The organism is Mariniflexile fucanivorans, assembly GCF_004341235.1.
GTDB classification, from domain to species: Bacteria; Bacteroidota; Bacteroidia; order Flavobacteriales; family Flavobacteriaceae; genus Mariniflexile; species Mariniflexile fucanivorans.
The window spans coordinates 346030-576715 of the sequence record NZ_SLUP01000001.1 but is presented as its reverse complement, the minus strand read 5'-3'; the positions used below and the strand labels follow the sequence as shown (position 1 = coordinate 576715).

At 33.7% G+C, this 230686-nt stretch carries 186 protein-coding genes, 2 tRNA genes and 1 pseudogene (2 of these 189 running past the window's edge); 103 read left to right on the top strand and 86 right to left on the bottom strand.

Annotated features, from left to right (window positions below; all coding sequences use genetic code 11):
• A protein-coding gene (locus EV196_RS02530; RefSeq protein ID WP_132214562.1) for an AraC family transcriptional regulator crosses the window boundary here: on the bottom strand, positions 1 to 360 show its beginning. It extends 513 nt beyond the left edge of the window; only the first 360 of its 873 coding nucleotides appear in the window; the start codon lies at positions 358 to 360; the stop codon falls past the left edge of the window.
• Positions 361 to 757: 397 nt separating this feature from the next.
• Positions 758 to 1108, bottom strand: coding sequence for an arsenate reductase family protein (locus tag EV196_RS02525; RefSeq protein ID WP_132214560.1), 351 nt, complete (start codon positions 1106 to 1108; stop codon positions 758 to 760).
• Between the two features lie 106 nt (positions 1109 to 1214).
• Here EV196_RS02525 and EV196_RS02520 point away from each other — a divergent pair, with 106 nt between their 5' ends.
• Positions 1215 to 1679, top strand: coding sequence for a DinB family protein (locus EV196_RS02520; RefSeq protein ID WP_132214558.1), 465 nt, complete (start codon positions 1215 to 1217; stop codon positions 1677 to 1679).
• On the opposite strand, the gene EV196_RS02515 is transcribed toward EV196_RS02520, so the two are convergent.
• Both EV196_RS02515 and EV196_RS02510 read right to left on the bottom strand, forming a co-directional pair.
• Complete coding sequence (locus EV196_RS02515; protein ID WP_132214556.1) at positions 1659 to 2378, bottom strand: DUF3298 and DUF4163 domain-containing protein; 720 nt, start codon at positions 2376 to 2378, stop codon at positions 1659 to 1661. The genes EV196_RS02520 and EV196_RS02515 overlap by 21 nt on opposite strands.
• A 66-nt stretch (positions 2379 to 2444) precedes the next feature.
• A complete protein-coding gene (locus EV196_RS02510; protein ID WP_132214554.1) occupies positions 2445 to 3251 on the bottom strand; it encodes a THC0290_0291 family protein in 807 nt (268 codons plus the stop codon).
• A 363-nt stretch (positions 3252 to 3614) separates the two neighbouring features.
• Between EV196_RS02510 and gdhA the strand changes: the two genes are divergently transcribed.
• The 4 genes from gdhA (at position 3615) to EV196_RS02490 (ending at position 10552) form a co-directional block, all read left to right on the top strand.
• A complete protein-coding gene (gene gdhA, locus EV196_RS02505; RefSeq protein WP_132214552.1) occupies positions 3615 to 4958 on the top strand; it encodes an NADP-specific glutamate dehydrogenase in 1344 nt (447 codons plus the stop codon).
• 123 nt (positions 4959 to 5081) lie between these two features.
• A complete protein-coding gene (gene porZ / locus EV196_RS02500) occupies positions 5082 to 7418 on the top strand; it encodes a type IX secretion system anionic LPS delivery protein PorZ (protein WP_132214550.1) in 2337 nt (778 codons plus the stop codon).
• Positions 7418 to 8137, top strand: coding sequence for a DNA repair protein RecO (gene recO / locus EV196_RS02495; RefSeq protein WP_132214548.1), 720 nt, complete (start codon positions 7418 to 7420; stop codon positions 8135 to 8137). The genes porZ and recO overlap by 1 nt, the downstream gene beginning before the upstream one ends.
• 3 nt (positions 8138 to 8140) lie before the next feature.
• Positions 8141 to 10552 (top strand): TonB-dependent receptor plug domain-containing protein, encoded by a 2412-nt coding sequence (locus tag EV196_RS02490; protein WP_132214546.1) that lies wholly within the window; start codon positions 8141 to 8143, stop codon positions 10550 to 10552.
• A gap of 171 nt (positions 10553 to 10723) precedes the next feature.
• On the opposite strand, the gene EV196_RS02485 is transcribed toward EV196_RS02490, so the two are convergent.
• From EV196_RS02485 to EV196_RS02470, 4 genes are all read right to left on the bottom strand, one after another.
• The gene (locus EV196_RS02485; RefSeq protein WP_132214544.1) at positions 10724 to 11215 is read right to left on the bottom strand and encodes a DUF6646 family protein; all 492 of its coding nucleotides are present in this window, start codon (positions 11213 to 11215) and stop codon (positions 10724 to 10726) included.
• A gap of 63 nt (positions 11216 to 11278) precedes the next feature.
• Positions 11279 to 12139: a cupin-like domain-containing protein gene (locus tag EV196_RS02480; RefSeq protein ID WP_132214542.1), complete on the bottom strand. Its 861-nt coding sequence runs from the start codon at positions 12137 to 12139 to the stop codon at positions 11279 to 11281.
• A 184-nt stretch (positions 12140 to 12323) separates the two neighbouring features.
• A complete protein-coding gene (locus tag EV196_RS02475) occupies positions 12324 to 12971 on the bottom strand; it encodes a polysaccharide deacetylase family protein (protein WP_132214540.1) in 648 nt (215 codons plus the stop codon).
• A gap of 3 nt (positions 12972 to 12974) precedes the next feature.
• Positions 12975 to 16283, bottom strand: coding sequence for a glycosyltransferase family 117 protein (locus EV196_RS02470; protein ID WP_132214538.1), 3309 nt, complete (start codon positions 16281 to 16283; stop codon positions 12975 to 12977).
• A gap of 152 nt (positions 16284 to 16435) precedes the next feature.
• Here EV196_RS02470 and EV196_RS02465 point away from each other — a divergent pair.
• Positions 16436 to 16508: transfer RNA gene (locus tag EV196_RS02465), tRNA-Gln, on the top strand.
• Between the two features lie 11 nt (positions 16509 to 16519).
• On the opposite strand, the gene EV196_RS02460 is transcribed toward EV196_RS02465, so the two are convergent.
• The 6 genes from EV196_RS02460 to EV196_RS02435 all read right to left on the bottom strand — a co-directional run bounded on the left by EV196_RS02460 (position 16520) and on the right by EV196_RS02435 (position 25957).
• Positions 16520 to 19750 carry a CHAT domain-containing protein gene (locus EV196_RS02460; protein ID WP_132214536.1) on the bottom strand — a complete coding sequence of 1077 codons (3231 nt, stop codon included), beginning with the start codon at positions 19748 to 19750 and terminating at the stop codon, positions 16520 to 16522.
• A 1-nt stretch (position 19751) separates the two neighbouring features.
• Complete coding sequence (locus EV196_RS02455) at positions 19752 to 20486, bottom strand: tetratricopeptide repeat protein (RefSeq protein WP_132214534.1); 735 nt, start codon at positions 20484 to 20486, stop codon at positions 19752 to 19754.
• A gap of 11 nt (positions 20487 to 20497) precedes the next feature.
• The gene (locus tag EV196_RS02450) at positions 20498 to 21082 is read right to left on the bottom strand and encodes an RNA polymerase sigma factor (RefSeq protein WP_132214532.1); all 585 of its coding nucleotides are present in this window, start codon (positions 21080 to 21082) and stop codon (positions 20498 to 20500) included.
• A gap of 56 nt (positions 21083 to 21138) precedes the next feature.
• Positions 21139 to 23664, bottom strand: a complete 2526-nt coding sequence (locus EV196_RS02445) for a hypothetical protein (protein ID WP_132214530.1) — start codon at positions 23662 to 23664, stop codon at positions 21139 to 21141.
• A gap of 20 nt (positions 23665 to 23684) precedes the next feature.
• Complete coding sequence (locus tag EV196_RS02440; protein WP_132214528.1) at positions 23685 to 24809, bottom strand: hypothetical protein; 1125 nt, start codon at positions 24807 to 24809, stop codon at positions 23685 to 23687.
• A 323-nt stretch (positions 24810 to 25132) separates the two neighbouring features.
• Positions 25133 to 25957 carry a universal stress protein gene (locus EV196_RS02435; RefSeq protein WP_132214526.1) on the bottom strand — a complete coding sequence of 275 codons (825 nt, stop codon included), beginning with the start codon at positions 25955 to 25957 and terminating at the stop codon, positions 25133 to 25135.
• A gap of 226 nt (positions 25958 to 26183) precedes the next feature.
• Here EV196_RS02435 and rimP point away from each other — a divergent pair, with 226 nt between their 5' ends.
• From rimP to infB, 3 genes are read left to right on the top strand one after another with little or no spacing between them, the layout of a single operon-like run.
• Complete coding sequence (gene rimP / locus EV196_RS02430; protein WP_132214524.1) at positions 26184 to 26645, top strand: ribosome assembly cofactor RimP; 462 nt, start codon at positions 26184 to 26186, stop codon at positions 26643 to 26645.
• Positions 26646 to 26658: 13 nt separating this feature from the next.
• Entirely contained in the window at positions 26659 to 27891 is a 1233-nt protein-coding gene (nusA, locus tag EV196_RS02425) for a transcription termination factor NusA (protein ID WP_132214522.1), read from the top strand.
• A 29-nt stretch (positions 27892 to 27920) separates the two neighbouring features.
• A complete protein-coding gene (gene infB, locus EV196_RS02420) occupies positions 27921 to 30710 on the top strand; it encodes a translation initiation factor IF-2 (protein WP_132214520.1) in 2790 nt (929 codons plus the stop codon).
• A gap of 95 nt (positions 30711 to 30805) precedes the next feature.
• On the opposite strand, the gene EV196_RS02415 is transcribed toward infB, so the two are convergent.
• Positions 30806 to 31195, bottom strand: coding sequence for an SPOR domain-containing protein (locus EV196_RS02415; RefSeq protein ID WP_132214518.1), 390 nt, complete (start codon positions 31193 to 31195; stop codon positions 30806 to 30808).
• 216 nt (positions 31196 to 31411) lie between these two features.
• On the opposite strand from EV196_RS02415, the gene EV196_RS02410 reads away from it, so the two are divergent.
• From EV196_RS02410 to queG, 14 genes and pseudogenes are all read left to right on the top strand, one after another.
• A complete protein-coding gene (locus tag EV196_RS02410; protein WP_132214516.1) occupies positions 31412 to 32713 on the top strand; it encodes a c-type cytochrome in 1302 nt (433 codons plus the stop codon).
• A gap of 86 nt (positions 32714 to 32799) precedes the next feature.
• Positions 32800 to 36069, top strand: a complete 3270-nt coding sequence (locus EV196_RS02405) for a TAT-variant-translocated molybdopterin oxidoreductase (RefSeq protein WP_132214514.1) — start codon at positions 32800 to 32802, stop codon at positions 36067 to 36069.
• 95 nt (positions 36070 to 36164) lie between these two features.
• Entirely contained in the window at positions 36165 to 37895 is a 1731-nt protein-coding gene (gene nrfD / locus EV196_RS02400; RefSeq protein WP_132214512.1) for an NrfD/PsrC family molybdoenzyme membrane anchor subunit, read from the top strand.
• 9 nt (positions 37896 to 37904) lie between these two features.
• Positions 37905 to 38435 carry a DUF3341 domain-containing protein gene (locus EV196_RS02395; protein ID WP_132214510.1) on the top strand — a complete coding sequence of 177 codons (531 nt, stop codon included), beginning with the start codon at positions 37905 to 37907 and terminating at the stop codon, positions 38433 to 38435.
• 5 nt (positions 38436 to 38440) lie between these two features.
• Positions 38441 to 38995, top strand: a complete 555-nt coding sequence (locus EV196_RS02390; RefSeq protein ID WP_165876089.1) for a c-type cytochrome — start codon at positions 38441 to 38443, stop codon at positions 38993 to 38995.
• A gap of 22 nt (positions 38996 to 39017) precedes the next feature.
• Entirely contained in the window at positions 39018 to 40358 is a 1341-nt protein-coding gene (locus tag EV196_RS02385) for a quinol:cytochrome C oxidoreductase (protein WP_132214508.1), read from the top strand.
• 30 nt (positions 40359 to 40388) lie between these two features.
• Positions 40389 to 41459, top strand: coding sequence for a cytochrome c oxidase subunit II (locus EV196_RS02380; protein ID WP_132214506.1), 1071 nt, complete (start codon positions 40389 to 40391; stop codon positions 41457 to 41459).
• 30 nt (positions 41460 to 41489) lie between these two features.
• On the top strand, positions 41490 to 43289 hold the full coding sequence (locus EV196_RS02375; protein ID WP_132214504.1) for a cytochrome c oxidase subunit I: 1800 nt from the start codon (positions 41490 to 41492) through the stop codon (positions 43287 to 43289).
• Positions 43290 to 43522: 233 nt separating this feature from the next.
• Positions 43523 to 48718, top strand: coding sequence for an Ig-like domain-containing protein (locus EV196_RS02370; RefSeq protein ID WP_132214502.1), 5196 nt, complete (start codon positions 43523 to 43525; stop codon positions 48716 to 48718).
• Positions 48719 to 48745: 27 nt separating this feature from the next.
• Entirely contained in the window at positions 48746 to 49711 is a 966-nt protein-coding gene (locus tag EV196_RS02365; protein WP_132214500.1) for a PorP/SprF family type IX secretion system membrane protein, read from the top strand.
• A gap of 108 nt (positions 49712 to 49819) precedes the next feature.
• Entirely contained in the window at positions 49820 to 51709 is a 1890-nt protein-coding gene (locus tag EV196_RS02360; protein ID WP_132214498.1) for an OmpA family protein, read from the top strand.
• Positions 51710 to 51964: 255 nt separating this feature from the next.
• Positions 51965 to 52987 carry a Holliday junction branch migration DNA helicase RuvB gene (ruvB, locus tag EV196_RS02355; protein WP_132214998.1) on the top strand — a complete coding sequence of 341 codons (1023 nt, stop codon included), beginning with the start codon at positions 51965 to 51967 and terminating at the stop codon, positions 52985 to 52987.
• A gap of 58 nt (positions 52988 to 53045) precedes the next feature.
• Positions 53046 to 53359 (top strand): annotated as a pseudogene (locus tag EV196_RS02350) (GIY-YIG nuclease family protein).
• 43 nt (positions 53360 to 53402) lie between these two features.
• Entirely contained in the window at positions 53403 to 54326 is a 924-nt protein-coding gene (gene queG, locus EV196_RS02345) for a tRNA epoxyqueuosine(34) reductase QueG (protein ID WP_132214496.1), read from the top strand.
• 37 nt (positions 54327 to 54363) lie between these two features.
• Here the strand turns inward: queG and EV196_RS02340 are convergent, their stop codons facing one another.
• Positions 54364 to 54678 (bottom strand): MotA/TolQ/ExbB proton channel family protein, encoded by a 315-nt coding sequence (locus EV196_RS02340; protein WP_132214494.1) that lies wholly within the window; start codon positions 54676 to 54678, stop codon positions 54364 to 54366.
• Positions 54679 to 54881: 203 nt separating this feature from the next.
• Between EV196_RS02340 and EV196_RS02335 the strand changes: the two genes are divergently transcribed.
• From EV196_RS02335 to tsaB, 25 genes are all read left to right on the top strand, one after another.
• Entirely contained in the window at positions 54882 to 55517 is a 636-nt protein-coding gene (locus EV196_RS02335; RefSeq protein ID WP_165876080.1) for a LytTR family DNA-binding domain-containing protein, read from the top strand.
• A gap of 121 nt (positions 55518 to 55638) precedes the next feature.
• Positions 55639 to 57936 (top strand): NADP-dependent malic enzyme, encoded by a 2298-nt coding sequence (locus EV196_RS02330; RefSeq protein WP_132214490.1) that lies wholly within the window; start codon positions 55639 to 55641, stop codon positions 57934 to 57936.
• Between the two features lie 51 nt (positions 57937 to 57987).
• The gene (ruvA, locus tag EV196_RS02325; RefSeq protein ID WP_132214488.1) at positions 57988 to 58569 is read left to right on the top strand and encodes a Holliday junction branch migration protein RuvA; all 582 of its coding nucleotides are present in this window, start codon (positions 57988 to 57990) and stop codon (positions 58567 to 58569) included.
• Between the two features lie 6 nt (positions 58570 to 58575).
• Positions 58576 to 65850 carry a T9SS outer membrane translocon Sov/SprA gene (gene sov, locus EV196_RS02320; protein ID WP_394343238.1) on the top strand — a complete coding sequence of 2425 codons (7275 nt, stop codon included), beginning with the start codon at positions 58576 to 58578 and terminating at the stop codon, positions 65848 to 65850.
• Between the two features lie 67 nt (positions 65851 to 65917).
• A complete protein-coding gene (gene gcvH, locus EV196_RS02315) occupies positions 65918 to 66298 on the top strand; it encodes a glycine cleavage system protein GcvH (protein ID WP_132214486.1) in 381 nt (126 codons plus the stop codon).
• Positions 66291 to 66665, top strand: coding sequence for a VanZ family protein (locus EV196_RS02310; RefSeq protein ID WP_132214484.1), 375 nt, complete (start codon positions 66291 to 66293; stop codon positions 66663 to 66665). Before gcvH ends, EV196_RS02310 begins: the two co-directional genes overlap by 8 nt.
• Before the next feature lie 64 nt (positions 66666 to 66729).
• Entirely contained in the window at positions 66730 to 67452 is a 723-nt protein-coding gene (locus tag EV196_RS02305; RefSeq protein ID WP_132214482.1) for an energy transducer TonB, read from the top strand.
• 203 nt (positions 67453 to 67655) lie between these two features.
• A complete protein-coding gene (locus EV196_RS02300) occupies positions 67656 to 68444 on the top strand; it encodes an energy transducer TonB (protein ID WP_132214480.1) in 789 nt (262 codons plus the stop codon).
• Positions 68445 to 68805: 361 nt separating this feature from the next.
• Positions 68806 to 70914: an energy transducer TonB gene (locus EV196_RS02295; RefSeq protein WP_132214478.1), complete on the top strand. Its 2109-nt coding sequence runs from the start codon at positions 68806 to 68808 to the stop codon at positions 70912 to 70914.
• A gap of 585 nt (positions 70915 to 71499) precedes the next feature.
• A complete protein-coding gene (locus EV196_RS02290) occupies positions 71500 to 71706 on the top strand; it encodes a hypothetical protein (RefSeq protein WP_207902801.1) in 207 nt (68 codons plus the stop codon).
• Complete coding sequence (locus EV196_RS02285; protein ID WP_132214476.1) at positions 71706 to 72473, top strand: HNH endonuclease; 768 nt, start codon at positions 71706 to 71708, stop codon at positions 72471 to 72473. The genes EV196_RS02290 and EV196_RS02285 overlap by 1 nt, the downstream gene beginning before the upstream one ends.
• A gap of 198 nt (positions 72474 to 72671) precedes the next feature.
• A complete protein-coding gene (gene cyoE / locus EV196_RS02280) occupies positions 72672 to 73565 on the top strand; it encodes a heme o synthase (protein WP_132214474.1) in 894 nt (297 codons plus the stop codon).
• Between the two features lie 2 nt (positions 73566 to 73567).
• Positions 73568 to 74149 (top strand): cytochrome c oxidase subunit 3, encoded by a 582-nt coding sequence (locus EV196_RS02275; protein ID WP_132214472.1) that lies wholly within the window; start codon positions 73568 to 73570, stop codon positions 74147 to 74149.
• Between the two features lie 140 nt (positions 74150 to 74289).
• Positions 74290 to 75270 carry a cytochrome c oxidase subunit 3 gene (locus tag EV196_RS02270; RefSeq protein WP_132214470.1) on the top strand — a complete coding sequence of 327 codons (981 nt, stop codon included), beginning with the start codon at positions 74290 to 74292 and terminating at the stop codon, positions 75268 to 75270.
• Between the two features lie 53 nt (positions 75271 to 75323).
• A complete protein-coding gene (locus tag EV196_RS02265; RefSeq protein ID WP_132214468.1) occupies positions 75324 to 75704 on the top strand; it encodes a cytochrome C oxidase subunit IV family protein in 381 nt (126 codons plus the stop codon).
• 196 nt (positions 75705 to 75900) lie between these two features.
• A complete protein-coding gene (locus EV196_RS02260; RefSeq protein ID WP_132214466.1) occupies positions 75901 to 76617 on the top strand; it encodes a hypothetical protein in 717 nt (238 codons plus the stop codon).
• A 96-nt stretch (positions 76618 to 76713) separates the two neighbouring features.
• Positions 76714 to 77457, top strand: a complete 744-nt coding sequence (locus tag EV196_RS02255) for an SCO family protein (RefSeq protein WP_132214464.1) — start codon at positions 76714 to 76716, stop codon at positions 77455 to 77457.
• 135 nt (positions 77458 to 77592) lie between these two features.
• Positions 77593 to 78129 carry a DUF420 domain-containing protein gene (locus tag EV196_RS02250; RefSeq protein WP_132214462.1) on the top strand — a complete coding sequence of 179 codons (537 nt, stop codon included), beginning with the start codon at positions 77593 to 77595 and terminating at the stop codon, positions 78127 to 78129.
• Positions 78130 to 78160: 31 nt separating this feature from the next.
• The gene (locus tag EV196_RS02245; RefSeq protein WP_132214460.1) at positions 78161 to 78379 is read left to right on the top strand and encodes a hypothetical protein; all 219 of its coding nucleotides are present in this window, start codon (positions 78161 to 78163) and stop codon (positions 78377 to 78379) included.
• 83 nt (positions 78380 to 78462) lie between these two features.
• The gene (locus EV196_RS02240; protein WP_132214458.1) at positions 78463 to 79164 is read left to right on the top strand and encodes an ABC transporter ATP-binding protein; all 702 of its coding nucleotides are present in this window, start codon (positions 78463 to 78465) and stop codon (positions 79162 to 79164) included.
• On the top strand, positions 79157 to 80386 hold the full coding sequence (locus tag EV196_RS02235; RefSeq protein ID WP_132214455.1) for an ABC transporter permease: 1230 nt from the start codon (positions 79157 to 79159) through the stop codon (positions 80384 to 80386). The genes EV196_RS02240 and EV196_RS02235 overlap by 8 nt, the downstream gene beginning before the upstream one ends.
• A gap of 2 nt (positions 80387 to 80388) precedes the next feature.
• Positions 80389 to 81633, top strand: coding sequence for an ABC transporter permease (locus EV196_RS02230; RefSeq protein ID WP_132214453.1), 1245 nt, complete (start codon positions 80389 to 80391; stop codon positions 81631 to 81633).
• A gap of 15 nt (positions 81634 to 81648) precedes the next feature.
• Positions 81649 to 82764, top strand: coding sequence for an efflux RND transporter periplasmic adaptor subunit (locus EV196_RS02225; RefSeq protein WP_132214451.1), 1116 nt, complete (start codon positions 81649 to 81651; stop codon positions 82762 to 82764).
• Entirely contained in the window at positions 82751 to 84220 is a 1470-nt protein-coding gene (locus tag EV196_RS02220) for a TolC family protein (RefSeq protein ID WP_243652156.1), read from the top strand. Before EV196_RS02225 ends, EV196_RS02220 begins: the two co-directional genes overlap by 14 nt.
• Before the next feature lie 66 nt (positions 84221 to 84286).
• Positions 84287 to 84964, top strand: coding sequence for a tRNA (adenosine(37)-N6)-threonylcarbamoyltransferase complex dimerization subunit type 1 TsaB (gene tsaB / locus EV196_RS02215; RefSeq protein ID WP_132214447.1), 678 nt, complete (start codon positions 84287 to 84289; stop codon positions 84962 to 84964).
• Here the strand turns inward: tsaB and EV196_RS02210 are convergent, their stop codons facing one another.
• The 4 genes from EV196_RS02210 to EV196_RS02195 form a co-directional block, all read right to left on the bottom strand.
• Positions 84965 to 85780, bottom strand: a complete 816-nt coding sequence (locus tag EV196_RS02210; RefSeq protein ID WP_132214445.1) for a mechanosensitive ion channel family protein — start codon at positions 85778 to 85780, stop codon at positions 84965 to 84967.
• A gap of 77 nt (positions 85781 to 85857) precedes the next feature.
• Positions 85858 to 86211, bottom strand: coding sequence for a DUF1304 domain-containing protein (locus EV196_RS02205; RefSeq protein ID WP_132214443.1), 354 nt, complete (start codon positions 86209 to 86211; stop codon positions 85858 to 85860).
• A gap of 199 nt (positions 86212 to 86410) precedes the next feature.
• Positions 86411 to 86611, bottom strand: a complete 201-nt coding sequence (locus tag EV196_RS02200) for a dodecin family protein (protein ID WP_132214441.1) — start codon at positions 86609 to 86611, stop codon at positions 86411 to 86413.
• 48 nt (positions 86612 to 86659) lie between these two features.
• Positions 86660 to 87562 carry a NifU family protein gene (locus EV196_RS02195; RefSeq protein WP_132214439.1) on the bottom strand — a complete coding sequence of 301 codons (903 nt, stop codon included), beginning with the start codon at positions 87560 to 87562 and terminating at the stop codon, positions 86660 to 86662.
• 167 nt (positions 87563 to 87729) lie between these two features.
• On the opposite strand from EV196_RS02195, the gene EV196_RS02190 reads away from it, so the two are divergent.
• Positions 87730 to 88731, top strand: coding sequence for a PorP/SprF family type IX secretion system membrane protein (locus tag EV196_RS02190; RefSeq protein ID WP_132214437.1), 1002 nt, complete (start codon positions 87730 to 87732; stop codon positions 88729 to 88731).
• A 79-nt stretch (positions 88732 to 88810) separates the two neighbouring features.
• On the opposite strand, the gene EV196_RS02185 is transcribed toward EV196_RS02190, so the two are convergent.
• The 3 genes from EV196_RS02185 to EV196_RS02175 all read right to left on the bottom strand — a co-directional run bounded on the left by EV196_RS02185 (position 88811) and on the right by EV196_RS02175 (position 93187).
• Positions 88811 to 90445, bottom strand: coding sequence for a flotillin family protein (locus EV196_RS02185; protein ID WP_132214435.1), 1635 nt, complete (start codon positions 90443 to 90445; stop codon positions 88811 to 88813).
• A 2-nt stretch (positions 90446 to 90447) separates the two neighbouring features.
• Positions 90448 to 91020 carry a hypothetical protein gene (locus tag EV196_RS02180; protein WP_132214433.1) on the bottom strand — a complete coding sequence of 191 codons (573 nt, stop codon included), beginning with the start codon at positions 91018 to 91020 and terminating at the stop codon, positions 90448 to 90450.
• A 334-nt stretch (positions 91021 to 91354) separates the two neighbouring features.
• On the bottom strand, positions 91355 to 93187 hold the full coding sequence (locus tag EV196_RS02175; RefSeq protein WP_132214431.1) for a TonB-dependent receptor plug domain-containing protein: 1833 nt from the start codon (positions 93185 to 93187) through the stop codon (positions 91355 to 91357).
• A 77-nt stretch (positions 93188 to 93264) separates the two neighbouring features.
• Here EV196_RS02175 and EV196_RS02170 point away from each other — a divergent pair, with 77 nt between their 5' ends.
• The 6 genes from EV196_RS02170 to EV196_RS02145 all read left to right on the top strand — a co-directional run bounded on the left by EV196_RS02170 (position 93265) and on the right by EV196_RS02145 (position 98365).
• The gene (locus tag EV196_RS02170) at positions 93265 to 94761 is read left to right on the top strand and encodes an aminotransferase-like domain-containing protein (RefSeq protein WP_207902800.1); all 1497 of its coding nucleotides are present in this window, start codon (positions 93265 to 93267) and stop codon (positions 94759 to 94761) included.
• Between the two features lie 291 nt (positions 94762 to 95052).
• The gene (locus EV196_RS02165) at positions 95053 to 95619 is read left to right on the top strand and encodes a DUF2975 domain-containing protein (RefSeq protein ID WP_132214427.1); all 567 of its coding nucleotides are present in this window, start codon (positions 95053 to 95055) and stop codon (positions 95617 to 95619) included.
• 3 nt (positions 95620 to 95622) lie between these two features.
• Positions 95623 to 95829, top strand: coding sequence for a helix-turn-helix domain-containing protein (locus EV196_RS02160; RefSeq protein WP_132214425.1), 207 nt, complete (start codon positions 95623 to 95625; stop codon positions 95827 to 95829).
• A gap of 47 nt (positions 95830 to 95876) precedes the next feature.
• Complete coding sequence (locus tag EV196_RS02155; protein ID WP_132214423.1) at positions 95877 to 96314, top strand: DUF3157 family protein; 438 nt, start codon at positions 95877 to 95879, stop codon at positions 96312 to 96314.
• Positions 96315 to 96380: 66 nt separating this feature from the next.
• Positions 96381 to 97637, top strand: coding sequence for a Y-family DNA polymerase (locus EV196_RS02150; RefSeq protein ID WP_132214420.1), 1257 nt, complete (start codon positions 96381 to 96383; stop codon positions 97635 to 97637).
• A gap of 284 nt (positions 97638 to 97921) precedes the next feature.
• Positions 97922 to 98365, top strand: a complete 444-nt coding sequence (locus tag EV196_RS02145; RefSeq protein WP_132214418.1) for a LexA family protein — start codon at positions 97922 to 97924, stop codon at positions 98363 to 98365.
• Positions 98366 to 98419: 54 nt separating this feature from the next.
• Here the strand turns inward: EV196_RS02145 and EV196_RS02140 are convergent, their stop codons facing one another.
• The 6 genes from EV196_RS02140 to rplM form a co-directional block, all read right to left on the bottom strand.
• Entirely contained in the window at positions 98420 to 98707 is a 288-nt protein-coding gene (locus tag EV196_RS02140) for a F0F1 ATP synthase subunit epsilon (RefSeq protein WP_132214416.1), read from the bottom strand.
• A gap of 51 nt (positions 98708 to 98758) precedes the next feature.
• Positions 98759 to 100267, bottom strand: coding sequence for a F0F1 ATP synthase subunit beta (atpD, locus tag EV196_RS02135; protein ID WP_132214414.1), 1509 nt, complete (start codon positions 100265 to 100267; stop codon positions 98759 to 98761).
• A gap of 195 nt (positions 100268 to 100462) precedes the next feature.
• Positions 100463 to 101437 (bottom strand): translation elongation factor Ts, encoded by a 975-nt coding sequence (gene tsf, locus EV196_RS02130; RefSeq protein WP_132214412.1) that lies wholly within the window; start codon positions 101435 to 101437, stop codon positions 100463 to 100465.
• An 83-nt stretch (positions 101438 to 101520) separates the two neighbouring features.
• Complete coding sequence (gene rpsB / locus EV196_RS02125) at positions 101521 to 102297, bottom strand: 30S ribosomal protein S2 (RefSeq protein ID WP_132214410.1); 777 nt, start codon at positions 102295 to 102297, stop codon at positions 101521 to 101523.
• A 192-nt stretch (positions 102298 to 102489) separates the two neighbouring features.
• Complete coding sequence (gene rpsI, locus EV196_RS02120) at positions 102490 to 102876, bottom strand: 30S ribosomal protein S9 (RefSeq protein WP_132214408.1); 387 nt, start codon at positions 102874 to 102876, stop codon at positions 102490 to 102492.
• On the bottom strand, positions 102876 to 103331 hold the full coding sequence (gene rplM, locus EV196_RS02115) for a 50S ribosomal protein L13 (protein WP_132214406.1): 456 nt from the start codon (positions 103329 to 103331) through the stop codon (positions 102876 to 102878). The genes rpsI and rplM overlap by 1 nt, the downstream gene beginning before the upstream one ends.
• 349 nt (positions 103332 to 103680) lie before the next feature.
• Between rplM and EV196_RS02110 the strand changes: the two genes are divergently transcribed.
• The gene (locus tag EV196_RS02110) at positions 103681 to 105630 is read left to right on the top strand and encodes a YgiQ family radical SAM protein (RefSeq protein ID WP_132214404.1); all 1950 of its coding nucleotides are present in this window, start codon (positions 103681 to 103683) and stop codon (positions 105628 to 105630) included.
• Between the two features lie 119 nt (positions 105631 to 105749).
• Here the strand turns inward: EV196_RS02110 and EV196_RS02105 are convergent, their stop codons facing one another.
• The 4 genes from EV196_RS02105 to polA are packed head-to-tail and all read right to left on the bottom strand — an operon-like array spanning position 105750 to position 110092.
• Positions 105750 to 105989 (bottom strand): VOC family protein, encoded by a 240-nt coding sequence (locus tag EV196_RS02105; RefSeq protein WP_317128008.1) that lies wholly within the window; start codon positions 105987 to 105989, stop codon positions 105750 to 105752.
• Positions 105990 to 105991: 2 nt separating this feature from the next.
• The gene (locus EV196_RS02100; RefSeq protein ID WP_132214402.1) at positions 105992 to 106360 is read right to left on the bottom strand and encodes an iron chaperone; all 369 of its coding nucleotides are present in this window, start codon (positions 106358 to 106360) and stop codon (positions 105992 to 105994) included.
• Positions 106361 to 106414: 54 nt separating this feature from the next.
• Entirely contained in the window at positions 106415 to 107236 is an 822-nt protein-coding gene (locus EV196_RS02095; RefSeq protein WP_132214400.1) for an N-acetylmuramoyl-L-alanine amidase, read from the bottom strand.
• Between the two features lie 6 nt (positions 107237 to 107242).
• A complete protein-coding gene (polA, locus tag EV196_RS02090; RefSeq protein WP_132214398.1) occupies positions 107243 to 110092 on the bottom strand; it encodes a DNA polymerase I in 2850 nt (949 codons plus the stop codon).
• A 170-nt stretch (positions 110093 to 110262) separates the two neighbouring features.
• Here polA and EV196_RS02085 point away from each other — a divergent pair, with 170 nt between their 5' ends.
• Positions 110263 to 111498, top strand: coding sequence for a metallophosphoesterase (locus tag EV196_RS02085; RefSeq protein WP_132214396.1), 1236 nt, complete (start codon positions 110263 to 110265; stop codon positions 111496 to 111498).
• 131 nt (positions 111499 to 111629) lie between these two features.
• Entirely contained in the window at positions 111630 to 111926 is a 297-nt protein-coding gene (locus EV196_RS02080) for a thioredoxin family protein (protein ID WP_132214394.1), read from the top strand.
• Between the two features lie 199 nt (positions 111927 to 112125).
• Here EV196_RS02080 and EV196_RS02075 read toward each other — a convergent pair whose 3' ends face one another.
• Together EV196_RS02075 and EV196_RS02070 are read right to left on the bottom strand one after the other, a co-directional pair.
• Positions 112126 to 113283 (bottom strand): VWA domain-containing protein, encoded by a 1158-nt coding sequence (locus tag EV196_RS02075; protein WP_132214392.1) that lies wholly within the window; start codon positions 113281 to 113283, stop codon positions 112126 to 112128.
• Positions 113284 to 113299: 16 nt separating this feature from the next.
• Entirely contained in the window at positions 113300 to 114019 is a 720-nt protein-coding gene (locus EV196_RS02070) for an SIMPL domain-containing protein (protein WP_132214390.1), read from the bottom strand.
• A gap of 210 nt (positions 114020 to 114229) precedes the next feature.
• Here EV196_RS02070 and EV196_RS02065 point away from each other — a divergent pair, with 210 nt between their 5' ends.
• From EV196_RS02065 to EV196_RS02050, 4 genes are all read left to right on the top strand, one after another.
• Entirely contained in the window at positions 114230 to 116443 is a 2214-nt protein-coding gene (locus EV196_RS02065; RefSeq protein ID WP_132214388.1) for a histidine kinase, read from the top strand.
• Positions 116444 to 116518: 75 nt separating this feature from the next.
• The gene (locus EV196_RS02060; protein ID WP_132214386.1) at positions 116519 to 116854 is read left to right on the top strand and encodes a GIY-YIG nuclease family protein; all 336 of its coding nucleotides are present in this window, start codon (positions 116519 to 116521) and stop codon (positions 116852 to 116854) included.
• A gap of 141 nt (positions 116855 to 116995) precedes the next feature.
• Entirely contained in the window at positions 116996 to 117730 is a 735-nt protein-coding gene (locus EV196_RS02055) for a LytR/AlgR family response regulator transcription factor (RefSeq protein WP_132214384.1), read from the top strand.
• A 113-nt stretch (positions 117731 to 117843) separates the two neighbouring features.
• Positions 117844 to 118359, top strand: a complete 516-nt coding sequence (locus tag EV196_RS02050) for a gamma carbonic anhydrase family protein (protein WP_132214382.1) — start codon at positions 117844 to 117846, stop codon at positions 118357 to 118359.
• Positions 118360 to 118863: 504 nt separating this feature from the next.
• On the opposite strand, the gene EV196_RS02045 is transcribed toward EV196_RS02050, so the two are convergent.
• The 6 genes from EV196_RS02045 to dxs form a co-directional block, all read right to left on the bottom strand.
• Positions 118864 to 119319 (bottom strand): GNAT family N-acetyltransferase, encoded by a 456-nt coding sequence (locus tag EV196_RS02045; RefSeq protein ID WP_132214380.1) that lies wholly within the window; start codon positions 119317 to 119319, stop codon positions 118864 to 118866.
• A gap of 267 nt (positions 119320 to 119586) precedes the next feature.
• Positions 119587 to 119973 (bottom strand): hypothetical protein, encoded by a 387-nt coding sequence (locus tag EV196_RS02040; RefSeq protein WP_132214378.1) that lies wholly within the window; start codon positions 119971 to 119973, stop codon positions 119587 to 119589.
• On the bottom strand, positions 119951 to 121456 hold the full coding sequence (locus tag EV196_RS02035; RefSeq protein ID WP_132214376.1) for a PIN domain-containing protein: 1506 nt from the start codon (positions 121454 to 121456) through the stop codon (positions 119951 to 119953). Before EV196_RS02035 ends, EV196_RS02040 begins: the two co-directional genes overlap by 23 nt.
• A gap of 146 nt (positions 121457 to 121602) precedes the next feature.
• The gene (locus EV196_RS02030; RefSeq protein ID WP_132214374.1) at positions 121603 to 122652 is read right to left on the bottom strand and encodes a hypothetical protein; all 1050 of its coding nucleotides are present in this window, start codon (positions 122650 to 122652) and stop codon (positions 121603 to 121605) included.
• Between the two features lie 52 nt (positions 122653 to 122704).
• Positions 122705 to 123229 (bottom strand): ATP-binding protein, encoded by a 525-nt coding sequence (locus tag EV196_RS02025; RefSeq protein WP_132214372.1) that lies wholly within the window; start codon positions 123227 to 123229, stop codon positions 122705 to 122707.
• 228 nt (positions 123230 to 123457) lie between these two features.
• Positions 123458 to 125221 (bottom strand): 1-deoxy-D-xylulose-5-phosphate synthase, encoded by a 1764-nt coding sequence (dxs, locus tag EV196_RS02020; protein ID WP_132214370.1) that lies wholly within the window; start codon positions 125219 to 125221, stop codon positions 123458 to 123460.
• Positions 125222 to 125311: 90 nt separating this feature from the next.
• On the opposite strand from dxs, the gene EV196_RS02015 reads away from it, so the two are divergent.
• Positions 125312 to 125761: a nucleoside deaminase gene (locus tag EV196_RS02015; protein WP_132214368.1), complete on the top strand. Its 450-nt coding sequence runs from the start codon at positions 125312 to 125314 to the stop codon at positions 125759 to 125761.
• A 491-nt stretch (positions 125762 to 126252) separates the two neighbouring features.
• Here the strand turns inward: EV196_RS02015 and EV196_RS02010 are convergent, their stop codons facing one another.
• The 10 genes from EV196_RS02010 to EV196_RS01965 all read right to left on the bottom strand — a co-directional run bounded on the left by EV196_RS02010 (position 126253) and on the right by EV196_RS01965 (position 141237).
• Positions 126253 to 126489, bottom strand: coding sequence for a hypothetical protein (locus tag EV196_RS02010; protein WP_132214366.1), 237 nt, complete (start codon positions 126487 to 126489; stop codon positions 126253 to 126255).
• A 35-nt stretch (positions 126490 to 126524) separates the two neighbouring features.
• A complete protein-coding gene (locus EV196_RS02005; protein ID WP_132214364.1) occupies positions 126525 to 128312 on the bottom strand; it encodes a chloride channel protein in 1788 nt (595 codons plus the stop codon).
• Between the two features lie 74 nt (positions 128313 to 128386).
• Positions 128387 to 130180, bottom strand: coding sequence for a chloride channel protein (locus EV196_RS02000; RefSeq protein ID WP_132214362.1), 1794 nt, complete (start codon positions 130178 to 130180; stop codon positions 128387 to 128389).
• Between the two features lie 43 nt (positions 130181 to 130223).
• Complete coding sequence (gene aspS / locus EV196_RS01995) at positions 130224 to 131978, bottom strand: aspartate--tRNA ligase (RefSeq protein ID WP_132214360.1); 1755 nt, start codon at positions 131976 to 131978, stop codon at positions 130224 to 130226.
• Positions 131979 to 132105: 127 nt separating this feature from the next.
• Complete coding sequence (gene ggt, locus EV196_RS01990) at positions 132106 to 133821, bottom strand: gamma-glutamyltransferase (RefSeq protein WP_132214358.1); 1716 nt, start codon at positions 133819 to 133821, stop codon at positions 132106 to 132108.
• 192 nt (positions 133822 to 134013) lie between these two features.
• Positions 134014 to 137478, bottom strand: a complete 3465-nt coding sequence (locus EV196_RS01985; protein ID WP_132214356.1) for an efflux RND transporter permease subunit — start codon at positions 137476 to 137478, stop codon at positions 134014 to 134016.
• Complete coding sequence (locus tag EV196_RS01980; RefSeq protein ID WP_132214354.1) at positions 137471 to 138646, bottom strand: efflux RND transporter periplasmic adaptor subunit; 1176 nt, start codon at positions 138644 to 138646, stop codon at positions 137471 to 137473. The genes EV196_RS01985 and EV196_RS01980 overlap by 8 nt, the downstream gene beginning before the upstream one ends.
• Positions 138647 to 138729: 83 nt before the next feature.
• A complete protein-coding gene (locus tag EV196_RS01975; protein WP_132214352.1) occupies positions 138730 to 139116 on the bottom strand; it encodes a four helix bundle protein in 387 nt (128 codons plus the stop codon).
• A 173-nt stretch (positions 139117 to 139289) separates the two neighbouring features.
• Positions 139290 to 140630: a TolC family protein gene (locus tag EV196_RS01970; RefSeq protein ID WP_132214350.1), complete on the bottom strand. Its 1341-nt coding sequence runs from the start codon at positions 140628 to 140630 to the stop codon at positions 139290 to 139292.
• A gap of 1 nt (position 140631) precedes the next feature.
• Positions 140632 to 141237 carry a TetR/AcrR family transcriptional regulator gene (locus EV196_RS01965; RefSeq protein WP_132214348.1) on the bottom strand — a complete coding sequence of 202 codons (606 nt, stop codon included), beginning with the start codon at positions 141235 to 141237 and terminating at the stop codon, positions 140632 to 140634.
• Positions 141238 to 141361: 124 nt separating this feature from the next.
• Between EV196_RS01965 and EV196_RS01960 the strand changes: the two genes are divergently transcribed.
• From EV196_RS01960 to EV196_RS01935, 6 genes are all read left to right on the top strand, one after another.
• Positions 141362 to 142336, top strand: coding sequence for a polyprenyl synthetase family protein (locus tag EV196_RS01960; protein ID WP_132214346.1), 975 nt, complete (start codon positions 141362 to 141364; stop codon positions 142334 to 142336).
• Complete coding sequence (locus EV196_RS01955) at positions 142336 to 142686, top strand: hypothetical protein (protein ID WP_132214344.1); 351 nt, start codon at positions 142336 to 142338, stop codon at positions 142684 to 142686. The genes EV196_RS01960 and EV196_RS01955 overlap by 1 nt, the downstream gene beginning before the upstream one ends.
• Before the next feature lie 67 nt (positions 142687 to 142753).
• Positions 142754 to 143188: an RrF2 family transcriptional regulator gene (locus EV196_RS01950; protein WP_132214342.1), complete on the top strand. Its 435-nt coding sequence runs from the start codon at positions 142754 to 142756 to the stop codon at positions 143186 to 143188.
• 47 nt (positions 143189 to 143235) lie between these two features.
• Positions 143236 to 143967, top strand: coding sequence for an iron-sulfur cluster repair di-iron protein (gene ric, locus EV196_RS01945; protein ID WP_132214340.1), 732 nt, complete (start codon positions 143236 to 143238; stop codon positions 143965 to 143967).
• A gap of 216 nt (positions 143968 to 144183) precedes the next feature.
• Entirely contained in the window at positions 144184 to 145395 is a 1212-nt protein-coding gene (locus tag EV196_RS01940; RefSeq protein ID WP_132214338.1) for a hypothetical protein, read from the top strand.
• The gene (locus EV196_RS01935; protein WP_132214336.1) at positions 145367 to 145825 is read left to right on the top strand and encodes a hemerythrin domain-containing protein; all 459 of its coding nucleotides are present in this window, start codon (positions 145367 to 145369) and stop codon (positions 145823 to 145825) included. The genes EV196_RS01940 and EV196_RS01935 overlap by 29 nt, the downstream gene beginning before the upstream one ends.
• 21 nt (positions 145826 to 145846) lie before the next feature.
• On the opposite strand, the gene EV196_RS01930 is transcribed toward EV196_RS01935, so the two are convergent.
• The 13 genes from EV196_RS01930 to EV196_RS01870 all read right to left on the bottom strand — a co-directional run bounded on the left by EV196_RS01930 (position 145847) and on the right by EV196_RS01870 (position 158399).
• Positions 145847 to 146809 (bottom strand): DUF438 domain-containing protein, encoded by a 963-nt coding sequence (locus tag EV196_RS01930; RefSeq protein WP_132214992.1) that lies wholly within the window; start codon positions 146807 to 146809, stop codon positions 145847 to 145849.
• A 195-nt stretch (positions 146810 to 147004) separates the two neighbouring features.
• On the bottom strand, positions 147005 to 149005 hold the full coding sequence (locus tag EV196_RS01925; RefSeq protein WP_132214334.1) for a TonB-copper family protein: 2001 nt from the start codon (positions 149003 to 149005) through the stop codon (positions 147005 to 147007).
• Positions 149006 to 149172: 167 nt separating this feature from the next.
• Positions 149173 to 150015: a hypothetical protein gene (locus tag EV196_RS01920; RefSeq protein ID WP_132214332.1), complete on the bottom strand. Its 843-nt coding sequence runs from the start codon at positions 150013 to 150015 to the stop codon at positions 149173 to 149175.
• A 210-nt stretch (positions 150016 to 150225) separates the two neighbouring features.
• Positions 150226 to 150621, bottom strand: a complete 396-nt coding sequence (locus EV196_RS01915; protein WP_132214330.1) for a hypothetical protein — start codon at positions 150619 to 150621, stop codon at positions 150226 to 150228.
• A gap of 56 nt (positions 150622 to 150677) precedes the next feature.
• Positions 150678 to 151460, bottom strand: a complete 783-nt coding sequence (locus EV196_RS01910) for an ABC transporter permease (protein WP_132214328.1) — start codon at positions 151458 to 151460, stop codon at positions 150678 to 150680.
• Positions 151453 to 152160: an ABC transporter ATP-binding protein gene (locus tag EV196_RS01905; RefSeq protein ID WP_132214326.1), complete on the bottom strand. Its 708-nt coding sequence runs from the start codon at positions 152158 to 152160 to the stop codon at positions 151453 to 151455. Before EV196_RS01905 ends, EV196_RS01910 begins: the two co-directional genes overlap by 8 nt.
• Positions 152154 to 153389: a nitrous oxide reductase family maturation protein NosD gene (locus tag EV196_RS01900; RefSeq protein WP_132214324.1), complete on the bottom strand. Its 1236-nt coding sequence runs from the start codon at positions 153387 to 153389 to the stop codon at positions 152154 to 152156. Before EV196_RS01900 ends, EV196_RS01905 begins: the two co-directional genes overlap by 7 nt.
• A gap of 2 nt (positions 153390 to 153391) precedes the next feature.
• A complete protein-coding gene (locus EV196_RS01895) occupies positions 153392 to 153829 on the bottom strand; it encodes a nitrous oxide reductase accessory protein NosL (protein WP_132214322.1) in 438 nt (145 codons plus the stop codon).
• A gap of 26 nt (positions 153830 to 153855) precedes the next feature.
• A complete protein-coding gene (locus EV196_RS01890) occupies positions 153856 to 154476 on the bottom strand; it encodes a hypothetical protein (protein WP_132214320.1) in 621 nt (206 codons plus the stop codon).
• A gap of 125 nt (positions 154477 to 154601) precedes the next feature.
• Positions 154602 to 156560, bottom strand: coding sequence for a Sec-dependent nitrous-oxide reductase (gene nosZ, locus EV196_RS01885; RefSeq protein ID WP_132214318.1), 1959 nt, complete (start codon positions 156558 to 156560; stop codon positions 154602 to 154604).
• 26 nt (positions 156561 to 156586) lie between these two features.
• Positions 156587 to 157156 carry a fasciclin domain-containing protein gene (locus EV196_RS01880; protein ID WP_132214316.1) on the bottom strand — a complete coding sequence of 190 codons (570 nt, stop codon included), beginning with the start codon at positions 157154 to 157156 and terminating at the stop codon, positions 156587 to 156589.
• A gap of 52 nt (positions 157157 to 157208) precedes the next feature.
• Complete coding sequence (locus EV196_RS01875) at positions 157209 to 157706, bottom strand: c-type cytochrome (protein WP_132214314.1); 498 nt, start codon at positions 157704 to 157706, stop codon at positions 157209 to 157211.
• Between the two features lie 162 nt (positions 157707 to 157868).
• Entirely contained in the window at positions 157869 to 158399 is a 531-nt protein-coding gene (locus EV196_RS01870) for an alpha-ketoglutarate decarboxylase (protein WP_132214312.1), read from the bottom strand.
• A gap of 170 nt (positions 158400 to 158569) precedes the next feature.
• On the opposite strand from EV196_RS01870, the gene EV196_RS01865 reads away from it, so the two are divergent.
• Both EV196_RS01865 and odhB read left to right on the top strand, forming a co-directional pair.
• Positions 158570 to 161311 (top strand): 2-oxoglutarate dehydrogenase E1 component, encoded by a 2742-nt coding sequence (locus EV196_RS01865; protein ID WP_132214310.1) that lies wholly within the window; start codon positions 158570 to 158572, stop codon positions 161309 to 161311.
• A 46-nt stretch (positions 161312 to 161357) separates the two neighbouring features.
• Complete coding sequence (odhB, locus tag EV196_RS01860; RefSeq protein ID WP_132214308.1) at positions 161358 to 162572, top strand: 2-oxoglutarate dehydrogenase complex dihydrolipoyllysine-residue succinyltransferase; 1215 nt, start codon at positions 161358 to 161360, stop codon at positions 162570 to 162572.
• 476 nt (positions 162573 to 163048) lie between these two features.
• Here the strand turns inward: odhB and EV196_RS01855 are convergent, their stop codons facing one another.
• The 6 genes from EV196_RS01855 to EV196_RS01830 all read right to left on the bottom strand — a co-directional run bounded on the left by EV196_RS01855 (position 163049) and on the right by EV196_RS01830 (position 170483).
• Positions 163049 to 163678 carry a response regulator transcription factor gene (locus EV196_RS01855; protein ID WP_132214306.1) on the bottom strand — a complete coding sequence of 210 codons (630 nt, stop codon included), beginning with the start codon at positions 163676 to 163678 and terminating at the stop codon, positions 163049 to 163051.
• A 49-nt stretch (positions 163679 to 163727) separates the two neighbouring features.
• Positions 163728 to 164171, bottom strand: a complete 444-nt coding sequence (locus EV196_RS01850; RefSeq protein ID WP_132214304.1) for a retropepsin-like aspartic protease family protein — start codon at positions 164169 to 164171, stop codon at positions 163728 to 163730.
• Positions 164137 to 166719 (bottom strand): CHAT domain-containing protein, encoded by a 2583-nt coding sequence (locus tag EV196_RS01845; protein ID WP_132214302.1) that lies wholly within the window; start codon positions 166717 to 166719, stop codon positions 164137 to 164139. The genes EV196_RS01850 and EV196_RS01845 overlap by 35 nt, the downstream gene beginning before the upstream one ends.
• A 31-nt stretch (positions 166720 to 166750) precedes the next feature.
• Complete coding sequence (locus EV196_RS01840; RefSeq protein WP_132214300.1) at positions 166751 to 168703, bottom strand: PKD domain-containing protein; 1953 nt, start codon at positions 168701 to 168703, stop codon at positions 166751 to 166753.
• 288 nt (positions 168704 to 168991) lie between these two features.
• On the bottom strand, positions 168992 to 169966 hold the full coding sequence (locus EV196_RS01835; protein WP_132214298.1) for a hypothetical protein: 975 nt from the start codon (positions 169964 to 169966) through the stop codon (positions 168992 to 168994).
• 79 nt (positions 169967 to 170045) lie between these two features.
• Entirely contained in the window at positions 170046 to 170483 is a 438-nt protein-coding gene (locus EV196_RS01830) for a hypothetical protein (protein WP_132214296.1), read from the bottom strand.
• 136 nt (positions 170484 to 170619) lie between these two features.
• On the opposite strand from EV196_RS01830, the gene EV196_RS01825 reads away from it, so the two are divergent.
• From EV196_RS01825 to EV196_RS01780, 10 genes are all read left to right on the top strand, one after another.
• Positions 170620 to 171201 (top strand): RNA polymerase sigma factor, encoded by a 582-nt coding sequence (locus EV196_RS01825; protein ID WP_132214294.1) that lies wholly within the window; start codon positions 170620 to 170622, stop codon positions 171199 to 171201.
• 5 nt (positions 171202 to 171206) lie between these two features.
• Positions 171207 to 171941 (top strand): tetratricopeptide repeat protein, encoded by a 735-nt coding sequence (locus EV196_RS01820; RefSeq protein WP_132214292.1) that lies wholly within the window; start codon positions 171207 to 171209, stop codon positions 171939 to 171941.
• Positions 171942 to 172145: 204 nt separating this feature from the next.
• Complete coding sequence (locus EV196_RS01815) at positions 172146 to 172913, top strand: TatD family hydrolase (protein WP_132214290.1); 768 nt, start codon at positions 172146 to 172148, stop codon at positions 172911 to 172913.
• A gap of 109 nt (positions 172914 to 173022) precedes the next feature.
• The gene (locus tag EV196_RS01810) at positions 173023 to 174048 is read left to right on the top strand and encodes an asparaginase (RefSeq protein ID WP_132214288.1); all 1026 of its coding nucleotides are present in this window, start codon (positions 173023 to 173025) and stop codon (positions 174046 to 174048) included.
• A 77-nt stretch (positions 174049 to 174125) separates the two neighbouring features.
• Positions 174126 to 174213, top strand: a tRNA-Ser gene (locus EV196_RS01805).
• A gap of 78 nt (positions 174214 to 174291) precedes the next feature.
• The gene (locus EV196_RS01800) at positions 174292 to 175065 is read left to right on the top strand and encodes a MotA/TolQ/ExbB proton channel family protein (RefSeq protein WP_132214286.1); all 774 of its coding nucleotides are present in this window, start codon (positions 174292 to 174294) and stop codon (positions 175063 to 175065) included.
• Positions 175066 to 175083: 18 nt separating this feature from the next.
• The gene (locus EV196_RS01795) at positions 175084 to 175506 is read left to right on the top strand and encodes a hypothetical protein (RefSeq protein WP_132214284.1); all 423 of its coding nucleotides are present in this window, start codon (positions 175084 to 175086) and stop codon (positions 175504 to 175506) included.
• Between the two features lie 3 nt (positions 175507 to 175509).
• Positions 175510 to 176100 (top strand): ExbD/TolR family protein, encoded by a 591-nt coding sequence (locus EV196_RS01790; protein WP_132214282.1) that lies wholly within the window; start codon positions 175510 to 175512, stop codon positions 176098 to 176100.
• 15 nt (positions 176101 to 176115) lie between these two features.
• Positions 176116 to 176592 (top strand): ExbD/TolR family protein, encoded by a 477-nt coding sequence (locus EV196_RS01785; protein WP_132214280.1) that lies wholly within the window; start codon positions 176116 to 176118, stop codon positions 176590 to 176592.
• Between the two features lie 122 nt (positions 176593 to 176714).
• On the top strand, positions 176715 to 177407 hold the full coding sequence (locus EV196_RS01780; protein WP_132214278.1) for a porin family protein: 693 nt from the start codon (positions 176715 to 176717) through the stop codon (positions 177405 to 177407).
• Positions 177408 to 177411: 4 nt separating this feature from the next.
• Here the strand turns inward: EV196_RS01780 and EV196_RS01775 are convergent, their stop codons facing one another.
• From EV196_RS01775 to EV196_RS01720, 12 genes are all read right to left on the bottom strand, one after another.
• On the bottom strand, positions 177412 to 178017 hold the full coding sequence (locus EV196_RS01775) for a hypothetical protein (protein ID WP_132214276.1): 606 nt from the start codon (positions 178015 to 178017) through the stop codon (positions 177412 to 177414).
• Complete coding sequence (gene rpoN / locus EV196_RS01770) at positions 178017 to 179477, bottom strand: RNA polymerase factor sigma-54 (RefSeq protein WP_132214274.1); 1461 nt, start codon at positions 179475 to 179477, stop codon at positions 178017 to 178019. The genes EV196_RS01775 and rpoN overlap by 1 nt, the downstream gene beginning before the upstream one ends.
• 97 nt (positions 179478 to 179574) lie before the next feature.
• Positions 179575 to 181008 carry an asparagine--tRNA ligase gene (gene asnS, locus EV196_RS01765; protein ID WP_132214272.1) on the bottom strand — a complete coding sequence of 478 codons (1434 nt, stop codon included), beginning with the start codon at positions 181006 to 181008 and terminating at the stop codon, positions 179575 to 179577.
• A 98-nt stretch (positions 181009 to 181106) separates the two neighbouring features.
• Positions 181107 to 183512, bottom strand: a complete 2406-nt coding sequence (locus EV196_RS01760) for an efflux RND transporter permease subunit (RefSeq protein WP_132214270.1) — start codon at positions 183510 to 183512, stop codon at positions 181107 to 181109.
• Between the two features lie 48 nt (positions 183513 to 183560).
• The gene (locus EV196_RS01755) at positions 183561 to 184826 is read right to left on the bottom strand and encodes a hypothetical protein (protein WP_165876078.1); all 1266 of its coding nucleotides are present in this window, start codon (positions 184824 to 184826) and stop codon (positions 183561 to 183563) included.
• A 59-nt stretch (positions 184827 to 184885) separates the two neighbouring features.
• On the bottom strand, positions 184886 to 185443 hold the full coding sequence (gene frr, locus EV196_RS01750) for a ribosome recycling factor (protein WP_132214268.1): 558 nt from the start codon (positions 185441 to 185443) through the stop codon (positions 184886 to 184888).
• Between the two features lie 43 nt (positions 185444 to 185486).
• On the bottom strand, positions 185487 to 186194 hold the full coding sequence (pyrH, locus tag EV196_RS01745) for a UMP kinase (protein WP_132214266.1): 708 nt from the start codon (positions 186192 to 186194) through the stop codon (positions 185487 to 185489).
• 175 nt (positions 186195 to 186369) lie between these two features.
• On the bottom strand, positions 186370 to 187914 hold the full coding sequence (locus EV196_RS01740) for an SGNH/GDSL hydrolase family protein (protein ID WP_132214264.1): 1545 nt from the start codon (positions 187912 to 187914) through the stop codon (positions 186370 to 186372).
• A 13-nt stretch (positions 187915 to 187927) separates the two neighbouring features.
• On the bottom strand, positions 187928 to 190675 hold the full coding sequence (locus tag EV196_RS01735; RefSeq protein WP_132214262.1) for a TonB-dependent receptor: 2748 nt from the start codon (positions 190673 to 190675) through the stop codon (positions 187928 to 187930).
• A gap of 223 nt (positions 190676 to 190898) precedes the next feature.
• Positions 190899 to 192746 carry a glutamine--fructose-6-phosphate transaminase (isomerizing) gene (gene glmS, locus EV196_RS01730; protein ID WP_132214260.1) on the bottom strand — a complete coding sequence of 616 codons (1848 nt, stop codon included), beginning with the start codon at positions 192744 to 192746 and terminating at the stop codon, positions 190899 to 190901.
• A 159-nt stretch (positions 192747 to 192905) separates the two neighbouring features.
• Positions 192906 to 194768, bottom strand: a complete 1863-nt coding sequence (locus EV196_RS01725) for a DUF4270 domain-containing protein (protein WP_132214258.1) — start codon at positions 194766 to 194768, stop codon at positions 192906 to 192908.
• Between the two features lie 27 nt (positions 194769 to 194795).
• Entirely contained in the window at positions 194796 to 195605 is an 810-nt protein-coding gene (locus EV196_RS01720) for a glycogen/starch synthase (protein ID WP_132214256.1), read from the bottom strand.
• Positions 195606 to 195800: 195 nt separating this feature from the next.
• Here EV196_RS01720 and panC point away from each other — a divergent pair, with 195 nt between their 5' ends.
• The 15 genes from panC to EV196_RS01645 all read left to right on the top strand — a co-directional run bounded on the left by panC (position 195801) and on the right by EV196_RS01645 (position 217740).
• Positions 195801 to 196652 (top strand): pantoate--beta-alanine ligase, encoded by an 852-nt coding sequence (gene panC / locus EV196_RS01715; RefSeq protein ID WP_132214254.1) that lies wholly within the window; start codon positions 195801 to 195803, stop codon positions 196650 to 196652.
• A 13-nt stretch (positions 196653 to 196665) separates the two neighbouring features.
• Complete coding sequence (gene panD, locus EV196_RS01710) at positions 196666 to 197016, top strand: aspartate 1-decarboxylase (RefSeq protein ID WP_132214251.1); 351 nt, start codon at positions 196666 to 196668, stop codon at positions 197014 to 197016.
• Positions 197017 to 197020: 4 nt separating this feature from the next.
• Positions 197021 to 198019, top strand: a complete 999-nt coding sequence (locus EV196_RS01705; RefSeq protein WP_132214249.1) for a lysylphosphatidylglycerol synthase transmembrane domain-containing protein — start codon at positions 197021 to 197023, stop codon at positions 198017 to 198019.
• 69 nt (positions 198020 to 198088) lie between these two features.
• Positions 198089 to 199237: an alpha/beta hydrolase gene (locus EV196_RS01700; protein ID WP_132214247.1), complete on the top strand. Its 1149-nt coding sequence runs from the start codon at positions 198089 to 198091 to the stop codon at positions 199235 to 199237.
• A gap of 10 nt (positions 199238 to 199247) precedes the next feature.
• Positions 199248 to 200606 (top strand): DNA repair protein RadA, encoded by a 1359-nt coding sequence (gene radA, locus EV196_RS01695; protein WP_132214245.1) that lies wholly within the window; start codon positions 199248 to 199250, stop codon positions 200604 to 200606.
• Between the two features lie 364 nt (positions 200607 to 200970).
• The gene (locus tag EV196_RS01690) at positions 200971 to 205503 is read left to right on the top strand and encodes a LamG-like jellyroll fold domain-containing protein (RefSeq protein WP_132214243.1); all 4533 of its coding nucleotides are present in this window, start codon (positions 200971 to 200973) and stop codon (positions 205501 to 205503) included.
• Positions 205504 to 205635: 132 nt separating this feature from the next.
• Complete coding sequence (ileS, locus tag EV196_RS01685; protein WP_132214241.1) at positions 205636 to 209034, top strand: isoleucine--tRNA ligase; 3399 nt, start codon at positions 205636 to 205638, stop codon at positions 209032 to 209034.
• 4 nt (positions 209035 to 209038) lie between these two features.
• Positions 209039 to 209416, top strand: a complete 378-nt coding sequence (locus EV196_RS01680; RefSeq protein ID WP_207902799.1) for a TraR/DksA family transcriptional regulator — start codon at positions 209039 to 209041, stop codon at positions 209414 to 209416.
• Between the two features lie 107 nt (positions 209417 to 209523).
• Positions 209524 to 210144: a lipoprotein signal peptidase gene (locus EV196_RS01675; protein ID WP_132214237.1), complete on the top strand. Its 621-nt coding sequence runs from the start codon at positions 209524 to 209526 to the stop codon at positions 210142 to 210144.
• Positions 210145 to 210235: 91 nt separating this feature from the next.
• Positions 210236 to 212119 carry a hypothetical protein gene (locus EV196_RS01670; protein ID WP_132214235.1) on the top strand — a complete coding sequence of 628 codons (1884 nt, stop codon included), beginning with the start codon at positions 210236 to 210238 and terminating at the stop codon, positions 212117 to 212119.
• 201 nt (positions 212120 to 212320) lie between these two features.
• Complete coding sequence (locus EV196_RS01665; RefSeq protein ID WP_132214233.1) at positions 212321 to 214207, top strand: OmpA family protein; 1887 nt, start codon at positions 212321 to 212323, stop codon at positions 214205 to 214207.
• Positions 214208 to 214383: 176 nt separating this feature from the next.
• Entirely contained in the window at positions 214384 to 215061 is a 678-nt protein-coding gene (locus EV196_RS01660; protein ID WP_132214231.1) for an NUDIX hydrolase, read from the top strand.
• A 109-nt stretch (positions 215062 to 215170) separates the two neighbouring features.
• Positions 215171 to 216631 carry a nicotinate phosphoribosyltransferase gene (locus tag EV196_RS01655; RefSeq protein WP_132214229.1) on the top strand — a complete coding sequence of 487 codons (1461 nt, stop codon included), beginning with the start codon at positions 215171 to 215173 and terminating at the stop codon, positions 216629 to 216631.
• Entirely contained in the window at positions 216612 to 217001 is a 390-nt protein-coding gene (locus EV196_RS01650) for a hypothetical protein (protein ID WP_132214227.1), read from the top strand. The genes EV196_RS01655 and EV196_RS01650 overlap by 20 nt, the downstream gene beginning before the upstream one ends.
• The gene (locus EV196_RS01645) at positions 216976 to 217740 is read left to right on the top strand and encodes a phosphoribosyltransferase family protein (RefSeq protein ID WP_132214225.1); all 765 of its coding nucleotides are present in this window, start codon (positions 216976 to 216978) and stop codon (positions 217738 to 217740) included. The genes EV196_RS01650 and EV196_RS01645 overlap by 26 nt, the downstream gene beginning before the upstream one ends.
• Before the next feature lie 36 nt (positions 217741 to 217776).
• Here the strand turns inward: EV196_RS01645 and EV196_RS01640 are convergent, their stop codons facing one another.
• The 4 genes from EV196_RS01640 to EV196_RS01625 are packed head-to-tail and all read right to left on the bottom strand — an operon-like array spanning position 217777 to position 220621.
• On the bottom strand, positions 217777 to 218340 hold the full coding sequence (locus EV196_RS01640) for a 5-formyltetrahydrofolate cyclo-ligase (RefSeq protein ID WP_132214223.1): 564 nt from the start codon (positions 218338 to 218340) through the stop codon (positions 217777 to 217779).
• Between the two features lie 6 nt (positions 218341 to 218346).
• Positions 218347 to 219318, bottom strand: a complete 972-nt coding sequence (locus EV196_RS01635; protein ID WP_132214221.1) for a succinylglutamate desuccinylase/aspartoacylase family protein — start codon at positions 219316 to 219318, stop codon at positions 218347 to 218349.
• A 2-nt stretch (positions 219319 to 219320) separates the two neighbouring features.
• Positions 219321 to 220199 (bottom strand): 30S ribosomal protein S6--L-glutamate ligase, encoded by an 879-nt coding sequence (gene rimK, locus EV196_RS01630; protein ID WP_132214219.1) that lies wholly within the window; start codon positions 220197 to 220199, stop codon positions 219321 to 219323.
• On the bottom strand, positions 220196 to 220621 hold the full coding sequence (locus EV196_RS01625; RefSeq protein WP_132214217.1) for an ATP-dependent zinc protease family protein: 426 nt from the start codon (positions 220619 to 220621) through the stop codon (positions 220196 to 220198). The genes rimK and EV196_RS01625 overlap by 4 nt, the downstream gene beginning before the upstream one ends.
• A 113-nt stretch (positions 220622 to 220734) precedes the next feature.
• On the opposite strand from EV196_RS01625, the gene uvrC reads away from it, so the two are divergent.
• From uvrC to EV196_RS20090, 7 genes are all read left to right on the top strand, one after another.
• Positions 220735 to 222528 (top strand): excinuclease ABC subunit UvrC, encoded by a 1794-nt coding sequence (gene uvrC, locus EV196_RS01620; RefSeq protein ID WP_132214215.1) that lies wholly within the window; start codon positions 220735 to 220737, stop codon positions 222526 to 222528.
• Positions 222529 to 222537: 9 nt separating this feature from the next.
• Positions 222538 to 224781: a patatin-like phospholipase family protein gene (locus EV196_RS01615; RefSeq protein WP_317128007.1), complete on the top strand. Its 2244-nt coding sequence runs from the start codon at positions 222538 to 222540 to the stop codon at positions 224779 to 224781.
• Positions 224782 to 225066: 285 nt separating this feature from the next.
• On the top strand, positions 225067 to 225849 hold the full coding sequence (locus EV196_RS01610; protein WP_132214213.1) for a DUF3108 domain-containing protein: 783 nt from the start codon (positions 225067 to 225069) through the stop codon (positions 225847 to 225849).
• Between the two features lie 8 nt (positions 225850 to 225857).
• The gene (locus tag EV196_RS01605; RefSeq protein ID WP_132214211.1) at positions 225858 to 226775 is read left to right on the top strand and encodes a tryptophan 2,3-dioxygenase family protein; all 918 of its coding nucleotides are present in this window, start codon (positions 225858 to 225860) and stop codon (positions 226773 to 226775) included.
• Positions 226733 to 228034 carry a peptidoglycan DD-metalloendopeptidase family protein gene (locus EV196_RS01600; RefSeq protein WP_243652154.1) on the top strand — a complete coding sequence of 434 codons (1302 nt, stop codon included), beginning with the start codon at positions 226733 to 226735 and terminating at the stop codon, positions 228032 to 228034. The genes EV196_RS01605 and EV196_RS01600 overlap by 43 nt, the downstream gene beginning before the upstream one ends.
• Positions 228035 to 228037: 3 nt before the next feature.
• On the top strand, positions 228038 to 229657 hold the full coding sequence (gene pgi / locus EV196_RS01595) for a glucose-6-phosphate isomerase (RefSeq protein WP_132214209.1): 1620 nt from the start codon (positions 228038 to 228040) through the stop codon (positions 229655 to 229657).
• 167 nt (positions 229658 to 229824) lie between these two features.
• Positions 229825 to 230686: the 5' portion of a carboxypeptidase regulatory-like domain-containing protein gene (locus tag EV196_RS20090; protein WP_243652153.1), read on the top strand. The gene runs 4118 nt beyond the window's last position; only the first 862 of its 4980 coding nucleotides appear in the window; the start codon lies at positions 229825 to 229827; the stop codon falls past the right edge of the window.

The window sequence follows — 230686 nt, the reverse complement described above, 5'->3', positions numbered from 1 at the left end:
TTTAGCTCTTTCAAACAACGATAATATGTTGGCCATTTCTGGTACATTAAGAAAATCGTCTCCTAAAAAATTGGATTTAAACTGTATGGCCGTTTCCGTACCATTGGCAGTTAACCTATCGGTAAAGCCATTGTGCGGTAAGTTAGATCCAATAAGTATTAATTGACTATTATTAAAATAGGATAAATGATTTCCTATATGTGTTTTTCCTTGCCCTTTATTTATATAAATAAGCTCTAATTCTGGATGAAAATGCCAGTAAGCGCCGTCTTTATCTATAGTTTCTACATGCTGTTTAACTAATATAGAACTTCCGAAACTTGGGGTAAGTTTTCTAAAAGTTGGTTTTTTATTAATCATACAAAATTTATTTAAAGCAAAATTACAATATATTATTTTGCAAATATAACGTTAATTACCTCTATTGTGTGTTATATTAACATTAGAGGCATTTAACATTTAGTTAACAGTTAATATAGCATATAAATTGGTCAAATGTGTTGTTTTTAAAATTATACATCTATCCTATCTTTGTCGTGTTGAAGGTTAGCAAATAATATTGTTAATACGGCAACCTAAAATTAGAAAAGTTAAATACTATATCATATAACTCTGATAATAAAGAGTGTACAGAAATTCATTAATAATTAGTTTAATGTCTTATTTAGTTTAGTTGGTAAAGTGAGCTGTGGTGGCTCACTTTTTTTTTGCCCTAGTTTAATCTATAGTTTTTTGTTGAAATTTATAAGTTTATTTTTTATCGTAAAGTATCCTTAACAGCTTCAACTACACTTTTAGAGTTTCCTATAAATATTTTATTATCAATAATAATTACAGGTCTGCTTAAAAAGGTATAATGCTCCAAAATGTAGTTTTTATAGTCGCGCTCCTCTAATTTTTGGTTTTTTAAATCCATTTCCTTGTAAAGTTTGGATCGTTTGCTAAAAAGTGACTCATAGCTTACTGCCAAGGCTTTCATTTCTTCTAGCTGTTTTACGGTTATTTCTTCAGTTTTAATATCCTGTAAAATAAATTCAGAAGGTAAATTCAGTTCCTTTAAAATCCGAACGCAGGTACTGCAGGTTTTTAAATAATATACTTTTTTCATGTTTTAATGACTTTGTTGTTTTCTTGAGGAGGGAAATCTAATGGATTTTAAGAAGAAAAACAAAAGTATTTATTGCTTAAAAACTATATTTATAAAAAAATTAAATATGCATTTTACATTAGAAGTATTACCAAATACCAGACAATTTTTTAAAAAGTGTTTGGAAAATGAGTCGTTAGAAGTTTTAAACGTTATTCCGGATGGCTTTAACAACAATATTGTTTGGAATATTGGGCATACGGTAGTCACTCAACAACTGTTAGCTTATAAATTATCTGGTTTACCTATGATGATAAGTGATACGCTGGTTGAGAAATACCAAAAAGGTACCAAGCCAGAAAGTGACTTAACACAAGATGAGGTTAACAGCATCAAAGCTTTGCTTTTTTCAACCATTGAAAAAACAAAGGAAGATTATGGTAACGGCCTATTTAAAAATTATACTGAATATACGGTTTCAACCACAGGAAACACGTTAAGAAATATAGATGAAGCGTTTCAGTTTGCGTTATTTCATGAAGGTTTGCATTTAGGTTACGTGATGGCTTTATTACGAGCCATCAAAAGCTAAATATTTAGTCACTTTTTCAATAGGGATTGTGAACTCTATAATTCCTGTTGAATAAGGTGCAATTTCATATTGATTGTAAAGCAAAATAACACCTTCGTCATTAAAACCAATGTTGGCTGGTAACTTGAAGGTATTGGGTTCAAAAATCACATCTTCTTCTGTAATCGCATCTTTAAAATACGTTTGTGCTACATTTTCAAAGGCTTTTTTGTTTTTAATTAAGTTAGTGTTTTCAATACGTTTCCCAGTAGACGATTCAAAATTCAAAAATGAAATATGGGTAATGCCGTGTGCGCCACCAGTATTTACATAAGAAGTTATGGCAATACTTATAATTTTTGGCGATTGAAACATAACTTCACCATCAATTTGAGCTTCCCAAGGCTGTGAAACATCAGGGAAATCTTTATTAAAAGCAGTGTACTCGTTATTAAATGTTGTAATACTTTCTTCAATAGTTGAAGATGTTGCAGTATCTTCTTCGCCAGTTTGTAGTGCAGCGATAACCGTGTTGTTTATTTCGTTATTTATTTGGGTAGTAATTTGATTGTTTTCAATGGCTTTAGGCACGTTTATTTCAACCAATTTGTTGTTTGCTGTAGTAATTTTAGTATCTAAAAATGTTGTTTTCAAGTCTTCATTACAAGATAACATGAAGCATAATAAACCAACAGATAAAATTTTTTTTGTGTAATGCATGCGTAAATTATTAACCTTGTTTAAAGGTAATTATTGAATTTGAATACACCGAATAAAAAGCGAAGTTTAATTTAAATAATAAATGTAGCCTACATTAAGCCATATAAGCCAATCGTTATATTTATTGGAAGACAGTTGGTGGTTAAGGCCATCAACAAAATCATTTGTTAAATAGTATTGTCCCCTTAAATTTAACATTAAATCGGACATCTTATCCAGTTTGTATCTAACACCTATACTGCTTATTAAAGAAAAAGTATCTCCTCCAGATACATCTACTGAATGTGGCGCCCACAACGAATAAAAGTTACTTGGATCTGAAATATTCCCAACAGCAGTTGGGTCTGAATTTGCATAAGTGGTACTAACTTCAGGGCTATAAATAGTATAATGTATTCCTAAGCTTACAAAAGGAGCAAGGGCATGACCAAATGCTTCAAAATCATGAATTTCTAGAGGAAAAAACTCAAGTTCGGTTCCTAAATCTAAATTTTTAGCAAATCCCTTATGTGCTCTAAGTCGTTTGGCATCTTCAGATGTTTTGCTTGCATCTACCCATCTGCCAAAATGCTCTAATTTGGTTTTGTTCCAAGAAATTTCATTTCGAAATTTAAAGTGCTCTTCAAAATAGGTATTAGGACGTCTAAAATTATAATTACGTTTATAAGAGAAGTTTATGTAATGAACTATTCCAATCCCAATTCCGGTATTACCAAAATTTGTTGTTGCGTTTTCTCTAACTCCATAATCAGACCTAAATTGAACGGGACCTGCAACAATGCCAATTTCATTAGAAAATCCTATTTGGGAGAATGCTACTTGAAAGCATGCTATAAAACATAAAGAAAAAGCTAAACGTTTAAAGTTAAGCATAATAAGATTCTGTTTTTTGAGGCATTAATAATAACAAATATATAAAAACTCGATAAAGAAACAAATAATTATAATTTGGTGCTTTAAGCGTGAAATTATTAATTGCGAATTTAAAAATAAAATAGTGTTATTTTTAAAGATAACGTATATTTGTGCTTATAAATTGTTTTTTCAATAAATATAATGCAATTTTAAATTTAGCCGTTTATCGTAATCCAAGAATTATCGTACTAATTTAAGAATGTATATGTTATAAAAAGCGATTAAAGCAATAATTATAAAAATAAAAAAGATTCGCAACAAAAATCAAAAATTTAAGAGGCAGATTGTTTGTGAATTATAACAAATTAAAAATAAAAATTAATGAAACGTAATGTTGAAGTTTTTTTAAATCTTGTAAAAGAACGAAATGGTAACGAACCAGAGTTTTTACAAGCCGTAGAGGAGGTTGCAGAAACCATAATTCCATACATAGATAAACACGAGATATATTCTGGTAAAAGCATTTTATTAAGAATGGTAGAACCAGAGCGTACTATTTCATTTCGTGTTTGTTGGGTAGATGATTCTGGCGCAATACAGGTTAACAGAGGTTATAGAATTCAAATGAATTCGGCTATAGGACCTTACAAAGGCGGTTTACGATTTCATCCTACCGTTAACATGAGTATTTTAAAGTTTTTAGCATTTGAGCAGGTATTAAAAAATAGTCTAACCACATTGCCAATGGGTGGTGGAAAAGGTGGTAGCGATTTTGATCCTAAAGGAAAAAGTGATGCTGAAATTATGCGTTTTTGCCACGCTTTTATGAGTGAATTGTATAGGCATATTGGTGCAAATACCGATGTGCCTGCTGGTGATATTGGTGTGGGTGCTAGAGAAGTAGGTTTCTTGTTTGGCATGTACAAAAAACTAAAAAATGAATTTACAGGTGTGCTAACAGGCAAGGGCTTGTCTTGGGGAGGCTCTTTAATTCGTCCAGAAGCAACAGGTTATGGTAACGTGTATTTTGCGCAAAAAATGTTAGAAACCAAAGGAGAGGTTATCAAAGGGAAACATGTAGTAGTTTCGGGTTCAGGTAATGTAGCACAGTATGCGGTTGAAAAATGTATTCAATTAGGTGCTAAAGTTTTAACCATGTCCGATTCTTCAGGGTATATTCATGATCCTGAAGGTATTGATGCTGGAAAATTAGCTCATATTATGGATCTTAAAAATGTAAAACGTGCCAGAATAAACGAGTATTTAAAAGCATACCCTAAGGCTAAGTTTATTGAAGGTAAAACGCCTTGGGAAGTAAAATGTGATATGGCATTGCCATGTGCAACCCAAAATGAACTTAATGAAGATGACGCTAAAATGCTTTTAAAAAATGGTTGTATTTGTGTAAGCGAAGGTGCCAATATGCCATCTACCATTAATGCGATTCGCGAATTTCAAAAAGCTAAAATATTATACGCACCAGGAAAAGCGTCAAATGCAGGGGGTGTTGCCACGTCTGGTTTAGAAATGACCCAAAATTCATTACGTTTAAATTGGACCAGAGAAGAGGTTGATATAAAACTAAAAGAAATTATGTCTAACATCCACGATTCTTGTACTAAATATGGTAAACAAGAAGATGGTTATATCGATTATGTTAAAGGTGCTAACATTGCAGGATTTGTTAAAGTAGCCGATGCTATGTTGGCTCAAGGTATTGTTTAAATACTAAAACAATAAAATGAAAAGCTTTCTATATACCCATAGGAAGCTTTTTTGTTTTATAATATATTATTTTAAAGCAAAACTCGTTACTTATAAATATATTTGAATATTGAAAATTTAAAAATGATTAAAAGACTCATTGTATTTATAATTTGTTTAACACCATTACTTCAATATGCACAAGATTTTTCAGCACTTTGGAAAGGTCATTTTTCATATAACAGCATAAAGGAAGTTGTACAGGGCAACAATAAAATTTATGCCGCTGGTGAAAATGCAGTGTTTAGCATCGATTTAATTTCAAACGAAATAAAACAGTTAAATACAGTGAATGGATTGTCGGGTGAATCAATTTCAACCATTTATTACAGTGACACTTATGAGCTTTTAATTATTGGCTATGAAAACGGGCTTATAGAAATCGCATTTGATAATGATGATGAAATTTTAACTGTTGTTGATATTGTTGAAAAACCAACTATTCCTGCTGTACAAAAAAAGATTAATCACTTTAATCCTTATGGTAATTTAGTTTATATAGCAACAAATTACGGAATTTCAGTCTTTAATTTAGAACGTTTAGAGTTTGGTGACACCTATTTTATTGGTAATGGAGGTGGCCAGATACAAATAAACCAAACCGCTATTTTTGGAAATTATATTTACGCTGCTTGTTCTGGAGGAAATGGATTAAAAAAGGCCTTAGTTAACAGTCCTAATTTAGTTGATTACCAAAATTGGCAAACGGTTACTACGGGAGATTTCACAGCTATCGAAACGGTTGAAGATAAACTTTATGCATTAAACACAAATAGGCAAATATTTCAGGTAACAAACGATGTGTTAAACTCTTTATTTCAATATAATACGACCCCTTTAGAGGTTAAAAATGTATTTGGTAATTTAGTTGTAACGACTTCAAATAATGTATTTGTTTATAATAGTAGTTTTACACTTCTATCTCAAGTGGCAATAAGCCCAGATTTTTCAACACAGTATGTTTCTACCACTACAGATGCTAATTTTATTTATTTAGGCACAACAGATTTTGGTGTTTTAAAAACATCACTTACAAACCCTACGACCTTTGAAGAAATACATCCCGAAGGTCCTTTGCTAAACATTCCGTTTTCTGTTGAGGCAGAACCTAATGGTGTTTGGGTTACTTTTGGTGATTATGATATTTTTTTTAATCCTTATGGTTTAAACAGTCGTGGCATTAGTCATTTAAACGATAATAAATGGGTTAATACACCTTTTAGTGATGTTTTAGATGCAAAATGCTTGAATACAATTACGGTGAATCCTTCTAATAATAATCAAGTTTTTATCAGTTCGTTTTTTAATGGTTTATTGGAAGTTAATAGTGAAATACCCACTAAACTATACAATGAAAAAAACAGTGGATTGGAATCTTTAATTCTTGCTGACAATCCAAATTATGTTGATATTAGGGTAGGTCCAACGGCTTTTGATGACAACGGTTTGTTATGGACGGTTACAAGTTTGGTAGATAAGCCTTTAAAATCGTTTAACCCTTCCAATAACACATGGAAATCCTATAGTTTTAGTGATATTATTCAGAGTAGAAACTTAGGTTATGGCGATATGGTAATAGGTCAAGACGGAACAAAATGGATAGCTAGTTATGAGCATGGTTTTATAGGGTTTAAAGAAAACGGCAATAGCTTTTCAATAAAAAACGTAAAAACTGAAGAAGATAATATGCCCTCCATATATGTTACAGCTTTGGGATTAGATAACAGAAACCAACTTTGGATTGGTACGGTGTCAGGTTTAAGGGTTCTTTATAATACTTCAAGCTTTTTTGAAGATGATATAAATGTAGATGAAATCATTATTTTAGAAGACGGCATCGCCAAGGAACTATTATTTCAACAATTTATTACAGATATCGAAGTAGATGGCTCTAATAACAAGTGGATTGCTACTGCCGATTCGGGTGTTTTTTATTTATCTTCAGATGGACAAGAAACCATCTACCATTTCACAAACGATAATTCACCCTTACCATCAAACATCATAAACGATATTTCAATAGATGGCACCAATGGGATCGTTTATATAGCGACTAGCAAAGGCTTGGTGTCTTTTCAATCGGGTAGTTCAAGCGCTTTTGATACTTTGGACAGGGCTTATGCCTATCCAAACCCTGTAAGGCCTACTTTTAATATTGTTGATCAAAAAGTAAAAATTAAAGACATTTCAGAAAATGTTAATATAAAAATAACCGATATTGAAGGTAATTTGGTAGCCGAAGCCCAATCTACAACCAACAAACGTTACAGTGGGTATAACCTTGAGATTGATGGCGGAACCGCTTATTGGAACGGTAAAAACTTAGCAAATAATATCGTCGCTTCTGGAGTGTATTTAGTTATGCTATCAGATTTAGATACCTACGAAACCAAAGTTTTAAAATTAATGGTCGTTAGATAATGCTTATTACTACAAATGCGATTGTACTTTCAAAATTAAAATATAAGGATAACGATTTAATTGTAAAATGCTATACCCAAAACTTGGGCGTTGTTAGTTTTTTGCTCCGAGGCATTTTAAAAAGCAAAAAAGCAAATACTAAAGCGGCATATTTCCAACCACTTTCACAAGTTCAGCTAAGTATTAGTTACAAGGAAAACAGATCCTTGCAAAGTGTTAGTGATACTAAAATGAACCATGTTTATAATAGTTTGCATACACATGTTTTAAAAAGCGCTATTGTTATGTTTTTATCTGAAATATTATCGAGCACTTTAAAAGAGGAAGAGCCAAACGAAACCTTGTTCAGCTATATAGAAACTACGTTGTTATGGTTGGATGAACAATCTGAATATTCAAATTTCCATTTATTATTTCTTCTTAATTTATCTAAATATCTAGGTTTTTACCCCGATACAAAACATCAAGAATATAACTATTTTAGTTTGAAAGAAGGTAAATTTGAAAGCCATCACCATGATAATTATACCATTTCAGGTGAAAATTTAACACTGTTAAGGCAGTTGTTAGGCACAACATTTGATGCCTTACCAGCAGTTAAGATAAATTCAAAACAACGCCAATCATTTTTAAGTATGATGTTACTGTATTTTGAATTACATTTGGGCAGTTTTAAACCGCCCAAATCACTGCAAATATTTAATCAAGTTTTTAATTAAAACATGAAGTTTTTCTTTGCCCTTTCAGTCCTTTTAGTAGTTTCATTACAATTAAAGGCTCAAAATATTAAGGTTCTAAATAGTCTTACTAGAGAGCCTATTTTCGGGGTGGCCATCTATAATGTAGATAAATCTAAAAGTACGGTTACAAACTTTTTGGGCGAAGCATCTTTAAATGCATTTTCTAATAACGAAATTATTTATTTTAAGCATTTATCGCATGTTCTTAAAGAAATAACCAAGCAACAAGTGGGGTTGTCAAACCGAGTTTATTTAGTCTCGAATACCGAAGGCTTGGATGAAATTATAATATCTGCTTCTAAGTTTGAACAGAACAAACGCGACATTCCCCAAAAAATAATAAATATTAATGCGGAAGCTATACAATTTACAAATCCGCAAACAAGTGCCGATTTGCTAGAAAGTACTGGACAAGTTTATATGCAGAAAAGCCAGTTAGGTGGTGGAAGCCCAATGATTAGAGGGTTTTCAACCAACCGATTGTTAATAACTGTAGATGGTGTTAGAATGAACAATGCCATTTTTAGAGGTGGAAATCTGCAAAATGTTATATCCATCGACCCATTTTCAATACAAAATACGGAAGTTACCTTAGGTTCTGGTTCGGTAATTTATGGAAGTGATGCCATAGGTGGCGTGATGAGTTTTTACACCCAACAACCCCAAACATCTCTATCCGATTCGTTATTTTTTAAAGCAAATACCATCTTGCGATATGCTACAGCAAGCGATGAAAAAACTGCCCATATCGATTTTAACTTGGGTTACAAAAAATGGGCGTTTTTAACCAATGTGAGTTATTCCGATTTTGGCGATTTACGTATGGGCAAACATGGCCCAACCGAATATTTAAGAACCGAATTTGCCCAAACTACTAGTACTGGAGACGTTATTATACAAAACAACAATCCGTTAGTGCAAAAACCAACAGGCTATCAACAATTAAATATGATGCAAAAAGTGCATTATAAACCTCAAGATAATTTAAGCTTCGATTTAGGGTTGTTTTACACCACAACTTCAGATTATTCAAGATACGACCGGCTTATTCGCTACAAAAACACCACATTACGTTCTGCAGAATGGAATTATGGGCCACAAAACTGGTTCATGTCAAATTTACAGATTACCAAATTAAGTAGCCATTCCAGTTTATACGATAAAATAAAAGCAACCATAGCTTACCAAAATTTTCAAGAAAGCCGCATGGATAGAGATTTTCAATCTTCCATCAGAAATTTAAGAGATGAAGCGGTTGATGCGTATTCCTTTAATTTAGATTTCGAAAAAAACCTAGCTCTTAAAACCCAACTTTTTTATGGAGTTGAATACGTTTATAACAAAATAAGGTCCAATGGTGAAGAAGAAAATATTAGTACCAACACTGTCATTCCAACCGTTTCCAGATATCCTAATGGATCCAGTTGGCAATCTGCCGCGGCTTATACAAGTATTAAGTACAAACCTAATTTGAAATTTGTATTTCAGTCGGGATTAAGGTTTAATTATATCGTTTCAAATGCCGATTTTTCAGAAAACAACCAATATTTAAATTTGCCATTCAACACTGCAAAAACAGAGGCTTCTGCACTTACAGGAACGGCAGGAATCCGTTGGTCGCCAAATGCTATTTTACAATGGAAATTAAATGCATCATCTGCGTTTAGAGCGCCAAATATAGATGATATAGGTAAGGTATTCGACTCGGAGCCGGGGTCTGTGGTAGTGCCAAACAACAACTTAAAATCGGAGTATGCTTATGGTGGCGAATTGGGTTTAAAACTTAATTTTGATGAAAAACTTGTTTTAGATTTAAGTAGTTATTATACCTATTTAGATAATGCCTTGGTACGACGCGATTTCACTTTAAATGGTGAAACCCAAATTATATACGATGGAGAACTAAGCAACGTACAGGCCATACAAAATGCGTCAAAAGCTTGGATTTATGGGTTTGAAATGGGTTTAAAATTAACTATAACTAATCAATTAAACTTAACTTCGCAATACAGCGTAATAGGTGGATCAGAAGAAGAAGATGGTGTTGAAATGCCTGTTAGACATGCAGCTCCCAATTTTGGAAACACTCATTTAGTTTGGATGCATAATAATTTGAAATTCGATGCTTTTGCAGTTTATAACAACGAACTTTCTTTTTATCAATTAGCACCTTCTGAAATTGAAAAAGATTATATATATGCTAAAGATGCCAATGGTAACCCATACAGCCCATCGTGGTACACGCTTAATTTTAGAGGTCAATACCAAATAAGCGAATCGACTACCATAACCGCCAGTTTAGAGAATATAACAGACCAGCGTTATAAAACCTATTCATCAGGTATTGCTGCTGCTGGAAGAAACTTCATTTTATCTTTAAAATATAGATTGTAAGGTTATTATGAGAAGATAACAAATGAAATAATCTCATCTTTTGAAATTAAGAAAAGTTTAAGCAAACAGATTGCTTCGCCCATCATAATAGTTCATATATTGAAGTACCTACAAAAACAAAAAGCGGAAAAAATAAATTTTTCCGCTTTTCAAATATTACAAAAGGTATTACTATAAATTGAAAGCAGCACCTATATTAAGTGTAAACTGGTTGTGTAATTTTTCTCCAGGATCTAGTGTATCGGTATTGTATTTTGCAAAAGGCACGTTGAATTCGGTGTAAAGTCCAAATCCATCCGAGAAAAAGTAACGCATTCCTAAATGGCCACCAAAGTTTTTAAGGCTAAGATTTAAACCGGGGTACACATCAAAATTTTCGTCTACATTTATAACGTTTCCTATGTGGGCGTTAAAACGTGCTTTTAGATCAAAACGGTCTCCAAAATTTTTAGAAACTTCATCGCTAATTCCTAAAGCGTATGATGATGACACACCAACGGAGATGTTCTCGCCCAAACCATAATCGTAGCTTATATTTACGCCTGTTGCATTGTTTTGAAAATTAGCCCCTAATTGAAGTTTGTTATCGTTAGTGCCTGTATAAGCTTGTGAATAGCCCAGTGTTGCACTAAGGATAGTTACTAATAAAATTATTTTTCGCATGATTTTTATTTAAATTTTAAGTACTGCAAATATATTATAACTTATTTTAAAAAGGCTTGTTATTTATAAGTTCTTGTGGGTTTTTGTAATGGCTTGTTGGTTTTTCCAGTCTATCCATTTTTGTCCCTTTATACGCCGCATGGTATTATCAAAATGACGCATTATAACCAAGTTGTAAAGCGCTTTACTAAAATTTTTTGGGTTTCGGGCAATGGCACGCAAACTCATGGAAAAACCAGGCGTTATGTAGCGCATGTAGTGCCAGTAACCTTCGGGCATGTATAAAACCTCACCATGGTTTAGTTCAGTTTGATAACCTACGGCATTTTTAAGCATGGGCCATTTGTCAAAATCGGGGTTTGCAAAGTCTATATCTTCTCGGGTAATTAAAGAATGTGGTATTTTATATAAGTATTTACTCTGCTTTTGGTCGAACAAAATAATTTGTTTTTTACCTTCAAAATGAAAATGGAAAATATTTGCCAAATCAATATCATAATGCATAAAGGTGTATGAATCGCGACCACCAAAAAATAACATGGGGATGCCTTTCATAAGGCGCAAGCCAAAATTTGGAAACGAAAAATCTTGTTGTAATTGCGGGATTTCTTTAATGGCATTCCATAAAAAAATACGGTATTTGGTGGGTTCGTGTTTTAGCAAATCGATGTAATCGCCCAATTTCATTTTAGCGTGTGGTTGGTTAAAACCATCTTTGTAATCTACTGGGCGGTCGTCGTAAAGTGGTACGGTAATTTCACTGCCAGCAGTTTTCATATAGTCTAAATTCCACTTTTTGTACGCTGGCCAATGGTCAATAAAATGCTCAATAACCACAGGTTTTTGCGGTTTAAAATAGTGCTTTAAAAAGTCCTCTTTTGTAATTGTTTTTACTCGAGGAATATCTTTTAAGTTTAAAGACAAGGCGTATTTAATTTAGTAAACCAAAGTTAATAAAACGTAATGAAATAAGAAATAGTATTTTGTGTGTTCCATTGTAAATGCGGATTCATCACGATTTTAATTTTAAAATAGAAGGAATGAGTAACCCTTAACATGAGTTTAACAAGAAGTTAGTTATGGTTTTTAAATTTCGTTTTTTTATTAATCAAAAATTTAAAGATTTAAAAGAAAATCCTTCTTTACTAAAATATTCTAACACCTTAGGTAATGCATATTGCATGTTTTTCGAGGCTTTTACACTATCATGAAATACCACAATACTGCCGTTAGTTGTGTTGGAAATAACATTATTTGTGCAAGTTTCTTTTGATACGTCTTTTTCCCAATCAAACGACAGGACATCCCACATAATTACTTTATAGTTTAACTCTATAAGTTTATTGCCTTGCATGGGTGTAATGAGTCCGTAAGGAGGCCTAAAAAGGTTAACGATTGATGAACTTGAAATTTGATTGTTGATTACCTTTTCAGCTTCAGCTATATTATCTAAATAGTCTTGTAGCTTCGTTTTCCATCCCTTAATATGGTTATGGGTGTGGTTCCCAATGGCGTGTCCTTCAGCTAGGATATTTTGAAATATCTCAGGATGCTTTTCAACATTATTACCAATGCAAAAAAAAGTGGCTTTTGCGTTGAATTTTTTTAAAGTATGTAACGTCCAATTTGTGATTTCAGGCGTTGGTCCATCATCAAAAGTTAGATAGATTACTTTATCATCAGTTGCGATGTTCCAAACAAAGTTTGGGAACATCTTTTTTGCAACTAATGGTGTTTTTACTGGTACTAAGGTCATGCCTTACTCCGTTATTAAATCGATACTATCTGATGTTGATAAATCTATTTCTGTATTCGGCATAGAATCCTGTTCTTTAGAATTACCTCCGTAAAAGTGTTTAAATAACATTAAGTTATTATTGAAAACATCACCTTCTGTTTCAGCAAAATCAAGGTCGTATTTCACTAAAACATTTATTAAGCCTTTGTAACGTTCAATATCTGTATAAATCTCTTCAAACAAGCGTTCTTGATTATCCTTTTTTAATTTGCTGTAGTAGTTCAAATTTTCTTGATACTTTTTAGCGACTTCTTTAAATAAATTTCGTGCCTTTTCTTTATTGCCTACTTCATAATAAGCACTAATATAAGGTTCTAAAAGGGTATAGTATCCAAAATAATCTACAGGCATGTTAGTCATGGCGATGTCTGCAATTTCTTCGGCTTTACCTAGTTTTTTCTCGGTAAGTAGCTGTTCAATTAATCGGGCTAAATTACCTCTGTAAGAAATAGAGTTTTTACGTGTTTCAGGATCGTGATATATATCTGGACTTCCACTATTACCCCAATCCCATTTTTTAACTTTGTTGTACATAAGTTCGCTATCTACACGTCCCATATCAAAGGGGTTTGCTCTGTCAATAGGTGTTTTTATTGGTACTAATTTGTAGCACATGCCATCTAGTTGCAAATAGTCTTTCATCCAAATGTAATCGTCGTCACCAAAGCTTCCGCCAGTAAAGTAAATAGGACGTTTCCAATCATTATTAGCAACAATATCAAGCATTAATAATCTGTTTTTGTATAGAGCACCGCCAGTTACATTTATGTCTATATAAGGCACAATTTTATCGGCATCTTTAGGGCTTACAATACCATATTTTAAAGCATTCTCTTTATTTACTGGAATTCTTAAAAACTCCGTAGGCAAATAAGTGGCATTTAAATCTTGTGATCTAACCTGTGAAATATCAACCCCTTTTTGTTCTAAGATATATCGATACTTGGTTTTGGGGTTATTACTAGCAATAAAATCTAAAAACTGTTTTACTAGCAATGTATCTTTAACAACAGGTTCTATAATAATATAGTCGTTAGTACCATATTTATATAAATCGTGGGTTAATTGAGACGGAATGGGATCACTTTCATAGGCTTTACGCTTCATCTGGTCTATATACCAATCCGTTTGAAATAAACTGGTGTTTACTACACGCACATCGGTTCTATAACCTTCAATTTCTTGGGCATACCAAAGTGCAAACGTATCATTATCACCAATAGTGAATAAAATACCATCTTCGGCACAGGAATCTAAATACATTTTAGCCATAGATTTGGCAGTGTATTTATCTGAACGGTCATGGTCATCCCAATTATTAGCAGCTAAAATACCGGGTACTAATATTAAACATAAAATGGATAATGCAGGAGCTAAAATTTTAGGCGACATGTACTTTTTCAAAGCATCGAACAAGGCATATACCCCAAAACCTATCCAAATGGCGAACACATAAAATGAGCCTACAACCGAGTAATCGCGTTCACGCGGTTCAAAAGGGCGCACATTGGTGTAAACTTGTATGGCTATTCCCGTGAAAAGGAAAAACACCAATAAAATCCAAAAGACGTTTTTATTTTTATTGAATAAGAAAAAGAAACCTATCAAACCTAAAATAAGAGGCAGCATATAATAAGTGTTTCTTGCTTTATTATTAATTACATCACTTGGTAAATTGTCTTGTGATAAACCTAAAAGTTTTTCATCTAGCGGTTTAATACCAGTTATCCAATTACCGTGGTTGTCATATTTTCCTTGAATATCATCTTGTCTGCCAGAGAAATTCCACATAAAATAACGCCAATACATATATCCTAATTGGTATTCAAACATATATTTAACATTACTGGCAAAAGAAGGCGTATCAATATCAATATAATTTTTAAAACGTTTTAAGAAGTTATTATAATCTTCATAATCAACAGATCCTTTGGCGACATCATTTTTAAAGTTAGTAATGGTAGTTCGCAATTCGTTTTCCATTTGGTATTCTGGTTTTAGTTTAAAATCTAAAAACCCAGAAAACATCATGTAATTTTCGGCGTGTTCCGCACTCCACATACGTGGTAAAATAGATGCATGCTTATGGTTGTAGTTTTGCTTTGCGTTCTTATAATCGTTCACTATTACATATTCGCCTTTAGCTTCGTCTTTTTCATATTTAGGCTTATCATCGACATACGGATCGTTTTCATCTAAATAAGCATATTGGTCGGTAAACTGTGGTCCATAAAACAAGTGTGTTTCAGGATACTGCTCTAAATTATAATAAGCCAATAATTCTCTGGCACTCGATGGGTTATTTTCATTGACCACTACATTTGCATTGGCGCGAATAGGAAGCATTAACCATGTTGAAAACCCAATAATAATAAAAGTGACGCATAATACACCTGTATTAAGATGAACCATGCCTTTTTTATACGTGTAATTTAGTGCGTAATAGATAATAGCAACCAGTAGAATACCTGCAATAATAGACCCTGAGTTAAAAGGAAGCCCAATGGAATTCACAAAGAAAATTTCAGAAATACTAAAAATTTTAAGAATGTTAGGTGCTAATAGTTTAAATATAAAAAGTAAAATGGCCACCGAAACCACATTAGCGATAATGAAGTTTTTAATAGTGATGGTTTTATAATTTTTAAAATAATAAATAAGCCCGATGGCGGGAATGGTCAATAAACCCATAAAATGGACACCAAAAGAAAGCCCAATAATAAACGAAATTAAAATAAGCCAACGGTTCCCACGAGGTTTGTGCATATCTTGTTCCCAACGTAACCCAAGCCAAAACATAGCAGCCATAATTAAGGTGGCCATGGCATAAACCTCGGTTTCTACGGCGTTAAACCAAAACGAATCGGTAAATGTAAAAGCTAAACTGCCTACAACACCACTGCCTAAAATAGCGATGGCTTTCTCATTTGTAATTTCTTTTTTATTGCCAACCAACTTTTTTAAAAGCAACGTAATGGTCCAAAACATAAAAAGAATGGTGAATGCGCTAGATATAGCACTCATCATGTTCATCATAAAACCAACTTGCGAAGGCTCTAAAGCAAACATCGAGAAAAATGCTCCAAGCATTTGAAATAACGGTGCTCCTGGTGGATGGCCTACTTGTAATTTTGCCGAAGTTAAAATGTATTCGCCAGCATCCCAGAAACTTACAGTAGGCTCTACTGTTAATCCATAAGTGATAAACGCTATTAAAAAAGTGAACCATCCTAAAATGGTATTCCATTTTTTAAAATTGAAATTGGTCATAAAAAAGGTATATTTATTAACTGTGGCGAATTTAACAATAAATATGGTATTCGGAATGTTTTTAAGTAAACGTTAAGTATTAGAAATTATTTTTCAAAAAAATACTTGTGGAAATAAAACTTTGTATTAAATTTGCACCCTCAATTACACACTGGCTTATGGTGTAACTGGCAACACGTCTGGTTTTGGTCCAGAAGAGTCTAGGTTCGAGCCCTAGTAAGCCAACAAAAAGTCTTTCAGTAAATCTGAAAGACTTTTTTGTTTTTATAAAAGTAGAAACCTAAAAAAGCAATTAATAAAAACATAGAAATCCCTAACCACCACCAATTATTGTTTGAATACATTTCAATAGGATTGGTATCTCCCATTAAAACCAAACCTGCCCAAAACTGTGGGCTCAAAGCTCTGCCGTCATGATTAGTAATAAAATATAATTTAGCATTTTTTAAGGCTAAATCTTTACTTTGACCCGCTTCTATATTCTTGTAAAATTGTTCGATGATTATAGCACTAGACTGTTCATCTATTTTCCATAAACTGGTTAAAATACTTTCACTACCTGCATAATTAAAGGCATGTGCCAATGAAATCATGCCTTCACCAGATTGATAGGTTGGTTTTCCTGTTTCGCAGGCTGTTAATATGGCCAAATTAGAGTTTAAGCTACAATTATAAATTTCATAGGTATATAGCGAGTTGTCATCATTGGAGATAGAAATGTCCTTAGCAAAGATTAAACGCGAAAGTTCGGGGCTTATATTGTTGGATTCTGCATGGGTGCCAATATGAATAATTTTATGTTCGCTGGCATTGTTTTTAAAAACTTGTTCTGTTGAATTTTCATTTAAAAAGCAACTGCCATCAAACACATTAGAATAGGTTTTGGCTAGATTAACACTAAACGGTTGTTGTAGAAGTGATAAATAGGTTTTATCTAGTCCAATAGAATCTGTTATGGCAAGCTTATATTTTTGCTTCATGTCCTTATTAAACTCTGGTGCAAAGGCTACAAAATTATTCTTGTAGATGGGTTGTTTTTTGGTATCATCTAGCAAAAAGAGGCTGTAATTATAGGATATAGTATGTTTTGCCAAAAGACTGTTTGTGGCAAGTTCTTTAAACGATTTTATTTTCTTGGGCGTTAAAGTTTCAAAACTTAGGTTGAAAAGTTCTCTATCTGGAATAATCACTACTTTTTCATTTGTAATTTTATTTTCAAAAGGTTGCCAAAGTTTTATATAAAGTTTGTGAAGCAAATCGCTTGTTTTAGAAATATCAGATTGATCTTTAGTTAATTGGGCAACAGATCCAGCTACATCCTTAAAGTCTAACTTATAAATGTTTTTAGTTTTTTTATCAACAATTACGGCGTACAGTTCACCATCAATAAAAAAGTATCGAACTATGGATGTGTTTTTAGGAAGGTTTTTCTGAAGATTTTCCAAAGATTCTGAAATGGTTCCATAACGCATTTTGTAATATTTGGGATGTGTTTGCTTTAAAGTGTCAAGAAAATTATTCCACGCTAAATTGGATTTCTGAAAATTTTGAATAAATTCAATGTCATCTTCTTCTTGGTCAATATCGACATCTAATTTTTTGCGAAGTGCGTTTTCTCTATCTTTTAAGTGCTTTGGGACTTCCAAAAAGGAAATGTCGTGATTTAGGTTTAACCGCACCCTAAGTTTGTTGTAAATAGAAGACTCATGTAAACTAGTAAGGTTTTCAAGATATTTTGGTTTGCCCGTTTTATTATAGAGTTCCAAGTTTAATTTTTTGGCAAAATCAAAAACATCCTTGTTACTTTCTATTAACGTGTTTACACTTTCTAAAGTAGATATAACCTCTCTTTGTTGCTCCAAAATTATAATAGCCTCATTTACCTGAAGCAGTAAATCTTCAATAAACTGTTGCGTTTTTACTTCTTCTAATGCATATTTAGCCTTGGCGTTTAAGATTATGAATTCGGCTTTGTCTGCTTCAAAATGCCTTTTATCAAAACTATTTTTACTGCCACTATAGTTTTTATAAGAATCTAAAACCTTCGAACTCCAATAAACACATTTTTCAAAGTCACCAACGTTATAATTTATTCTTGCAAGTGTTAAAATAATATCATTAATTAAGTAATCGGTTTCGCCATTGCTGGATTTTACATAATTGTATAATTTAGTGGCGGTTTTAATGGCTTCATCTTTTTTTTGCAGCTCGCTATAAACAATAGCCATGTTCATTGCGGCATAAAGTCTGTTTCCATCATATTTTCCGGGATTCGATTTTTCATAATAAAAATCACTTTTTTTATAGTATTCAATGGCTTTATCATACGCTGCGTTTATATAATAAGCCTCACCATAAACATTGTTTAAATAAGCCAGCCATCTATAATCTTCACTTGGCATAGCTTCAAGACATCTTTTAGCCTCGTCTAAATATTGAAATGCAGCTTTAAAATCTCTTTTGGAAACCTTAACCTCGGCTACGGGAATGGTTCCAATAAAATATTCTTCGGTATTAAACGCAAAATTTTGTTTTGTGAATTGGTAACAGAGTTGAGTAATTTTATCTGAATTATCAAAATCGCCAAAATCATAATATAAACTAGATAGGTTGGTGTAGCCAACGGATAAATTTCGTTTTACTCTTGGTGTTAACGGGTGATTTTTTGCTTCTTGAAGAAACTTTTTATTTAGAGAAATGGAGGCTTCTACCAACGCTTTTGCTTCCAAATGTTTTCCGCTATTTAGCTTTATATTAAATAAATTACCCTTTATCGCGGCAGGTAAATAAAGTCTATTTTCCAAATTGTTTTCCAATAGAGGAACGTTTTTTAGTGCTTTTTCAAAGTAGTAAACAGCACTATCTTGCTTTGAAGAAAAATACATAACCGCTCCCATAAGATTATACACACGTGCAGAAATAGGGTATGCTATCTTGGAGTTGTTTTTTATTAAAGATTCGGCACTCCTCATATGTTTTTCTAGAAGTGAAATTTTACCCAATTTCATGGCGTAATCACCTAAATAATATTCTGCTTCAACCAGAAACTTTTTGTTTTGAAGTTTTAAAGCGAAGTCTTTAGCCTTTTTTCCATAGTCATAAGCGTCTTGGATATTCCCTTTTTCGAAGAGAAGTTTGGCTATATCGGCATTTAAAATATATAAAGTTTGAATGTTCTTTGTATGATCTTGAATGGTTTTTTTTAGGTTAAACGTTCTTTGTGTGTCTTTATTTTTAAGCAAATCTATTTTCCCTAAAGGATAGATGTAATGAGATAAGGTATCGAAGTTTTTTTGATTCTTAAAAAACAGAATTTGTTTATTTATTTCAACATCAGCCTGATTTAAACGGTCTAAGCTTATCAGTTCACTTACTAAGTTAATGCCTTTATTGTTTTGTGAAAATAATGTGATTGAATAACAAAATATTATTAGTAATGAAATCTTGTATTTTAAACGATATTCCATTTTAATTTTTTAATTCTGAAAGCAATAATCTGCTGTTTTCAGTATCACTCAAAGCAAGATTTTCTCTAGCTTTTTCAAGATTATCTAATTTTAAATAGGCGAGCCCCAAATACAGATAAGCATCGCTTTTAAATGCACTTTGATCTTGTTTTACAACATTTTGAAATTTTGAAACAGCTTCTTTTTCAGCATTTTTAGCTAAATAAGATATTCCCAAAAAGTAATTAAGCGTATCGTTTTTTGGTTTAGCATTTAATATTGTTTCCCATTTTTTAATGGCTAAATCGTAGTTTTTTTGTTTGTAATCTACCATGGCGTCATCAAAATCATAGTTGTTACTTTCGCTCATGGTGGTTGCTAAACCAAAGTCGGGTTTAAAATGTTTAGCAAACAGGCGTTCATTTTTTGAGTCTCTATTTAAAAACCAAAAGCAACCTAGAGCTATAACAATGGATGCTGCAATAGCATGGTATTTATAATTAATTTTGAAAACTTTTTCTTTTGAAATTATTGGTGCATCAGGTAGGTCTTCATGGAAGCTTTTTAGTCTCGATTTTAACACTGCTTTACCAATGCCAATTCGCAATAACTTAACATCTTCTATTTGTGCTTTTAATATGGGGTCTTTTTCAATACGTTCCTCAAATTGCAATTTTTCATCAGCAGGCATACGTTCTTGTAGATACCTGTCTATGGTGTCTAAAAGTGCTTCGGGTATGTTATGTAGGTCTTTCAAAAGTATTGTGTTTAAATTGATGTTAACGCCATAGCTCTCAATCTTTCCAAGCAACGGTATTTTTTATTCTTTGCTGAAGCTTCTGTAATATTGAAAGTTTCAGCAATATCTTTGATGGATTTGTTTTCATAATAAAAAACCGATAGTATTTTTTTGCATGGGTCTTTCAATAAATCAAAACTGGCAACTATTTTATCTATTTTTTTGTTTTTTAAAGGGTCTAAATCCACATTTTCTTCATGTGTAATGGTATTGATTTTAAAATCTGTTAAAACATCGGTTTTCTTAAATTTTGATGATTTTAAATAATCTAACCACTTGTTTTTTGCAATGTTATACAAATAATAATTTAAGGCGTTATCGCTGGTAGGCGAAAATTTATCTAGGTTTATATTTTCCCAAAGGGTAATAAAGGCTTCTTGATAAACATCTTTGGCCTGGTCTGAATTGCCACTATTGCTTAATACATAACGTTCTATATGATGATAATTTTCATTATAAATGGTTTTAAGTACCGCTTCGTTATTATTTTTTATGGCTGAAATTAAATGCCACTGCGATTCGTAATTTTTAATAAGTGTATCTTTTTGAAGCATAGTTTGATAATAGCAGCAGAAAGATACACTTTTATGTTAAATTCTTATAATATTTTTTATTCTAGGGTTACTACCAATTGACCGATACCTCTTGTTCCACTTACCCAGCCTACTGAATCACTATAATCAGGATTACAAGTATTGGTAGAAGTAGCAGCCAGACTAAACGTAAAGGCAGCATTGGAAACAGCTGTATTTGTGTTTGTATTTTTATATCTAGTGTCTCCTTGATTCCAACTGTAAAATAAATCTGGAGCAGGTTTTGTATCCCAAAGATCATACTTACTAGGTCCACTGAAAATATCTGTAATTTTTAGGGTATAACTTTTAGCATTAGCGATTTTATCCACATAGATAGCACTATCTAGCCAATTTCTAATATCATTTGCACCAGCGGTACAAGCCTCATCAGCTAATTTTGTTATTGTGAAAATAGGTGTTAAAACATAATATTTCTTTTTAGGATCGTTATCAATGTTTATAGAAGCATCAGCAGAAGCGACAATCTCATAATCTTCAGAACTGCCTTTTGGTTTTGCGTAAACAACAGCTTGGAATTCTTCAGTTCCATTCATGGTTTCTGTATTAGTGCATAAATATTCAATACTATTTGAATTGTAAACAGTATATAATGTCTTATTAGTTTTAAAACCACCATGTCTGCCAGAGGTTTCCCAGATTATTTTATAATCAAATTTGTTATTGGGTATTTGTGTAGTTTGGTCATTATGTTCCAATTTAAGAGTTAGGGAAGTATCTCCATTAATAGTAATTCCATTTGGTGTTATAACAAAATTGTTCTTTCTAACATTAACTTCCATCTCATCGGTGCCAACTTCAAACCTGCCACTTGGGCCATTTGTAAATACTTTTACATTTACTTTTTCAATATTATCACCATCTGATAATTGTGATTCGCTGGCATTACTTAGAAAGTATACTTTGTCAAAATTGGATGTAAAACTAGTGCCACTTTTACCGTTTAAATCATTAATAACACCTCCGTAGGCTGTGGTTGTAGACCATTCATATTCAAATTTTTCTCCAGCATTCAACGTAATTGAAGATACCGTAGCTTTAATTTCCTGTGTTGTGTTTGCTAATATAGTAACATTGGCTTTTTTGGGTGATAGTTTCACTTTTCCCTTTTCAACGGTAACATTCCAAGATTCTGAAACACTTGAGTCTTCAAAAAAGAAATTAAGGCAATCAAAACTCTCCAGTTTCATGACCTCGCTAATTATTTCCATAATTTTGGTTTCGTTATTTTTTTGAGCATCTGTAACGCCATAATCAAAAGGTATTGTGTTATTCTCAGATAACACATCATATATAGCTTGCATTATTCGAAAGGCATCACCAAAATTACTTCCTGAGGCGTAAATATCAGTTAAAAATGTTTCAACAGCACTTTTGTAATCACCTTTATAAACTAAATCTAAAACGGCTGCATTATCTTCTATATATGGTAAAACAGCAGCAAATAGCGCATCGTTTTTTGAACCATTCAATTTGTCATATTCACTTTTTCTACCAGCAATATCTAAGGCTATTGGAAGAAAATAATCGATAATAAATGCTTTTTTTGATAATTCTTGAAACTTCTCATTTTCAGCATCGGTGAATTCTCTATTGGAATTGCTGCCACCAGCTCCAATAACAGTTACTTCGTATTTTGCAGCCGTTTCATTGTCTTTAAGTTCCAACTCAAAAGCTTTGGATAGTGTTTCTTTAAAACGTTTTGTTTGGCATGCAATAGATAAAACTCTGATGTCTGCTTTAACATCCTGCCCGGTATGTTCAGCTCTGTCAATTTCAAATTGAATTTGAGCTTCATCACTACCAGATACTTTTAAATTTATAATTTGTTCTTGTCCGTTTAAATTGATTACCGACTTTTTATAAATAAAAGCATGCGCATCTCTCGAGTATTTATTGCTTACTTGAATGCTGTTTTCGGGTACATCTTTTATTGAAATACCACTTCTTGCATCTTTAGAGTCTGTATTAACTTTACCAGTTGAATTTATAACGGTAATTTGTGATAACGATTCAAGTTGTTCACTTAACAAATTAAAGTAAGCCCCATTTTTAAGTGTGAAATTATCTGATGTATATAGTGTTTGAAGACCTTCAACGAATGCTGGAAATTCATCTAATTTACTTATTTCTGAAATATAGGCATCCTTATATTGATTATCCTGCAAATAAGTTGGTATCGCATAATATAACAATACTTCAGCGGTTGAGCTTAGGCTTATTTCGGTTTTTTCTTTTGAAATAAAACCCGCTAGTAAAGGCTCATTACTTGAGTTGAAAAGAAAAGCTAATTCGGTGCTTCCTTCAAAAATTAAAGCAGAAACGTTTCCTTGGGCATCAACATCATCACTAGTTCCAAGTGTGTAAACATAAGTATCGTTTACATTTATTTTTGACCCTTCAGGTAATTTAACGGTTAAGTCTATAAGCGTTCTACCTATAGTTTCTTGTTTTTGGTCATCTGTATCATCATCCTTTTTACAGCTTAAATTGAAAATAAAAAGAGTGATAAATAATAGCGAGAGGATTTTTAAATTTTTCATGATGTATTGTTTTTGTTAGTTTAATTATTAATTTGTGCTTTTGTCCATGTTTGGTTATTAAGATTGGGATCAAAATTGGGGTCAAAATGTACATTGTCCGATGGGATGTATTCGCCATCGCTGTTTATCCAATAGTCTTTGCTTCCTGCATCAACTTGATAAGATTTTCCAGATGCTGTGTTGGTAACCGTTTGTCGTTCTAAATGGGTATCCATAAAGCGTTTATGGTTTCTGTCTACCATGGCGCTATGTGCTTCACCTCTTTTTACAATGGCTTCACCTTCAGCAATTAAACTGCGCATACGGTCTTCATGCAATTTGCCCAATCTAGCAGACTCTTTGGCATCTTCCATATAGCGGGTATGCAACCATTGCGGATTATATTTAGTGTACTCAAGGGCATATAAATATTTGATTTTTGCATCTTCAAAATAGGCTTTAGGTGCCTTCATCACATTTAAAATGTAGCCCCAATAGCAAGCTTCTTGTGTGTAAGTGATATATTGACGAATTATTAAAATGACACTGTTATTGTCTTTGTCCAGCCATTCTGTAGCAAGCACCTCAAACGTTTTTTGCATAGGCACTGGTTTAAAAACAAACTGCTCATAATTTTCATCGTAAGCTTTTAGTTGAGGTACTTTGTATTGTTTTATTAGTTTCACACCGTCATTGGCTAATAACGGAACGAACTCTACTTTAACCATTTGCTCTAAGCTTTGTAATGGTTTTATTTGTTGACCCATTTGTGCTGCCATTTGGTTAAAACCAGGTAATTGTGAGTAAACAAAATCATTGTTTCTAGGAAGAAAAACTTTAATATTATTTGGGCCAAAAATCTGTGCGCCCTCATTATCAGGTTTATCTTTTAATATCCAATCACTAGGTAAGGGTAAGTACCCTATGGTCATGTTTCTTTCAGAGTCTTCAAATTTGTGAAATACAATGTTATTCTCTACTTTTTTGTTATATTGAAGTTTTGTAGCATCCACATTTTCCTTAAGCGTATAGGTTTTGCCATTAAGTTGGATGGTGTTAGAGGCTTGAGAATTACTTGAAGTTTGAGCACCACTTGGAGAGTTTAAACAAGATGTAAATAACACTAAAAGTAGTGTTATAACTATTGGTGTTTTTGTGCGATTCATAAATTTAGGTTTAATGGTTACTTAACCTAAATAGAAATCACCGTAAAAAGGTCATCACTTTTATGAATGCTTTTTGGAAAGAAATTATAATCAATTCATAAAAATAGTTATTGGGCTGAAATTGGAATACTTTATAGGTATCTCGATTAACTTCCTGAATATAAAATTAAAAAGACGAGGGAACGAGTCATAAAGCGTTTTTTGGAAATAAAAGTTTAATAAAAAATAGAAAGCCCAAATTTTAAAAAAGATTTGGACTTTCTATTTTTTATTAATCGAACACATCACTTAAACCAGATACGCTTTAACAACCACCAAAACCACTAAATCTTAAAAGTAATCACGGGTCGTTTGGCATGGTTTACCAAATCTTCGCTAATGCTGCCATTAAAGAAATGCGAAAGACCTTGTCTTCCATGGGTACTCATGCCTACTAAATTAGCTTCAATAGATTGGGAAAAATTCATAATGCCTGTTTCAATAGTCACATCATTGTAAATATTAATCGAATAATTAGGCATTTCAATGTCTTTTATAAAATTTTGCACTCTTTTTTGGGCATCGCTAGATGTTATAAAATGATTGGGGGTGTTCACCATAAGTAAGTGCATTTTAGAACCTAAAATTTTAGCAAAAGCAATGGCTTTTACAATAGCTGGTTTACTTTCTTCTTTAAAATCTGAAGCAAAAACAAAACGTTTCGTTTTAAATACCGTGTGTTCCTTTTTAATAACAAGAACAGGTATTTCAGAAGTGCGAACTACTTTTTCGGTATTGCTTCCAATAAGTATTTCTTTTAGGCCATTGGCACCATTGGAACCCATAACAATCAAATCTACATGGTTGTTTTTGCAAACGTGAAATACCCCTTTAAAAATTTCTTGAAACTCGACGTGTTCGTGTACTACAAGGCCTTTTAAATAGTCTTTTGCTTTTAGTTCTTCAAATCGCTTCTGTGCCAGTTTCATAAAAAACATAGCTTCCGGCAAATCATTATAAGTACTCAAAGCATCTACGGTATGTACGGGCACCTCAAGTATATGTAGCAAATAAAGTTCGCAATGATGCTTTTTCGCTAATTGTGCAGCTACCTTTAAAGCGTTTTCGGCTTGCGTAGAAAAGTCGGTCGGGACAAGTATTTTTTTCATCTGTTTATATTTGTTATTTTATTAAAGGGCACTGCAGTTTGCTATGAATCATTTCCTTTATTAAGTATTAATTTTTTAGTATGCTCGTTTCCTAATTTCACAAGTAAGATGTATCTAAATTTATGAAATATTACTTTAAAAATCAATAAAATATTATATATTTGCACCGTTGAAAGGCTAAAACTAAATAAGAGGGGACGGAAAGTCCCCTCTTTTTATAATAAAAATGTTTAAAAATACTGTAAAAGATTTACTGGAAACGGCGTTGGAAGAACGGCCAGATTTGTTTTTAATTGATTTTTCAATTAGCACAGATAATCATGTCCATATTGTTATTGATGGCGATAATGGCGTTTTAGTTGAAGATTGCATGTTTGTAAGTAGAGCCATTGAACATAATATTGATAGAGAAGAACACGATTTTTCTTTGGAAGTGATGTCAGCAGGAGCAACATCGCCTTTAGTGAACAGAAGACAGTATAAAAAGAATTTGAAACGCGAGTTATTAGTAAGAACAGCTTCAGAAAAAATTGAAGGCACACTTGCTAATGCAACCGATACAAATATTGTACTAGAATGGAAAGTTAGAGAACCGAAGCCAGTTGGTAAAGGGAAAGTAACTGTAAAAAAGCAAGCGGAAATCGCTTACGAAGATATTGTAGAAGCAAAAGTTATGATTAAATTTTAATTCAATAAGAGTTATGGAGAATATCGCGTTAATTGAATCTTTTTCAGAATTCAAAGACGATAAGCTAATTGACAGAGTAACGTTAATGGCGATTTTAGAGGATGTGTTTAGAAGCGCCTTAAAAAAGAAATATGGTGATGATGATAATTTCGACATTATTGTAAATCCTGATAAAGGCGATTTAGAAATTTGGAGAAATAGAGTGGTGGTTGCTGATGGCGAAGTTGAAGAACCAAACCAAGAAATTTCAATATCTGAAGCGCGTAAAATTGAGCCGGATTTTGAAGTTGGTGAAGAAGTATCTGAAGAAGTGAAGCTTATCCATTTAGGAAGACGTGCTATTTTAGCATTGCGTCAAAACCTAATTTCTAAAATTCATGAACACGATAACACTATTGTTTTTAAACAATTTAAAGATTTAATTGGTGAAATTTATACAGCAGAAGTGCACCACATTCGTCACAGAGCTGTTATTTTATTAGATGATGAAGGAAACGAAATTGTGCTTCCAAAGGAAAAACAAATTCCTTCAGATTTCTTTAGAAAAGGTGATAATGTAAGAGGCGTTGTAGATAGTGTAGAGTTAAAAGGTGCGAAACCAACCATCATTATGTCTAGAACATCGCCTGCGTTTTTAGAAAAACTTTTTGAACAAGAAATACCTGAGGTATTCGACGGCCTAATTACCATAAAAAACGTAGTTAGAATACCGGGAGAAAAAGCAAAAGTAGCGGTAGATTCTTATGATGATAGAATTGACCCAGTTGGAGCTTGTGTTGGTATGAAAGGTTCTAGAATTCACGGTATTGTTCGCGAATTAGGTAATGAAAATATTGATGTAATTAATTACACAAACAATTTACAATTATACATAACCAGAGCATTAAGCCCTGCAAGAGTAACTTCAGTAAAAATTAATGAAGAAACAAAACGTGCTGAGGTTATATTAAAGCCAGAAGAAGTGAGTAAAGCCATTGGTAGAGGTGGTCACAACATTCGTTTGGCTGGTCAATTAACTGGTTATGAAATAGATGTATTTAGAGAAGGTGCAGAGGAAGATGTTGAGTTAAGAGAGTTCTCTGATGAAATAGAGGGATGGGTTATTGAAGAGTTTAGTAAAGCTGGATTAGATACTGCAAAAAGTATTTTAGAGCAAGATGTAGACGATTTAGTAAAAAGAACCGATTTAGAAGAAGAAACAATTAAAGACGTTATTAGAATTCTTAGAGAAGAATTTGAAGAATAACATATATTTGAGTATTTTAAAGGCAATTTATGGCTGACACGATTAGATTAAATAAAGTATTACGCGAACTCAATATTTCTATTGACCGTGCTGTTGATTTTCTGGAATCAAAAGGGGTTGATATTGAGAAAAGTCCGAATACCAAAATTTCAGAAGAAGTACATGTAATTCTTTCAAATGAATTTCAAACCGATGCTAACAAAAAAGTAGCTTCTAAAGAAGTTGGTGAGGCAAAACTTAAAGAAAAAGAAGTGTTGCGCGAGCAACGTGAGCGTGAACTTGAAGAAAAACAAAAAGAGGCAGCCAGAAAAGAAGAAATTATTAAAGCCTCTAAAACACTTTCAGGCCCTAAGCAGGTTGGAAAAATCGATTTAGATCCTAAAAAACCTGCAGAAACACCAGTGGAGCCTAAACAAGAGGAAAAACCTGTTGAAACTCCTAAGGAAACCGTGGTTGAAAAACCTGTAGAGCCTTCAGTAGCTAAACAAGAAGATGTAAAACCTCCAGTTGTAGATCAGGTAAAACCAGAAGTAAAACCAGAAACTTCTAAACCTAAACAAGAATCTAAAAAAGAGGTTGAACCAGTAAAACTTAGAACAAACTCAGAAGGCGAATTAGTTCCTGATGAAAAAGTAAAAACGAAGTATCAAGTTCTTAGTGGTCCAAAAATAGCTGGTGATAAAATTGACCTGTCTCAATTTAATAAACCGAAGAAAAAGAAAGAAGAAAAGAAAACCGACTCAAAACCAGGTGATGCTAACGCTAATAAGAAAAAGCGTAGAAGAATTAGTAAAGTTGGTGGGCCACAGCAAGGTGGCGATAATAGAAGTGGTGGCGCTCCAAATAGACCTGGAAATGATCGTTTTAAAGGAAAGCCAGGACAAGCAAGACGGCCTATTGTTAAGGAAGATCCTAGCGATGAGGATGTTAAAAAACAAGTACGCGAAACTTTAGAAAAACTTCAAGGTAAGTCTTCTAAAGGGAAAGGTGCTAAATATAGAAGAGATAAAAGAGATCAACATAGAGATCAAACAGAAAGAAATCTAGAGCAAGAAGCAGCAGAAAGTAAAATTCTTAAAGTTACCGAATTTGTTACTGCTAGCGAAGTTGCAACCATGATGGATGTTTCTGTTACTCAAATTATATCAGCATGTATGTCGCTTGGTATGATGGTAACCATGAATCAGCGTTTAGATGCCGAAACATTATCTATCGTAGCAGATGAATTTGGATATGAAGTGGAATTTGTTACTGCCGATATTGAAGAGTCTATTGATATCTATGAAGATAAAGAAGAAGATTTAATACCAAGAGCACCAATTGTAACCGTAATGGGTCACGTCGATCATGGTAAAACATCGCTTCTGGATTATATTCGTAAAGAAAATGTAATTGCCGGAGAGTCTGGAGGTATTACACAACACATTGGAGCTTACGGTGTTGAATTGGATAACGGCCAAAAAATTGCGTTTTTAGATACTCCAGGTCACGAGGCGTTTACCGCGATGCGTGCCCGTGGAGCTCAAGTAACTGATATTGCAATTATTGTGGCTGCTGCCGATGATGATATCATGCCACAAACCAAAGAGGCCATTGCCCATGCACAAGCTGCAGGGGTGCCTATTGTGTTTGCTATTAATAAAATAGATAAGCCGGCTGCAAATCCTGAAAAAATTAAAGAAGGATTAGCACAAATGAACTTATTGGTTGAAGATTGGGGAGGGAAAATTCAATCTCACGATATTTCAGCAAAAGTTGGTACAGGTGTAAAAGAGTTATTAGAAAAAGTATTGCTTGAAGCTGAATTATTAGAGTTGAGAGCAAATCCAAATAAACCAGCATTAGGAACTGTAGTTGAGGCCTTTTTAGATAAAGGGCGTGGTTATGTTTCAACTATATTAGTACAAGCAGGTACGCTTAGAGTAGGGGATTATGTATTAGCAGGAAAAAATAGTGGTAAGGTGAAAGCCATGCAAGACGAACGTGGTAATAACGTTGAAGAAGCAGGTCCATCAACTCCTGTATCCATTTTAGGTTTAGATGGTGCACCACAAGCAGGTGATAAATTTAATGTATTTGAAGATGAACGTGAAGCCAAACAAATTGCTTCAAAACGCGCACAATTACAACGTGAACAATCTGTTAGAACGCAACGTCATATTACTTTAGATGAAATTGGTCGTCGTATTGCTTTAGGAGATTTCCAAGAATTGAACATTATCCTTAAAGGTGATGTGGATGGTTCAGTGGAGGCGTTAACCGATTCATTCCAAAAATTATCAACTGAAGAAATTCAAGTAAATATTTTACATAAAGGTGTTGGAGCCATTACAGAAAGTGATGTGTTATTAGCATCTGCTTCCGATGCGATTATTATCGGATTTAATGTGCGTCCTGTAGGAAATGCACGTTCTATTGCTGATAAAGAAGAAATAGATATCAGAACATATTCTATTATTTACGACGCCATAAACGATCTTAAAGATGCTATGGAAGGTATGTTGTCTCCAGAGTTTAAAGAGGAAATTTTAGGTACAGCGGAAATAAGAGAAATATTTAAAGTAACCAAAATCGGTAGTATTGCTGGTTGTATGGTAACTAACGGAAAAATTCTTAGAAGTTCAAGTGTTCGTTTAATTAGGGATGGTGTAGTTGTGTATACTGGTGAATTAGCTTCGTTAAAACGATTTAAAGATGACGTTAGAGAAGTAACTAAAGGTTTTGACTGTGGTATGCAAATTAAAAACTACAACGACATTCAAGAAGGTGATATTATTGAAGCTTTCCATCAAGTGGAAGTTAAAAAGAAACTTAAATAAATCTAAGTTTAGAAACATAAAAAAAGCGACCAAATTGGTCGCTTTTTTTATGTTTCTAAAGATCTAAGAGTCTAACTCATCAAACAATCTTAGTGCTATTTCTTAGGTTTAAAGATAAAAGCAGCAGGAAATTTATTTTTTATTTTTTTCAAAGCACGGTCAGCCTCTAAGCGTGTTCTAAAATTACCTGCCCAAATTTTAAAATTTGGTGGTTCATACTCTAATGTTGCCTTCCAATCAGTAAAATTTGCATTGAATTCTCTTTGCGAAGCCTCGGCGCTTGAACGATTTCCGTTATAAATTTGTATCTTATATCTATCGGAATCAGGTTCATTTTTGTTCATTTCTTTTTTAGCCTCAAGCAGAGTAGTAATTTTTTTGTCTTGATTAACCACAATGCTTCCTTGTTGAGCAAAACAATAGTTTGAAGCTGATATGGAAGCTAAAATACCTAAAGCACTCATTTTTAAATTTAATAATTTCATTTTCAAATAAATTTATACAAATGTATACGTTATAATCTTAATTTAAGTTCTTTTTATTATTTAGAATCTCTCTAAATTACCAATTAACAGTTATCTAACATTTTCCAAATCGACTTTTAATACTACTTTTGCGAGAGATTTTTTTTAACTGTATTTTTTTCATTTATAAAATGACAAAAGTCATACCATAGTTTAGAAGTTAATATAACCAACAATATGAGAAAGGTGATTCACCGTAAATTAAGTAAAAGCATTCTTAGTTTAGGCTTAATTATTTTATTAGCGTTTACAACCGGTCTTTCTGCTCAAGGGGGAGATCCAGCAAAGGGAAAATCATTATTTAATGCCAATTGCGCAGCATGTCATCAACTAGATAAGAAAATGACAGGGCCTGCTTTACGTAATGTAGAAGCGCGTTTAGCTGACGAGCAAGGATTGGATAAAGAATGGCTTTACGACTGGATTCATAACAGTTCAGGGATGATTAAATCTGGCGACGCATACGCTAATAAAGTGTACAACGAGTATGGCGGTGCAGCTATGACGGCATTTCCACAGTTATCAAATGAAGATATTGATAATATTCTTGCATATACTGCTGAAGTAAAAGCAGAAGCTCCTGCTAGTGATGCAGCGGCGGCAGCTCCTTCAGGCGAAGCAGCGGCTACGGGAGGTATTTCCAACGAAATTATTTTAGGAGCTTTAGCTATTTTATTTATATTGCTAGGTGCTGGTTTATATTTAGTTAATAAAACATTACGTCGTTTTGCTTCGGTGCAAAATATAGATTTACCAGAAGAAACTAAAAGAACGCCACTTTGGCAAGCTTTTGTTAAGAATCAATTTTTAATGTTGATTACAGCAATTTTCTTTTTATTGGCAAGTGCTTATTTTGTTTATGGCTACTTGATGCAAATAGGTATAGATCAAGGTTACGAGCCAGTGCAACCTATTCATTATTCTCACAGAATTCATGCTGGCGATAATGGTATTGATTGTAAATATTGCCACTCTTCAGCAAGAACAAGTAAAACTTCAGGAATTCCTTCGTTAAATGTTTGTATGAACTGTCATAAATCCATCTATGAAGTTGCACCAGAAACATTAGCTGAAGGTGCTGCTATAGGTGTAGATTATAATGCAGAGATTAAAAAACTATATAAAGCTGCAGGATGGGATGATGCAGAACAGAAATATACTGGAGATTCGCAACCTGTAAAATGGGTTCGTATTCATAATTTACCAGATTTCGTTTACTTTAATCACTCACAGCACGTTACGGTTGCAGGTGTTGAATGTCAAACATGTCACGGACCTGTTGAGGAAATGGAAGTGATGTATCAACATGCTCCATTAACTATGGGTTGGTGTATTGATTGCCATAGAACAACTGATGTAAATATTCAAGACAATGCTTATTATGCTAAAATTCACGAACAATTAGCTAAAAAGTATGGTAAAGACAAGTTAACAGTAGCAGAAATGGGCGGTTTGGAATGTGGTAAATGCCATTATTAAAAACTTAAAAATGTTACGCTGAGCGCTGCTGAAGTGCTTTTAAAGTGAAATTATAAATAAATAAAGAAGTAATTCAATTATATAATATGTCATCAAACAAGAAATACTGGAAAAGTGTTGAAGAGCTAAACGAGAATAGTTCTATTGTTGAGACGCTAAAACAAAACGAGTTTGTAGAGCAAATACCTACTGATGAATTTTTAGGTGATAAAAACACATTAGAAGCAAGTTCTACAACACGTCGCGATTTCTTAAAATATGTAGGGTTTAGTACCGCAGCGGCTTCTTTGGCTGCTTGTGAAGGACCCGTTGTTAAATCTATTCCTTATGTAGTACAGCCTCAAGAAATTATTCCTGGCGTTGCTAACTATTATGCTACAACTATTGCAGATGGATTTGATTTTGCAAGTGTTTTAGTTAAAACGCGTGAAGGTCGTCCAATTAAAATTGAAAATAACGCTTTAGCAACCACTAATGGTAGTGCTAATGCCAGAGTAAACGCTTCTGTTTTAGGATTGTATGATAGTTTAAGAGTGCAAAGCCCTAAAAAAGAGGGTGCTTCTATTTCTTGGAGTACATTTGATAATGAAACCAATCAAAAATTAACAGATTTAAATGTGGCAGGTAAAGAGATTGTGTTATTTACACAAACTTTTGCAAGTCCATCTACAAGTAAGTTAATTTCTGAATTCAAAGAAAAATATGGTAATGTTCGTCACGTTGTTTACGATGCTGTTTCAGAATCGGCTGCGTTGGATGCTTACCAAGCGAAATACGGTGAACGTGCTTTAGCAAATTATGATTTTTCTAAAGCAATGACGATTGTTTCTGTTGGTGCCGATTTTTTAGGTGACTGGCAAGGTGGTGGTTTTGATTCTGGATATTCAAAAAACAAAATTCCACAAAACGGAAAGATGTCTCGTCACATTCAGTTTGAGTCTAATATGTCTTTAACTGGTGCAAACGCCGATAAGCGTGTGCCTTTAACACCAAGTGAGCAAAAATTAGCTTTAGCTAAATTATATAGTTATGTGGTTGGAGGCTCTGTATCTGGAAGCTTGCCTTCGCATATAGAAGATGCTGTTAAAAAAGCGGCTGCTCAATTAAAGAAAGCTGGCAGTGATGCGGTTGTAGTTACAGGTATTCAAGATGTAAATGCACAAACTCTAGCTTTAGAATTAAATGCTTTTTTAGGAAGTAAAGCATTCGACCCTAAAACAGCTGTAAAAACAAGACAAGGTAGTGATAAAGAAGTTTTAACTTTAGTTGCTGATATGAAAGCAGGTAAAGTTGGAGCTATAATCATGAGTGGTGTAAACCCATTATATTCGTTACCTAATGCTTCAGATTTTGCTGAAGGATTAAAGAAAACAGAATTATCGATAGCGTTTTCAATGAAAGTTGATGAAACGTCATCACAAACACAATATATAGCCGCCGCACCTCATTATTTAGAATCTTGGGGCGATGTTGAGATTAAAAAAGGGCATTATGCCTTAACGCAGCCAACCATCCGTCCGTTATTTGATACAAGACAATTTCAAGATGCATTATTAAAATGGACTGGAAACGATGTTACTTACCATGACTACATTAAAAATCATTGGAATTCTAGTGTTCTAGGTGGTAATTCATTTAATCAGGCCTTACACGATGGTGGTTTTGTTTATGGTTCTTCAATTGGAGGTCTTCATAAGACTTCAGAAGAAACTGTTGAATCAACATCAACAGAATTAAAAGATAAGAAAGATAGAACGTTTGTAGGAGGCATCATTCATGATGTTGCCGTAGGTGTTGGTATTAAAGATGAAGATAAGGATGAGTTTATAACTACCACTTCAACTTCAACAATTACTTCAAATTCTGGAGCATTAGCTGGTGTAACTGTTGCCTCAGGAGGAAATGCAGCAAATGCTTTAGCTGCTTCAGCAAAGAAATCAAGTTTAGAATTAACATTATATACCAAAGTAGGTATGGGTGATGGGCAACAGGCCAACAACCCATGGTTACAAGAGTTTCCAGACCCTATTACAAGAGCTTCCTGGGACAACTATTTAACAGTTTCTAAAGCCGATGCCGATGCATTAGGTTTGATGAACAAACATGTGGCTAATGGTGCATTAAATGGTAGCTATGCTAAAGTAACGGTAAATGGTAAGTCTATTACTGCTCCAATTATGATTCAACCAGGACAAGCAAAAGGTTCTGTTGGGTTAGCATTTGGTTATGGTAGAACTGCTGGTTTAAAAGAAGAAATGCAAACGGGTGTGAATGCTTATGCTTTATACCAAAATTTTAATACAACTCAAAGCGTAACTATTGAAGCTGTAGCTGGAGAGCATGAATTTGCATCTGTTCAGTTACATAATACGTTGATGGGGCGTGGAGATATTATTAAAGAGACATCATTAGAGATCTTTAATACTCAAGATAAGAAACATTGGAACGCAGTTCCTATGGTATCTTTAAACCATAAAGAAACACCAGTAACATCGCCAAAAGTAGATTTATGGGATGAGTTTGATCGTTCAATTGGGCATCACTTCAACTTATCAATCGATTTAAATGCGTGTACAGGTTGTGGTGCTTGTGTTATTGCGTGTCACGCTGAAAATAATGTACCGGTAGTTGGTAAAACGGAAGTACGTCGTAGCCGTGATATGCATTGGTTACGAATAGATAGATATTATTCATCTGATGCTACATTTGAAGAGGATGATGCTAAAAAAGATGGTTTCTCTGGGTTGTTTGGAGATAATGGTTCTTTAGGAGGTTTTGGTGAAATGGAACATGCATCTGTTAATCCTCAAGTTGCTTTCCAGCCAGTTATGTGCCAACATTGTAATCATGCACCGTGTGAAACTGTATGTCCTGTGGCAGCAACATCTCATGGGCGTCAAGGTCAAAACCATATGGCTTATAACCGTTGCGTAGGTACTAGATATTGTGCAAATAACTGTCCTTATAAAGTACGTCGTTTCAACTGGTTCTTGTATAATGGAAACGATGAGTTCGATTATCATATGAATGATGATTTAGGACGTATGGTATTAAATCCAGATGTAGTTGTTCGTTCTCGTGGTGTTATGGAAAAATGTTCTATGTGTATTCAAAAAACACAAAAAACAATTTTGGATGCGAAACGTGATGGACGTGAAATTAAAGATGGTGAATTCCAAACAGCTTGTTCTGCGGCTTGTAGTAATGGTGCGATGGTTTTTGGAGACATTAACGATAAAGAAAGTCAAGTTGCGAAACTTAAAGAAGATAACCGTATGTACCACTTGTTAGAGAGCGTAGGTGTAAAACCAAACGTGATGTATCAAACAAAAGTGAGAAATACAACTGAAGCATGAATTGAGTAAAAAGTTTGAAAGTAAAAAGTTTAAAAAGAATAGTGCCTTTTAAACAAATAAACGCTTAAACAAATAAACAAATAAACAATTAAGAAATGGCGTCTCATTACGAAGCACCTATTAGAAGACCCTTAGTTACAGGCGAAAAATCATACCACGACGTTACTGTGGATGTGGCTAAACCTGTTGAAGGAAAAGCAAATAAACAATGGTGGATAGTTTTTTCTATAGCACTAGTCGCTTTCCTTTGGGGTATTGGATGTATTTTATATACTATATCAACAGGTATTGGAACTTGGGGTTTAAATAAAACCGTAGGTTGGGCCTGGGATATTACTAACTTCGTTTGGTGGGTTGGTATTGGTCACGCAGGAACACTTATTTCTGCGGTACTATTACTGTTCCGTCAAAAATGGAGAATGGCCATTAACCGTTCTGCGGAAGCGATGACCATTTTCTCGGTAGTTCAAGCGGGTTTATTCCCAATTATCCACATGGGTCGCCCATGGTTAGGATACTGGGTGTTACCAATTCCCAATCAGTTTGGTTCGCTTTGGGTAAACTTTAACTCACCATTACTTTGGGACGTGTTTGCGATTTCAACCTATTTATCGGTATCATTAGTATTCTGGTGGACAGGTTTATTACCAGATTTCGCTATGTTACGTGATCGTGCTGTAAAACCTTTCCAAAAGAAAATCTATTCATTGCTGAGTTTTGGATGGTCTGGTCGTGCTAAAGATTGGCAACGTTTTGAAGAAGTATCTTTGGTTCTTGCAGGATTAGCAACACCACTTGTACTTTCTGTTCATACTATTGTATCTTTTGACTTTGCAACATCAGTTATACCTGGTTGGCATACTACTATTTTCCCTCCGTATTTTGTTGCGGGAGCAGTATTCTCAGGATTTGCCATGGTAAATACACTTCTTATTATTATGAGAAAAGTGTGTAACCTGGAAGATTATATCACTGTGCAACACATCGAATTAATGAACATTGTAATCATGATTACAGGTTCTATAGTAGGGGTGGCTTATATTACAGAGTTATTTATTGCTTGGTATTCAGGTGTAGAATACGAACAATATGCATTCTTAAACAGAGCAACAGGGCCTTACGCTTGGGCATACTGGATGATGATGTCTTGCAATGTATTCTCTCCACAATTTATGTGGTTCAAGAAATTAAGAACAAGTATTATGTTCTCTTTCTTTATATCTATTGTAGTAAACGTAGGTATGTGGTTTGAGCGTTTTGTAATTATCGTGACATCGTTACACCGTGATTATTTGCCATCGTCATGGACCATGTTCTCGCCAACATTTGTAGATATAGGTATTTTTATAGGGACTATCGGATTTTTCTTTGTATTATTCTTGTTATATTCTAGAACATTCCCGGTAATAGCGCAAGCTGAGGTTAAAACCATTTTAAAATCTTCGGGTGAACGTTATAAGAATATTAGAGAACGCGGTGATAGTTTAGTAGGAACAGGTGCTGATGCAAGAACATCAAACTTTAAGTTACCTAAAGATACTACAGGAAGTAAGCCAACTCAAGATAATGTAGAGAAATTGGATAATCTTCTACAAGGTGTTGGAAAATTTGATCCCACTTTGCAAACTCCTGATGATTTAAAAGTTATCAACGGTATTGGTCCAAAAATGGAAGAAATCTTGAATAGCATCGGTATTTTTACTTATGCTCAAGTAAGCAAAATGACAAAGAGAGAATATGACTTGTTAGACGAAATTACAGGTTCTTTCCCTGGAAGAGCAGAACGTGATGATTGGTCAGGACAAGCTAAAAATTTAATAAACTAAATATAGTAAATGGAAGCTTCAAAAGTTATTCACGCTATTTATACGGATGATGATGTATTAATGTCGGCTGTTAAAAAAGTTAAGGCAGAAAGATATCACATAGAAGAAATATATACACCATTTCCGGTGCATGGGCTAGACAAAGCTATGGGATTAGCACCTACACGTATTGCTATTGCAGCATTTATTTATGGTTTGATTGGTTTAACAGTAGCAACTGTTATGATGAATTACATTATGATTGAAGATTGGCCTCAAAACATAGGTGGAAAACCAAGTTTTAGTTATTTGGAAAACATGCCGGCATTCGTGCCAATTATGTTTGAGTTAACCGTGTTTTTTGCAGCGCATTTAATGGTAATTACATTTTATCTAAGAAGCAGAATGTGGCCATTTAAAGAAGCAGAAAATCCAGATCCAAGAACGACCGATGATCATTTCTTAATGGAAATAGCTGTTGATGGTAATGAAGAAGCACTTGAAAATTTACTTAAAGAAACAGGAGCAGTGGAGATTAGTTTAATTGATAAAGCGCATTAATAATGATGAAGAGCTTAATTAAAATAGTAGCAATAGCAGTTGTTTTAGTAACTGTATCATGTAAAAAAGATACAGCGCCTAACTACCAATTCATGCCTAATATGTATGAATCTGTAGGTTACGAAACCTATAGCGAATCTTCTGCTTTTAAAAATGGCGTTGAAGCGCAATTACCTGCTGAAGGTTCTATTGCTAGAGGATTTGTTCCTTTTGATATAGAAAATTCAACAGAGGGTTTTGTGTTAGCTAAAGAAACATTAAAAAGTCCATTGGATTCTACTATGGTAGATTTAGAAAGAGGCAAAGCATTATATGATATTTACTGCGGAATTTGTCATGGTGCTAAAGGTGATGGACAAGGAAACTTAGTGAAGCGCGAAAAAATTCTTGGTATTCCGAGTTATGATGATGCAGGTAGAGCCATAAACGAAGGAAGTATTTACCATACTATTTACTATGGTAAAAATGCGATGGGTTCTTATGCAAACCAATTGAAAGAAGAAGAGCGTTGGCAAGTTGTTTCCTATGTATTGGAATTAAAGGCTAATTTAGAAAAGTAAGATAGACAAGATTATTATAGATATGTATACATTTTCAAATAAATTAAAGACATTTTCTTTCATTCTAATGATTTTAGGAGCATTAGGAGTTGGATATGGTTTTATGACATCTCATAAATCTTTTGAAGAAGTTGAAACCTTACTTGCAGAAGAATCCCATCATGGTGGTGACCATTCAGTAGATGCATCACACGATGCTCATGTATCGGACAGTGCTCATGGAGAAGAAGCCCATGCACAAGTTGATGAGCATAAAGAACATATCGAACATGTTCAGCACCAAATAGCTAACAGACCATGGTCTGCACTTTATGTTGCTGCCTTTTTCTTCATGATGATTGGTTTAGGTGCTTTAGCTTTTTATGCTATTCAAATTGCCTCTCAAGCAGGTTGGTCTCCAGTATTGTTTAGAGTTATGGAAGGTATTACAGCTTATGTGCTTCCTGGTGCATTAATAGTTGTAGCAATTGCTGTGGCGTCTGGTACTATTGGACATTACAATATTTTTATATGGATGGATCCTGAAGTAGTAGCTCACGATAAATTGATACAAGGAAAATCAGGTTGGTTAAACATTCCTATGTTTGCCTTAAGAGGTTTAATTTTTATAGCTGGATGGAGTTTATACCGTCATTTTGCTCGTAAATTCTCAATTGCACAAGATACAGCCGAAGATAAAAGTAACTTTAAAAAGTCTTTTAGAATTGCAGCAGCATTCTTAGTATTCTTTATTTACACAGAGTCTATGATGTCTTGGGATTGGATTATGAGTGTAGACCCGCATTGGTTCTCAACATTATTCGGATGGTATGTATTTGCTAGTATGTTTGTAAGTGGTATAACAGTAATAGCATTAATTACAATTTACTTAAAATCTAGAAATTTTTTACCATTTGTTAACGAAAACCATTTACACGATGTTGCAAAATTCATGTTTGCTTTCAGTATTTTCTGGACTTACTTGTGGTTTTCACAATACATGCTTATTTGGTATTCAAACATACCAGAAGAGGTTACTTATTTCATAACACGTTTCAACGATTACAAATTACCATTTTTAGGAATGGTGGTTATGAACTTTGTATTCCCATTCTTAATGTTGATGAATGCAGATTATAAACGTATTCCTTGGTTTGTTGTTATGGCTGGATTGGTAATCCTATTTGGACATTACATAGATATATTTGTTATGATTATGCCGGCAACCGTAGGAGACAGATGGTTTATAGGTGTTCCTGAAATAAGCGCTATATTGCTTTTCGCCGGGTTATTCATATTTGTGGTATTTACAGCTTTGACCAAAGCACCATTACTTGTAAAAGGATATCCTTTTAGAAAAGAAAGTGAAGATTTTCATTATTAATTAAGTTATAAATAAAGACGAACGACAACAATGACTGCTTTATTAACAATTATAGTTTTAGTATTTATTTTAATTGCCATTTGGCAAATGGTAAAGATTTTCGATTTGGCGCAAGCTAAAACCGTAAACTCTCAAGTGGCCACCGATAAGGATAACACAATAAATGGGTATTTAATGATGGGCTTTTTAGCTTTCATTTACATTATCACCATCGTTTGTTTTGCTAAATGGGGAAATTTACCATTAGTATCAAATTCGGCTTCAGAACATGGGTCTACTATAGATAACCTAATGGTTATTTCAATGGCAGTAATATTTTTTGTTCAAACTATTACCCAATTTTTATTGCACTATTTTGCTTTTAAGTACAAAGGTGAGAAAGGTAAAAAAGCCTTGTTTTTTGCTGATAACAATAAATTAGAAGCTATCTGGACTATTATACCAGTAATTGTTTTGGCAGGTTTAATTATTTATGGACTTAATTCATGGATAAGCATTATGGGTGTTGATGAAAGTGACGACCCTTTAGTAGTTGAATTGTATGCTCAACAATTTAACTGGAAAGCTCGTTATGCTGGCGCAGATAATACCTTAGGAAAAGCTAATGTTCGTTTAATTGATATTGATCGCGCTAATATTTTAGGTTTAGATGAAGCAGATCCAAATGCGCAAGATGATGTGATTACTACGGAATTACATTTACCAGTTGGTAAGCCTGTATTATTTAAAATGAGATCTCAAGATGTATTGCATTCAGCATATATGCCTCATTTTAGAGCGCAGATGAATTGTGTACCAGGTATGATAACTCAATTTGGTTTCACGCCAACAGTAACTACGGCCGATATGCGTCAAACACCAGAAATGGTTGAAAAAGTAGCAAATATTAATAAAATCAGAGTTAAAAAAAGTCAAAAGTTAACAGCTAAAGGTGGAGAAGCCTTAGAGAATTATGAATTTGACTATTTATTATTATGTAATAAAATTTGCGGAAAATCTCATTACAATATGCAAATGAAAATTATAGTAGAAACTCAAGAAGAATACGATGCTTGGATGAAAGAGCAAAAAGAATTCAAGAATTCCTTAGTAGTTAATTAATTTAAAAAAAGATAAATACGCTATAAGATTATGTCAGCACACGAAGATACTCACGCTCACGACGCTCATGACGACCACGGACATCATCATAAAGAGACCTTTGTAACTAAATATATATTTAGTCAAGATCACAAAATGATTGCCAAACAGTACTTAATCACAGGTACTATTATGGGTGTTATAGGTGTTTTAATGTCTATGATGTTCCGTATGCAAATTGCATGGCCAGAAGAACCAAATGTTTTGTTTGAAGCATTATTGGGTAAATGGGCTCCAGGAGGTGTTATGGACGCCGATATTTATTTAGCATTGGTAACTATTCACGGTACCATTATGGTGTTTTTTGTATTAACCGCTGGGTTAAGTGGTACTTTTAGTAACTTATTAATTCCATTACAAATTGGAGCACGTGATATGGCTTCGGGTTTTTTAAATATGGTGTCTTACTGGTTATTCTTCTTATCAAGTATCATCATGGTTTTTTCACTATTTGTTGAAGCGGGTCCTGCGGCAGCTGGATGGACCATTTACCCACCATTAAGTGCGTTACCAATGGCTCAAGGAGGTTCTGGTATGGGTATGACACTTTGGTTAGTTTCTATGGCTATATTCATTGCATCATCATTATTAGGGTCACTTAACTATGTTGTTACTGTAATTAATTTACGTACTAAAGGGATGTCTATGACACGTTTACCTTTAACAATATGGGCGTTTTTTGTGACAGCAATCATTGGAATTGTATCATTTCCAGTATTATTATCAGCAGCTTTATTGCTAATAATGGATAGAAGTTTTGGAACTTCATTCTTCTTATCAGATATATTTATTCAAGGTGAAGTATTACATTATCAAGGAGGATCTCCAGTATTATTTGAACACCTATTTTGGTTCTTAGGTCACCCAGAGGTTTATATCGTTATATTACCTGCGATGGGATTGGTTTCTGAAATTATGGCATCAAATTCCCGAAAACCTATTTTTGGTTATCGTGCTATGATCGCCTCTATTCTGGCTATTGCATTCTTATCAACTATTGTTTGGGGTCACCACATGTTTGTATCTGGTATGAATCCATTCTTAGGTTCTGTATTTACATTTACAACATTATTAATTGCAATTCCATCAGCTGTAAAAGCTTTCAACTGGATTACTACCTTATGGAAAGGTAATTTACAAATGAATCCTGCAATGTTATTTTCCATTGGTTTCGTTTCCACATTTATTACTGGTGGTTTAACTGGTATTATACTTGGTGATAGTGCTTTAGATATTAATGTACACGATACATATTTTGTAGTAGCTCATTTCCATTTAGTAATGGGTATTTCTGCACTTTATGGTATGTTTGCAGGTATTTATCATTGGTATCCAAAAATGTTTGGGCGTATGCTTAATAAAAATTTAGGATACATTCATTTTTGGATTACTGCTGTTTGTGCTTATGGTGTATTTTTCCCCATGCACTTTATAGGAATGGCAGGTTTACCTCGTCGTTATTATACAAATAGTAATTTTCCATTATTTGATGATTTAGCAAATGTAAATGTTGTTATCACTTTGTTTGCCATAGTTGGAGGGATCGTACAGATAGTTTATTTATACAATTTCTTTAGCAGTATTTTCTACGGAAAGCGAGCAACTCAAAATCCTTGGAAATCTACTACGCTAGAGTGGACAACACCTGTTGAACATATTCATGGAAACTGGCCAGGAGACATTCCGCATGTATACCGTTGGGCTTATGATTATAGTAAGCCAGGGCATGATGTAGATTTTGTGCCTCAAAATATTCCTTTAAAAGAAGGGGAAGAAGAACTACAGCATTAAACATTTAACATAACTCGTAATAAAAAACCCACCTTATTCAGGTGGGTTTTTCGTTTAAATGCATGTTTACTTCGATAAAGTGTAAAATAATTTAAAAAAATCGTTGAAATAACAAAAAAATCAGTTAAATTGCACCGTTTTAATAAATGTAAGATTAATTCTGTTAACGAATTTAATTCGATGAATACAGCTTTAAACGGTTACAATTAACATGAATCTAAAATATTTCAATTATGATAACAAAACCCTTATTTAGGAATGCGTTTAAAATAGTATCCTTTGTTTTTGTTTCTTTATGGAGTGCCTATTCGAGTTTTGCACAGTGCCCTACTATTTCAGATCCTAACCCCGCTCCTATATGTAATGCGTCAGGTTATAGTTTTGCAAATTTAAGTGCCGATTACGCCTCAGGTGCAGTTTGGTATAGTGCGGCTACAGGTGGAATTAGATATAATTCAACCCAGTTAGTTTCACAAGGAACTTATTATGCAGGAAATGATGCAGGCAATTGTGGGACAAGACAATCCATAAATATAACTTTTCAAGTAAACCCAGTACCTCCCGGAGGTTCTTTGGATAAATTTTATTGTAGTAATGATAACGCTACCATTCAAGATTATATTGATGATACACTACTAGCTTATGTGCCAGTAGGAGGGTCTGTAAATGTTTATTATGATTTAGCATTAACCAATCAAGCGAATACCACAGATGTTATAGTAAATGGTATTGTTAACTATTATATTGTGTTTAGTGATGCTTCAACTCCAACACCATGTACTAGTCAAATTAAGATAGGGAAATCAATTCAATCTATTTCACCATCAGACCCAACACCTGCTCCCAATCAGGAATTTTGTTCCGATTCCAATCCTACAATAGGAGACTTAGATCCTGGTACTACTGGTCTATATAACTGGTATGACCAAGTTGATGCTTTTGGAGATCCTATTCCTCCTATCTTAACAGCATCACAACCTTTAGCAAACGGAACTTATTATGTACAAATTAATGATACTTTTTGCGATAGTAATGCCATACCTGTTACAGTAAATATAGACACCCCTGTTGAACCTGGTACCCCTGCTTCTTTAGAATATTGTGATGATAGTTTGCCAATAAGCGATTTTAATTTATTTGATGAATTAGGAGGTACTAAAGTTACTACAGGTTCCTGGTCTGGACCTTTAGTTACCTCGGGAGGATATCTTGGAACTGTTAATATTTCAACTTTAACAACAGCGGGAGAATACAGATTTACTTATACAGTACCTAGCATGGGCTTTTGTCCAGATGGTGTTGCTACAGTAACAATAAGAGTAAATAAAACATTGAGTTCAGGAACTGTCTCTACAGCGAATCCTGCATCAATTTGTGTTGTTGATTTACCGTCTGCGTTTGATCTGTCCACATTATTAGATAATGAAGATCCAAATGGTCAGTGGACGCTAGGTCTTTCAAGTTCAGATCCCGTTGTCTCAAACCCCATAGACTTAACAGGGTTTGCTCCTGCAACTTACAATTTTACATATACTCAAAATTTATTGAACCCATGTACTGATCAATCTACAACAGTACAAGTAGTTGTATTGCCAAATCCTAATGCCGGAATAGCGGATAATAAAACATTTTGTGAAAATGAATTGGTTGCCAATTCACCTTTTAATTTATTTGATGCTTTAGATGGTTCTCAGGATAATAATTTGGGTACTTGGAGGGATGCTAGTGATACTATCATTTCTAATTCTTTAGATTTAGCGACTTTAACAGTAGCCGGAAGTCCTTATTCATTTAACTACACCATAGACAATGGAAGTTGTTCAGACACCGAAATTATAACAATAGCAATTGAACCAGCTCCAGAATCAGGAACATCAAATGCTCCAATAGCGTTTTGTGAAGGTTCAGCACCATCAAGTTATAATTTATTCGATTTATTAACCGATGAAGACCAAACCGGAACTTGGTATTCAGGTTTGGATAATACAGGAGCAGTAGTTTCAAACCCTATAGATTTATCAGGATTAACACCTGGTGATTACAATTTCACTTTTGATGTTGATGCCATAGGAAGCTGTGACGATGTTTTAGTAACAGTAATGGTAACCATAAACCCATTACCCAATACAGGCACACCAACACCAGCCGTATTTTGTGAAAATGATTTGGTAGCTAATTCGCCATTAAATTTGTTTGGTCAACTTGCAGGTGAAGATGCTGGTGGCACATGGACGGACGATAATACCACGGGAGCCCTAACGGGAAGTGATGTGAACTTAAACAGCTTAACAATAGGGGTATTCAACTTCACCTATACCATTACAGATGTAAACGGTTGTACCAACAGTTCAACAGTTGTTATCACAGTTGAAGATTCACCAGAATCAGGAACATCAAATGCTCCAATAGCGTTTTGTGAAGGTTCAGCGCCATCAAGTTATAATTTATTCGATTTATTAACCGATGAAGACCAAACCGGAACTTGGTATTCAGGTTTGGATAATACAGGAACAGTAGTTTCAAACCCTATAGATTTATCAGGCTTAACACCTGGTGATTACAATTTCACTTTTGATGTTGATGCCCTAGGAAGCTGTGACGATGTTTTAGTAACAGTAATGGTAACCATAAACCCATTGCCCAATACAGGCACACCAACACCAGCCGTATTTTGTGAAAATGATTTGGCAGCTAATTCGCCATTAAATTTGTTTGGTCAACTTGCAGGTGAAGATGCTGGTGGTACTTGGACGGACGATAATACCACGGGAGCCTTAACGGGAAGTGATGTGAACTTAAACAGCTTAACAATAGGAGTATTTAACTTCACCTATACCATTACAGATGTAAACGGTTGTACCAACAGTTCAACAGTTGTTATCACAGTTGAAGATTCACCAGAATCAGGAACATCAAATGCTCCAATAGCGTTTTGTGAAGGTTCAGCGCCATCAAGTTATAATTTATTCGATTTATTAACCGATGAAGACCAAACCGGAACTTGGTATTCAGGTTTGGATAATACAGGAACAGTAGTTTCAAACCCTATAGATTTATCAGGCTTAACACCTGGGGATTACAATTTCACTTTTGATGTTGATGCCATAGGAAGCTGTGACGATGTTTTAGTAACAGTAATGGTAACCATAAACCCATTGCCCAATACAGGCACACCAACACCAGCCGTATTTTGTGAAAATGATTTGGCAGCTAATTCGCCATTAAATTTGTTTGGTCAACTTGCAGGTGAAGATGCTGGTGGCACATGGACGGACGATAATACCACGGGAGCCTTAACGGGAAGTGATGTGAACTTAAACAGCTTAACAATAGGGGTATTCAACTTCACCTATACCATTACAGATGTGAATGGTTGTACCAATAGCTCAACAGTTGTTATCACAGTTGAAGATGCACCAGAATCTGGAACAGCAAATGCGCCATTTGAATTTTGTGTCGCTGAGATTAGAACAGGTCAAACGTATAATTTATTCGATTTATTAACTGGTGAAGACCAGACAGGAATTTGGAGTGATGATGATTCATCTTTGGCTTTATCAGGAAATTTAGTAACCCTTGACGGGCTTGCTTCAGGTACTTATAATTTTACTTACGATGTGGATGCCATTGGAAGTTGTGATGATGTATTGGTAACCGTTACAATCATAATAAACGACTCAACATCACCAACAGCTTCACCAACTCAAGAATTTTGCGATTCAGCAACCATAGCAAATTTAACCGCTGCAGGAACTACTATTCAGTGGTACGATAATGCAACAGGAGGAACCGCTTTATTGGGAACTACTTCATTAATTAATGGAGAAGATTATTTCGCAACACAAACCGATGCCACTTCAGGTTGTGAGTCTTCAGTAAGAACATTGGTTACTGCAACTATTTATCAATCACCAAAATCTGGAATTGCTCTTCCAATCATAGCATGTAACAATAATAATACTATAGACTTGTTTATAGGATTAGATGGTACACAAGATGCGGGTGGTATTTGGAATAATAATGATGGAGTAGGAATCTTAACAGGAAGCACATTTGATGCTACCGGAGTTATACCTGGAAATTATCAGTTCACTTATATGGTAACGGCGTCTGCACCATGTGTAGACTCAAGTACCATAGTAACTGTAACTATTGAAGGCCCATTAAATGCGGGGACTAATAATACTTTAGATGTTTGTAGCAATAATGGAACTACTGATTTATTTACTTTAATTGGAAGTGCCGATACTGGAGGAACTTGGTCGCCAGCAATGGCAAGTGGTACAGGTGTATTTGATCCTTTAGTAGATGCTCCAGGTAAATATATCTATACTTTAACAAATGCTTGTGGAACAGATACTAGCGAAGTTGAAGTTTCAGTAACGCTAGCACCAAATGCAGGGAATAGTAATACAGCCGCCATATGTGTAATTGATGGTCCAATAGATTTGTTTTCTTATTTAGGAACGTCTGCACAGAATGGAGGAACTTGGTCGCCAGCATTACCCAGCGGTTCAGGAGTATTCGATCCAAATACTGATAGTCAAGGTATTTACACTTATACTGTAGCAGCAACCTCGCCTTGTGCACCAGATTCTAGTGCGCAAATTACCGTAATTGTTAGCGATTCACCTCAAATAGTGGTGTTGGATTCGAATCCATCATTCTGTTTAGTAAATAATCCAACAGTTGCAGATTTGACTTTAAGTATTCAACCTACAGGAACAGTTAATTGGTATACCGATGCTACATTAGCAACACCATTAGCAGAATCAACTGCTCTAGTAGATGGTGAAGATTATTTTGCAACCCAAACAACTGGTTCTGGTTGTGAGTCTTCTGAGAGTGTTGAAATTAATGTCACCATTAACGATACACCAACGCCAACTTTAAAAGATGCAAATAAGGAATATTGTATTAACAATGACCCAACTATTAATGATCTTACACTTAACATAGCAGAACACATCACATCAACAAATAATGTAGTTTGGTATGATGCCAGTACAGATGGTACAACGATTAGCGATTCTGAAACACTTACTAATTTAACAACCTATTATGCGGCACTTATTGATGCAGCTTCAGGATGTGAAAGCAGTGTGCGATTAGCCGTGACACCAGATTTAACTTCTTGTGGAGAATTATTTTTACCAGATGGATTCTCGCCTAATGGAGATGGTATTAACGATACTTACGAGGTTAATAATTTAGATATTCTTTATCCAAAATTTGAAATGGAGATTTACAATCGCTATGGCAATATGGTTTATAAAGGAAATGCTTCTAGCCCCCGTTTTAACGGAATATCTAATCAGGCAAGAACACTCATTAAAGGTGATTTACCAGTAGGAATGTACTATTATATTTTCATTTTTAACGATGGAGAGAATAAACCAAAACAAGGACATTTATACTTAAGCAGATAATTTTTAGATAAACAAAATTTAGAAAACATGAAAAATTTAAATATATATCATAAAATAGCTGTCTTAGTAGGATTGACACTAATGTCTTTTCAAAGTTTTGCACAGCAAGACCCTCAGTTTACACAATATATGTATAACATGAGCGTGATAAACCCTGCCTATGCAACAGCAGATCCAGCCATTTTAAATTTGGGTGGATTGTACAGAACCCAATGGGTAGGTATTGAAGGAGCACCAAAAACAGGAACCTTTTTTGCCCACACACCTATTAATGATAAAATTGAAGCTGGTATCTCATTTACCAACGATAATATAGGTGATGTAATTCAAGAAAATAACATTTATGCAGATTTTGCCTATGTGTTACCAATGGGGCTAGACCGTGGTAATTTATCATTAGGAATTAAAGCAGGATTTACTTTCTTCGATGTTAATTTCGATGGTTTTAACCTGCAATCGGGTAGTGCATCAAACGGTCTCGATGTAGCTTTCAACGAAAACATAAGTAAAACATTCCCTAACATAGGTATTGGAGCATTTTATTTTACCGATAATTATTATGTTGGTTTTTCGGCTCCCAACATGCTGAATTCAAAACATATTGAAACCGAAAATGGTGTAAAGGCTACAGGCGTTCAAAGTATTCATTATTACTTAACGGGAGGTTATGTGTTTGACATCAATAGAGATTTAAAATTTAAGCCAGCATTCATGGCGAAGTCGGTTCAAGGAGCGCCTTTAGCACTCGATATTACAGCTAATGTTTTAATTAATGAAAAACTAGAAGCAGGTTTAGGCTATCGTTTAGATGATGCTATTAGTGGTTTGGTAAGTTTTAGAGTTATGCCAGACTTAAAAATAGGCTATGCTTACGATTTCACAACCTCAAACCTTGGTGATTACAACTCAGGTTCGCACGAAATATTTATTTTGTTTGATATTGATTTATTCGGATTTAAAGGTGGTTACGATCGTTCACCTAGATTCTTCTAACCATAAAGACTATTAAAATGAAACATCCATTTCTAAAAATTCAAAATTCAAGAATATACATGATATGGATGTTGCATGTGACAATTGAAAAACATTAAACTTCACCACATGAAAAAACATATATACATACTTGCAAGCCTTTTATTAGTTAGTGGAATCACATTAGCACAAAAAGGAAACTTAAAACGAGCCAATAAGCTTTTCGAAATGAGAGCCTATGTAGAAGCTGCCGAAATTTACGAAACCAAAGATCGTAACCAAGAAGTGCTTCAAAATTTAGCCGATAGTTATTACTATAACACAAAACTTCAAAAGGCCATTAAAACCTATAGAGAGTTATTTGTTAGCTATGGTGATTCCATAGACATCGAATTCCATTTTAGATTCGCGCAAGCCTTAAAAGGTGTTAAAGATTACAAAGAAGCCGATGCTCATTTAAGTAGATACTATAACAAAAGAATTAATACTCTTGCTTTTATTGAGAATACTGATAAAACAACACCCCACACGTTTAAACTACAACAAATAGCAAACGAAGCTTCTACTAATAGCGATTTTGGTATGTCTTTTTATGGTGATGATAAAGTAGTGTTCGCTTCAACCAGAAACTCAGAAAGCCCATCATATGCATGGAATGAGTTACCCTATCTAGATTTGTACTCAGGAACCCTTACCCCCGATGAAAAGCTAGAAAATGTCATGCCTTTTTCAGAGGAAATCAATACCGATTCTCACGAAAGTAATGCCACATTCAGTAAAGATGGGAAAACCATGTACTTTAATCGAACTAATAATTTGCGTGCTAAGACAGAAGAAGAAAGAATCGCACATGTTCAAATTTATAAAGCAGAATTAGTAGATGGAAACTGGACGAATGTTAAAGAATTACCATTTAATTCCAACAGCTACAGTTGCGAGCACCCATCAATAAGTAAAGATGGAAAAACACTTTATTTTGCTAGCGATATGCCTGGAACTATGGGTGGTTTTGATATCTATAAAGTCGCAATTAATGATGATGGCACTTACGGAACTCCAGAAAATTTAGGTTCAAATGTGAATACAAAACATCGTGAGCAATTTCCATTTATTAGCGATTTGGATGTGTTATATTTTGCATCCGATGGTCATTTAGGATATGGCGGATTGGATGTTTTTAGAAGTAATTCTGTAAACGGCAACTTTGATACACCTGTAAACTTAGGAAGTTCAATAAATAGTAGTCTAGACGATTTTGCTTATATAATTAGAGAGAAAGATAACCAAGGATTTGTGTCTTCAAACCGAAGTGGATTTGATAGATTATATGGATTCGGAAGAGAAGAAAACATCTTAACTAAATATTTGGTTGAAGGTATTGTACAAGATAATAACAGTAAAAAATTACTTCCAGGGTCATTGGTCACGTTATTCGATGATGCAGGTAATGTAATTCAAGATTCTATTGTTGGAGCTAAAGCCTATTATTTATTCAAAATTGAACCAAATAAAAAATATAAAGTTAGAGGAACTCGTAAAGCGTATATTCCACAAGACGTAGAGTTTTCAACTGATAGTAAAGGAAAAATTCAGCATAATATTTACTTAAGTCTAGAATCGTTTGCCGATGCTGAAGAAAATGTGAAAGAAAACGAAAAAGGCGATGTTCAAGTAGAATTGGATAAAATCTATTTCGATTTTGATAAATCTAAAATCCGTGATGATGCAGCAACGACCTTAAATGTATTGGTAGATTTAATGAAAAAATACCCATCCATGGAAATAGAAGTATCAGCACATACCGATGCAAGAGGTAACGACCAATATAATTTAGATTTATCTAAACGTCGTGCCGCTTCCACGTTAGAATATTTAGTAAGTAAAGGCATTGAAAGAAACCGATTAAAAAGTATTGGCTATGGTGAAATGCAACCGCTTAACAAATGTGTGAAAGAAGATATTTGCAGCGAAGAAGAGTACGATGTTAACCGTCGTTGTGAATTCACAATTTTAAATTAACCCCAATTATTACCAACCAAATATTTTTAAAAGCCTTTCTTTAGATTAGAAAGGCTTTTTCTTTATGTCTGTGATTCTGCGAAGGCAGGAATCTCATGATAAATAATCAAAAGACCTTTGTAATGAAAATTCAATACAAAGGTCTTTTTCTTTATATTTGCTCTTATTGTCATTCCTAATTATTTTGGAATCCAATTTCGAAGTATTTAAATTGAAATGAAACGTCACCCTGAGCGAAGCCGAAGGGTCTCCGCTATGAACGAAAACCTAGATCCAACAAACGAAAACTTTTCTCCAGAAGAACTTGATGTCGAAAAAAAGTTAAGACCCTTAGCTTTTGATGATTTTACAGGTCAAGACCAAGTATTGGAAAATCTTCAAATTTTTGTTCAAGCTGCCAACTTACGTAAAGAAGCTTTAGATCATACATTGTTTCATGGACCTCCAGGATTAGGAAAAACTACCTTGGCACATATTTTAGCGAATGAATTGAATGTAGGTATCAAAATAACTTCTGGTCCTGTATTGGATAAACCGGGCGATTTAGCAGGCTTATTAACCAACCTTGAAGAACGCGATGTGTTATTTATTGATGAAATACATCGATTAAGCCCCATTGTAGAAGAATATTTATATTCCGCCATGGAAGATTTCAGGATCGATATCATGATTGAATCTGGTCCCAATGCGCGTTCGGTTCAAATAAATTTAAATCCGTTTACTTTAGTTGGCGCAACAACACGTTCAGGATTGTTAACTGCACCAATGCGTGCTCGTTTCGGTATCCAAAGTAGGTTGCAATATTATAATACAGAATTACTAACTACCATCGTTCAGCGTAGTTCGTCAATACTAAACGTACCAATTTCCATGGAAGCAGCTGTAGAAATTGCGGGTAGAAGTAGAGGGACACCTCGAATTGCTAATGCCTTGTTACGTCGGGTTCGTGATTTTGCCCAAATTAAAGGTAATGGCAGTATCGATATCAAAATAGCAAAATTTGCGTTGCAGGCTCTTAATGTAGATGCTCATGGATTGGATGAAATGGATAATAAAATTTTAACAACCATCATCGAAAAATTTAAAGGCGGTCCTGTAGGTATTTCTACCATTGCTACCGCAGTAAGTGAAAGTACAGAAACCGTTGAGGAGGTTTATGAGCCTTTTTTAATTCAGCAAGGTTTCATTATGCGAACCCCTCGTGGACGTGAAGTAACCGAACTTGCCTATAAACATTTGGGAAAAATTAAAGGGCCTATTCAAGGTGGGTTGTTTTAGGATTATTTAAAGTTGTAATGTCAGGCTGAGCGCAGTCGAAGCCCATAAATAGTAAAGAATGTATTTTTACTTTGTATATATTATTAAGTGTTCGGATGATTCTTATTATACAGGGATAACTAATAATTTAGAAACTAGATTTGCAGAGCATCAAACAGGGTGCAAAAAAAAAATTCTTATACATATAAAAGAAGACCATTAACTTTGGAATTTCGTCAAGAATTTAATGATGTTTTACAAGCTATTTATTTTGAAAAGAAGATAAAAGGCTGGGCTAAAGCTAAGAAATTAGCGTTAATAAATGGGGATTTTGATATGCTTCAAATATTATCAGAATGTAGAAATGCAACACATTATAAATATAAAAATTAAGTTATTTTAGCACTTCGACTGCGCTCAGTGTGACAGTATTCTAATGAATAACAAACAACAACATACAAATCTCATTAAAACCGAAGCCAAACGCCTCGGTTTTTTGTCTTGTGGTATTAGTAAAGCTGAATTTTTAGAAGCAGAGGCACCTCGACTAGAAAATTATCTAAACAAAAACATGCATGGTGAAATGCAATACATGGAAAACCATTTTGATAAGCGTTTAGACCCTACAAAACTGGTTGAGAATTCAAAATCTGTTATTTCATTATTGCTGAATTACTATCCCTCAGAAACACAAAACAAAGAAAGTTTTAAACTGTCTAAATACGCTTATGGAACCGATTATCATTTCGTTATAAAAAACAGATTAAAAACACTTTTAAATTTCATTCAATATGAAATTGGCGACGTTCATGGCCGTGCTTTTGTAGATTCAGCGCCAGTTTTAGATAAGGCTTGGGCAGCAAAATCGGGTTTAGGTTGGATAGGAAAGCACAGTAATTTAATAACCCAACAAGTGGGTTCATTCTATTTTATTGCAGAATTAATTATTGATTTAGAATTAGAATATGATACCATCACAACCGACCATTGCGGTTCCTGTACCAAATGCATCGATGCATGCCCAACACAAGCCATTATAGAACCTTATGTGGTAGATGGGAGTAAATGCATTTCCTATTTCACCATCGAATTAAAAGAAAATATCCCATCAAGTTTTAAAGGAAAATTTGAAGATTGGATGTTTGGTTGCGACATTTGTCAAGATGTTTGTCCATGGAATCGGTTTTCAAAAGCGCATGCAGAGCCATTATTCAATCCGCATCCGGAACTATTATCCATGTCTAAAAAAGAATGGAATGAGATCACCGAAGATGTTTTTAGAAAAATTTTCAAAGATTCAGCAGTAAAACGAACCAAGTTTTCGGGATTGAAACGGAATATCAATTTTTTAAATGAATAGGAAGAATTTAATGTAATTCTTCCTATTCATTTTACGATTAACCTAATCTAGGTTTATTAATCAATCTTAAAATAAGTGAAATAATGTAAATTATAAGCCCATACATGGTCGTTATTGAGCTCACTTTAAGTCCGCCAAACATCATTTCTTGACTAACTTCCCCCAGCTGTTCAATAGCTTTAAAAGCACTATACAAACCCATAACTTGTCCTAAAATTCCAATTGAAAGCGCTAGTAAGCCAACTTCTTTAATCCACTCAGGGTATTTCCAAAAACACACAATAACACTTAGTAATAAAATGGTAAGAATGGTCATAAATAATGGCCCACCTTGGTAAAATAAATCTAACATGATTTTTGTTTTAAAGGTTACATTCAAATGTATTAATAATCACAATTAAGTGCCCATGTTAAAAACCATTCTAGAGAGGTTAAATCCATTAGTTAAGCGATTAACCCATTCAAATTAAGCCTATTTCTGTGTAATTATTATATTTTTACAAGGTGAATAAAAGCCAAATATATAATATTCTTTATTGGGTAATAGCTTCTTTTTTGTTAGCTATATTACTTCAAAACTCCATTCCTAATTTTTGGAATGCATGGTTAATAGCACTCTTTTTTCTGCCAATAGCTTTTTTTATTAAATACGGAATACAAAAAACGAAACTATTAAAAGGCTTTAAAAAATGGAATCGCTATTTTTTTATAGCCATAATTTCACTTTTTTGGGGTTATGTTGCCATCGTTTTGGCTTATTGGTATTTTTTAGAATTGAAAGCAAATTCAATTGAAAGCACGCTTGTAAACCCCATTTTTATATGGATTATTATAGGTTTTTTTATTCTTTTAGAACAAGCTGTTTTCAAAAAAAATAAGCAAATTGATAAAGAAACAATTACAATATTTAGCGATAGAAAGAAGACCATTATAACCATAGCTAATTTAGCTTACATTGAAAGTAGAGGCGATTTTACTTTAGCAGTGCTTTTAGACGGGAGCCAATATAAAAATACCATTAGAATAACTGAATGGGAACTAAAGTTGGATACATTTATTCGTATTCATAGATCGTTTTTAGTAAATCCAAATGAGGCAACATTAAATGGTAATGAAATTATTATTAATAAAGCATGGAATTTACCTATATCTAGAAGTTATAAGCAACAGGTTATGGCCTATTTTAAATAATTTCACTTCTTGTTTTAAATATTAGAAATATTACTTAAAAGAATAGGACTTTCCAGAAAAAGAATAGTGTTTACAATCATAGGATTATTATCTTTGTTCACTTAGTTAACTAATTATTCCCATGAGCGAAGAAAGTAAACGTAGAGAGGCTCTTATATACCACGCCAAACCTACTCCAGGTAAAATAAAAGTAGTTCCAACCAAAAAATATTCAACACAACGCGATTTAGCCTTAGCTTATTCACCAGGCGTAGCGGCACCATGTTTGGAAATTGAAAAAGACAAAAACAACGCCTATAAATATACAGCTAAAGGTAATTTAGTTGCCGTAATATCGAACGGTACAGCGGTTTTAGGTTTAGGAAATATTGGTCCTGAAGCTTCAAAACCAGTTATGGAAGGTAAAGGGCTGCTGTTCAAAATTTTTGCCGATATCGATGTGTTTGATATTGAAGTTGATACCGAAAATATTGAAGAGTTCATTGCAACTGTAAAAAACATTGCACCTACTTTTGGAGGTATTAACTTAGAAGATATTAAAGCGCCAGAGGCTTTTGAAATTGAAAGACGCCTAAAAGCAGAATTGGATATTCCGGTAATGCACGACGATCAGCATGGTACCGCCATCATATCGGCAGCTGCATTAATTAATGCGGTTGAAATTGCAAAGAAAAAGCTAGACCAAGTTAAAATTGTAATAAGTGGTGCAGGTGCAGCCGCTATTTCGTGTTCTCGTTTGTACCAAGCATGTGGTGCCAAACGTGAAAACATGGTAATGTGTGATAGTAAAGGTGTTATTAGAGATGATAGGGAAAACCTAACTTCTGAAAAAGCAGAGTTTGCTACCCACAGAAAAATAGACACCCTTGATGAAGCTATGGTTGATGCCGATGTGTTTATTGGTTTATCTATGGCAAACATCGTAACACCAGAAATGTTGTTAGCAATGGCTAAAGATCCTATTGTTTTCGCTATGGCAAACCCAGATCCAGAAATAAAATATGATTTAGCAGTAAAAACGCGTAAGGATATTATAATGGCAACGGGACGTTCAGACCATCCTAACCAAGTAAATAATGTGTTAGGATTTCCATTTATATTCCGTGGAGCGCTAGATGTTAGAGCTTCAAAAATTAATGAGGAAATGAAAATGGCAGCTGTAAAAGCCTTGGCAAGATTAGCCAAAGAGCATGTGCCAGAACAAGTTAATATTGCTTACGGTGAAACGCGATTAACATTTGGTAAAGAATACATCATTCCAAAACCATTCGACCCGCGTTTAATTGCCGAAATACCACCAGCCGTAGCTAAAGCAGCTATGGAAAGTGGTGTAGCTAAAGAACCGATTCTTGATTGGGAAAAATATAAAGATGAATTAAGAGAACGCTTAGGGAATGATAACAAACTAATCAGATTGTTATTTAACCGTGCTAAATCAGATCCAAAACGTGTTGTTTTTGCTGAGGCAGATCAATTGGCGGTAATAAAAGCAGCTCAAATAGTTTATGAGGAAGGTATTGCAATTCCTATTTTGTTAGGAAGAAAGGAAACTATTAAAGAGTTGATGGCAGAAGTTGAATTTGATGCCGATGTTTTAATTGTCGACCCAAAAGCAGATGAAGAATCAGACAGAAAAGATAAGTATGCCAAAGTATATTGGGAGCAACGTAAACGTCGTGGTGTTACTTATTATTCAGCACAACGTTTAATGCGAGAACGTAATTATTTTGCAGCAATGATGGTAAACGAAGGTGATGCAGATGCTTTGGTTTCTGGGTACTCCAGAAATTACCCATCGGTTGTAAAACCAATGTTAGAACTTATTGGTATGGCAAAAGGCACATCACGTATTGCAACTACCAATGTGATGATGACCAAGCGTGGGCCTATTTTCTTAAGCGACACTTCTATTAACATCAATCCTACGGCTAGAGAATTAACCAAAATAGCACAAATGACCTCGCAAGTGATTAAAATGTTTGGTATGGACCCAGTAATGGCTATGATTTCATATTCAAACTTTGGTTCTTCTTCAAACGAAAGTGCTTCAAAAGTTCGTGATGCCGTGGCGCATTTACACCGTTATTATCAAGATATGGTTGTTGATGGTGAATTGCAAACCGATTTTGCTTTAAATGCTGAAATGCTTCAAGAAAAATTCCCGTTTTCAAAATTGGTTGGTAAAAAAGTGAATGCGTTAATATTTCCAAATTTAGATTCAGCAAATATCACTTATAAATTATTAAAAGAATTAAATGAAGCGGTATCTATTGGGCCTATTATGATGGGAATGCGTAAACCAGTCCATATCTTGCAATTTGGGTCAAATGTAGATGAAATTGTAAACATGACGGCCATTGCTGTTATAGATGCACAACAAAAAGAAAAACAAGAATTAGAAAAGGGAAAATCTAGATAAAACGGTTGAAAATAAATTTATTACATTTGGTCGATTAACGAATTGCTATAAATGATTACACATATTCAAGGAAAACTTGTAGAGAAAAACCCAACAGATGTTGTTATAGATTGTAATGGTATGGGATATATGCTAAATATTTCATTGCATACCTATTCTCAAATTCCCAATGGTGAGCATTTAAAACTTTTCACGCATTTACAAATAAAAGAAGATTCGCATACACTTTATGGATTTTCATCGTTGGCAGAACGTGAAATTTTTAGGTTATTAATATCCGTTAGTGGTATTGGCGCTAGTATTGCACGTACTATGTTGTCCTCCTTAACACCAAAACAAGTTATAGAAGGCATTGCCAGTAGCGATGTGGCGTTAATTCAAGGTATAAAAGGGATTGGGGCAAAAACAGCTCAACGTGTTATTATAGATTTGAAAGATAAGGTCTTAAAGATTTATGATATTGATGAAGTTTCTGTTTCTAAAGGCAATACCAATAAAGATGAAGCGTTATCTGCTTTAGAAGTACTTGGTTTTGTAAGAAAACAAGCAGAACGTGTTGTGGAAAAAATTGTTTCGGCACAACCAGATGCTAATGTAGAAACCATTATTAAACAAGCTTTAAAAAATTTATAATAGATTTTGAATATAACCAACCTTAATTTTTATAAATCCATTGATAAATGTATTGCTAAGCCCGGTCGAAGCACATTTTTAGTTGTTCTGTTTTTGTTTTCTGTTGCTGCATGGTCGCAACAGCCAACCGCTCAAGATTCGGTGAAAACGGGTTTTAATTTAGGAAGTATTAAAACACCAAATCCTAATAGCATAGAATCGAAGTACACCTATGATGCCTTAACAGACCGTTATATTTATACCGAAAAAATAGGCGGTTTTAACATAAACTATCCGGTTATTTTAACGCCTAAAGAGTATTATGCTTTAGTAGCTAGAGAAAGTGTTAAAGAATATTACAAAGAAAAAATAAGTGCTTTTGATGGTAAAAAGGAAGGGTCCGACGATGCCCAAAAAAATCTTTTGCCCGAGTTTTATGTAAAATCAGACTTTTTTGAATCCATTTTTGGAAGCAATACTATTGAAGTGGTGCCGCAAGGTTCGGTAGAAATGGATTTAGGGGTTCTTTTTTCAAAACAGGATAACCCCTCGTTTTCACCAAGAAACCGAAGCAATTTTACTTTCGATTTCGATCAACGTATCAGTTTAAGTTTATTGGGTAAAGTAGGAACGCGTCTTCAAGTAACCGCCAATTACGATACACAATCTACATTCGATTTTCAAAACCTCATTAAATTAGAATATACTCCAACCGAAGACGATATCATTCAAAAAATAGAAGTTGGTAACGTAAGTATGCCTTTAAACAGTTCCCTTATTACAGGTGCACAAAGTTTATTTGGTGTTAAAGCTCAATTAAAATTTGGTAAAACTACGGTTACAGGCGTGTTCTCTGAACAAAAATCGGAAGCCAATACTGTAGTTTCACAAGGCGGTGGTACTTTAGAGGAATTTGAGTTCTATATTCAAGATTATGATGAAAACCGTCATTTCTTTTTAGCACAATATTTTAGAGACACCTATGATACTGCTTTGGAAACCTATCCATATATAAACAACAAAGGGTTGCAAATAACACGGTATGAAGTTTGGATTACCAACCGAAGCAATACCACCAGCAACGTTAGGAATATTGTAGCATTGCAAGATATTGGTGAGTCAGATCCATCTAAAGTGGGTTCAGCAGTAACAATATCAGCATCACCAGGAGCTTACCCAAGTAACAAAAATAATGCCTTCGATCCAACTAATATTGGTGTAGGGAGTTCTCAAATTAATTCAGCTATTCGAGATGTTTCCACAGTCCAAGCGGGTATCTCTGTATCAGGTGTTCGAGAAGGTTATGATTATGCCAAATTAGAAAATGCCCGAAAGTTAATTAGCAATCAAGAATATACTATAAACACACAGTTAGGTTACATTTCATTAAACCAACGGTTAAATAATGATGAGGTTTTAGCCGTGGCATTTCAATACACATTAGGAGGCAAAGTATACCAAGTAGGTGAATTTGCTAATGATGGGGTTGATGCTACTGATGTAACTACAAATACTTCTGGAGATGTAACAAATGTGGTGAACAGCAATTTAATAGTGAAATTACTAAAAAGCAGCGTTACTAGTGTCGCGCAGCCTGTTTGGGATTTGATGATGAAAAACATCTACGATACTGGTGCATATAATTTAAGTTCTGATGATTTTAAACTGAATATTTTTTATAATGAAGCCTCGCCTTTAAATTATATTAAACCAGTAGGCTCTACGGCATTTCCAACACCAGGGGCTAACGAAGATCCTTTGGAAGAAACCCCTTTGTTGCGCGTATTTAGTTTAGATAAATTGAATTACAATAACGATCCGCAAACAAGTGGTGATGGTTTTTTCGATTATGTTGAAGGCATTACCGTATTGTCGCAAACAGGAAAAATTATTTTCCCTAGTGCAGAACCTTTTGGTGAATATTTATTTGAGAAATTGAGACTTGATCTCTCAGAAAATTACCAAGGTGCTATAACGAATCCTGCTGATTTTAATGAGAATCAAAAGAAGTATGTATATAGAACATTATATAAAAGCACAAAAACAGCAGCCTTAGAAGAAGTTGAAAAAAATAAATTCAAACTTAAAGGAAGTTATAAGTCTAGTGGAAGTAGCGGAATTTCTATTGGGTCATTTAATGTGCCACAAGGTTCGGTTACAGTTACAGCTGGAGGGCGCGTTTTAGTAGAAGGTATCGATTATACAGTAAATTATCAATTAGGTACCGTTGAAATTTTAGACGAAGCCTTAAAAGCTTCTGATACACCTATAGAAATTTCAACAGAAAATAATGCCGTTTTTGGTCAACAAACTAAACGTTTTACAGGTATTAATGTGGAGCATAAGTTTAATGAAAATTTTGTGTTGGGGGCAACACTTTTAAATTTAAATGAACGCCCAATTACCCAAAAAGCCAATTACGGTACAGAACCAATTAATAACACCATATTTGGTTTTAATGGTAATTATTCAACCAAAGTGCCATTTTTAACCCGATTAGCAAATGCCTTACCAAATATTGATACCGATGTAGAATCAAATTTATCTTTGCGTGGTGAGTTCGCTTATTTAGCTCCGGGATCTCCAAATGGCACGAACTTAAATGGTGAAGCCACTTCGTATGTTGACGATTTTGAGGGCTCTCAAAATTCCATCGATTTAAAGTCACAACAATCGTGGTTTCTGTCAAGTAGACCATCTGATTTGGATGGCGATGGTGTCACAGACCCAGAATACACCAATGGTATTGAAAGTGGTTATGGTAGAGCCATGTTAAATTGGTATAGTATCGACCCTATTTTTTACACAAGCCAACGGCCCAATGGTATTTCAGATAACGATATGTCCAGTTTATACACAAGTCGTGTTTTTATAAAAGAATTATTCCCAGACAGAGATTTAGTACAAGGTCAAAATACCGTAATAAACACGTTAGATTTAGCCTATTACCCAACAGAAAGAGGGCCTTATAATTTCGACCCTTCGGCTGCCGACGGCATTAATTCCACCGAAGCTTATAACAATTGGGCAGGTATTACACGCCAATTAACTTCAACCGATTTTGAACAACAAAACGTAGAATATATTGAGTTTTGGATGCAAGATCCGTTTCAAGAAAATCCATCAAATCCTGGGGGTAAATTGGTATTCAACTTAGGTAATATTTCAGAAGATATTATCAAAGATGATAAAAAACTTTATGAAAATGGGTTACCTAAAGATGGCGATATAAGTTTATTAAATACAACTTCTTGGGGTACGGTAGTACCATTAAACCAATCATTAGTATATGCGTTTGATTCTACTGGAGATGAGCGTACAAACCAAGATGTTGGTTATGATGGTTATGACGATGCTGCTGAAATAACTGCTTTTGGTGCAAACTTTGGTAGTGATCCATCAAAAGACAATTACACTTATTTCTTAAATACTGATGGTGATATTTTCGATCGTTATAAAAATTACAACGGTGTTCAGGGGAACACACCAGATACTTTTACCGATACAAACAGGGGGTCCAATACCCAACCCGATGTAGAGGATGTGAATCGTGATAATACCATGAATACTATTGATAGTTATTACGAATATGAGTTACCAATAACTAGACAAAATTTACCATTATCAGAATTGGATTTTAATAATTTATCGACTTCAAGCAACCCTTTAAAAGAGTATATAGTTGATTTTAAATCTGAGACAAGAACATTGCCAAATGGCGATACACCTGATGTTAGATGGTATTTGTTTAGAATTCCTGTGGAAGGAAGTTTAAGAAAACCAGTGGGAGGTATTACCGATTTGCGTTCGGTGCGTTTTACGCGTTTATTCCTTAAAGAATTTACACAACCAACCGTTTTTCGTTTTGGAACTCTAGATTTAGTAAGAAGTGAATGGAGACGTTACACACAAACATTAGAAGTAGATGAGGATGATCCAACCGATGATGGCACTGATTTTACTGTAGGGGTAATTGGTACACTTGAAAATGATGGCAGTTATCAAAGGCCTCCAGGTATTGAAGCAGAAGAGTTGTACAATAACAATACGGTCGTTGAACAAAATGAGCAATCATTATTGGTAAATGTATGTAATTTAGAATCGCAAGATTCTAGAGGTGTTTACAAAAACTTCGATTTAGATATGCGTCAATACAAGCGCATGCGTATGTTTATGCATCTTCAAGAAGAAGACACCGGTATTCCTAGTAACACCAGTACCGTTGTTGGTTTTATTCGTATGGGTAACGATTTAACAGAAAACTATTATCAAATAGAATTGCCATTAGAGGTTTCAACATCAACAACCGCTGAAGGTCTTTGGCCCACGAATAATGAAATTAACTTACCCATTAATATCTTAGGACAAATTAAAGCCTTGGAAATAGCAAACCCAACTTTATCTACCGAAGATCAAAAGTTTTATAATGTAATAGACGGGGTTTTGGATGATACCGCTGTTGATGAATTTTCTGCATATATCCCAGGGCAACATCGTGTTACCATAAAAGGAAATCCTAATTATGGTGATATTAGAACGTTGATGGTTGGTGTTAAAAATGCTGTTTTAGATGGTTCAAATGATGCAGATCCAGTACCATCTCCCGTTTGTGCCGAGGTTTGGTTTAATGAATTACGTTTGTCTGATATGGATAACGAAGGTGGTTGGGCTGCCGTAGTAAGTTTAGATACCAATATTGCCGATTTTATGAACATCAGTGCCACAGCAAGACAAAGCACTTCGGGGTTTGGTTCTATAGAGCAAGGTCCTAGCCAACGTAGTTTGGAAGATGTTAAGCAATATGATGTGGTAACCAATATTAATGTGGGTCAATTATTGCCTAAAAAATGGGGTATTCAAGTGCCATTTAATTATGGACAAAGTGAAGAATTGATTACGCCTAAATATGATGCATATTATGAAGATTTAACTTTGCAATCCAGAATAGATGCTGCAGAAACAACCGCAGATAAAGATTTAATAAAAGAACAATCGGAAGATTATACAAAACGCCAAAGTATCAATTTTATAGGCGTTAGAAAAACCAGAACCACCGATGCAAAACCACGTTTTTATGATGTGGAAAATGTCACGTTAAATTATTCATATAATAAAGTAGAGCATAGAGATTTTGAAATTGAAAACTCGTTAAATCAAACAGTACGTGCTGGAGCAAATTATGCGTTTAACTTTAACCCTATAAAAGTAGAACCTTTTAAAAAGAACGATTCCTTATTTATGGGTAAATACTGGAAAATTTTAAAAGATTTTAATGTGAATTTATTACCATCAAGTTTCACTGTAAATTCGGAGTTTAATAGACAGTTCAATAAACAGAAATTTAGAGAAGTAGAACTTGGAGGCGATAATATTGGTATTGAAGAATTGTTCAGAAGAAATTATACATTTGATTTCCAGTACACCATCAATTATAATTTCACGGAATCACTAAGTTTCAATTTCACTGCGGCAAATAATAATATTGTTCGTAATTATTTCAAAGATAATATCATCAATGGTGAGCAAGATGAAACCTTAAATGTTTGGGATGGCTTTTTCGATTTTGGAGACCCAAATAGGCAATCGCAAAACTTGGGCATCACCTATCAAATACCAATTAATAAAATTCCAACCTTTAGTTTTTTAAATGCAACTTATCAATATAGTGGTAATTTCCAATGGCAAAAAGGATCCGATTTATATGGTGAATTAGAATTAGAGGGTAATACTTACGATTTAGGAAACACCATTCAGAATGCCAATACACATAATATCAATACAACTTTAGATATGAATAAATTGTATAGATATATAGGTTTGGTTAAGAAACCAATTTCTAGATCAAGAGCAAGAACAACGCCTCCAGGGGGTGTTCCTAATGCAAATCAGAATAAAACAAATCAGCCAAAAATTAAAAGTCAATCTGCTACTAAGTTGTTAAATGCAGGCGTCGATATTTTAACAAGTATTAAAAGAATTCAGTTTAATTATTCTGAAAATAACGGAATATACTTACCAGGGTATTTACAAACGCCCGGTTTTATTGGTACTTTAAAACCTACAACAGCTTTTACATTTGGTAGCCAAAGCGATATTAGAGATTTAGCAGCTAGACGTGGTTGGTTAACCGTGTATCCAGATTTTAATGAGCAGTATACGTCTACCAATACAAAACAAATGGATATCTCTGCAAGTTTAGAGCCAGTAAAAGATTTGAAAATAGATTTAACCGGGAATAGAACTTATTATGAAAATTACACCGAAAATTATAATGTTACAAACGGTGTTTATAATTCACTAACACCAAATACGTTTGGTAATTTCAATATTTCAACCGTTTTAATTAAAACGGCATTTAGTAAAAGTGATGAAACATCTTCCGATGCGTTTAATGATTTTAGGGCTAACAGACTTATAGTTGCCCAACGCTTAGCGCAAGAAAAAGGTGCCGATTTAACAGATTTGGATGACGATGGTTACCCTAAAGGGTTTGGCAAAAACAGTCAAGCGGTATTATTGCCAGCATTTTTAGCGGCATATTCTGGGCAGGATGCCAGCAAAGTAAAAACCTCAGCGTTTAGAGATGTACCCATTCCTAATTGGGACTTAAAATACACAGGTTTCATGAAGTTTGCTTGGTTTAAAAAGAACTTTAAACGTTTCTCTTTAACTCATGGTTATCGTTCAACATACACTATTAATCAGTTTCAAACGAATTTAGATTATGTAAAACCAGATTTTAATGAGGCTTATGATGACCAAGACACAGAAGTTTTTAACCAATCTGGAAATTATAAAAGTGAAACCTTATTCAGTAACATCAACTTAACCGAAATGTTTAGTCCGTTAGTTCGAATCGATTTCGAAATGAACAATTCAGTTAAGATATTAACTGAAATTAAAAAAGACCGTTTAATGTCGCTTAGTTTCGATAATAATTTAATGACCGAAGTGCAAGGAATGGAATACATTTTGGGCTTAGGGTATAGGATTAAGGATTTACGTATCAATTCCAATTTAGCGGGACCAAGTAAACGTATTGTGAGCGATTTGAATATGAAAGCAGATATATCGATAAGAGACAACAAAACTATTATTAGATATTTAGATTTAGAAAATAACCAAGTAACATCAGGTCAAACTATTTGGGGTGTAAAATATACTGCCGATTATGCGTTTAGTAAAAATCTAACGGGAATCTTTTATTTTGATTATACATTTTCAGAATATGCTATTTCAACAGCATTCCCTCAAACAACTATTCGCTCTGGTTTTACCATCCGATATAATTTCGGGAATTAACTTATAATTGTTTGAATTTTAAAATTTGAATAAATACATTTGCTTTGTACTAACTTAAAATAATAACATGAACATTCCATCAGAATTAAAATATACAAAAGACCACGAGTGGGTAAGTGTTGAAGGTGATATTGCAACTATTGGTATTACAGATTTTGCACAAAGTGAATTGGGCGATATTGTGTATGTTGAAGTTGAAACCTTAGATGAAACCTTAGAAGCAGAAGAAATTTTTGGTTCGGTTGAAGCTGTAAAAACAGTATCCGATTTATTTTTGCCATTATCTGGTGAAATTATTGAGTTCAATACGGCTTTAGAAGATGAACCAGAGAAAGTAAACACAGACCCATACGGCGATGGTTGGATGATAAAGTTGAAATGTTCAGACCTATCACAGTTAGAAAACTTGATGTCTGCCGATGCTTATAAAACGCTTATAGGTGCTTAAAAAGCTCATTATTTTAATAAGTGTACTTTTCACGGTGGCTTTAGCTGCAGTTTGTTTAATTAAAATAAATAACATTCCAGATGTTGGCGTGTCTTTTGGCGATAAAATATTTCACTTTTTATCGTACACGGTGCTAGCTTTTTTATGGTACAGCACCTTTTATAAAGCATTTAATTTTGAAAAAAAGAAAGCATTAATGTATACTGCAGTTTTTTCAATAATATTTGGTATAATTATTGAGATACTACAGGGAACACTAACGTCATCAAGATCAGCCGATTTATATGATGTGATGGCGAATACCATAGGCGTGTTTCTTGCGGTAGTAATTATATCTATTAAAAATTTGATTACTATTAAAAAATAACAAACACTTGCTTATTTGATAAATAAATAGTTATTTTACCAATCTTGAAAAACAATTAAAAATTATGGAACCTAAAAAAAATCCTAAAGCAAATGTTGGACGTAACAGTTCACTTTATTTCGCAATTGGTTTAGCATTAATGTTATTCTTAACAAATTTTGCTATCAATTTCAAAACATATGATAAAGCAAGTGTCGATATAGGCATGGTGAGTATGGAAGAAGAATTAGTTGAAGAAATTCCTTTAACACAACAATTAGCAACGCCACCGCCACCGCCACCGCCACCAGCAGCTCCTGAAGTTATTGAAATTGTAGAGGATGAGGTAGAAGTGGAAGAAACTGTTATAGAATCTACAGAATCGAATCAAGAACAAAAAATTGTAAAAGTAGAAGCTGTAAAAGTAGCTCCTGCCATTGAAGAAGATGTTGAGGTACCTTTTGCTGTTATTGAAAACGTACCTGTATTCCCAGGTTGTGAAGGAGGCGATAACAATGCGAAAAGAAATTGTATGGCTCAAAAAATATCTGACTTTGTAAATAAAAAATTCAACACAGAGTTAGCAAGCGAATTAGGTTTATCAGGAAGACAACGTATTAACGTTATTTTCAAAATAGATAAAAATGGCGATGTAACTGGTATTCGTGCTAGAGCACCGCACCCAGGTTTAGAAAAAGAAGCGGCACGTGTTATTGGAATGCTTCCTAAAATGCAACCAGGTAAACAACGTGGTAAAGCAGTAACCGTTCCTTATTCATTACCAATCGTTTTTCAAGTACAAGACTAGGAATAATCTTATCTTAATAAATAAAAAACTCAAAGGCAACTTTGAGTTTTTTATTTTCTATCTTCTTCGGAGAGGTCGGAACTGTTGATTTACAGTTTTGAATAAGGCATATAGAATCCCGTTACAATTTTTGTAACGGGATTTCTTTTTTGGTACACTTATTGAGACTTTACCATAATATTAACATTTAAACTTTAATTATTATGAGTAATCCAAAAAAAACTCACGAATCCATTCGCCAAAATGGAGAAAACGTGAAAAACTCACAAAAGTATGATGCAAATTTACGAAAAAACTCAAGCCTTTATTTTCAAATAGGCTTAATTATTTGTTTACTCGCAGCCTATGGGCTGTTAGAGATGAAATTTGAAACAACCATTCCAAAGGTTGCAGACCGGCTGCCTCCAGATGAGGTTTACATGGCAGACGTTACCGTTTTTAAACCTGAAGTAGTCGTTGTTGACGAACCAGTAAAGCAGAAAACGAGCACTCCAGATACTAATGATTATAAAGAGGTTACTAATGAAACTCCCGATGTTTTTATTGATGAACCAGCAAAACCAACAGCAACAGTCACTCAACCTTTTATTACCGGCAATTTAAAACTTGTAGACAAGCCTAAAGATGATGCTAATGTTCGTTTTGAAACTATTGAGTTTGTTCCTGTTTACCCCGGTTGTGAAAACAAAAAAACCAACGATGAAAAGCGTAAGTGTATGTCTGATAAGATTACTCAACTAATTCAAAAAAAGTTTAATACCAATTTGGGTAGCGAATTAGGTTTGTCGGGTAAGCAAGTGATACATACCCAATTTAAAATTGATAAAACAGGACATGTGAACGAAATTCAAGTGAGAGGTCCACATCCTGAATTAGAAAAAGAAGCAGCGCGTGTTATTAATATTATTCCAGAAATGACTCCAGGAAAACAACGTGATAAAAATGTAGGCGTTATTTATACATTGCCTATTGTATTTGAAGTACAAAATTAATCACACTATAATTTTATAAGCTAAAAGCCGTTATCTATGCATCGATAACGGCTTTTTTAATTAACGTAAGTTCGACAGAATAAATTCAATTTTAAAGTTCTTTTGTCACTAATATCAACTATGTCACCTTGAGCATTACAGAGAACAAAATATATTTTGTTCAAAGGTAGCTCGCAAAGCGAGTCGAAAGGTTTTTAAAAGTTCGATTTTTAATTTGGTTTCGACTGCGCTCAACCTGACAAAACAAATTATTTAACTGGAAATCAATAATATGTAATTATTCGTTATTCCGATCTCATCTTAATTAACGATTATTAAAAATATAGTATCTTTCAGCTCTAAATCCAAGTTAATAAAAACCATGAAGCAATTCGTTGTTCTGTTCCTACTTTTTACAAGCCTCAGCATACATTCGCAAAATAGCGTTTATAATGAAAAACCTCCTGTATTCCCAAGTTGTGATAGTTTAACAATAGATGCGTTACAACAGTGTTTTGATACCCAAGTTTACAATCATATTTTTAAGACCTTTAAAGTGCCTGAAAAGGTTTCTAAAGAAAAATATAAAGGTGAAGTTATTGTCCTTTTTGAAGTAGATACCTCAGGACAATTTAAAGTACTGTATGTAGAGGCCATGTACGATGAATTGAAAACTGAAGTAAAACGCGTATTTTCAATTTTTCCACAGGTAAAGCCAGCGACTTATAATGGCAGAAAAACCTATAAGCAATACACTATTCCCATTCGTATTCCGCTAGTTAAACAAACAGCAGTATCTCAAGATATAGCAGAAAACAACACCCAAAACCAACTATCTAAACTGGAGCAGCAAGCAAAATCGGAATTTGATAGTGTAAATAAGTCATTGAAAGCATTTGAAGACCAAGCATATTCCAGTCAATTAAATATTCCGTTTACACATAGCGATTATGCCAAGTTTGATAGACAAATGAATATGGTTGGTACCAATAGCCATACCGCATCCAAACCATTTGTTTATAACGACGTTTCAAAATATTATGACTTTAAAGCTGAAAAACACAAGTTGCTAAAAGAAACCGATACTTGGGTAGGAAGAAAACTTTGGAACGAACATTTGGTGCAATTACAAGGAAAAGATTATTGGTTTACGGTAGACCCTATTTTAGATTTAGAAACGGGCACCGATGCCAATGCCGATTTCAATTCAACCTACAATAACACCCGTGGTATATTGGTACAAGGTGGCTTGGGAAGCAAGTTAAGTTTTTACACATCCGTTTTTGAAAGTCAAGGCCGTTTCGCTCAATACATAAACGAATATGCTGAAAGTTTAAAAGCTTTTGGCCCAGATCCAGCTATTATTCCGGGGCGTGGTATTGCGAAGCGTTTCAAAACCGATTCGTATGATTATCCGGTGGCAGAAGCCTATTTATCGTATGCGCCAGCTAAGTTTTTAAATATTCAATTTGGCCATGGTAAAAATTTTATAGGGGATGGGTATCGTTCGCTATTGTTAAGCGATGTGGCGAGTCCGCACCCATTTTTAAAATTAAACACCTCGTTTTGGAAAATAAAATACACCAATACCTGGATGTGGTTAAAAGATGTAAGAGATGAAGTAATTCAAGATAAAGCCTTTTTAACCAAATACATGGCGAGCCATTATTTAAGTTATAATGTATCGGAAAAATTAAATATAGGTCTGTTTGAATCCGTTTTATGGACCAATAGCAACGACAGAGGTTTTGATATAAACTATCTAAATCCCATTATATTTTACCGCGCTATTGAGTTTGAAACAGGTCAAGGTGCGGGAAATGCCATTATGGGGGCATCAGCCAAATACAAATGGAATGATAACGTGAATCTATATAGTCAATTTATTTTAGATGAATTTTCACTTAGCGATATTCAAGCAGGCGAGAAGAGTTACAAAAACAAATTTGGTTACCAATTAGGGGTTAAATATTACAACGCTTTTAAAGTGGACAATTTATTGCTTCAGTTTGAATACAACCGCGTGCGCCCATACACCTACTCACACAATACCATCGTGTTAAACTATGCCCATAATAACCAATCGATGGCACATTTATGGAACTCCAATTTTAGTGAAGCGATCATAATTGGGCGGTACCATTACAAACGTTGGTTTGCAAACGCCAAATTAATTTTTGGAGTTAAAGGCTTTGATATTAACGATGGCACAGACAATTTTAGTTATGGTGGCGATATTTACAGAAACTATTTCGACAGACCTTTTGATACCGGTGTTGAAATAGGGCAAGGCATAAAAACCAACATATTTAATGGTAATTTGCAAGCAGGCTATTTAATTAACCCAGCAACCAACCTTAAAATATTTGCCGATGTTATTGTTAGAAATTTTAACCCAGAAACAGAAAACGCTACTATTGTTAAAAGCAATACCGTTTGGTTTAACTTCGGTATTAGAACCGATTTGTTTAATTGGTATTTTGATTTTTAGTGTCATGCTGAACTTGTTTCAGCATCTCATAAATTATAACTACAACTTTTATTTTTTTGGGCGTTACCCTATCGGGTCGGGCTATCCATTTCAATCTTTTTAAAACGTCATGGCGAGTACGAAGGACGAAGCAATCTGCCAAATTTTTAGTTCTAACCTTAATTTTTACTATCAAGTTTTAAAAAGGATTTCCATTGCTATCCCTAAGGCAGCTTAACATAAACCCAGTTAATTTTTAGTAGTATTACTATATTAAAAGTTTAATATATTTTTTCCAACGCAAAAAGTCAACGCTCAAAAAAAATAAAGAGATGTTTATTATATTTGTGCTCAAATTATCCACCGTAAAATGTGAACAAAAAAACCAACAAACCGAACAAAACGGTCAAATCTTTTATAACTTGTGGGATTGAAATAAAAAAGAAATGCTAAACGAAAGAATCGACATAGAAATCATTGATGGACAGTTATTTGAAATAAAAGTAATTGACCCAAATGATTCAAAGCCAGCTTCTTTTACTCATTATTTACACAATCATAAAAAGGATTTCCACTTCAATCCCTAACGTAAAAACTCGATGCATAATGAAAAACACATTAAAAAATATAAATCGAGAAGATTTTATGAATTTCTTCCGTGATGATGAAAAATTGAACACTCTTTCATCTGATGATAGAGTTGAAATATTTCTTCAAATTTTACAAGGTAGTTCTGATATCACAAAAGAACTTTTGAATGAATTAATTTGTGATTATAATGTCCATAATCTAAGAATCAGTCAAATCAAATAATGGCTAAATCAAAGAACTGGACAAAAGAACAAACTATAGTAGCATTTAATGTTTACTGTAAAATTCCATTTAAAAATAGTAGCAAAACCCATCCAACAATAATAAAATTTGCCAATATAATTGGTCGTTCGCCATCTGCTTTAAATATGAAGGTTGGTAACTTTGGTAGATTAGACCCTGAATTACAAAAAAGAGGAATTACAGGTCTTGCGAATGGTAGTAAATTAGATGAAGTTATTTGGAATGAATTTCACGGCAATTGGGACGATTTAGCTTATGAAAGCGAAAAGTTAATTTCTCAATTTCAGAATAAAACTATAATTGAAACCAATGAAATTGATTTAACAGATTTTCCAGAAGGAAAAGACGTCGAGCGACTTGTAAAAACAAGAGTTAATCAAAACTTCTTCCGTTCTTCAGTACTATCTTCATATTACCAAAAATGTTGTATAACAGAAATCAATATTTCAGATTTTTTAGTTGCAAGCCATATTATTCCTTGGAGTATAAATAAAGATGAAAGAATCAACCCAAGAAACGGTTTATGCTTAAACTCAATTCACGACCGAGCTTTTGATGAAGGATTTTTGACTATTACTGCCGATTATGAAGTCAAAATTTCCGATGCAATCTACGAACACAAAGAAAATGAATCAATTGCAGATTTTTTTCTGAAATATAATAACCAAAAAATATCACTTCCTGACAAATTCTTGCCATCGCAAGAGTTCCTTAAATATCATACTGACAATATCTTTCGCGGATAAGTTGCGTTAGGGATTGCAGTGAAAAGCCCACAGCGACGCAGGAGCGAGGACTTGCAACGTAAAGCCCGACCCCTTGGGGTAACGCCCAAATAATCAGTATTTTTCCGTTAAATAAATTACCAATAAAAAGCATTGCCCAAAATGCTTTAATGAAGTATCTTTGCACTCGCAATACAAAGCGGTTAAGTAAATATACTATTGAGCAATAAAAAAACGTCGGTAAAAGCGCCTTCTGTACTATCAGATTTTAAGGAAATCACAAAAATGCGATTGTCATTAAGCGTGGTGTTTTCATCCATTGCTGGTTATTTGTTAGGTGTTGAAACAGTCGATTTTAAAATCTTAATTTTATTGGCATTGGGCGGCTATTTTATGGTAGGCGCATCAAACGCATTCAATCAAATTATTGAAAAAGATTTGGATGCTTTAATGGAAAGAACCAAATACAGACCCATACCTGCGGGCCGTATGAGTGTTACTTCGGCATTTGTAATCGCCTCTGTTTTTACCCTTTTAGGTATTATTATTTTATACAGCATAAACAAGCAAACGGCTATGTTTGGTGCTATTTCCATATTTTTATATACCTGTGTTTATACGCCGCTAAAAACTAAAACCCCTATATCGGTTTTTGTGGGGGCTATTCCGGGTGCCATTCCATTTATGTTGGGTTGGGTAGCGGCGACCGATAATTTTGGTATAGAACCAGGAACTTTGTTTGCTTTACAGTTTTTTTGGCAATTCCCACATTTTTGGGCTATTGGTTGGTTTTTGTTTAAAGATTATGAAAAAGCAGGGTTCTTTATGTTGCCAACAGGAAAACAAGATAAAGGGACTGCGGTACAAGTGATTATGTACAGTATTTGGACGTTGTTGGTGTCTATAATTCCCGTTTTTGGATTTACAGGACGCTTGCAATTATCAATCGTGTCGGCAATTATTGTTTTTGCTTTAGGATTGTGGATGCTGTATTACGCCATTCGCTTGTTTAAATTGATGACCGAAAAAGCCGCTAGACAGCTTATGCTTGTTAGCGTGTCTTACATTTCGTTAATGCAAATAGTATATGTTATAGATAAATTTATTAGATAATTATGGATTTAACTCAAGGTACTTTAGAGGAAAAACACGGTAGAGCCAAAAAAATGATGCTTTGGTTTGGTATTATTTCACTTATTATGTCGTTTGCAGGGTGGACGAGTGCTTTTGTTGTAAGCAGTTCTAGACCCGATTGGTTGAAAGATTTTCAATTGCCAAATGCGTTTATAATTAGCACGGTTATGATTATGATAAGCAGTCTATCATTTATTTTAGCCAAAAAAGCTTTAAAAAACAATAATAGGGTGTTAACCACAGTTGGGTTGATCATCACACTTATTTTAGGTATGGTCTTCATTTATTTTCAATTTTCTGGTTTTCAGCAAATAATCGATTTGGGTTATAATTTTACGGGACCAACTAGCAATGTGACCATGTCTTACATCTATTTAATTGCCGTTGTGCATATTCTGCATGTAGTTGTAGGGCTAATTTGCTTATTGGTTGTAATTTATAATCATTTTAAACAAAAGTACACAGCAACAAAAATGCTTGGTTTTGAATTGGCGGCTACTTTTTGGCATTTCATAGATATTTTATGGGTATATCTCTTTTTATTCCTATACTTTGTAAGATAGATTTATGGCTTTTAAAATGACTTATATCATATTTTAAAATGTTTTTATGTTTATTGATTTTTTAAAATTTAATGATGTATGTTTTATTAAATAGATAAATTAACTATTTTTGTCCAACTTTTAAATAAAAACCAACATATATGAGTACTACAGTTGCAAACACTGGAACAGAAGTTAAAACTTGGGGAGGAGGCAATGAGCCTTTAAAAGCAAGTTACGGTAAAATGATGATGTGGTTTTTCATCGTTTCAGATGCATTAACCTTTTCGGCGTTTTTAGCTGCTTATGGGTTTTCAAGATTCAAATTTATTGATTCATGGCCAATAGCCGATGAGGTATTTACGCATGTACCGTTTTTACACGGTCAAGAACACCCCATGATATATGTGGCGTTTATGACGTTTGTACTTATCATGTCTTCTGTAACCATGGTATTGGCGGTTAATGCTGGCCATCATTTAAACAAAGCGAAAGTAACGCTATATATGTTTTTAACCATTATTGGTGGTATCATATTCGTAGGATCTCAAGCTTGGGAATGGGCAACATTTATAAAAGGCGATTTTGGCGCTGTACAAACTAAAGGAGGAAATATTCTTCAATTTGTTGATACAGATGGTAATCGTGTTGCATTGCGCGACTTTGTGGTTGCTGGTGAAGGAGAAAGAGTGCAGCATGAAAGTAAAAATGGTGTTTGGTTTGTAAGTGAAGGCACTTTACCAACCTATACGATGGATGAAGTCATGCACGGTTTAGAAAACCACGATAATATTTTAGTAAGAACTCAAATATTAGATGAACATGGTCATAAAACAGTATTAACTAGAGCGGAATCTTTAAAACAGTTAAAGGCAAATGGAACACATGTAGTGGAAGGCGCAAACTTGCACCAAAACGAATATGGAGCACCGTTATTTGCCGATTTCTTTTTCTTTATCACAGGGTTTCACGGTTTTCACGTACTATCGGGAGTTATAATTAACATTATTATTTTCTTTAATGTTGTTCTAGGAACTTACGAAAGACGCAAAAATTACGAAATGGTTGAAAAGGTAGGGTTATACTGGCATTTTGTGGATTTAGTTTGGGTATTTGTATTTACGTTCTTCTACCTAGTTTAATTTAATAATATTTTTGTCATCCTTAAATAAGGAAATCTAAACAACTTAAAAAAATGGCACACGCACATAAATTAGAAATATTTAAAGGTTTAGTTAAGTTTAAATCGAACACTCAAAAAATTTGGGGTGTTTTAATACTTTTAACCATTGTAACTGCAATTGAAGTTGTATTGGGTATATACAAACCAGAACCTTTAATGGCACATGTTTTAGGCATGAAAGCCCTTAACTGGATATTCATTATCCTAACCTTAGTTAAGGCCTATTATATTACTTGGGATTTTATGCACATGCGCGATGAAACTAAAGGTTTAAGACGTGCTGTGGTTTGGACAGCCGTATTCTTGATTTTATATTTAATTTTCATTTTATTACAAGAAGGCGGTTACGTTTTTAGAGTGTATGATGAAGGTTTTATTAAAAGAGATTTTTAATTAATTTAAATAAACCCGAATCGAGAAAATAGAAGTGTTAAAGTGTTAAATAAAGGTGGTTTTTTAAACCACCTTTATTTATTTTTGCATTTAATTGAAACATTCATAACGATATTTCGAGACATAAGGCAATGATTACATGAATGTTCTATGTGCCATTAAAAAAATAAACACACACATAATAAACACGTTTTTAATGGAGTATAAAAAAGCAGGTAGGTATTTAATTTTAGGAATTTTATTCTTTCTTCCCGTTACTTTCTTGTTGTTTTTATACCCGGCAACACATCATTATACACCGCTTGATATTGTAAATCAATCGGTTTTGGATATCAATCAATTTCATTCAAATTCCGAAGAAAAAGTTGTTTTGAAAGACCATATTACCATATTAGGCTTTCTAGGTTCTAACCCAATTGAAAACAATATTGTGGCTTCTAATTTAAAAGAATTGGTGTACGATAAATTTAAAGGTTTTAAAAAATTTCAAATCGTTATTTTAGTGCCTAATGGCACGGAAGCTGAAGTTGAAAAGCTTAAAGCCGAAATTACTGGTTATGAAGATTTGAGGTTTTGGCATTTTGTATTTGGTGAACCTGAAGCTATAGAAAATGTGTTTACAAGTTTGAAAAGTAAAACCGGTTTAACAAATAATTTATCTACGAATGATGTTTTTATAGTCGACAAAGATTTAAACCAAAGAGGAAGATTAGACGATAGAACCGATAATGAAATCTCGAAGCAAGCACCAACGTACTTGTTAAGCGCTTACAATTGTATTGAGGTTGCAGAAATAAAGAATAAAATGAGCGACGATTTACGTATATTATTTACCGAATATAGGCAAATAAGAAAAGGTGAATTCGATTCATCAACACGAAGAGCAAACGATTTAAAAGAAACGGCCAATTAAATTGATTGTCTTTCTTGCTCTTGGGCAGGAATCGACTTTGAAGTGTTTTAGCATAGTCAAAACCTATCAATTTTAATTGAATTTAATAAAGAAATAATGAGCAAAAAAACAAATTATTCTTACATAGGAATTGCCTTTATTATTCTAGTTTTTGGTATCATTTTCGTTCCAAAAATTGTAGATAGAATTTCTAATAACGATGTGACTAGGGATGAAAGCAGAAGCGATTTTGCTAACGGAAAAACAAAACTCTCAGATTTAGCATTCATAGAAATTAACGGAGTGGCTAAAAAAGTACCCGATTTCTCTTTTACCGACCAAAATGGCAAAAACATAACCAATAAAGATTACGAAGGAAAAGTTTATGTTGTAGAATTCTTTTTTACAACCTGCCCTACCATTTGCCCGCGTATGAATGCCAACCTGATTCAAGTTCAAAATGCATTTAAAGGCTTTGAAAATTTTGGGGTGGCATCTTTCACCATAAATCCGGATTACGATACCACAGAGATTCTTAAGGAATATGCCGAAAAGTATGGTGTAACCAATCCAAATTGGCATTTAATGACGGGTGATAAGGATGCTATATATAAACTTTCAAACGAAGGTTTTAATCTTTATACAGCGGAAGAAGAAGATGCCGCTGGTGGTTTTGAGCATTCTGGAAATTTTGCTTTAATCGACAAAAATGGGTTCATCCGTTCAAGAAAGGATGAATTTGGAAACCCAATTATTTATTATAGAGGTATTGCTTCAGAAACTGAAAAAGTAGATGACGACGGTGCTCCAGAAGAAATTAGTGCTTTAAAAGAAGATATTAAAAAGTTACTTAGTGAATAAGTTTTTGTCATTGCGAGGTACGAGGCAATCTTATATTTTGGAGTTCCAATTCAAAAGATTATTTCTGTTGAGCCTTTTTCGTAATGTCGTTTTTTAAATTTTTAATAGTTGAAAAAATCAAATTTAAAATAGCCAATGAATAAAAATAAAGAAATTTTAGACGATAAAAAATACAATAAACTCATTGTAATATTGTCTGTAGTTATACCAATAGTAGTGGCTATTTTATTTGGTGTTAAAATACCTAATGTAGAACCATTATCATTTTTACCACCTATTTATGCGACTATCAATGGATTAACGGCCGTTATTTTAGTGATTGCTTTTTTCGCTATTAAAAACAAAAAAATTGTACTTCACGAAAATTTGATGACGACCGCTATTTGGTGTTCTGCATTATTCTTGGTGATGTATGTTGCGTACCATATGACGAGCGATTCCACCAAATTTGGAGGTGAAGGGCCCATTAAATATGTGTATTATTTTATCTTACTAACCCATATTTTACTGTCTATTATTATCATTCCGTTTGTATTAATAACTTATGTTAGGGCGATTACCAATAACATAGAGAAGCATAAAAAAATAGCAAAAATAACCTTTCCGTTATGGTTATATGTAGCGGTTACAGGGGTTATTGTTTATATAATGATTTCACCTTATTATGTCTAACGTCATCACGAGGAACCAAGCCATCTGTAAAATGAAAACAAAAATCATCTTTCTTGTCTTTTCTCTTTTCTTTTATCTAGAAAGTAATGCTCAGTGCGCCATGTGTAGAGCGGTTCTTGAAAGTGAAGAAACCCAAACAGCCGCCAAGGGTATTAATGATGGTATTGTATATTTAATGGCAATCCCGTATCTTTTGGTTGGCGGTTTAGGCTACTTTATTTATTTAAAATACAAGAAGTTAAAAAAGTAATAAAAACTTTTTTGTTCATTTTGTGTAACATTTCTTTGTATAGTTAGTCTAATTATATAGCTTCACGCTAAATCAATCAAAGTATGTTAGAAATCAAAAATCTTCACAAATCCTATCCCATAGGCGATTCCAGTTTACACGTTTTAAAAGGTATCAATCTTTCTGTTGAAGAAGGGGAGATGGTTGCCATTATGGGTTCTTCTGGTTCAGGAAAATCAACACTTCTAAATATTATAGGTATGTTGGACGAAGCCGATTCTGGAGAGTATATTTTAGATGGCTTGCCTATTAAAAATCTTACCGAAAAAAAAGCTGCTGTATATAGAAACAAGTTTTTAGGGTTTATTTTTCAATCTTTTAACCTTATAAATTATAAAAATGCCCTTGAAAATGTGGCATTACCTTTATATTACCAAGGGATGAAACGTAAAGAACGCCAAGAATTGGCTATGTTTCATTTGGAAAAAGTAGGTTTGGCAAATTGGGCGCATCATTTACCAAAAGAATTATCGGGGGGGCAAAACCAACGTGTAGCCATAGCGCGCGCTTTAGCTGCAAATCCTAAATTATTATTAGCCGATGAGCCAACAGGAGCATTAGATACCACAACTTCCCATGAAATTATGGCGTTTATTCAGCAGTTAAATGATGAAGGCAAAACCATTTTAATGGTAACACACGAAGAAGATATAGCCAATATGTGTAAACGTATCGTCCGCCTGCGCGATGGTGTCATACTAGAAGATGTAAAAGTAACCCAAGTAAGAGCAGAACAGTATGTTTGATATAGACCTTTGGCGAGAAATATTCCAAAGTATCAATAAAAACAGAACCAGAAGTTTACTTTCCGGTTTTACGGTGGCTTTTGCGATATTGTTATTCACTATACTTTTTGGTATTGCAAATGGTTTACAAAACACGTTTGCTGAAGCATTTAGTGATGATGCTACAAATTCTATATATATAAATTCAGGAAAAACAACCAAAGCCAATAAAGGACTTCAGGCAGGAAGACAAATTCAATTTAAAAATGAAGACTTTAGCTATATTAAAGATGAATTTGGCAATAAAGTAGAATTTATCACTGCTCGTATTTACAATAATGTGCAAGCATCATTTAGAAATGAGCAAAGCAGCTACAGTTTACGCGGGGTGCATCCAGATCATCAATTTCTTGAAAAAACCAATGTCATAGAAGGGCGTTACATCAATCAAAACGATTTAGAAAATAAAACCAAAGTAGTTGTAATTGGCAGAAAAATTGAAGAAGATCTATTTTTAAAAACCACAGCTTTAGGCAAGTATATAAATTTAAGTGGTATTCCCTATAAAGTTGTGGGTATTTTTACCGATGATGGCGGCGATTATGAAGAGCGTATCATATATACCCCAGTAAGTACCGCTCAACAAGTTTATGGTAACAACGATTATATCGATCAAATAAACCTTACCTACAACCCTGAAATGAATTATGATCAAGCTTTGGCTTTTAGTACATCCATTACAAAAAAACTTAAAGACCGATTTTCAGTAGCCAGTAGCGACCAACGGGCTGTAAGAGTTCGAAACATGGCAGAAGGTACTAAAGCCGTTAGCCAAATGACTTTTGGTTTAACCGTTATTATTTTGGTAATTGGTTTTGGAACCTTAATTGCCGGAATTGTGGGGGTAAGCAATATTATGATTTTTATTGTTAAAGAACGTACCAAAGAAATAGGTATTCGTAAAGCATTAGGAGCGACACCAAGATCTATTGTTTCTATCATTTTAATGGAATCTATTTTAATTACAGCTATTGCAGGTTACGTTGGGCTATTAATAGGCGTAGGCGTTATAGAACTTGCTGAACCCATTTTGAAGGATTATTTTATTAAAGACCCTGGCGTAAGTAATAGTTTGGTAATAGGAGCCACCTTAACATTAGTAGGAGCAGGTGCCATAGCAGGGTATTTTCCAGCTAAAAGAGCATCGAAAATTAAACCAATTGTAGCACTAAGAAACGACTAAACATGTTTAAATTTTTATTTGAAAGCGATACGTGGCAAGAAGTTTTTGATAGCTTTAGTAAAAACAAACTAAGGTCTATCCTTACTATGGTGGGTGTTTGGTGGGGTATTTTACTGCTAATTGGCTTATTGGGTTCTGCTAGAGGGTTAGAAAATTCATTTAATAGATTATTTGGTAGTTTCGCAACCAATAGTGTATTTGTTTGGGGCCAAAACACAAGCAAACCATTTAAAGGGTTTCAGGAAGGTAAGCAAGTAAGATTATCATTAACTGATGCTAAAAAAGTTGAAGAAAATGTAGAAGGCATCGAGTTTGTGCTTCCAAGAAGTCAACAAGGTACAAATGTTACCAGAAATTTTCTTTCGGGAAGTTTCCAAATGGCGGGCGATTATCCGTTGTTGGACCAATTACAAAAGAAAAAACTCATAAATGGTCGGTTCATCAATCAAAATGATATAGATGATAATAAAAAAATAGCAGTCATTTCAGAAGACACTTACAAACAACTTTTTGAAAAAGATGAAGATGCCATTGGAAAATATATCGATATTAATGGTATCAATTTTATTGTAGTGGGCATTTTTGAAGTGGGGAACGTGAACATGGGACCATCAACAGATATTCACATTCCATTTACAACCTTTCAGCAAATATACAATAGAGGTGATAGAATAGGTTGGATGATGATAACCGGAAAACCGGACTATGATATTAAACAAATTGAAGAAGACGTTAAACTGTTATTAAAAAACTTAAACAATATTCATCCAGAAGATTCACGTGCCTTTGGCAGTTTCAACCTAGGTAAAGAATTTAAAAAATTTACTGGTTTTTTAATAGGTATGCAGTTTTTAACATGGTTTGTAGGCATTGCAACATTAATTGCCGGTGTTTTTGCTATTGGAAATATATTGCTGATTACCGTAAGAGAACGTACTAAAGAAATCGGAATCCGTCGAGCATTGGGCGCAACACCTTTTGAAATTAAACGCCAAATAGTATTGGAAGCGGTATTTTTAACAATGGTAGCTGGTATTTTCGGAATCATCACTGGCGGCTGGATTTTAATAGGGTTGGATGCAGCCTTCGGTCAAGGTACAGATGCGGTGATAGTAAACGCTTCTGTATCTATAGCAATCGTATTTATAGCGCTTATCATATTAGTTGTATTAGGGTCGTTAATTGGTTTAATCCCCGCATTTAAAGCCACAAGCATCAAACCAATAGAAGCATTAAGAGAAGAATAATCAATCAACATAAAAATGAACAAAACAGTAAAAATTATTTTAGTATTAGTAGTTATCATACTATTAGCGTTTGTATTAAAGTATTTTAAAGACGCCAATTCTAAGGGTATTGAAGATTTTAAAGTAGAAGAGCCTTTTTACACATCCATCAATACAAAAGCCGTAGCAACGGGAAAATTAAATCCTGAAGAAGAAATTGAATTAAAACCTCAAATTTCTGGTATTGTAGATGAAATTCTTGTTGAAGAAGGTGATATCGTAAAAAAAGGTGACTTAATTGCAAAAATTAGAGTTGTACCAAACGAGCAAAGTTTGGTAGGTGCTAGCAGTAGAATATCTTCAACAAAATTGTCTTTTGATAATGCGAAGGTGTTATATGAAAGAAATAAATCGCTTTTTGAAAAAGGTGTGATTTCAAAACAAGATTTCGAGAATAGCGAATTGGCATTTAATCAAGCTAAAGAAACTTTATCGCAAGCACAAAACGATTATCAAATTATAAAGCGTGGGTCTATTTCTGGAGGCAGTTCAGCAAATACTAATATTATAGCACAAATAGCGGGTACCATTTTAGAAATTCCGGTGCGTGAAGGCGATCAAGTCATTCAAAGTAACAACTTTAATGCAGGAACCACTATTGCTATTATTGCCGACATGAGTTTCATGATTTTTGAAGGAAAAGTAGATGAAGCAGAAGTAGGCAAACTTAAAGAGGGCAAAGAAATTAAAGTTATTTTGGGAGCTATCAACGAAAAAGAATTTCCGGCGACACTTACTTTCGTGGCACCACGTGGTGTTGAGGAAAATGGTGCGGTTCAATTTACCGTTAAAGCTAATGTAACGCTTGATAATTCAACAAATGTAAGAGCAGGTTATAGCGCCAATGCCGAAATTGATATTGAAAGTAAAGACAGTGTTTTAGCCATAAGAGAGGCCTTATTGCAATACAACAGAATTACTGAAAAACCTTTTGTTGAAATACAGGAAGGTGAGGGAAAATACAAAAAACAAGATGTCACTTTAGGTTTATCCGATGGTATAAACGTCGAAATTACCGAAGGCGTTAAGAAAGGCGATAAAATAAAAGTATGGAACAAGGCATCAAAAGATAATGAAGATGAAGAAAAATAAGATGAAGAACAGCTTAGTTTTAGTAGCACTTGTAGTGTGTATGTTTTCATTTGCACAAGATAAAAAATGGACACTGGAAGCGTGTGTAAATTATGCGCTAGAAAATAACATTACCGTTAAGCAATCGGAATTAGATACCGAAACTGCCCAAGAGAATATAGTGAGCGCCAAAGGTAATTTTTTACCGTCGGTTAATGGTTCAACCTCTGGAAACTTTAATTTTGGTTCCTATATTGGTCAGGATGGAAGTAGAATTTCTAGTAATACTTTTGGTTCAAGTTTAAGCGTAAATACAGGTGTTACACTTTTTAATGGGTTTAGAAACACCAACCTATATAAGCAGGCAAAGCTTGGTTTGGAATCCAGCCAAGTACAATTACAAAAGTTAAAAGATGATATTTCTTTGGCAGTTGTAAACAGTTATTTAAATGCGTTATTAAATAAGGAAAACTACAAAATAGCAGAAGAGCAGGTTCGGGTTACAGAGCAACAAGTAGAACGTATTAGAATATTGTTTAATGAAGGCTCTCAGCCAAAAACAGCATTGTTTGATGTTGAAGCACAATTAGCTAGCAATAAAGAGCAATTAATTAATGCTCAAAACGGAATCGATTTGGCATTGTTAAATTTAGCTCAGTTATTACAAATTTCTCATAGAGGTTTTGATATTGAGGAAGTTACTTTCGATTTGTCTTCGGTAGAATTGATGTACAACGACACGGACGAAATATATAACAAAGCCCTTGAAAACAGACCTGAAATAAGAGCTGCCGAAATTAGTATAGAAAATTCAGAATTAGATATTAAAATAGCTAAAAGTGCCTTTTATCCATCGGTAAGTTTAGGTGCAGGTTTGGGTACTTCATACCAACATACATTGGGCGAAAAAGATAGGATTACTATAGTTGATGTAGACAATCCAGGGAGTATTGCATACATTCCTATTTATGAACCTACAGATTTAGTAAATCCAATTTTAATTCAATCTACCGACCCTCGAAATCCAGCAAATTACAAATCGATTCCAAATGGATTCGGAAAACAATTCAATAATAATTTAGGTTATAATGTTGGTGTAAGTGTAAGTGTGCCTATTTTTAATGGAAATAGAACAAGGGCCAGCGTTAATAGATCTATAATTAGTAATAAACGTATGGCTTATGGTTTAGAACAGGCAAAACAAGATTTGCTTTCTACCATTGAAAATGCTTATTTAGATGCGCGTGCAGCTTTAAATCAATATAAAGCATCAAATGCGTCTCTAATAGCGCAAGAAGAAGCATTTAGAACAGCCAACGAAAGTTATAGCTTGGGTGTGATGACTTCTTTTGAATTTGAACAAGTAAGAAACAGGTTAATAAATGCCCAATCTACTTTAGCAAATTCCAAATACAATTTTGTGTTTAAATCTAAATTGTTAGAGTTCTATAATGGTACTCCTATAACCTTAGATTAATAAATATTTCTTTAATTTTGCAATTCCCGCTTTTTGGCGGGAATTTATTTTTTAAATTCAACTCTTGTGTCATTAATTCTTAATATAGAAACAGCAACAACCAATTGTTCGGTATCGCTTTCGCGGAATGGAAAAACAATTGTTTTAAAGGAAGATAACAGCAAAAACTACTCGCATGCCGAAAGTTTGCATGTGTTTATTGATGCGGTTTTAAAAGAAGCAAACATTACTTCTAAAGAATTGGATGCTATTGCCATTAGTAAAGGTCCGGGGTCTTACACGGGGTTACGTATAGGCGTTTCGGCGGCAAAAGGACTTTGTTTCGCTTTAGATAAACCATTGATTTCGGTACCAACTTTAGAAGCTTTAGCGCATCAAGTTGATGCAAATGATGGCGTTATTGTATCGATGCTCGATGCCAGACGCTTAGAGGTGTATGCGGCTATTTTCGATTCAAATTATAATGAAATTAGAGAAACGGAAGCACAAGTTTTAGATGAAAACGCTTTCGCGGAACAATTAAACCAAGGCAAAGTCTATTTTGTTGGTAATGGCGTAGAAAAAACAAAAGACTTGATAAGCCACCCGAATACTGTTTTTGTTGAAGATACATTGCCTTCTGCCAGCCAAATGAGTTTGTTAGCATTTAATAAGTACAAAAAAAGCGACTTTGAAGATGTCGCTTATTTTGAACCTTATTATTTAAAAGATTTTGTGGCTTTAAAACCAAAATCTCAATTATAATTAAGCTTGTTTATGTATTTCAACTTGATGTGGGTAAGGAATTTCAATACCTGCAGCATCAAGTGCTATTTTAGTGTTTTCGGTAACATCAAAGTAAACTGTCCAATAATCTTCTGTTTTACACCATGGTCTTACGGCAAAATTTACCGAACTATCTGCTAATTCAGAAACATTTACTGTTGGAGCAGGAGTTTCAATAACTTTAGGATGTGAAGTAATTACCTTCATTAAAACCTCTTTCGTTTTCTTTATATCTGAATCATATCCAACACCAAAGGTTAAATCTACACGTCGGGTCCCTTCGGTGGTATAGTTTACGATATTGCCATTTGATAAGGCTCCATTCGGAATTATAATTTCTTTATTAGACAAACCTATGAGTTTAGTAGTAAAAATTTCAATTTGTTTTACGACGCCTATTTCACCCTGGGCTTCAATTAAATCGCCAATTTTAAAAGGTTTAAAAATCATTATTAATACACCACCAGCAAAATTACCTAGCGAACCTTGAAGTGCTAAGCCAACAGCTAAACCAGCTGCAGCAATAATAGCAGCAAACGAGGTTGTAGGCACGCCTAAAGTCCCTAAAAGTGTTATGATTAGTAATATTTTTAGTCCCCAACTAAGTAGATTTATTAGAAACTTTTGCAAGCTTTCTTCATAATTGCTTTTTGTCATTACTTTTCGGGTCGCTTTCAGGAGTTTTTTAATTATCCACGAGCCAATAATCCAAATGGCAATAGCACCAATTATTTTTAATCCGTATTCTGTTATTAATCCAATCCAATACGTAGTGTCAATGTTTTCTAAATTCATAATTTTAATTTGTAATTTATTTAATGTTTATAATGTAAAACTTTAGAAGCAAATAGAGGTAAACTAATAGTTAAGTTTTAAATAAAACAACTAATTAAAGCGATAATGGCAGGAACTGCTTGTATATAAAATAATTTTATTTGCTTTGTAGAGTAAGACCCATAAATACCAGCAATAGTCACACAAATAAGAAAAAAAGCTGCTATTTGTATATCTTTTTGAATAATTGAAAACACTAAACCAGCCGCTAAAAAGCCATTATATAAACCTTGGTTTGCTGCTAATACTTTGGTTTCTTCAGCAAATTCTTTAGATTTTAAACCAAATATTTTAATGCCTTTTGGTGTGGTCCATAAAAACATTTCTAAAATTAAAAAATAGAAGTGTAATAACGCAACACAGGCTATTAAAATAAAGGTCATGAATGTTATGTTTTAAAAGATAGATGCAAACGAATCTGTCTGAAAAGTATTTTGTATCTACTTTGTTTGATTGTCCAGATAACTATCTGGATTGTCGAAAACCAATATTGATTATTAGTAAGTTAAAATATTTCGACAGTCCCAATATATATATATGGACCATATGAAATAGTATTACGCTTTTCAGACGTTTTCGTTTTTTCTAAATTTAATCAACTTCAAAAGTGATTTTTAGGTTAACCCTAAACTCGGTTACTTCACTATCTTTTATGCTAGCGCTTTGTTCATTTACATAAACAGAACGGATGTTTTTAACGCTTTTAGAGGCGTGTTTTACAGCTTTTCTGGTAGCATCTTCCCAACTTTTATCGGAATTAGCTAAAATTTCAATAACTTTTAATACAGACATAATTTAAAAAATTTAAGTTAAAACCTAAAGTTAAGAAATTTAATGTAATTAACCGTTTATTGCCTCAACTGTTTCAACTCTGCCTTTTAGCATTTCTTTCAACATGTTTTCAATACCACTTTTTAAAGTGTAAGTTGAAGACGGGCAACCGCTACAAGCACCTTGCAACATCACGCTAACATTTTTAGTTTCGGCATCGTAGGAAATGAATTGAATGTTTCCACCATCGCTAGCAACAGCTGGCCTTATATATTCTTCCAAAATGTTGATAATTTCTTTAGAAGTGTCATCCAGAGATTCATAGTGAGAATCTAATTGTGTTGTCGATTTTTTTAATGTTTCAGCAGCATTAGGCACTACCACATCTTTACCGTTTTCAATATAGTTTTTAATAAATTCACGAAGTTCTATTGTAATATCTTGCCATTCAGCCATATCATACTTGGTAATGGACACGTAATTTTCGTCAATAAAAACACTTTTCACAAACGGAAAATGAAATAGCTCGGTTGCTAAAGGTGATAATTTTGCTTCGTCTATGGAAGTGAATTCAAAAAGAGTTGTTACTATTTTTTTGTTGGCCACAAATTTCATTACCGCTGGGTTTGGTGTGCTTTCAGCGTACACCGTAACTGGTACTTTTTTTGCTTTGGCAGTTTCTTCAATAACGATACCACCATCGTTTAAATAGGCTTCAATTTGTTCAGCTACTTCATCCTGTACATCACTCCATTCAACAATGTTATAGCGCTCTACTGCAATAAAGTTTCCAGAGATATATACCTTTTTTACAAAGGGTAAATAGAACAATTGTTGTGCTAAAGGCGATGCCTTGGCGTCGTCTATATTATTAAATTCAAAACTTTGATGTTTCGTTATAAACTCATTTATTTCGAATTTAATGATGGCGTTATTTGATGTTTCTTGCACAGAAACCTTGAAAGTATTCATTTTAGCTAATTTTTCACAAAAATACTAAAAGAAAACTTTAGATATCCATATATTTGAGTTTTGTTGCCTCTTTTTTGGGAGTAAAAGATAACTTTTTGCATGTTTTCTTTTTCGTATAATTTATTACTAATTAAGGCTTTTAATAGCAAATTAACCTGATTGAACTTATGAAGTTAATGAATGTTTTCATGGTTGCAGTAGGCGTTATGTGCGCTAACATTGTAAATTCTCAAGAAGGGTTGCCCATATATACCGACTATTTAACCGATAATTACTATTTAATACACCCCTCTATGGCTGGTGCTGCCAATTGTGCTAAAGTAAGACTTACTGCACGGCAACAATGGTTTGGGCATGAAGATGCACCACAACTTTTAACTTTAAGTATGAACGGTAGAATAGGCGATTCCCAATCGGCTATTGGCGGTATTTTATATACAGATAAAAATGGATATCATTCGCAAACAGGTGCTTACGCTACCTATGCACACCACTTGATGTTTTCTAGAAGTGAAACCGATTTAAATATGTTGTCTTTTGGACTGAGTGCAGGATTTATTCAGTATAAATTAGATGAAACATCCTTTCTGTTTGATGGTCCAGACCCAATAATTGATGGCTTTGTTCAAAATGAAACCAACTTTAATATCGATTTAGGATTTTCATACCATTTTTTGGATTTTTATGCCCATGCAACAATTAAAAATGTATTGGAAAATTCTGGAATTAATAAAGATGTGAATATCACCAGTAATTTAAGACGTTATTTACTTTCGGTTGGAAATGTATTTAGTAAATACGGAAGTGAATGGAGTTATGAGCCATCGGTGATGTTTCAATATAGAGATGAAACCAAAGAAGCCTCTATTGATGTAAATGCTAAAGTATATAAACAAGTGGAATTTGGTAAAATTTGGGGAGGCTTGTCGTATAGAAATAGTTTTGATGGTGCAGAATATACACAGTCGGGTTCTGTAAATACCCAACGTTTACAGCAAATTACACCTATTTTAGGCGTTAATTATAACGAGTTTATGTTTGCTTACAATTATACCTATCAAAATAATTCGGTGGTATTTGCCAATGGGGGTTTTCATCAATTAACTTTAGGCTATAACTTTAATTGTAAAAGAGAGCGTTACGATTGTAACTGTCCTGCGGTTAATTAGATATATAACTTTTACTATAACTATTTATAAGATTTAAAACAAAAAATTCCGCTGTACTAGCGGAATTTTTTTTGTTTAACTATTCTTCAATGGCATCATCAATATCCTTTGAAGTTGGTTTCTTTTTTGAAGGCGTTGCTTTTTCTTCTATGGTTTTACCTTTTAAATACTCGGGCAAATCCATACCAGCCATATTAAACATGTCTTGAAGTGGTGGCACCGATTGGTACATACCCGATAGGAAGTTAGCTGTAGATGATTTTCCATCTTTTCCGCCGCCATTTTCCCAAACGGTTACTTTATCAATTTTAATGTTTTTAATAGCTTCGGCTTGTGTTTTAACTAATTCAGGAAGTTTATCTGCAATTAACAGTAACACAGCGTCTTTTGAGTTGTTTCCAGCCGCTTTAACAATTTGGTCTAAACCAGCCGCTTGTTTGGTTAATACTTCGTATAAACCTTGCGCTTCGGCTTGTGCTTTTAGTAAAATCGCATCCGCTTGCCCTTTTGCTATTCTTCTTATATTTTCAGCTTCCGCTTCCGCATCAATTTCTACTTTTCTTTTATCTATTTCAGCAGGAACAACAATATCTGCTAATTGTGTAGAGCGTACACGTTCCGCTCTGGCAATTTCCGCCATTTTTTCAGCAGCATAGGCTTCTTCTAATGCTTTTGCGGCTTGTACTTTTTCCGAAGCAATGGCTCTTTTTTCAGCTTCCGCTTCGCGTTCTCTTCTTAAGGCATCCGATTCTGCAATCGAGATTTTAGCTATATTCTCTCCATCAATAGCTCGTGCATTAGCTTCCGATGTTTTGATTCTTTCTTCCTTTAATGCTTCAGCTTCACCAATTTTAGCTTTGGCTACGGCACTCGCTGTTTGCACACGCTCGTTTTGGCTTGCGTTAGCTTCACCAATCATGGCTAATGCATTGGCTGCAGCAATTTGAGTTCTTTCATTTTGCATCGCATTGGCTTCACCAATCTTCGCTTTAGCATGTAATTCTGCTACTTGGGTACGTTCATCTTGTACCGCATTGGCTTCACCAATGGAACCATCTCTGGTTTTTTCGGCAACCGATTTTCTAGCGGCATTGATAGCGTGTGCCGCAGCTTCTTTTCCTAAAGCTTGAATATATCCAGATTCATCAACAATATCTGTAATGTTTACGTTGATAAGTTTTAAACCTACTTTTTTAAGCTCAGATTCTACACTTTCAGAAATATTGGTTAAAAATTTATCACGATCGGAATTGATTTCTTCAATATCCATAGAAGCCACTACTAAACGTAACTGACCAAAAATGATTTCTTGCGCCAATTCTTGTATTTCGTTTTGACCTAAACCTAAAAGTCTTTCGGCAGCATTTTGCATGATACCTGGTTCGGTGGAAACACCAATAGTAAAACGCGATGGTACATTAACACGAATGTTTTGCTTACTTAAAGCATTTACTAAATTAACTTCTATAGAAATAGGTGTTAAATCTAGAAATTGATAATCTTGAATTACGGGTACTATAAAGGCAGCACCACCATGTATACATTTTGCCGATTGTCCACCACCAACTTTACCGTACACTACTAAAATTCGGTCTGAAGGACAACGTTTATAGCGCCTTACTAAGACAATAAAAAATACAAAAACAAATAATACAGCAAAAATGATTGCTACGGGTAAGCCAAAATCGGAGGCTTGGGTTACTAATAAGGTCATGGTTATTTGGTTAATAGTTCAACAATTAAAATTCCGTTTTCTGTAACGTCTTTTACTTTAATAACAGCTGATGATTTTAAGTTAGTATCAGCATCGGTTAGGGCTTCCAGTTCTCGTAAAGCGCCTTGTATTTTAATATGTACTTTTCCTATGGAAGATCTGTTGGCACCAATGGTTAAATAGACTTCGCCTACAGCACCAATGGCATTTTTAAAAACTAAGGTGCCACTGTCGTTAAGTTTTCGCATGTAGTAAAACATGGCAGCCATAATTGTCATCATGAGTAAACCACAGACAAAGGAAATAATGATAGTTAGTATATTGGAAAGGCCAGCATCAATACAGGCGATACCACTCCAGCCAAATAAAGTAAAGAAACCAATGAGATTTTTAAAGGTTATAAATTGAAACCCAATACCGGTATCCGATTCTATTTCGGCATCTGTATCTAAGCCATCTGTTTCCCCACCAATGAAGGTTAAAACCATCATGATAATGAAAATTAAAGAGCCTAATAACGCAATACCCCAATAAATTTTTGGAAATAATTCTAAATTTGAAAACCAGTTCATCATAATATAAAACCGTTTGTAATTTTTTGTAAGGTAACTCTTTGGTTAGAGTTTCGCAATACTAAAATTAGATTTTATTTATGAGTGTTTTAAAGCTGTTTTTTGTTACAGAAAATGTTTAATTATTTTAGTAATTGACAAAACAGGAAACTATGAATTTGAGTGGATTATTAATGAGGCTGTCTAAAAAGGATTTTACATTTACTTTGTCAGGTTGAGCCTGTCGAAACCGATATTGACTACCAGTATGTTACAATATTTCGACATGCTCAATATGACTTAATATTACACTTTTCAGACAGTCTTAGATCAATTGAAATAAGATTAAGGTGAAATTTTATTTAAAACTATACCTCAAACCAAATAGCAAATTGCTTGGAGGCATCGGTACAAAACCTGCTTCAATATAATCGGCATTAAAAATATTGCTTGCAGTTATGCTGAATTCTAATTGTTTAAGGTTTAAAGCTAAGGAGGCATCCCACACATTATAACTATCGCCTGTGGTACGTTGGGCATGTTTGTATATAATATTCTGACTCACATTTTTAAATAATTGTGTGCTTAAACGGGTCGTGAAATGGTGTTTAAGGGTGTTTAACGAATAACGAGACAGTTCTTTATTTTGATTTAAAATATCGTCTTCCAAAAAGTTATACCCAACAGCCAGTGTTTGGTTAAAATCGTTTAATTTAAAATTATATGCAGCATCAATTTCGAACCCTTTAGTGTTAACTTCGGTTATGTTCGTAGCTGTATAAATGGGTTCGGTAATGTTTGGGCGTATAAAATCAATTAAATTCTGAGCATCTCGGTTATATACAGCCAATGTTGCTGAAAATTTAGGAGAGAAATATTTAATACCAATTTCTTGAGCAAAAGCTTCTTCAACTTCTAAATCTGGATTTCCTGCAGTACTGGAATCGTTGTAATATAAATCGGTATATGTTGGAATTCTATAGGTATAACCAATATTTCCATAAGCTTTTAATTGGTCGGTTATTCTGTAACCTAAATCGATTCCCGGGAAAGCGTAAAAATCGAAATCTGAAAAATAAGTTACGGCAATTCCAGGTGTAATATCTAATTTGTCATTGAAAATTTTAAATTCATGTTCTAGGAATAGTGTGGTCATAAACCTGTTACGATCTCCCAAGTTGTTACTGGTCATATACACTTTAGAAATATCGACCCCAAACCCTGTTATACCCATATTGGATGTGTAATTGGCATTTACTTCTGCGCCCATTTTATTGGTAATGTGTAAGTTTCTGTAAACGGTGGGATCGTTTCTTAAGTACACATATTCATCTTGGTTTCGTTTCCAATAGATACGTGGTGTGATACTTAATTTTTCTGTTTTAAATTCTGTAGAAAAGGCTATTAAACTATTTTGGGTTTCTTCGTATTGTTCTGTAGCACTTTCTCTGGCATAAAATCCATTAGCACCAAACTTGCGTTCTTGGAATGTGGTAATCATTTCAACAGCTTGTTTGTTCTTATTAAAAACACTTTTTACAAAATAATTATTGTTATCATAATCGGTATTATGACGATACCCAGCAGAAGACATTTTATCAACATGTATAATATGCGATGAATTTTCTAGTTGAGATCCCACGGTGACGCCCGCATTTAATTGCCCAAAAGAACCCGTTTCCATGGTTGCCGAAACTGTGTTTTTTAATTCTTTTTTAGTCACAATATTTATAGCGCCATTAAAAGCATTTTGTCCAAAGACTCTCGCTGCTGGTCCTTTTATTATTTCAATACGCTCAATAACTTCAATTGGTAAAGCAGCATTCATGGTATGGTGCCCGGTTTGTGCATCGTCCATTTTAATGCCATCAATAAGTAATAAAGTTTGGTCGAAACTACCACCACGAATGTATAAATCGGCTTGACTTCCCGAAGTTCCACGTCGTCTCACATCAATACCAGCAACTTGTTGAAGTAAATCGGCAATATTATTGGTAGCACTGTTTTTTATAACTTCTGAAGAAATAATAGAAATAGTCCTGGAGTTTTCCTTAAATGGTAAATCAATTCGGGTAGAGTTGATTATTACTTCGCTAAGCGCCGTGGTATCTTGTGATTTATCTTGAGGAGTTTGGGCATGTATGGTGACAGAAACTAGTATGATTAACGCTAGGAAATAGTTATTCTTCATAACAAATAATTGTATTGTTTTTTACGCTGCAAAATTCGTAACTTTCTGGACTAGTTAAATAGTCCAGTTTTAAAATAATGAATAGTCCGGTTAGCGAACTTCTAAAGCAATTAATTCATCTTGAAAAATCAAGTTCAACAGCCTTATACATTCAAGCGGCTCAACAAATTATCAATGCCATACAGCGTAGGTATTTAACTGAAGGCGATTGGCTTCCTGGTACACGTACGTTTAGTGAACTTTTTAATATTAATAGAAATACGGTGGTGGCTATTTACGACGAATTAGCCTCGCAAGGTTGGGTGGAAATTATACCCAATAAAGGCACCTGTATTTTAGTTCCTGAGCATAAAACAGCAACCATTAAAGCAACGGCACAACGTATCGATCAGGCGCATGACTATGCAAAAACAACGGGATTTCCGTTTCAAACGTCTTTTAATTTAGCATCTACGAATGAAAATAGTGATAAAAAATACCGTATCAACGATGGTCAACCCGATTTAAAATTGCATCCTACGCATCAATTTTCAAAATGGTATAGTGCATCTATGAAGCGAAAAACGTTGATTTCAAAATGGAATCAATCAGCTTCATCTTCTCATTCAGTTTTTGAAATTCAATTGTGTAATTATTTAAATGCCACGCGCGGTTTTCATATAAAACCACATCATTTAATGAGTACGCGTAGTATCGAAATGAGTTTGTATATTGTTTCGCAAGTATTGTTGAAGCCTAAAGACATTGTTTTGGTAGGAGATTTAAGTAACTATGCCGCTAATATGATTTTTCAACAATCGGGAGCTGCTATTAAAACCATCCCCATTGATGATGATGGCATCGATGTAGAATACATTAGAAAACATTTTGTAAAACATGCCATTCGTTGTGTGTATGTATGTGCGCACCGGCATTACCCAACTACGAGAGGACTTAGTGCCGAACGCCGTTTGCAATTAATGCAACTGGCAAAAGAGTATCAATTCGCTATTATTGAAGATGATTTTGATTACGATTTTCAGTTTGATGGTTCTGCTATGTTGCCTATGGCGATTTCCGATGCCAATGGGGTTATTATTTATTTAGGCAAACTAGGGCAATCATTATTTCCAAGTTTTCAAACGGGATTTGTAATTGCGCCCGAAAATTTAATTCAAGAAGCTAAAAATTATTTAAAAATATTGGATAGTCAAGGTGATTTAATTCAAGAACAAATGCTTTCTGAACTTATTTATGAAGGGGAAATACACCGATTAATAAAGAAAAACATTATTATTTATAAGCAAAGGCGTGATTTTTTATGTGAATGTTTACATGAGCATTTTAAAGAACAAATAATTTGGGAAAAACCTTCAGGTGGTTTAGCATTATGGCTGCGTTTTGAACCTAAAATATCGTTAATTAAGCTGGCATTTTATACTGAACAGTTGGACTTATTTCTTCCCAAAACCATTCTTTATCAAGATAAAAACACCTGTTCTATTCGTTTTGGGTTTGGCGATTTGAATGAAGAGGATATTGAAATTATAGTGAAGAAATTACGTGCAGCTTATAATATGGTTTTAAGTAGTTAGTTTATTATCATTTACCAGTTGGGTGTAATTAAAAAAAAATCAATTAAAAGTAGTTTTTTATATGAAAATTATAAGCCATTTAGAAACTAGATGTCAGTCTGAGCTTGTCGAAGACCTCAGAAAGGTTGCATTTCGACAAGCTCAATGTGACATATAGTACAAAATTGACTTTTTATAATAATAACACTCAACTGGTTATTAAATATTTTCTTGCTTTTTTAATAAAAAATTATTGTTTTTCGATAAATTTACTATATTTGTTATCGTTAAACAATAATAAAATAACGGGTTATGACTAGAAATTCTCTTTTAAATGCAGCCATCACATTAAGTAAGGTTGCTAAAACTATTTTAATTTTAACGATGATAGGAGTTACTGCAATATTTATTCATTTGCAATTGGATAGAGATTTTTATAATTCTAAAAAAATTGATCTTAAAACTGAGAGTAAATATTTTTATTCAATGAAGTCGAAGTATCAAACAGATGCAGATTACACTGAGATTTTTACACTAGATAAATTGAAAACGGTATCACTTTATATCACATATTTTAAAATTCTTGGAGGGTTCATTTTAATTTTTTTGTGTATTCGAGAGTTTCAAAAAATTATGCAATCTGTAAAAGATATAAAAACATTTAGAAAAAATAATGTACAGTCGTTTAGAAGAATAGGGAGGCTTTTAATAGGATTCGCTATAATATCAAGCTATGATTCTTTTCGTTTTGAAAATGGTGATTTTATGGGAATTTCTATACCTTTTACTATATTGTTTTTAATAGTATTTGCCTTAATAATGGCAGAGATTTTTAAGGAAGGAATTTTGTTAAAGGAAGAAAACGACCTAACCATATAAGCTATGTCAATAATTGTAAATCTGGATATCATGCTTGCTAAACGCGACATGAAAAGTAAAGAGTTGGCTGAAATTATTGGTATTACAGAAGCTAATTTATCTATATTAAAATCCGGAAAAGCCAAAGCGGTGCGTTTTTCAACCTTAGAAGCCATTTGTAAAGCGTTAGAATGCCAACCCGCAGATATTTTAGAATATGTTGAAGACTAATTTAATGTGAAACCGTATTTTTGTAATTCACGAAATAGTATCTAGTTATGAAAAAGTGTCTCTTTATTCTATTGTTTTTAATTTCTTGTATAAGTTTTTCCCAAAACAACCACATTGTAAAAACTGAGGACGGTAGACGTGTTTGGTTAAAAGCAGATTTTACATGGGAATATATTGATGCTGAGATCCCAAAAGAAAGTGCTACTGAAGCACCCATGAAAAAAGACGAATGTAAATTAGCTGAGGGATTTACAGAACCAGAATTAGATAATAAAATTCAATCGCAATTAAAAAAAGGTCGAGCCACTATAGATCATGTAAAAGCAAAAGTGGCAAAAGATTATAATTGCAAGGTTGAAGACGTTATTTTATTATCATTTTCTGAACAAAAAGCAAAAGCAGTCTATTATTTTTGTGCCAACGGTAAAAAAGTAACCTACAAACGCACCGGACATGCTATTATAGAAAGTGGTAAATTATTTTAAATAAATACTTAACTGGGTTTTAAAAGCGTTTGAGTTTTAGATTGCAAAAATAGTATCTTTGTTTTCATGTACGCCCTAGTAGATTGTAACAATTTTTATGCGTCTTGCGAACGTGCCTTCAACCCCAATTTACGCAACAAACCCATGGCTATTTTAAGTAATAACGATGGCTGCGTTATCTCGCGAAGCGATGAAGCAAAGGTATTAGGCTTGCCTATGGGTGCGCCTATTTTTAAATGGGAAGGGTTTTGTAAAGCGAACGATATTCAGATATTCTCCTCAAACTATCCACTTTATGGTGATATGAGTAGCCGAGTGATGGCTATTTTAGAACAATTTACGCCCGATGTTGAGGTGTATAGTATAGACGAAGCATTTATTCAATTAAAAGGCTTCCAAAATTATAATCTTGAAGATTACGGTACACAAATTCGAACCCGTATTTTAAAATGGACGGGCATTCCAACCTGCGTAGGTGTAGCGCCCACAAAAGCATTGAGTAAGGTTGCCAATAAAATTGCACGTAAATTCCCGAAGCAAACCAATGGTGTTTATGTTATTGATTCTGAAGAAAAACGCATTAAAGCCCTAAAATGGATTAAAATTGAAGATGTTTGGGGTATTGGGCGGGGTTTAACAAAACGGTTGAAAGCTAAAAACTGCAACACCGCATTCGATTTTGTTCAGTTACCCGATGATTGGGTGCGCAAAAATTTCTCCATCACCCAGTGGAAACTTAAAAAGGATTTAGAAGGCATTCCAACCTTGCAATTAGATGAAGTAACCACAAAGCAAGCCATTGCCACCACTAGAAGTTTCGAGTACACGTTTTCAGATATTGATAACATCAAAGAGCGTATTTCCACCTTTGCCACAAGTTGCGCCGAAAAATTACGTAAACAAGGCTCCAGTTGCCATGTTATTTATGTGATGTTGAGTAGTGATAGGCATAAAAAAGATTTAGAACAACATCGTGCCAGCAAATTAATAAGCTTGTCCTATCCAACCGATTCTAGTTTAATTATAAGTCAGCAGGCAGTGGAGGCGGTAACGAGTATTTTTATGGAAGGCATCAAATATAAAAGGGCAGGAGTGATTGTGATGGGTTTGGTAGATACATCAAATTATCAATTACAATTATTCGAAAAGGAAAACCCAAAGCATAAACCTTTAATGAAAGCCATTGATGGTTTAAATGCTAAATATGCCGATAGTAAAGTAAAAATAGCGAATCAAGATTTAAAACGAACTTGGAAAATGCGTCAGGAGCGCTTATCGCCACGGTACACAACCAATATTAATGATGTTATTAAAGTGAAATGATTTATCCTAGAAATGCAATAATTTCATAAATTAGAACTAAATTTAAAAACAGAAATAATAAAAACTATTTGGGCTTACCACAAGGGTCGGGCTTTACGTTTCAATCTTTTTGCGTCATTGCGAAGAAAATTTCTAATTTTCTGTGGCAATCTCTTAATTGGAAGCAATTACTTTTTTTAATTGGCAAAAAGGATTTTCACTACAAATACCAAAGGTATTCACGATTTCGATTTAGTACAATGGTATGCATGAGTAATCCCTAACGCAAAAAAATACAAAATAAAATGATATTACATCAATCCAATAACCTAACGTTTTTCACACCAGCCGAGTCAGACAGTTTAGGTACGCTTTTTTACGATGCAGGAATTTCAGCAGGATTTCCTTCACCAGCAGAAGATTTTAAAGAGCAACGCTTATCATTAGATAAAGAACTTATAAAAAACAAAGAGGCCACGTTTTTTGCGCGTGTAAGCGGTCAATCGATGATTGGCGCCGGACTTGATGATAGCGATTTATTAGTAATAGATAGAAGTTTAGAACCTGCAAACAATAAAATTGCCGTGTGCTTTCTCGATGGTGAATTTACCGTAAAACGCTTAAAAGTGAATAAGGAAGGTGTGTGGTTGCAACCCGAAAATCCTAACTACCCCATAATAAAAATAACAAGTGACAACGACTTTGTTATTTGGGGCATTGTAACCAATGTTATTAAAAAAGTATATTAACAAAAAACGCGAAGCATGTGCTTCGCGTTTTTTTATTATATTATAAAATAAGTTTTAATCTACTAAAACAATTATTTTATTGTCTTTCATTTCAATAGTTCCAGAATTTATTTTAAGTGTTAACACTTTATTGTCTTTCCCTTGAGGCACAATATCAGCGTGTAACTCATCTAAAACCATTGGGTTTTCTGTATGAATTTTAACGGTTCCTTCCTTTAAAAGCGACACGATAGAAGCGTGATTTTTTAAAATTTGAAACTCGCCATTAATACCAGGAAGCACTACAGATTCAACATCTGAACCGAATAAAGTAGCCTCTGGTGATACAATTTCTAAATACATAATTTTTAAAATTGATAATTGATAATTGTCAATTGATAATTATCAATTGGATTAGGCTTCCGCTAACATTTTATCTCCAGCTTCAATAGCTTCTTCAATAGTACCTTTAAGGTTAAATGCTGCTTCTGGCAGGCGATCTAATTCACCATCCATAATCATGTTAAAACCTTTAATAGTTTCTTTAATATCTACTAACACACCTGGAATCCCTGTAAATTGCTCTGCTACGTGGAATGGTTGAGATAAGAAACGTTGAACACGTCTTGCACGTCCTACCGCTAATTTATCATCTTCTGAAAGCTCTTCCATACCAAGAATGGCAATAATATCTTGTAATTCTTTGTAACGTTGTAATAACTCTTTAACACGTTGTGCACAAGCGTAATGATCTTTCCCTAAAATATCAGCAGTTAAAATTCTAGAAGTAGAATCTAATGGGTCTACCGCAGGATAAATACCTAACTCAGCAATTTTACGAGATAATACCGTAGTAGCATCTAAATGCGCGAACGTTGTAGCAGGCGCAGGATCCGTTAAATCATCCGCAGGTACGTAAACCGCTTGTACAGATGTAATAGAACCTCTTTTTGTTGATGTAATACGTTCTTGCATCGCACCCATCTCAGTTGCTAAAGTTGGTTGGTAACCTACCGCAGAAGGCATACGACCTAAAAGTGCAGATACCTCTGAACCAGCTTGTGTAAAACGGAAAATGTTATCTACAAAGAAAAGTACATCTTTTCCTTGGCCTTCTCCAGCTCCATCACGGAAATATTCAGCAATAGTTAAACCAGACAAAGCAACACGTGCACGTGCTCCAGGTGGCTCATTCATTTGTCCGAATACGAAAGTTGCTTTCGATTCTTTCATCTTAGCTTTATCCACTTTAGATAAATCCCATCCGCCATCTTCCATAGAATGCATGAAATCATCACCATAACGGATAATTCCAGACTCTAACATCTCTCTTAAAAGGTCATTTCCTTCACGAGTTCTTTCACCTACACCAGCAAATACTGATAAACCACCGTGACCTTTTGCTATATTGTTAATCAACTCTTGGATTAATACTGTTTTACCTACACCAGCACCGCCAAATAAACCAATTTTACCACCTTTTGCATAAGGCTCAATTAAGTCAATTACTTTGATACCTGTAAATAAAACTTCGGTAGAAGTTGATAAATCTTCAAATTTAGGCGCTTGACGGTGAATTGGTAACCCAGCATTTCCTGCTTTAGGCAAATCTCCAAGACCATCAATAGCATCTCCAATTACATTAAATAAACGTCCGTAAACAGCATCGCCAATTGGCATTTGTATAGGCGAACCCGTTGCAGTAACTTCAGTGCCTCTACTTAAACCATCCGATGAATCCATCGCAATAGTACGTACGGTATCTTCACCAATATGAGATTGTACTTCAAGTACTAATAAAGAACCATCTGCTCTTTTGATTTCTAATGAATCATAAATTTTTGGAAGTTCAGAACCAGCGCCGAATTCAACATCGATAACTGGACCTACTATTTGTGCAACCTTACCTGTAACTTTAGCCATTACTTATATGTTTAATATTATGCGTTTTAATTGAATGAAAACACTTTTAGTTTCCGCGTGCAAAGATAAATTTTTTAATTTAAAATGAAAGTTGTTTTTGAAGCTTTTTTGCAATAAAAAAACGCCTTGAGTACCAAGACGTTTTTTATAAGATTCTTTTTATTTAGTGGATTTTCATCCAATCGATTTATAATACTATCCTAAAGCAACACGTTTAAAACCTAAAATGGCAACATCGCCATAAGAAGCCACATATTTTGCTACGTTTATTTTTTCATCTTTTATAAAGTTTTGATCTAATAAACATTGTTCTTGATCTAAAGTAGTGTTATCAGAGATAAAACGCTCTAATTTACCTGGTAAAATTCTATCCCAAATTTGTTCTGGTTTTCCTTCAGCTTTTAATTCTGCTTTAGCATCTTCTTCAGCTTTAGCTAACACTTCTGGAGTTAATTGTGCCATAGAAATGTATTGAGGTACATTTTTAAGTGTTTTACCTAAACGTGCAAACTCTTCGTTATCTTTTTCAATAACTGCAATTCTAGCTTCTAATTCTGAAGCAATAAAAGCAGGATCAAAATCTTTGTAAGATAATGTGCTAGCTCCCATTGAAGCTATTTGCATAGCCACATCTTTAGATAATGTTTCAGCGTTTTTTACATTAGCAGTTAAACCTACTAAAGCAGCAATTTTGTTAATGTGAACGTAAGAACCAACATAAGGAGCTTCTAATTTTTCAAAAGCATTGATATCTAATTTTTCACCAATAACACCTGTTTGCTCAATTAATTTATCAGCAACAGTCATACCACCAAAATCAGCAGCTAAAAGCTCTTCTTTTGTGTTTACTGTAAATGCTAAATCTGCTAATTGTTCCGCTAGTGCAATAAAGTTTTCGTTTTTACCAACAAAGTCAGTTTCGCAACCTAAAACAATCGCAACACCAACGGTATTGTCTGCATTAACTTTTGCAATAGCAGCACCTTCAGAAGACTCACGGTCTGCACGGTTAGCAGCTACTTTTTGTCCTTTTTTACGTAAAACTTCAATTGCTTTATCAAAATTGCCTTCCGCTTCAACTAAAGCTTTTTTACAATCCATCATTCCTGCACCTGTAGCTTGTCTTAATTTATTAACCTCAGCTGCTGTAATTTTTACTGTAGATTCCATATATTTTTTAATTTAAAAAAGTCGTTCAAATATTCCTGTAAAGAAAATAATTAAACGACTTATTTGTATTGTGAAATTGTTAATTATTCTTCCTCGTCGGTAACAACTGCTTTAGATGCACGTTTTTTAGTTGGTGCAACTTTTTCATTGTCATCATCTTGGTCTTCTTTATCAGATTTTCTATCGGCTAAACCAGCAGCGATAGAAGCTGTAACATAAGATAACACTTTATCGATAGATTTAGAAGCATCATCATTTGCAGGTATTACATAATCAACTTGACGTGGATCTGAGTTGGTATCAACCATTGCAAAAATAGGAATGTTTAATTTTTGAGCTTCTTTAATAGCGATGTGCTCACGTTTAATATCAACTACAAATAATGCACCTGGTAAACGTGTCATGTCTACAATAGAACCTAAGTTTTTTTCCAACTTAGCTCTTAAACGATCTACTTGTAAACGTTCTTTTTTAGAAAGCGTTAAGAAAGTACCGTCTTTCTTCATTCTATCAATCATAGCCATTTTTTTAACAGCTTTTCTAATAGTTACGAAGTTCGTTAACATACCACCTGGCCATCTTTCAGTGATGTAAGGCATCGTGATAGATCCTGCTTTTTCAGCAACGATATCTTTTGCTTGCTTTTTTGTTGCAACAAATAAAATTTTACGACCAGAAGCTGCAATTTTAGCTAATGCTTCTCCAGCTTCGTCAATTTTAGCTGCTGTTTTGTATAGGTTAATAATATGGATGCCGTTACGCTCCATGTATACGTAAGGAGCCATGTTTGGATCCCACTTACGTGTAAGGTGACCGAAGTGTACACCTGCTTCAAGTAATTCTTTTACTTCTACTGCCATTTTTAATAGTTTACGTTCTGTTGATTAGCAATGTTCCATTTGGCTCTTGGCTTTTAGCTTTTGGCTCTTGGCTTCATTTAGATGCTTAACTAAATCCTGACCTTTAGGTCATGGACAACAATAACTGATTTAATTTTTTTTGTTTGAAATGTAAATGCTTCGACTATGCTTAGCAAGACATTTCGGATAATATTAACGTTTAGAGAATTGGAATTTCTTACGCGCTTTTTTCTGACCGAATTTTTTACGCTCTACCATTCTTGGATCTCTTGTTAATAAACCTTCTGGTTTTAGAGTTAATCTGTTTTCAGCATCCAATTCGCACATGGCGCGAGAGATTGCTAAACGAACAGCTTCTGCTTGACCAGTGATACCACCACCTAATACATTTACTGTAATATCAAAGTTGCTATCATTGTTAGTCATAACTAAAGGTTGCTTTACTTTGTACTGTAAAGTTGCAGTTGGAAAGTAAGCAGTTATGTCTTTTTTATTAATCGTGATGGCTCCTGTTCCAGAAGCTACATACACACGAGCAACAGCCGTCTTTCTACGGCCAATTTTGTGAATTACATCCATTATTTGAATTCGTTTAAGTTAATTGTTTTTGGTTTTTGTGCAGCATGTGCATGTTCTGTACCAACAACAACTGTAAGGTTACGGAATAAATCTGCCCCTAATTTGTTTTTAGGTAACATTCCTTTTACTGATTTTTCTACTACTCTTGATGGGTCTTTCCCAAACAATTCTGTAGCAGTTAAACTTCTTTGACCACCTGGATAACCTGTGTGACGAATGTACGTTTTATCGTTCCATTTGTTTCCAGTTAAGTTGATTTTTTCAGAGTTGATAACAATTACGTTATCACCACAATCAACGTGTGGTGTGAAGCTAGGCTTGTGTTTACCTCTTAAAAGTATTGCAACTTTTGAAGCTAAACGGCCCAAAGACTGTCCTTCAGCGTCAACTAAAACCCACTGCTTATCTGCAGTTGCTTTATTGGCTGAAATTGTTTTGTAGCTTAATGTGTCCACGTTATTAATTATTTTTTATTAAACATTCCTCTTTCAAAAAGAGTTTGCAAATGTACGATATTCTGTTTGATAACCAAATAGTGAATAACTTTTTTATTGTCTATTAAAAATATTTTGATAATCAGTGGTTTAGAAAGTTTCGAAACAAAGTTTATTAAAGGCATTAAATGCGTTAAAACAGGTTCTTGTTTTCTTGATTTTTATAATGAATATGACTACGTTATTTTTTTGAAATGTATTCAAGTTAAACTTCAATGACTCCTTGTTATCATTCATAAAAAAAGGAAGGCGTTATAGCGATAAATTACCACATCATGTTTATGAACCGATTTTTGTCTATTTTTGCAACGTGAAACAAGAGTTACAACTTTCAGATTGGTTGCCTACCACAAACAAAGAGGTGAAAATACGCGGATGGGATGCGCTAGACGTTATTCTGTTTAGTGGTGATGCTTATGTAGATCATCCATCGTTTGGGCCTGCGGTTATTGGTCGTATTTTAGAAAGTTATGGTTTGCGGGTTGCCATTGTGCCACAGCCTAATGTGAATGATAATCTTCAGGATTTTGTAAAAATGGGTGCTCCAAAATTGTTTTTTGCGGTTACTGGAGGTTGTATGGACCCGATGATTAGTAATTATACTGCTAGCAAAAAGAAGCGTGATAAAGATGCCTACACTCCTAATGGCGATATTGGTTTTAGACCGGATTACGCTACTACAGTGTACACTAATATTTTAAAGGAAAAATGGCCAGATATACCTGTTTTAATAGGAGGTATAGAGGCGTCGTTACGTCGTGTGACGCATTACGATTATTGGAGTGATAAGTTGATGCCTTCAATTTTAGAAAGCTCAAAAGCTGATATGTTGGTTTATGGCATGGGTGAACAACCTTTACGAGAAGTGGTGCGATTGCTAGAAAAAGGGGTTCCTTTTAAAAACATAAATACCGTATTACAAACCGCTATTTTGTTAGATAATGAGGAAGATGTGCCTAAGAATAGTAATTGGGAAGATGTAGAAATTGTATCGCACGAAACATGTTTACAAGACAAAAAAGCATATGCTTCTAACTTTAAAACGATAGAACAAGAGAGTAATAAACTGGCTGCAAGACGTATTTTTCAGAAAGTTGGCAAAAAGACGTTGATGATTAATCCGCCATATCCAACGATGACGGAAGATGAAATTGATGCTTCTTTTGATTTGCCTTACACGAGATTACCTCACCCAAAATATAATAAGCGTGGACCCATTCCTGCTTATGAAATGATTAAGTTTTCCATTAATATCCATCGTGGGTGTTTTGGAGGTTGTAGTTTTTGTACTATTTCCGCACATCAAGGGAAATTTATAGCATCTAGAAGTCAGGAGTCTGTTTTGCGTGAAGTTGATACGGTGGCAAACATGCCCGACTTTAAAGGCTATTTGTCAGATATTGGTGGCCCAAGTGCGAATATGTATAAAATGAAAGGCAAAATACAGTCTATATGCGATAAGTGTGTAGCACCTTCGTGTATTTCGCCTGTTATTTGTAGTAACCTCGACACGTCTCACAAACCTTTAACCGAGTTGTACCGAGCGGTTGATAGCCATCCAAAAATTAAAAAATCGTTTATTGGAAGTGGTATTCGTCATGATATGTTAGTGCCTGAATTCAATAAAAATGCCGACCCGAAAGAGTTGGATGATTACACCGAAGAGGTGATGACGAAGCATATTTCTGGACGATTAAAAGTAGCTCCAGAACATACCAGCGACCCCGTTTTAAAGTTAATGCGGAAACCGTCATTTTCTTATTTCCATAAGTTTAAGGAACGCTTTGATAAAATTAATATTAAGAAAGGTTTAAACTTGCAGTTGATCCCTTATTTTATATCGAATCACCCTGCGTGTGAAGCTGAAGACATGGCGAATCTTGCTGCCGAAACCAAAGATATGGGCTTTCAGTTAGAGCAAGTTCAAGGGTTTACACCAACGCCTATGACGGTAGCTACGGTTATTTATTATAGCGGTTACCACCCATACACGCTTAAAAAAGTAAATACGCCAAAAACCCAGAAAGAAAAAGATGAGCAACATCGTTTTTTCTTTTGGTATAAAAACGAAAATAAAGATTGGATTCGAAAAACCTTAAATAAATTAGGCCGTCAAGATTTATTGAATGTGTTATTACCTGAGAATGATAAATGGCGTAAAAACAAACCAAGTGGCGATGCCAAACATACGTTTGATGATGCTATTCCTTTTAATCAACGGAAAAATAAGGCTAAGTTTAAGAGTAAGAAGAAACGGTAGGTTTTAAATAGCTTCTCCAAATGTTATTAGATTATTGTCTGGGTCAAGTAACGAAAACTCTTTTTGTCCCCATGGTTTTATTTGTAAATGTCCTGCGGGATGAATGCCTATCCCCTTTTCTACAAATGAGTTGTAAAGCGTATCAATGTATTGGTTCGAATGTAAATTTGTCCATAATTTTCTTTAGGATCAAGTTCTTTGTATTCAAAAAAATGGATTTGAATATGGTCTTTTTGAACCATTAAATAACCATCAAAATCGGCACTTCCAAATACCTCAAAACCTAATTTGGTTATATAATAGTCTTTAGTCACTGCTTTGTCTCGCATGGGAAGCTTTGGATGAATGTCGGTTAACATATTTAATTGGCATTAAACTTTTCATTATTCTCTTTAACTCTAAACTTTACAATACGAGCAATTAAATCAATAGGCAGTGGAGCATTTATAGGAAATTGAACAGAGCCTTTGCCTTGTTTAAAAACACTTAATTCTTCAGCGAAAGCTTCATGTCCTGTTGGAGTTGCATAAAAACCAATATGATTTTTATAACCAGCAAAATAAACCAATGGTTTTTTATACGTTTTGTATGCAGGCATGCCGTATGACATAGACTCCACAGCATCTGGAGCATTATTCAAAATAATGTTTCTAATACAATTTAGTTTTTCCTGTATTTCTTCTGAAAAGGTATTTATATAAGCATCAACCGTGTTAAAATCTGTTTTCATTTTTTTTAAGATTCTTGGTTTAGTGGTTCTTTTGAAGAGTATTAGATATAATTATTAATACCCTAAAAGTTCTTTTTCCAACAAGAACAGTATTTTTTTATCTTTTTCTGTTAGTTTTTTTGAAACATCTTCTGAATTGAAATGTAGTTTAAAGGAATAAATGGCACTTTCAAGATTGGTAATATTATACCCAATGAATTTTAGGGCTCTTTTGGCATCAAAATCCTCTTTAAGTTCTACATCTGCCAACAGTTCTTCTTTATACCAAATACCATATCCACTTAGCGCTAATGTTTTCCATGGAAAAAATGCACTCGGGTCTACTTTTCTGCCAGGAGCTATATCGGCATGACCAATAATATTTTGTTTTGGTATTTTATACTTTTTGGTTAAATCTTCTAACAGCCACGTTAAACTATTTATTTGTGCGTATGAGAATGCTTCTTCACCATCATTATCCAACTCAATACCTATAGAAACACTATTTAAATCACTTACTGTCCCCCAAGTACCGCTTCCAGCATGCCAACCCCGTAATAAATCGTTTAACATTTGGGTGATAGTTCCATCATCACAAATTACGTAATGCGAACTTACTTGGGTGCTTTGAAGAGCAAACGTTTTATAGGTTTCTTCACAGCTATTTTGTTCGGTATGGTGAATGACAATAAAATTGGGTTTACGTAAATTGAAATTTTGAGATTCAATAACCTGTACCGTTTTATTGTTAATAGTATCAGGTTGAATATATTGCAAACTCTTCCCAAGAGTTTTAGCCTGTTTTTTGTAAGATGCTTTAGAAACTTTGTAGATATCTTTTGAACAACTAACCAATAGCAGACAAATAAAAATGGTTTTTAAATATTTCAAAATCATAATTTTTTAATGTGCTTCCAACCAATCATTACCAACTCCCAATTCAACATCTAATGGTACTTCAAGTTTATAGGCGTTTTCCATTTCGGTTTTAACCAATGTTTTTATGGTTTCCAATTCGGGTTTATAAACATCAAAAACCAACTCATCATGCACTTGTAAGAGCATTTTGGTTTTAAAATTTCCAGCTTGAAGTTTATCATAAATATTAATCATGGCGATTTTAATAATGTCGGCAGCACTTCCTTGTATTGGTGCATTTACAGCATTACGTTCGGCAGCACCACGTACTACCGCATTTCTGGAATTGATATCGTTTAAATAGCGGCGTCTGCCTAAAACGGTTTGTACATAGCCATTATCACGCGCAAAATCGACCAACTCACTCATATAATTACGAAGTTTTGGATAGGTTTCGTAATACGTATCGATCAATTCTTTTGATTCACTTCGCGATAAATCTGTTTGATTGCTTAACCCAAACGCTGAAACACCATAAATAATACCAAAGTTTACGGTTTTGGCGTTACTACGTTGTTCACGAGTCACCTCATCAATAGGCACATTAAACACTTTAGAAGCTGTTGAAGCGTGAATATCTTCACCATTTTTAAAAGCATTAATCATGGTCTCTTCCTTACTTAAAGCTGCAATGATACGCAGTTCTATTTGGGAATAATCGGCAGCTAATAAGGTGTAATCTTCGCTTCGCGGAATAAACGCTTTACGCACTTGACGCCCACGTTCGGTACGAATAGGAATATTTTGAAGATTTGGGTTGTTGCTTGAAAGTCGACCCGTAGCGGCAACCGTTTGCATGTAATCGGTATGCACTCTGCCTGTTGATGGCTCTACTTGTGTTGGTAAGGCATCTACATAGGTGCTTTTTAGTTTTGCGAGTCCGCGATAGTCTAAAATATGCTGAATAATATCGTGGTCTTTTGCCAAATAACTCAAAATATCTTCCGAAGTAGCATATTGACCTGTTTTGGTTTTTTTAGGTTTATCAACCAATTTTAATTTGTCAAATAGAATATCACCCAATTGTTTTGGTGAAGCGATATTGAATTCTTCACCAGCCTCCGTATAAATTTTTATTTCTAAAGATTTGATATCACTATTTAATTGTTCTGAAAGTGAATTTAAAAATTTCTCATCTAAATTAATTCCTTCCAATTCCATAGCAGCCAAAACGCGGAGTAATGGGATTTCAATATCATCAAATAATTTTTGTGTATTGGCGTCGCCTAATTCTTTTTCAAAATGTTCTTTAAGTTGAAGCGTGATATCGGCATCTTCTACAGCGTATTCCGTTTGTTTTTCTAAAGCAACATCGCGCATCGATAATTGGTTTTTGCCTTTTTTTCCTATTAATTCTTCAATTGAAATAGGCGTGTAATTTAAATAGGTCTCAGCCAACACATCCATATTATGCCGCATGTCTGGATTAATTAAATAGTGCGCCAACATGGTATCGAACAATTTTCCTTTAACTTCAACCTTATATTTAGCAAGTACTTTAATATCATATTTTAAATTCTGACCAATTTTTTGGATGGTTTCACTTTCAAAAAAAGGACGCAATTGTTCAATCAATTCTTGAGCTTCTTCTTTATTTTCAGGAAACGGTAGGTAAAACCCTTTGCCCACTTCCCAAGAAAAAGCAATACCAACCAACTCTGCCGTAATGGGGTTCAATCCAGTGGTTTCGGTATCAAAACAGACTGAGGTTTGGTTCATTAAATTTTTAACAAACAATTTTGTTGCCATGCCTGAAGCCACACTTTGGTAAAAATGTGAACTTGTTTGGGCGGTATTTCTAGTGAATCCTGAAACAGTTTCCGTTTTTTCTGAAGTTGAAATATCTCCTCCAAATAACGAAAATTGTCCTGCTCCTGCTGAAGCTGTTTCTTTAGGTGTTGCTTTTATTTCTGTTGTATTTGAAGCTGATGCTGTTTCAGTTGAAGTTGCTTCGACAGCAAATGTTTTTTCAAAATTAGCAAGTAATTGTCTAAATTCTAATTCCTGAAAAATTTCGGTTACTTTCGGTAAATCGGGTTGGTCCAATTCAAAATCCTTAGCATGAAACGTTACGGGAACATCCAACATGATGGTTGCCAATTTTTTTGAAAGCAATCCTAGTTCTTTGTTAGCTTCAATGTTTTCCCTCATTTTGCCTTTCAGTTCATGGGTGTTGTCTAAAAGATTTTCCATACTACCGTATTGCGCCAACAGTTTCTTAGCTGTTTTTTCGCCAACTCCGGGCAATCCAGGGATATTGTCACTAGAATCGCCCATCATACCTAAAAAGTCAATGACTTGTAATGGGTCTGTCACTTCAAACTTTTTCTGAACTTCGGGGATTCCCCAAGTTTCATAACCACCACCAAATACGGGACGGTATATAAAAATATTTTCAGTAACTAATTGTGCAAAATCTTTATCTGGTGTAACCATATAGGTTTTATACCCTTCTTTTTCCGCTTGTCGGGATAAAGTACCAATAACATCATCTGCTTCATAACCATCTTTTACCATTATAGGAATGTGCATCGCCTTCAGAATTTCGCAAATATGGGGAATGGCTGTTTTAATCCCTTCAGGTGTTTCATCTCTATTGGCTTTGTAGGCTTCAAACATTTCAACACGATCGGCACTTCCGCCTTTATCAAAACATACTGCTAAATGGTCTGGTCGTTCACGCTTAATAACATCTAAAAGTGAATTCATAAAACCCATAATAGCCGAAGTATCTTGACCTTTAGAATTGATTCGTGGGTTTTTTATAAAGGCATAATACCCACGGAAAATTAAAGCATAAGCATCTACTAAAAAAAGGCGTTTTTGATCGGACATGTTGTTTGTTTTGATAGAATTTCAAAACTACGAAAAGTATTTTTGATTTAAAGATTAAGCTAAACTATTGATGCTGTTTTTTATCAAAAAACTGAAATCCCAATGTTTAACAATTTCATAAGAAAATAAAAATGCGAAATGAGTAACTTTACACATTAAATTCGGAATATATGCTTCGTTGGATTTTCTTTCTAGTCCTTTTCATAATTGTTGATATTTATGCGTTTCAAGCCATTAAAACGGTAACAAAAAACAATTGGATTCACATTATATATTGGCTCATATCATTATTGGTTGTTGGTAATTTTATATATAATTATTACGGATTTAACAGAAGCGATGGCTTTAACCATGCCCACGCCTTTGCTTTCGGATTTTTACTCGCCTTGGTAATTCCGAAAATGGTTTTATTGTTGGGTATGTTTGCCGAAGATATTTTTAGACTGCCACAAGCTATTTACCGCTACTTTGCGCATGGAGACACTGCCCAAGGCAACTATTTCCCATCACGCAGAAAATTTATTAGTAGCATGGCATTAGGCATTGCTGCCATACCACTAACTTCCATTATTTATGGAATATATAGAGGGAAATACAATTTTAAAGTTTTAAAATATACACTAACGTTTGAAGATTTACCACAAGCCTTTGATGGTTATAAAATTACCCAAATTAGCGATATCCATTCAGGTAGTTTTGATGATATGGAAAAGGTTAAATACGCCGTAAATTTAGTAAACGAACAACAAAGTGATGTGATTTTGTTTACAGGCGATATGGTAAATAATAAAGCAGATGAATTGCGTCCTTATGTAGATGTTTTTAATAAACTCCATGCCAAAGACGGTAAGTATTCAATATTAGGAAACCATGATTACGGAGATTATGCCACATGGAGTTCTGAAGCTGCAAAACATCAAAATTTGGAAGATTTAAAAGCCCTTCAAAAGCAAATAGGTTTTGATTTATTACTCAATGAGCATCGTTACTTAGAAAAAGATGGTGAAAAAATTGCTTTAATAGGTGTTGAAAACTGGGGAACAGGAGGCTTTAAACAAGCAGGCGATTTAAAAAAAGCGTCACAAAACATAAAAGCTGCCGATTTTAAAGTTTTAATGAGTCACGATCCAACACATTGGGAAAAGAAAGTAATTCCAGATGATTATCATTACCACTTAACATTAAGCGGGCATACACATGGGATGCAGTTTGGAATAGAAATTCCTGGGTGGTTTAAATGGAGTCCTGCAAAATGGCGCTACAAATATTGGGCAGGTATTTATAATGAAATGGGACAATACATAAATGTGAACAGAGGTTTTGGGTATTTAGCCTTCCCTGGTCGTGTTGGAATATGGCCAGAAATAACCGTAATAGAACTAAAAAAAGGCACGCCAACGGCATGATTTTTTCAGTTTTTTATATTCAAAGAAATTGCTTAGTTTTATAACAATTCATTATAAGCAGCGTGTTTATTGATATTTTCGAAAAATTGCGTAGGTTTGTATAAGTACATTTGACTAATAAACAATAAAGTATGTCAAAATTTGGGGAACTAATTGATGTAGAAATTCCTGTTTTGTTAGAGTTTTTTACAGATTGGAATGATCAATCTACAACCATGCATGCCGTTTTAAGAGATGTAGCTGCCGCACTTGGCGATAAGGCTAAAGTAATTAAAATTGATGTTGAAAAAAACGAAGAACTTGCCGAAGCCTTGCGCGTAAAAACATTGCCAACTTTAATTATTTATAAAGATGGTGAAATGAAATGGCGCCAAAGTGGCGAGCAAGATGCCAATACGCTAATTGGTATCATTCAAAAGTACGTTTAACTTACTGTGTAGATTTTAATCTTATTATTTTATATTTTGATTGGGCTTTCCGCTATTTTAAAAAACAACTTCCATTAGCAGGCTAAACGAAAAAAATAAGACACAAATTATAACTGCTAATTTGCAAATTGTTGCGTTAGTAAGCATTTAAATTTGCGAATTAGCGGTTATAATTTGTAATTGAAAAAGCAATATTGGTTTATTGCCAAGTATATTTCTTTCTTTTTGCTTGTTCTTTAATGGCATTAGTCATGGCGTTTTCCAAACCATTTTTAGCATCTGTTTTTTGTTCTGAAATAAACACTTTGCGTTTCTCGTTCAAATCTTGAATTTTATTTTGAATCTGTTCGCGCTCTTTCTTTTTTTCTGAAACATATTTTTTAATTTCTGTAGCCGATTTTCCTTTCAATTCTTCCGGCAACCCATCATCTTTTAAAGTTTCAACCGAAACCTTTTTTAATTCAACAGCATCCACTAAATCCCAAGTTTCATTTTTGTATAAATGCGAACTTTTGCTTACCGTTCTGCTCACTGCATTGGCTTTACTGTAGCCTTGTGCATTGTTATCTTGTTCAGCTTGTAACTCCATTTTTTGTTTTCCTTTAGAGCCATAAATCACATAGGTTTTATTTAATTTTTGGTTTAGTATTAGAATCTCATCATCATAAGGCGATACGATATGAACCGTTGTTTTATTTTGATTAATAGCCATATAATCACCATTGGTTAATGCAGCACCGTCTTTCCATGAGGTAGAAATACCTTGGTTATAATCGCCACAAAAAATAGTATTTATAGTAATGTCTTTTTCTTTAGCATTAATGGATGCGTCTTTGTAGTTAAGTTTTCCTTGTGTAAAAGGTTCGTTTCCAGCAATAAAAATAAGTTTTAAATCATCGGCATTTTTACCCCAATTTAGTTGGTTTATGGAGGTTTGAATCACTTGTCCGCAATATTCCTCGCCACCATTGGTGGTTAATGAAAATAGTTCTTTTGAGATTTCATCCAAATCGTTACTAAAAGCTAGAACTTGACGGATGTAGCCTTCCGCACTATTCAATCTATCATTACCATATTCGTATAAAGCAATTTCTAAATTGGGTTTTGCAGTACCGCATTTAGCATAGGATAGCTCATTTACAATATCCCAAAGTTGGGCTTTTGCTTGGTCTATTAATCCGTCCATACTATTACTGGTGTCCAACAAAAGTGCTACTTTAATATATTGTTTGTTAGTTTCGGGTTTTAAAGTTTCTACTTTGGCGTATTCAATAGGTTGTTTTTTGTTGTTGGCGTTGCAAGCTGTAAAACCTATTAATGTTATCCCTAATACGAGTGTTTTAAAATGTGTCTTCATGTGTTTGCGTTTTTTTTTAATTTAATATGAATTTTGCCATAACACTTGCTGTTATAGTAATTGTTTTAATTTTTAAATCTTGAATTTTTTCTTGTTTATTAGTACCGTAACCTACAACGACTACTTCGTTAAGTACGTTTAAGTTATTTTCGTATTGGGAATTGTTATAACTGTTTGTTTCTTGAATAAATAAAGCCTTTCCGATGTTCTGATTTATAGCTTCGGCATAGGATTTTGCTTTTTCTTTAGCGACTTTTAATGCTTCTATTTTAGCCTCTCGTTTAAATTTTTCAATCTCAGAATGACTTACTTTTATTATAGAAATATTAGAAAGATCAATTCTATCGAGTGCTTCATATACTTTACCAAGTGTTTTTCCGTCTTTCACTATAAGTTCATAGCGTTTAATTTTACTTACTTCATTATCTCCAAAAACTTTTCTTTTGTAGTAACCGTCAAAATCAATTATAGAAAAGTTGTGATCCATATCAATATTTAAAGATTTTAAGATTGAAATCATTTGATTTTCTTGATCTTCAACACTTACTTTTCCTCTTTTATCATTTTCATTAAGTATAATGTTTATGTAAATTTCATTGGGAATAATTTCGGTTTCAATTTGACCTGTTACTTCAATGTATGGTTGATCAATAAAATTTTTTCCTTGGGTTTGTGAAAATGATATAAATGCTGTCAGTGATAAAAATAAAAAGGCAGGAGATGTTTTTAATTTCATAAGATTATATTTTTTTGATTAACTCTGTAAATCTAAAAACAACATAGTTCCTAAAAAATGTAGAATGAGTGAGTGAACACGTTGAGTGAGTGATGCACTTATATAAATGCGTAAACACCTCTTTTTGTTGTGAAATGAATCGTTTTTTATGAAATTGGTATTTTATTTTATCAAGTAAAGTGCGTAAGTTTATCTATTATAAAGAAGAAGATGAAGTTAGTGCCAAAACATATATGGTTTGTATGCGTGATGTTGTTTTCAACAGTTTTGTTGGCTCAAGATAATAGCAGAAGCTTAAACAGTCAACCAAAATTCTCGGTTCGAGGTTCTGTGGTTGAAAGTGACTCTAAAAACCCGATACCAAATGTAAATATTGAAGTAAATGGAGGTTCGTACACAACCACTGATTCCAATGGAAATTTTAGAATTGAGGCCAGGAAAGGCGATGAACTTACTATAAAACACAAAGATTTTGAAACTGTTTATTATACGATTTTAAATAATGAACGCATTAAAGTTGAGGTACAGCCTAGTATTGAAGATGTTAAATATTCGAAGAAAAAGTATTCGAGAACCAATCCCGAATTGTTTAAATCGCTCATAGATTCGGCTGAAACATATTTAAAAAAGGATGCTAAAAGGAGTGTTCAATTTATTGAAAAAGCCTTGGGAGCCAGTAATTCTTCAAAAGAAAATGGTGAAGCTTATGAGGTTTTGGGCGATATTTATTTGCAATGGAAACAGTTCGATTTAGCAGTTTCAAACTACCGAATTAGCCTTCAAAACACGAGTACCAACATCGTTAAGTTAAAACTAGCGTCCGCTTATAAACAAAACAATAACTATCAAGAAAGCCTTCAAATTTATAATAGCATCAATAAAAACCAATTATCAAATTGGCAATTGGTTGAGTTATATGAAGGACTTGGTGATGTGAATCTGTTAACTAAATCGTATCAAGCTTCCATAAATGCATATAACGAAGGGTTGAAAGTGGCGCAAAAACATTTAATTTCCCCGAAGGTAACCGACTTAAACTCTAAAATAGCTCAAGTTTATAATGCCAAAGGTGAAACCCAAAAAGCGAAAGGATTTTTTGATGAATCACTAAAACTGGCTAACAATGAAAACAAGAAAAGAGCTGTTGAAGAAAAAATTAAGGTGGCCGATTTTCAGAATGAAACAAATAATTATTCTGGTGAAATTCAATTAAGAAAGGAAGCCTTAAAACAAATAAGTGAAATCCAAAAAGAAGCTGTTTTAAGTAATGAAAGTGCTTTAACAGCACAAAAACAAAACTATAAGATTGGTAATGCGTATGCCTCCCAAAAAGATTATGAGAATGCCATTCCGTATTTGAAAAAAAGTATTGAAGAAGCCGATACTAAAGAAGATTTAATAGTGCAAAAAGATGCTACACGACGACTTTCGGAAGTGTATAGAGATGCTGGGGAATTTGATAAAGCACTTGTAGCTTACCAAAGTTATGTAGATTTAGTCGATCAATTATACTCAAAAAAGGAACAAGAAATATCGCAGGCAGCACGCTTTAGTAAAGATATCGTTTCAAAACAAAACAGGATTTTAAGTTTAGAAAGCGACAGAGCTTTATCTGAAAGTAAATATGAACTCAATATCGAACAAACCAAGCGTCAAAACATCATAATTTATTCTTTAATTGGTGGACTTGTCTTGTTGCTAGTCGCTGGTTTTTTAATGTTTAAATACATCAAGCAACAACGGTTGGCAAATAATTTGTTGGCATTAAAAAGTTTGAGAAGTCAAATGAATCCGCATTTTATTTTCAATGCATTAAATTCGGTTAATAGTTTTATAGCATCAAATGATGAGCGTGCTGCCAATAAATATCTCACCGATTTTTCATCACTCATGCGTGCCGTTTTAGAAAATAGCGAAGAAGATTTTATTCCTTTGGAAAAAGAAATAGAACTTCTAGAATTATACACCAAACTTGAACATTTTAGATTTCAAGATAAGTTTGATTATAACATCACCATCGATAAAAATATTAACAAAAATGACTTTGTAATTCCACCCATGTTGTTGCAACCTTATATCGAAAATGCCGTTTGGCATGGGTTGCGTTACAAAAAATCAAAAGGATTTTTGGATATTATTATTTCACAATCTACTCCCGAAGAAATTAAAATAACCATTACAGATGATGGCATAGGACGAGAAAAATCGAAAGCTTTAAAAACCGAAAATCAGAAAAAACAGAATTCAAAAGGCATGGGTAATATTAAAAAACGTGTTGCTATTCTAAATGAGATGTATAAAGATAAAGTAGATGTATTTATTGACGATTTTCAAGATGAAGAAGATACAGGAACACGAGTAGTTGTAACCTTGAAAAAAGATTATAAGATTAATGAATTACGATTTTTGATTAACGATTTTTGAATTGAAACAAAAACCAAATGAAAAACGAAATGTCACGCTGAGCCTGTCGAAGCGCCAATAATAATTAACTTTAAAATGAAATTCTATTTCGTATATATTCTTTTATGTTCAGATAACTTCTATTACACAGGAATGACTAATGATTTAGGAAGAAGATTAATACAACACGAATCAGGATACAAAACCGATGGGTACACATTTTCACGACGACCTATTGAACTTAAAAGGCATTTACAATGTACCAACCCAACCGAAGCAATTAAGATTGAAAAGCAAATAAAAGGATGGTCGCACAAAAAGAAAGAAGCTTTAATTAACGAGAAATGGGAAGATTTGGTTGAGTTTTCAAAGAATTATAAAGAAAATGGTCGTCCAGATAATCGGGGTGAGTCCTCGACAAGCTCGGACTGACATACAGGTTATCAATTGGCATTTTCACTAGCATTAAGTTTTGAAACATGATTAAACAACCAAAAAAAGCCAAATGAAAAACGAAATGTCACGCTGAGCTTATCGAAGCGCCAATAAAAATAAAGAATAAAAAATAAAGGAATGAAACTAACCTCCATCATCGTAGAAGACGAAGAAACAAGCAGACAGATTCTCAAAAACTATCTCAAAAAATATTGCCCAAACATAACAGTTTTAGATGAAGCAGCAAACGTTGAAGAAGCTTTGGTGTTAATTCGTAATAACGATTTAGATGTGGTGTTTCTAGACGTAGAAATGCCCTATGGCAATGCGTTCGATTTGCTCGACAAGGTTGGCGATATCAATTTCGAAACCATATTCGTAACAGCTTACAATCATTATGCAATAGATGCTTTAAACGCGCACGCATCCTATTATTTAATGAAACCCATCTCTATTGACGAGCTTATTAAAGCTGTAGATTATGTTACCGAAATAAAAACCAAAGAAAATAAATTACAAAACCAAATACTTGTACCAAAAACCAGCACGGTTAACGGAAAGATAACCATTCCGCAATTAGATGGTTTCGAGGTAATAAATACCTCCGATATTTTATTCTGTAAAGCCGATGATAACTATACCGAAATCCATTTAAACAGCAATAAGAAAAAAATAGTAAGTAAGACGTTAAAATACTTTGAAGATGCGTTAATTGATAGTAATTTTGCAAGAGTACACAAATCGTATTTAGTAAACGTAAACGAAGTTGTGAAATACGTAAAAGGAAAAGGCGGAAGCGTTGTTTTAAGCAACGGAAAAGAAATCATGGTTTCCGCTTCCAGAAAGTCCGAACTTTTATCATATTTCCAATAAAACGTCATTGCGAGGAAAGTATGACCGAAGTAATCTTATTATATGTAACAGGTTGCTTCGTTTTAATAGTCAATAATAGTCAATAATAGTCAATAAAAATAACAAATAGTATCATGCCAATAATAAAACCAGTAAACGGAAAATCACCACAATTGCCAGAAGATTGTTACATAGCCGAAAACGCCACCATCGTGGGCGATGTCGTTGCAGGAAACCAATGCAGTATTTGGTTTAATGCCGTAATTCGTGGCGACGTAAACTTTATAAAAATGGGCAATAAAGTAAACGTGCAAGATGGTGCCGTTATACATGCCACCTATTTAACGTGTCCAACCACAATTGGCAATAACGTATCCATAGGGCACAATGCCATTGTACACGGTTGCACCATTCACGATAATGTTCTAATAGGTATGGGAAGCATCGTTATGGATAATTGCGTTGTAGAAAGTAACAGCATCATAGCAGCAGGTGCTGTAGTAACCCAAAATACGCGAGTAGAGTCGGGTAGTATTTACGCAGGTTGTCCAGCCGTAAAAATAAAAGACATTAGCCAAGAGTTAGTATCTGGTCAAATAGACCGTATCGCCAATAATTATATTAAATATTCAAGCTGGTTTAAGGAGTAAATTCCTTTAAGAAAAGGAATCTTTTTAAGTGTTTGGGCGTTACCCCGAAAAGGGGTCGGGCTATACGCTACAATCTTTTTAAAACGTCATTGCGAGGACGAAGGGCGAAGCAATCTGTCCAATTTAAGTTCTTGCCTAATTTGTCTGTAACAAAGTTTTAAAAAGGCTTTCCACTGCTATCCCTAACCAAATTCGGCAATGTTTTGACGTTTTCAGGGTTGAAGATTGTCTTAAGCATAGCCTAAAAACTAAATCTAGTTCCGTCATTGCGAAGAAAATTTCTAATTTTCTGTGGCAATCTCATAAACCAAAAAGATTACTTCGTCTTCCAATAATTATCGGAACTCCTCGTAACGATACTTTAGGTTATTTCGAACAAAGTAACGGAATATCAACCCGAGCGTCATTGCGACAGCAACGAAGCAATCTCTTAAATTAGGAGTCCTAGATTACTTAGAAAGTTGAAGTTGCAGATTACTTCGTCATGCTTCCTCGTAATGACGTTTATTTAAAATGTAATTTCATCCCTTCATGAGTGGCAACAAAACCCAAATCTTCGTAAAATTTAATAGCCCTGGGTCTTTTTTTGTCCGAAGTTAATTGCAGTACATGTGCATTTCGCTCTTTCGCTCTGTTTATGGTCCATTCAAACATACCTTTTCCAATGCCTAAACCTCTTTGGTCTTTGCGAACCATTACATTTTCTATTTGCGCTCTTATGCCACCACAATAAGACAAGTATTGAATAAAGGTTAATTGAAACGTTCCAATAATGGCATGGTTGTCATCTTCCACAACCATAAGTTCTTGATTGGCATCAGCAATTATGTTTTCAAATGCTTTTAAATAGGCTGCGGGTAATGGCGTTTGGAAATTTTCTCTTTGTTGCCCAAGTGCATCGTCTGCCATGAGTTCTACAATAGCTGAAATATCTTGTGCTGTGGCTTTTCTGAAGGTCATTGTTGGGTGAGGGTTTTTGCTTGGTGTTGTTTTGTAGTGAATATAGTACCTAACCCTACATGGAATTGGGAATATTAAATTTAGGTTTGTTCGTTTAACGTTTATGGGTTTGGAAAGTTGCGTTTTTTTGAATTAGTAGGTAGCTAATTGTCTTTAATAATATTAATAACCCAAAGAAAAAGATTATAATTGTAAGTAGTAGTCTTTCAAATGTACTTTTGATAATTTTTCTGAAGTTATAAAAGACTTCGTCATTATTTTCATTTATCAAATTATTGCCTCTGAATTAAGATACATATAAGACTGTGGGGGTAAGACATTAAAATCTTCCTTTAAGGATAGGGGTTTCTTATATTTTTTAGTGTTTTTAATTTTTATGGCGTGTGCAACTAATTTATTTTCAAAATATTCGTGGAAATAAATTTCAGAAATTCCTGAATATTTTTTTGTTAACTCCCATATTTCACTTGGTGACGAACTTAGAATATCATCTATTTCAAATTCACCAATAACTTGTTGAACTGGGGATGAAGCATAAACAACGACTGTTTTCACGCTTGGATTTTTAAATATAACTTTTCTAAATTCAAATTTTTTTTCGCCTTCAAATATTTTGAAAGCAAACTCTGGTTTAATCGATAATAAAACTTTCATCGCTTTTTGTTGCTTTTAATATATTTTTAAATTGTTCTTTTGAAATTTGTTTAAACCCTCTAGGAGCATCGTTTACTCCGCTTAAAACTTGCAAATCTATCAATTCTTTCATGTTTATTCGGTGTGGAAAGGAGTAAATGTAAAGGAATTTAACGACAAAAGGTTTAGTTCCTGAATATTTCCACATCGCCCTTAGCTGGTCTTCTGGGAATACACTACTTTTTCTGCAATAAACAACGAAATCTTCCTCGTTTATAAAATCATATCTAATTTCTTGAACCACTCCTATCGTTGATACCACGCTTTTATAATAACCACCTGTTCTGTAAAACACAAGAATGTCACCGATATTAGGGTGTGGTAGTAATGCTCGCGAAACATAAACCTTGTTAATTCCGTTTCGATGAGGAAAATCTTCTATAAATTCAGAAGGCGATTCAGTATTTAAGATGGAATCAGGTAGTAATTCTGTATGATAATCAGGATAAATTGGAACGATATAACAATTATTAGTATTTTTTGAAATATATGGATAAGTATGTCTTAAATTATGTTCATTTACTTTCTTGCTAAAATCTCTCACATAAACTAATTCTTCATTTTTTTTACCCCATAACACAAATCCCCACTGCTCAAAAAGGTCAATCAACCTTTTTTGTTCATCTCTTTTATCAAAAATGGTCACATAGATTTCATCTACTTTATTTTTTATAGCGTTGTCAAAAATGATTTTCATAAATCGCTCACCCAATCTAAAGCCATTGTTAATGACCTTAAATGTCCCGATTTTTAATCGTTTTTTAGGTAGAAAAACAGGATTAGTATCTCTGTAGTTCTCATCCATATCCTCAACTTTTAAATAAAGAAAAGATAAAAGTCGACCATTGTTTGAATTTACTGTTATATAAGCTTCTTCGTCAAATTTTTTTATAAACCATTTGTCAAAACCCTCGTAGTCTTCTTTTAAGCTTTCAAAAAAATTATCTTCGAGATTTATTCTGCCAAATTTTAACTTCTGAACATTGAGAACTTTATAGTTTACTAAATCTGGATGCTCTGCAAATGTCTTTTCAAGAAATGAATCTATCGTAAACACCTTACCATCAATACCTAATAGAACAGCTTTTTTATGAATTTTTTTGTCCTCTGTTATCAAAATATCAACCCTTCCAATGAAGACCTCATTTAAAAGTTGGGTATCATTTATATCATTTTGGTTTACGTCAATCTTACCTGATACATCTTTTACTTCCTTTTGTAAAGGCGAAGGAATATCTATTTTTTCGTAGCTATCTAATTTTATCTGAAAAGTTTCAACTGTCTGTTGGTTCTTATATTTTTCAATTTCAGTAATTGACATTGAATGCACACATTTGGTATATTTCACACGGTCTAACCAGCGATATAAAATCCCTACATCTTGGTTTATGACTCTTGATGCTTCTCTATGAATTATAATGTTTGTATCGAGTAAAGCTTTCATAAATTTAAATTTGAATGAAATTTAGATTTTTCCATCTGTAGAATAGATTTATTATGATGTTCAGATAACCAATCAATGTACTTATTTAACCCTGCATTGGTCAAATTAACAGTATATTCAATTTCCATAATGTACATATTTTTACTCTATTTTTTCTTGAGCAAATCCCATCCTTTATCTAAACTATTTTTTATCCATGGCCATATAAAGTAGATAAGTGTTGCAAAGAAAATACAAACTGCAATAAAAATTTCAGCGGGTAATTGGTTCCATACATCTTTGAGCGGCATTTCAGGGTTAAATGATCTACGGTAAGCAGGAATAAACAGTAAAATGCCACACACAATATTAATCAAAATGGCCAAAGAAAATTGACCAAGACCTATACGCTCTTTAGAATAAATAGAAAAAAATGAATAAGATTCAGTCCCTTTCTTTTTATTGAAAACCACAATAAGCTCATCTTTTTTGACTCGCTTATCTCCTAAATATTTATTGAAAGATTCGTGCTCAAGAGTTCTAACATTTTTCAAAGATGAGTTGTCAAAAAATAAAATATCATACTTATTAGGCACGATGTTAAATAAAAAGCAGTTCTCTATATCGCATAACTCTTTATCGCTAAAAAAGTTGATTTGATTATCAGGAATATTTCTTTTCTCATTAATTTTTAAGTCATAAATAATTGTCGATTTACCCATTCCTTTTTTTCTCATTGAGATATATGGGGTTGAAGGTTTAATCCAAAATCGAAAATATATATTAGGCTTATGTTCAGCATTGTGGTCGTTATATGGCTTGAGGTTTACGGTGGCAGTTATTAATTGGTCATTGCTTTTGTCAACAATTATGGGCAAAATGCATAAGTCTTCTCTTTCTGTAAATCCATGTATCACTCCAAATTTATTTCTGCCCCCATCCAAAGAATCAGTTCTTGTGACCGAATCATTAAAAATAAAACGACTGTTCTCAGCAACTTTAAGATTATCATACAAATCTTTTACTTCACAGGCTTTTGTCATCCAAGGTATAAAAAGTGAAATTGCTAAACTGTTGGACTTAATAGTTTCTTTGTTAACTTCAAATCCAAATTCAATCAATGAACTGTTATTATTAAATTCCCATGTGCAAATATGGAATCTCTCCAATTGTAGATGAGTATTATTATCTGTGAATACGAAGAATGAGTTTTCCATTTATATAATTTAGGCTAATAATACTATTTAACTAGCATCATTCATTTTACAATCAGAGCTTTTTAAGTGAATTTATTAAATCCAAATAATTATTTTGGTGACTTACATTTAAAGTTATACCCAAAGTTTTTGACAAGTATTTTGCGTATAAAAGTTCTTCTTTTTGCAAACGTTCTAAATGTTGGCCTGTGTATTTCTCCCCATCTCTCTTCTCCAGTCTTTTTTTTATTTCAAGTATGTCACCAAAAATAACAATTAAAGAAATAGGATTAATTTTTTTAAAAGTTTCCAATGGAATCTTTATAATTTCATTTTGCTTATTAAATAGACAATAATGACCATCTAACAAATATTGTTTCCCTGTTTGTGTTTTTTTTTCTAATCCTGAGATTAAACGTTCTTGTGTATAAATAATGTCTTTTACTTTTTTATTGGCAGAATCTTCACTTATTTCACTCCACTTCAGAAGTTCGCTAGCCGATAAATATTCCATTTTCAACTCACTGCATATGTGTTTACATATAGTACTTTTTCCCACTCCGTGAATACCTCCAATGAAAATTATTTTTCCTATCATATATTTTGTGGGTATGAGGTATAATAAAGTCCCGTTTCAATAAACTTCATCGACTAATAAACCAAATTTAAATTTTTTTCTCACAACACTAGCTCTATTTGTAGGAATTATTGAAAAAATATTTAGCTATGAGCCGATTATTTTTGTTAATCGGCTCATGTTTTTACCTTTTTTTGAGCCAATTAAGTGCTGTTAATTTTGAACGACTATGTCAGAAGCTTGACTAAGCTAAATAAGACCACTAAAAAAAGTTGATAAACTCTCAACATCCAACCCAATACTTTTTTGGAGTTCGGTAACACTACCGTGTTCTATAAACACATCAGGAATGCCTAAAAGTTTGATGTTGTTTTTATAGTGATTTTCAAAAGCAAATTCCAAAACTGCAGAGCCAAAACCACCTTTTATGCTGTTGTCTTCAACGGTAATAATGGTTTCAAATGTTTTGAAGATGGTATGTAATAAAGCTTCGTCCAGAGGTTTTACAAAACGCATATCGTAATGCGCTATGTTTTCGGGTTGTTTGTAGTTTGCAATCGCTTGGGTTACATTTTTGGCAATGGTGCCGATGCTTAAAATGGCTACTTTATTACCTTCTTTTAGTTGAATACCTTTACCAATTTCAATGTTTGTAAATGGTTGTTCCCAATCTACCGTCACGCCCGTACCTCTGGGGTAACGAATAGCAATGGGTAAATCCAAACCTAGTTGCGCAGTGTACATCATGTTGCGCAACTCCATCTCGTTGCGTGGTGCAAAAATGATGAGGTTGGGAATGCATCTTAAAAATGATAAATCAAAAACTCCGTGATGCGTAGCGCCATCTTCACCCACCAAACCTGCGCGGTCTAAACAAAAAATAACGGGTAGTTTTTGTAATGCCACATCGTGGATAATTTGGTCGTAAGCACGTTGTAAAAAGGTGGAATATATGTTGCAAAACGGAATTAACCCTTGGGTGGCCATACCTGCAGCCAACGTTACGGCGTGTTGTTCGGCAATACCCACATCGAAAGCGCGATCTGGCATGTCGTCCATCATATATTTTAAGGAACTTCCTGTTGGCATGGCGGGCGTGATGCCTACAATGTTTTTATTTTGTTTCGCAAGCTCTACAATTGTGTGTCCAAAAACATCTTGATACTTTGTAAATTCAGATTTTGATTTCAAAATAATATCACCCGTAGAAGCATCAAATTTTCCGGGTGCGTGGTAGGTTACCTGGTTTTCTTCGGCTTGTTTTAAGCCTTTGCCTTTGGTGGTAATAACATGTAAAAACTTAGGGCCTTTAACGGTTTTTAAGCGTTTTAATTCTGAAATAATTTTATCAATATCATGTCCATCAATTGGTCCGGAATAATCAATATTTAAGGCTTCAATGATATTGTTTTTTCTATGAATGCCTTTTTTAACGTTGGTTAAATACTGTTTTAAAGCACCTACACTTGGGTCGATGCCAATAGCATTATCGTTTAAAATAACCAATAAATTAGCATCGGTAACACCTGCATGATTCAACCCTTCAAACGCCATACCGCCTGCAATACTGGCATCGCCAATGACTGCGATATGTTGTTTGTATAAATCGCCTTTCAATTTTGAGGCAATGGCCATTCCCAACGCTGCTGAAATAGAGGTCGATGCGTGCCCAACACCAAAAGCATCGAACACACTTTCATCACGTTTTGGGAAACCACTAATGCCGCCTATTTGTCGGTTGGTGTCAAAAATTTCTTTTCTGCCTGTTAAAATTTTATGTCCGTATGCTTGATGGCCCACATCCCAAATGAGTTGGTCTTCGGGTGTGTTAAATACATAATGTAAGGCGATGGTTAATTCCACCACGCCCAAACTAGCGCCTAAATGACCTTCCTTGGTAGCGACAATGTTTATGATAAAGTTTCGTAATTCTTGGGCAAGTTGCCGTAAGTCTTTTTGGTTTAAAAGACGGAGTTCTTTTGGAGAGTGAATATGTTTTAACAATTTGCTCATGTGCTTACAAATGTAATATTTGAAAACGATACAAGCGACATTATCATTTTGAAATTGTATTTTTGATTTTTTAAAATCTAAGTTTCTTTTATGTTACAACCTTTTGATGACACCTATTTTATGAAAAAAGCTTTGCAAGAAGCTGAAATGGCTTTTGATAAGGGCGAAATTCCTGTAGGCGCTGTTATTGTTATTGATAATAGAGTGATTGCCAGAGGACATAATTTAACCGAACTTTTAACCGATGTGACGGCGCATGCAGAAATGCAGGCTATCACTGCGGCATCCAATTTTTTAGGTGGAAAATATTTAAAAGATTGCACGCTTTATGTAACCTTAGAACCTTGCCAAATGTGTGCTGGGGCTTTGTATTGGAGCCAGATTTCGAAAATTGTGTATGGTGCTAGAGATTTGGAACGTGGGTGTATCAATTTGAATACCAAATTGCATCCTAAAACGGTTATAAAAGGTGGGGTTTTGGAAGATGAGGCTTCTGAGCTTTTGAAACGGTTTTTTATACAGAAGCGTAATTTGAATTAGGTTGTTGTCACCTTGAGTATTAACGAGGTTAAAATACATTTTAGACGAAGGTAGCTTACGGAGTAAGTCGAAAGGTTTTTAAAATTGGTTGGTATAGAGGTTTCGACTGCGCTCAACCTGACATGAAACTGAAAACTGAGACTGCGACTGAAGACTTTTTTTGACACGGATTTCACGGAGTTTCACGGATAAATGGTTTCGACTGCGCTCAACCTGACATACTTAAGTGAGAACTGAGACTGCGACTGAAGACTTAAGAGGTTTCGACTTCGCTCAACCTGACAAGAACTGAAAACTGAGACTGAGAACTGAGACTGCGACTGAAGACTTAAGAGGTTTCGACTTCGCTCAACCTGACAAGAACTGAAAACTGAGACTGAGACTGAACACTGTAAATAACCCCGCGTTAGCGATTGAACGGTTTGTTTGAGCTCGCCGACGCAGAAGGCAGCGAGTAGTGAAAGCGCGACCCGTAGGGGAACGCCCAAATGCTAATACTTTTTTTCTTTTTGGTTTTCACGCATTTTATCTAAATTCTCTTTGGTAAGCATATAATCCTTGACATCTTTATCTTTCCAGCGGTAGTATGAAAATAATGGAAAAACGATGAAAAATAAGCCCATAACTCCAAAACCAATGAGTTTTTGTGAATATTCGTTATCTAGAAAGTATCCTGCTAAAATACTTCCGAAAGCGGCTATAAGTAGTATGAGTATAAGGTATTTCATTTTTAGTTAGTCGAGTTTAGTAGATAATTAAAGGGTTATTTTGTGTGTTTTATTAATTGCCGTCTGTAGGCCGTAAGTAGTTTGGATTTAGATATATAGCCGTAATATTTGCCATGTTTGATAACGGGCAAATTCCACGCGCCACTATTTTTAAATTTATCCATTATAACATTCATGGAATCGCCTTCGTAACTAATAATATCGGCATCGGCGTGCATTAAGCTAGAAACGTCAATTTTATCGTATAGGTCTGTTTTAAACATAATATGCCGGATATCGTCTAAGAGTACGACGCCCATAAATTCTCGATTTTCATTAACTACCGGAAAATGATTACGGGACGATTTGGCAACGGCATTTTCCAGCAGATCTTTTAATTTCATATCTGGGGAGAGTTCGATAAAATTAGTTTCAATCACTTTATCAATGTTTAAAACCATGAGTACATTTTGGTCTTTATCGTGTGTTAAGAGTTCGCCTCGTTCAGCCAGTTTCATAGTATATATTGAGTGCGACACGTAATATTTTGTAATGGCAAATGAAATAGCGGCAACAATCATAAGTGGTACAAAGAGTTCATGGCCACTTGTAATTTCAGCTATAAGAAAAATGGCAGTGAGTGGTGCATGGAGCACGCCTGCCATTAAACCTGTCATGCCTAAAAGTGTAAAATTAGCTTCGGGAACCGATAAATTTAAGCCAATATTATTAACTATTTTAGCAAATACATTGCCTAAAACACTGCCCATAATAAGTGTTGGGATAAAAATACCGCCAACGCCTCCAGCTCCAAAGGTGGTAGTCATGGCAACTGCCTTGAAAACAGCGATGCCTAAAAGCAAACCAATAACAACCCAAATGTTGGTTAAATCGAAATTGAAAGGCATTTTGCCAATGGCCGCTATATGGTCGCCTTTTAAAAGGTTGTTCATAATACCGTAACCCTCACCGTAAAGTGGTGGAATAAAATAAAGCATGGTACCAATGGCTAATCCGCCAATTAATAGGCGCACCGCACGACTTTCAAATTGTTTAAAAAAGTTGGTAATGGCAAAAAATACTTTTGAAAAATATACAGAGGTTATAGCAGTTACAATGCCTAAAAGAATATACAGTGGTATATCTTTAAAATTAAAATTATCAGTTAAATCGACGTGCAGCAACACATCGGTTCCTAAAAACAAATAGGAGGTAATTACTGCGGATATGGATGCCAGCAATAAGGGGACCAACGATGTGAAAGCAATATCTAAACTAAAAATTTCTACAGCAAAAACAACCGCTGCGATGGGGGCTTTAAACATGGAAGCCATAGCGCCCGCAGAAGCACAACCAATTAAAAGCAAACGGGTTTTGGTACTCATGTGAAAAAACTGTGCGGTGTTAGATCCCAAAGCGGCCCCGACACTCACCGCGGGTCCTTGTAAACCAACCGATCCACCGAACCCTGCCGTTAAGGGTGCTGTAATTAATGCAGCGTAAATATTATATCTTGGAAGAATGCCATTTAATTTTGATAATCCGTATAAAGTGGTTGAAATACCATGACCAATATGTTTTTTAAGCCAAGTTTGTTTTATGATATAAACCAATGCCAAACCAATCATCGGGAATATAAAATAAAGCGTGTTTTGATAGTTTTTTAAGAAGTCTAATTCTAATAACGATCGAATATAATGGGTTAAGTTTTTAAGAACAACGGTTCCCATACCCGCAAAAACCCCAACCAATACGCTAAGAATGTAAATAAATTGGCGCTCTGAAATATGTTTATATTTCCAGATTAAGAATTGGCGCAACAGTTTTTTTGAGTTAATTGGCATTTTATAAAAATACTAAATAAATCTGCGATAAAGTGTATTCGTTTTGACGATTTAAATGAAGGCCAAATTTGACTTTATGTGTTGCCTTGCAAGGTTATTAATTGACGCCTATAAGCGGTTAATAGTTTCGATTTTGAAATAAATCCGAAGTATTTTCCATCTTTAATTACCGGCAAGTTCCATGCACTACTATCCTGAAATTTTTGCATGATTTCGGTCATTTTGTCTTTATCAAAGTCAATAATTTCAGGTGCTGGTTGCATAATATCGTGTGCTACCACATCGCCATATAAATCTTGATCGAACATAATAGGTCTTAAATCGTCTAAAAGTATAACGCCTACTAACTCTTGAGTTTTAGATTTTACAACAGGAAAAATATTACGGTTTGATTTGATAACAGCTGTATGTACAATTTCTCCCAAATTCATATTCGATGTGATGGTTACAAAATTGGTTTCAATCACTTTATCTATATCCATTAAAGTTAGTACTGCATGGTCTTTGTCGTGAGTAATTAAGTCGCCTTTTCTTGCAAGTTGCATATTATAAACAGAATGCGGACTAAAATATTTAGTTAAACCGTATGCTATAGTGGCGGTGAGCATTAAAGGAATAATAAGTTCGTAACCACTCGTTAATTCTGCAATTAAGAAAATAGCCGTTAAAGGCGCATGTAAAACCCCCGCTAATAAACCTGCCATACCAACTAAGGAGAAATTACTTTCGGAAACTGGGGCGTTAAATAAGCCGCAGTTATTAATTATTTTAGCTATGCAATTGCCCATGATGCTACCCATAAAAAGTGTAGGAGCAAAAATACCGCCCACACCGCCAGCACCAAAGGTTAATGAACTCGCTATGATTTTAAAAAACACCAGGCCAGACAGCAGCAATATAACAATCCAAATATTTGTTAAATCCATTTGCATGACATTTTGTTCTAAAGCTATTTCAACATTACCTGCAATTAAATTATTAATAACATCAAACCCTTCACCATAAAGTGGCGGAATAAAGTAAATAAGAACACCTAAGCCTATTCCGCCAATAATCAGGCGTTTTATGGGGGAGTTAAAGGTATCAAATAGTGTATGGATTTTATGGTAAACCTGCGTGAAATAAATAGAAGTAATAGCGGCAAAAACACCAAGAACCATGTAAAAAGGAGTGTCTGAGATTACAAATTTATCTTCAATTTTAAAAGGCAATAGAATATCATCTCCAAAGAAAAAATAAGATGTTAAAATCGCCGAAAGTGACGCTAATAAAAGAGGAAGCATAGAGGCGATTGTTAAATCTAAACTAAACACTTCTATAGCAAAAATAATAGCTGCAATAGGAGCTTTAAAAATAGAGCTCATGGCACCAGCTGCGGCACAACCAATTAATAAATTTCGAGTGGTTTGGTTCATATGAAACATTCTCGAAATATTGGAACCTATCGCAGCACCTGTTGCCACCGTAGGACCTTCTAGTCCAACAGAACCACCAAAACCAACTGTAATGGGTGCCGTTAAAATAGAACCAAACATTTGGTATCTTCTCATGATACCTTTTCGCTTGGAAATGGCGAAAAGGGTGGAAGGAATCCCATGACTCACTTTGTTTCTAATAATATATTTAATAATTAAATAAACAAGTGTAAGCCCAAGAATAGGAAATAAAAAGTAAAAAGCATGGTGGTAATACTTAATTAATTTGCCTTCTAATAGGTGCTGAAAAAAGTGCGTTAAGTTTTTTAAAACAACAGCTCCCACACCTGAGGTGAAACCAATTATTATACTAAGGATATAAACAAATTGTCTGTGAGAAATATGTTTTGCCCTCCAGATGAGTAATTGTTTTAAAATGGTTTGTTTTGGCATGATTAGATTTACTAAAAAATCCTGCTTTACGCAGGATTAATTTTTAAGATTTTAAATTAAGTTTTAGGCTTAGTTCTGTTAATTGTGCATCGTCAATAGCGGCAGGTGCATCAATCATCACATCGCGTCCTGAGTTATTTTTTGGGAATGCGATAAAATCGCGAATGGTTTCTTGTCCGCCAAGAATTGCAACTAATCTATCCAACCCAAATGCTAAACCACCGTGTGGTGGTGCACCATATTGAAAGGCATCCATTAAAAAGCCAAATTGTGCTTTTGCTTGTTCAGGAGTAAACCCTAAGTAATCGAACATTAAGGCTTGGGTTTCTTTATCGTGAATACGTATAGAACCACCACCAATTTCGTTTCCGTTCATTACCAAATCGTAGGCGTTGGCTTTTACGTCACCAGGATTTGTTTTTAATAATTCCAACTGTCCTGGTTTTGGTGATGTGAACGGGTGATGCATGGCGTGGTAACGTTCGGTGTCTTCATCCCATTCCAATAACGGGAAATCCATAACCCAAAGCGGTGCAAATTCCTTAGGATTTCTTAGTCCTAAACGCTCTGCAAATTCCATACGTAATGCACTTAATTGGGTACGTACTTTATTTTTATCGCCTGAGAGCACACAAATTAAATCGCCTGCTTTTGCGCCAGTAACTTCTGCCCATTTTGCTAAATCACCTTCATCATAAAATTTATCTACGGAAGATTTATAAGTACCATCGTCGTTACAACGACAATAAACCATTCCTAAAGCACCAATTTGTGGGCGCTTAACCCAATCGATTAATTGATCAATTTCTTTTCTAGTATAAGCGTTTCCGCCAGGAACTGCAATACCAACAACTAATTCGGCAGAATTAAAAACGCCAAAATCTTTATGTTGGGCAACTTCATTAAGTTCTCCAAACTGCATACCAAAACGGATGTCTGGTTTGTCGTTTCCGTATAAACGCATGGCATCGTCATAAAGCATTCTTGGGAATTTTTCAATGTCAACACCATTCACTTCTTTTAGTAAATGACGTGTCAACCCTTCAAACGCATTTAAAATATCTTCCTGCTCAATAAACGCCATTTCACAATCTATTTGTGTGAATTCGGGCTGTCTATCGGCACGTAAATCTTCATCTCTAAAACATTTCACAATTTGGAAATATTTATCCATGCCACCAACCATCAATAGTTGTTTGAAGGTTTGAGGCGATTGTGGTAGGGCATAAAACTGACCCGCATTCATACGTGATGGCACTACAAAATCGCGTGCGCCTTCTGGAGTCGATTTTATTAAATAAGGCGTTTCAACTTCAATAAAACCTTCTTTAGAAAGATAATTTCTAACCTCTTGTGTTACTTTATGTCTAAAAATCAAGCTATTTTTTACTGGATTTCTACGAATATCCAGGTAACGGTATTTCATTCTTAACTCTTCACCACCATCGGTTTTATCTTCAATAGTGAAAGGTGGCAATAATGCTTCATTTAAAATAGTTAGTTCTGAAACTAATATTTCAATGTCGCCAGTTGGCATATTTGGGTTTTTGGAAGCGCGTTCAATAACAGTTCCTTTTACTTGAATTACGAACTCACGCCCTAAGTTTTGTGCTTGTAAAAGCATCTCTTTAGAGCTGCGTTCTTCATCAAAAACAAGTTGGGTGATGCCGTAACGATCGCGTAAATCGACCCAAACAATAAAACCTTTATCTCTAGATTTTTGTACCCACCCAGCAAGTGTTACTTCTTTATTAATATGCGATGCGTTTAATTCACCACAATTATGACTTCTATACATAGTTAAAAATTGAAGTGCAAATTTAATGAAATACCACAGAGTAGAAATGTTTTGGTATTCTTTTTTAAAGCTGCATTAATTTAATTAAATGGATTGATTACTTTGATTTGTTTTTTTTAAATAAAAATTAAAATCCAACCGATGCATCATCGCCTCTGTGGTCGGCACCGCCTTCTAGTTTTCCATCATCTAAAACAAGAATTCCATCCACTTTTCCTATTACTGGAGAGTCTGTTTCATTTATAAAATAGCCTAAAGCTTTAAGTTTGTCTATCGTGCTTTTATTAAAAGAGTTTGGTTCCATTCTAATTTCATCTGGCAACCATTGATGATGAAACCGAGGGGCATCTACCGCTTGTTGCATAGTCATGTTAAATTCATAAACATTTAGAATCGTTTGTAAAACTGAAGTGATAATGGTAGAACCTCCAGGCGTACCAACAGACATAAATAATTTTCCGTTTTTTTCAATAATAGTAGGTGTCATGGAACTTAGCATACGTTTTTCTGGGGCGATACTATTGGCTTCCGACCCTATTAAACCAAACATATTTGGTGTTCCAGGTTTGCTGCTAAAATCATCCATTTCATTATTTAAAAAGAAACCAAGTTCAGAACAATATAATTTAGATCCATAGGCGCCATTTAAGGTTGTTGTTGCTGAAATAGTATTGCCAAAAGAATCGACAATAGAATAATGTGTGGTTTCATCACTTTCAATTATGTCCACAGTTCCATAGTTGATGTCTTTAGAGGCTGTAGCTTTTGAAAATGAAAAATTGTTCATCCTTTCTTTTAAATAGGGTGTGCTTATTAATGTTTGGACAGGAATTTGAACAAAATCTGGATCTCCTAAAAAATGGCTCCTATCAGCATAAGCACGTCTTTCAGCTTCTGTGATAACTTGAATGGTTTCAATAGCATTATGCCCATAATTATTTAGGTTATAAGGTTCAATCATTTTTAAAATTTGCGCTAAACAAATACCTCCACTTGATGGAGGAGACATGGATATAATTTTTAAATCTTTATAATTAAAGGTGATGGGTGTTCGCCATTTTGGTTCGTATTTTATCAAATCTTCTTCTGTAATTATACTACCATTATCTTGTAAAAAATTCACTAAAATTTTGGCGGTTTCACCTTTATAAAACTCGTCTTTACCATTTAATAATATGCGTTTTAGGGTATTTGCTAAAGGCAAGTTTTTTATGGTGTCGTTTTTTTGCCATTTTTTTTCGAATAAAATTGAAGCTTTATTTACTTGTCTAAAATAAGATTGATATGCTGCCATTCTTTTTTCTTGTTTTTCTGTAACAATAAAACCTTTGGTAGCTAATTCAATAATAGGGTTTAATACATTTTTTATTGGTAATAATCCAAATTTTTCATGAACTTCAAACATTCCTGCTATGGTACCAGGTACACCCACAGACAAGCCGCCAAGTGTACTTTTATTAGGAATAATATGCCCGTTTTCATCTAAATACATGTTTTTAGTTGCAGCTAGTGGTGCTTTTTCTCTATAATCTAAACTGCCTACATCGCCATTTTCCATTCTGTAAACCATAAAACCACCCCCGCCCAAATTACCTGCGTATGGATAAACAACAGCCAAGGCTAACTCCGTAGCGACCATAGCGTCAAAAGCATTTCCGCCATTTTTAAGTATTTCAGCACCAATGTTAGAGGCTTCCATGCGTGCAGATACAACCATGGCATTTTCTGTAACTAAACCTCTGGAATATTGGGGTTTTGTAATTGGAATTTTAGATTCCTTACAAGAATTTAATATTAATAGGAGTACTATTATTTTAAATATGAAATTTGTGTTTTTAATCATAATCAATTAAACAGGTTAGTTTTTGATAAATATGAAAAGAGGCTGTCTGAAAAGTGTATTATATTTACTTTGTCAGGTTGAGCTTGTCGAAACCGATATTCATTATCAATAAGTTAAAATATTTCGACAGGCTCAATATGACACAGAATTACACTTTTCAGACAGCCTCTTTGTTATAAAATAAAAGTTATTTTACTTACCTAAAGGAAGCATCTCTTCTTTAGCAAAACGAATTTTAGCACGATTTACTAAATAGAACATAGCTGGAACTACCACTAAGGTTAAGAAAGTGGCAAAAATTAAACCGAAAATAACGGTCCATGCTAAAGGACCCCAGAAAATAACGTTGTCACCACCTACATAAATATTAGGATTAAACTCTGTAAACAGTTTAAAGAAGTCGATGTTTAAACCAACTGCCAATGGAATTAAACCTAAAACAGTCGTGATAGCTGTTAATAAAACAGGACGTAAACGCGATTTACCACCAGCAATAATGATATCAAAATACATTTGTTTGGTTAAATACTGGTCGTTGTCAACGTTTAAGTCTTCTTTTTTACGATCAATTAGAATTTGGGTATAATCAATAAGTACGATAGCATTATTAACAACAATACCCGCAAGAGAAATAATTCCCATCATGGTCATAATAACCACAAAATCCATTTGAAAAATAACCAAACCTAAAAACACGCCTGCTAAACTTAATATAACGGCACTTAAAATAATAATGGGCTTAGAAATGGAATTAAACTGAGCTACCAATATTAACAAAATACCACCAAGCGCAAATAATAAGGCTTTTAATAAAAAAGCTTGATTTTCGGCTTGTTTTTCTTGTTCTCCGGTAAATTTATAGGTAACGGCTTCAGGCATATCGTACCCTTTTAAATCTTGTTTAAGCTCGGTAACAATATCAGTCGCATTATAACCTCCTAATACGTTGGAATAAAGCGTAATAACTCGTTTTAAGTTTTTACGTTTTATAACGTTAAAGGACTCGATATTAGTAACTTCAACTAAAGGCGATATAGGGATTTGCAGCAATACACCTTTGTTGTTTCTAAACGTGATGGGTTGATTTAAAATGGCATTTTCATTATATCTGTATTCGTCATTAAAACGCACATTTATAGGGTAGTCATCATCAGCATCTTTAAAAGTTGAAGCCTCTTGACCAAAAATAGAGCGTCGAATGGTATTACCAATTTGAGCTGTTTTAATACCCAATTGACCTGCTTTTTGGCGGTTGATGTGTAAATTTAATTCTGGTTTAGATTTATTAACATCCACTTTTAATTCCTCGATACCACCAACGCCAATTTCTTCAATGTGAGCTCTTAATTTTTGAGCTTCGGCAAGCATTTGGTCGTAATCTTCACCAATGATTTCAATGTTGATAGGATAGCCACTAGGCGGACCTGCAGCATCTTTTTCAACTACAACCGAAGCCCCTGGAAAACCTCTTACGGCATCTCGAACTTCATCTAAAACCGTACTACTTTTAATGCCTTTACGTAATTGAAAATCGCGCATAGACAAGGTTACCTTCGCGCGATGTGGCATATCGCTTTGGTTACCACCATCGGTTTGTGGGTTGCCAGAACCCTTCCCAACTTGTGAAATTGCCGATTCTACCATAAAATTAGTGCCATCGGCATCTATATATTTTTCGATGGCTTTATAAACTCGATTTTCAATTTTTTTTGTGAGTTCGTTTGTTTTTTCAATAGAAGTTCCTTCAGGATATTCTATATAGGTAATAATTTGATTAGGTTCGTTTTCAGGAAAAAACAAGACATTGGGTTTTACTATTCCTGTTAAAATAAAAGAGAAAATAAGTAAAACGAACGTTCCAATTAAAACATAATACGCCCGCTTCCCTTTAATGAATCTACTTAAAGTAACTTCATAAAGATCTTCTAATTGTTTAAGCAATTTGTATTGAAAATAATCGATCGCTCCTTTAAGAAAGTATTTATAAACCCATAATAAAATAGCCGATAAAATAGCAAGGTTTCCAAAGCCTGTTAATGCACCAGAGCCGATAGAAAGACCTGAGATTAATAGTAAAGCACCAACAAAAAACAGAATTAAACTCCAACGAATTAATTTGCGTTTACTTAAGGATTCTTCTTCTACTTTCATGTAACGCGATGTAAGCATTGCATTAATTAATAAGGCGACAAACAATGATGAAAATAGTACAACTGAAAGCGTAATTGGAAAATAAATCATGAATTTACCAATAGTTCCTGGCCATAGACCAAGCGGAAAAAACGCTGCTAATGTGGTAGCCGTAGATGCTATAATAGGCCATGCGATTTCTCCCATACCTTGTTTTGCTGCTTTTAGTCTTGGCATGCCCTGGGACATGAGGGAATAAACGTTTTCTACCACCACAATACCGTTGTCAACCAGCATCCCTAAGCCCATAACCAAACCGAATAAAATCATGGTATTCATGGTGTAACCTAAGGAACTTAATATGATAAGCGACATAAGCATGGAAAGCGGAATAGCAAATCCAACAAAAACGGCGTTTCTAAAACCTAAAAAGAACATAAGCACACCAACCACCAGAATAACACCAAAAATGATGTTGTTTACCAAATCGTTTACTTGGTTTTCGGTTTTAATAGATTGGTCGTTTGAGGTGGAAATTGTAAGACCATCAGGTAAATAGGTTTCTTTTTCGTGCTTTATAATTTGTTTGATTTCCTCGACCGCTTCAATCATGTTTTTGCCAGAACGCTTTTTGATGTCGAGCATCACTACAGGTTCACCATATTCACGGGCGTATGTGGTAGCATCTTGTTCCTTAAATTTGACTTCGGCTATATCTTTTAAGAAAATATTACCACCATCGTGCTTTACTATAATGTTTCCTAATTCATAAGGGTCGTCAAACTCGCCAATAATTCGAATGTTTTTTTGGAAGTTGTTATTTATTAAATTTCCTCCAGAAATGGTTTTGTTTTCGTAGTTAATGGCGTCAATAATATCATCAAAACTCACCATGGCTGCCGTCATTTTGTAAATATCTACAGCAACTTCCACTTCTTTATCATCAACACCACGCAGGGTTGCTTCCTTAACTTGCGAGAGTAATTCAATTTTATCTTGCAAATGTTCAGCATAATCTTTTAATTCTTCTGTTGAAAAATTACCGGTAAGACTAATATTTAAAATAGGCATTTCTTCTGAAATGTTCAAATCGAACGCATTAGGCTCTACCTTGGCCCCATTACTTAATGTAGGCCATGTAACGTTTGCTTTTACTTGATCTATTTTGTCTTTAACACGTTGTTTGGCTTCGGCGATGCTTATATTCTCGTCAAACTCAACCAAAATAGTTGAATAATCTTGTAAAGTTTGTGATGTAATTTCTCGAACATCGCTTATGTTTTTAAACTCTTCTTCAAGCGGTTCGGTTACAAACTTTTCTATATCTTCTGCCGAGTTTCCTGGGTTTACGGTGCTAACATAAATTTTAGTTTCAATAATTTCAGGAAACGTTTCTCTGGGCATGCTTAAATAGGACATACTACCACCAACCAGTAAAATAGCGATGATAACGAAAACAGTCATTTTGTTATCGATAGCCCAAGAAGATAGCTTAAATTCTTTATAAGTGTTTTTTATGCTACTCATTGCTTGTGTTTTTAGTGCTTACTTCTTGTCCGTCACGCAATGTACGTGCGCCTTCATTTATAATAATATCGTTTGCTTTTAGGCCTTCTAAAACTTCTACCATACCATTTTGCTCTTTACCTGTTTTTATGGTGATGCGTTTTGCGGTACCTTCAGAATCAGATTTTGGCTCGTATATAAAAACTAAAGATTCGTTGTTACCATTTTTTTGGATGACGTTGTTTGGAACTAAAATGCTTTTTTCTGATGTGTAATCATTCAGTTTTACGGTCGCAATTAAGTTAGGTTTCAAAAAAGCATCTTTATTAGGTAAGGCGACTTGAATACTAAAACTTCTGTTATCAGGATTAATAAAGTTTGAAACTTGACGTATTTTTCCTTGGTAAGTTTTGTTAAGAGAAGGAAAGGCAACCAATACTTCAGAACCTATTGTAATTTTACCTAAGTAAGTTTCTGGCACATCTGCTTTTACATACATGTCATCTAAGTTTACAATGCGCATTAATGGATTTTGCCCAGGATTTACAGCACTACCTTGGTCGGTAATTACTTGGTCAATAGTACCGCTAAAAGGTGCTCTTACAGTGGTTTTTCCTAATTGCGATTGTAATTGGTCGGATGCATTTTTTGAAGCCTCGTAATTTGTTTTGGCTTGTAAGTACTGAATTTCACTACCTATTTTTTGCTCCCATAAACGTGCTTGACGCTCAAACGTAGTTTTTGCTAATGCCGTTTGTGCTTGTACTTGTGCTACTTGACTTGAAAGACCGCCATCATCAATTTTTGCTAATACCTGACCTTTAGATACTTTTTGACCTTCTTTTACATAAACCTGAGTTAAAATACCAGAAAATTGTGGATAAATAACAATATTTTGGTTGGTTTCAACGTCACCTTGTATTTCAGCATAATGCTTAAAAATGGTGTCATTTAAGGTAATGGTTGTTACAATGGCAGCGTGTTTTGTGTCGTCTAAGGTGTTTATTTTGCTTTCCAACAAAGCAATTTGCTTTTTAAGTTCAGATTGTTGTTGGCTTAATTCTTGTTTTTTTGTGCGTAATTCTTGTAGAGAACCTTTTTCAATTAAGGTTTCGACCGATTTTTCTTTATCGCCTCCGCAAGAGACTAAAAGAACAGTTACGATTAATAAAGAATATATATGTTTCATTTTTAATGGAGTTATATGATTATTAGTTTATGAGTTTATGAGTTTATATGATTATGGGTTTATGGGTTTATGAGTTTATGAGTTTATGAGTTTATGGGTTTATTTGTTTTTTGATTAAGTTGAGATTTATGCAAACCATCTAGCATTGCTGTTATTTCTGTGATGTTTTCTCGAATTTGAGTATAATTTTCGTTCGAAATATATTCAAGGTCGTTTGATAAAATAAGTTGATTTAACAATTCTAAAGCAGAACCAAAGGCAATTTCTGTAAATCGTGCTTTATCTTTATTGGTGTGTCTTCCAGAGCCTTCCGCTATATTCGATGCAATGGAAATAGCACATCTTCTCATTTGACTTGTTAAACCGTATCGCTCGTCATCTGGAAACAACTTTGTTGTTTTATATATTGAAACAGACAAGGCTCTTGATTTTTGCCATACGGTTAATTTTTCGAAAGAGAATTGCTTCATTTTTTTATTTAGTTTATGGGTTTATGAGTTTATGGGTTTATGGGTTTATGGGTTTATGGGTTTATGAGTTTATAAGTTTATTTGTTTATGGGTTTATTTGTTTGAGTACTCATAAGCTCATAACCATTTATAACCTCATAACCATTTATAACCTCATAAACCTTTTCTATAATCTAATCAACTTCATTCAATATCGTTTCCAATTCAGCTTTTTTATTTATTACGTCCAGCATGGCTTGTAAAAATTCTTGTTGTGCCGTGTATAATTGGGTTTGTGCTTGTCTTAAATCGAAACTGGAAGCAATACCCTCAAAAAATTTGGTTTGGTTTTTTTTCTCGATGCGTTCTGCAAGGTTTAGATTTTGCTTTTTGTTGTCGTAATCTTCAATAGCAAATTGGTAATCGCTTTTTGCAGACGCCGTTTGAAGTTGTAGTTTTTGTTCGGTTTCAATTAAATCATCTTGTGCTTTTTCTAAGTTAATTTGTGCACGTTGTGTGGCAGCACTTCTACCTAAAGAACTAAAAATAGGAATGTTCATGGTAACGCCAAGTAGGGAAGAGCCAAACCATTTTTGGTCTTTACTTGTAAATTCGAAATCATCACCATAACCACTGTAGCCACCATTTATAAAGGCGTTCAAGGTTGGTAAAGCTTTACTTTTTTCAAGTTTAAGTAAAAGCTCTTTGGCTCTTTTATCATTTTCGGCTATTTGATAATCAATGGAATTATCTAAATCTAAGTCAGAGTCAACCAATTCTAAAGATATATTTTGCACGGTTAAACTTTCAAGGCTATCTGTTAAAACGGTATCGCTATAAACATCCAAACCTAAAGTGATGTTTAACATTTGGTATGCTAACGTTTTTAAGCGGGTGGTATTACTTAATGAGCTGCTTACCCCAGATAGTGTTATTTGAAGTTGTTCAACACTTTCTTCTTCTTCCAAGCCATTTTCAAACATTTTTGATAAATCGTATAGGTTTTTTTCAAGAATGGTTTTGTTTTTTTCAAGAATGGCAACACTTTCTTCGGCTAATAATACGTTTCCGTAGGCGTTAATAATGGCTTTTCTAACTTCTAAGTCGGTTTTGGTTTTGGCATTTTTTGAAATTTCCAGAAACACTTTAGCAGATTGTAAGCCAACAAGATAGGAGCCGTCAAATATTTTTTGACTTAAAGTAGCGAATGCTGTCATGTTTTGTTTGGTGCCAAAAGTAAGTTCTGCAAACTCTCCTGGGTTTCCATCAAAAAATTCGGCAGGAATTAAAGATATTTGTTGTTTTAAAAAGTTTTGATAACCAACTTCAGCTGATATTTGTGGTAAACCCGTTGATGTGGTTTCCCATTTCTGTTGTTTTGCCGCTTCAATATCTCGTGCGGCATTTTTTGCAGTTCGGTTGTTTTGCAAGGCGTAGTTTATAGCTTCCTGTAACGAGAAACTTGGTGTGTTTTCTTGTGAAAACATAGCTATAGAAAGTGATAAACTAAATAAAAGTATTAGTTTGTGTTTCATTTTATGATTGGTTTGATTTTATAAATTTATTTAATTCTACAAGCCCTCTTTCTGTAACAATGGCTCTTAAGTGGTATTCTAAAAAGCTTTCCATAAGGTATTCCTTATCGTAAGTTTCGCTCGAAAAAAAGTCGTTATCTTTAATGCCTGTCATACCAATAAAGTACATTTTAGAAATAAAATCGACATTAATGGCTTGTCTATACAGATCGGTTTCAATCCCTTTTTGGAGACTTTCTTTAACAGATTCATGCATTTTTTCGAATTTCTTTATATGCAATCTCTGATATATTTGCGGATAATATTTTTTAAGTTGATACTGTGAGGATGTTTTTTCATCCTTAAGGTAGTTTAGTACAAAGAGTTTTATATCATATAATTCTTGAATGGGATTTGGCGATGTTACGCAAATACCATCAATACCTTCGCAAACAGATTCAAAAACGTGAAAAGCGACTGCTTCTACAAGTTTTGTTTTATTGGTAAAATGCACATAAATTGTTTTTTTAGAAATAGCTAATTCATTCGCAATATCATCCATGGTTACACTTTTGAAACCAAGGGTTAAAAACATTTCGGCAGATTTTGTTATAATTTTTTCTCTCATAATTGCGGCAAATGTACAACAGGAAACTTTAAAAACAAAAAAAGTTTCCAAAGTTTTAACGATTTATTAATATTGTAAAATAAAGTAGTTGCATTAGTTGACGTAATTACATTATTTTTGTTACATGCAACAAGTACAATTTTACCAAGACGAGTTCACTTCGTATTTAAAAGGGTTTACAACACACCGAGAGCCTGTTTCTTTATATAATCCAATTAATTATATATTACAATTAGGCGGTAAACGTTTACGTCCCGTTTTAACATTAATGGCGGCAGAAATTTTTAACACCAATTATCAAAAGGCATTAGATGCGGCTTTAAGTATTGAAGTATTTCATAATTTCTCGTTAGTGCATGATGATATTATGGACGATGCGCCCTTGCGTAGAGGTAAAGAAACCGTACACGAAAAATGGAGTATAAACACCGGTATTTTATCTGGTGATGCCATGTTGATTATGGCTTATCAACTCTTTGAAAATTACGAACCCAACACCTTTCAAGCACTTGCTAAACTGTTTAGTAAAACGGCATTGGAAGTTTGCGAAGGCCAGCAATATGATGTCGATTTTGAAACACGAAATGACGTTTCAGTTTCAGAATATTTGAAAATGATTGAATATAAAACAGCCGTTTTGGTAGGTGCCGCCATGAAAATGGGTGCTATAGTTGCCAATGCCTCAGAAGAAGACCAAAATAATATTTATGAATTTGGAAGAAATCTAGGTATTGCATTTCAGTTACAGGACGATTATCTAGATGCCTTTGGAAACCCTGAAACTTTTGGAAAACAAGTTGGTGGCGATATTATTGAAAACAAAAAAACGTATTTATACATCAAAGCATTGGAGTTTTCAAACGAAGACAATAAAGCTAAACTTTCTGAACTATTCAGTAAAACGCTGGAAGATAATGAGCAAAAAATAGAAACGGTTAAAACTATTTTTAACGAAAGCGGATCTGCAAATGCCACAAAAACGGCCATAGAAGCGTACACAAATAAAGCATTTCATGTTTTGGATTTCATGTCAATTTCTGAAAACAAGAAAATGCTTTTAAAAGCTTTTGGTGAAAATTTAATGAACAGAAGTGTATAATGCAATTACCAAAAACATTTGAAGATTTAATTGAAAATGCCAACCAATTAAGTTTGTACCAACAATTAGTGCTTCAACTGAATAAAGATTTTTTGTTGGCAAATATCAATTTAGATTTTCATGAAGATGTGTTGCCAACAAGCTTAAAATTACTGCTTCACGAAACAGTTTATAAACTTATTCAAGAAAAATTCACCGATTATTTAAATCTTTTATATATTGTCGATGTTTCTGAACAGGAAATTAAAGCCTTAAATGGTGATGATTTACTTAAACTATCTGAAGATGTGTCGTTCTTAATTTTAAAACGTGAATGGCAAAAGGTATGGTTCAGAAATAAATACAAATAAATTAATTAGGATAAATTTGTCCGAATTAAAAATTTATTGTATCTTTGCCTCAAATTAACTAATTAATATGTTTTCAAAAGCTTGCGAGTATGGTATTAAGGCGTGTATTTTCATAGCGATAAATTCGTATGAAGGAAAGCGTGTAAGCCCTAAAGAAATAGCTGAAGAAATTAACTCACCACAAGCTTTTACGGCTAAAATTTTGCAAGCCTTGGTAAGACATAAAGTTATTAATTCTATTAAAGGCGCTTATGGCGGGTTTGAGGTTAGTAAATATGAAATAAAAAATATTAAACTCTCTCAAATTGTAAAAGCTATAGATGGCGATAATATTTATAATGGTTGCGGTTTGGGTTTGGAAAAATGTGATGAAAACCATCCTTGTCCTGTGCACGATAAGTTTAAAGTAGTTCGAGATGAACTTAAATTAATGTTAGAAAATACGAGTTTGGAAGAATTAGCACTTAACATAAAATCTGGTGCTTCATTTTTGAAGACTTAAAAAAATTTGAATATAAATAGGATAAAAATATCCGAAATAAAAAAACTATGGAAACAACACAAAAACAATCAGAAAAACAAATAGGGCAGTATGTTGCCGACGATTTTAGAACCGCAGCGGTATTCGCAAAATATAAAATAGATTTCTGTTGCAACGGAAACAGATCTGTTGAAGAAGCCTGTGAAAAAAAAGGGATAGATAGCAACAAGATATTAGATGAATTGCAGGCTGTTTTAAACTCTAAAACAAATCAATCCATCGATTATAAATCTTGGCCATTGGATTTATTGGCAGAATATATTGAGAAAACCCACCACCGCTACGTAGCAGAAAAAATACCAGTATTATTACAGTTCTTAAACAAATTATGCGCTGTTCACGGTGAAAGACATCCAGAATTATTCAAAATAAATGAGTTGTTTACAGCGTCTGCCGGCGAACTTTCTGCACATATGAAAAAAGAGGAATTGGTTCTTTTCCCTTTCGTAAAAAAATTGGTTGCTGCTAAACTTTCTCATGGCACTATCGAAACGCCTCATTTTGGTAAAGTTGAAAACCCAATCGCCATGATGATGCAAGAACACGATAATGAAGGCGAACGTTTTAGACAAATAGCAGAATTAACAAACAACTACACACCTCCTGCCGATGGGTGTAACACATACCAAGTAACCTTTGCGATGTTGCAAGAGTTTGAACAGGATTTACATTTACACATTCATTTAGAAAATAATATTTTATTCCCTGAGGCTATTAAATTAGAACAGCAATTTGGTTAATAGCAAACTAAACTAAATTTTTTAATCCCTAATTAATAGCGAATAAATTCCAGGAGATTGCTTAAATATCTTCTGGAATTTTTATTTTTAAAATTTATATTTTGTTTAGTACATTAATGTGTGCCATCCTAAATTCAAATTAACATCATACATTAAAACCTTAAATACATTTAAGTGACTTATTAATCACAGAATTCAATATAAAACCTTGCATAAATGCCTAAAAAATATGTTTTAATTTGCTTGCTCAACTTTTTTATTGCAGCCGTTTTAGGGTTGGTATTGCGATATTATTTTGTGCAATCCGTTGGGTTGAATTATCGGTTTTTAACACATGCACATTCGCATATTGCCATGTTGGGTTGGGTGTATTTAATGTTGTTTACACTTTTTGTTCATTATTTTGTTCCCGAGAAAAGACCCATTTATAACAGGTTGTTTTGGGTAACGCAAGTGGCGGTTTTTGGTATGTTGTTTAGTTTCCCGTTTCAAGGGTATGCGGTAGTTTCCATCACTTTTTCAACCTTACATATTTTTTGTAGCTATTATTTTGCCTACCTTATTTTTAAGTATCATAAAACCGAATCGGTTGTTACTAGCTATTTACTTAAAACATCACTGGTTTTTATGTTGGTTTCTACCATCGGTGTTTGGTGTTTAGGGCCTGCGGTTTCTATGGCTGGTCAAGCATCGGCTTTTTATCAAATAGCCATTCAGTTCTTTTTGCATTTTCAGTTTAATGGCTGGTTTTTAATAGCCGTTATAGCGGTATTATTTCATCTATTAAAATTAGAGGATTCTAAAAATTTCCGATTATTCTTCAAGCTTTTAATCGTTTCAACAGTACTCACTTTTGCATTACCTGTTAATTGGTATGCACCTCATGTTTTGTTGATATGGATTAATGGATTTGGTGTTTTATTACAATTGGCGGCGCTATTTTACTTCTATAACATGGTAAAACCTGTATTTGGAGTATGGGTAAAAAACCAGCAAAATAGTACTAAATTCATGTATGTATTTGCTTTGATATGTTTTGTTTTAAAAATTGTTTTGCAATCGGTTTCACTGTTTCCAGAACTTGCAAATACAGCTTACCAGCATAGAAATTTTGTAATAGGTTTTATACATTTAACTATGTTAGGTGTTATTTCTGGGTTTTTATTTGCATTCTTGTTACAAAATTATTCAATAAAACAGACCAAATTACTCACTTTCGGAATCGCATCCTTTATTTTAGGGTTTATATTAACCGAAGTTATTCTAGCTATTCAAGGGGTTCTATTTTATTTTGGTGAAGGATTATTGCCTAATTATTATCTTATATTATTCGTATTCAGTATCTTATTGCCACTTGGCATAGGCATCTTTATTATCAATATTTTAAAAACTAAAAATTATGACACAAAAACCAATAAAACGCCATAAAGCGTTGCAACCCTTAAGTAGAGAACACCACCACGGATTATTATTATCATGGAAAATTAGAGCCGGTTTTAGCAAAAATATTGCTCCAGAGCGTGTAAAAGTGTATGCCGATTGGTTTTTTAAAACCCATTTAATACCTCATTTTGAAATGGAGGAACAACATGTTTTCACTATTTTGGATGGCGATAATGAATTGATTAAACGTGCTTTATCAGAACATGAATACTTAAAAAAACTGTTTTCAGATGAAGACATAAAAAATGCATTAAGCAAAATTGAAGAAGCTTTGGATGCTCATATTCGGTTTGAAGAACGTATTTTGTTTCCTGAAATTCAAAAAATAGCGACTGAATCCCAATTGGAGCTAATAGAAAAAATTCACCATGAAGCTGACTTTGTAGATAAGCTTGATGATGAATTTTGGAAATAATATAGCTTGTTACTATTCAGTTTAATCCCAATCTAACAACCTTTTTTCGCCTTCAAGTTTTTGGATGTCGGTTATATCTTGAGACATTTCAATAACACCTTTGTATTTTTTGTTGTTATCTCTAATGGCAAAATACCTAATATGGATAATCTGCCCTTTAAAGTTGAACCAGAACTCAGCCACATCTTTGGTGCCAGCTCTAAATTCGTCAACAATTCGCAAAACCATATCAACACTTTTTGGAGGATGGCAAAACCGAACTTCACGACCAATAATACCTTTACTTCGTGAAAAAACACGGTCGTCGCCACGGTTGTAAAAAATCACTTTATCATTTTCATCCACATAAGTAATATCAATAGGGAGAAACCGTAAAAGTAAGTTAACTTGTTCTGGCGTCATGTAACCTTCATCGTAATGAAACGTGTTTTCCAATGAAAATGTCAGTTCCCTTTCGGCCGTATCTTCACTTGGGTGAATGTATGCTTCTTCCTTAGTAATGGCTGGATAGGGTTTGGGTTTTTCCAGTAACATCCAACCAATTTCCTCATCGCCTATGTAAAATTCTTTCCATTCTTCCTCGGTTATTAATTCCATAGAATTGGGGAATAATCTGCTGTCTTCAATCATCAATAACCGTTCAATGCCTTGCGTTAAATACGGAATATTGTCTTGTATTTTGGCAATGTTTTTTTCGCTATTGTAAGTGTTTAATATTTTTATTTGTTCCCGTAAATTATCGTGAAACGACCACATACCTTGACTTGGGCCTTCCCAACCGTGTTTTTCTAAGTAAGGAAATAATTGGTTTTCTTTACGCACAAACCGTTTTTCAATGGTTGTTAATTGGTTGAAAATGTTGAAATATTTTTGAAAATCTTCAGCAGGATTGGCTTCATTTAATTCTAATAATAAATCCTGTATTAAAGCACTTTCCTCATAATATACTTTTACGGGATGCCCTTCTGGTAATGTTTCGACAATTGGAGCGTATGAGTTCATTTTTTAAAATGGTGTTTCTTGTTAAATTTTAATTAGGATAAATTTGTCTTTTATACGAAAACACAAAAGTATGAGTTGTGTTTAATTAGGAATATGACATTTATCATAAATTAAAAAACTCACTAACATTTTTAAAATATGTTTGATGATGGGTGTTGAACTTGAGGAAAAAAGGTATTAAGGCATAATAAATGACAAGTTTATATAAAAATTACGTCCTTGTCGCGAAATATTATTCCAATCGGCGTAGGTGGAGTAGTTGTTGTCTAACATGTTTTCAATACCATATTTTAAGACTGTTTTATGGTTTTTTACATAAAATATATTACCGAAATTTAAATTTAAAATGGCATATTCAGGTGTTTCATCTTCGCCATAAAAACTGCCGTATTTGCTTTGGTTGCCATTGCCTTCCAATTGAATAGCAGCATTAAAATGGGTGGTATTATAATTGAATTCTGCGACGTACAAAAATGGTTTTATTAGGGGTAAAGCCTCATTATTGCTGCCTGTTCCATAATTGTAACCAATCGTGCCATTAACTGAAAAAGCTTTGGAAAGTTGATACGATGTATTTAAATAGACATCAAAAATAGTAGCATAATCGAGCGCTGTATAAACTTTTACACCATTTGAACCAATGGTCATTGGGCTTAATGATGCATCAATATTGCCAATAATGTAATTCATGATATAAAAATAGGACGATTCAATACCTATTTTAAAGTCATTTTTATGGTAGTTCACTTTGAAATTAGCTTCTACAGATTTTTCGGTGTTTAAGGAAGGGTTTCCGATATAATCGAAATTATCAAAACTATTATATAAGAAAAAACCATAACCTTCACTTACCGTAGGCGCTCTTTCACCATAGCCTAAACCAAAAGTGATATCAAATAGATTCTTTTTCCATTGATAATCAGATGAAAAACTGGTTAGCAACCTACTTTTGGAATGGTTAATGTCTGGGTAGAAAATTTGCAAACTTTCCAAGCCAACTTCATTTGCAATCTTATTTTTATGATAGCCTAATCTTAATGAAGCAGAAACGGTTTCAAAAGCATTTAAACTCATCGCATCTTTAGCATACAAACCCGTATAAAGTGTTCTTACATCTGGCCATGTGTACATAAACATGGCAGGTTGGTTGGGATCGTTTGGATACATGGTCATTTCTGCTAAGGACCGGTTGTAAAATCCATTAAAATTCAATAAAACGTTATGTTTGTTTTCCTTTATAGTTGCTTTACTGTAAAACCCATAGGTATCACTCCAACCGGGCATATCCATACGAATAGGCACATCTGGACGTTTTGAATCGTCCATAATATGGGTAATGGTATTAAAATAAAGCTTAGACTCTAACGACTTTATAAAAGTGGTATTATTGATATAATTATGCGATAGCGAGGTAATTAAAGCCTCGGCAAGCGACACATCCATGGTGAGTGCAGGATAACCAACATTGGTCGCTCTATCGTAAATAATATTGGCATCTAAAGATTGATTTGCATCCAATTTAAAGCCACTTTGTAACGAAATATTATATTTCTCAAATTGGGAATACAGCACTTCTTGGTTGCCGCCAGCATCGTAATTATCAGATTTTCTATAAATACCATCCGTATTTAAATAGAAACTATTGGTGGAATATTCTAGATCCAAACCTGATGTTTTATAGTTGCCATTGGTTTCGTAACCTAAATCGATACTTGTTTTTAAACCATTGTTGTTATAGGTAGAAGTTGGCAGTTGCAAATCAATACCACCACCTACACAATGTCCGTTTTCTGAACCCGATTGCCCCGAACCAATGCTTACCTTTTCTAAATTGGACACATCTACATACGAAGTGATAGGGTCCATTTTATCGGTACAGGCGCCAAAAATTTGCATCCCATCGATGGTAATGGCTAACCTGTCGCTGTTCATGTTATTCATAGAGGCTTCCCAAGCATAATTACCACGTTTTATCATGGTGATTTGGTTCGATTTTTCTAGAAAATCATCAATGCTCGATAAGGTTTTCTCTTGCCGGTAGTTACTCAAATTCCGACGATTTATAACAAGAACTTCATCCAGTTTTGTGGTATCTTTTTTTATTATATTGGTTTCTTCTTGAGCAAATATTAAAGTGCTAAATAATAAAAAACCTCCATATATAATAAGTTTATTCATATGAAAAATTTTGAAGAGTGTATCTGAAAGGTGTACAAAACCGTCATTACGAACGTCGTGAACTAATCTGTTAATTGAATACTAATAACTTACAGATTGCTTCGTTGCTCGCAATGAAGAAAAAGCACACGTTTTAGATACCCTCAAATTTTGAAAGCTTATAAAGTTTAAAATTCTAATTCTAAATACAGAGAACTTTGAATATTATCGGTAGTAACATCTTCACCTTTTAAAACTTCGTTTTGTGTATTAAGTAGTTTTAAATTAAGCACCCAATATCCCGTCATGGTTAGTGATAAATCGCCATAATACAAACCATTAATACTATTATATGTTAAGTCGGTATTATTTGGCGAACTGTGATTTCCCATTCCTGGCATTCTAGGATCTAATGTTATGGTATAATCTTCAACCACCGGAAAGGACATCATGCTTTCCATTTTATACAAACCAACAACCATGTCATTAATCGCTATTTTTGGGGTTTGGGGTTGTAATAAAGCAATGATGTAGCGCGTATTATCACTACCAGTAAAGCTAGTAACATTTTGCTTTTCGGCTTGCATTACAGTAATAGTATCGGTTGCTGAATAGGCCTCACCATTAATGGTGTAATCGACCGTTAAGGACCAACCAGAACCATCTAAATTTGCCATTTGATAAATGATAAAACCTTCGTAAACTGTTGTTTTTCCGGAATCTTTAACGATAGCAGATTTTGGACAAGAATGCGACATGTTAGTCATTTGCATTACTGGATTCCAGGTAATAGATGCGTTTTCAACGTAGGCATTTGAAACATTGTCTTTTACACGGATACTTATAACATTATAACCAGTTAAAAATTCGCCAGTAGCATTGTATAATTCGATGGTGTGTGTAGCGTTTGTTAGTTCTTGAACTAGTGTAAGTCCTTCAATTTCATTTGTTTCAGAATCATTATCATCTGATGAACATGATACGGCGAATATCGAAATGAATAGGATAGGTAATATATATTTAAGTTTCATATGTTTACATTTTTTATTTCCCACAAATTCTGCGGAATATTTTACGTGTGTGTATTTAAGTGTATCGCAATAATAACCGTACACTGTTTATTGTTTATGTTAAATAAAATTGCGAAATCTTTTTTTTCTTTTTAGAATAAATAAAGCTTCGTTTTTTCTAATTTTTCAGAAAAAATGGTACCAATTATGGTTTTTGAAGCTAAAAAAGAATCAAGAAATAATGGGAGGAGGCGTATCTATATCAAAATAGATGGCTATTAAATTTGAAGCATAGGAATTAAAGCTGAAATAGTATGCTTTATTAAAAATGTTTTTACTTTCTAAATTTTTAATATCATAAGAACAGAAAGCATCCAATGAAAAACGTCTGGTTTCTTTAACAGGAATGGTGGTTTTTGAATCTGGTTCACTATCATTCAATTCTTTCATTAAATGACATTTACCGTTACATCCTTGCTGATTTTCTTTTTGAACGCATAAATTTTTTGCAATAAAATCTTGATTAACAACAAAGTCGCCAATAATAGCAAGTGTATTTATATTATGTGCGAATAATATAAATACCAAAACAAAAGCTGTTATTTTATGCGTAATCGCTGAAATCATTTGGCAAATCTAAAGTTTTTTTTATTAATATTTTTTAAAATTAAATGACTAAACCATTAAAAATCTTTACGTTTTGCTTTGTAAAGAATTCTTAATAACGGAAAAACAACCCATAAAACTAACATAACGAATGAGATTATGAGTCCGAAACTGGTGCCAAAAAATTGTTTAAATACCGCACCTGTATAACCTAACAACGCTGAAATATCCAGTTTTAAAAGAATAAGTGTACGCGATAAATCGATTGGGTTTAACATGGTGCCAATTAGCGATAATTTATCTAACGGATAATCTTCAAAAATAATTAGCGACATTAAAAAGATGCCATCGTAAATAATGCCTAAAAATAACCACATTAAAATAGCGTAACCAAACCCTTTTATTTTGTTTTCGTTCGATAAAGCAATATTAAACGCCAAGGCTGTAAATATTAAAGTTAGGAATGTACCTGTAATTAATAACAGCGAAAAGTCCCAAATGGCAGTACTTTTAAATAAGCCGTAAAATATAAATGGAAGCCCCAAACCTAAAATTAAACTCATAGATAAAGAAAGCGCAACACCTAAATACTGACCCAAAAATATGGAGGAACGTTTTATGGGTTGTGCCAGTAAAAGCTCGGTAAATTCTTTGGAATTGTAATAATACATCACACCGAAAATAGTACCAATTAAAGGGACTAATACAATAATGACATTCATTAACGTGATAACTGCTTTTGATAAATCGTTGTTTAAAAACAGCAGGACAACACCTAGTAGTAAATAAAAGGCAAAATACACGTAACTCCAGCGGCTTCGCATTAAATCGTAAAAACTATATTTTAATATTTTAAGCATGATTTTCGGTTAAAATGGATGCAATGGCATGTTCAAAGTCTGGTTGGTTTGTTTTTGTTTTTAATTCTGAAACACTCCCTTTAAAGTATATTTTACCTTCTAAAATAAACACGATTTCATCAGAAATTTCTTCAACAAAACTCATAATGTGTGAGGTTATCAAGATGGTTTTTCCTTTTGCTTTTTCAGCCTGAATTAAATCTTTCAATCTTATAAGCGAAATGGGGTCTAACCCAGAGGTTGGTTCATCTAAAATAACAAGTGGACTGTTAAACATAAACGTTAAAACTAAATTCACTTTTTGTTTTGTTCCGCCAGAAAGTGTTCCTAATTTTTTATCTAAAAAAGGTTCGAGTTTAAATAATTGGATTAAACGTTCGTCTTCGGTGGTTTTTCCGCGTAAATCTTTAATCATTTTAATCAATTCCTTCACCTTTAAATTGCTCGGAAAATTGGCAATTTGCGGTAAATAATCAATGTGTTGGCGGTAATTGGATGCGTTTTTTATATTATGTCCTTGTATAGTAATGGTGCCTTTGTTCGGGATTACCATGCCTAAAATAGATTTTATCATGGTTGTTTTTCCTGATCCGTTAGGGCCCAAAACAGCGAAAATACCACCTTCTTTAATGGATAAATCAACACCGCTTAAAACTTGGTTTTTACCAAAGGCTTTATGTAAATTTTCAATGCTTACCATACGTTTTTTTTCATTAAAGGGTTGTTATCCAATAAATTATCTGGGGTAAAAACAGGGGATACTTTTTCGGAAAAATCAATAATATCTATAAATAAACTGCGTAATAAAATGATGGTTTCGGGTGTTCGGTTTACAATATATGAAAACAATTTTACTGGTCTGTAAGGAACATCGCCAATGCCATCTTTATCTAAATCATAACCCGTATAATTGCTCCAATAATTTTTATTAAAAACATTATCATTTACATTGCTGTTGTATGAAATATCAAAAGAATTATATAAAAAATTATTCTCTAAAAAGCTGTTTGTATAACAGGCACCACGTACTTTAACTGCCCAACCATTATTAGTAAAATTATTGTTTTTATAAACAATGCGGTTAGAACCTTCAATATTAATACCTATGGTATTTTCCTCAAAGGTGTTACCAACAATATCTGCATCGTTAATTTCTTTTAATAGTAAGCCGTAGGATGCCGTTCCCCAATTTTCCCTAAAAATATTGTTGTACATTTTTATTTTTTTTGAAAACATAACGGCAACACCAGCACCATTATTTCCGAAGGTGTTATCGCGGTATTCATCATCGTTGGAAAACATAAAATGAAGTCCGTAACGTATATTTTGTTCGCTTACATTATTTTTAATGAGGCAGTTATCAGAAAATTCCAAATAAATACCGTCGCGCACATGCTCAATATAATTATGTTCAATAACGATGTTGTTACTATACCAAAGTTGAATGCCGTTACCGGAATTATATTCCTGTACCGCATCTCCGACAATTTTGTTATGGTAAATTTTTCCATAGCTAGATCTTTCTAGATAAATGCCAAAAAACAATTTTTCAAGCACCAGATTTCTAACTGTAAAATGTTTGCTGCGTTTTATGCGGATGGCAGCATAATCTGCGGTATAACTTGTGCCAACATTAATAATGAATAAACCATCAACCGTCACATAATCAGAAGTTACGGTAATAATTTCGCCTTTTTTTTCACCATCAATAACCGGATAATTTTTTCCAATAATGGTTAGAGGTTTATCAACAATAATACTGTGTTCTTTGTAAGTGCCTTTGTTTACAAAAATAGTGTCATAATCCTTAGCTACAGCTATTGCTTTTTTTAATGTTGAAATAGGGCAGGTGTTGCACACTTCAATTTTTTGAGCATAACTAGAGTAAGCCATTAAAATGACTGCTAAGAAAAGCACTATTTTTTTCATGATTAGTGTTTTAAATGTGCTAGAAGTTCGTCCCAGGTATAGAGTGTTCCTCCTTTTTCTGCCTGTACTTTTTCAGCCTCCGCTTTGGTTTTGAAAGCCGATAAAAAAGCGCCCATAGGGCTTGGTATATTTTTGCTTATTAAAAAAGTAGCTTTGGTAGCATCAATTAACGCTTCTGGTTCATTATAATCATTAGATAGATATAATTCTACTTCATTAGCGTCGAATTCATCCATAAAATGAACCATACATTCTGATGCGTCAAACATATACACTTTGCCTTTTTTTGTTACAATTTCGGCAGCATGCACCTTATCTACAATGGTCATTTTACAAAAATGACAGCCATCGTTACCATAGTTTATGGCTTTTGGCGATACATTACAACTGATTAAAAACAGTGGCAACGCCATAATTAAAAAGTATTTTAGTGTTCGCATTTTTTAGTGTTTTTAAAATTTTTAAGCTATTGAGTTGTTTTTCTTACACTTGCTTTTCTGCCAATCCAAAAGGCTACAAGCGTTAGAGCCATACCAACAAACATTAAATAACCGCCAATATGTGGCAAGGATTTAACATCAAAATTCAATAATTTTTGAAATCCTAATAATGGTGGTTTGTAAGACATAGGCGTGCCATCTGGGTTAGTAACCTTTATAATGGCATGTGGATCTAAATTGCTTCCATAGTCGATTAACCAATTATTAAAATCGTACATGCCTAAGATACCTAAAAAAGACATTAAAATAAACCAAGCTAATATAGATGTATAACTTATTTTTTTGAAAAAAACCAATAATCCAATAATAGCACCTAAAATGGACATTCCCAAAATAACCTTAGGAAATACTGAGAACTCCCACATTTCTTCTGGTTTCGGTATGGTTTTCATCCCAATATAGTGGTTTAATCCATCTATATTTTGAAGATCGAATTCTTTTACACCTTGAATGCCATTAATATAAATATCCATACCTAATGGATCGGGATATTGTGGTGCGCCAAGCATAATATTCCATAAAGGAAATTTGAAAAGCCCTAATAACAATAAGGACCCTATTACCATTATAATTCCAGCCTTTTTCATAATTTTTATTATCTAATTAGCCATTTAGTTGATAGTGATTTTAAAAAAAAAAGGCGAGAGCGAAACTTCAGCTCTCGCCTTAATAGGAAAATAAACACTAAAACAAAATTTTCCTATGCTTTAATTTATTCTTCGCCTAAGCCCCAAGATAATTCTATATTGGAATTTGCTGGCGATACACGAACATAGCCTTGCATTTCTTGGTGTAATGCAGAACAGAAATCTGTACAGTAGAAAGGCCATACACCTACTTGTTTTGGTTCCCAAGTTAACGTTCTGGTTTGACCAGGAGTAACTAATAACTCGGCATTATTGGCGCCAATCATGGCAAAACCGTGAGGTACATCAAAATCTTGTTCTAGGTTGGTAATATGGAAGAAAACTTTATCTCCTACCTTAACACCTTCAATATTATCTGGCGAGAAGTGACTACGTATCATGGTCATATAAACATGCACGTTTTTACCGTCACGAACCACTTTAGTATCTGCATCGCTAGTTGCTTTTTTAGCATGTTGGTTTTCAGCTAGTCTATAGATTTTTCTTGAATTATTTTTAATGATTTCTGCTGGAATAGCTGCCGCATAATGAGGTTCGCCATGCGTTGGGAAATCTAAAATTAATTCCATTTTATCGCCAGAAATATCATAGAGTTGTGCAGAATGTTCCATTTCTGGGCCTGTTGGTAAATAACGGTCTTTGGTAATTTTGTTCATGGCGAACATGTATTTACCAAAAGGTTCTCTTGAGTTTCCTCCAGGAATTGTTAAGTGACCAACAGAATAGTAAGTTGGTTTTCTATCGATAACTTCCCAAGTTCCTAATTTCCATTTTACAACTTCTGAAGAAATAAAGAATGTAGTATAAGCATTTCCTTTTCCGTCAAATTCGGTATGTAAGGGGCCTAAACCTGGTTGTTCTACCGAGCCAGCTAAAACATCTTCAAATTTTAAAATAGGAATTCCGTAAGCATCACCATCAAATTTTTTGTTTTCGATAGCGTCTAGCATTTTAGTAAATGAATGTACGGTTAAATTGGCTGATAATTTACCATTACCTACAATGTATTCTCCAGTTGGATCTACGTCGCAACCATGAGGAGATTTTGGTGTTGGCAATAAATAAACAGCTCCAGGAACTTCTGCTGGATTAACCACGCGCACTTCTTTTTTCATAGTTGATGTAGCGTTGTGCGTAGCTTCGTCATATACATTGTGCGCATAATTTGCAGGCATCATGGTACCACCACCATTATTTACATACTCTTCAATTTTTTTCCAGTTGATGGCAGCAATAAAATCTTTATCGTTTTGAGATGCATTAACCTCTAATAGCGTATTAGCTTCTTCCGTATTATAAGTGGTAAAGAAGAACCAACCATGAGATTTTCCACGTCCAGGATGTGATAAATCGTAGTTAAAACCAGGCATTAGTACTTGGAATTTAATATCCATGTGTCCATGTTCTGGATCAACCGAGATGAAAGATAATGCACCTTTAAAGTTCCCTTTGTATTCTTTAATAGCCATGTCTCTTTGAGGAATTGGCACAGAAAAACGGGTTCCTGCCACTACATATTCTGTGTTTTCTGTAATGAAAGAAGAACTGTGGTTTCCAGCACTATTAGGTACCTCGATAATCTCTTCAGTTTCAAAAGAAGTTAAACTAATTCTAGCGATACGAGGTGTATTGTTTCCATTAATAAAAATCCATCGGCCATCTAACTTACCGTTAGTTTGCGAAATGTCTGGGTGATGTGAATCGTCCCAAGGTATAAAACCATACGAGGTTTCTAGCATAGGTTTGGTTTCTTCAGAATACCCATATCCATTTGTTGGGAATTGAGAAAATACTGGAATCTCTTTAAACATGCGTCCAGAGGGTAAGCCGTAAACGGTAAGGTTACCACTGTAGCCTCCAGAAATGAATGCGTAATGCGAATCGTGTTCGCCAGGAGCTACATATACTTTTTCAGCATTACTGGACCTTAGTGCCCCAGATTGTCCAGATTTTTGATCATTGCAACTTGTAAAAGCTACAGCTGCCATTAAAAATCCAATAGATAATTTAAAAATATTTTTCATAAGAAATACGTTAACGTTTTAAAATTTTAGTTTGGTAAAATTACTTTATCAACTATATGTACAATACCATTTCCCGCAGGTACACTTGCAATTATTTTTGCACCTCCAATAAATACATCATCGCCTTTAACTTCAACAGTTACGCTTTGGTTGTTGGCTTGCCCTAATTTTTTGAATTTTTTCAAAAAATCTTTAGAGTAGTTTCCAGGCGTTACGTGGTGTTTTAAAATATTGGCTAATGCGTCTTTGTTTTCTGGTTTAAGTAAGTTTTCTACTGTTCCTTCTGGTAAAGCTGCAAAAGCTTCATTTGTAGGAGCAAAAACCATTAAGGGACCCGCATTTACAAGAGCGTTTTCTAAATTGGCGGCTTGTACCGCGGCAACAAGCGTTGTGTGGTCTTTGGAACCAATGGCAATTTGCAGTACGTTTGGTGCAGAACCATCATCTTCAATAAAAGCTTGACCTTGTCTTTTGTCAGTTGCAGTTTCAACGGTGGTGTTCGAAGGCTCTACCTGTTGCTGTTCTTTATTGTTCTTACAATTAAAGAACAGCACAACAAGTAAAACAGTAAATAAATAGTTTAAGTTGGTTTTCATTTATTTAAGTTTATTTAGTTTTTAGTACGGATAGAAGTTGGTTAATCTCCTATTATAAGGTTCTAAAGTACTCTAAAACAGCTCTTGCTTCAGCTTCAGTAAGGTGTTGATTTGCCATGGGCGCACCATTAAACTCAACAAGCAATTCTTTAGCTAATGGATCGTTTTTAATCATACCTTCAGGATCTAAAATCATATTCATAACCCATTCTGGAGTTCTGCGTTCAAGAATTCCTTTAGGTGCAGGTCCAATGAATTTTTTATCAGGTCTGTGGCAAGCGGTACACATTTTAGTATAAATTTCTTCACCATGAGTTGCCATAGCTTGATCAATTTCAGCAGGCAATACGAGTTCTTTTACAGGGCCAACGCCTTTGTTTGTTAGGTCTACTCTTTTTGAAGCAGATACCGTTTCTTCCTTTGGAGCAGCTTCTTCTGTGACTGCTGGTTTTTCATAAGAAAAATTTTCCTTTTTCTTATCTTCTTTACCACCACAACTTATAAGTAATGATACAGATAATACAGTTAAATAATTTAGTGCTTTTTTCATAAGTTTTAATTAAATATTCATGTAAAGTTAAAAATATTCATGCGAAGATAAAACCTTTATTGGCAAAATTATATGACAAAAATCATATTTAGGACATTTTTATCCTTTTTATATTTAATTTTATTTTGTTTTAAAATTTGGGATGAATAATTGTGGAAAAAATTAAAAATAAAACCTTACAAAAGGTGCCCAAGCATTGGCGTAAATGCTTTTGTTTTCATCATATAACAGGTCGTACCTAACACCAAAAGTAACATGGCCGTTTCGGTAACCTGCACCTACATATAAGGCTGGAGACCAGTATGTGTCGTTTTCTAAATTTAAATTATTGTCAAATCGTCTGTTTACATGAAGTTCTTCAAATTCAGCCGAAAGTTGTATTTGATCAACAGGATTAAATAAACCAATAAGGCTGCCTCCTAAAATAGTTGATTTGTAAAAGTCTTTTTGTTTATTGTAAGTCCCGTTTAAGCCAAATCCTAAAGCAACTTGATTGTTAAATTCGTAAATGGCACTAGGAGCTAAGGTGGCACTAAAAAAATTATCACCAAAACTTAAACCAATACCACCTCCAAAACGTACTTGATTCCAAAAATCAGATTTGTTTTCTTGAGCATTTAAAGTATTTAGATAACTGAAATTTATCGCAAAAAAAACGATTGAAATTTTAATGATTAAAGGAAATGTCTTCATAAAATTAGAAATCTTTAAAAAATTAACATAAAAAATTAACTTATTAATGAAATGGCTATATTTAGCTTATAAATATAGTTAAAGAATCCGCTAGTTTTTCTAAAAATTGTATTTTTGTCGTCCCAATAAATATTGGGAGATTGATAAACCATAGTGTATTAAAAAATATAATGGATAAATTTTCCTTTTTAAACGCAGCGCATACATCGTATTTTGCCGATTTATATGACCAGTATTTACAAAATCCAGATTCTGTAGAACCAAGTTGGAGAGCCTTTTTTCAAGGTTATGATTTTGGTAGTGAAGAAAGTAGTTTACAACCAGATGTTGTTGAACATGCCATAGCTCAAATGCCAGAATCCCTTCAAAAAGAGTTTCAAGTGGTGAAACTTATTGATGGCTATAGAATGCGTGGGCATTTGTTCACTAAAACAAATCCTGTTCGCGAGCGCAGAAGTTACGAACCTACTTTAGCTATCGAAAATTTCGGTCTCAGCGCAAACGATTTCGATACTGTTTTTAATGCTGGCGAAGTTTTAGGTATTGGACCTCAAACATTACGAGAGATTTTAGTCCACTTAAATAAAATATATTGTAGTTCTATAGGGGTTGAATATATGTATTTGCGTAATCCTGAAGTTATTGGATGGTGGCAAGGTCAATTAAATGTGAATGATAATCATCCTAATTTTAGCGAAGACTCTAAAAAATATATTCTTTCTAAATTAAATCAAGCGGTTACTTTCGAGAATTTTTTGCAGACAAAGTATGTTGGTCAAAAACGATTTTCTTTAGAAGGAGGCGAGTCGCTTATTCCTGCATTAAGCAATACATTATATATATCATCTGAAAAATATGGTGTAAAAGAATGTGTGTTGGGAATGGCGCACAGGGGTCGTTTAAGCACCTTGGTTAATATTTTTAGAAAACCGGTTCACGAACTTTTTAGCGAGTTTGATGGTAAAGATTTTGAAGATTTAGATATTGATGGCGACGTAAAATACCATTTAGGTTTAACCTTGGATAAAACCTACCAAAATGGAAAAACCATTAAAATGAATTTGGTGCCAAATCCATCTCATTTAGAAACTGTTGCATCGGTGGCCGAAGGTATTACAAGAGCTAAGATTGACAATGATTATGGTGGTGATGACTCTAAAATTTTACCAATTATTGTACATGGTGATGCTGCTATTGCAGGTCAAGGTATCGTGTATGAAGTGGCACAAATGAGCCTGCTTAACGGCTATAAAACGGGAGGAACGCTTCACATTGTGGTAAATAACCAAATTGGGTTTACAACCAACTATTTAGATGCACGTTCAAGCACCTATTGTACCGATGTTGCTAAAGTAACATTATCCCCTGTTTTACACGTTAATGCCGATGATGCTGAAGCTGTTGTGCATGCTGTAGAACTAGCTTTGGCTTACAGAATGCGTTATAAAAAAGATGTATACATCGATTTATTAGGGTATAGAAAATATGGGCATAATGAAGGTGATGAACCTCGTTTTACACAGCCTAAGCTATATAAACAAATTGCGAAACATAAAAATCCGTTTCAAATTTATACAGATAAATTAATTGCAGAAAAAACAATTGACCAAGCATATGCTGATGGCATTACAGAAGAGTTTAAAAACGTTTTAGAAACAGCCTACGAAAAATCTAAAGAAGAAAAATCATCTAAGGTAAGAGAGTTTATGGAAGAGCGTTGGAAAGGTTTTAGTCGTAAAGGGCTAGAAGCTATGCTCAAAACCGAAAACACATCGTACCCTAAAAACAATTTAGAAGGTATTGCGAAAATAGTTTCAACAGTTCCAGAGGGTGTCAAGTTTGTACGCAAAGCGGAACGAATTTTAGATGGTAGAGCCACTATGGTTTTTGAAAGCGATACGCTTGATTGGGGTATGGCTGAAACCTTAGCTTATGGAAGTTTGCTTGAAGAAGGTTTTAACATCCGTATTTCTGGTCAAGATGTGGAACGTGGTACATTTAGCCACCGTCATGCTATTTTACGTGATGAAATTTCTGAAGAGCGAATTAATTTGCTAAACATCAACCCACGGAATAAAGGTAAAATGGATATTTATAATTCATCGTTATCAGAATATGGGGTGTTAGGTTTCGATTATGGATATGCCATGGCCAACCCAAATACGTTAACTATCTGGGAAGCTCAATTTGGAGATTTTAGTAATGGTGCTCAAATTATTTTCGACCAATATTTATCGGCAGCCGAAGATAAATGGAAGTCTCAAAATGGTATTGTGGTATTATTACCTCATGGCTATGAAGGTCAAGGATCAGAACATTCATCTGCAAGAATGGAACGTTATTTACAATTATGTGCTAATGACAATATGATTGTTGCCGATTGTACAACGCCTGCAAACTTTTTCCACTTATTGCGTCGTCAAATGAAACGCGATTTTAGAAAACCATTAATTGTTTTCACTCCAAAAAGTTTATTGCGCCATCCAAAAGCAGTGTCATCATTAAATGAATTGGCTACGAGTGAATTCCAAGAAGTTATAGACGATACTTTAAACCCAGAAAATGTTACTAAATTAGTGTTCTGTACAGGTAAATTCTATTATGATTTATTAGCGCAACGCGAAAAACTAGAGAATTCAACCGTTGCACTTATTAGAGTAGAACAGTTATTTCCGCTTCATGAAGAAAAAATAAAACAAGTTATAGCTAAGTATCCGAATGCAAAAAAATATGTTTGGGCACAAGAAGAACCAAAAAATATGGGTGCTTGGAGCTATATATTACAGCGATTGGATTTTATTAAAATAGAACTTAATTCGAGACCATACAGTTCTGTACCTGCACCAGGTTCAAGCACCAGAGATAAAAGAAGACAACAAAGCGTTATCGATCAAGTATTTGATATTTCATAATTAAACATAATTGAGCAAAAACTCATAAAAAAATAAAAACAAAACAATGATTTTAGAAATGAAAGTGCCTTCACCAGGCGAGTCTATAAAAGAGGTTGAAATAGCAACTTGGTTAGTTCAAGATGGCGATTATGTTGAAAAAGATCAAGCTATAGCAGAAGTTGACAGTGATAAAGCAACTTTAGAACTTCCAGCGGAAGCAAGCGGTATCATTACCCTGAAAGCTGAAGAAGGGGATGCCGTAGCCGTAGGTGCTGTTGTATGCTTAATTGATACGAGTGCAGCAAAACCTGAAGGAACAACTGAAGCTCCAAAAGCTGAAAAGAAAGAAGAAGCCCCTAAGGCTGAAGCACCAAAACCTGCTGTAGCAGAAACTAAAACCTATGCTACAGGAACAGCAAGTCCTGCGGCTAAAAAGATTTTAGCTGAAAAAAATATGGATGCTTCATCCATTTCTGGAACCGGAAAAGATGGACGTGTAACTAAAGAGGATGCTGTTAGTGCGGTACCTTCTATGGGAACACCAACTGGTGCAAGTCGTGGTAGCTCAAGAAGTAAAATGTCTATGTTACGTCGTAAAGTAGCAGAGCGTTTAGTGGAGGTGAAAAACACAACAGCCATGTTAACTACGTTTAACGAAGTAGATATGTCACCAATTTTTGCTTTAAGAGATGACTATAAAGAGACATTTAAAACCAAACACAACGTTGGTTTGGGCTTTATGAGTTTCTTTACATTGGCGGTGGTAAGAGCATTAAAAATGTATCCAGCCGTAAATTCGATGATGGATGAGAAAGAAATGATAACTTACGATTTTTGTGATATTAGTATTGCCGTTTCTGGACCAAAAGGATTAATGGTGCCTGTAATTAGAAATGCTGAAAACCTAAGTTTTAGAGGTGTTGAAGCTGAGGTGAAACGATTAGCGCTTCGTGCAAGAGACGGACAAATAACCGTTGATGAAATGACGGGTGGTACTTTTACAATTACTAATGGTGGTGTTTTTGGCAGTATGTTATCTACGCCCATTATTAACCCACCACAAAGCGGTATTTTAGGAATGCATAATATTGTTGAACGTCCAGTTGCAGTTAATGGAAAAGTTGAAATTCGACCAATTATGTACGTTGCTTTATCTTACGACCATAGAATTATTGATGGAAAGGAAAGTGTTGGGTTTTTAGTAGCTGTTAAAGAAGCTTTAGAAAATCCTACAGAGCTATTAATGAACAATGATGTTAAAAAAGCTTTAGAGCTTTAATAGCACGTTTATCTATAACAAAAAAGGGCTAGCATAGTTTGTATGTTAGCCCTTTTTCCATTTAAAAAAAAGTTAGGTTAAGCAATAGATGACGTTTATTGAAATTACAATTACAACTAATGTAATTAATCCAATAATAAAATATTTATTTAGACAACTATTATCTTTCTCCATAGTTTATATTTTTTTGGATCTTCAACAACTTAAATAAAAAGCCTCTGCATGTTAGATAGCAGATTCTCTGTGTTATAGATTCTCCTCTTAAATAATTAATAGCATGGTAAAAGTACTTTTTAAATAACTAAAAAAAAATACGCACTTGTACGTATATTTAGTTTTACAAAGATTTATAAAATTCAGAAGGCTTCAAACATTACGTCTGAAGCCTTCCTATAATTCTCCCTAAGAACTAATTAATAGCACTGTAAAGATAAGGGATATAAAGCATAAAAAAAATACGCACTTCTACGTATTTTTTAAAAATGATGTTTATTTACATTTGCCCAAATGGAAAGTGATGTGGGTTTATTATCCAAACCTAACTTATTTACAATATTACTTCGGTGTTTATCTACCGTTCGGACCGAAATTGAAAGTTCTTTGGCAATTTCTAAACTGGTTTTATTTTCAGAAATAAGTTGTACTATTTTTAATTCAGATTTCGTAAGGTTTTCTAAATCAGCAGGTTTGTTGTTTGTGTTGTGGTTTAAATAGAATGCGATTTCTTCACTAAAATAGCGTTCATTATTAATCACATGATTAATACAAATTTCAATTTCTTCAATAGCAAACTCTTTTAAAATATAACCGTATACGTTGAATTCTTTCGCCTGTTCGTATATTTCTTCCTCTTTATCAAAGGTTATTAGAATAACTTTAGTTGGTAAGTTGTTTTTTGTGCAAGCTTCAGCTATTTCTAATCCCGTTTTATGCGGCATTCTAATATCAAGAATCGCAATTTCCGGTTTTAATTTTACAATAAGATTATAAGCTGTATTACCATCGGCAGCACTTCCCACGATATTAAAACCTTTGGATGTTAAAAAATCGGTAAGACCACGCAACATCAGCGGATGGTCGTCAGCTATTACAATAGAAGTACTCATTAACTTTAGGGAGTTAAATTGCTATTAATTAAGGTAAATATAATGAATATTACAGTTTTAGGTATAAGTATTTCGTTTCATAATCTATAACAGCGTTCGATTTTTTTAAAATATCGGCACCAATAATACCATCAACCGGTTTTGATTTATGATTTATCAAAGCTGTATTCACATGGGAAAGATTAAAAAGCACCAAAACAATTTTACTATTTTCCCACTTGCCAATCTTCACCTTATTTTTTTTCGACATTTTTGTTTCCATATTAATAGCGCCCGCTCCAGCTGCCATAATATTAGAATCTTTTACCTTCAGATTGAATTGGTCTACAGCTTCAAAACCAACACAGGAATTTGATGCGCCAGTATCTAAAATAAAACGCCCTTTTACACCGTTTAGAGTCGCTTTCATTTCAAAATGATTGGTTTTGGTTAGGCGTAATTTTACCCGAATATAGCCTTTATTTAGAAGAAATTCTTGAAGTGTTTCTGTCATGTTTTCTGTGTTTCAGAAATAAAAATAACACAATCAAACTTATTGCTATGCTAAAAATTATATAAAATAATGTATAATTTGATTTTGGAGGTTCAAGTTTACCGTAATACACAAAGGAACTCCAATAATAAGGTGATTTTTTTGCATTGCTAATGGATTTATTTTCTAAATAATCAATTTTTGATTGATGGTTTGCAAAAAATGCCGATTGTGAATCACTATAGTTTTTATAAAACGATTGCATAATTTGTGAAGTAGATAAATCGTTTATTTGCCACAAGGTGAAAAGCAGATTTTCCGTACCAGCGTATTGAAAACCTCTCGCCATACTCATAGCACCTTCACCTTTATAGAGAACCCCAATGCCTGTTTCGCAAGCACTTAAAACTACCAAATTGGGGTTTATATCTAAACTATATAATTCGTTTAAAAACATCGTATCATCGTAAAACGACAGGTTTGCAGGAGTTACAGAATTGCCCGCGCTGGCATGGGTAGATAAATGTAAAATACCATACTTTGAAGCATTTTTAATGAAGTTTTTTTTTGAAGCTTCGGCATTCATAAAAATCTTTGAAGGTATATTTTCTTCAATAGCTTGGGCTTCATCAATGGAATAGGTGAGCTTTTGGTTTGTATTTTCAAACACAGGGAAAAAACCTAGTAACTGATTGTTGTTATTTGTAACATGTTCCGTTAGATAAAACTGTGCGTTAGAATTATAAACAATCGTTTGATTTTTAATAAGGAAAGGCATCTTCTCGAACGAAGTTGTTCTAGTTTTTGATGATAAAAGCGCTTCAAAAGGTATGAAATTCAATAAACCATCAGGTATTATCACCACGTTTTTATAAGGTGAGATGGTGTTTAATTTCAGTAAATTATAAATGCTAAATGCTTGGTTTGTATAATTGTTTATATTATTATTTATAATGGATCCATCATCAAATAAATGAATAAAATTGATGATGTTTTGTTTGGTTTCATTGCTTAATTCGAAACGTTGAAGAGTCATGTCTTTTTCAGAAATAATAAATTGATACACGCTGTTTTTTCCATAGAAATACTCCACCAAAACCGCTTTGTCTTTTTTTAATTTTTTCTGAATAGTTTCTAGAGTATAGAAGTTTTTATTTTCAGGATATTTCTTTTCAATATTAGGTTTTAGAGATTTTAATTGAAGACTTATGGACGTTAATTGTTCACTTAAAGCATTTAATTTTGATGCTTGATTGTTGCCAAGTTGTTCTTTTATGAGTAAGTTGGTATAATGTTCTTGGGCTTTTATCAAGCTGAATTCTTTAACCAATAAAGGGTCGTTAGGATGTTGTTGTAAACGCTTTTTTTTCTGATTGATGGACTTTAAAATGGATGCTTTATTAGTTTCAGAAAATTGAAATGCTTCAAACAAAAGTGCTTTGTTTTTAGTTTTTTGGTAGTTGTAATAAACAATATCAATACACTTTTCACTTCTAATGCGATTATCAGATTGATTTCGAGTTTTGTTTTCTTGGGAAGTCCAGTTTTCTTGTAATAATTCGGAAACATGGAAGCTTAAATTGTAGCATTCCAAGGCGTTTTTTGAATTGGTTTCAATAGTGGCGTATAAATCGAAAATATCAATAAAAGTGTTTTCGGCATATAAATCGTTTTTAGTTGGTAAACCGTTACTTTTAAAATCGGGTATTAATAATTTTATTGCCTTTTGTAAACTTTTTAAAGCGACATTTTGATTTTTTAAAATGAATTGAAGTTGCGCTTCTTCAACATAAAACTTAGCTAATTCTCTTGTAGATAAATTCGCTTCACTAAGGCATTCTTTTGCTTTTTTAAGAGAGGTTAAAGCGTTTTCATAATTGTTTTTTTGAAAATCTACAATGTAATTATTTTTAAAGTTTTCAAATTTTGAAGTTGAATTATTTAAAAGTGCAGCTTCGTTATACTTATTTAAAGCGATTAAACTAGAGGCTTTGATACTTTGTAATAATGTTTTTTGATTGGTACTGCTATTTGAAAGTTTAAAAGCATCGTCCACAATTTTTAAAACCGTTTCGTGTTTTCCAATGGTTTGGTACAACTTCGCCAAATTAATAGCACCGCTTATTTGATGCTTGGTGTTTTTGCTTTTTTCAGCTAAAAAAATATATTGGTTTATGGTACTAACGGCGTTGGTATAATCGCCTGTTTTGGTGTATAAATTACCTAAAGGTTTTAGGCAACTTTCAATAATATCAAAATTGGAAAGTTTAGAAAGTTCGTTGTTTTTGAAACGATTTAAAGCATCTTCGTAAGAAGAAATAGCGTCTTTTAATTTGGAATGTTCATCTAAATAGTACGCTTTATGGCATTGTAAAAACACCAAAGCGAGTTGCTCATCCTTGGTTTTTGCTTGAGTTTTAAATAGTGCTTCTTGTTTTTTTAAAAGCTGAAACGAATTTTCATTTTTATTTGAAATAAAGCTTTCAGCCGCAGTATAAATTGCTTCTTCCAGATTTTGAGAAAAAGAAATTCCGCAGATTAAAAAGAAAAGAAAGCAAAGTTTTTTCATAAGAGTGAGCTACCAAAAGAACCTTAGGTTCTTAGAATTTCCAAATAGCGTAAAATTGCCAATAATTAAAGTTATTTTCAAAATTCATAATATAGCGTGCACCAAAACTTGGGCCAATTCTGGCAAAACCTGCCGTAGCTTCAAATAACAAACCGGTTCTTAGATTGGTGAAAGAGTTGGATGTATTAATGGTGTCTTCTTTAGAACTAATAACAGGACCATCTGTTGTATCACCTTCAAATTGTTCAATTAATACCGATTGTTCTTGTTTTTCGCTGAGTGAAATGGTGTTTTGTAAACCAGCGCCTAAGCCAATATAATTATTTAGGTTATAACGCAATAAAACAGGCACGTCCCAATCTATATTTTCAAAAGAATTGCTGCTTGTGGTACGCTGAAAAACCCGAAGTCCTTGGGCATCTTCAACAAACTCTTCAATAACATTTGTGCTGGCGTTGTAATTGTGAAAATTATTCATCAATTCCACTTGCCAATACAAACGATACGATTTGTAAGGTGAAAGTGTAGCGCCGAAAAAGTAACTTTCAGAATTATTTAAATCTGAAAACGAGTTAACGCCCACTTTGGCACCAATAGAAATTCCGGGTAAAAAGCGCGTGGTGGAATAATTGGTAATAATAGGGTCGTTTTTATCAAAAATAATAGCGGTTCTACTTTTTGTTTTTTGCTTATGAAAATCCTTAGCGAATTTGATGCTGTACTTTACGAAGCCTTTAGTGGAATCGTATTCTTTCACGTTTTTTTGCTCACTTCCTGGAAGATAAATATTCTTAAAAGTGAAAATAGCTTGTGTTTTGGTGAAGGTGGTATCTAGACAACTATAAATAACATCGCGTTTGGGACAAATATCACATTTAGGATACATTTCTAAAATTTTCAGAGTCGATTTGTCCAACATATCCGGAATATCGCTTTCCAAACGAATGGTTCTTGCAGGCCCTTCACCATTATTCTGAAATTTGATTTTATATTTTAAGGTTTTAAAACGTACCAACCGGTAATTCATAAACGTGCCATTTGATGACATTTTATTAGGATCGTGTGAGGTAACGATTTCCATTTCCATATCTTTTACTTTATGGTTGTCGTAATTGGCATCGGGCACATAAATACCACGAACCGAAATAATGGCACTGGTATCTTTAAGCATTTCGGGCGTGGTTTTTAAACTGATAAAAATGTTACGTTCTTCTTTAGGTTTCAAATCATTGAATTCTAAAAGGCTCCAATTTTTATAGAATGCTTTAGAGTTTGCAATGGTTAAGGGTAAATTGGTTTTTTCGGTAGAATCTTGTAAAACGGTTTTAGTTTCAATAAAATCGGTATTTGATGATGCTAAAAGCGTACCATCATCATCGATGTTTCTAGTAAAAGCGAAGCCTTCAGTATGTATGTTTTTTTCATTATGATACGTTCGGGTTTCTAAAAGCTCAAAATTATTTGCTTTGTATTGATGTTCGTTGTAAAACAGGTAAAGTTTTCCGTTAGTGGTATATTCTTTTTGGTTTTTATAACTCATTACAAGTACCATTTCTTCTTCGGGAACGGGTTCTCTATTGCGTTTCAAAATGAAATCTTCATCCATGGAAGCTATATCGTTTGGTGTTTCAGATATATCGCTAATAGCAATTTTTTTAGGTCTGGTAGTTGGCGGTTTTCCGTTATCGTAATTATTGGTTGCCCAAAGCTTCACTTCGTAGTCGCCTGTTTTTTTATAAATATGTTTTGGTGTTGGTTCTGTACTGTAATTACCATCGCCAAATTCCCAGAAATGGGTAAAAAAAGCTTTCGGCGCACCAGCTATTTGAATTAATTCAGGGGTTTCTGGCGTAAAAAGAACCGTATTACCTGTGATGTTTGTTTTTATGGTTGCGGTGCGTGTAATGGTATCGTTAATCAACTTTTGAGCTGAAACGGGAACTATACTCACAAAAAATAATATGATGATGATGTATTTCTTCATTATAGATGTTCAGTTTAGTTGTTCATAAATATACAAAAAGTGACCACTTATTTTATAACATAAGAAAATGAGTCGCTATCATGATGAGGTTCGCCCATAAAATAAACAGGATGAAAGCTATTAAAAGTACTATGGCGGCATTTTTCTTCATACAATGATATCAACTGAAATGGATTTTTGTTACCCAATACAACGAAAAAACCAGAAACAAATGTCACTGGTTTTTAAGAAGTAGGTTAAGAAATTGAGCAATCCAATACTAAGTAGATAATTATTTGTGTAGATTATTTATGGCAAACCATTTATGATGCTTGTAAGTTGCGCTTCTGTGGCTATAGAAGTTTCGCCTTCTGTAAATGTAATCACTCCGTTTGCAGTAATAGTTACCGCTTTTATGGCGTATTTCCAGTTACCGTCTTCTTCTGATACAAAAATAACATGGCACTCTAATCCTATTGGAATTTGTCCGTAATGCTCACTAAATAAGCTGGTTAAAGGATCGTGAGTATCCAATTGGGCAAGTCCCGATGCTTCGCCATCGTATGAAAGATATACGGCAGCATTCGTATTATCAAACCCTTCTGGTACAGCAGCTAAAATGGTTGTTTTTGGTCTTGGATCGCTGTAAAATCTATCAACGTTGCTCCACCCGAAACTTCCCATAAAAGCATAGTAATTTCCTCCTTCTCCAAAAACACCACCTTGGCCATTGGTACCATCGCGTTTGTTTTCTGCCCAAGCTAAATCGCCATCTTCATCAATAATACCATTCCAAAGAATCATAGCGTTATCTGTACCGCCAGTTAAATTTGCTGGAATGATAAGTTGAAATCCGCAATTGGTATCTAAGGCAATACCATTTTGAGTCGCTTCTACAAAAAATTCACCACCAGAAATCAATAAAGCTTTATCGCCATTTGGCATGAATCCCATAGTAGGTTTATTGGTGGCAAGCATGGTGCCTTTGTTAAAAATTTCAACAAATTCTAATTTTACATTACCTGTTACAGCGTTTCCATTTTTTGTAAGGCAGTTACCATTAATACTAATTTCTATGCCATTCTCGGAAGTGAAACTTACCGAGCCATCTTCAGCATTAAACTGAAAATTTTGTGTAATAGCTGCTAAAGCCTCTTCTTTTAAGTTGTTAAATTCTTCAGCGGTTGCTGGAATAATTAAATCGTTGTTATCATTTTCTGTACAGCTTGTAAATGTTATAGCTGCTAATAAAAGTGTTCCTAAAATGTGTTTTAAATTTTTCATGATTATTGGGTTTTTAATTGTTTATTCATTATTATATAAACAGGGCAACTGTTTTGTTACCCTGTTTTGGCAATTATTTTTATTGTTGTGGTTGACTGATGATTATTTTTGAAACAACAGCATCACCCGAAGCTACTAAAGCAATCATTTTATGAGCATAATCTTCGGAAGATGCATATCCTTTTGCAGAACCAGTTTCAGTTTCAACTTCCCAGAAATAATTTCTATTACTGTTTATTTCAGATTTTAAAACCAAGTAACTTTTAATTTCGCTTCCTAATACAATTTCACCAGAACTTGATAAAGCCATCATTTTTTCTGCGTTTTCAAGAGAAAGAGAAGTTCCTGAGTAGATGCCTTTGTCGGTTTCAACTTTCCAATCAAATACTTGAGCGATGTTTTCTTTTGTTAATGTTACAACTTCTGTTGAAGTGTTAAGGGTCTTGTTTTCATTTGTAGCATTTATATTTAATATTGAAAAAGCTACTGTTGCGATAATTAAAATTGAATTTTTCATGTTTTCTAATTTTTATGGATTAATTAAAATATTTGATTCGTAATTTTTGATGTTACACCCTTATATCAAAACCATTTAAAAATTGTTACCCTTTTATTTTAAAGTTTTTTTAAATTAGCTATAAATACAAGGGTTAATGAGCGAAAAAAAAATACATGAAGACCAAAAATATATAGAAGGATTGCTGCAAAACAACTCCTTTATTATACAAGCCATTTATGATAAGTTTGCGCCCAAGGTTATTAATTACATTAGGCAGAATAGCGGCGATAGCGACCAAGCGCAAGACATTATACAAGACACCTTAATAACTATATATAATCAAGCAAGCGAAAAAAAACTGGAACTAACCTGTCCGTTTGATGCCTATTTCTTTTTATTATGTAAACGCAAATGGTTAAACGCCCTAAAAAAAACATCTAATAAAGAGGTAACAATTAAAGAGGAACTTTTATCTAAAGGTGACGACGCTCAAGAACTAGCTTTTGAAACGGATCTGTTTGGCGAAAAACAAGCCTTATTTACAGAAATGTTCAATAAACTAGGAACCGCTTGTAAAGATTTGTTAACGGCAACCTTTAAAATAAAATCGATGGAAGAAGTAGCCGAAAGTTTAGGTGTTACTTACGCTTATGCAAGAAAAAAGAAATCTTTATGTATTGGTAAATTAACAGAGCTGGTTCAAGCATCACCTAAGTTTAACCTACTTAATAATTAACCACTATGGACGATCAAGATTATATATTATTTGAAAATTACCTTTTAGATGAACTTTCTGAAACAGAAAAAGACGCTTTTGAAACTCGATTGAAAACAGACTCAAAATTCAATGAAAGTTTTAATACCTATAAAGAATTGTCATCATTTTTGGAGCATAAATTTCAAAATGAAGCAACTTCAACAGCGTTTCAAAATAATTTAAAAAACATTTCAAAAACCTATTTTGAAAAGCAAGATGCACCAATAAAAGTAATCAGTTTTAAACCATGGCAATTTGTGGCAGCGGCGAGTGTATTGTTATTAATTGGCATCACTTTATTTAATACCTTTTCAAGTCCTGTTTATGAAGATTTTGCAAATCATAATGCTATTAGTTTAACTGTACGAGGCGAGCAAGATGCTTTATTAAACACGGCTGAAAATGCTTTTAACACAAAAGATTTCACTAAGGCAGATGAAGCTTTTAAAAGTTTAATGCTTATAGATAAAGATAATGCCGAATTACAATTTTATAGAGCCATTTCCAGTTTGGAATTAAACAAATTTGATACTGCTGAAAGCTTATTAATTGCCTTAAGCAAAGGGCAATCGGCATATAAAAATAAAGCAATTTGGTATTTAGCTTTAAGTAAACTAAAACAAAAAGAATATGATGATTGCGTGGAAATATTAAAAACCATTCCAGAAGAAGCTGAAGACTATAATGCAGCACAAAAATTAATTAAGAAATTAGATTAAATCATTCATAAAGTGTGTTAGGCCTCACAGATTTTTTAAAACCTGTGAGGTCTTTTCGCATACATGAAAATTCGTGAAATTAGTGTTAAACTTTAAATACTTCATTATTTTTACCACATGAAACGAGCATGTTCAAAACGTTTTCGCTTATTGGATTGATTGATAGCAAACAGCACGTGACCATATAAAATATAGTAAAAACACATGATAATTACAGATACCCACACCCATTTATATAGTGAAGCTTTTGATGAAGATAGAGATGCCATGATTAATCGGGCATTAAATGAAGGTGTTTCACGTTTTTTTATTCCAGCAATCGATTCAGCATACACAGCATCGATGCTTCAATTAGAAAAAGCGTATCCAGAAAATATTTTTTTAATGATGGGCTTGCACCCAACACATGTTAAAGATAATTATAAGGAAGAACTAAAACACGTTGAAGAGATGCTCGAAAATCGTAAATTTTATGCGGTTGGTGAAATTGGAATTGATTTGTATTGGGATAAAACCACATTGAATATTCAACAAGAAGCTTTTAAACACCAGATTCAATTAGCTAAAAAGCACAAATTACCGATAGTTATACATTGTAGGGAAGCTTTTGATGAGATATTTGAAGTATTAGAAACTGAAAAAAGTGATGATTTATTCGGAATTTTTCATTGCTTCACAGGAACTTTAGAACAGGCCAAAAAAGCCATATCTTATAATATGAAATTAGGAATTGGTGGTGTAGCTACATTCAAAAATGGAAAAATTGATCAGTTTCTAAATCAAATCGATTTGAAACATATTGTTTTAGAAACCGATTCACCCTATTTAGCCCCTGCACCTTACCGAGGTAAGCGTAATGAAAGTGTGTATATAATGAAGGTTTTGGAAAAATTATCACATATATATAATGTATCTTTAGAAGAGATAGCAAAAGTAACGACTCAAAACTCTAAAGATGTATTTGGGGTTTAAAATGACGGATTACTTGAGACGTATACAAATTAATATATGTATGTTTTTCTTTGTGTAACTCCGTGAAACTTCCGTGAATCCCTGTGAAATAACTTAAATCGTAAATCAAATGGCTAAACCAAACATTTTACTCATTTATACTGGTGGCACCATTGGTATGATAAAAGATTTTAAAACGGGCGTACTAAAAGCCTTCGATTTTAAAAATCTTTTAGATAAAATACCTGAATTACAACTTTTAGAATGTAACATTGAAACAGTTTCTTTTGAAAAACCCATTGATTCCAGTAATATGAATCCTGTATATTGGGTTCGAATTGCTGAAATAATTGAATCAAATTACAGCAAATTTGATGGTTTTGTGGTGCTTCACGGAAGCGATACCATGAGCTACACAGCGTCTGCTTTAAGTTTTATGTTGGAAAATTTAGCAAAACCAGTGGTGTTTACGGGCTCACAACTGCCTATTGGTGATTTGAGAACTGATGCTAAAGAAAACTTAATTACGTCCATTCAAACGGCCTCTTTACGGGAGAATGAGAGCCCAGTAATTAAAGAAGTTTGTTTGTATTTTGAATATAAATTGTACAGAGCAAACAGAACAACTAAACTAAATGCCGAAAATTTTAAAGCATTTGCGTCATTAAATTACCCCGAATTGGCAGAATCTGGAGTGCATTTAAAAATTAATTATGATTATTTATGGAAGCCAGATTTAAAAAAATCCTTAGTAGTTCATAAAAATTTTGATACGAATTTGGCGCTCGTTAAACTTTTTCCTGGCATATCTGAGGTATTTTTAAAAGGTATTTTAGCAACTTCAGGCTTAAAAGCGGTTATTTTAGAGACTTTCGGCTCTGGAAATTGCACAACAGAGGCATGGTTTATTAATCTTTTGCGAGAAATTATTAATAGTGGGGTATATATAATAAATGTAACGCAATGTGTTAGCGGAAGTGTAGTGATGGGGCGTTACGAAACCAGTAACCAACTGAAAAACATAGGGGTTATATCTGGTAAAGACCTTACTACAGAGGCTGCTATTGCCAAATTGATGTATCTTTTGGGACAAAATATAGCGAAAAAAAGTTTTAAAACTGCTTTCGAAAAGTCGTTAAGAGGCGAATTGTCTTAAAATTAACCTTTAAAATTTTAACTTTCGGAGTTTTTTTTGTTATTTGTCCACCCAAAATAAGTACATTAAATAAATAAAGAGAGGTGGCCGAGTGGTCGAAGGCGCACGCCTGGAAAGTGTGTATACCTCAAAAGGGTATCGAGGGTTCGAATCCCTTCCTCTCTGCTGTTATTTTTATTTTTTTATTGTATTTTTTTTATATCTTTAACACTTTAATTAACTAATAAAATTAAGATTTAGAACATGAAAAGATTATTTTCTATCCTTGCCATTACAGGAATGATGGCTTTTGGAACTGTTAACGCAACAACCAATGCAAACACAAGTACAGTTGCAACGACTGTAGCAAGTATGACTCAAGATGAAACAGCAGCACCTGCAGAAGAACTTGGGTTTCATCAAGAATTAAAAAAGAGATTTATTGAAGGGGGTCCTGGATTTATGGGGATTGTATTATTATGTTTAATTCTAGGATTAGCTATTGCTATAGAAAGAATTATCTTTTTAAACCTTTCAACTACAAACACTAAAAAATTAACTCAAGAAGTTGAGGACGCTTTAGCTTCTGGAGGAGTTGATGCAGCAAAAGAAGTTTGCAGAAACACAAAAGGTCCAATCGCATCTATTTATTACCAAGGTTTAGATAGAACAGATGAAGGTTTAGACGCTGTTGAAAAAGCTGTTGTAGCTTACGGAGGTGTTCAAATGGGACAATTAGAGAAAAACGTATCTTGGATATCATTATTTATCGCATTAGCACCTATGTTAGGGTTCATGGGAACAGTAATTGGTATGATTCAAGCATTTGATAAAATTGAAGCTGCAGGAGATATGCAACCATCACTTGTTGCTGGAGGTATTAAAGTAGCACTTTTAACAACAGTATTTGGTCTTGTTGTTGCTATGATTCTTCAAGTTTTTTATAATTACATTATTGCTAAAATTGATAGTATCGTTAATGATATGGAAGATGCTTCTATCACATTAATGGACTTATTAATTAGAAATAAAAAGTAATAATTAAATAACATAATCATGAATTTATATAAAATACTCAAGTATTTAGCTTTTGCTCTTGGTATTCTTGGAGCTGTTTTTGCAATATTGCTAATGACGACAGATTCAGATAGCATGATAGATAACATATTAATAGTTACTTATGTTGTACTGTTTATTGTTATAGCTTTAATACTTATATACGTGCTTAAAGGCTTGTTTTCAGGAAATATAAAAAAGACTTTACTAACTGTAGGTTTATTTTTTGCAGTTATTTTAATTTCTTATATGGTATCTTCTGGTACAGATTTAGACTTAAAACAATTTAACGATAAAGGTTTGGGCATTACAGAAAGTATATCTAAGAATGTAGGAGCAGGTTTATATGCTTTTTATTTTCTTATTATAACTGCAATAGTTGCAACCTTTCTTTCAAGCGCAAAAAAACTTTTAAATAGATAAATTATGGCAAAAAGAGCAGCACCAGAAGTAAATGCAGGCTCCATGGCCGACATTGCGTTCTTACTATTGATATTTTTCTTAGTAACAACTACTATTGAAACGGATTCTGGATTAAACAGAAAGCTTCCGCCAATTGAAGATAACACAGAACCACCTATCATCAAGCAAAAAAATATTTTTACGGTACTTTTAAACGGTAAAGATCAATTACTTGTAGAAGAGGAGATTATGGAACTTAAAGATTTGAGAAAGGCAGCCACCGAATTTTTAGATAATGGAGGAGACGGCACATGCGATTATTGTAAAGGAAAGAGAAATCCTGATTCTTCTGATAATCCAGATAAAGCTGTTATATCATTGAAAAATGAGCGTGAAACAACCTATAAAACGTATATATCTGTTCAAAATGAATTAGTGGCAGCATATAACGATTTAAGAAACATTAGAGCTGAAGCTTTATATGGCAAATCTTTTGTTGAAATGGAAGCGAACCTTAATGATGTTAATTGGCCAGGAGATAAAACAAGGCTAAAGGAGCAACTTGAAAAAATAAAAATCGAGTATCCTCAAAAGCTTTCAGAAGTACAAAATTAAAATTTAAACATTATTATGGCTAAATTTAAAAAGAAACAAGGAGGCGAAATGCCAGCAATATCAACAGCATCATTACCAGATATTGTATTTATGTTATTATTCTTTTTTATGGTTGCAACTGTTATGAGACAGAATACTTTGAAAATAGAGAATAATTTACCATTTGCAGATCAGGTTGAAAAATTGGATAAGAAGGATTTGGTTATGTATATATATGCAGGTAAACCAAGTGCGAATTATAGAAATTATGGTACTGAAACCAGAATTCAACTAAATGATGATTTTGCAGATGTTAATGACATAGCTGCTTTTATTGCTGCTGAGCGAGCTTCAAAAAGAGAAGAATTAATTCCGTTTTTAACTACAGCTTTAAAAGTAGATAAAGATGCTAATATGGGATTAATTGGAGATATTAAGCAAGAATTACGTAAAGTAAATGCGCTTAAAATAAATTACACCACCAAAAAAGGTGCTGTATCAGGTAACAGATAATTTCTATATTCTTAATTTTATAAAAAGGCGTTTTGAAATATCAGAACGCCTTTTTGTTTTTAATAACTTCACATTTTAATAAATATAGTATGTTTGTATAATGGATTATAACTGCTTAAAAAATGAAATTTTCTTATAGAATATTACTTGTTTTACTTAGTACTCATTTGTGCTATTCACAAAAAGACAGTATTAGTCATGTTGACCATTTTTACAAAGAAGACCAATTTTACATAGGAATTACTTATAATTTATTAGGAAAAAAACCAAAAGATTTATCACAAACTGGGTTTTCAAGCGGTATTCATTTTGGTATGATAAAAGACATGCCTTTAAATGATGCAAGAAATAGAGCCATAGGTATTGGCTTGGGGTATTCCCTAAATTCTTTCAATGAAAATTTGCTGATTGATAAAGACAATGATGGTAATATTACCTATACTATTTTAGATGATTCTAGTATTTATTCAAAAAACAAATATACAAACCAACTAATTGAACTTCCGGTAGAGTTTAGATGGCGTACATCAACACCAACTGAGTATAAGTTTTGGCGTATTTATACGGGGTTTAAGATTGGTTACTTGATAACAAGTACAACTAAGTTTAAAGGAGATTCCGGAGAGTTTAAATATCGTAATATTAGCGACTTCAATAAGCTTCAATATGGTTTAACGCTGTCTGCAGGCTATAATACCTGGAACTTATATTTGTATTATGGTTTAAATCCAATTTTTTCAAAGGATGTCATTGTGAACGGAAACGATATAAAAACCAACACCCTAAAAGTTGGCTTAATGTTTTATATTTTATAATGCTCTACAACCAATAATTAACCAGTATTAATTGGGGCATAACTCCCACAAAAATACCCATAAGCAGTTCTTTGTAATTATGCGCTTTTAAATGCAGCCTTGAAGTGGCTATGGCGCCTGTTATGATACACATTAAAGCGAGTATGTCGTTAATATTGATGTTAAAATGAATACTTAAAGCAATGAAGAACATAAAAAGCCCAGATATAGAAATCATATGAATACTCGCTTTAAACCTGAAAATAGCCAATATTAAGCACGACATTGTTGATATTAAAATGCCAATAAAAAAGAAATAGAGTTCAGCAAATTGAGATTGTGTTAAAATGCGTAGCAAAACAATTAATATAATCACACAATTTAAGAGCAGAGGTAAAATGCGCTCATTCGTTGTTTTTAAATAAATAGACTGTACTTTATCTAATGTTTTTAATAAAAAATATATTAAAACAGGTAAAATGATGGTTAGGATAGTAAGCGATACAAGTTTAGCATATATAATTTCTTGTGGGGTGAAACGTGGAGAAATAAAATAATAGAACCCAACACCCAACACAGGCATAATTAATGGGTGAAAAATAAACGAGATACTTTTTAAAATGCGATCCATTATATTTTTTTGCGTAATCGTGCTACAGGAATGTCTAATTGCTCTCTGTATTTTGCTACAGTACGTCGTGCAATAGGATAGCCTTTATCCTTTAAAATGGAGGCTAAAGTTTCATCGGTTAAAGGTTTTCTTTTCTCTTCTTCTTCAATTACTGTTTCTAAAATTTTCTTTATTTCTCTGGTTGAAACTTCTTCGCCTTGGTCGTTTGTCATCGATTCTGAAAAGAATTCTTTTATCAATTTTGTTCCGTAAGGCGTATCAACATATTTACTATTTGCAACCCTAGATACCGTTGAAACATCCATAGAAATTTCATCGGCTACATCTTTTAAGATCATAGGTTTTAAGTTACGTTCATCACCCGTTAAAAAATACTCTTCTTGGTAATGCATTATCGCACTCATAGTAATAAACAAAGTTTGCTGGCGTTGCTTGATGGCTTCAATAAACCATTTGGCAGCATCAAGTTTTTGTTTGATAAATATAACGGCATCTTTTTGCGATTTCGATTTGTCTTTCGACTCTTTATAACCTTTAAGCATGTTGTTATACTCTCTGGATACGTGAAGTTCTGGTGCGTTTCTGCCATTAAGTGTTAATTCCAGTTCGCCATCCACTATTTTTATGGCAAAATCTGGGACTACATGCTCTACAATTCTATAATTGCCAGCATACGATCCGCCTGGTTTTGGGTTTAAATGTTCAATTTCGTTGATGGCATCTTTTAATTGAATTTCTGAAATATCAAACTTTTGAAGAAGCTTATCGTAATGTTTTTTTGTGAATTGATCGAATGCATTATCAATAATATCAATAGCTAATTCTGTATCTGGATTTTTTTCTTTTCTATGTAATTGAATACTTAAACATTCTTGCAAATCTCTTGCTCCTACACCAGCAGGATCTAATTGATGCACAATTCTAAGTACTTTGCCTATTTTTTCTTCTGTGGTATAGATACTTTGAGTGAAAGCTAAATCGTCCATAATATCTGATAATGCACGACGTATATAACCACTTTCATCTACACTTCCAACTAAAAATTCGGCGATTTCGTATTCTTCGTCATCAAGTCTGTATGTGTTTAACTGATTTATTAAATGCTGTGTAAACGAGGTTCCTGCGGCATAAGGCATCGTCTTTTCTTCATCATCACTACTGTAGTTGTTGGCTTGTGTACGATAATCTGGAATTTCGTCATCACTTAAATATTCATCAACATTTATGTCGTCATTACCAATGGTTTCGCTGTCGTTAAACTCATCATTAGTATTGTCAAAATCTGAATCAAAATCACTTTCCAATTCTTCTTTCCCGCCTTCTAAAGCAGGATTTTCTTCTAGCTCTTGCTTTAAACGTTGCTCAAAAGCTTGCGTAGGCAACTGTATCAATTTCATTAATTGAATTTGTTGTGGCGACAGTTTTTGCGATAACTTAAATTGTAAATGTTGCTTGAGCATACGTGATTTGGTTTCTGTAAAAATAAAAAAACTATTTCTAAAAAAAAGACCTGTCTGGTTTTTAAAACTTGACAGGCCTAATGTATGATTTTTTTATTTAGAATTCAGCATTTTGAGGCGTTCTAGGAAATGGAATAACATCTCTAATATTACTCATACCTGTTGCAAACATAACCAAACGTTCAAAACCTAAACCAAAACCAGCATGAACAGCGGTTCCAAACTTGCGTAAATCTAAATACCACCATAGGTCTTCTTCTGGAATATTAATGGCAGCCATGCGTTGTTTAAGTACCTCTAAACGTTCCTCACGTTGCGCACCACCAACAATTTCACCAATACCAGGAAATAGAATATCCATAGCGCGAACGGTTTTACCATCATCATTCAAACGCATATAAAAAGCTTTGATGTTTGCTGGATAATCAAATAAAATAACGGGACATTTAAAGTGTTTTTCAACTAAAAAGCGTTCGTGTTCACTTTGTAAATCGGTACCCCAATCCTTAATAATGTATTTGAATTTCTTTTTCTTATTTGGAGTGCTATCTCGAAGAATATCAATAGCTTCGGTATAACTTACACGTTTAAAATTATTTTCGGTAACGAAATGTAATTTTTCAATTAAAGTCATTTCGTTACGTTCTGCCTGTGGTTTAGCTTTGTCTTCGTCTTGCAAACGGGCATCTAAAAACTCTAAATCTTCGTGGTTGTTTTTAAGAATGTATTTAATTACAAATTTCATAAAATCTTCAGCCAAATCCATATTACCAGCTAAATCCATGAATGCAACTTCGGGTTCTATCATCCAAAACTCGGCTAAATGTCGTGATGTGTTGGAGTTTTCAGCTCTAAACGTAGGTCCAAATGTGTAAACCTTTCCTAAGGACATGGCATAAGTTTCAGCTTCTAACTGGCCAGAAACGGTTAAATTGGTTTCTTTTCCGAAGAAATCTTTAGAATAATCTACATCACCTTCTTGATTTAAAGGTGGTTTTTCAGCATTTAGGTTTGTAACTCTAAACATTTCGCCAGCACCTTCTGCATCACTACCTGTAATGATTGGCGTGTGCACATAGTAAAATCCGTTTTCATTAAAATACTTATGAATAGCGAATGAAAGTGACGAGCGTAAACGCATCACCGCACTAAATGTATTGGTCCTGGTACGCAAATGGGCGTTTTCTCTTAAAAACTCAAAGGAGTGTTTTTTGGGTTGGATAGGGTAGGTTTCAGGATCTGAATCTCCTAAAACTTTCAATTCCTTTACTTGAATTTCAACGTTTTGGCCTTTTCCTTGGCTTTCAACTAAGTCGCCTTTTATGTGGATAGCAGCACCTGTGGTAATGCGTTTTAAAAGTGCTTCATCAAAAGTTTCAAAATCGACTACACATTGTATGTTATTAATTGTAGAACCATCGTTTAAAGCGATAAATCGGTTCGCTCTAAAAGTTCTAACCCATCCTTTTATATCAACTTCAGAACTCACAAAATCTTGCGATAGTAATTCTGAAATAGTACGTAATTTCATAAGCATTAAATTTAGTAATGTAAATATAAAGGTTTCGTAGTTGAAAATTCAAATTCTAAAAACCAAATTCCAAAGATTTTCAGTTTGGAATTTAGAATTTAAATATTGGAATCTACTTCATCCGTATCATCTTCCTCTGGAATAATATTTATTGCAGGCTCTCTTAAAACTTCCTTGTTGGCGATGCTACGCTCTAAAGATAATAGCAACGACGGAAGCAATAATAAGTTTGATAACATAGCAAAAAGCAGAGTTGCAGATACCAGAGCACCTAAAGCTACGGTGCCACCAAAACTAGAAATGGTAAAAACGGAAAAACCAAAGAATAATACAATGGATGTGTAAAACATGCTCACCCCCGTTTCGCGTAATGCGCCATAAACAGATGTTTTGATTTTCCAGTTATTAGCCTGTAATTCTTGTCTGTATTTTGCGAGAAAGTGAATGGTATCATCTACCGAAATACCAAACGCAATACTAAATACTAAAATGGTTGAAGGTTTTATAGGAACGCCCAAATAGCCCATTAAACCGGCTGTTACTAATAGTGGAATAAGGTTGGGGATTAACGATATAATAATCATTTTAAAAGACCTGAACATATACGCCATAAACAAGGCTATTAAAAAAATAGCGAGCGATAGAGAAATGGCGAGGTTTTTCACCAAATACGTAGTTCCTTTTTGAAAAACCAGTGCTTTACCCGTCATGGTAACGTTATATTGTTCTTTAGGGAAAAGTTTATCTACCTTCGTTTGAATATCTTCTTCAATACGTTCCATTTTATCGGTGCCAATATCTTTCATAAAGGTGGTGATGCGTGCGTATTGCCCTGTGCTATCTACAAAGTTTTTAAGTAAATCGACATCGGATGTTGAATTTTTGGCATACGATAAAATAAAACTATTTTCTTGTGATGTTGGCAATTGGTAAAATTTGGTGTTGCCGTTGTAATAAGCCTGTTTGGAATATTTAACCAAATCGACTACCGAAATAGGTTTTGATAATTCGGGTATTTCTGTAATTAATTCCTGAAGTTCATCCATTCTTCTTAAGGTAGAAAGCTTCATTACACCTTGCTTGCGTTTGGTATCAATCACAAACTCTAAAGGCATGATGCCATTGAATTCATCTTCAAAAAAACGGATGTCGTTAACGAATTCAGAGTCTTGAGGCATATCTTCAATAAGACTTCCTGAAATTTTTATCTGATAAATACCAATAATACTTACTATTAAAAGCACCACAGCAACGGAATAAATGGCAATACGTTCATGTTTAACCATACGTTCCATCCAACTCACAAAACCACCAATCCAGCGTTTATTTAAGTGTTCTAAATGGCGGTCTTTAGGGTAAGGTAAAAACGTATAAATAATTGGAATAATAAGTAAGCATAGCATAAAAATACCTAAAATGCTTAAAGATGCCACAATACCAAATTCTTTTAAAAGGGTGCTTTCTGTAAGTATGAATGTCGCAAAGCCAGAAGCTGTAGTTACATTCGTCATTAAAGTGGCATTACCAATTTTTGTGATAACGCGCTGTAATGATCTTACTTTATTGCCATGAAGTTTTACTTCGTGTTGGTATTTATTAATTAAAAAAATACAATTCGGGATACCAATAACAATAATTAATGGCGGAATAAGAGCTGTTAAAACCGTTATTTCGTAGTTTAAGGCGCCAATGATACCCAGTGTCCACATAACGCCTATACATACTACAACCAATGAAATTAATGTAGCCCTAAACGACCTAAAAAAGAAAAAGAAAATAAGCGATGTTACCAATAAAGCAGCTAGTACAAACCAAACAATTTCATCAACTATTACTTTTGCGTTTAGGGTCCTAATATAGGGCATGCCCGAAACACGTACATCTAAATTTGTTGCTTCTTCAAAAGCCTTGATTTTTGGTTCTAATTCATTAAGTATAAATTCTTTTCTAGCCGACGTGTTAACAATGGCCTTATCAAGATAAATAATGGTTCTTATGGTTTTTGTTTTCTTATTGAATAAAAAATTATCGTAAAAAGGGTATTTGTTGAAAAGTTCGTCTTCTAGCTCATTTATTTCTGCTAAAGAATTAACAGAATCTTTAATGAATGGTTTTAATTCAAATTTTTGATGAAGCGTATCTTTTACAAGTTTTTGAAGATCTTTTACAGAGATAACTGTTTCAACTTCTTTGTATTTTTTAAAACTATCGGCTAATTTATTCCATGCATTTAGTTTATCAACAGTTAATAGCGTACTGTCTTTAACCCCAATAATTACAAGATTTCCTTCTTCGCCAAAGGTTTTTAAAAAGTTGTTATAGGTAATATTTACTTCGTGGTCGTCTGGTAAAAGATTCGCTTCCGTATTAGAAAAACGCATATTTTTCCATTGCGTACTAAATAGAATGGTAATAATAAGAATACCAATAAGAATACCTATTTTATTACGTAAAATTAACCGTGCCGTAACGTCCCAAAAATCTTTGGTAAAAAGTTTAAACATACCTTAAATAAAAAGTTGGGCAAAGGTAGAAAAATTGAGGGCAATACCTCATAAAGTCAAGTTAAATGTAAATTTAAAGGCAACATTATCACCAATTTCTGGCAAGTGGTAGGCACCATAGCGGTAGGTGAAGCTTAGACCAAAACCAAAAAGTAGTTTATTGATTTCAAAACCTGATTCTGTATAACCCTTTTTAAGCGATCCGAAAGTGACATTTTGGTGTTTTTCAGGATGTTTTGTATCGCCAATGGCATAACGGGTAATTAAAACCATTTGGGGCTTGTAACGTTCTGAAACATTAAAAGGTTTTAGGAAATGTTTCAATTGAAATGTAGCGAACTTATCAGAAAAAAATTCGTTAAAAAACATGGTTTCAAAACTATTGGTGCCTGCCACCGAGAAACGTTGCATGATGGTTTCTTTAGTAATGTTGTTGGGGTAGGCATGGTATAAATGTGTTAACGGAATATCTCCGTTAGCGATACCTCCAACAAGTGTGATTTCAGATAGATTGCCGTCTTTTTTTCCTATTTGATGAATGGTCCTAAAATCTAATTTTGAAAAACTTAAGTCGCTCTTAAAAACATCGTTAAAGCTTTTGGTGTATTGCAATGTTATTAATGGGTAATCATTTTCATTGGAATCTATTTCAGAAGCTGATGAATTTTTTAGGGGTTTCCATTGCAGAGCCACTTTCGCCATACTTAATTTGAATGTGTTAAGTATGCCATTATCGGTCACATAGCCATAGCTATAGGTAGGTGCTATGTTACTTGTCGAGAATTCAGTTTCCGTATTTAAATTATTTGATATTTCATGTTCAAACGCCACTGCTTTTGTAATGTGTTTATGAAATAAATCGATATTAAGCAAACGGGGTTCAAAAAACTGAAAAAACCGCTTGTCCGTTAAAAATTTGGTACTACCAGTTTCTTGTAGGTCGTCGGTATATGAAAGCGTCATCCAAGTATTAGATTTTTCTATTAACCTAAAACTACTGCCAACACTGTATTTAAAACGGTGGTCTCTAAAACCGTAAACAGTATAGCCATTTACTCTTACTTTTTCTGAAAAGGCATCATTTGTAATACCGCCAATTCCGGTTCGTATGCCTTCATATTGATTGTACTTTATAAGATATCTTAAATCGAAATTAAAATATTTAGTTGAAACATATCCATTACCAAGCCCTTTTACAAAAGCATTTTTTTTAATAGAATCGTTTGAAGTTTTTAAATCGTTTTCATGAGAAGATTGTGCCTGAAATAGTGTAGCATACAAAATGCAAAAAAGAAGAATGCCATATTTAAACATAGGTACAATGTAAAGCTAAGGTTTGTAGAAAAAAAAGCGACTATAAAGTCGCTTTAAAATTACACAGTCATAATTTCCTTTTCTTTGTTATCGAAAAGGTCATCAATCTTTTTAACGTAGGTATCTGTTAATTGTTGTATATCTACTTCGGCATTTTTTTTCAAATCTTCAGAAACATCCTCAGCCTTTTTAATATCATTATTGGCATCTTTTCTAGCAGAGCGAATTCCTATTTTGGCATCTTCTGCTTCCGCTTTAGCTTGTTTTGCTAAATCGCGGCGACGTTCTTCCGTTAAAGGTGGTACATTAATTATTATGGTATCTCCATTGTTCATGGGGTTGAAACCAAGGTTTGCAATTTGGATGCCTTTTTCAATTTCTTGAAGCATCTTTTTTTCCCAAGGTTGAACCGTAATGGTCCTACCATCTGGAGTGTTTACATTGGCAACTTGTGAAAGTGGTGTTTGGGCACCATAATAGTTCACCATAACACTTCCAAGCATGGCAGGACTAGCTTTTCCCGCTCTAATGTTTACAAATTGCTTTTCTAAATGCTTAATTGCAGCATTCATCGACTCTTTTGCAGTGTCTAATATAAATTGTATTTCCTCATTCATAATATGAAACTTTTTCAATCAATAACTCAAAAATTAAGCCAAATTACAGGTTTACCTCGGTTCCTACTTTTTCGCCAGAAACAACTTTTAGTAAGTTGCCTTTTTTATTCATGTCGAAAACTATAATAGGCAATTCATTTTCTTGACTTAATGTAAATGCCGTTGTATCCATAACTTTTAAACCTTTTTTCAATACATCTTCAAATGAAATGAAATTGAATTTAACCGCTTTGTCATCTTTTTCAGGATCTACATTATAAATACCATCAACACGAGTTCCTTTTAAAATAACATCGGCTTCAATTTCAATAGCACGTAAAACTGCTGCCGAATCTGTGGTGAAATAAGGGTTTCCTGTTCCGCCTCCAAAAATAACAACACGCCCTTTTTCTAGGTGACGCATCGCTTTACGGCGTATAAAAGGTTCTGCAACTTGGTTGATGTGTACGGCAGATTGTAAGCGTGTTGGTAAACCAGCATCTTCCAATGCACTTTGTAGCGCCAACCCGTTTATAACGGTTGCTAGCATACCCATATGGTCTCCTTGTACACGGTCCATACCGTTACTTGCGCCGGCAACACCTCTAAAAATATTACCACCACCAATAACGATGGCAACTTGAACGCCTTTGTCGGTTATGGTTTTAATGTCTTTTGCATATTCGGATAAACGTTCTGGATCAATACCGTACTGGCGTTCTCCCATTAGGGCTTCACCAGAAAGTTTTAAAAGAATTCTTTTATATTTCATAATAGTTTTTGAAAGTTCAGCAAAACTACATAATTTTTTGTTCTTTACCGAAAACCTATTTATCAAAAATAGTGATGGTTAAAAATAGGAACCATATTTTAAATGGTTAAAGTCGTTTTATGGCATAAAAAAACCACTATGCTCTATAAGATAGTGGTTTAATATAATTGAAATTTTATAATGTTGGAGAATAATTTGTTGGATAGTCTTTTGCTTTTGCAACATTTCCTGATTCTACAAAATTGGAGCCAAATTTAGCATCAATAGCTTCCAGAAATTTATTTGCCATATAAGCATAACCTCTAGCGGTTAGATGTATGCCATCTAAACTAATAGCGCCGCCAGTTACTAATTTAGCATTCATGGTAAAGCTATCAAAAGAAATTCCTGTTGAGGCTAATTCTTGTAAAATACTATTTAAATCTACTAAAGCTATGTTAGGATTAGAGGTTGCTACACTAGCAATAGTTGTATTATAAGCATCGGTAGCTGCCTTAATAGTAGCCTGTTCACTAGGTATAAGTACCCATTTATCTTCTAAAGGAACCGCAACGCCGTTTACGGTTTGAGCATTTCCTGGTACAGCAAGAGTTCCTATAAATGATGAAGCCGATAAAACGAATAAATCTGCAGAAGTTGCTTGTCTCATGCTTTCTAAAGCAGGATTAATACTAGTTAAATCCGTTAAACTTTCGTCCATAATTACAACGGCGTTATTAGTTGAAGCTGAGAAAGAGATGGTTCTTTTAGCGATTTCGGCATCCGCTTCCGTTTGTGTTTTTGCACCAACACTTACTAAATAAGCAAAAGCTTGAACAAGACCTGCATTATATGCGCCATAGGCAGCAACGCTATTTAAGTATGCAGCTGTTGCAGCATCTAAGGGAATTGGATTATAAGGAACTGTAGTAAAATGGGGTAAATCTGTAATGTAAGGCACATTGGTTACAACACCTTTTGCACCGCTAGAAGTTAAGGTGGTGACCAAGTAACTAAAAGTAGCATCAAAACCTACACCTACAGCTCCAGTACTTGGGGTTATAACGTCTGTTCCGTCTCCACCCGATAAGGCATATCCTAAAACATCATTACCTCCAATTTCAGATAATGTAAAAAATGTTGGCTTTTTTGCCATAGCATCACCTAATACGGTAGCCGTAGCACTAGATGCCATTCTTACAAAATAAGGGTTAGCGGTTTTAGTTGCTAAGTTCGCTATATTTCCGTAGCCATCAAAAAGTAAATGATAACTTTTGGCACCAGGAACTCCCATATTATTGAAGGGCCCAGTTAAGTTATTTACGGCTAGATCTGTGGTTGAGAGTACAGGACGCCCTAAAGCGGTTGCCAATGGTACAGGACCAGCGCCACCAAAAACTAATCTTGGTGCTACCGTTGAACCAGCTAGTTGTACCCCGCCTAAAGCAATACCACCCAAATTATCATTCATTAAAGGTTGTGTGAAATCACCACTTCCAACTTTTGCAAATTGTTGGGATAATATATTCGGGAACGAGTTTTCTTGGGATGCTATAAATAAAGCGCTATCTGTAAAACCTGCTGTAAATGAAGCTCCTACGGCTACATATGATGAGAAATCGACCGAACCTGTTGTTAGTTCAGGTAATACTTGAACTTCTTCTCTGCTTACATCTTCAATATCATTACATGCTGTAAAACCAATAAGTGTTAATAACAGCCATATATATTTTGTATTCATAATAGTCTTCATTTTATAAGTTGTTAATTGTCCATGATATATAATACATAGAACCTATATGTCCTGTTCCGTAAGCACTAAAGTATTCTTTACCAGTAAGGTTAGTTGCTCCCGCTTTAAAAATTGATTTCATACTCGGTACCGTTAAGTTAACTTGAGCATCCACTACATGAAATTCTGGTACTACGCCATTTGCAAAAGTTGCTTCCCAAAAATAATCATCACTAAATCTGTAAGCGACATTAAAACCGAAGTTTTTAAACAATTCCGTATTGCCAAAAGTTGCTTTAAATTTATGTTCTGGAGTATTAAAATTTGTTGTAAAATCTGGGTATTTGTTTTGGTCGAAATCTAATTTAGAAAAGGTGTAGCTTCCACCTAAGTCAAAATCCCCAAAAACTTTGGTTGATAGGCCAAGAGATGCACCATAAGAGTTCACATCGGCAGGTGAGTTTGTATAGGTGCTGTATGCTTGGTAATCGCCATTAGCGATAGCGGCAACAGATGCTGCACCATCACCCACAGTTCCATAGTATGGAGAGATTACAACGGCTTGGGAAATGAAATCTTTATACTTATTGTAATAAGCACTAAAATCTACTATGATACCATTAAATTTTCCTCTATACCCAACTTCGGCAGATGAAACTTGTTCTGGTTTTATTAAATCTGGATTTGCAATTTCTAAAACAGCAGGGTTTCCAGTAGCAGCAAGCTCTTGTACTGAAGTAGCGGTATATGAATTTTCGTAAGCCACGCGACCAGTTTGTGTAAAAGCGCCATCAACATGCACATACCGGTCTAAATTGTTTGGAGCAGAACCCACTAAAATTGCTCTACCAGCATTTAGCCCTATAAATAAATCTTGGGTTGTGGGATTTCTAAATCCGGTTTGTACTGAAGCTCTAATATTATGGTTTTCATTAACAGTTAAGCCTGCAGAAATTCTTGGAGAAAAGAAACCATCGAAAAATTCAGATTTATCATATCTTACAGAACCTGTTAACTTTAATTTTAGCATATCATTTAATTCCAAATCTTTTTGAATTTGTGTATAAACGCCAAATTCAGAATATTCAATTGGTCCATCTTTATCTGTATAGATAGTTCCAAATGAGTTTAAGTTATATTTTCTATAAGAGCCACCAACTTGAATTTCGGCAAAATCTATTAACTGGCTAAAATTGTAGTTTCCATCTGCATGATAGTATTTAGATTCATCCTGAAATTTTGAACCAGTCGATAAATCTGGGTCTGCAATACTTCTATTAAAAGCTGCTTTAAAGCCATCAGATTCTGGTGATAACATGCCTGTATCTGCTGCAACTCTTGCTGCTGCGTGGGCTTCAGCATCTGTTGCACCATTAAGGGTTTCACTAATATATGCGCCAGCATATTCACCAAACCACGTATTATCGTCCTTCCATGCTCTGTTTATGTTGATTCCAGTAAACACCATATCATAAGAGTCTCCGGCTTTATCTGTAACCACGTAGCCTCTTAAAAAAAAGTTGTCGTTTTTAATTTCAAATTTATGCTGTTGTTGAAAGAAACCATCAATATTGTATCGGTTTGTACCTTGGTATATGGTGGAGCCCGAGCCTACTTTTCCAACATATGATATTTCAAAATCGTCTTCAAATGGTCTGTAATATAAACCCCAATCAGCTTTTACACTCTCAGCATTATAGTCAGTTAAGTCACCTTCATCATAACCTGTTCTACTAACCACAACATTTGGGACTAAATTTGCTAAAGCTGAGTTTGGTAGTTGAGCTAAAAATGCGGGACTTTCTTTAACAGCTTTAAGGTTTGTAGAAACTTCATCACCATACACGTTAACACCATCATAATCTGTATTTGCGCGCGTACCACCAATATTGGTTTTATCAACCTCACTATTTGCAGCCCAATCGGTTCCTTTTAAATACCCAAAGTTGACTTTTGCAGCAAATTTATTGCTAAACTTGTGTGCTGCACGAAAACTTACATCTGTATAGGGGTTATCGCCAGAAGCTTTTTGTGATGTGATTCCTCTTTTAATAGATGCACTAATACCTTGATGTTGAAAAGGGTTTTTGCTTCGCATGAATAATATACCATTAAACGCATTTGCTCCGTAAAGAGCCGATGATGCTCCTGGTAAAAGTTCAATACTTAAAACATCTGTTTCTGTCATCCCTACCAAATTACCTAAAGGAAAGTTTAGTGCCGGTGAGGAGTTGTCCATACCATCTACCAATTGCATGAAACGATTATTAGCAAAAGTTGCAAAACCACGGGTATTAACAGATTTAAAAGTTAAACTATTCACATTCACATCTACACCTTTTAAGTTTTCCAAACCATCATAAAAATCGGCAGAAGCAGTATTTTTTATTTCTTTAAGCCCTAAGCGTTCTACCGTTACTGGCGATTCAAAAATTCGTTCTGGTGTTCTGGAAGCTGAAATAACGACCTCGTCCAATGACGTACCTTCTTTAAGAATGAAATTTAATTTTTGATTATTCGCTGTTACTTGCATGGTAATAGTTTCAAAACCTACACTACTTGACCGAACGCTAAAAGGTGGGTTTTGCCCAAAGGTTAGTGTGAAGTTTCCATCAAAATCTGTAACTGTTCCTGTGGAAGTTCCTACAACAATAATATTTGCCCCGGGTATGGGTTGGTTATTATCGTCTGTTACAGAGCCAGAGATTGTAGTTTGTGAATAAGTGAAGCCACAAAAAAACAACAGTAAAAAAGGAAGAATTGTTTTCATTTAGTATTATTTAGTTTTAGTTTGAGTTGAGCAATATAAATAAATTAAATATTACTTAGTAAAAAAAGTGCATAAAAATTATGCATGCATAGTAGGTTTTAACAAAAAAAGGGGGTAAATATTGATTTATATGTAAAAAAATAGGCTATAAATAAGAAAACGTCATAATCAAGTTTTGATTATGACGTTTCATTTTATGTTAATTATCTAAATAGTTTTTTAATTATTCTACTGTAACAGATTTTGCTAAGTTACGGGGTTGATCTACATTTTTACCTAACAATACAGCGATATGGTAAGATAATAGTTGAAGAGGAATGGTAGTTAATAAAGGAGATAAAGATTCTAAGGTGTCTGGAACTTCAATAACATGATCTGCCAATTCTCTAACTTGGGTATCACCTTCGGTTACGATGCCTATAATTTTTCCTTTTCTCGATTTAATTTCTTGAATATTGCTTACTACTTTTTCGTAATGCCCCTTTTTTGTTGCTATTACAATAATTGGCATATTTTCGTCAATTAAAGCGATAGGACCATGCTTCATTTCAGCAGCAGGATACCCTTCAGCGTGTATATATGAAATCTCTTTTAATTTTAAAGCACCTTCTAATGCCACAGGGAAATTAAAACCTCTTCCTAAATATAAACAGTTGCGGGAATCTTTATAGATGTCTGCAATCATTTTAATATGTGCATCCGATTTTAGTGCTTGTTCTACTTTATTAGGAATCAATTCTAATTCTAATAAATGCTGTCTGAAGTCTGAACTACTAATAGTGCCTTTAGCTCTAGCCAAACGTAATGCCATTAGGGTTAAAATCGTAATTTGTGTAGTAAATGCTTTTGTTGAAGCAACTCCAATTTCTGGGCCTGCATGCGTGTATGCGCCAGCATGGGCTTCTCTGGCAATAGATGAACCTACTACATTACAAACGCCAAAAACAAAAGCACCTTTAGATTTTGCTAATTTTATGGCGGCTAAAGTATCGGCGGTTTCACCAGATTGTGAAATAGCAATAACAACATCATTCTCACCAATAATTGGGTTTCTATATCTGAATTCTGAAGCATATTCAACTTCAACAGGTATTCTTGCCAATTCTTCAAATATATATTCTGCTACTAAACCAGCATGCCATGAAGTACCACAAGCTACAATGATAATACGATTCGCATTAAGGAATTTTTTCATGTTATCCTCAACACCCGCCATTTTTATTATAGCTTCGTTTCTTAATAAGCGCCCTCTATACGTATCTGTAATTGCTTTTGGTTGTTCGTGTATTTCTTTTAACATGAAATGTTCATAGCCACCTTTTTCAATTTGCTCTAAATTCATTTGAAGTTCTTGAACATAGGCAGGCACTATAGAGTCATCTTTAATTTTTCTAACTTTAATGCCTTTATGGAACCTAATTATCGCCATTTCTTCATCTTCTAAATAAATGGCATTTTTAGTATATTCTAAAAAAGGAGAGGCATCACTAGCAATAAAATATTCATTTTCACCAACACCAACGGCTAAGGGGCTTCCTAAACGGGCGATAACAATTTCTTCTGGCTTCGTTTTATCGAAAACAGCTATAGCATAAGCGCCAATAACTTGATTTAAAGCAATTTGAACGGCTTGACCTAACTTAACGTTTTCTTGTTTCTTTACTTCTTCAATTAAATTTATTAAAACCTCGGTATCTGTATCCGATTTGAAAGTGTATCCTCTAGAAATCAATTCTTGTTTTAAAGTTTCATAATTTTCAATAATACCATTATGAATAATAACTAAGTCTCCAGAATTGGAAATGTGTGGATGTGAATTAACATCGTTTGGAACACCATGGGTTGCCCATCTTGTGTGTCCAATACCAATATTGCCGTTTTTGGTTATTTCTTTATCTGCACGTGCTTCTAAATCTGAAACTTTTCCTTTTGTTTTGGAAATTTTAAGTTCTGAACCGTCAAAAAGTGCGATACCAGCACTATCATAACCTCTGTATTCTAGTCGTTTAAGTCCTTCTATTATAATTGGATACGCTTCTCTTGTTCCAATATATCCTACAATTCCACACATAATTTATAGTTTAGTTTTTGGTATTTTAGTTCCAGACAAATATGTAAAATAAAACACTATTTAAAGATATATATCATATAAAGTTCTAATTTTATACGATAAAAATCACTTTTAAATCACTTAAAAATGCTTCCGTAGTGTGAATTTTTTATATTTTAATTACTTAGGCTCCGTAAAAAACACCTTTAATTTCATTTTTCTATTAGCTGGTACGCTTGGGTTAGTTCCATACAAAATAGTGCCCCGTGGTGTTAATATAGATACTGAAGGAACTGTTGTAACCTCACCTGTACTATTTAGAATTTTAGAACTATTGACTTTGTTTACATTGCTGGATAAAACCAGACCTATTTTTGTATTTGTTGAATCTCTAAGTAAAATATTATTTAAATGCTCGGTTAAATGAATTTTATATTTTGAAACATTTGCATCATCAGTATCACGTAGTCCTAAATGAAAATAAGTAGAAAAATACGGTGTTACTGTATTCCCTGCTGTAGAGTCGTAATTGTAATCAACAAGTTGCGTGTTGTTTTCTATATCGTATGCATAAATTCGGTCGTATTGATGTAAATCAGTATCCCCGCCAGTTAGAAGGTTATCGTCTTCAAAAACAATTAATTGTGCATCGTTAATAAAGCGTTTTAAAATATAGTTGCCGTTAGCGTCTTTTTTGTATTCGCCATTTTCAAGTGGTATTCTATATTCTTTTTTAAATTTTTCTAATGCAGGAATGGATGAGGTGAATCCGTCACTATCGGTATAATCTACCATACCGTTAAACAAATCTACAACAGCCATAGAGCCTTCTGTACCTTTTAAATAAAGCTTTTCATCACCAATTTCCGTGTTAGGGTTTGTTGGAAATGTAACTTGGCTATAATCATTAATAAATGTATTAAGTATATTTCCCGTAAAATTAAGCACATAAGAACCTGGGCTAGGTATATCATCTCTTATGCCATCTCCGTCACTGTCTGTAGCCGTCGTTGTTGCATCTATATCCCATGTATCGTTAATGCCATCAATATCAGTGTCTACGGTACCAGTAAAATCTATATCTGCATAATTAGGAATACCGTCAGCATCAGCATCGGCATCATTAATGGAATAATAAATAGTAATATTAGCATTATTGGTAGATGCTAAATTTAATAAAACCATACTGCCATCACCGTTAACAGCTTCAGCTTTAAAATACAAGCCTCTAAAATAGTTTTTAAAGTCGTTGGCACTACTTAAAACAGCGTCTCCTTCTTTATCTAGAATAGCAGCTTTCCAAAAAGTTGGGTCTAATTTTGTTCTAAAAGCAGGCGCTATGTACACTGTTGTTTCTAATTCACCATCATCATCAAAAGTGTCTAATCTAATCGAGTTGCTGCTAGGTGCAAAAACAGTGTCTTTAATTATTGCTCCTTTATTGCTGTCAAAATTGATAATAGAACTACCGTTTAAAGCGAAATTATCTGTACTGTTAATGCTGCCATCTGCTTTCGAGTAGTATTTTTGTGTTTCATTTAAACTAGCACTTGGATCAAAATCTCTTAAAAAATAATTATTTTGATAAATAGTTAATCTAAAAGGTTTGATATCTTCTTCAGTTTTTGAACCATATAAAGAATCTAATATCGTATAAGTAGGGTTGCCATCAGTATCTGTACCTGTAACTCTACTAAAATAAGGAATGCTTAAAACAACAGAGTCTATTGCCGGTGTATCATTAAAATTGGGACTGAGTGTAGTGGGTGTTATTTGGGTTATGATACTGGCCATGGTTTGCCCATACGCTGGGTCGTTATAAACGCCCAATAAATTTGAAGACAAACCGTTAATTTGTAATGACTCTAGTTTTTTGTTGTAAGCGGCTATTTGAAAGCCTAATGTATCAGTTTTAAAATTTAGATTTTGTTCCCCAAGCACATCACTTTCAACAACCGAAAAATCTTTGTCGCAAGCAATAAAAGATAAAAATACTAATAATAAAACAGTAAGATATTTAAGGGCTTTAATGGTCTTCTTCATATATATGTTGAAATGAATGTAATGGGTTTAGCTTAAAACGCTCGTATTGAAAAATGCTTTGTAGGCTTCACCAAACTCATCTTTGGTTTTGTATTCTAAAACGGGTTTATTTGATGCTTTTAAATAGGTTTCTAGGTCTTCTGGAATGGTTTCAGAACCTATTATCAGCGCATCCGAATAATCAATGGCAACTTTCATTAAGTTAACATACGATGGTTCTTCAAGTGCTTTAATGGCATCTTCATCCAGATTGTCAAATTTAACTTTATTAAACATATCTTTATTTAACGTATTGTTAAAACTTTGATTGTAAACTGAAGTTACTATTTTACTTTCGGTAAATAAAGGTTCGTCTTTATAGTATTCTTTAAGATAGATAGGTAGTAAAGAAGCTAACCAGCCATGAACGTGAATAATATCGGGCGACCAGTTTAATTTCTTAACCGTTTCAATAACGCCTTTTGCAAAGAAAATAGCACGTTCGTCGTTATCGGAAAATAACTTACCATCTTCGTCGGTTAAGGTTGCTTTTCTTTTAAAGTATTCATCATTATCAATAAAATAAACTTGGATACGCTCTTTGGGGATAGATGCTACTTTAATAATGAGTGGCATATCTAAATCGTTTATCACTAAATTTATCCCAGAAAGCCTAATAACTTCGTGTAATTGGTGTCTTCGTTCATTTATATTGCCGTATCGAGGCATAAAAATCCTTATTTGTCCACCTTGTTGATTTACCAATCTTGGTGCCTCAAAAGACATGGATGAAATTTCGGTTTCTGGTAAATAGGGCACTACTTCAGATGATACATATAATATCCTCTTATCTTTCATGTGTTCGTCTTTATTGCTTTTATAAATCTCGTACAACTTAGTTTTAAACTTCTTTTTGTAAGAAATTTAGAAAATATGTGCTGCATAAATGTCTTTCTTTCGGCAAATCGAAATAAAAAACACGCAAAAGTACAAAAATTTATGCAGATTGATTGTAAAATCTTAAGTTTGCACCCGTTAATTTTATTATAAAAGGTGAAGATTTACACAGAAAAACAACAAATTGTAACTGCCATTGATGCTTTTAAAGATGAAAAGCAAACTTTAGGGCTGGTTCCAACTATGGGCGCATTGCATAATGGGCACTTGGCTTTGGTTGAAAAAGCATTAAAAGATAACGACAAAGTGGTTGTTAGTATTTTTGTGAATCCAACACAATTTGATAATAAAGAAGATTTAGTAAAATACCCAAGAACTTTAGATCAAGATGTTAAATTACTAGAAACACTTAGTAAAGAGCATATTTTGGTTTACGCACCAACTGTTGATGATGTTTATGACGGAAATACAGTTTCTGAAACCTTCGATTTTGATGGTTTAGAGTTTGAAATGGAAGGTAAATTTAGAATTGGACATTTTGATGGCGTTGGTACTATTGTGAAGCGTTTGTTTGATATTGTAAAACCAGGCAATGCTTATTTTGGTGAAAAAGATTTTCAGCAATTGGCTATCATAAAAAAGTTGGTTGAAAAACATCATATTCCTGTTAATATTATACCATGTCCTATTTATAGAGAACCATCTGGTTTAGCCATGAGCTCGCGCAATACCCGATTAAAACCCGACTATAAAGAGGCCGCTCCTTTTATCTATAAAACATTAGAAGCTGCCAAAATGCGTTTTGGCACAAAAAGTGCTATAGAAGTAACGCAATGGGTTGAAAAACAGTTTGAAAGCCATGGTTTATTAAAGTTAGAATACTTTATTATTGCAGACACCACAACCCTAAAAACTGTAAAACGTAAATTAAACAAAAAAAGCTATCGTGCTTTTATAGCCGTATATGCAGACGATATTAGACTCATTGATAATATCGCATTAAATTAATTATCTTTGCCACATGCAAATACACGTAGTAAAATCTAAAATTCACAGAGTAAAATGTACCGGTGCAGAACTCAACTACATTGGTAGTATCACTATTGATGAAGATTTAATGGAGGCTGCCAACATTATTCAAGGAGAAAAAGTTCAAATTGTAAATAATGATAATGGCGAGCGTTTGGAAACTTATTGTATTCCGGGACCTAGAAATACGGGTGAAATAACCCTTAATGGTGCTGCTGCCAGAAAAGTTTCGGTGGGCGATACCCTAATATTAATTACTTACGCTATCATGGATTTTGAAGAAGCTAAAGTTTTTAAACCCGCATTAGTGTTTCCAGACGAGAAAACAAACTTGTTAAAATAAGCATTTGAACCTAAACATAAAGAAAGCATTAAAAATTATACTCCCATTATTATTGGGAGTTTTTTTAGTTTGGTATTCGCTGTCTAAAGTTTCTATTGAAGCTATTTGGGGTTATTTGCAAAAATCCAATTATTGGTGGATTATTTTGGGCTTGTTTTTAGGACTGTTAAGTCACTTATCTCGTGCCTACCGTTGGCGTTTTCAGTTAGAGCCTATGGGTTATAACATAAAATTTGGCAATAGTGTTATGGCAGTTTTTGCTACTTATTTAATAAACTACACCATACCGCGTGCAGGTGAAGTGGTTAGAGCATCCATCCTCGCAAACTATGAAGAAGTGCCTTTTGAAAAAGGCTTTGGAACCATTGTAGCCGAACGTATTGCCGATTTAATTGTTATGTGTGGCATTATTCTCTTAACGTTATTTCTTCAGTTTGATTTTATTTATGGTTTTTTTGCTGAAAAATTCAATCCCATTAAAATCGTTTTGGCGTTGGTTGTTTTAGCCTTATTAAGCATTGTTTTTTTTAGATTTATAAAGAAAAGTAAATCCAAATTAGCGATAAAAATCAAAAATTTCATAAACGGATTAATTGAAGGCGCTCTAAGTGTTTTCAAAATGAAAAAGAAATGGGCTTTTATTTTTCATACGCTGTTTATTTGGGCGATGTATGTGCTCATGTTTTATGTAACATCACTGGCTATTGAAGATTTGGAAGGTATTTCCATAGGCGCTATTTTTATTGGTTTTATTTCTGCAAGCTTCAGTATTGCTGCAACTAATGGTGGTATTGGTTCGTATCCATTAGCGGTTTATGCGGCGTTTTCAATATTTGGTATTGCGCAAGAACCCAGTATTGCTTTTGGGTGGATTATGTGGGCGTCTCAAACCCTTATGGTTGTTATTTTTGGAGGCTTATCTTTAATTTATTTGCCTATTTATAACCGTAATAAAACCCCAATCCAAAATTCAAAATCCCAAAACCTTACACCCAAAACCTAACACCCAAAACCCTTTTTTTAGTTTTAACTAATTTCTTACCTTGCGTTGAAATATCAAATCATTTTTAAAATGAAACACCTATATTCTTTTTTATTAATTCTTTGCTCCATAAATAGTTTTAATGCCCAAGTAAAGTATGAAGCTATAGAGTCTGAAAAACTTGGTGAAACCCGCGAATTAAAAATTCAATTTCCAAGAGGTTATAGTGCAGATGGTAAAACAACCTACCCTTTGTTTATAGTTTTGGATGGCGATTATTTGTTTGAAGCCGTTGCCGGAAATGTTGATTATTATACCTATTGGGAAGATATGCCAGATGCCATTGTAGTAGGTATCAACCAATATGAAAAACGTTATGATGATTGTTTGTATTCCGAACAAAACTCATTGCCTATTGATAAAGGCGCCAAGTTTTTCGAATTTATTGGAATGGAACTTATTCCGTATTTAGAAAAAAAATATAGAACATCTAATTTTAGAGTAGCTGTAGGGCATGGTGATACTGCTAACTTTATCAATTATTATTTATTAAAACCAGATCCCGTTTTTAAAGGATACATTGTTATAAGTCCAGAGTCAGCACCAAAAATGATTAATTATATTCCTGATGCATTAGCTAAAATAACGTCTAAAACTTTTTACTATTTAGCGAATACGAATAACGATACAGCGTCAATTAAACAAATGACTGATGCTTTAAATACTGATATTTCAGCATTAGAGAATAAATACCTTGTTTACGACTTCAATAATTTTGAAAAACCTTCGCATTATTCAGTGCCCACGCATGCTATTCCAAATGCTATTGAAGGTATATTTAAAATTTTTCAACCTATAAGTAAAGAAGAATATAATAATATCATTCTAAAATTAGAGGGTTCACCTGTAGAGTATCTACAAGAAAAATATAAAACCATTCATGAATTGTTTGGTTTAAAAAAGCAAATTTTGGTGAATGATTTTAAAGCCATTTCGGCAGCTATTGAGAAAACACAGAAGTTTGAATATTATGAAGCTTTAGGAAAGATGGGACGTGATGAATACCCCGATACACTTTTAGGAAATTATTATTTAGCACGATTTTACGAAGAAACTGGCGAGACTAAAAAGGCGATGAGAGCCTATCAATCGGCATTCGATTTAGATGAAATAGGGGGTATTACTAAAGATTTAATGTTTGAAAAATCAGAATCTATTAAAGCAGATTTTGGATACTAATAATAAATTAATGGCGAAAGTAAAAACCACTTTTTTCTGTCAGAACTGCGGTTCGCAATACGCTAAATGGCAAGGGCAATGTAACGCTTGTAAAGAATGGAATACCATTGTTGAAGAAGTGATTCAAACACCCGAAAAAAGTGATTGGAAATCGCCAAGTTCTACAGTAAAAAAAGCGGCTGTACCACTGCGGATTCAAGAAATTGACGTATCAACCGAGGCACGTTTAGATACATTTGATGGTGAATTCAACCGCGTACTTGGTGGTGGGATCGTTCCAGGGTCGTTAACACTTTTAGGTGGCGAACCAGGAATAGGGAAAAGCACCTTACTACTTCAAATTTCATTAAAATTACCCTATAAAACCTTATATGTTTCGGGTGAAGAAAGCCAAAAACAAATAAAAATGCGTGCTGAACGCATCAACCCAAAGCATAATAATTGTTACATACTTACAGAAACTAAAACCCAAAATATTTTCAAGCAAATTGAAGCTTTAGAACCCGATATCGTAATTATCGATTCTATACAAACGCTTCACAGTGATTATATTGAATCCTCTTCTGGAAGTATTTCACAAATAAAAGAATGCACCACCGAGCTTATTAAATTTGCTAAAGAAACGGCAACACCAGTATTATTAATTGGTCATATTACTAAAGATGGAAACATTGCAGGTCCTAAAATTTTAGAACATATGGTCGATACGGTATTGCAGTTTGAAGGCGACCGAAACCATGTATTTAGAATTTTGCGTGCTAACAAAAACCGATTCGGTTCTACAAATGAATTGGGTATTTATGAAATGCAAGGTTCTGGTTTGCGGGAAGTATCAAACCCTTCAGAAATATTAATTTCAAAAAAAGACGAAGAACTTTCGGGTAACGCCATTGCAGCCACTTTAGAAGGCATGCGTCCACTAATGATTGAGGTCCAAGCCTTAGTGAGTACCGCTGTTTACGGTACGCCACAACGCAGCGCCACGGGGTTTAATGCCAAACGCTTAAATATGTTATTGGCGGTTTTAGAGAAACGTGCCGGTTTCCGTTTAGGAGCTAAAGATGTATTTTTAAATATCACAGGCGGTATAAATGTTGATGATCCCGCCATTGATTTGGCTGTAGTTGCCTCTATTTTGTCTTCCAATGAAGATGTCGCATTGCAAAAAGACTTTTGTTTTGCTGCCGAAGTTGGACTTTCAGGAGAAATTCGCCCCGTACAACGTGTAGAACAACGCATTTTAGAAGCTGAAAAATTAGGATTTTCAACCATTTTTGTGTCTAAATACAATAAAATTTCATTAAAAAATACTTCTATAAAAATTCAATTGATTTCTAAAATTGAAGATTTGGTTGAACAACTAATTTAAAAATCAATATAGCGTTAATATACTAGAAGTGTCACATTTCATCTGAAAAAATAAACACTTAATCGTGTTTTTATTATGTTTTGTCGTTTGTTTTATTTAATATTGTTTAATTATTTCAAAAACGATTGATTAGTGAGTTAATTTTTTTATTGTATTTAAAAGTGTTTTTATAAGGTTTTATCGAAAAAAACAAACATTCATTTAAAAAGAAAAAATATAGTTTAATTTTGCATTGTATTTGATTACAAGTATTTATGTAATTGACAATCTTCCCTCAAAGATTTTTAAAAATCCATTTTACTAAAATTTAAGTTGTTATCATTAAAAATTAAATAGCCTCAAACTATTAAATGATACATAACCTATGAAAAAAAATTACGTTAGACCACGTTATGCAATAGTATTATTGCTTTTTTTTGGATCCTTTTTTTCGAGTAATTTATTTGCTCAATATTGTACTCCAGCTAATATTAATAATTATAATACATATTATATTTCTAATGTTGAACTTGGAAGTATTAATATGGCTAGTTCTGGGTCTACTGGAGGCTATACTTATTATTCTTCGGTGCCAGCAACAGATGTAACTGTAGGAGAAACCATTAATGGAACAGTAAGCATCGTCCTTAATGGTTGGAATACAAGTTCAAACACGATTGCAGTTTGGATGAACTTTAATGAGAATTCCGATGATGATTTTGAGGATAGTGGTGAACGTTTTTTGTTTACCGTTACTAATGCAACCAATATGTGGTGGTTTAATAAGATTATAAATGTTCCTATTAACATTCCAGTGCCTGCAACGGCGCAAACAGGGCTTTCAAGAATAAGAGTGGGTCTTAGAAATGGCACAAGTAATAATTTCACATCATGCGATTACGATTGGGGAGTAGGAGAAGTTGAGGATTATAAAATAAATTTAGTGTCAAATATTGACACAGATGGTGATGGCATATTCGATTCAGTAGACTTGGATAATGATAATGATGGAATTTTAGATAAGCAAGAAAATAATATCCTAAGTTACGGTGGTTTTGAAAACGTATCTGTTACCAGTAATGGAAATAATCTAACAGCACAGGGGATAAATGCCACAACTATTTTGCCTTGGGTTCTTATTCCGGGAGGTTTAGGGTCTGGAGGCTCACCAAATATAGTTCAAGTTGATGGTGGTGTATATAATTATGGAAATGGAGGGCCACCATTTGATGCAGACTCTAATACAAATACAGTTGGGCAAAAGCAACATTATTTTGATATCAATGGAGAAGCAGACATATACCAGTCTTTCTCTATAAATTCAACAACCAATGTTACATATTCAGGGTATTTTTCTCCAAGAGATAATAACAGCACAGCTACAGCTAAAATAGCTATTTATTCTGGTGTAGGTAACAATATTATGGGAGCTACTTTAGTGGCAAATACTGGAACAATTTCACTTCCAATTCAAAATGGATCTTCGGCCGCAACACCTTGGACGTTGGTTCAGGGTACGGTTACCCTTAGTCCTGGAACTTACTCTTATGTAGTTACCATGTCAAATTATGGTAATTTCGATGAAGGTTCAGTAAAGGTTACTAATTCAAATCTTGATAGTGATGGTGATGGTATAGCTAATATCTTTGATTTAGATAGTGATAATGATGGTATCCTTGATGCTGAAGAAGCAGGACACGGTAAATCTCATACAAATGGTGTGGTAAATGGAAGTGTTGGTACAGATGGAATTCCAGATGCTGTTCAGGATTCTGCAAATAATAGTGTTACCAATTATGTTGTTAAAGAAAGTAAAGACGATGCCGACTACATATTAAATTATTTAGATTTAGATAGTGATGGTGATGGCATTCCAGATAATGTTGAGGCTCAAACAACCCTTGGGTATGTGGCACCTTCTGGTTCTATAAATGCTGGTGGTGTTGATAATAATTATACTGCGGGATTAAACCCAATAAATACCGATGCAGAAGATAATGAAGATTATTTAGATTTAGATTCAGACAACGAAGGTGATAATGATACCAGTGAGGCAGGTTTAACGCTTTCAGGTAATGATGCTGATTTTGATGGACTTGATAATAGTGTCGACACCACTGCAGATTATACTGATGTTAATGGGAATATAAATAATCCAGTGTCATTACCCGATACAGATGGCGACGTTAACTCGGGTGGTGATGTAGATTTTAGAGATACTGTTTATACAATTGCTAATGTTCCATCTGAAGCTATGCTATATTTTGATGGGGTTAATGATTATCTAGATACCAGTTCATTAATTACAAACTGGACTGAATCTACCATTATGGGTTGGGTAAAAATAGAAAGTGATGATGCTGGAAATCTACCAACTAATTACAGCCTTTTTGGGCAAGAAAATGTGAGGTTGTATATTACAAAAGCTAGAACACCTGCGTTTCTGGTTTACACTCAAAAGCAAATAACTTCTGGAAGTAATAACCCAAGTAATATTCAGGTACAGCCTGCGTCTAGTAAAAATATTAAAATGGTAAATGATCGTTGGTATCACGTTGCTGGTGTTTTTAATTCTTCTACAAAAACTTTAAAACTTTATCTTAATGGAGAATTAGTAAATACTACAACAAATTCAAAACTAAATTCTGAATTATTAACAAAAAATTTCAACGGCAGTACACATATTTATTCTACAAGAGGGTTTGTGGTTGGCAGATATCCTACCAATACAAGCACAACAGGAGCAGATTATTTTCGTGGAAACATGGATGAGGTAAGAGTGTTCAACAAAGCATTAACAGATGACCAATTACAGCAAATGGTGTATCAGGAAATTGAGAATAATGAAGGGAACGTGAAAGGGAAAATTTTGCCAAAAGAAATTCAAGATTTTGGTTCACTTGAAAAAGTATCATGGAGTAATTTGCAAGCTTATTATACAATGAATGATATTGCTAATAATACTGTTGCAGATTATTCAAGTAATAATCATGAACTTCAAATGCATAATATCACAAACTTAAATGAACAAACGGCACCAATACCTTATGTTTCACAAGCCTCTGGAGATTGGTCTAGTAACGATATTTGGTTATATGGTAATGTTTGGGATGTTAGTGAAATTCAAAATAAAGATTGGGCAATTGTTCATATAAAAAATGATGTTACAACATCCATTTCACATACTAATCTAGGGTTGATAGTAGATGCTGATAAAACTTTAACAGTAGAAGGAGATAACTTTATTAAAAACACTTGGTATTTAGAGTTAAATGGTACAATAGATTTAATGAATGATTCTCAATTAATACAAACTGTTAATAGTGATTTGGTAACTTCTGAGAATGGAAAACTCTTGAGACGACAAGAAGGAACATCAAATGCTTTTAGATATAATTATTGGTCATCACCAGTAGGGGCCAAAGCAGCTACAAGTTTAATAGATAATAATGCTTCAACAGGTAACACTAACAATTCAGCTTTTAAATTAAATATGTTAAAAGATGAATCTAAATTCAATATGTCTTTTACTACTGCTTATAACCAAATTGGTAAAATAAGTAAAACCTGGTTGTACACCTATAAAAATGGTGTGACTTATTGGGATTGGGTATCAATAAACCCAGAAACAACATCATTGTCGCCTGGAACAGGTTATTCACAAAAAGGTACTGGGAATGCCGGATTGCAGCAACAATATATTTTTGAAGGCAAGCCAAATAACGGTACTATTTTAGTAAATGTAACCGATAAAGGAGGTGAAGGATCTGTTAGTTCTGTTTCTAAAACAGAGTATTTATTAGGGAATCCTTATCCATCTGCTTTAGATATAGAAAAATTTATCAATGATAATGCAGGGGTAATAGACGGTACGTTACAATTATGGCAACAATGGGCTGGCGATTCTCATTATTTAGACCAATACCAAGGAGGCTATGCCCAAGTTAATAATTTAGATGCGGTAAGAGCTTCTCAGTTTGTTGGAATATATGGAGCAACAACTGGTGCATTGGAAGGCACATTGCCTCCAACAAAATACTTGCCTATAGGACAAGGCTTTGTTGTTGAAATTGTAGGAAATGGCACTGTTGAATTTAATAATAGTCAGCGAGTATTTATAAAAGAAGCTGATGCAGACGGAACTTATAACAATGGTTCGACATTTTTTAAGTCATCAAATTCAAAATCGAAAGAAACAAGTACATATAGTGAAGAACAAACAAGTTCAATGCAGAAAATACGCTTAGAGTTTAACTCGGTTGTTGGGCCAAAAATGAAAAGAGAATTGGTTTTAGGGTTTAGTGACTATACTACCGATAGTTACGATTATGGTTATGATGCTGAATGTGGCGATTTAAATAACAACGATTTTAATTTGAATTTAGAAGGAAAAAATATGAATATGCAGGCATATGGTTCCATTACTAGCGATAAAATTATTCCGTTAAATTTTAAATCATCGGGCAATAACAGCTTTGAAATTAAAGCAACAGAGTTTGTGGGTATTGGAGACGACCAAGAAGTTTATTTAAGAGATAATGATACAGATACTTATTATGATCTAAAACAAAGCTCAGCATACAGTTTTACTTCACCTGTAGGAAAGTTTGATAAAAGGTTTGAGATTGTTTTTCAATCGAAACAACAAAGTTTAGGTACAGAGGAAGCAGCAATTAGCGAAAATTTTATTTATTTTCAAAATACAACAAATACATTATATGGTAAAAAATTAAATACTTCAATTGATAAGTTGGCCATAGTAAACATGCGTGGACAAACAGTATTGGAGTTTAACAATGTATCACCAGAAGTATTAAATAATGGTATAAAAATAAACAATGTTTCAATTGGTACTTATGTAGCTTGGTTTAGAACCAAATCTGGGCAAGTAATCACTAAAAAAATAATAGTAAATTAGTTTTATAATAAGTTAGAGTTATTATAAAAAAAGGCCAAAACAATTGTTTTGGCTTTTTTTATGATTAAAAATTAATCATTTAAGGATAAATCCTTAATTTCGCACCTCGAAATGAAATTTGAAATAAAACGCATGAAATTCCCTGAATATAAAGGTCTTGACTTGCCAAACGTCGCAGAAGAAATTCTTAACTATTGGCAAGAAAACAACATATTTGAAAAAAGTGTTTCTACTAGAGAAAACAACCAATCGTTTGTTTTTTTTGAAGGACCACCTTCTGCAAACGGATTGCCAGGTGTGCACCACGTTTTAGCACGTGCCATTAAAGATATTTTTCCGCGTTACAAAACCATGAAAGGTTTTCAAGTAAAGCGTAAAGCAGGTTGGGACACACATGGTTTGCCTATTGAATTGGGTGTTGAAAAAGAATTAGGTATCACTAAAGAAGATATTGGAAAAACCATTTCTGTTGAAGATTATAATGCTGCTTGTAGAAAAGCCGTAATGCGCTATACCGATGTTTGGAACGACCTAACCCAAAAAATGGGCTATTGGGTAGATATGGAAGATCCATACATTACCTACGAACCAAAATACATGGAATCGGTTTGGTGGTTGCTAAAAGAAATTTACAATAAAAATTTATTATATAAAGGCTATACCATTCAGCCATATTCACCAAAAGCAGGAACAGGTTTAAGCTCGCACGAGTTAAACCAACCAGGAACCTATCAAGATGTTACAGATACCACGATTGTAGCACAGTTTAAAGCAAAACAAGAATCGTTACCAAACTTTTTAAAAAACGAAGGCGACATTCATTTTTTAGCTTGGACAACTACGCCTTGGACATTGCCAAGTAACACAGCGTTGACGGTGGGCCCTAAAATTGAATACGTTTTAGTTGAAACATATAATCAATACACGTTTCGGCCAATTAAAGTAGTTTTAGCTAAAAAATTAGTCAATTATCAATTTGCGGGGAAGTTTGTTCAAGTGGATAATAAAGCTGAATTGTATGCATACAAATCGGACGATAAAAAAATTCCATTTTTCATAATTAAAGAATTTATAGGTAAAGATTTAGTAGGCATCACCTACGAACAATTATTACCATATGCACTTCCAAACGACAAACCAGAAAATGCGTTTAGAGTGATTTCTGGAGATTTTGTAACCACTGAAGATGGTACAGGAATCGTTCATACCGCACCAACTTTTGGAGCCGATGATGCTTTGGTAGCAAAACAAGCTACCCCAGAAGTGCCTCCTATGTTGGTAAAAGATGAAAATGGAAATTTGGTGCCATTAGTCGATTTACAAGGTAAATTTCGTCCAGAAGTAGGAGAATATGCTGGTAAATATGTGAAGAACGAATATTACAACGATGGTGAAGCTCCAGAACGTTCTGTAGATGTGGAGATTGCCATTAAATTAAAAGAAGAAAATAAAGCCTTTAAGGTTGAAAAATATAAACACAGTTACCCAAATTGTTGGAGAACTGATAAACCGATTCTTTACTATCCATTAGATTCTTGGTTTATTAAAGTAACCGATGTGAAGGAACGCATGTTCGAATTGAACGAAACCATCAACTGGAAGCCAAAAGCAACAGGTACGGGTCGTTTTGGAAATTGGTTAGCAAATGCCAACGATTGGAATTTATCACGCTCCCGTTATTGGGGAATTCCGTTACCTATTTGGAGAACTGAAGATGGTAAAGAGGAAATTTGTATTGGTTCTGTTGAGGAATTAAAAGCTGAAATGCAAAAAGCAGTTTCAGCAGGTGTGCTTTCAAAAGATATTTTTGCAGATTTTGAAGTGGGGAACAATTCCGAAGAAAACTACGCTAAAATAGACTTACATAAAAATATTGTTGATGAGGTAATTTTAGTATCTCCAACAGGGCAGAAAATGTTCCGCGAAAGCGATTTAATTGATGTTTGGTTCGATTCTGGTTCAATGCCCTATGCACAATGGCATTATCCATTTGAAAACAAAGATTTAATTGATAATGGAACGTCGTATCCAGCCGATTTTATTGCAGAAGGTGTCGATCAAACACGTGGTTGGTTTTATACGCTTCATGCTATTGGAACTATGGTTTTCGATTCGGTAGCCTATAAAAACGTGGTGTCTAACGGATTGGTGTTGGATAAAAACGGACAAAAAATGTCCAAACGCTTAGGAAATGCGGTCGATCCTTTTGAAACGTTGTCAACCTATGGTGCTGATGCGACGCGTTGGTACATGATTTCAAATGCTAACCCATGGGATAACTTAAAGTTTGATTTGGAAGGTGTTGAAGAGGTGAAACGTAAATTCTTTGGAACACTTTATAATACCTATTCGTTCTTTCAACTATATGCTAATTTAGATAATTTCACTTATTCTGAGGCCGATATTCCTTTAAATGAAAGACCAGAAATTGATAGATGGATTCTTTCAGAATTAAACACGTTAATACAAAAAGTGGATGCGTTTTATGCAGAGTACGAACCTACAAAAGCAGCAAGAGCGATTTCAGATTTTACCCAAGATTACGTAAGTAACTGGTATGTGCGTTTGTGCAGAAGACGTTTTTGGAAAGGTGATTATGAGCAGGATAAAATTTCGGCATACCAAACACTTTATACGTGTATGTTAACCATTGCCAAATTAGGTGCGCCTATTGCACCGTTTTTTATGGATCGTTTGTATTTAGATTTAAATGCAGCAACGCAAAAAGAAACCTTTGAAAGTGTACATTTAGCAGAATTTCCTAAATACGATGTATCTGTAGTTGATAAGAGTTTAGAACGTAAAATGGAGGCGGCACAAATCATTTCATCATTGGTGTTGTCATTACGTGCCAAGGAAAAGATAAAAGTGCGTCAACCACTTCAAAAAATAATGATTCCGGTTACTAGCCAGCAACAAAAAGAAGAGATTTTAGCGGTTTCAGATTTAATAAAACACGAAGTAAACGTTAAGGAAATTGAACTTCTAGAAGAGGCTTCAGAAATATTGGTGAAACAGATAAAACCTAACTTTAAAACCTTAGGGCCTCGTTTTGGGAAAGATATGAAAGCTATTGCGGGAGCAGTTACTAACTTTTCAGCAGAAGATATTAACAAAATAGAACAAAATGGTGTTTTGGATATTGAAGTTAATGGAAAAAATATAACTTTAGCCCTAGATGATGTAGAAATTACATCGCAAGATATTGAGGGTTGGTTGGTTGCAAATGAAGGGAATTTAACAGTGGCTTTAGATGTTACCATTTCTGAGGAATTACGAATGGAAGGTGTTGCTAGAGAACTTGTTAACCGTATTCAGAATTTAAGAAAAGATTCAGGGTTTGAAGTAACCGATAGAATAGATGTTAAATTGCAAAAGGATATACAAATAGTTACAGCTATTAACACAAATTTGTCGTATATTAAAGCAGAAACATTAACTGAAGACCTAAAAATTATTGATAAACTAGATAGTGGTATAGAAATTGCCTTTGATGATGTAAATACCAAATTGTACATACAAAAACATTAAAAACATGGATGAACTAAATGTAAGATACTCTGACGCTGATTTGGCCGAATTTAAAGAGTTAATAAAGGATAAAATAGTAAAAGCACAGCACGACTTAGAGCTTATAAAAAGTGCGTATATGAATAATCTTAGCAACGGAACCGAAGACACATCACCAACGTTTAAAGCGTTTGATGAAGGTAGCGAAGTGATGAGCAAAGAATCTAATTCTGCTTTAGCTATTAGACAAGAAAAGTTTATTCGCGATTTAAAAAATGCGCTTATTAGAATAGAAAACAAAACATACGGTGTGTGTAGAGTTACTGGTAAGTTAATTGCAAAAGAGCGTTTAAAATTAGTGCCTCATGCTACGTTAAGTATTGAAGCAAAAAACATGCAATAATTTTATTTTAAATGATATATTTGATACGTCTCATTTTTGAGGCGTTTTTTATTTTTAAAATCACGTATTCAACCGTAATTCAAAAATCGTAATTCGTAATTCACTTCATGTCATTAAAAAAAGCCACAGTCCTAATCGTCATCATTTTGCTTATAGATCAAATAAGTAAAATATACATCAAAACACATTTCAAGCTTCAGGACAGCGTTGAGGTGTTTAGTTGGTTTCAAATCTATTTTATTGAAAACGATGGTATGGCTTGGGGAACAAAAATTAGTGATTTTGTGTCTTTTATTTCCGAGCGTTCAGCTAAAATATTCTTAACCGTTTTTAGAATTGTTGCCATTTTTGGTATAGGTTATTGGTTGTTTGATGCCACTAAAAAGAAAGCGTCCAAAATATTAATACTGGCTGTTGCACTCATTTTCGCAGGTGCTTTGGGAAATATTATAGATTCTGTTTTTTATGGCGTTCTATTTGAAGATAGTTTTAACCAAGTAGCCACATTTTTACCTGAAGCAGGGGGTTACGATTCGTTGTTGCATGGAAAAGTAGTAGATATGCTTTATTTTCCGTTATTTGAAGTGGATTTGCCCGAGTGGTTCCCAATAGGAGGAGGTAAACGTTTTAACTTTTTTGAACCCGTTTTTAACATTGCCGATATGGCAATAAGTACGGGATTTATTATGCTTATTATCTTCAATAGGAAAGCATTTCCAAAGAAATAAGGGGTAAAAAAATTATTAATTAATAATTTATTATATAAAAGAAATTATTATATTTAATTTTGGCAAAAAAATTCTCTCAATTACTTATCAAATGAAAAATAGATATTTAGTTTTTATAGCATGTTTGTTGTTGGGATTAAACATGTCCTGGTCTCAAAACACTTACGATATAATATTTAATGCTGGAGATAGAGATGAAAAATGTAAAGAATGCGTTCAAGCATTTCGCCAAAAGCCAAAAGAAGTAAGGTATTCTATAATTCGAGAAAACGACAATCTTTATTTTGAAGTAAACGATAAAAATTGGTTTTATTTGGTTTTTAAAAATCCAGACGATGGCATTGCGATAGATGTTGTGATGGAAGATAGGTATAAATGTGATACTGAAACACTCAGTAAGAACCAAATAAAAGGGGTTTTACTTAAACCTGTCTATTCAAATGAATTAAAAAGTGGTCTTGCACCAACTGTGCAAAATAAATTTAGGGTAAAAGTTGGTAAAATACCCAACGGACTCCTAAAAGAAGAATTAGAATATAACATTCTATTTTTAGGCAAAAAAAATCTTTGCCAATATTACGTAACTTATGATTTGGAATACTATTCTTGGGATTTATTAGATATGGGAATGTATTTAGATTATTTAACTTATGAAACCAAACAAATACGATCATCTAACGAAAAGTCTTCTATTCAAAATAAAAAATTAAAGTTTGTTGTTCCTTTTGAGAAGAATAAATCAAGCTTCTCTCAATCTGATATAAAACCAATTTATGATACGTTAAGATTAACAGATTTTGATATAAAGACTTTAAATATTAAGGCATATTCCTCCATTGAAGGCACATCCAATAGAAACGCCGAATTGCAACAACAACGTGCCAATAGTATGGTTGCTGCATTACAAAAATTTCAACAACCCACTATTAAAACAACCGTTACTTCATTAGAAAACTGGGTAGAATTTTTTAATGACATAGAAGGTAACAAATATGAATACTTAAGATCGCTTAATAAAAATGAAATTAGAGAAAAAGTGGTTGGAGCAATTGCGAATGACTTAGAGCCTATTTTAAAAAACCATAGAAAAGCAGTTGTAGAGTTAGAATTAGAAAAAAAAGTTATACGTAAAGGTGAATCTATTCAAAGTTTAATATCGGAATTTAACAAGGCTATCGCCGATGAAAAACTTGATATCGCTAAAGAACTTCAAAATTCAATTTTTGAAAAAATGAGAACCAAAGAGGCTTCCATCACTAACATTCAGGATATGGTAATTCCTAAGCAAAAAAAATACGCAAAATTTCTTAATAAAAATGCGGCTTATAAATGTCTGTTGGACGAAAGATTAACTTTAATCGCTTACAATGAAATGTTGGAGCTTGAGAAACTGCTACCTAAAGATGCTTACGTAAGGTACAACTTAGTCGCCATGGAAATAAAACTATGGAAAAATAATGGTATTAATGTTGATGAATCGCAAATAGTAAAGGATATAAACGACCTTAAAAACTATGGTATCGATAAATCTCTTATTTCAAGAATGATGGTGAATTTCTATATAGTTATCGCCGATAAATATATGAAAAACCGAGATTTTGATAATAAAGATAAAGCTATCGATTATGTAAATGAAAATTATAAAAAGTTTTCATTATCTAATTATGATTATTTGAGTTTAGCCCAGTTTTTTAGTCTTTATGGTAATTCAAATTTAGCTGCAAAATTATTAGAAAGAAAATCTAGAAGTATTGATATAGATGAAGATTTATTATTTTATTACCTAAACCTTACATTAATAGATAAAGAGCTAACCAAAGAAACCAATTACCGAACCATTTTGTTGAATGCTTACAATATGAATAAGGAGCGTTTTTGTAAGCTGTTTAATTCTGTAGATGATGGAGGCGTAACATTCCAGTTGTTAGAAAACGAATACTTGCGTAAAACGTATTGCGATAATTGCGGAAATTAAAACTTATTAGCACAAATATTTTAACTTATTTTAATATTGCCGAAAATGCCGATAAGTTTGGCTTTTATAGAGCGTAATAAGAAAAGTGTATTCAAAGAAATAATTTTTATTTAAAAGAATTATTTTGTAAGTAATTTTTTCATAAATTGAGGCCTAATTTATATTTTCATTTTTTTATGAAAATGTAAAAAAAAGCAATCAATGAAATATTGTTTCTTAGTAATAGCATCTTTTCTAATTTTCAGCTTTAATAAACTTGCCAGTCAAAACAATCATAATATTGTTTTTCCAAAAAATGATAGAGATATTGTTTGTCAACCATGTACCAACACGTTCAACCAAAAGCCAAAAGAGGTTCGGTTTTCGGTTGATAGAGAACAAGATAACCTGTATTTTCAAATAAATGACAAAGCTTGGTTTAACCAGCTTTTTAAAAATCCAACCGATGGAATAGCTATTGACATTGTTTCAAAAGATATTTATGGTTGCGATGAAATCATTATTGGCAACCCACAAATTAAAGGAGATTTACTTAAACCTGTTTTTACATCCAATTTAAAAAGCGGACTAAAACCAGCTGGAGAAAATCTGTTTCGGGTTTACCTTGGTAAAATACCTAATACATTAATAAATAAAGAATTAGAATTCAATATTCTGTTTTTATCGAACAATAATTTGTGCAGGTATAGTACAATATATCATTTAGAATCGTACCCTTGGGATTTGTTGGATATGGGTATGTATCTAGATTCTTTAACCTATAATCCAAAAAAAATTAAACCCATTACCGATGAAGGATTTATTGTTAAGTACAAAACTTTAAAGTTTAAAATTCCTTTTGAAAAGAACAAATCTGAATATTCACAACAAGATATTAAGCCTATTTATGATTCTTTAAGATTAACAGATTTTAATATAAAAACAATAAAAATAAAAGCATATTCTTCTATTGAAGGAAGTGCCGAAAGAAATTTGGAACTTCAAGAATTACGGGCAAAAAGTATCGTTGCAGCATTGCAAAGTTTTCAAAAACCAACTATAATAACCGAAGTTTCAACATCTGAAAATTGGGTTGAATTTTTAAATGATATAAAAGGAACAACTCACGAAAATTTAAAAAGCTTAACAAAAAAAGAAATTAAAGCTAAGTTAGATGCTAATCTTTCTAATGAATTAGAGCCTATTTTAAAAAATCACAGAAAAGCGCTTATAGAATTGGAGTTAGAAAAGAAGGATAATTATGCAACTATGGCGCCCGATGAATTATTAAGTAATTTCAATGCAGCGATACATAATCAAAATGAAAAAAAAGCTTTAGAAATTCAAAATTCTATTTTCGAGAAAATAAAAGGTAAGGAAATAGATCCTGAGTTTTTAAGAAAAATGGAAATTCCTAAACAGTCAAAATTTGTGAAAATTTTTAATAAAAACTCTGCTTTTAGGTACATGCAAGATGTTAGGCAATCTTTAATAGTATACAATGAGTTGCTGGAATTAGAAAAATTAGCACCTAATAATGGCGAAATAAAATATAATATAGCAGCTGTTAAAATAAAACTTTGGAAGCATAAAGCAATTGAAGCAGATGAAACAAAGCTTAAAAACCAGATTAATGGGTTGAAAAATTATAAAATTGATGGATCTTTAATTGATAGAATGCTGGTGAATTTACAAATAATAAAAGCAGAGGATTTGATGCGGGCAAGAGATTATGTAAACAAAGATAAATCGGTAGATTTTATTAACAGCAAGTTTAAAAATTTTCCACTTTCAGATTATGATTATTTAAGTTTAGCACAATTTTTTAGTTATTATGCTAATACAGATTTCTCGGTAAAATTGCTTGAAAACAAAGCTAAAAGTATTGATATAGATGAAGATTTGTTATTCTATTATTTAAACTTAACATTAATTGACAAAGATTTGACAGAAGATGAAAATTATAGAACTATAATGTTAAATGCCATTAATATTAATAAAGAACGCTTCTGTAAATTGTTTAACTCTATTGAAAAAGGAGGCGTAACATTTCAATTACTAGAAGATGATTATTTGAGTGATACGTATTGTGAGAATTGTGAGAATTAGGAATAAAATTTGAATTGTTTCAAGGAAAAAGAGTTAATTTTAATATTTATAGTTACTCAATTTTAGTATAAATTAATGTTTTATTGTGTTTAACAATAAGACGTTTTATGAGAAATTGATTTAAGTAATTCCTAAATGTAAACGTTATTTCTTATTTTTGTGTTTAAATTACGCATATGAATAAGCAATCCATTAAATTATCTGTTGATGCCGTTGTATTTGGGTATGAAGAAGGCATTATTTCCGTGTTGTTAATAAAGCGCAAGTATGAACCTTTTAAGGGGAAATGGGCAATTCCAGGCGGTTTTGTTTTAAATGATGAAACTTTAGAATGTGCAGTTGAAAGAGAGTTACAGGAAGAAACGGGTATTAAAATTAATTATTTAGAGCAATTATATTCCTTTGGCGATCCAGAAAGAGACCCTAGAGGTCGAATAGTATCAATTGCTTATTTTGGGTTGGTGCGACCAAATGCCTTTAAAATATTTGCTTCAACTGATGCCTCAGAGGTAGAGTGGTTTAATATTAAAGAGCTGCCAGAGCTATCGTTCGATCATGAAAATATCCTCGATTTGGCCATTAAGCGATTGCAGGGTAAAATTACTTATGAACCAATTGGTTTTGAATTACTTGATAAAAAATTTCCTTTTTCCGATTTAGAAAAACTCTACGTGACACTTCTTGGTAGAGATATAGATAGACGTAATTTTAGAAAGAAAATAATAAGTTTTAATGTGCTTGATGAACTTAATGAAAAAGTATCGAAAGGTTCAGGAAGACCTGCTAATTTATTTCAGTTTAATAAAAAACGTTATTTTCAACTTAAAAAAGAAGGTATTATATTTGAAATTTAACACATATTTTTGTTAATTATCTTATTTGCGTAAAAAAAACACAAATATATTTTGAAATTAAAATATTCCATTTTATATTTGTGTAATAATTACGCAAATATAAAATACTATGAATGGATTATTATTAACAGACGGATACAAAACAGGACATCATCAACAATACCCAAAAGGCACTGAAGAAGTATATTCTAATTGGACGCCGCGAAGCAATAAATATGCACCAAAAGGTTGCGACAAAGTAGTTTCTTTTGGTCAGCAATATGTTATGCAATGGTTACATGATTATTTTAACGACCATTTTTTTTCAAAACCAAAAGAGCAGGTGTGTAATGAAATTAAAGAAGAGCTTTCTATGTATCTTGGAGCAGAATATGATGTTTCACACTATGAAAAATTACACGATTTACAATACCTTCCAATAAAAGTAAAATCATTGCCCGAAGGCGTAGAGGTTCCAATAAGGGTTCCAATGCTAACGGTTGTAAACACTAACAAAGAATTCTATTGGATAACCAATTTTTTAGAAACTATTTTATCTACAATGTTATGGCAACCTATGACTTCTGCGTCTATAGCAATGCAATACAAACGTGTTTTTAAAAAATGGGCAGTGTTAACAGATAGTGAAAGCTTGGCGTTTATAGATTTTCAAGGGCACGATTTTTCAATGAGAGGTATGGGAGGTTTTGAAAGTGCATTGTCTTCTGGGATGGGGCACGCTAGTGTTTTTTTAGGATCAGATACGCTTCCTGTTATTAGTGGTATGCGTAAATATTATGATGCAAAAGGATTTGTTGTGGGATCCGTAAATGCAACCGAGCATTCTGTTATGTGTGCAGGAACAAAAGACGACGAAATAGGTACTTTTAGGAATTTAATGACAACATATCCTAAAGGCATTTTATCTGTAGTAAGTGATACTTGGGATTTATGGAAAGTGCTTACAGATTATTTACCAAAACTAAAAGGAGAAATTCTTGCAAGAGATGGTAAATTGGTTGTTCGTCCTGATAGTGGAGATCCTGTTGATATTATTTGTGGTGAATTGAGACAGGTAGGAGGTGTGAAACCGCAAGAAAAAGGAGTAATTGAGTTACTTTGGGATATTTTTGGTGGGACTATCAATAAAAGTGGATTTAAAGTTCTAGACCCTCATATAGGGGCTATTTATGGTGATAGCATTACTACTGAAAGAGCAGAACAAATTTGCCAAAGATTGCACGATAAAGGATTTGCAACCACAAATGTTGTTTTAGGAATAGGGTCTTTCACTTACCAATTTAACACAAGAGATACTTTTGGATTTGCAATGAAAGCAACATCTGTGGTGGTTGAAGGTGAAAGACGTGAAATTTTTAAAGACCCGGTGACAGATGATGGTGTGAAAAAATCAGCGAAAGGTTTGATTCGAGTTGATTTAGTTGATGGTGACTATATATTGGTAGATCAAGTTTCTAAAGAAGAAGAAGATAATGGGGAGCTAAAAGTGATATATAATAATGGTGAATTTTTAAACCGAATTACATTAGAACAAATAAGAGAAAAAATAAATGGATGTATTGGATTTTGATTTTTACGAAAGGCTAAAAAAGGACTATCAACAACACAAAAGTATTTTTGTTGCTTACGATTATGATAATACCGTTTTTGATTATCATAACCAAGGCATTAGTTACATAAAAATAATAGGATTATTGCGAGTTTGTAAATCTTTAGGTTTTACACTAATATTATTTACTGGAAATGAAGGTGATCAATTAGAAATTATAAAGGAAGATTTAATTAATCGAAACATTCCATATGATTTGATTAATGAAAATCCATTGATGAAAACTCGAAAACCATATTATAACATTCTGTTAGATGATAGAGCAGGGCTAAAAGAAGCGTATTACAATTTAAAAAAGTTAACAAATGACATACGAAATAAAAAATTTTAAAGACGGGCAGGTTACCGCTAAAATTATTGAATCTGGAGATTTGCATATCAAAATAAGAGGAAATAGTTATGAAGATTTATTCAGAATTGCATCTATAAAGGAAGCCTGGGACAATGAAAATACTACTAATAAAAAACTAACTACTACGTTAACGATTTACTGTCTTATAGGTCAACGTTCTGACAGACGTTTTAATGATTTAGAATCTTTTGATTTAAAAATAATCACAAGCTTTATAAATACCATGAATTTTGATAGGGTTGAAATATTACACCCACATAGTAGTATAACATTAGCTTTAATTAATAATTCAAAAGAGTTGAAAAATTACGAATATGTTAAAAAAGCGTATAGTGATATTGGTTATCCTGTTTTGGTAAGTCCAGATGCAGGTGCTTATAAAACAACTCATGAAATTGCTGAAAAACTACATGCAGATTTAGTTCCATCGAACAAAGTTAGAATTAACGGCGTGCCAGTTATAAGTATTCAAGGTGATGTAAAAGATAAAAAATGTTTGATTGTTGATGATTTAGCAGATGGAGGAAGAACGTTTAAATTTCTTGCAGAAGAGCTGAAAAAACAAGGAGCAGAAAGTGTGTTTTTATATGTTACACATGCGCAGTTTAATTATGGTTTTGCTGAATTAAAAGAATCAATAGATCATGTTTATTGCACGAATAGTTATAAAAATATTGATGATGATTATGTTACACAGTATAAAGTAATTGATGCTTAATTCTGAAGTTTATAGATTTTGATTTGGTAAAAAAAATCAAAATCTATAAACTAAATCAGCCGTCACACAATAATCCAACCTAACATCGCTTTCAAAAACATCGTTAATTTCAGTTTCAGCTTCAAAAAATGAGAGCCCAATTTTTATAGTTTCTGGTTTGCAATGGGTTAAAAAACGATCGTAAAACCCCTTGCCATAACCAACGCGATTTCCTTTTTTATCAAAAGCTAAAAGTGGTATAAAAACAACGTCTATTTTATCGTTAGAAATGTCGATACCATCAACTGGTTCAGGAATGTTGTAGCTGTTTTTTTTTATAACCGTATTATCTGTTAGTAGAAAGTTTGTCATCAAACCCGTTTCAAAGTCACTTTTAGAAATAATAATATGCTTGTCTTTTCCTGAAAGTATATTCAAAATATATTCGGTATTAACCTCTTTTTGTTCTTCAATAGCTAGAAAAATATGATAAAAAGAATATTCCCAAATAGGCAGTTTTAAAAGTTGGTTGGCAATAGACATGCTTAAATCATCAACTTGAGTAGTTGATAATGCTTTACGAAGTGTTTTATATTTATTTCGTAAGTCTACTTTAAGCATCTTGTATTAGCGTTTAAGTTTTGTTGATACATGAAACAAGGCGTCACCTTGATAAACAATGGGCGATTCATTCACATTTATAATATACCCAGAATTTTGTGCTTTTACGGCTTGGTTTAATTTGCCATACGGGTCTGTAATATATCCTAAAACATCCCCTTTTTTTACATGGCTACTAATGGGTATAGTAGCTCTAAACATTCCTGAAAAACTGGCACGTTGCCACCTACTTTCGTTAATAAAAACCGTATCTGTTTTAGGTTTGGTAACTTTAGATTGTGAGTTTAACATCCCTAAATGTTTCAAAACTCTTTTGGCACCATTAACACCATGGGTTGTAATGCTTTCATCGATATGAAACGATTTGCCACCTTCAAAAAGTAACATAGCTTTTCCTAGTTTATAACAACTATTTCTAAACGATTTGTTTAGGTTTTTAGAATACAAAACAAACGGTGCAGCAAATACTTTTGCCAACTCGTTAAGATGTCTGTTTTCTTTTGAAATGCGTATTTGTGGCGCATTAAAACGTCCGGATCCACCCGTATGAAAATCTATAATACAATCTACGCAGGGCACAATATCATGCATTAATTTATGCGCTACTCTACTGGCTAAAGAACCATCAACCGTACCCGGAAATACCCGATTTAAATCTCTGCCGTCTGGAAATTCACGTTTTAAATTTATAAACCCGAAAACATTAATTACTGGTATGCAAATAATAGTACCAATTTTAGGTTTGTTAATACCGCTAGCTATGAGTTGTCTAACAATTTCTACACCATTTACTTCATCTCCATGAATACCCGCAGTGAACAATACAATAGGGCCCGGTTTTTTAGCGCGCTCAATAATAATGGGCACATTTACGGGCGATGAGGTGTGTAGATTGGCAACATCAAAATCAATTTCTTTACTTTCACCTGGGTATATTTTAGTATCCAGAATTGTTAAAATGTTGTTTACTAATGTCATGCCTAAATACGTTTACTTCGTTCTATATAAGTGATGATGCTTTTGGCAATATTTTTTCCGGTAGCTTCTTCAATACCTTCTAAACCAGGTGTGGAATTCACTTCCAAAAGCAAGGGTCCACGTGCCGATTGTAGCATATCGACACCGCAAACGGGTAATTTTAGTACACGGGCAGCATTGATAGCTAAGCGTAATTCGGCTTCGTTTAATTTTATAATATTTGCAGAGCCACCACGATGTAAATTAGAACGGAATTCCCCTTCTTTTCCTTGGCGTTTCATGGCGCCAACCACTTGTCCATCCACTATAAGCGCTCTTAAATCGGCACCTTTGGCTTCTTTAATAAACTCTTGAACAATTACACGGGCTTCCAAACCATTAAAAGCTTCCAAAACAGATTCGGCTGCATTTTTTGTTTCTGCTAACACAACACCTAAGCCCTGTGTGCCTTCCAATAATTTTATAATCACAGGTACACCGCCAACGTGTTCAATAACTTCTTCAACATCGCGAGAGTAGTTGGTAAAAACGGTTTTTGGCATGCCTATTCCTGCTTTGCTTAAGCGTTGTAAACTACGTAGTTTGTCTCTAGAGCGTTGTATAGCGTCAGAAGTTGCAATGGTAAATACATTCATCATTTCAAACTGGCGAACCACCGCACAACCGTAAAAGGTGATGGAGGCTCCAATTCTAGGAATTACGGCATCTACGTAATCCAAATAGCGATCTTTGTAATAAATGGTAGGTTTTTCCCTTTCAATAATAATATCGCATTTTAAAGGGTCAATAACTTCTATTTTATGGCCCCGTTTCTCGCCTTCTTCAACAAGTCTATCAGTTGAATAAAGATTCGCGTTTCTGGATAAAATAACTATATTCATAAGGGTTTATTATTATAAGAAGTGTTTTCTAAATCTACATCCACCATAAATTTTCGTTTTAAAAATTGTCTGCCAATTAATACAGGAAACTTCATATCGTCTCGGGTACTTAAGGTTAAATTAATCTTATATGTTTTACAAAAAAAAATGACTTCAGATTTTATTTTATATCGGTTTTCTTTCAATCCGTTACTGCTTTTTACAACGGTGCTTGAATATTCATTAAAAATAATCTCGGTTTTTCCAAAATTCTGATGTTTATCACTGTTAAAAATGCATCGTAAAGTATTGTTTTCTTCAATAATTTCATCATAATGAATGGTAGAGGTGTAAGCGCCTGTATCAACTTTAACATCAATATTAAATAGCCCCAATTTAGGAAAATCTACTTTATCAACTCTACCAATTACTTTTTTGATCATTTAATAGTTTTAAAATCTGCCGCAATGTAGCGAATACTTATTTAGCCTCAAAGTTTAACAGATTTACAAGGTGTTATTTCAGTATTAAAAATTAAAAAATTACCTTTGAGACAATGGACAAACCTACTTTAGAAATACAATTACAAACCTTACCAAACCAACCAGGGGTTTACCAGTATTATGATGCTGAAGGTACTATTTTATACGTTGGAAAAGCCAAAAATTTAAAGAAACGGGTTAGTTCCTATTTTACTAAAACTCACGATAATGGAAAAACACGTGTATTGGTAAAAAAAATAGCGACTATTAAACATATTGTGGTTGATACCGAAACCGATGCGTTGTTACTTGAAAATAATCTCATAAAAAAGTACAAACCCAAGTATAACGTGATGTTGAAAGACGACAAATCGTACCCGTGGATTTGTATAAAAAACGAACGTTTTCCTAGGGTGTTCTCAACCCGCAGGGTTATTAAGGATGGATCGGAATATTTCGGACCCTATACAAGCATGAAAACGGTTCATACACTATTAGATTTAATAAAAGGTTTGTATTCCCTTCGTACTTGCAATTATGATTTGTCTGAAAAAAATATTGAAGCCGGTAAATACAAAGTATGCTTAGAGTACCATTTAGGAAATTGCAAAGGCCCTTGTGAAGGTTATGAAACCGAGCAAGAATACCATGAAAACATTAAAGATATCAAAGAAATTTTAAAGGGAAATTTTAAAGATTCGTTGCAGCAATTTAAGCTTCAAATGAAGCAATATGCTGAAAATATGCAGTTTGAGGAAGCTCAAAAAATTAAAGAAAAAATTGAGGTTCTTGAAAATTATCAGTCTAAATCTACTATTGTAAATCCGAAAATTAGCAATGTGGATGTGTTTTCTATTATGAGTGATGAAAGTTATGGTTATGTTAACTTTTTACAGCTATCATACGGTTCTATTATTCGTTCGCATACTTTAGAAATTAAGAAGAAATTAGACGAAACCGATGTGGAGTTATTAGAGTTAGCCATCACTGAAATTCGTCAGCGTTTTCATTCTAAATCAAAAGAAATTTATGTGCCTTTTAAAGTGGAATTGGGCGAAAACATTAAAGTAACCGTACCACAATTGGGCGACAAAAAACACATATTAGATTTATCGCTTAGAAACGCCAAATATTACCGCATGGAGCGTTTTAAACAAGATAAAATTGTAGACCCCGATAGGCACGCCAACCGAATTATGGCACAAATGAAAGCCGATTTAAGGTTGCATGAAGAACCACGACATATTGAATGTTTCGATAACTCGAACATACAAGGAACCAACCCTGTAGCGGCATGTGTGGTTTTTAAAAATGGAAAACCAAGCAAAAAAGACTATAGGCATTTTAATATTAAAACAGTTGAAGGACCAGACGATTTTGCTTCGATGGAAGAGGTGGTATATCGGCGTTACAAACGTATGTTGGATGAAGAACAAACCTTGCCACATCTTATCATTATTGATGGTGGAAAAGGGCAACTCTCTTCGGCGTTAAAAAGTCTGGATGCTTTAAATTTAAGAGGAAAAATTGCAATCATCGGAATTGCAAAGCGTTTGGAAGAATTATTCTACCCAAACGATCCAATTCCATTATATTTAGAAAAAAAAAGCGAAACGCTTAAAGTGATACAGCAATTGCGTAATGAAGCGCATCGTTTTGGTATAGAACATCACAGAAACAAACGTAGTAAAAGTGCTTTAAATACCGAGTTGGAAACCATTCCTGGTATTGGTGAAAAAACGGTAGTCGATTTGCTAAAACATTTTAAATCGGCTAAACGTGTTGCTAATGCTAAGTTAGATGAATTGGAAACAGTTGTAGGAGTGTCAAGAGCCGAAAAAGTTTATAATTATTATCACAACAAATAACATCATAATTTGAAAACCAAAATAATCATATCAGCCTTATTTATGCTGGTGTTGTTTTCCGCGAAAGCGCAAAATGACACATTAAAAAACAGCACTCCAAAAATAGGATTGGTGTTAAGTGGCGGTGGCGCCAAGGGGTTGGCGCATATTGGTGTTTTAAAAGTGATTGATAGTCTTGGTATAAAAATTGATTATGTGGCAGGTACCAGCATGGGGTCTATTATTGGTGCGCTATATGCTTCTCGTTATACAGGCAAGCAACTCGATTCTATTTTTAAAGAAATTGATTTTGATAATTTAATAAACGACGAACTACCTAGGGCGTCCAAAGCTTTTTACGAGCGTAATAATTCTGAAAAATATGGAGTTACACTGCCGTTTGATAATTTTAAAATCAAGTTACCATCGGCACTATCTCGTGGGCAGAATACTTATGGTTTGTTTTTAAGGCTCACGTTGCATGTTAGCGAGATAAATAAATTTGACGAATTGCCCATCCCATTTTTCTGTATTGCTACCAACATAGAAACAGGGAAAGCAGTGATATTGGATTCAGGGAATTTAGCACAATCTATCATGGCAAGTGGTGCGTTACCCTCTTTATTTCAGCCAGTTAACATTAATGGACAAATATTAATAGATGGTGGTGTAGCAAACAACTATCCGGTTGATGAGCTACGTGCCAAAGGCATGGACATTATTATTGGTGTAGATGTGCAAGATGGGTTGGCTACCAGAGACGAATTAACATCGGCTCCAGATGTTTTGGTTCAAATTAATAATTTTAGAACCATTAACGACATGAAATTGAAGGTTAAAAAAACCGACATTTATATTAAACCAGATATTAAGGATTATTCGGTGGTTTCATTTGATGAGGGTTCAAAAATTATTGAAAGCGGTAAACAAGCCACCTTGGAAAATATCGACGCTTTAAAAAAATTAATGAGCAGTAATTTTACTGAAATAAAATCGAAAGTTAATTGTTGCGTGCACGACAGTATTTCAATTAATAATATTTTTATAAACGGAAATAGTAAATATACCCGATCTTATATTTTAGGAAAGCTAAAATTAAAAACCAACGAAAAAATAACTTATAATTATTTTAATAAAGGCATTAACAATTTAGTTGCTACAAATAATTTTGATTCATTTGAATATGAATTAAAAAAAAGTGTAAACAAAGAAGGTTATGATTTAACAGCGAATTTGGTAGAAACTAAAACGACTACCTTTTTGAAATTCGGATTACATTATGATGATTTATACAAGAGTGGTGCTTTGGTTAACTTAACAAAAAAACGATGGTTGTTTGATAACGATGTGGCTTCTTTAGATGTTGTTTTAGGTGATAATGTAAGGTACAATTTCGAATATTTTATTGATAGAGGTTTTTATTGGAGTATTGGGTTAAAATCCAGATACAATCAATTTAATAAAAATATAAGTGCGAAATTACTTCTAGATGATGCTCAAATGGCGAGTTCCGAATTAAATAAAATAGATGCTAAATTGCAGGACCAAACCAATCAAATTTATATTCAAACCTTATTCAGGAAATATTTTTCAATAGGAGCCGGATTAGAGCATAAACGATTGGAAATAAAAACAGAAACACTTACAGCAAATAACCAAACCAATAATTTTATATTTGAAAATACCGATTATTTAAGTGTATTTGGTGGGTTGAAATTAGATACCTACGATAATAAATATTTTCCTAAAAAAGGATTGTATTTTGATGGTGATTTGCACATGTATTTATACGCTTCCAGTTTTAATGAAAATTTTGATAATTTTTCTATTGCAAAGGCCAATATGGGTTATGCATTTAGTGTGTCTGATAAATTGGCATTTAATTTACAAACGGGTGGGGGTTTTAAAGTTGGCGACAAATCAACACAAAAATTAGATTTTGCACTTGGTGGCTATGGCAATAATTTAATAAATAATTTTGTTCCTTTTGTAGGTTACGACTTTGTTTCCATTACCGGCAACAGTTATGTGAAAGCATTTTTAAGTGCCGATTATGAGATTTTTAAAAAACAGCACATTACATTAGAAGGCAATTGGGCAAATGTAGACGATGATATTTTTGAAACAGGCGAATGGCTTTCGCTTCCTAATTATAATGGCTATGCTCTAGGTTATGCTATTGAAACGTTTCTGGGCCCCATCCAAGCAAAATTTAGTTACTCACCAGAACTAAGACAAAGTTATTGGTTTTTTAATGTTGGTTTCTGGTTTTAAAAACTAGTGTTTATCTCTGCAAAAGTCATCATCAATTAAAAGAAAATTTAAAAGTGTTTTAAGTTGAACAACTTAATAGTGCTCTACTTTGCCAAAATTTAAAATTATTCCAAACTAGGTTTTTTATTAGTAATTCTTTCATTTTTGTAACAAATTAACATAAAGGTCTTCTTAATAAATAGATACAGTAAAAGTAATTTTTATATTTTTGGAACAGTAATTGCAAATTCCTGTTTATAATATAATTATAAGATTTAAGAATTTAATTACAATTACCCAAACAAAATGAAAAAGACACTACTTATAATATCGGCAATAATAATAACGCAATTCACATTTGCACAACAAGAATCTGCATTTGGTGATGGTGAATGGTTTCAGTTTAAAATGAGCTATAGTGGTTTTTTAAAAGCAGGAAACGCTTCACTTAATGTAAGGGAAACAAAACTCAATAATAAAGATGTTTATCACGTAGTAGGTAAAGGTTGGACCTCTGGCATGATAAAATGGTTTTTTAAAGTGAAAGATCGCTATGAAAGCTATTTTGATAGACACACGTTGTTGCCTTATAAATTCATTAGAAATATAGATGAAGGCGGCCATACCAAAGATTTAGAGGTAGAATTTGACCAAAACAATAACAAAGCCTACGTAAACGACAAAAAGAAGAAAACCAAAACAGTTTTTGATACCAAACCAAACATTCAGGATATGGTTTCAACTTACTACTATTTACGAAATAAAATAAATATAAATAGTTTAAAAGTTGGTGATGAAATACGTACCGATATGTTTTTTGATGAAGAAAATTACGGATTCAAACTACAATATTTAGGCACAGAAACCATTGATACCGATTTTGGCAAAATAGAATCTATAAAATTTAGGCCTTATGTTATGGCAGGTCGTGTTTTTAAAGAAGAAGAAAGTTTAACGCTTTGGGTGTCAAAAGATAAAAATAAAATACCTTTGCGTATCAAGGCCGATTTAAGAGTAGGTTCGCTACGAGCCGATCTTGAAGCTTTTAAAGGATTAAAACACCCTTTTAAAATAGTTGTTGAAAATTAAAAGACATTTTGAAATCTAAAATAAACAATCAACTTAAAGAAAAATACGAGGCAATAGACCAAGATATAGATGCTTATTTGGAAGGTTTATTGCACAGTAAACCTATAAATTACTGGGATTATATTCAAACGGATGTTTTATTAAATCTTCAAGTACAACGCACCGTTTTTCCAGATGAAATGGTATTCATCATGTATCATCAAATAAACGAATTGCTGTTTAAAATGATACTTGTTGAAATTGACCAAGTGGCAAAAAGCAAAGAATTAACCGTGGCATTGTTCACAGATAAATTAATGCGTATAAGTCGCTATTTCGATATGCTTACATCATCATTCAGTATCATGAAAGATGGTATGGATGTAGATCAGTACAATAAATTTAGAGCCACTTTAACACCTGCAAGCGGATTTCAAAGTGCCCAATACCGAAAAATTGAATTTGCATCTACCGAATTAATAAACTTAATTGATAAGCGGTTTCGTGATAATTTTGACAGAAATTCTTCTTATGAAAACGCTTTCGAGCATTTATACTGGCAAGCTGCTGGAAAGAATTACGAAACAGGCAAAAAAAGTTATACATTAACAGTTTTTGAAGAAAGATATAAAGACGAATTTATTAGATTTGCCCAGTTTTATGGCACAAACAATTTATACTCTAAATTTAAAGAGCTTCCTAAAGAGGCCAGAGAGAATGAAGAGTTAATTAATGCCATGCGCCATTTTGATTATACCGTTAATATAAAATGGGTGATGGCACACTATAACACAGCAAATCATTATTTAAATATAGGTGGTAAAACTGCCGAAGCAACAGGGGGAAGTGAATGGGTAAAATACATGCATCCAAAGTATCAAAAAAGAATATTTTTTCCAGACTTATGGACAAAGAAAGAGATAGAAGAATGGGGAGTAAATATTTAGTAGTTTTATTAGCATTATTAAGTTTTATTGCGTGTAAAGAAAAAGAGCAACCCGTTGTAGAAGAGGTTGTTGTTGAGGAACCTGCCGATATCTATGAGTTTGGTTTTAATTTAAGCGATTTTGTTGTAAAGAAAGATACCGTTAGGAAAGGTGATAGCTTCGGAGTTATTTTAGAACGTAACAATATTGGTTATCCAAGAATTTTTTCAATTGCTGAAAAAGCCAGAGACACGTTCGATATTAGACGCCTTCAAATAGGAAAACCATACACGCTACTTTGTTCTAAAGACACCTTGGAAGTCCCTAAACATTTCATATATCAACCCAACCAGGAAGAATTTGTGGTGATTAGTTTTCAAGATTCCATTCATGCCTACACAAGCAGAAAACCTATTAAATATGTTGAAAAAACAGTAACGGGTGTATTAAATAGTAGCATATCTCAAGCGTTGGATAAAAGAGGCATCAGTCCTATTTTAACCAACATGTTGGCAGAACAAATATATGCATGGACTATCGATTTTACGCGACTTCAAAAAGGTGATACGTTTAAAGTAATTTATACCGATAAATATATTGACGATACTATTTACGCAGGCATCCATAATGTAAAAGCGGTTGTGTTCAACCATAAAAACACGCCATATTATGCCTTTAGGTATCGAACAGATTCCATAAAAAACATATACGAATATTATAATGAAGCTGCTAAAGATTTGCGTCGTGCCTTCCTAAAAGCACCCGTAAAATTTAGTAGAATATCATCCAAATACAACTTAAATAGGCGTATTGCGTATTATGGGTTTGCGCTGCGTCCGCATAAAGGTACCGATTTTGCAGCTCCAATTGGAACGGAAATTATGGCAACCGCCAATGGTACCGTAACAGAATCGCAATATAAAGGCGGTAATGGTAATTATGTTAAAATTAGACACAATAGCACCTACGAAACGCAATATTTGCATATGCAGAGACGTAAGGTTAAAGTAGGCGACCATGTAAAACAAGGTGATGTTATTGGTTGGATTGGAATGACGGGAAATACTGGAGGGCCTCACGTTTGTTATCGTTTTTGGAAAAATGGTAAACAAGTAGATCCGTTTAAAGAAAAACTATCACAATCAGAGCCTATTGCAGAATCACTAAAAGGTGACTATTTGAATTTTATTAAACCAATAAAAGTAAAATTAGATGCATTACCTATTTTCGACGATTCAAAAGAAAAAGAGGTTAAAACTACGATAAAACAAAAAGAATAGATTATGGCACTACCAACTATCAATCCAACAACTACGAACGCTTGGAAAAAGCTTCAAGATCATTTTAATAAAGTTAGTAACAATCACATAAAAGATTTGTTTGCTAATGATGCTGAAAGAGCTAATAAATTCACCATAAATTGGGATGATTTTTATGTAGATTTTTCTAAAAATAGAATTACTGAAGACACTTTAAAATATCTGTTAGAATTAGCCGATGAGGTAAAATTGAAAGACGCTATTAAAAGTCAGTTTTCAGGTGAAATAATAAATGAAACTGAAGGTCGTGCTGTTTTGCACACTGCTTTACGCGCACCAAAAGACGCAAACTTCAAGGTAGACGGCGTTAATGTAATGCCAGAAATATATGCTGTAAAACAAAAAATTGAAGCATTTACTAATCAAGTTGTAAATGGCGAACTGAAAGGTTTTACAGGAAAAGCATTTACCGATGTGGTTAATATTGGTATTGGTGGATCAGATTTGGGTCCTGCTATGGTTGTAGATGCACTTCAATATTATAAAAACCAACTAACTACTCATTTTGTGAGTAATATAGATGGCGACCATGTAAACGAAGTTATTAAAAAGCTAAATCCAGAAACAACGTTATTTGTCATTGTTTCAAAAACATTTACAACACAAGAAACACTTTCTAACGCCAATACGTTGAAAGCTTGGTTTTTAAAATCGGCTAATGAAGATGCTATTGCAAAACATTTTGTAGCAGTTTCTACCAATATAAAAAATGTAACAGCTTTTGGAATTGCAGAAAACAACGTATTCCCTATGTGGGATTGGGTTGGAGGTCGTTTTTCACTTTGGAGTGCTGTTGGTTTAACCATTAGTTTAGCCGTAGGTTATAAAAACTTTGATAGCTTATTGCAAGGCGCCAATAAAATGGACGAACATTTTAAGAATGAAGATTTCAAAACGAATATACCTGTGGTTTTAGCACTAATTAGTGTTTGGTACAATAACTTTTTTAAAGCTGAAAGTGAAGCTATTATACCATATTCTCAATACTTAAACCAGTTTGCTACCTATTTGCAACAAGGTATAATGGAAAGTAACGGTAAAAGTGTTGATAGAAATGGAAACCCAATAAACTACCAAACAGGCACTATCATTTGGGGAGAACCTGGAACGAATTCACAACATGCTTTTTTTCAGTTAATACATCAAGGAACTAAATTAATTCCTGCCGATTTTATTGGATTCACGCAATCATTACACGGCAATAAAGACCATCAAGACAAATTAATGTCTAACTTTTTGGCGCAAACAGAAGCTTTATTAAATGGTAAAACAGAAGCTGAAGTGGTTGCTGAAGGAACAGAAACTAAAATAGTGCCATTTAAAATATTTGATGGAAACAAACCAACCAACACTATATTTATTAACAAATTAACGCCAGAAAGTTTAGGTAAATTAATAGCTATGTACGAGCACAAAATATTTGTACAAGGTATTATTTGGAACATTTTTAGTTACGATCAATTTGGCGTTGAATTAGGAAAGCAATTAGCTAGCAAAATTTTACAAGAATTTAACAGTGCAACTGTTAATAAACACGATTCTTCAACTCAGAATTTATTGAATCATTACAAGAAAATGTCTTAAAAACATAAAAAAAGTTAAATAATAGTATTGAAAAAAGCATTTATATGAAAAATATAGATGCTTTTTTGTTTATATATTAAGATTTTGATATGTTAACAATAAGTTAATAATCTAACGATAATAATGCGTAATTTTGCGTCGACTAATTCAATAAATTAATCTCTATTATGAAAAAAATTTCACAATTATTATTAATGTCTGTAGCTTTACTATGTACTACAGTCATGATGGCTCAAGTAACTTCGTCCAGCATGAGTGGTCGGGTTATAGATGCTGAAGGGCCTGTTATGGGAGCAACAGTTATTGCTACTCACACACCTTCAGGTACTACTTATGGTGCAATTACAAATACCGAAGGGCGTTACAATTTGCCTGGTATGCGTGTTGGCGGACCATATAGTGTAGAAGTATCTTATATTGGATATGGAAAAAACATAACTAATAATATTATGATTAGGTTGGGAGCAGCTTATGTTCATGATGTAGTTTTAAGTGAAGAAAATGTTTCCTTAGATCAAGTTGTGATATCTGCAAAAAGAACCAAGTTTTCTGCTGAGAAAACGGGTGCTACTACCAACATCTCTAATGCTGAAATGTCTGCGATGCCAACTATTAATAGAAGCATTTCTGATATTGCACGCATTTCTCCATATGCAAATGGAATGAGTATTTCAGGAGGCGATGGTCGTTCAACAAACTTTACTATTGATGGGGCTAATTTTAACAACAACTTTGGTTTAAGCTCTAGCTTACCAGGTGGTGGAAGTCCAATTTCATTAGATGCGATTGAAGAAGTTCAAGTAGTAATCGCTCCTTTTGATGTTCGTCAAACAAATTTCATTGGTGGTGGTATTAATGCGATTACCAAATCGGGAACTAATAAATTTAAAGGTTCTGCTTATACCTATTTTACTAACCAAGATATGCGAGGTAATAGAATTGGTGATACTGATTTTGGAGTGCGTGCAGAGGAATCTACAAAAATTTACGGATTAACTTTTGGTGGTCCAATTATTAAAAATAAATTAT

What these genes read in the sequence shown, in the direction of transcription:
- EV196_RS02525 (WP_132214560.1), bottom strand. Translation starts at nt 1,108, where the DNA reads ATGAAAAAAGTATATTATTTAAAAACCTGCAGTACCTGCGTTCGGATT.
- EV196_RS02520 (WP_132214558.1), top strand. Translation starts at nt 1,215, where the DNA reads ATGCATTTTACATTAGAAGTATTACCAAATACCAGACAATTTTTTAAA.
- EV196_RS02515 (WP_132214556.1), bottom strand. Translation starts at nt 2,378, where the DNA reads ATGCATTACACAAAAAAAATTTTATCTGTTGGTTTATTATGCTTCATG.
- EV196_RS02510 (WP_132214554.1), bottom strand. Translation starts at nt 3,251, where the DNA reads ATGCTTAACTTTAAACGTTTAGCTTTTTCTTTATGTTTTATAGCATGC.
- gdhA (WP_132214552.1), top strand. Translation starts at nt 3,615, where the DNA reads ATGAAACGTAATGTTGAAGTTTTTTTAAATCTTGTAAAAGAACGAAAT.
- porZ (WP_132214550.1), top strand. Translation starts at nt 5,082, where the DNA reads ATGATTAAAAGACTCATTGTATTTATAATTTGTTTAACACCATTACTT.
- recO (WP_132214548.1), top strand. Translation starts at nt 7,418, where the DNA reads ATGCTTATTACTACAAATGCGATTGTACTTTCAAAATTAAAATATAAG.
- EV196_RS02490 (WP_132214546.1), top strand. Translation starts at nt 8,141, where the DNA reads ATGAAGTTTTTCTTTGCCCTTTCAGTCCTTTTAGTAGTTTCATTACAA.
- EV196_RS02485 (WP_132214544.1), bottom strand. Translation starts at nt 11,215, where the DNA reads ATGCGAAAAATAATTTTATTAGTAACTATCCTTAGTGCAACACTGGGC.
- EV196_RS02475 (WP_132214540.1), bottom strand. Translation starts at nt 12,971, where the DNA reads ATGACCTTAGTACCAGTAAAAACACCATTAGTTGCAAAAAAGATGTTC.
- EV196_RS02470 (WP_132214538.1), bottom strand. Translation starts at nt 16,283, where the DNA reads ATGACCAATTTCAATTTTAAAAAATGGAATACCATTTTAGGATGGTTC.
- EV196_RS02460 (WP_132214536.1), bottom strand. Translation starts at nt 19,750, where the DNA reads ATGGAATATCGTTTAAAATACAAGATTTCATTACTAATAATATTTTGT.
- EV196_RS02450 (WP_132214532.1), bottom strand. Translation starts at nt 21,082, where the DNA reads ATGCTTCAAAAAGATACACTTATTAAAAATTACGAATCGCAGTGGCAT.
- EV196_RS02445 (WP_132214530.1), bottom strand. Translation starts at nt 23,664, where the DNA reads ATGAAAAATTTAAAAATCCTCTCGCTATTATTTATCACTCTTTTTATT.
- EV196_RS02440 (WP_132214528.1), bottom strand. Translation starts at nt 24,809, where the DNA reads ATGAATCGCACAAAAACACCAATAGTTATAACACTACTTTTAGTGTTA.
- EV196_RS02435 (WP_132214526.1), bottom strand. Translation starts at nt 25,957, where the DNA reads ATGAAAAAAATACTTGTCCCGACCGACTTTTCTACGCAAGCCGAAAAC.
- rimP (WP_132214524.1), top strand. Translation starts at nt 26,184, where the DNA reads ATGTTTAAAAATACTGTAAAAGATTTACTGGAAACGGCGTTGGAAGAA.
- nusA (WP_132214522.1), top strand. Translation starts at nt 26,659, where the DNA reads ATGGAGAATATCGCGTTAATTGAATCTTTTTCAGAATTCAAAGACGAT.
- infB (WP_132214520.1), top strand. Translation starts at nt 27,921, where the DNA reads ATGGCTGACACGATTAGATTAAATAAAGTATTACGCGAACTCAATATT.
- EV196_RS02415 (WP_132214518.1), bottom strand. Translation starts at nt 31,195, where the DNA reads ATGAAATTATTAAATTTAAAAATGAGTGCTTTAGGTATTTTAGCTTCC.
- EV196_RS02410 (WP_132214516.1), top strand. Translation starts at nt 31,412, where the DNA reads ATGAGAAAGGTGATTCACCGTAAATTAAGTAAAAGCATTCTTAGTTTA.
- EV196_RS02405 (WP_132214514.1), top strand. Translation starts at nt 32,800, where the DNA reads ATGTCATCAAACAAGAAATACTGGAAAAGTGTTGAAGAGCTAAACGAG.
- nrfD (WP_132214512.1), top strand. Translation starts at nt 36,165, where the DNA reads ATGGCGTCTCATTACGAAGCACCTATTAGAAGACCCTTAGTTACAGGC.
- EV196_RS02395 (WP_132214510.1), top strand. Translation starts at nt 37,905, where the DNA reads ATGGAAGCTTCAAAAGTTATTCACGCTATTTATACGGATGATGATGTA.
- EV196_RS02390 (WP_165876089.1), top strand. Translation starts at nt 38,441, where the DNA reads ATGAAGAGCTTAATTAAAATAGTAGCAATAGCAGTTGTTTTAGTAACT.
- EV196_RS02385 (WP_132214508.1), top strand. Translation starts at nt 39,018, where the DNA reads ATGTATACATTTTCAAATAAATTAAAGACATTTTCTTTCATTCTAATG.
- EV196_RS02380 (WP_132214506.1), top strand. Translation starts at nt 40,389, where the DNA reads ATGACTGCTTTATTAACAATTATAGTTTTAGTATTTATTTTAATTGCC.
- EV196_RS02375 (WP_132214504.1), top strand. Translation starts at nt 41,490, where the DNA reads ATGTCAGCACACGAAGATACTCACGCTCACGACGCTCATGACGACCAC.
- EV196_RS02370 (WP_132214502.1), top strand. Translation starts at nt 43,523, where the DNA reads ATGATAACAAAACCCTTATTTAGGAATGCGTTTAAAATAGTATCCTTT.
- EV196_RS02365 (WP_132214500.1), top strand. Translation starts at nt 48,746, where the DNA reads ATGAAAAATTTAAATATATATCATAAAATAGCTGTCTTAGTAGGATTG.
- EV196_RS02360 (WP_132214498.1), top strand. Translation starts at nt 49,820, where the DNA reads ATGAAAAAACATATATACATACTTGCAAGCCTTTTATTAGTTAGTGGA.
- ruvB (WP_132214998.1), top strand. Translation starts at nt 51,965, where the DNA reads ATGAACGAAAACCTAGATCCAACAAACGAAAACTTTTCTCCAGAAGAA.
- queG (WP_132214496.1), top strand. Translation starts at nt 53,403, where the DNA reads ATGAATAACAAACAACAACATACAAATCTCATTAAAACCGAAGCCAAA.
- EV196_RS02340 (WP_132214494.1), bottom strand. Translation starts at nt 54,678, where the DNA reads ATGTTAGATTTATTTTACCAAGGTGGGCCATTATTTATGACCATTCTT.
- EV196_RS02330 (WP_132214490.1), top strand. Translation starts at nt 55,639, where the DNA reads ATGAGCGAAGAAAGTAAACGTAGAGAGGCTCTTATATACCACGCCAAA.
- ruvA (WP_132214488.1), top strand. Translation starts at nt 57,988, where the DNA reads ATGATTACACATATTCAAGGAAAACTTGTAGAGAAAAACCCAACAGAT.
- gcvH (WP_132214486.1), top strand. Translation starts at nt 65,918, where the DNA reads ATGAACATTCCATCAGAATTAAAATATACAAAAGACCACGAGTGGGTA.
- EV196_RS02305 (WP_132214482.1), top strand. Translation starts at nt 66,730, where the DNA reads ATGGAACCTAAAAAAAATCCTAAAGCAAATGTTGGACGTAACAGTTCA.
- EV196_RS02300 (WP_132214480.1), top strand. Translation starts at nt 67,656, where the DNA reads ATGAGTAATCCAAAAAAAACTCACGAATCCATTCGCCAAAATGGAGAA.
- EV196_RS02295 (WP_132214478.1), top strand. Translation starts at nt 68,806, where the DNA reads ATGAAGCAATTCGTTGTTCTGTTCCTACTTTTTACAAGCCTCAGCATA.
- EV196_RS02290 (WP_207902801.1), top strand. Translation starts at nt 71,500, where the DNA reads ATGAAAAACACATTAAAAAATATAAATCGAGAAGATTTTATGAATTTC.
- EV196_RS02285 (WP_132214476.1), top strand. Translation starts at nt 71,706, where the DNA reads ATGGCTAAATCAAAGAACTGGACAAAAGAACAAACTATAGTAGCATTT.
- EV196_RS02275 (WP_132214472.1), top strand. Translation starts at nt 73,568, where the DNA reads ATGGATTTAACTCAAGGTACTTTAGAGGAAAAACACGGTAGAGCCAAA.
- EV196_RS02270 (WP_132214470.1), top strand. Translation starts at nt 74,290, where the DNA reads ATGAGTACTACAGTTGCAAACACTGGAACAGAAGTTAAAACTTGGGGA.
- EV196_RS02265 (WP_132214468.1), top strand. Translation starts at nt 75,324, where the DNA reads ATGGCACACGCACATAAATTAGAAATATTTAAAGGTTTAGTTAAGTTT.
- EV196_RS02260 (WP_132214466.1), top strand. Translation starts at nt 75,901, where the DNA reads ATGGAGTATAAAAAAGCAGGTAGGTATTTAATTTTAGGAATTTTATTC.
- EV196_RS02255 (WP_132214464.1), top strand. Translation starts at nt 76,714, where the DNA reads ATGAGCAAAAAAACAAATTATTCTTACATAGGAATTGCCTTTATTATT.
- EV196_RS02250 (WP_132214462.1), top strand. Translation starts at nt 77,593, where the DNA reads ATGAATAAAAATAAAGAAATTTTAGACGATAAAAAATACAATAAACTC.
- EV196_RS02245 (WP_132214460.1), top strand. Translation starts at nt 78,161, where the DNA reads ATGAAAACAAAAATCATCTTTCTTGTCTTTTCTCTTTTCTTTTATCTA.
- EV196_RS02240 (WP_132214458.1), top strand. Translation starts at nt 78,463, where the DNA reads ATGTTAGAAATCAAAAATCTTCACAAATCCTATCCCATAGGCGATTCC.
- EV196_RS02235 (WP_132214455.1), top strand. Translation starts at nt 79,157, where the DNA reads ATGTTTGATATAGACCTTTGGCGAGAAATATTCCAAAGTATCAATAAA.
- EV196_RS02230 (WP_132214453.1), top strand. Translation starts at nt 80,389, where the DNA reads ATGTTTAAATTTTTATTTGAAAGCGATACGTGGCAAGAAGTTTTTGAT.
- EV196_RS02225 (WP_132214451.1), top strand. Translation starts at nt 81,649, where the DNA reads ATGAACAAAACAGTAAAAATTATTTTAGTATTAGTAGTTATCATACTA.
- EV196_RS02220 (WP_243652156.1), top strand. Translation starts at nt 82,751, where the DNA reads ATGAAGAAAAATAAGATGAAGAACAGCTTAGTTTTAGTAGCACTTGTA.
- EV196_RS02210 (WP_132214445.1), bottom strand. Translation starts at nt 85,780, where the DNA reads ATGAATTTAGAAAACATTGACACTACGTATTGGATTGGATTAATAACA.
- EV196_RS02200 (WP_132214441.1), bottom strand. Translation starts at nt 86,611, where the DNA reads ATGTCTGTATTAAAAGTTATTGAAATTTTAGCTAATTCCGATAAAAGT.
- EV196_RS02195 (WP_132214439.1), bottom strand. Translation starts at nt 87,562, where the DNA reads ATGAATACTTTCAAGGTTTCTGTGCAAGAAACATCAAATAACGCCATC.
- EV196_RS02190 (WP_132214437.1), top strand. Translation starts at nt 87,730, where the DNA reads ATGAAGTTAATGAATGTTTTCATGGTTGCAGTAGGCGTTATGTGCGCT.
- EV196_RS02185 (WP_132214435.1), bottom strand. Translation starts at nt 90,445, where the DNA reads ATGACCTTATTAGTAACCCAAGCCTCCGATTTTGGCTTACCCGTAGCA.
- EV196_RS02180 (WP_132214433.1), bottom strand. Translation starts at nt 91,020, where the DNA reads ATGATGAACTGGTTTTCAAATTTAGAATTATTTCCAAAAATTTATTGG.
- EV196_RS02175 (WP_132214431.1), bottom strand. Translation starts at nt 93,187, where the DNA reads ATGAAGAATAACTATTTCCTAGCGTTAATCATACTAGTTTCTGTCACC.
- EV196_RS02170 (WP_207902800.1), top strand. Translation starts at nt 93,265, where the DNA reads ATGAATAGTCCGGTTAGCGAACTTCTAAAGCAATTAATTCATCTTGAA.
- EV196_RS02165 (WP_132214427.1), top strand. Translation starts at nt 95,053, where the DNA reads ATGACTAGAAATTCTCTTTTAAATGCAGCCATCACATTAAGTAAGGTT.
- EV196_RS02160 (WP_132214425.1), top strand. Translation starts at nt 95,623, where the DNA reads ATGTCAATAATTGTAAATCTGGATATCATGCTTGCTAAACGCGACATG.
- EV196_RS02155 (WP_132214423.1), top strand. Translation starts at nt 95,877, where the DNA reads ATGAAAAAGTGTCTCTTTATTCTATTGTTTTTAATTTCTTGTATAAGT.
- EV196_RS02150 (WP_132214420.1), top strand. Translation starts at nt 96,381, where the DNA reads ATGTACGCCCTAGTAGATTGTAACAATTTTTATGCGTCTTGCGAACGT.
- EV196_RS02145 (WP_132214418.1), top strand. Translation starts at nt 97,922, where the DNA reads ATGATATTACATCAATCCAATAACCTAACGTTTTTCACACCAGCCGAG.
- EV196_RS02140 (WP_132214416.1), bottom strand. Translation starts at nt 98,707, where the DNA reads ATGTATTTAGAAATTGTATCACCAGAGGCTACTTTATTCGGTTCAGAT.
- atpD (WP_132214414.1), bottom strand. Translation starts at nt 100,267, where the DNA reads ATGGCTAAAGTTACAGGTAAGGTTGCACAAATAGTAGGTCCAGTTATC.
- tsf (WP_132214412.1), bottom strand. Translation starts at nt 101,437, where the DNA reads ATGGAATCTACAGTAAAAATTACAGCAGCTGAGGTTAATAAATTAAGA.
- rpsB (WP_132214410.1), bottom strand. Translation starts at nt 102,297, where the DNA reads ATGGCAGTAGAAGTAAAAGAATTACTTGAAGCAGGTGTACACTTCGGT.
- rpsI (WP_132214408.1), bottom strand. Translation starts at nt 102,876, where the DNA reads ATGGATGTAATTCACAAAATTGGCCGTAGAAAGACGGCTGTTGCTCGT.
- EV196_RS02105 (WP_317128008.1), bottom strand. Translation starts at nt 105,989, where the DNA reads ATGTTAACCGACATTCATCCAAAGCTTCCCATGCGAGACAAAGCAGTG.
- EV196_RS02100 (WP_132214402.1), bottom strand. Translation starts at nt 106,360, where the DNA reads ATGAAAACAGATTTTAACACGGTTGATGCTTATATAAATACCTTTTCA.
- EV196_RS02095 (WP_132214400.1), bottom strand. Translation starts at nt 107,236, where the DNA reads ATGATTTTGAAATATTTAAAAACCATTTTTATTTGTCTGCTATTGGTT.
- polA (WP_132214398.1), bottom strand. Translation starts at nt 110,092, where the DNA reads ATGTCCGATCAAAAACGCCTTTTTTTAGTAGATGCTTATGCTTTAATT.
- EV196_RS02085 (WP_132214396.1), top strand. Translation starts at nt 110,263, where the DNA reads ATGCTTCGTTGGATTTTCTTTCTAGTCCTTTTCATAATTGTTGATATT.
- EV196_RS02080 (WP_132214394.1), top strand. Translation starts at nt 111,630, where the DNA reads ATGTCAAAATTTGGGGAACTAATTGATGTAGAAATTCCTGTTTTGTTA.
- EV196_RS02075 (WP_132214392.1), bottom strand. Translation starts at nt 113,283, where the DNA reads ATGAAGACACATTTTAAAACACTCGTATTAGGGATAACATTAATAGGT.
- EV196_RS02070 (WP_132214390.1), bottom strand. Translation starts at nt 114,019, where the DNA reads ATGAAATTAAAAACATCTCCTGCCTTTTTATTTTTATCACTGACAGCA.
- EV196_RS02065 (WP_132214388.1), top strand. Translation starts at nt 114,230, where the DNA reads ATGAAGTTAGTGCCAAAACATATATGGTTTGTATGCGTGATGTTGTTT.
- EV196_RS02060 (WP_132214386.1), top strand. Translation starts at nt 116,519, where the DNA reads ATGAAATTCTATTTCGTATATATTCTTTTATGTTCAGATAACTTCTAT.
- EV196_RS02055 (WP_132214384.1), top strand. Translation starts at nt 116,996, where the DNA reads ATGAAACTAACCTCCATCATCGTAGAAGACGAAGAAACAAGCAGACAG.
- EV196_RS02050 (WP_132214382.1), top strand. Translation starts at nt 117,844, where the DNA reads ATGCCAATAATAAAACCAGTAAACGGAAAATCACCACAATTGCCAGAA.
- EV196_RS02045 (WP_132214380.1), bottom strand. Translation starts at nt 119,319, where the DNA reads ATGACCTTCAGAAAAGCCACAGCACAAGATATTTCAGCTATTGTAGAA.
- EV196_RS02040 (WP_132214378.1), bottom strand. Translation starts at nt 119,973, where the DNA reads ATGAAAGTTTTATTATCGATTAAACCAGAGTTTGCTTTCAAAATATTT.
- EV196_RS02035 (WP_132214376.1), bottom strand. Translation starts at nt 121,456, where the DNA reads ATGAAAGCTTTACTCGATACAAACATTATAATTCATAGAGAAGCATCA.
- EV196_RS02030 (WP_132214374.1), bottom strand. Translation starts at nt 122,652, where the DNA reads ATGGAAAACTCATTCTTCGTATTCACAGATAATAATACTCATCTACAA.
- EV196_RS02025 (WP_132214372.1), bottom strand. Translation starts at nt 123,229, where the DNA reads ATGATAGGAAAAATAATTTTCATTGGAGGTATTCACGGAGTGGGAAAA.
- dxs (WP_132214370.1), bottom strand. Translation starts at nt 125,221, where the DNA reads ATGAGCAAATTGTTAAAACATATTCACTCTCCAAAAGAACTCCGTCTT.
- EV196_RS02015 (WP_132214368.1), top strand. Translation starts at nt 125,312, where the DNA reads ATGTTACAACCTTTTGATGACACCTATTTTATGAAAAAAGCTTTGCAA.
- EV196_RS02010 (WP_132214366.1), bottom strand. Translation starts at nt 126,489, where the DNA reads ATGAAATACCTTATACTCATACTACTTATAGCCGCTTTCGGAAGTATT.
- EV196_RS02005 (WP_132214364.1), bottom strand. Translation starts at nt 128,312, where the DNA reads ATGCCAATTAACTCAAAAAAACTGTTGCGCCAATTCTTAATCTGGAAA.
- EV196_RS02000 (WP_132214362.1), bottom strand. Translation starts at nt 130,180, where the DNA reads ATGCCAAAACAAACCATTTTAAAACAATTACTCATCTGGAGGGCAAAA.
- aspS (WP_132214360.1), bottom strand. Translation starts at nt 131,978, where the DNA reads ATGTATAGAAGTCATAATTGTGGTGAATTAAACGCATCGCATATTAAT.
- ggt (WP_132214358.1), bottom strand. Translation starts at nt 133,821, where the DNA reads ATGATTAAAAACACAAATTTCATATTTAAAATAATAGTACTCCTATTA.
- EV196_RS01985 (WP_132214356.1), bottom strand. Translation starts at nt 137,478, where the DNA reads ATGAGTAGCATAAAAAACACTTATAAAGAATTTAAGCTATCTTCTTGG.
- EV196_RS01980 (WP_132214354.1), bottom strand. Translation starts at nt 138,646, where the DNA reads ATGAAACATATATATTCTTTATTAATCGTAACTGTTCTTTTAGTCTCT.
- EV196_RS01975 (WP_132214352.1), bottom strand. Translation starts at nt 139,116, where the DNA reads ATGAAGCAATTCTCTTTCGAAAAATTAACCGTATGGCAAAAATCAAGA.
- EV196_RS01970 (WP_132214350.1), bottom strand. Translation starts at nt 140,630, where the DNA reads ATGAAACACAAACTAATACTTTTATTTAGTTTATCACTTTCTATAGCT.
- EV196_RS01965 (WP_132214348.1), bottom strand. Translation starts at nt 141,237, where the DNA reads ATGAGAGAAAAAATTATAACAAAATCTGCCGAAATGTTTTTAACCCTT.
- EV196_RS01960 (WP_132214346.1), top strand. Translation starts at nt 141,362, where the DNA reads ATGCAACAAGTACAATTTTACCAAGACGAGTTCACTTCGTATTTAAAA.
- EV196_RS01955 (WP_132214344.1), top strand. Translation starts at nt 142,336, where the DNA reads ATGCAATTACCAAAAACATTTGAAGATTTAATTGAAAATGCCAACCAA.
- EV196_RS01950 (WP_132214342.1), top strand. Translation starts at nt 142,754, where the DNA reads ATGTTTTCAAAAGCTTGCGAGTATGGTATTAAGGCGTGTATTTTCATA.
- ric (WP_132214340.1), top strand. Translation starts at nt 143,236, where the DNA reads ATGGAAACAACACAAAAACAATCAGAAAAACAAATAGGGCAGTATGTT.
- EV196_RS01940 (WP_132214338.1), top strand. Translation starts at nt 144,184, where the DNA reads ATGCCTAAAAAATATGTTTTAATTTGCTTGCTCAACTTTTTTATTGCA.
- EV196_RS01935 (WP_132214336.1), top strand. Translation starts at nt 145,367, where the DNA reads ATGACACAAAAACCAATAAAACGCCATAAAGCGTTGCAACCCTTAAGT.
- EV196_RS01925 (WP_132214334.1), bottom strand. Translation starts at nt 149,005, where the DNA reads ATGAATAAACTTATTATATATGGAGGTTTTTTATTATTTAGCACTTTA.
- EV196_RS01920 (WP_132214332.1), bottom strand. Translation starts at nt 150,015, where the DNA reads ATGAAACTTAAATATATATTACCTATCCTATTCATTTCGATATTCGCC.
- EV196_RS01915 (WP_132214330.1), bottom strand. Translation starts at nt 150,621, where the DNA reads ATGATTTCAGCGATTACGCATAAAATAACAGCTTTTGTTTTGGTATTT.
- EV196_RS01910 (WP_132214328.1), bottom strand. Translation starts at nt 151,460, where the DNA reads ATGCTTAAAATATTAAAATATAGTTTTTACGATTTAATGCGAAGCCGC.
- EV196_RS01905 (WP_132214326.1), bottom strand. Translation starts at nt 152,160, where the DNA reads ATGGTAAGCATTGAAAATTTACATAAAGCCTTTGGTAAAAACCAAGTT.
- EV196_RS01900 (WP_132214324.1), bottom strand. Translation starts at nt 153,389, where the DNA reads ATGAAAAAAATAGTGCTTTTCTTAGCAGTCATTTTAATGGCTTACTCT.
- EV196_RS01895 (WP_132214322.1), bottom strand. Translation starts at nt 153,829, where the DNA reads ATGCGAACACTAAAATACTTTTTAATTATGGCGTTGCCACTGTTTTTA.
- EV196_RS01890 (WP_132214320.1), bottom strand. Translation starts at nt 154,476, where the DNA reads ATGAAAAAGGCTGGAATTATAATGGTAATAGGGTCCTTATTGTTATTA.
- nosZ (WP_132214318.1), bottom strand. Translation starts at nt 156,560, where the DNA reads ATGAAAAATATTTTTAAATTATCTATTGGATTTTTAATGGCAGCTGTA.
- EV196_RS01880 (WP_132214316.1), bottom strand. Translation starts at nt 157,156, where the DNA reads ATGAAAACCAACTTAAACTATTTATTTACTGTTTTACTTGTTGTGCTG.
- EV196_RS01875 (WP_132214314.1), bottom strand. Translation starts at nt 157,706, where the DNA reads ATGAAAAAAGCACTAAATTATTTAACTGTATTATCTGTATCATTACTT.
- EV196_RS01870 (WP_132214312.1), bottom strand. Translation starts at nt 158,399, where the DNA reads ATGAAGACATTTCCTTTAATCATTAAAATTTCAATCGTTTTTTTTGCG.
- EV196_RS01865 (WP_132214310.1), top strand. Translation starts at nt 158,570, where the DNA reads ATGGATAAATTTTCCTTTTTAAACGCAGCGCATACATCGTATTTTGCC.
- odhB (WP_132214308.1), top strand. Translation starts at nt 161,358, where the DNA reads ATGATTTTAGAAATGAAAGTGCCTTCACCAGGCGAGTCTATAAAAGAG.
- EV196_RS01855 (WP_132214306.1), bottom strand. Translation starts at nt 163,678, where the DNA reads ATGAGTACTTCTATTGTAATAGCTGACGACCATCCGCTGATGTTGCGT.
- EV196_RS01850 (WP_132214304.1), bottom strand. Translation starts at nt 164,171, where the DNA reads ATGACAGAAACACTTCAAGAATTTCTTCTAAATAAAGGCTATATTCGG.
- EV196_RS01845 (WP_132214302.1), bottom strand. Translation starts at nt 166,719, where the DNA reads ATGAAAAAACTTTGCTTTCTTTTCTTTTTAATCTGCGGAATTTCTTTT.
- EV196_RS01840 (WP_132214300.1), bottom strand. Translation starts at nt 168,703, where the DNA reads ATGAAGAAATACATCATCATCATATTATTTTTTGTGAGTATAGTTCCC.
- EV196_RS01835 (WP_132214298.1), bottom strand. Translation starts at nt 169,966, where the DNA reads ATGAAAAATTTAAAACACATTTTAGGAACACTTTTATTAGCAGCTATA.
- EV196_RS01830 (WP_132214296.1), bottom strand. Translation starts at nt 170,483, where the DNA reads ATGAAAAATTCAATTTTAATTATCGCAACAGTAGCTTTTTCAATATTA.
- EV196_RS01825 (WP_132214294.1), top strand. Translation starts at nt 170,620, where the DNA reads ATGAGCGAAAAAAAAATACATGAAGACCAAAAATATATAGAAGGATTG.
- EV196_RS01820 (WP_132214292.1), top strand. Translation starts at nt 171,207, where the DNA reads ATGGACGATCAAGATTATATATTATTTGAAAATTACCTTTTAGATGAA.
- EV196_RS01815 (WP_132214290.1), top strand. Translation starts at nt 172,146, where the DNA reads ATGATAATTACAGATACCCACACCCATTTATATAGTGAAGCTTTTGAT.
- EV196_RS01810 (WP_132214288.1), top strand. Translation starts at nt 173,023, where the DNA reads ATGGCTAAACCAAACATTTTACTCATTTATACTGGTGGCACCATTGGT.
- EV196_RS01800 (WP_132214286.1), top strand. Translation starts at nt 174,292, where the DNA reads ATGAAAAGATTATTTTCTATCCTTGCCATTACAGGAATGATGGCTTTT.
- EV196_RS01795 (WP_132214284.1), top strand. Translation starts at nt 175,084, where the DNA reads ATGAATTTATATAAAATACTCAAGTATTTAGCTTTTGCTCTTGGTATT.
- EV196_RS01790 (WP_132214282.1), top strand. Translation starts at nt 175,510, where the DNA reads ATGGCAAAAAGAGCAGCACCAGAAGTAAATGCAGGCTCCATGGCCGAC.
- EV196_RS01785 (WP_132214280.1), top strand. Translation starts at nt 176,116, where the DNA reads ATGGCTAAATTTAAAAAGAAACAAGGAGGCGAAATGCCAGCAATATCA.
- EV196_RS01780 (WP_132214278.1), top strand. Translation starts at nt 176,715, where the DNA reads ATGAAATTTTCTTATAGAATATTACTTGTTTTACTTAGTACTCATTTG.
- EV196_RS01775 (WP_132214276.1), bottom strand. Translation starts at nt 178,017, where the DNA reads ATGGATCGCATTTTAAAAAGTATCTCGTTTATTTTTCACCCATTAATT.
- rpoN (WP_132214274.1), bottom strand. Translation starts at nt 179,477, where the DNA reads ATGCTCAAGCAACATTTACAATTTAAGTTATCGCAAAAACTGTCGCCA.
- asnS (WP_132214272.1), bottom strand. Translation starts at nt 181,008, where the DNA reads ATGAAATTACGTACTATTTCAGAATTACTATCGCAAGATTTTGTGAGT.
- EV196_RS01760 (WP_132214270.1), bottom strand. Translation starts at nt 183,512, where the DNA reads ATGTTTAAACTTTTTACCAAAGATTTTTGGGACGTTACGGCACGGTTA.
- EV196_RS01755 (WP_165876078.1), bottom strand. Translation starts at nt 184,826, where the DNA reads ATGTTTAAATATGGCATTCTTCTTTTTTGCATTTTGTATGCTACACTA.
- frr (WP_132214268.1), bottom strand. Translation starts at nt 185,443, where the DNA reads ATGAATGAGGAAATACAATTTATATTAGACACTGCAAAAGAGTCGATG.
- pyrH (WP_132214266.1), bottom strand. Translation starts at nt 186,194, where the DNA reads ATGAAATATAAAAGAATTCTTTTAAAACTTTCTGGTGAAGCCCTAATG.
- EV196_RS01740 (WP_132214264.1), bottom strand. Translation starts at nt 187,914, where the DNA reads ATGAATACAAAATATATATGGCTGTTATTAACACTTATTGGTTTTACA.
- EV196_RS01735 (WP_132214262.1), bottom strand. Translation starts at nt 190,675, where the DNA reads ATGAAAACAATTCTTCCTTTTTTACTGTTGTTTTTTTGTGGCTTCACT.
- glmS (WP_132214260.1), bottom strand. Translation starts at nt 192,746, where the DNA reads ATGTGTGGAATTGTAGGATATATTGGAACAAGAGAAGCGTATCCAATT.
- EV196_RS01725 (WP_132214258.1), bottom strand. Translation starts at nt 194,768, where the DNA reads ATGAAGAAGACCATTAAAGCCCTTAAATATCTTACTGTTTTATTATTA.
- EV196_RS01720 (WP_132214256.1), bottom strand. Translation starts at nt 195,605, where the DNA reads ATGAAAGATAAGAGGATATTATATGTATCATCTGAAGTAGTGCCCTAT.
- panD (WP_132214251.1), top strand. Translation starts at nt 196,666, where the DNA reads ATGCAAATACACGTAGTAAAATCTAAAATTCACAGAGTAAAATGTACC.
- EV196_RS01700 (WP_132214247.1), top strand. Translation starts at nt 198,089, where the DNA reads ATGAAACACCTATATTCTTTTTTATTAATTCTTTGCTCCATAAATAGT.
- radA (WP_132214245.1), top strand. Translation starts at nt 199,248, where the DNA reads ATGGCGAAAGTAAAAACCACTTTTTTCTGTCAGAACTGCGGTTCGCAA.
- EV196_RS01690 (WP_132214243.1), top strand. Translation starts at nt 200,971, where the DNA reads ATGAAAAAAAATTACGTTAGACCACGTTATGCAATAGTATTATTGCTT.
- ileS (WP_132214241.1), top strand. Translation starts at nt 205,636, where the DNA reads ATGAAATTCCCTGAATATAAAGGTCTTGACTTGCCAAACGTCGCAGAA.
- EV196_RS01680 (WP_207902799.1), top strand. Translation starts at nt 209,039, where the DNA reads ATGGATGAACTAAATGTAAGATACTCTGACGCTGATTTGGCCGAATTT.
- EV196_RS01675 (WP_132214237.1), top strand. Translation starts at nt 209,524, where the DNA reads ATGTCATTAAAAAAAGCCACAGTCCTAATCGTCATCATTTTGCTTATA.
- EV196_RS01670 (WP_132214235.1), top strand. Translation starts at nt 210,236, where the DNA reads ATGAAAAATAGATATTTAGTTTTTATAGCATGTTTGTTGTTGGGATTA.
- EV196_RS01665 (WP_132214233.1), top strand. Translation starts at nt 212,321, where the DNA reads ATGAAATATTGTTTCTTAGTAATAGCATCTTTTCTAATTTTCAGCTTT.
- EV196_RS01660 (WP_132214231.1), top strand. Translation starts at nt 214,384, where the DNA reads ATGAATAAGCAATCCATTAAATTATCTGTTGATGCCGTTGTATTTGGG.
- EV196_RS01655 (WP_132214229.1), top strand. Translation starts at nt 215,171, where the DNA reads ATGAATGGATTATTATTAACAGACGGATACAAAACAGGACATCATCAA.
- EV196_RS01650 (WP_132214227.1), top strand. Translation starts at nt 216,612, where the DNA reads ATGGATGTATTGGATTTTGATTTTTACGAAAGGCTAAAAAAGGACTAT.
- EV196_RS01645 (WP_132214225.1), top strand. Translation starts at nt 216,976, where the DNA reads ATGACATACGAAATAAAAAATTTTAAAGACGGGCAGGTTACCGCTAAA.
- EV196_RS01640 (WP_132214223.1), bottom strand. Translation starts at nt 218,340, where the DNA reads ATGCTTAAAGTAGACTTACGAAATAAATATAAAACACTTCGTAAAGCA.
- EV196_RS01635 (WP_132214221.1), bottom strand. Translation starts at nt 219,318, where the DNA reads ATGACATTAGTAAACAACATTTTAACAATTCTGGATACTAAAATATAC.
- rimK (WP_132214219.1), bottom strand. Translation starts at nt 220,199, where the DNA reads ATGAATATAGTTATTTTATCCAGAAACGCGAATCTTTATTCAACTGAT.
- EV196_RS01625 (WP_132214217.1), bottom strand. Translation starts at nt 220,621, where the DNA reads ATGATCAAAAAAGTAATTGGTAGAGTTGATAAAGTAGATTTTCCTAAA.
- uvrC (WP_132214215.1), top strand. Translation starts at nt 220,735, where the DNA reads ATGGACAAACCTACTTTAGAAATACAATTACAAACCTTACCAAACCAA.
- EV196_RS01610 (WP_132214213.1), top strand. Translation starts at nt 225,067, where the DNA reads ATGAAAAAGACACTACTTATAATATCGGCAATAATAATAACGCAATTC.
- EV196_RS01600 (WP_243652154.1), top strand. Translation starts at nt 226,733, where the DNA reads ATGGACAAAGAAAGAGATAGAAGAATGGGGAGTAAATATTTAGTAGTT.
- pgi (WP_132214209.1), top strand. Translation starts at nt 228,038, where the DNA reads ATGGCACTACCAACTATCAATCCAACAACTACGAACGCTTGGAAAAAG.